This window comes from Cupriavidus sp. PB-02 (genome assembly GCF_058252315.1).
The window spans coordinates 804,126-1,030,226 of record NZ_JBXPSX010000003.1 but is presented as its reverse complement, the minus strand read 5'-3'; the positions used below and the strand labels follow the sequence as shown (position 1 = coordinate 1,030,226).

The 226,101-nt window shown below is 61.4% G+C and carries 190 protein-coding genes, 1 tRNA gene and 43 pseudogenes; 112 read left to right on the top strand and 122 right to left on the bottom strand.

Annotation, left to right across the window (positions count from 1 at the left end; translation table 11 throughout):
* Position 1: 1 nt before the first annotated feature.
* The 3 genes from AC10V3_RS39345 to AC10V3_RS39335 form a co-directional block, all read right to left on the bottom strand.
* Positions 2-976: a C-terminal binding protein gene (locus AC10V3_RS39345; RefSeq protein ID WP_349605306.1), complete on the bottom strand. Its 975-nt coding sequence runs from the start codon at positions 974-976 to the stop codon at positions 2-4.
* A gap of 38 nt (positions 977-1,014) precedes the next feature.
* Positions 1,015-2,037: a fumarylacetoacetate hydrolase family protein gene (locus AC10V3_RS39340; RefSeq protein ID WP_349605304.1), complete on the bottom strand. Its 1,023-nt coding sequence runs from the start codon at positions 2,035-2,037 to the stop codon at positions 1,015-1,017.
* Positions 2,038-2,116: 79 nt separating this feature from the next.
* Positions 2,117-3,406: an MFS transporter gene (locus AC10V3_RS39335; protein ID WP_349605303.1), complete on the bottom strand. Its 1,290-nt coding sequence runs from the start codon at positions 3,404-3,406 to the stop codon at positions 2,117-2,119.
* 202 nt (positions 3,407-3,608) lie between these two features.
* On the opposite strand from AC10V3_RS39335, the pseudogene AC10V3_RS39330 reads away from it, so the two are divergent.
* Positions 3,609-3,875: pseudogene (locus AC10V3_RS39330) on the top strand (adenine nucleotide alpha hydrolase family protein); the annotation flags it as partial.
* 5 nt (positions 3,876-3,880) lie between these two features.
* Positions 3,881-4,030, top strand: a pseudogene (locus AC10V3_RS39325) (electron transfer flavoprotein subunit alpha/FixB family protein); the annotation flags it as partial.
* A gap of 307 nt (positions 4,031-4,337) precedes the next feature.
* On the opposite strand, the gene AC10V3_RS39320 reads toward AC10V3_RS39325, so the two are convergent.
* Positions 4,338-5,396 (bottom strand): LacI family DNA-binding transcriptional regulator, encoded by a 1,059-nt coding sequence (locus AC10V3_RS39320; RefSeq protein ID WP_349605301.1) that lies wholly within the window; start codon positions 5,394-5,396, stop codon positions 4,338-4,340.
* Between the two features lie 504 nt (positions 5,397-5,900).
* Here AC10V3_RS39320 and AC10V3_RS39315 point away from each other — a divergent pair.
* Positions 5,901-6,989: a porin gene (locus AC10V3_RS39315; protein WP_349605300.1), complete on the top strand. Its 1,089-nt coding sequence runs from the start codon at positions 5,901-5,903 to the stop codon at positions 6,987-6,989.
* A 257-nt stretch (positions 6,990-7,246) separates the two neighbouring features.
* Positions 7,247-8,089: a transporter substrate-binding domain-containing protein gene (locus AC10V3_RS39310; protein ID WP_349605299.1), complete on the top strand. Its 843-nt coding sequence runs from the start codon at positions 7,247-7,249 to the stop codon at positions 8,087-8,089.
* A gap of 86 nt (positions 8,090-8,175) precedes the next feature.
* Here the strand turns inward: AC10V3_RS39310 and ppc are convergent, their stop codons facing one another.
* The 5 genes and pseudogenes from ppc to AC10V3_RS39285 all read right to left on the bottom strand — a co-directional run bounded on the left by ppc (position 8,176) and on the right by AC10V3_RS39285 (position 16,233).
* Positions 8,176-11,037, bottom strand: coding sequence for a phosphoenolpyruvate carboxylase (gene ppc, locus AC10V3_RS39305; protein WP_454753698.1), 2,862 nt, complete (start codon positions 11,035-11,037; stop codon positions 8,176-8,178).
* A 1,241-nt stretch (positions 11,038-12,278) separates the two neighbouring features.
* Entirely contained in the window at positions 12,279-12,596 is a 318-nt protein-coding gene (locus AC10V3_RS39300) for an NIPSNAP family protein (RefSeq protein WP_349608082.1), read from the bottom strand.
* A 33-nt stretch (positions 12,597-12,629) separates the two neighbouring features.
* The gene (locus tag AC10V3_RS39295) at positions 12,630-13,604 is read right to left on the bottom strand and encodes a Bug family tripartite tricarboxylate transporter substrate binding protein (RefSeq protein ID WP_349608084.1); all 975 of its coding nucleotides are present in this window, start codon (positions 13,602-13,604) and stop codon (positions 12,630-12,632) included.
* Between the two features lie 240 nt (positions 13,605-13,844).
* Entirely contained in the window at positions 13,845-14,744 is a 900-nt protein-coding gene (locus AC10V3_RS39290) for a helix-turn-helix domain-containing protein (protein WP_349608086.1), read from the bottom strand.
* Positions 14,745-15,261: 517 nt separating this feature from the next.
* Positions 15,262-16,233 (bottom strand): annotated as a pseudogene (locus AC10V3_RS39285) (IS4 family transposase).
* Positions 16,234-16,865: 632 nt separating this feature from the next.
* Here AC10V3_RS39285 and AC10V3_RS39280 point away from each other — a divergent pair.
* Positions 16,866-17,001: pseudogene (locus tag AC10V3_RS39280) on the top strand (transposase); the annotation flags it as partial.
* Positions 17,002-17,032: 31 nt separating this feature from the next.
* Here the strand turns inward: AC10V3_RS39280 and AC10V3_RS39275 are convergent.
* The 3 pseudogenes from AC10V3_RS39275 to AC10V3_RS39265 all read right to left on the bottom strand — a co-directional run.
* Positions 17,033-17,434: pseudogene (locus tag AC10V3_RS39275) on the bottom strand (transposase); the annotation flags it as partial.
* A pseudogene (locus AC10V3_RS39270) lies at positions 17,434-17,849 on the bottom strand (IS256 family transposase); the annotation flags it as partial. The pseudogenes AC10V3_RS39275 and AC10V3_RS39270, both read right to left, overlap by 1 nt.
* Before the next feature lie 618 nt (positions 17,850-18,467).
* Positions 18,468-18,621: pseudogene (locus tag AC10V3_RS39265) on the bottom strand (IS256 family transposase); the annotation flags it as partial.
* 363 nt (positions 18,622-18,984) lie between these two features.
* Here AC10V3_RS39265 and AC10V3_RS39260 point away from each other — a divergent pair.
* The gene (locus tag AC10V3_RS39260) at positions 18,985-19,221 is read left to right on the top strand and encodes a hypothetical protein (RefSeq protein WP_349604911.1); all 237 of its coding nucleotides are present in this window, start codon (positions 18,985-18,987) and stop codon (positions 19,219-19,221) included.
* A gap of 73 nt (positions 19,222-19,294) precedes the next feature.
* Positions 19,295-19,609, top strand: coding sequence for a hypothetical protein (locus AC10V3_RS39255; RefSeq protein WP_349604910.1), 315 nt, complete (start codon positions 19,295-19,297; stop codon positions 19,607-19,609).
* Positions 19,610-19,613: 4 nt separating this feature from the next.
* Here the strand turns inward: AC10V3_RS39255 and AC10V3_RS39250 are convergent.
* Positions 19,614-19,936, bottom strand: a pseudogene (locus AC10V3_RS39250) (DNA cytosine methyltransferase); the annotation flags it as partial.
* 90 nt (positions 19,937-20,026) lie between these two features.
* On the opposite strand from AC10V3_RS39250, the gene AC10V3_RS39245 reads away from it, so the two are divergent.
* A complete protein-coding gene (locus tag AC10V3_RS39245; protein WP_349604915.1) occupies positions 20,027-20,887 on the top strand; it encodes a transglutaminase-like domain-containing protein in 861 nt (286 codons plus the stop codon).
* Positions 20,888-20,933: 46 nt separating this feature from the next.
* On the opposite strand, the pseudogene AC10V3_RS39240 reads toward AC10V3_RS39245, so the two are convergent.
* Both AC10V3_RS39240 and AC10V3_RS39235 read right to left on the bottom strand, forming a co-directional pair.
* Positions 20,934-21,248 (bottom strand): annotated as a pseudogene (locus AC10V3_RS39240) (hypothetical protein).
* 209 nt (positions 21,249-21,457) lie between these two features.
* Positions 21,458-21,904, bottom strand: a pseudogene (locus AC10V3_RS39235) (nitroreductase family protein); the annotation flags it as partial.
* Positions 21,905-21,950: 46 nt separating this feature from the next.
* On the opposite strand from AC10V3_RS39235, the gene AC10V3_RS39230 reads away from it, so the two are divergent.
* A complete protein-coding gene (locus AC10V3_RS39230) occupies positions 21,951-23,003 on the top strand; it encodes an IS630 family transposase (protein ID WP_349604907.1) in 1,053 nt (350 codons plus the stop codon).
* Between the two features lie 16 nt (positions 23,004-23,019).
* On the top strand, positions 23,020-23,334 hold the full coding sequence (locus tag AC10V3_RS39225) for a hypothetical protein (protein WP_490924377.1): 315 nt from the start codon (positions 23,020-23,022) through the stop codon (positions 23,332-23,334).
* Positions 23,335-23,749: 415 nt separating this feature from the next.
* On the opposite strand, the gene AC10V3_RS39220 is transcribed toward AC10V3_RS39225, so the two are convergent.
* Positions 23,750-24,460, bottom strand: coding sequence for an SDR family oxidoreductase (locus AC10V3_RS39220; protein WP_490924376.1), 711 nt, complete (start codon positions 24,458-24,460; stop codon positions 23,750-23,752).
* Between the two features lie 299 nt (positions 24,461-24,759).
* On the opposite strand from AC10V3_RS39220, the gene AC10V3_RS39215 reads away from it, so the two are divergent.
* The 15 genes and pseudogenes from AC10V3_RS39215 (at position 24,760) to AC10V3_RS39145 (ending at position 35,765) form a co-directional block, all read left to right on the top strand.
* Positions 24,760-25,230 carry an SUF system Fe-S cluster assembly regulator gene (locus tag AC10V3_RS39215; protein WP_490924687.1) on the top strand — a complete coding sequence of 157 codons (471 nt, stop codon included), beginning with the start codon at positions 24,760-24,762 and terminating at the stop codon, positions 25,228-25,230.
* 31 nt (positions 25,231-25,261) lie between these two features.
* Entirely contained in the window at positions 25,262-26,710 is a 1,449-nt protein-coding gene (gene sufB / locus AC10V3_RS39210; RefSeq protein ID WP_490924375.1) for a Fe-S cluster assembly protein SufB, read from the top strand.
* A gap of 52 nt (positions 26,711-26,762) precedes the next feature.
* Complete coding sequence (sufC, locus tag AC10V3_RS39205) at positions 26,763-27,533, top strand: Fe-S cluster assembly ATPase SufC (RefSeq protein ID WP_490924374.1); 771 nt, start codon at positions 26,763-26,765, stop codon at positions 27,531-27,533.
* Positions 27,530-28,861: a Fe-S cluster assembly protein SufD gene (gene sufD / locus AC10V3_RS39200; protein ID WP_490924373.1), complete on the top strand. Its 1,332-nt coding sequence runs from the start codon at positions 27,530-27,532 to the stop codon at positions 28,859-28,861. Before sufC ends, sufD begins: the two co-directional genes overlap by 4 nt.
* Positions 28,858-30,126, top strand: coding sequence for a SufS family cysteine desulfurase (locus AC10V3_RS39195; RefSeq protein ID WP_349604896.1), 1,269 nt, complete (start codon positions 28,858-28,860; stop codon positions 30,124-30,126). The genes sufD and AC10V3_RS39195 overlap by 4 nt, the downstream gene beginning before the upstream one ends.
* The gene (sufU, locus tag AC10V3_RS39190; protein ID WP_349604894.1) at positions 30,126-30,572 is read left to right on the top strand and encodes a Fe-S cluster assembly sulfur transfer protein SufU; all 447 of its coding nucleotides are present in this window, start codon (positions 30,126-30,128) and stop codon (positions 30,570-30,572) included. The genes AC10V3_RS39195 and sufU overlap by 1 nt, the downstream gene beginning before the upstream one ends.
* 4 nt (positions 30,573-30,576) lie before the next feature.
* On the top strand, positions 30,577-30,945 hold the full coding sequence (locus tag AC10V3_RS39185; RefSeq protein WP_349604892.1) for an SUF system Fe-S cluster assembly protein: 369 nt from the start codon (positions 30,577-30,579) through the stop codon (positions 30,943-30,945).
* A gap of 1 nt (position 30,946) precedes the next feature.
* On the top strand, positions 30,947-31,267 hold the full coding sequence (locus AC10V3_RS39180) for a Rieske (2Fe-2S) protein (protein WP_349604891.1): 321 nt from the start codon (positions 30,947-30,949) through the stop codon (positions 31,265-31,267).
* A gap of 708 nt (positions 31,268-31,975) precedes the next feature.
* Positions 31,976-32,296, top strand: a complete 321-nt coding sequence (locus tag AC10V3_RS39175) for a hypothetical protein (RefSeq protein ID WP_414223211.1) — start codon at positions 31,976-31,978, stop codon at positions 32,294-32,296.
* Positions 32,297-32,408: 112 nt separating this feature from the next.
* A pseudogene (locus tag AC10V3_RS39170) lies at positions 32,409-32,745 on the top strand (transposase); the annotation flags it as partial.
* Positions 32,746-32,946: 201 nt separating this feature from the next.
* Positions 32,947-33,183, top strand: a complete 237-nt coding sequence (locus AC10V3_RS39165; RefSeq protein WP_349604888.1) for a hypothetical protein — start codon at positions 32,947-32,949, stop codon at positions 33,181-33,183.
* A gap of 604 nt (positions 33,184-33,787) precedes the next feature.
* Positions 33,788-34,036, top strand: a complete 249-nt coding sequence (locus tag AC10V3_RS39160) for an H-NS histone family protein (protein WP_042876374.1) — start codon at positions 33,788-33,790, stop codon at positions 34,034-34,036.
* A 119-nt stretch (positions 34,037-34,155) separates the two neighbouring features.
* Positions 34,156-34,529: pseudogene (locus AC10V3_RS39155) on the top strand (DUF1016 N-terminal domain-containing protein); the annotation flags it as partial.
* Between the two features lie 25 nt (positions 34,530-34,554).
* Complete coding sequence (locus AC10V3_RS39150; protein WP_490924372.1) at positions 34,555-34,698, top strand: hypothetical protein; 144 nt, start codon at positions 34,555-34,557, stop codon at positions 34,696-34,698.
* Between the two features lie 383 nt (positions 34,699-35,081).
* On the top strand, positions 35,082-35,765 hold the full coding sequence (locus AC10V3_RS39145; RefSeq protein WP_349604884.1) for a hypothetical protein: 684 nt from the start codon (positions 35,082-35,084) through the stop codon (positions 35,763-35,765).
* A gap of 104 nt (positions 35,766-35,869) precedes the next feature.
* Here AC10V3_RS39145 and AC10V3_RS39140 read toward each other — a convergent pair whose 3' ends face one another.
* Positions 35,870-36,139, bottom strand: coding sequence for a hypothetical protein (locus AC10V3_RS39140; protein WP_490924371.1), 270 nt, complete (start codon positions 36,137-36,139; stop codon positions 35,870-35,872).
* 322 nt (positions 36,140-36,461) lie between these two features.
* Between AC10V3_RS39140 and AC10V3_RS39135 the strand changes: the two are divergent.
* Positions 36,462-36,551 (top strand): annotated as a pseudogene (locus tag AC10V3_RS39135) (transposase); the annotation flags it as partial.
* On the opposite strand, the pseudogene AC10V3_RS39130 reads toward AC10V3_RS39135, so the two are convergent.
* Positions 36,539-36,697, bottom strand: a pseudogene (locus AC10V3_RS39130) (IS256 family transposase); the annotation flags it as partial. The pseudogenes AC10V3_RS39135 and AC10V3_RS39130 overlap by 13 nt on opposite strands.
* Before the next feature lie 136 nt (positions 36,698-36,833).
* Here AC10V3_RS39130 and AC10V3_RS39125 point away from each other — a divergent pair.
* Positions 36,834-37,046, top strand: coding sequence for a GDCCVxC domain-containing (seleno)protein (locus AC10V3_RS39125; protein ID WP_349604882.1), 213 nt, complete (start codon positions 36,834-36,836; stop codon positions 37,044-37,046).
* 66 nt (positions 37,047-37,112) lie between these two features.
* Here the strand turns inward: AC10V3_RS39125 and AC10V3_RS39120 are convergent, their stop codons facing one another.
* From AC10V3_RS39120 to AC10V3_RS39085, 8 genes are all read right to left on the bottom strand, one after another.
* Positions 37,113-38,282, bottom strand: coding sequence for an MFS transporter (locus tag AC10V3_RS39120; RefSeq protein WP_349604881.1), 1,170 nt, complete (start codon positions 38,280-38,282; stop codon positions 37,113-37,115).
* A 9-nt stretch (positions 38,283-38,291) separates the two neighbouring features.
* On the bottom strand, positions 38,292-39,056 hold the full coding sequence (gene arsH, locus AC10V3_RS39115) for an arsenical resistance protein ArsH (protein ID WP_349604879.1): 765 nt from the start codon (positions 39,054-39,056) through the stop codon (positions 38,292-38,294).
* Positions 39,053-39,475, bottom strand: a complete 423-nt coding sequence (gene arsC / locus AC10V3_RS39110; protein WP_349604877.1) for an arsenate reductase (glutaredoxin) — start codon at positions 39,473-39,475, stop codon at positions 39,053-39,055. The genes arsH and arsC overlap by 4 nt, the downstream gene beginning before the upstream one ends.
* 94 nt (positions 39,476-39,569) lie before the next feature.
* A complete protein-coding gene (locus tag AC10V3_RS39105; protein WP_349604876.1) occupies positions 39,570-40,274 on the bottom strand; it encodes an aquaporin in 705 nt (234 codons plus the stop codon).
* Between the two features lie 5 nt (positions 40,275-40,279).
* Entirely contained in the window at positions 40,280-40,774 is a 495-nt protein-coding gene (locus AC10V3_RS39100) for an arsenate reductase ArsC (protein ID WP_349604875.1), read from the bottom strand.
* A gap of 41 nt (positions 40,775-40,815) precedes the next feature.
* Positions 40,816-41,310 (bottom strand): arsenate reductase ArsC, encoded by a 495-nt coding sequence (locus AC10V3_RS39095; RefSeq protein WP_349604873.1) that lies wholly within the window; start codon positions 41,308-41,310, stop codon positions 40,816-40,818.
* A 9-nt stretch (positions 41,311-41,319) separates the two neighbouring features.
* Entirely contained in the window at positions 41,320-41,802 is a 483-nt protein-coding gene (locus AC10V3_RS39090) for an ArsI/CadI family heavy metal resistance metalloenzyme (RefSeq protein WP_349604872.1), read from the bottom strand.
* A complete protein-coding gene (locus AC10V3_RS39085) occupies positions 41,799-42,134 on the bottom strand; it encodes an ArsR/SmtB family transcription factor (RefSeq protein ID WP_349604870.1) in 336 nt (111 codons plus the stop codon). The genes AC10V3_RS39090 and AC10V3_RS39085 overlap by 4 nt, the downstream gene beginning before the upstream one ends.
* Positions 42,135-42,461: 327 nt before the next feature.
* Here AC10V3_RS39085 and AC10V3_RS39080 point away from each other — a divergent pair, with 327 nt between their 5' ends.
* The 4 genes from AC10V3_RS39080 to AC10V3_RS39065 all read left to right on the top strand — a co-directional run bounded on the left by AC10V3_RS39080 (position 42,462) and on the right by AC10V3_RS39065 (position 45,970).
* The gene (locus tag AC10V3_RS39080; protein WP_349604868.1) at positions 42,462-42,716 is read left to right on the top strand and encodes a hypothetical protein; all 255 of its coding nucleotides are present in this window, start codon (positions 42,462-42,464) and stop codon (positions 42,714-42,716) included.
* Between the two features lie 484 nt (positions 42,717-43,200).
* Positions 43,201-44,637 carry a carbohydrate porin gene (locus AC10V3_RS39075; protein ID WP_349604866.1) on the top strand — a complete coding sequence of 479 codons (1,437 nt, stop codon included), beginning with the start codon at positions 43,201-43,203 and terminating at the stop codon, positions 44,635-44,637.
* 276 nt (positions 44,638-44,913) lie between these two features.
* Positions 44,914-45,630, top strand: a complete 717-nt coding sequence (locus AC10V3_RS39070) for an MgtC/SapB family protein (protein WP_490924686.1) — start codon at positions 44,914-44,916, stop codon at positions 45,628-45,630.
* Positions 45,631-45,793: 163 nt separating this feature from the next.
* Positions 45,794-45,970, top strand: coding sequence for a cold-shock protein (locus AC10V3_RS39065; protein WP_349604863.1), 177 nt, complete (start codon positions 45,794-45,796; stop codon positions 45,968-45,970).
* Between the two features lie 61 nt (positions 45,971-46,031).
* Here the strand turns inward: AC10V3_RS39065 and rpoD are convergent, their stop codons facing one another.
* Entirely contained in the window at positions 46,032-48,062 is a 2,031-nt protein-coding gene (gene rpoD / locus AC10V3_RS39060; RefSeq protein WP_349604861.1) for an RNA polymerase sigma factor RpoD, read from the bottom strand.
* 240 nt (positions 48,063-48,302) lie between these two features.
* On the opposite strand from rpoD, the gene AC10V3_RS39055 reads away from it, so the two are divergent.
* A complete protein-coding gene (locus AC10V3_RS39055) occupies positions 48,303-48,434 on the top strand; it encodes an IS1096 element passenger TnpR family protein (protein ID WP_367576155.1) in 132 nt (43 codons plus the stop codon).
* A 266-nt stretch (positions 48,435-48,700) separates the two neighbouring features.
* On the opposite strand, the gene AC10V3_RS39050 is transcribed toward AC10V3_RS39055, so the two are convergent.
* Positions 48,701-48,949: a hypothetical protein gene (locus AC10V3_RS39050; protein ID WP_349604859.1), complete on the bottom strand. Its 249-nt coding sequence runs from the start codon at positions 48,947-48,949 to the stop codon at positions 48,701-48,703.
* Between the two features lie 663 nt (positions 48,950-49,612).
* Between AC10V3_RS39050 and AC10V3_RS39045 the strand changes: the two genes are divergently transcribed.
* Both AC10V3_RS39045 and AC10V3_RS39040 read left to right on the top strand, forming a co-directional pair.
* On the top strand, positions 49,613-50,932 hold the full coding sequence (locus AC10V3_RS39045) for an IS110 family RNA-guided transposase (RefSeq protein WP_349604857.1): 1,320 nt from the start codon (positions 49,613-49,615) through the stop codon (positions 50,930-50,932).
* 699 nt (positions 50,933-51,631) lie between these two features.
* Positions 51,632-52,075: a PA2169 family four-helix-bundle protein gene (locus AC10V3_RS39040; RefSeq protein WP_349604855.1), complete on the top strand. Its 444-nt coding sequence runs from the start codon at positions 51,632-51,634 to the stop codon at positions 52,073-52,075.
* Between the two features lie 189 nt (positions 52,076-52,264).
* On the opposite strand, the gene argC is transcribed toward AC10V3_RS39040, so the two are convergent.
* Complete coding sequence (gene argC, locus AC10V3_RS39035; RefSeq protein ID WP_349604854.1) at positions 52,265-53,218, bottom strand: N-acetyl-gamma-glutamyl-phosphate reductase; 954 nt, start codon at positions 53,216-53,218, stop codon at positions 52,265-52,267.
* A 200-nt stretch (positions 53,219-53,418) separates the two neighbouring features.
* Between argC and AC10V3_RS39030 the strand changes: the two genes are divergently transcribed.
* On the top strand, positions 53,419-54,303 hold the full coding sequence (locus tag AC10V3_RS39030; protein WP_349604853.1) for a LysR family transcriptional regulator: 885 nt from the start codon (positions 53,419-53,421) through the stop codon (positions 54,301-54,303).
* A 539-nt stretch (positions 54,304-54,842) separates the two neighbouring features.
* On the opposite strand, the gene AC10V3_RS39025 is transcribed toward AC10V3_RS39030, so the two are convergent.
* Positions 54,843-55,607 (bottom strand): IclR family transcriptional regulator, encoded by a 765-nt coding sequence (locus AC10V3_RS39025; protein WP_349604852.1) that lies wholly within the window; start codon positions 55,605-55,607, stop codon positions 54,843-54,845.
* Between the two features lie 146 nt (positions 55,608-55,753).
* On the opposite strand from AC10V3_RS39025, the gene AC10V3_RS39020 reads away from it, so the two are divergent.
* The 10 genes and pseudogenes from AC10V3_RS39020 (at position 55,754) to AC10V3_RS38975 (ending at position 64,133) form a co-directional block, all read left to right on the top strand.
* Positions 55,754-56,764 (top strand): Bug family tripartite tricarboxylate transporter substrate binding protein, encoded by a 1,011-nt coding sequence (locus AC10V3_RS39020; RefSeq protein ID WP_349604851.1) that lies wholly within the window; start codon positions 55,754-55,756, stop codon positions 56,762-56,764.
* A 1-nt stretch (position 56,765) separates the two neighbouring features.
* Positions 56,766-58,334 (top strand): AMP-binding protein, encoded by a 1,569-nt coding sequence (locus AC10V3_RS39015; RefSeq protein WP_349604850.1) that lies wholly within the window; start codon positions 56,766-56,768, stop codon positions 58,332-58,334.
* 11 nt (positions 58,335-58,345) lie between these two features.
* Positions 58,346-59,512: a thiolase family protein gene (locus AC10V3_RS39010; protein WP_349604848.1), complete on the top strand. Its 1,167-nt coding sequence runs from the start codon at positions 58,346-58,348 to the stop codon at positions 59,510-59,512.
* Between the two features lie 4 nt (positions 59,513-59,516).
* The gene (locus AC10V3_RS39005; RefSeq protein WP_454753712.1) at positions 59,517-59,921 is read left to right on the top strand and encodes a Zn-ribbon domain-containing OB-fold protein; all 405 of its coding nucleotides are present in this window, start codon (positions 59,517-59,519) and stop codon (positions 59,919-59,921) included.
* Positions 59,918-60,694, top strand: coding sequence for an SDR family NAD(P)-dependent oxidoreductase (locus AC10V3_RS39000; RefSeq protein WP_349604845.1), 777 nt, complete (start codon positions 59,918-59,920; stop codon positions 60,692-60,694). The genes AC10V3_RS39005 and AC10V3_RS39000 overlap by 4 nt, the downstream gene beginning before the upstream one ends.
* Positions 60,695-60,709: 15 nt before the next feature.
* The gene (locus tag AC10V3_RS38995) at positions 60,710-61,528 is read left to right on the top strand and encodes an SDR family NAD(P)-dependent oxidoreductase (protein WP_349604844.1); all 819 of its coding nucleotides are present in this window, start codon (positions 60,710-60,712) and stop codon (positions 61,526-61,528) included.
* 3 nt (positions 61,529-61,531) lie between these two features.
* Complete coding sequence (locus AC10V3_RS38990; RefSeq protein ID WP_349604843.1) at positions 61,532-62,266, top strand: SDR family oxidoreductase; 735 nt, start codon at positions 61,532-61,534, stop codon at positions 62,264-62,266.
* A pseudogene (locus AC10V3_RS38985) lies at positions 62,263-63,094 on the top strand (SDR family NAD(P)-dependent oxidoreductase). Before AC10V3_RS38990 ends, AC10V3_RS38985 begins: the two are co-directional and overlap by 4 nt.
* Before the next feature lie 467 nt (positions 63,095-63,561).
* On the top strand, positions 63,562-63,831 hold the full coding sequence (locus tag AC10V3_RS38980) for a type II toxin-antitoxin system ParD family antitoxin (protein ID WP_349604841.1): 270 nt from the start codon (positions 63,562-63,564) through the stop codon (positions 63,829-63,831).
* Entirely contained in the window at positions 63,828-64,133 is a 306-nt protein-coding gene (locus AC10V3_RS38975; RefSeq protein WP_349604839.1) for a type II toxin-antitoxin system RelE/ParE family toxin, read from the top strand. The genes AC10V3_RS38980 and AC10V3_RS38975 overlap by 4 nt, the downstream gene beginning before the upstream one ends.
* A gap of 411 nt (positions 64,134-64,544) precedes the next feature.
* On the opposite strand, the gene AC10V3_RS38970 is transcribed toward AC10V3_RS38975, so the two are convergent.
* The 3 genes from AC10V3_RS38970 to AC10V3_RS38960 form a co-directional block, all read right to left on the bottom strand.
* A complete protein-coding gene (locus tag AC10V3_RS38970) occupies positions 64,545-65,003 on the bottom strand; it encodes a cupin domain-containing protein (protein WP_349604838.1) in 459 nt (152 codons plus the stop codon).
* 46 nt (positions 65,004-65,049) lie between these two features.
* Positions 65,050-65,400: a hypothetical protein gene (locus tag AC10V3_RS38965; protein ID WP_454753717.1), complete on the bottom strand. Its 351-nt coding sequence runs from the start codon at positions 65,398-65,400 to the stop codon at positions 65,050-65,052.
* Positions 65,401-65,490: 90 nt separating this feature from the next.
* Positions 65,491-66,243 (bottom strand): SDR family oxidoreductase, encoded by a 753-nt coding sequence (locus tag AC10V3_RS38960; protein WP_349604836.1) that lies wholly within the window; start codon positions 66,241-66,243, stop codon positions 65,491-65,493.
* Between the two features lie 188 nt (positions 66,244-66,431).
* Here AC10V3_RS38960 and pdxR point away from each other — a divergent pair, with 188 nt between their 5' ends.
* The 4 genes and pseudogenes from pdxR to AC10V3_RS38940 all read left to right on the top strand — a co-directional run bounded on the left by pdxR (position 66,432) and on the right by AC10V3_RS38940 (position 70,124).
* Positions 66,432-67,961 carry a MocR-like pyridoxine biosynthesis transcription factor PdxR gene (gene pdxR, locus AC10V3_RS38955; protein WP_490924370.1) on the top strand — a complete coding sequence of 510 codons (1,530 nt, stop codon included), beginning with the start codon at positions 66,432-66,434 and terminating at the stop codon, positions 67,959-67,961.
* Positions 67,962-68,648: 687 nt separating this feature from the next.
* A pseudogene (locus tag AC10V3_RS38950) lies at positions 68,649-68,853 on the top strand (DNA-binding protein); the annotation flags it as partial.
* A 50-nt stretch (positions 68,854-68,903) separates the two neighbouring features.
* Positions 68,904-69,173 carry a hypothetical protein gene (locus AC10V3_RS38945; RefSeq protein ID WP_349604834.1) on the top strand — a complete coding sequence of 90 codons (270 nt, stop codon included), beginning with the start codon at positions 68,904-68,906 and terminating at the stop codon, positions 69,171-69,173.
* A gap of 363 nt (positions 69,174-69,536) precedes the next feature.
* A complete protein-coding gene (locus tag AC10V3_RS38940; protein WP_349604832.1) occupies positions 69,537-70,124 on the top strand; it encodes an RES family NAD+ phosphorylase in 588 nt (195 codons plus the stop codon).
* A 730-nt stretch (positions 70,125-70,854) separates the two neighbouring features.
* Here the strand turns inward: AC10V3_RS38940 and AC10V3_RS38935 are convergent.
* The 8 genes and pseudogenes from AC10V3_RS38935 to AC10V3_RS38900 all read right to left on the bottom strand — a co-directional run bounded on the left by AC10V3_RS38935 (position 70,855) and on the right by AC10V3_RS38900 (position 76,514).
* Positions 70,855-72,120, bottom strand: coding sequence for an IS256 family transposase (locus tag AC10V3_RS38935; RefSeq protein ID WP_022540107.1), 1,266 nt, complete (start codon positions 72,118-72,120; stop codon positions 70,855-70,857).
* A gap of 408 nt (positions 72,121-72,528) precedes the next feature.
* Entirely contained in the window at positions 72,529-73,752 is a 1,224-nt protein-coding gene (locus AC10V3_RS38930) for a type II toxin-antitoxin system HipA family toxin (RefSeq protein ID WP_253932867.1), read from the bottom strand.
* Complete coding sequence (locus AC10V3_RS38925) at positions 73,749-74,189, bottom strand: helix-turn-helix transcriptional regulator (RefSeq protein ID WP_490924369.1); 441 nt, start codon at positions 74,187-74,189, stop codon at positions 73,749-73,751. The genes AC10V3_RS38930 and AC10V3_RS38925 overlap by 4 nt, the downstream gene beginning before the upstream one ends.
* 359 nt (positions 74,190-74,548) lie before the next feature.
* A pseudogene (locus AC10V3_RS38920) lies at positions 74,549-74,808 on the bottom strand (cyclic-phosphate processing receiver domain-containing protein).
* 48 nt (positions 74,809-74,856) lie between these two features.
* Positions 74,857-75,078, bottom strand: coding sequence for a DUF2798 domain-containing protein (locus AC10V3_RS38915; RefSeq protein WP_490924368.1), 222 nt, complete (start codon positions 75,076-75,078; stop codon positions 74,857-74,859).
* A gap of 134 nt (positions 75,079-75,212) precedes the next feature.
* Positions 75,213-75,344: a hypothetical protein gene (locus AC10V3_RS38910; RefSeq protein ID WP_490924367.1), complete on the bottom strand. Its 132-nt coding sequence runs from the start codon at positions 75,342-75,344 to the stop codon at positions 75,213-75,215.
* Entirely contained in the window at positions 75,319-75,828 is a 510-nt protein-coding gene (locus AC10V3_RS38905; protein WP_490924366.1) for a YkgB family protein, read from the bottom strand. The genes AC10V3_RS38910 and AC10V3_RS38905 overlap by 26 nt, the downstream gene beginning before the upstream one ends.
* A 146-nt stretch (positions 75,829-75,974) precedes the next feature.
* On the bottom strand, positions 75,975-76,514 hold the full coding sequence (locus AC10V3_RS38900) for a carboxymuconolactone decarboxylase family protein (RefSeq protein WP_455289463.1): 540 nt from the start codon (positions 76,512-76,514) through the stop codon (positions 75,975-75,977).
* 139 nt (positions 76,515-76,653) lie between these two features.
* Between AC10V3_RS38900 and AC10V3_RS38895 the strand changes: the two genes are divergently transcribed.
* Together AC10V3_RS38895 and ltrA (AC10V3_RS38890) are read left to right on the top strand one after the other, a co-directional pair.
* Positions 76,654-77,610: an AraC family transcriptional regulator gene (locus AC10V3_RS38895; RefSeq protein ID WP_490924365.1), complete on the top strand. Its 957-nt coding sequence runs from the start codon at positions 76,654-76,656 to the stop codon at positions 77,608-77,610.
* An 876-nt stretch (positions 77,611-78,486) separates the two neighbouring features.
* On the top strand, positions 78,487-79,788 hold the full coding sequence (ltrA, locus tag AC10V3_RS38890; protein WP_490924364.1) for a group II intron reverse transcriptase/maturase: 1,302 nt from the start codon (positions 78,487-78,489) through the stop codon (positions 79,786-79,788).
* A 1,977-nt stretch (positions 79,789-81,765) separates the two neighbouring features.
* Here ltrA (AC10V3_RS38890) and AC10V3_RS38885 read toward each other — a convergent pair.
* The 6 genes and pseudogenes from AC10V3_RS38885 to AC10V3_RS38860 all read right to left on the bottom strand — a co-directional run.
* Positions 81,766-82,998, bottom strand: a pseudogene (locus AC10V3_RS38885) (amidohydrolase); the annotation flags it as partial.
* Between the two features lie 229 nt (positions 82,999-83,227).
* Entirely contained in the window at positions 83,228-83,938 is a 711-nt protein-coding gene (locus AC10V3_RS38880; RefSeq protein WP_490924363.1) for an ABC transporter ATP-binding protein, read from the bottom strand.
* Positions 83,935-84,696, bottom strand: a complete 762-nt coding sequence (locus tag AC10V3_RS38875) for an ABC transporter ATP-binding protein (protein WP_490924362.1) — start codon at positions 84,694-84,696, stop codon at positions 83,935-83,937. Before AC10V3_RS38875 ends, AC10V3_RS38880 begins: the two co-directional genes overlap by 4 nt.
* The gene (locus AC10V3_RS38870; protein WP_490924361.1) at positions 84,693-85,637 is read right to left on the bottom strand and encodes a branched-chain amino acid ABC transporter permease; all 945 of its coding nucleotides are present in this window, start codon (positions 85,635-85,637) and stop codon (positions 84,693-84,695) included. The genes AC10V3_RS38875 and AC10V3_RS38870 overlap by 4 nt, the downstream gene beginning before the upstream one ends.
* A 92-nt stretch (positions 85,638-85,729) precedes the next feature.
* Positions 85,730-86,647 carry a branched-chain amino acid ABC transporter permease gene (locus AC10V3_RS38865; protein ID WP_490924360.1) on the bottom strand — a complete coding sequence of 306 codons (918 nt, stop codon included), beginning with the start codon at positions 86,645-86,647 and terminating at the stop codon, positions 85,730-85,732.
* Positions 86,644-87,840, bottom strand: coding sequence for an ABC transporter substrate-binding protein (locus tag AC10V3_RS38860; RefSeq protein WP_490924359.1), 1,197 nt, complete (start codon positions 87,838-87,840; stop codon positions 86,644-86,646). The genes AC10V3_RS38865 and AC10V3_RS38860 overlap by 4 nt, the downstream gene beginning before the upstream one ends.
* A 102-nt stretch (positions 87,841-87,942) precedes the next feature.
* Here AC10V3_RS38860 and AC10V3_RS38855 point away from each other — a divergent pair, with 102 nt between their 5' ends.
* The 6 genes and pseudogenes from AC10V3_RS38855 to AC10V3_RS38830 all read left to right on the top strand — a co-directional run bounded on the left by AC10V3_RS38855 (position 87,943) and on the right by AC10V3_RS38830 (position 92,736).
* Complete coding sequence (locus tag AC10V3_RS38855) at positions 87,943-89,067, top strand: PDR/VanB family oxidoreductase (protein ID WP_490924358.1); 1,125 nt, start codon at positions 87,943-87,945, stop codon at positions 89,065-89,067.
* Positions 89,068-89,086: 19 nt separating this feature from the next.
* Positions 89,087-90,436 (top strand): aromatic ring-hydroxylating dioxygenase subunit alpha, encoded by a 1,350-nt coding sequence (locus AC10V3_RS38850; RefSeq protein WP_490924357.1) that lies wholly within the window; start codon positions 89,087-89,089, stop codon positions 90,434-90,436.
* Positions 90,423-90,959, top strand: coding sequence for an aromatic-ring-hydroxylating dioxygenase subunit beta (locus tag AC10V3_RS38845; protein ID WP_490924356.1), 537 nt, complete (start codon positions 90,423-90,425; stop codon positions 90,957-90,959). The genes AC10V3_RS38850 and AC10V3_RS38845 overlap by 14 nt, the downstream gene beginning before the upstream one ends.
* On the top strand, positions 90,956-91,564 hold the full coding sequence (locus tag AC10V3_RS38840; protein ID WP_490924355.1) for an isochorismatase family protein: 609 nt from the start codon (positions 90,956-90,958) through the stop codon (positions 91,562-91,564). Before AC10V3_RS38845 ends, AC10V3_RS38840 begins: the two co-directional genes overlap by 4 nt.
* On the top strand, positions 91,561-92,382 hold the full coding sequence (locus AC10V3_RS38835; RefSeq protein WP_490924354.1) for an SDR family oxidoreductase: 822 nt from the start codon (positions 91,561-91,563) through the stop codon (positions 92,380-92,382). Before AC10V3_RS38840 ends, AC10V3_RS38835 begins: the two co-directional genes overlap by 4 nt.
* Positions 92,383-92,422: 40 nt before the next feature.
* Positions 92,423-92,736 (top strand): annotated as a pseudogene (locus AC10V3_RS38830) (hypothetical protein).
* Between the two features lie 254 nt (positions 92,737-92,990).
* Here the strand turns inward: AC10V3_RS38830 and AC10V3_RS38825 are convergent.
* Entirely contained in the window at positions 92,991-94,001 is a 1,011-nt protein-coding gene (locus AC10V3_RS38825) for an IS5 family transposase (protein WP_349605742.1), read from the bottom strand.
* A 377-nt stretch (positions 94,002-94,378) separates the two neighbouring features.
* On the opposite strand from AC10V3_RS38825, the gene AC10V3_RS38820 reads away from it, so the two are divergent.
* Entirely contained in the window at positions 94,379-95,449 is a 1,071-nt protein-coding gene (locus AC10V3_RS38820) for a porin (protein ID WP_490924353.1), read from the top strand.
* A gap of 226 nt (positions 95,450-95,675) precedes the next feature.
* On the opposite strand, the gene AC10V3_RS38815 is transcribed toward AC10V3_RS38820, so the two are convergent.
* The 4 genes from AC10V3_RS38815 to AC10V3_RS38800 form a co-directional block, all read right to left on the bottom strand.
* Positions 95,676-96,455: a cyclase family protein gene (locus tag AC10V3_RS38815; RefSeq protein WP_490924352.1), complete on the bottom strand. Its 780-nt coding sequence runs from the start codon at positions 96,453-96,455 to the stop codon at positions 95,676-95,678.
* A gap of 37 nt (positions 96,456-96,492) precedes the next feature.
* Positions 96,493-98,088: a phytoene desaturase family protein gene (locus tag AC10V3_RS38810; protein WP_490924351.1), complete on the bottom strand. Its 1,596-nt coding sequence runs from the start codon at positions 98,086-98,088 to the stop codon at positions 96,493-96,495.
* 74 nt (positions 98,089-98,162) lie between these two features.
* A complete protein-coding gene (locus tag AC10V3_RS38805) occupies positions 98,163-99,248 on the bottom strand; it encodes an IS630 family transposase (RefSeq protein ID WP_490922279.1) in 1,086 nt (361 codons plus the stop codon).
* Between the two features lie 80 nt (positions 99,249-99,328).
* On the bottom strand, positions 99,329-100,375 hold the full coding sequence (locus tag AC10V3_RS38800; RefSeq protein WP_490924350.1) for an AraC family transcriptional regulator: 1,047 nt from the start codon (positions 100,373-100,375) through the stop codon (positions 99,329-99,331).
* A gap of 359 nt (positions 100,376-100,734) precedes the next feature.
* Between AC10V3_RS38800 and AC10V3_RS38795 the strand changes: the two genes are divergently transcribed.
* Positions 100,735-101,622: a LysR family transcriptional regulator gene (locus AC10V3_RS38795; protein ID WP_490924349.1), complete on the top strand. Its 888-nt coding sequence runs from the start codon at positions 100,735-100,737 to the stop codon at positions 101,620-101,622.
* A 486-nt stretch (positions 101,623-102,108) separates the two neighbouring features.
* Here AC10V3_RS38795 and AC10V3_RS38790 read toward each other — a convergent pair.
* From AC10V3_RS38790 to AC10V3_RS38775, 4 genes and pseudogenes are all read right to left on the bottom strand, one after another.
* Positions 102,109-102,245, bottom strand: a pseudogene (locus tag AC10V3_RS38790) (short-chain dehydrogenase); the annotation flags it as partial.
* Between the two features lie 130 nt (positions 102,246-102,375).
* Positions 102,376-103,128, bottom strand: a complete 753-nt coding sequence (istB, locus tag AC10V3_RS38785) for an IS21-like element helper ATPase IstB (protein WP_316157628.1) — start codon at positions 103,126-103,128, stop codon at positions 102,376-102,378.
* Positions 103,129-103,149: 21 nt separating this feature from the next.
* Positions 103,150-104,685, bottom strand: coding sequence for an IS21 family transposase (gene istA, locus AC10V3_RS38780; protein WP_490924685.1), 1,536 nt, complete (start codon positions 104,683-104,685; stop codon positions 103,150-103,152).
* 160 nt (positions 104,686-104,845) lie between these two features.
* Positions 104,846-105,523, bottom strand: coding sequence for an SDR family NAD(P)-dependent oxidoreductase (locus AC10V3_RS38775; protein ID WP_490924348.1), 678 nt, complete (start codon positions 105,521-105,523; stop codon positions 104,846-104,848).
* 812 nt (positions 105,524-106,335) lie between these two features.
* On the opposite strand from AC10V3_RS38775, the gene AC10V3_RS38770 reads away from it, so the two are divergent.
* Together AC10V3_RS38770 and AC10V3_RS38765 are read left to right on the top strand one after the other, a co-directional pair.
* A complete protein-coding gene (locus tag AC10V3_RS38770; RefSeq protein ID WP_490924347.1) occupies positions 106,336-107,493 on the top strand; it encodes a porin in 1,158 nt (385 codons plus the stop codon).
* Between the two features lie 126 nt (positions 107,494-107,619).
* A pseudogene (locus AC10V3_RS38765) lies at positions 107,620-107,780 on the top strand (IS6 family transposase); the annotation flags it as partial.
* 232 nt (positions 107,781-108,012) lie between these two features.
* On the opposite strand, the gene AC10V3_RS38760 reads toward AC10V3_RS38765, so the two are convergent.
* Positions 108,013-108,759, bottom strand: coding sequence for an SDR family NAD(P)-dependent oxidoreductase (locus AC10V3_RS38760; RefSeq protein ID WP_490924346.1), 747 nt, complete (start codon positions 108,757-108,759; stop codon positions 108,013-108,015).
* Between the two features lie 235 nt (positions 108,760-108,994).
* Complete coding sequence (kce, locus tag AC10V3_RS38755; protein ID WP_490924345.1) at positions 108,995-109,864, bottom strand: 3,5-dioxohexanoate:acetyl-CoA acetone transferase; 870 nt, start codon at positions 109,862-109,864, stop codon at positions 108,995-108,997.
* 76 nt (positions 109,865-109,940) lie between these two features.
* Between kce and AC10V3_RS38750 the strand changes: the two genes are divergently transcribed.
* Entirely contained in the window at positions 109,941-110,666 is a 726-nt protein-coding gene (locus AC10V3_RS38750; RefSeq protein WP_490924344.1) for an IS6 family transposase, read from the top strand.
* Between the two features lie 1,042 nt (positions 110,667-111,708).
* Here AC10V3_RS38750 and AC10V3_RS38745 read toward each other — a convergent pair.
* The 4 genes and pseudogenes from AC10V3_RS38745 to AC10V3_RS38730 all read right to left on the bottom strand — a co-directional run bounded on the left by AC10V3_RS38745 (position 111,709) and on the right by AC10V3_RS38730 (position 114,987).
* Positions 111,709-112,890 carry an IS91 family transposase gene (locus AC10V3_RS38745; protein WP_490924684.1) on the bottom strand — a complete coding sequence of 394 codons (1,182 nt, stop codon included), beginning with the start codon at positions 112,888-112,890 and terminating at the stop codon, positions 111,709-111,711.
* Positions 112,891-112,900: 10 nt separating this feature from the next.
* Positions 112,901-113,284: pseudogene (locus tag AC10V3_RS38740) on the bottom strand (tyrosine-type recombinase/integrase); the annotation flags it as partial.
* A 103-nt stretch (positions 113,285-113,387) separates the two neighbouring features.
* Positions 113,388-114,383, bottom strand: coding sequence for a tyrosine-type recombinase/integrase (locus AC10V3_RS38735; protein WP_490924343.1), 996 nt, complete (start codon positions 114,381-114,383; stop codon positions 113,388-113,390).
* Between the two features lies 1 nt (position 114,384).
* Positions 114,385-114,987, bottom strand: coding sequence for a tyrosine-type recombinase/integrase (locus tag AC10V3_RS38730; RefSeq protein ID WP_490924342.1), 603 nt, complete (start codon positions 114,985-114,987; stop codon positions 114,385-114,387).
* A 157-nt stretch (positions 114,988-115,144) separates the two neighbouring features.
* On the opposite strand from AC10V3_RS38730, the pseudogene AC10V3_RS38725 reads away from it, so the two are divergent.
* The 3 pseudogenes from AC10V3_RS38725 to AC10V3_RS38715 form a co-directional block, all read left to right on the top strand.
* A pseudogene (locus AC10V3_RS38725) lies at positions 115,145-116,134 on the top strand (IS5 family transposase); the annotation flags it as partial.
* A 62-nt stretch (positions 116,135-116,196) separates the two neighbouring features.
* Positions 116,197-117,137, top strand: a pseudogene (locus AC10V3_RS38720) (transposase); the annotation flags it as partial.
* Positions 117,138-117,817: 680 nt separating this feature from the next.
* Positions 117,818-118,120, top strand: a pseudogene (locus AC10V3_RS38715) (group II intron reverse transcriptase/maturase); the annotation flags it as partial.
* 17 nt (positions 118,121-118,137) lie between these two features.
* Here the strand turns inward: AC10V3_RS38715 and AC10V3_RS38710 are convergent.
* The 3 genes from AC10V3_RS38710 to AC10V3_RS38700 all read right to left on the bottom strand — a co-directional run bounded on the left by AC10V3_RS38710 (position 118,138) and on the right by AC10V3_RS38700 (position 121,019).
* Positions 118,138-120,210: a recombinase family protein gene (locus AC10V3_RS38710; protein WP_490924334.1), complete on the bottom strand. Its 2,073-nt coding sequence runs from the start codon at positions 120,208-120,210 to the stop codon at positions 118,138-118,140.
* Between the two features lie 136 nt (positions 120,211-120,346).
* Positions 120,347-120,679: a DUF6788 family protein gene (locus AC10V3_RS38705; RefSeq protein WP_349609875.1), complete on the bottom strand. Its 333-nt coding sequence runs from the start codon at positions 120,677-120,679 to the stop codon at positions 120,347-120,349.
* Positions 120,680-120,731: 52 nt separating this feature from the next.
* A complete protein-coding gene (locus tag AC10V3_RS38700) occupies positions 120,732-121,019 on the bottom strand; it encodes a DUF5372 family protein (RefSeq protein WP_035828052.1) in 288 nt (95 codons plus the stop codon).
* 29 nt (positions 121,020-121,048) lie between these two features.
* Here AC10V3_RS38700 and AC10V3_RS38695 point away from each other — a divergent pair.
* The 3 genes and pseudogenes from AC10V3_RS38695 to AC10V3_RS38685 all read left to right on the top strand — a co-directional run.
* Positions 121,049-122,281, top strand: a pseudogene (locus AC10V3_RS38695) (reverse transcriptase domain-containing protein); the annotation flags it as partial.
* An 83-nt stretch (positions 122,282-122,364) separates the two neighbouring features.
* Positions 122,365-122,982 (top strand): annotated as a pseudogene (locus AC10V3_RS38690) (transposase); the annotation flags it as partial.
* Positions 122,983-123,012: 30 nt separating this feature from the next.
* Entirely contained in the window at positions 123,013-124,008 is a 996-nt protein-coding gene (locus tag AC10V3_RS38685; RefSeq protein ID WP_490924341.1) for a tyrosine-type recombinase/integrase, read from the top strand.
* Between the two features lie 124 nt (positions 124,009-124,132).
* Here the strand turns inward: AC10V3_RS38685 and AC10V3_RS38680 are convergent.
* From AC10V3_RS38680 to AC10V3_RS38670, 3 genes and pseudogenes are all read right to left on the bottom strand, one after another.
* A pseudogene (locus tag AC10V3_RS38680) lies at positions 124,133-124,468 on the bottom strand (IS66 family transposase); the annotation flags it as partial.
* 121 nt (positions 124,469-124,589) lie between these two features.
* Positions 124,590-125,606 (bottom strand): tyrosine-type recombinase/integrase, encoded by a 1,017-nt coding sequence (locus tag AC10V3_RS38675; protein ID WP_490923301.1) that lies wholly within the window; start codon positions 125,604-125,606, stop codon positions 124,590-124,592.
* A complete protein-coding gene (locus AC10V3_RS38670) occupies positions 125,603-126,163 on the bottom strand; it encodes a tyrosine-type recombinase/integrase (RefSeq protein WP_490923303.1) in 561 nt (186 codons plus the stop codon). The genes AC10V3_RS38675 and AC10V3_RS38670 overlap by 4 nt, the downstream gene beginning before the upstream one ends.
* Positions 126,164-126,287: 124 nt before the next feature.
* On the opposite strand from AC10V3_RS38670, the gene AC10V3_RS38665 reads away from it, so the two are divergent.
* Positions 126,288-127,480, top strand: a protein-coding gene (locus AC10V3_RS38665) for an IS3 family transposase (protein WP_490923304.1) whose coding sequence is annotated in 2 segments (ribosomal slippage) — positions 126,288-126,552 and positions 126,552-127,480 — 1,194 coding nt in all. Because the reading frame shifts where the segments join, the coding sequence is not laid out codon by codon here.
* Between the two features lie 927 nt (positions 127,481-128,407).
* Here AC10V3_RS38665 and tnpC read toward each other — a convergent pair.
* Both tnpC and tnpB read right to left on the bottom strand, forming a co-directional pair.
* Positions 128,408-129,427: pseudogene (gene tnpC, locus AC10V3_RS38660) on the bottom strand (IS66 family transposase); the annotation flags it as partial.
* 57 nt (positions 129,428-129,484) lie between these two features.
* Positions 129,485-129,790 (bottom strand): IS66 family insertion sequence element accessory protein TnpB, encoded by a 306-nt coding sequence (tnpB, locus tag AC10V3_RS38655; RefSeq protein ID WP_490924340.1) that lies wholly within the window; start codon positions 129,788-129,790, stop codon positions 129,485-129,487.
* Positions 129,791-130,072: 282 nt separating this feature from the next.
* Here tnpB and AC10V3_RS38650 point away from each other — a divergent pair, with 282 nt between their 5' ends.
* On the top strand, positions 130,073-131,203 hold the full coding sequence (locus AC10V3_RS38650; protein WP_454751913.1) for an IS110 family RNA-guided transposase: 1,131 nt from the start codon (positions 130,073-130,075) through the stop codon (positions 131,201-131,203).
* 760 nt (positions 131,204-131,963) lie between these two features.
* Here the strand turns inward: AC10V3_RS38650 and AC10V3_RS38645 are convergent.
* Positions 131,964-132,278, bottom strand: coding sequence for a LexA family protein (locus AC10V3_RS38645; RefSeq protein WP_022540044.1), 315 nt, complete (start codon positions 132,276-132,278; stop codon positions 131,964-131,966).
* 48 nt (positions 132,279-132,326) lie between these two features.
* Here AC10V3_RS38645 and AC10V3_RS38640 point away from each other — a divergent pair, with 48 nt between their 5' ends.
* Positions 132,327-133,454 (top strand): IS630 family transposase, encoded by a 1,128-nt coding sequence (locus tag AC10V3_RS38640; protein WP_022540133.1) that lies wholly within the window; start codon positions 132,327-132,329, stop codon positions 133,452-133,454.
* A 182-nt stretch (positions 133,455-133,636) separates the two neighbouring features.
* On the opposite strand, the gene AC10V3_RS38635 is transcribed toward AC10V3_RS38640, so the two are convergent.
* The 3 genes and pseudogenes from AC10V3_RS38635 to AC10V3_RS38625 form a co-directional block, all read right to left on the bottom strand.
* Positions 133,637-133,951 carry a GNAT family N-acetyltransferase gene (locus AC10V3_RS38635; protein ID WP_490924683.1) on the bottom strand — a complete coding sequence of 105 codons (315 nt, stop codon included), beginning with the start codon at positions 133,949-133,951 and terminating at the stop codon, positions 133,637-133,639.
* Positions 133,952-135,321: 1,370 nt separating this feature from the next.
* Positions 135,322-135,939 (bottom strand): annotated as a pseudogene (locus AC10V3_RS38630) (transposase); the annotation flags it as partial.
* A gap of 83 nt (positions 135,940-136,022) precedes the next feature.
* Positions 136,023-137,255, bottom strand: a pseudogene (locus AC10V3_RS38625) (reverse transcriptase domain-containing protein); the annotation flags it as partial.
* 29 nt (positions 137,256-137,284) lie between these two features.
* Here AC10V3_RS38625 and AC10V3_RS38620 point away from each other — a divergent pair.
* The 3 genes from AC10V3_RS38620 (at position 137,285) to AC10V3_RS38610 (ending at position 140,166) form a co-directional block, all read left to right on the top strand.
* Positions 137,285-137,572: a DUF5372 family protein gene (locus tag AC10V3_RS38620; RefSeq protein WP_035828052.1), complete on the top strand. Its 288-nt coding sequence runs from the start codon at positions 137,285-137,287 to the stop codon at positions 137,570-137,572.
* Between the two features lie 52 nt (positions 137,573-137,624).
* Positions 137,625-137,957 (top strand): DUF6788 family protein, encoded by a 333-nt coding sequence (locus AC10V3_RS38615; RefSeq protein WP_349609875.1) that lies wholly within the window; start codon positions 137,625-137,627, stop codon positions 137,955-137,957.
* A 136-nt stretch (positions 137,958-138,093) separates the two neighbouring features.
* Positions 138,094-140,166, top strand: coding sequence for a recombinase family protein (locus AC10V3_RS38610; RefSeq protein WP_490924334.1), 2,073 nt, complete (start codon positions 138,094-138,096; stop codon positions 140,164-140,166).
* Positions 140,167-140,183: 17 nt separating this feature from the next.
* Here the strand turns inward: AC10V3_RS38610 and AC10V3_RS38605 are convergent.
* From AC10V3_RS38605 to metC, 14 genes and pseudogenes are all read right to left on the bottom strand, one after another.
* Positions 140,184-140,486, bottom strand: a pseudogene (locus AC10V3_RS38605) (group II intron reverse transcriptase/maturase); the annotation flags it as partial.
* Between the two features lie 680 nt (positions 140,487-141,166).
* Positions 141,167-142,107: pseudogene (locus tag AC10V3_RS38600) on the bottom strand (transposase); the annotation flags it as partial.
* Positions 142,108-142,344: 237 nt separating this feature from the next.
* Positions 142,345-143,232: a CAP domain-containing protein gene (locus tag AC10V3_RS38595; RefSeq protein WP_490924339.1), complete on the bottom strand. Its 888-nt coding sequence runs from the start codon at positions 143,230-143,232 to the stop codon at positions 142,345-142,347.
* Between the two features lie 840 nt (positions 143,233-144,072).
* A complete protein-coding gene (locus tag AC10V3_RS38590; RefSeq protein ID WP_490924338.1) occupies positions 144,073-145,338 on the bottom strand; it encodes an IS256 family transposase in 1,266 nt (421 codons plus the stop codon).
* Positions 145,339-145,555: 217 nt separating this feature from the next.
* Positions 145,556-146,428 carry an MBL fold metallo-hydrolase gene (locus AC10V3_RS38585; protein WP_349607131.1) on the bottom strand — a complete coding sequence of 291 codons (873 nt, stop codon included), beginning with the start codon at positions 146,426-146,428 and terminating at the stop codon, positions 145,556-145,558.
* A 140-nt stretch (positions 146,429-146,568) separates the two neighbouring features.
* Positions 146,569-148,044: an NAD(P)(+) transhydrogenase (Re/Si-specific) subunit beta gene (locus AC10V3_RS38580; RefSeq protein WP_374063808.1), complete on the bottom strand. Its 1,476-nt coding sequence runs from the start codon at positions 148,042-148,044 to the stop codon at positions 146,569-146,571.
* Positions 148,041-148,391, bottom strand: a complete 351-nt coding sequence (locus tag AC10V3_RS38575; protein WP_022540283.1) for an NAD(P) transhydrogenase subunit alpha part 2 — start codon at positions 148,389-148,391, stop codon at positions 148,041-148,043. The genes AC10V3_RS38580 and AC10V3_RS38575 overlap by 4 nt, the downstream gene beginning before the upstream one ends.
* 15 nt (positions 148,392-148,406) lie before the next feature.
* Positions 148,407-149,525, bottom strand: a complete 1,119-nt coding sequence (locus AC10V3_RS38570; protein WP_022540284.1) for a Re/Si-specific NAD(P)(+) transhydrogenase subunit alpha — start codon at positions 149,523-149,525, stop codon at positions 148,407-148,409.
* A 73-nt stretch (positions 149,526-149,598) separates the two neighbouring features.
* Complete coding sequence (locus AC10V3_RS38565; RefSeq protein ID WP_022540285.1) at positions 149,599-150,666, bottom strand: porin; 1,068 nt, start codon at positions 150,664-150,666, stop codon at positions 149,599-149,601.
* A gap of 207 nt (positions 150,667-150,873) precedes the next feature.
* A complete protein-coding gene (locus tag AC10V3_RS38560) occupies positions 150,874-152,178 on the bottom strand; it encodes a D-amino acid dehydrogenase (protein ID WP_022540286.1) in 1,305 nt (434 codons plus the stop codon).
* A 23-nt stretch (positions 152,179-152,201) separates the two neighbouring features.
* Positions 152,202-153,233, bottom strand: coding sequence for a Bug family tripartite tricarboxylate transporter substrate binding protein (locus AC10V3_RS38555; RefSeq protein WP_022540287.1), 1,032 nt, complete (start codon positions 153,231-153,233; stop codon positions 152,202-152,204).
* Between the two features lie 110 nt (positions 153,234-153,343).
* Positions 153,344-154,123, bottom strand: a complete 780-nt coding sequence (locus AC10V3_RS38550; RefSeq protein ID WP_022540288.1) for an SDR family NAD(P)-dependent oxidoreductase — start codon at positions 154,121-154,123, stop codon at positions 153,344-153,346.
* Between the two features lie 19 nt (positions 154,124-154,142).
* On the bottom strand, positions 154,143-155,078 hold the full coding sequence (locus AC10V3_RS38545) for a 4-hydroxy-tetrahydrodipicolinate synthase family protein (RefSeq protein ID WP_022540289.1): 936 nt from the start codon (positions 155,076-155,078) through the stop codon (positions 154,143-154,145).
* Between the two features lie 68 nt (positions 155,079-155,146).
* Positions 155,147-156,376, bottom strand: coding sequence for a cystathionine beta-lyase (gene metC / locus AC10V3_RS38540; RefSeq protein ID WP_022540290.1), 1,230 nt, complete (start codon positions 156,374-156,376; stop codon positions 155,147-155,149).
* 207 nt (positions 156,377-156,583) lie between these two features.
* On the opposite strand from metC, the gene AC10V3_RS38535 reads away from it, so the two are divergent.
* Together AC10V3_RS38535 and ftrA are read left to right on the top strand one after the other, a co-directional pair.
* Positions 156,584-158,998 carry a molybdopterin guanine dinucleotide-containing S/N-oxide reductase gene (locus AC10V3_RS38535; protein ID WP_490924337.1) on the top strand — a complete coding sequence of 805 codons (2,415 nt, stop codon included), beginning with the start codon at positions 156,584-156,586 and terminating at the stop codon, positions 158,996-158,998.
* A gap of 185 nt (positions 158,999-159,183) precedes the next feature.
* Complete coding sequence (gene ftrA, locus AC10V3_RS38530) at positions 159,184-160,194, top strand: transcriptional regulator FtrA (RefSeq protein WP_022540292.1); 1,011 nt, start codon at positions 159,184-159,186, stop codon at positions 160,192-160,194.
* Between the two features lie 129 nt (positions 160,195-160,323).
* Here ftrA and AC10V3_RS38525 read toward each other — a convergent pair whose 3' ends face one another.
* Both AC10V3_RS38525 and AC10V3_RS38520 read right to left on the bottom strand, forming a co-directional pair.
* Complete coding sequence (locus AC10V3_RS38525; RefSeq protein ID WP_041682405.1) at positions 160,324-160,782, bottom strand: Lrp/AsnC family transcriptional regulator; 459 nt, start codon at positions 160,780-160,782, stop codon at positions 160,324-160,326.
* A 290-nt stretch (positions 160,783-161,072) separates the two neighbouring features.
* Positions 161,073-161,316 (bottom strand): annotated as a pseudogene (locus AC10V3_RS38520) (DUF1016 N-terminal domain-containing protein); the annotation flags it as partial.
* Between the two features lie 265 nt (positions 161,317-161,581).
* On the opposite strand from AC10V3_RS38520, the gene AC10V3_RS38515 reads away from it, so the two are divergent.
* Together AC10V3_RS38515 and AC10V3_RS38510 are read left to right on the top strand one after the other, a co-directional pair.
* Positions 161,582-162,610 (top strand): IS630 family transposase, encoded by a 1,029-nt coding sequence (locus AC10V3_RS38515; RefSeq protein WP_374063751.1) that lies wholly within the window; start codon positions 161,582-161,584, stop codon positions 162,608-162,610.
* 93 nt (positions 162,611-162,703) lie between these two features.
* Complete coding sequence (locus tag AC10V3_RS38510; protein ID WP_349607646.1) at positions 162,704-163,750, top strand: PDDEXK nuclease domain-containing protein; 1,047 nt, start codon at positions 162,704-162,706, stop codon at positions 163,748-163,750.
* Positions 163,751-164,279: 529 nt separating this feature from the next.
* On the opposite strand, the gene AC10V3_RS38505 is transcribed toward AC10V3_RS38510, so the two are convergent.
* Both AC10V3_RS38505 and AC10V3_RS38500 read right to left on the bottom strand, forming a co-directional pair.
* Positions 164,280-164,657 (bottom strand): RidA family protein, encoded by a 378-nt coding sequence (locus AC10V3_RS38505; protein ID WP_022540266.1) that lies wholly within the window; start codon positions 164,655-164,657, stop codon positions 164,280-164,282.
* A gap of 74 nt (positions 164,658-164,731) precedes the next feature.
* The gene (locus AC10V3_RS38500; RefSeq protein WP_490924336.1) at positions 164,732-165,907 is read right to left on the bottom strand and encodes an alpha/beta hydrolase family protein; all 1,176 of its coding nucleotides are present in this window, start codon (positions 165,905-165,907) and stop codon (positions 164,732-164,734) included.
* Between the two features lie 772 nt (positions 165,908-166,679).
* Here AC10V3_RS38500 and AC10V3_RS38495 point away from each other — a divergent pair.
* On the top strand, positions 166,680-166,955 hold the full coding sequence (locus AC10V3_RS38495; RefSeq protein ID WP_349607651.1) for a hypothetical protein: 276 nt from the start codon (positions 166,680-166,682) through the stop codon (positions 166,953-166,955).
* Between the two features lie 170 nt (positions 166,956-167,125).
* Here the strand turns inward: AC10V3_RS38495 and AC10V3_RS38490 are convergent, their stop codons facing one another.
* Positions 167,126-167,725 (bottom strand): helix-turn-helix domain-containing protein, encoded by a 600-nt coding sequence (locus AC10V3_RS38490; RefSeq protein ID WP_022540264.1) that lies wholly within the window; start codon positions 167,723-167,725, stop codon positions 167,126-167,128.
* Positions 167,726-168,138: 413 nt separating this feature from the next.
* Between AC10V3_RS38490 and AC10V3_RS38485 the strand changes: the two genes are divergently transcribed.
* The 9 genes from AC10V3_RS38485 (at position 168,139) to AC10V3_RS38445 (ending at position 177,031) form a co-directional block, all read left to right on the top strand.
* Entirely contained in the window at positions 168,139-169,311 is a 1,173-nt protein-coding gene (locus AC10V3_RS38485; RefSeq protein WP_374063821.1) for an ABC transporter substrate-binding protein, read from the top strand.
* A 48-nt stretch (positions 169,312-169,359) separates the two neighbouring features.
* Positions 169,360-170,451: an Ldh family oxidoreductase gene (locus AC10V3_RS38480; protein WP_022540262.1), complete on the top strand. Its 1,092-nt coding sequence runs from the start codon at positions 169,360-169,362 to the stop codon at positions 170,449-170,451.
* A 10-nt stretch (positions 170,452-170,461) separates the two neighbouring features.
* A complete protein-coding gene (locus AC10V3_RS38475; protein WP_022540261.1) occupies positions 170,462-171,124 on the top strand; it encodes a pyridoxamine 5'-phosphate oxidase family protein in 663 nt (220 codons plus the stop codon).
* An 81-nt stretch (positions 171,125-171,205) separates the two neighbouring features.
* On the top strand, positions 171,206-171,976 hold the full coding sequence (locus tag AC10V3_RS38470) for an ABC transporter ATP-binding protein (protein ID WP_022540260.1): 771 nt from the start codon (positions 171,206-171,208) through the stop codon (positions 171,974-171,976).
* Position 171,977: 1 nt separating this feature from the next.
* The gene (locus AC10V3_RS38465; protein ID WP_022540259.1) at positions 171,978-172,724 is read left to right on the top strand and encodes an ABC transporter ATP-binding protein; all 747 of its coding nucleotides are present in this window, start codon (positions 171,978-171,980) and stop codon (positions 172,722-172,724) included.
* Positions 172,725-172,752: 28 nt separating this feature from the next.
* Positions 172,753-173,640 carry a branched-chain amino acid ABC transporter permease gene (locus AC10V3_RS38460; RefSeq protein WP_022540258.1) on the top strand — a complete coding sequence of 296 codons (888 nt, stop codon included), beginning with the start codon at positions 172,753-172,755 and terminating at the stop codon, positions 173,638-173,640.
* Positions 173,640-174,686, top strand: a complete 1,047-nt coding sequence (locus tag AC10V3_RS38455; RefSeq protein ID WP_490924335.1) for a branched-chain amino acid ABC transporter permease — start codon at positions 173,640-173,642, stop codon at positions 174,684-174,686. The genes AC10V3_RS38460 and AC10V3_RS38455 overlap by 1 nt, the downstream gene beginning before the upstream one ends.
* Before the next feature lie 115 nt (positions 174,687-174,801).
* Complete coding sequence (gene pruA, locus AC10V3_RS38450) at positions 174,802-176,409, top strand: L-glutamate gamma-semialdehyde dehydrogenase (protein ID WP_022540256.1); 1,608 nt, start codon at positions 174,802-174,804, stop codon at positions 176,407-176,409.
* A gap of 19 nt (positions 176,410-176,428) precedes the next feature.
* Positions 176,429-177,031 (top strand): GntR family transcriptional regulator, encoded by a 603-nt coding sequence (locus tag AC10V3_RS38445; protein WP_367576173.1) that lies wholly within the window; start codon positions 176,429-176,431, stop codon positions 177,029-177,031.
* 169 nt (positions 177,032-177,200) lie between these two features.
* On the opposite strand, the gene AC10V3_RS38440 is transcribed toward AC10V3_RS38445, so the two are convergent.
* The 3 genes from AC10V3_RS38440 to AC10V3_RS38430 form a co-directional block, all read right to left on the bottom strand.
* Positions 177,201-178,292, bottom strand: coding sequence for an IS630 family transposase (locus AC10V3_RS38440; RefSeq protein WP_022540255.1), 1,092 nt, complete (start codon positions 178,290-178,292; stop codon positions 177,201-177,203).
* Between the two features lie 522 nt (positions 178,293-178,814).
* Entirely contained in the window at positions 178,815-179,987 is a 1,173-nt protein-coding gene (locus AC10V3_RS38435; protein WP_349609880.1) for an IS91 family transposase, read from the bottom strand.
* Between the two features lie 19 nt (positions 179,988-180,006).
* Positions 180,007-180,882, bottom strand: coding sequence for a tyrosine-type recombinase/integrase (locus AC10V3_RS38430; protein ID WP_022540237.1), 876 nt, complete (start codon positions 180,880-180,882; stop codon positions 180,007-180,009).
* Positions 180,883-181,444: 562 nt separating this feature from the next.
* Between AC10V3_RS38430 and ltrA (AC10V3_RS38425) the strand changes: the two genes are divergently transcribed.
* Both ltrA (AC10V3_RS38425) and AC10V3_RS38420 read left to right on the top strand, forming a co-directional pair.
* On the top strand, positions 181,445-182,782 hold the full coding sequence (gene ltrA / locus AC10V3_RS38425) for a group II intron reverse transcriptase/maturase (RefSeq protein WP_349604517.1): 1,338 nt from the start codon (positions 181,445-181,447) through the stop codon (positions 182,780-182,782).
* A 251-nt stretch (positions 182,783-183,033) separates the two neighbouring features.
* Positions 183,034-183,301 (top strand): annotated as a pseudogene (locus tag AC10V3_RS38420) (TonB-dependent receptor); the annotation flags it as partial.
* Positions 183,302-183,334: 33 nt separating this feature from the next.
* Here the strand turns inward: AC10V3_RS38420 and AC10V3_RS38415 are convergent.
* Positions 183,335-183,526, bottom strand: coding sequence for a DUF2188 domain-containing protein (locus AC10V3_RS38415; RefSeq protein WP_022540251.1), 192 nt, complete (start codon positions 183,524-183,526; stop codon positions 183,335-183,337).
* Between the two features lie 213 nt (positions 183,527-183,739).
* On the opposite strand from AC10V3_RS38415, the gene AC10V3_RS38410 reads away from it, so the two are divergent.
* A protein-coding gene (locus tag AC10V3_RS38410) for an IS3 family transposase (protein ID WP_490923304.1) occupies positions 183,740-184,932 on the top strand; the annotation gives its coding sequence in 2 pieces (ribosomal slippage) (positions 183,740-184,004 and positions 184,004-184,932; 1,194 coding nt in all).
* A gap of 1,037 nt (positions 184,933-185,969) precedes the next feature.
* On the opposite strand, the gene AC10V3_RS38405 is transcribed toward AC10V3_RS38410, so the two are convergent.
* Complete coding sequence (locus tag AC10V3_RS38405; protein ID WP_349604514.1) at positions 185,970-186,212, bottom strand: hypothetical protein; 243 nt, start codon at positions 186,210-186,212, stop codon at positions 185,970-185,972.
* A gap of 1,233 nt (positions 186,213-187,445) precedes the next feature.
* Between AC10V3_RS38405 and AC10V3_RS38400 the strand changes: the two genes are divergently transcribed.
* The 3 genes from AC10V3_RS38400 to AC10V3_RS38390 all read left to right on the top strand — a co-directional run bounded on the left by AC10V3_RS38400 (position 187,446) and on the right by AC10V3_RS38390 (position 189,430).
* Positions 187,446-187,706: an XRE family transcriptional regulator gene (locus tag AC10V3_RS38400; RefSeq protein ID WP_022540250.1), complete on the top strand. Its 261-nt coding sequence runs from the start codon at positions 187,446-187,448 to the stop codon at positions 187,704-187,706.
* Positions 187,707-187,937: 231 nt separating this feature from the next.
* The gene (gene phbB, locus AC10V3_RS38395; protein WP_022540249.1) at positions 187,938-188,681 is read left to right on the top strand and encodes an acetoacetyl-CoA reductase; all 744 of its coding nucleotides are present in this window, start codon (positions 187,938-187,940) and stop codon (positions 188,679-188,681) included.
* A 170-nt stretch (positions 188,682-188,851) separates the two neighbouring features.
* Positions 188,852-189,430 (top strand): phasin family protein, encoded by a 579-nt coding sequence (locus AC10V3_RS38390; RefSeq protein ID WP_022540248.1) that lies wholly within the window; start codon positions 188,852-188,854, stop codon positions 189,428-189,430.
* A gap of 191 nt (positions 189,431-189,621) precedes the next feature.
* Here the strand turns inward: AC10V3_RS38390 and AC10V3_RS38385 are convergent, their stop codons facing one another.
* The 7 genes from AC10V3_RS38385 to AC10V3_RS38355 all read right to left on the bottom strand — a co-directional run bounded on the left by AC10V3_RS38385 (position 189,622) and on the right by AC10V3_RS38355 (position 196,265).
* A complete protein-coding gene (locus tag AC10V3_RS38385) occupies positions 189,622-190,248 on the bottom strand; it encodes a tyrosine-type recombinase/integrase (RefSeq protein ID WP_022540247.1) in 627 nt (208 codons plus the stop codon).
* A 204-nt stretch (positions 190,249-190,452) separates the two neighbouring features.
* Entirely contained in the window at positions 190,453-191,316 is an 864-nt protein-coding gene (locus AC10V3_RS38380; protein WP_022540246.1) for an IclR family transcriptional regulator, read from the bottom strand.
* Positions 191,317-191,406: 90 nt separating this feature from the next.
* On the bottom strand, positions 191,407-191,703 hold the full coding sequence (locus AC10V3_RS38375) for a DUF1330 domain-containing protein (RefSeq protein ID WP_022540245.1): 297 nt from the start codon (positions 191,701-191,703) through the stop codon (positions 191,407-191,409).
* 11 nt (positions 191,704-191,714) lie between these two features.
* Positions 191,715-192,170 carry a cupin domain-containing protein gene (locus tag AC10V3_RS38370; RefSeq protein WP_022540244.1) on the bottom strand — a complete coding sequence of 152 codons (456 nt, stop codon included), beginning with the start codon at positions 192,168-192,170 and terminating at the stop codon, positions 191,715-191,717.
* Between the two features lie 26 nt (positions 192,171-192,196).
* Positions 192,197-193,126, bottom strand: coding sequence for an NAD(P)-dependent oxidoreductase (locus AC10V3_RS38365; protein ID WP_022540243.1), 930 nt, complete (start codon positions 193,124-193,126; stop codon positions 192,197-192,199).
* 101 nt (positions 193,127-193,227) lie between these two features.
* Positions 193,228-194,772: an acetolactate synthase large subunit gene (locus tag AC10V3_RS38360; RefSeq protein ID WP_022540242.1), complete on the bottom strand. Its 1,545-nt coding sequence runs from the start codon at positions 194,770-194,772 to the stop codon at positions 193,228-193,230.
* Positions 194,769-196,265, bottom strand: coding sequence for an aldehyde dehydrogenase family protein (locus AC10V3_RS38355; protein ID WP_022540241.1), 1,497 nt, complete (start codon positions 196,263-196,265; stop codon positions 194,769-194,771). The genes AC10V3_RS38360 and AC10V3_RS38355 overlap by 4 nt, the downstream gene beginning before the upstream one ends.
* A 268-nt stretch (positions 196,266-196,533) precedes the next feature.
* Here AC10V3_RS38355 and AC10V3_RS38350 point away from each other — a divergent pair, with 268 nt between their 5' ends.
* The 7 genes and pseudogenes from AC10V3_RS38350 (at position 196,534) to AC10V3_RS38320 (ending at position 201,606) form a co-directional block, all read left to right on the top strand.
* Positions 196,534-197,538: a Bug family tripartite tricarboxylate transporter substrate binding protein gene (locus AC10V3_RS38350; protein WP_022540240.1), complete on the top strand. Its 1,005-nt coding sequence runs from the start codon at positions 196,534-196,536 to the stop codon at positions 197,536-197,538.
* Positions 197,539-198,583: 1,045 nt separating this feature from the next.
* Positions 198,584-198,901, top strand: a pseudogene (locus tag AC10V3_RS38345) (type II toxin-antitoxin system RelE/ParE family toxin).
* A complete protein-coding gene (locus AC10V3_RS38340) occupies positions 198,901-199,212 on the top strand; it encodes a helix-turn-helix domain-containing transcriptional regulator (protein ID WP_022540235.1) in 312 nt (103 codons plus the stop codon). Before AC10V3_RS38345 ends, AC10V3_RS38340 begins: the two are co-directional and overlap by 1 nt.
* Before the next feature lie 289 nt (positions 199,213-199,501).
* Entirely contained in the window at positions 199,502-199,765 is a 264-nt protein-coding gene (locus tag AC10V3_RS38335) for a type II toxin-antitoxin system Phd/YefM family antitoxin (RefSeq protein WP_022540234.1), read from the top strand.
* Positions 199,762-200,031: a Txe/YoeB family addiction module toxin gene (locus AC10V3_RS38330; protein WP_022540233.1), complete on the top strand. Its 270-nt coding sequence runs from the start codon at positions 199,762-199,764 to the stop codon at positions 200,029-200,031. Before AC10V3_RS38335 ends, AC10V3_RS38330 begins: the two co-directional genes overlap by 4 nt.
* A gap of 726 nt (positions 200,032-200,757) precedes the next feature.
* Positions 200,758-201,461, top strand: a pseudogene (gene imuA, locus AC10V3_RS38325) (translesion DNA synthesis-associated protein ImuA).
* Positions 201,388-201,606 carry a hypothetical protein gene (locus AC10V3_RS38320; protein WP_022540232.1) on the top strand — a complete coding sequence of 73 codons (219 nt, stop codon included), beginning with the start codon at positions 201,388-201,390 and terminating at the stop codon, positions 201,604-201,606. The pseudogene imuA and the gene AC10V3_RS38320 overlap by 74 nt, the downstream one beginning before the upstream one ends.
* A gap of 298 nt (positions 201,607-201,904) precedes the next feature.
* Here AC10V3_RS38320 and AC10V3_RS38315 read toward each other — a convergent pair whose 3' ends face one another.
* On the bottom strand, positions 201,905-202,219 hold the full coding sequence (locus tag AC10V3_RS38315) for an H-NS histone family protein (protein ID WP_022540231.1): 315 nt from the start codon (positions 202,217-202,219) through the stop codon (positions 201,905-201,907).
* Between the two features lie 631 nt (positions 202,220-202,850).
* Between AC10V3_RS38315 and AC10V3_RS38310 the strand changes: the two genes are divergently transcribed.
* Positions 202,851-203,123, top strand: a complete 273-nt coding sequence (locus AC10V3_RS38310) for an XRE family transcriptional regulator (protein WP_022540230.1) — start codon at positions 202,851-202,853, stop codon at positions 203,121-203,123.
* A 381-nt stretch (positions 203,124-203,504) separates the two neighbouring features.
* Positions 203,505-203,699: a hypothetical protein gene (locus AC10V3_RS38305; protein ID WP_022540229.1), complete on the top strand. Its 195-nt coding sequence runs from the start codon at positions 203,505-203,507 to the stop codon at positions 203,697-203,699.
* Between the two features lie 601 nt (positions 203,700-204,300).
* On the opposite strand, the gene AC10V3_RS38300 is transcribed toward AC10V3_RS38305, so the two are convergent.
* Both AC10V3_RS38300 and AC10V3_RS38295 read right to left on the bottom strand, forming a co-directional pair.
* Positions 204,301-204,909, bottom strand: a complete 609-nt coding sequence (locus AC10V3_RS38300) for a 3'-5' exonuclease (RefSeq protein WP_022540227.1) — start codon at positions 204,907-204,909, stop codon at positions 204,301-204,303.
* Positions 204,910-204,926: 17 nt separating this feature from the next.
* Positions 204,927-205,011: transfer RNA gene (locus tag AC10V3_RS38295), tRNA-Leu, on the bottom strand.
* A gap of 336 nt (positions 205,012-205,347) precedes the next feature.
* Between AC10V3_RS38295 and AC10V3_RS38290 the strand changes: the two genes are divergently transcribed.
* Entirely contained in the window at positions 205,348-206,445 is a 1,098-nt protein-coding gene (locus AC10V3_RS38290) for an IS5 family transposase (protein ID WP_374063806.1), read from the top strand.
* Positions 206,446-206,595: 150 nt separating this feature from the next.
* Here AC10V3_RS38290 and AC10V3_RS38285 read toward each other — a convergent pair whose 3' ends face one another.
* The 3 genes from AC10V3_RS38285 to AC10V3_RS38275 all read right to left on the bottom strand — a co-directional run bounded on the left by AC10V3_RS38285 (position 206,596) and on the right by AC10V3_RS38275 (position 207,915).
* On the bottom strand, positions 206,596-206,889 hold the full coding sequence (locus AC10V3_RS38285; protein ID WP_022540225.1) for a hypothetical protein: 294 nt from the start codon (positions 206,887-206,889) through the stop codon (positions 206,596-206,598).
* Between the two features lie 78 nt (positions 206,890-206,967).
* The gene (locus AC10V3_RS38280) at positions 206,968-207,279 is read right to left on the bottom strand and encodes an H-NS histone family protein (RefSeq protein WP_022540224.1); all 312 of its coding nucleotides are present in this window, start codon (positions 207,277-207,279) and stop codon (positions 206,968-206,970) included.
* A gap of 213 nt (positions 207,280-207,492) precedes the next feature.
* The gene (locus AC10V3_RS38275) at positions 207,493-207,915 is read right to left on the bottom strand and encodes an NUDIX domain-containing protein (RefSeq protein ID WP_022540223.1); all 423 of its coding nucleotides are present in this window, start codon (positions 207,913-207,915) and stop codon (positions 207,493-207,495) included.
* Between the two features lie 348 nt (positions 207,916-208,263).
* Here AC10V3_RS38275 and AC10V3_RS38270 point away from each other — a divergent pair, with 348 nt between their 5' ends.
* Complete coding sequence (locus tag AC10V3_RS38270) at positions 208,264-208,980, top strand: YiiX/YebB-like N1pC/P60 family cysteine hydrolase (RefSeq protein ID WP_349605039.1); 717 nt, start codon at positions 208,264-208,266, stop codon at positions 208,978-208,980.
* Between the two features lie 736 nt (positions 208,981-209,716).
* Here AC10V3_RS38270 and AC10V3_RS38265 read toward each other — a convergent pair.
* Positions 209,717-210,073, bottom strand: coding sequence for a hypothetical protein (locus tag AC10V3_RS38265; protein ID WP_349605038.1), 357 nt, complete (start codon positions 210,071-210,073; stop codon positions 209,717-209,719).
* Between the two features lie 221 nt (positions 210,074-210,294).
* Between AC10V3_RS38265 and AC10V3_RS38260 the strand changes: the two genes are divergently transcribed.
* The 3 genes and pseudogenes from AC10V3_RS38260 to AC10V3_RS38250 all read left to right on the top strand — a co-directional run.
* Positions 210,295-210,591 carry an IS3 family transposase gene (locus AC10V3_RS38260; protein ID WP_022538307.1) on the top strand — a complete coding sequence of 99 codons (297 nt, stop codon included), beginning with the start codon at positions 210,295-210,297 and terminating at the stop codon, positions 210,589-210,591.
* 74 nt (positions 210,592-210,665) lie between these two features.
* Positions 210,666-210,989: pseudogene (locus AC10V3_RS38255) on the top strand (IS3 family transposase); the annotation flags it as partial.
* Positions 210,990-211,668: 679 nt separating this feature from the next.
* A pseudogene (locus AC10V3_RS38250) lies at positions 211,669-211,971 on the top strand (group II intron reverse transcriptase/maturase); the annotation flags it as partial.
* A gap of 17 nt (positions 211,972-211,988) precedes the next feature.
* Here the strand turns inward: AC10V3_RS38250 and AC10V3_RS38245 are convergent.
* The 3 genes from AC10V3_RS38245 to AC10V3_RS38235 all read right to left on the bottom strand — a co-directional run bounded on the left by AC10V3_RS38245 (position 211,989) and on the right by AC10V3_RS38235 (position 214,870).
* Positions 211,989-214,061: a recombinase family protein gene (locus AC10V3_RS38245; protein WP_490924334.1), complete on the bottom strand. Its 2,073-nt coding sequence runs from the start codon at positions 214,059-214,061 to the stop codon at positions 211,989-211,991.
* Positions 214,062-214,197: 136 nt separating this feature from the next.
* Positions 214,198-214,530, bottom strand: coding sequence for a DUF6788 family protein (locus tag AC10V3_RS38240; RefSeq protein ID WP_349609875.1), 333 nt, complete (start codon positions 214,528-214,530; stop codon positions 214,198-214,200).
* A gap of 52 nt (positions 214,531-214,582) precedes the next feature.
* Entirely contained in the window at positions 214,583-214,870 is a 288-nt protein-coding gene (locus AC10V3_RS38235) for a DUF5372 family protein (RefSeq protein WP_035828052.1), read from the bottom strand.
* A 29-nt stretch (positions 214,871-214,899) separates the two neighbouring features.
* Between AC10V3_RS38235 and AC10V3_RS38230 the strand changes: the two are divergent.
* Both AC10V3_RS38230 and AC10V3_RS38225 read left to right on the top strand, forming a co-directional pair.
* Positions 214,900-216,132, top strand: a pseudogene (locus tag AC10V3_RS38230) (reverse transcriptase domain-containing protein); the annotation flags it as partial.
* A 68-nt stretch (positions 216,133-216,200) separates the two neighbouring features.
* Positions 216,201-216,704 (top strand): annotated as a pseudogene (locus tag AC10V3_RS38225) (IS3 family transposase); the annotation flags it as partial.
* Between the two features lie 25 nt (positions 216,705-216,729).
* Here the strand turns inward: AC10V3_RS38225 and AC10V3_RS38220 are convergent.
* Positions 216,730-217,179: pseudogene (locus tag AC10V3_RS38220) on the bottom strand (ISKra4 family transposase); the annotation flags it as partial.
* 29 nt (positions 217,180-217,208) lie between these two features.
* Between AC10V3_RS38220 and AC10V3_RS38215 the strand changes: the two are divergent.
* On the top strand, positions 217,209-217,466 hold the full coding sequence (locus AC10V3_RS38215; protein WP_022540220.1) for a calcium:cation antiporter family protein: 258 nt from the start codon (positions 217,209-217,211) through the stop codon (positions 217,464-217,466).
* A gap of 531 nt (positions 217,467-217,997) precedes the next feature.
* Positions 217,998-218,942, top strand: coding sequence for a histone deacetylase family protein (locus AC10V3_RS38210; RefSeq protein WP_022540218.1), 945 nt, complete (start codon positions 217,998-218,000; stop codon positions 218,940-218,942).
* A gap of 164 nt (positions 218,943-219,106) precedes the next feature.
* Here AC10V3_RS38210 and AC10V3_RS38205 read toward each other — a convergent pair whose 3' ends face one another.
* The 6 genes and pseudogenes from AC10V3_RS38205 to AC10V3_RS38180 all read right to left on the bottom strand — a co-directional run bounded on the left by AC10V3_RS38205 (position 219,107) and on the right by AC10V3_RS38180 (position 225,218).
* Positions 219,107-219,925 carry a DnaJ-like cysteine-rich domain-containing protein gene (locus AC10V3_RS38205; protein ID WP_022540217.1) on the bottom strand — a complete coding sequence of 273 codons (819 nt, stop codon included), beginning with the start codon at positions 219,923-219,925 and terminating at the stop codon, positions 219,107-219,109.
* 85 nt (positions 219,926-220,010) lie between these two features.
* The gene (locus tag AC10V3_RS38200; RefSeq protein WP_349608307.1) at positions 220,011-220,802 is read right to left on the bottom strand and encodes a DUF2182 domain-containing protein; all 792 of its coding nucleotides are present in this window, start codon (positions 220,800-220,802) and stop codon (positions 220,011-220,013) included.
* A 131-nt stretch (positions 220,803-220,933) separates the two neighbouring features.
* Complete coding sequence (locus AC10V3_RS38195) at positions 220,934-221,602, bottom strand: DUF1326 domain-containing protein (protein ID WP_349608305.1); 669 nt, start codon at positions 221,600-221,602, stop codon at positions 220,934-220,936.
* Between the two features lie 37 nt (positions 221,603-221,639).
* Positions 221,640-221,777, bottom strand: a complete 138-nt coding sequence (locus tag AC10V3_RS38190) for a BBE domain-containing protein (RefSeq protein WP_490924682.1) — start codon at positions 221,775-221,777, stop codon at positions 221,640-221,642.
* A gap of 47 nt (positions 221,778-221,824) precedes the next feature.
* Positions 221,825-221,981 (bottom strand): annotated as a pseudogene (locus tag AC10V3_RS38185) (FAD-binding protein); the annotation flags it as partial.
* A 114-nt stretch (positions 221,982-222,095) separates the two neighbouring features.
* Complete coding sequence (locus tag AC10V3_RS38180) at positions 222,096-225,218, bottom strand: ATP-binding protein (protein ID WP_349608303.1); 3,123 nt, start codon at positions 225,216-225,218, stop codon at positions 222,096-222,098.
* Positions 225,219-226,101: the final 883 nt, after the last annotated feature.

Sequence of the window (226,101 nt, the reverse complement as noted above, 5' to 3'; positions counted from 1 at the left end):
ATCACCGGTGCGCGTGCTGCCGGGGATCGTTGCGTGGCTGCTCTGGCGCGGACCCTTGCAGCACGCGGACCACTTCCTCGGCTGCACGTCGCCGCAGTTCCGTCAGCGATGCGTCTGATGAGAACGCAACGTGCGGGGTCAGCATCGCGCCTGCGCAAGACAAGAGCGCCTGCGGCACCGCCGGCTCAGTCTCGAGCACATCCAGCGCGGCGCCAGAGAGCTGCCCCGTCTGGAGCGCTTCGACCACAGCGTCAGTATCTACGATAGCTCCGCGGCTGACGTTGATGAGCAGGCTATCCTGCTTCATCAGCGCAAGGCTCGACCGATTGATCAGGTGATAGGTCGACTCGGTCAACGGCACATGGACGATCACGATGTCGCTTTCCGCCATCAGATCTTCAAAGCCAACAAACTGGACGTGTCCGGCGTCGGCTGGGGGATACAGCGTATGGGCAAGGACGCGGCAGCCAAAGGCATTCAGCTTCATCGCCGTGGCGTGGCCGATGCGGCCGTAACCAATGATCCCGCATGTCATGTTCGCGAGCCGTTTGAGGTTTGCGCTCGCCGGGTTCCAGCGCCCGGATCGGACCTCGCGGTCAAAACCGATGAGCCCACGCGTCCATGCCAGCGCAAAGGCGACGGCATGGTCCGAGACTTCGGCGACGCAGTAGTCCGGTACGTTGGTGACCCAGACGCCGTGCTCTGTTGCTGCAGCAACCGCGATGTTGTCGAGTCCCACCCCGAGCCGCGCTACGACCTTGAGTCTTGAGCTTGCGTGAATCGCCGCGGCCGACACCGGCGCCCAGCAGGTCATGATCGCATCCGGTTGATGCTGCTCGACGAGTGCATCGATGGCGGCTTCCGGCGCGGGGGATGCCGGTCCGGTGACCAGCCTGAAGCCGGCAGATTCAATGACGCGACGCTCGACCGAGTCGTCCGGCCAGGCATAGTCCGTCAGCAATACGATAGCAGACATGATTTTCCCTTCGCTCCCTTGGTGGCAAACAGGTGGCCTCAATCGGGCCGTGTACACAAAACGCGTTGAGCGCCCAGACCGTCTACACCTGCCTGGACGACGTCCCCGGCGCGCAGATACCGACCGTGGTGACTGCCGATTCCCGCCGGTGTCCCGGTGCAGATGAGGTCACCTGGTTGCAGCGGAGCCTGCGTCGACAGGTAGGCGATCTGCTCGGCAATGCTGAAAACCATGTCGTTGGCCATGCCGTCCTGCATCAAGTCACCGTTGAGGCGCAGCCACGGGCGCAGTGCCGATGGATCTTCAATCTCCCACACTGGCACCAGCCACGGTCCGGTCGGCAACCAGCCCTTGCGGGACTTGGACTGCAACCAGTCAGCGCCAAGCATCGGCAGGTCCAGGCGAAAGACGCTGTCACGCAGCGTAATATCATTCACCACGCAGTAGCCTGCGACATAGTCGAACGCGCTTGCTACATCGATATGCTGCGCATGACGACCGATAACGATCCCGATCTCTACTTCCCAGTCAAGCGTGGCCATATCAGCCTTGACCGGCAGCTCATCGTACGGGCCGGATACGCAAGCCGCTCCTTTCAGGCAGATATAGGGTTTACCATCGCTGCGCCGGATTTCAATGGATTGGAGCACCGCATCGCGTCGGGCATGTGCTTGCGGCCCTTGCGGCCCATCTGCCGCATCCAGGGCAGATTCCACAAGCTGGCTGCGATAGTTCGCGATCGTGCAATAGACCTGGCGAGGGGCAACCGGCTGATTCAGTCTGAGGGTGGCGATATCCGCGCCATGTTCGATGATGGCTTCCTGTGCCGCCCGGGCGCTGGTCAGCGTTCGGAGGATCTCCGAGTTTGTGACCCAGTCGTCGAGAAAGGCCATCATTGAACCGGTTCCGCGCAGACCGGTGGACTGCCAGTAGGTCAGCGCCAGTGCCCGGTTCTCGAACAACAAGGCAGGGAACGGGGTGCAGGCAGCAGCGGAGATATTTACCAGTACAGGGTGCATGACGGTCTTGACAAAATGTGGTGGTCGACGGATCTCGCTCACTGATAGTTTGGACCACCACTGCCTTCGGGGTTGGTCCAGACAATGTGCATCGGATCCAACTCAGCTGGACAAGGAAGTTTCAGGGAAGAGAGCGTTCCTGATTGGGGGTGATGCTGACGAGGACGTCTTCGGTTGCATGGCTGGCGGCGACACCTGATGCGCGGCGGCGTGGGGCGGTCTCGACGAGAAGTACAGCGATCGCGGCGCCAGCGATGAGGCTGTAAAGGGCGAAATCGAGGGTACGGGCGAGACCGAAATGCTGCGCCACGAATCCGGCAATGACTGGCGCGACGCCGCCGCCGAAGATTTCGCCCACGCCTGAAACGAGTCCGATGGTGGAAGCGACGAGGCCGGGAGGCGCAGCTTCGGTTGCCACCGGGCCGCTGAGCAGGCTGAGCAAGCCGATCGCGAAGAAGGCCACGCCGAACAGGAGGGCAAACAGCAGTTTGGGATTGGATCCGGTGCACGAGAAGAAGTACAGCAGCACGGCAGCGGCGGCGAAGGCGATCAGGGCCGTGGGCCGGCGGCCGATGTAGTCGGAGATACCCGCCAGGCAAAACGAGCCGAAGAAGCCGCCAAAGCCGACGGCCGAGGCGACAAATCCCATGCTCTGCGTATCGAGGTGCAGTACGGTAACCAGATAGGTGGGTACCATCGCCCCGATGACGAAAATGCCGCTCATGGCGCACAGGATAGCGGCGGTTGCGACAATGACATTGCGGCGGACCAGTAGTTCGGTCCAGCGCGGCTTGCCTGCGTGGTCTGCGGCCGCTGCGGGCGCGGCGGCGCTGCGGTCATGAATGCAGCGCCAGATGAGGGCGGCGATGATCAGGCCCGGTACCGCGGAGATGGTGAATACCCAGTGCCAGGAGGGCACGACCTGCAACAGCTGCGTGGCCACGATGGGGGCGAGGCCGAGGCCCATCAGCGGCATCATGCTCAGTTGGAGTCCCAGGTTCAGTCCGCGCCGGGCTGGCAGCGAAGCTTCGCTGTTGGCGGCGAGGCTCGCGGGGGTAAAGGTACCCTCGGCCACCCCCATCGCGGCGCGCAGCAGTATCAGGCTCATGAAGCCGGAGGCAAAGCCGGACAGGCAAGAAAGCAATGAGAAGGCAACCATCGTGACCACGAGGATCTTCCGTCTGCCGATCCGGTCCGAGAGCGGGCCCATGGCAATAGACCACAGTCCCCAAGCGACGCCGAGTACTCCGATCATGCTGCCCAGCTGCGAAAAATTCAGGCCCAGTTCGCGCATCATGTGCGGAAAAAGCGGTGCCATCAGCCAACGGTCAAACCCTACCAGCCCGAAGCTGAGGCCCAGCAGTACGAGCGTCCTGCGCTCATAGCCGGCATCGTGGTGGAAAGCAGTCATGAGTGTCTCCTCTCATTGCGGTTATGTAGTCTTAAATGCAGCCGTGCCCCGCCGCGCATGGGTGTGGTACTTTCTACTCATGTGCGAACGTTAGCATTCGCGATAGTGTAGGTGCTGTGTCCCGCGGCAGTCAACCTCCAATGGTGGTTCCGGAAGGTGCTGTACTGCAATATTTTGATGCTATCGTTAGCGCAATGGAGGGGCGGCCACGCTTAATGCGGTGGCTGCGGCGCAGAAGCTTGGTGGCGACGTTCCGGTATTGATCGCTGGTCACGACGTGAAGGGTGCGGTCGAAGTGGCTGCGAAAGTTGGCGGCGTGGCAAAGGTGCTGGCGGAGAACGTCGAAGCAATGGTGCTGCGTATCGCGAAGGACTATTCGCACATCCTCGCTGCGGCAACTGCCCGCGGCAGGAACATGGCGCCGCGCATCGCGGCGAAGCTGGACGTTGCCCAGAGCAGCGACATTACCCGCGGGCCATACAGCATCTGGCCGGCATGAAAGACTCGAAGGTCATCGTCGCGATCAACAAGGACACGGATGCGTTGATTTTCAGCGGCGCGGTTTACGGGCTGGTGGCTGACCGGTTCAGTGCGGTGCCCGAGCTGCTAGATCAGTTGCCCTAAAGTGGCATGAAAGCCTCGGGCGCACTTGGTAATGCAGTTCAGTTAACCATCGTCGTTCCCGCGAAGGCGGGAAGCCAGTGACTTTATCCCCCTACGGGGACGTGAAAGACGCTGGATTGCACGCTACGCTCGCCCTACGGGCCGTCCTGCGGACGTCCAATGCAAACGTGCTTTGTCCCCGCCTGCGCGGGAATGCCGGTGGGGCTTGATACCTTGACTGAACGGCATTTGGGCGCGTGGGCCTTTCAGGGGTGGCGCGCCATCGTGTTCGATGCTTGCGCTGAGACCGACGCTCCCCTCGGCTGTTTCAACCAGCATCAACCGTGCGGCGGCGCGGCGACGCGACCCGCCGGCCTGACGCGGGGGCGAGTTGCCTCGTGCTGCCACGAACGATGAGTGTTGCGGGAGAAATGGAAGTGTAGGGCGCGGACGTGATTGCGTTGTCCTTGATTTGATGCACGAACCAGAGACCACACGCCGTTGCCAGGTCATAGACGGGAAGCCCGACCGTAGTCAATCCTGGGCCCCACCAGCGGAAGCCGATCTCGTCGCCGAATCCGACGACGGAAAGGTCGTCGGGCACCCGGATCCCTTGCGTCATCAGCTCCTCGAGTACGCCTTGCGTGGTTTGCACCGAGCCAGCAACAATGGCTGTTGGCGGGGTCGGCAGCGACAGCAGACGACGCGTGGCCTCCCGGCCAATGTCGATCGAACCGGGCGCAACGAGTTGCACCAAGGCAGGATTGACATTCTCACGGCGTGGCAGCGCCTGATGGAACCCCTTCAGGCGCGCTGAGCCTGTCGGCAGTTCATCCGTGGCACCGATGTATCCGATGCGATGGTGACCGAGCTGGACGAGATGGCTGGTTGCTTCAAATATTGCCTGTGTGTCGTCAATCCCGAACCACTGTTCGCCGAGCGACGCATGCCGGCGCAGCAACTGGATGTGCGGCAACATTTTCAGCAGCTTGACGGAATCGGGATGGGGTCTCGCTGTCGGCACAATAATGATGCCTGCAACGTTTGCACTCGTGAGTTCACGGATGTGATGCAACTCGACCAGGCGGTCGTCATCGGTTTCGGAGAGCGTAAGCTGAAAGCCACCGCGTTGCAGGCACTTTGACAGTGCGTGGGCAACCGTCGAATAGAAACCATTGCGAATGTCCGGCAGGACAAAGCCGACAAGGTTGCTGGACACCCCTCGCATCATCCGCGCGGCAAGGTTTGCCACGTAGCCCATCTCATTGGCGACCTCAGTCACCTTCTGCTTGGTAGCTTCACTGATTCGCGAATCATCAGCGAGTGCGCGACCTACCGTCGAGGGAGATACCTTGAGGCGAGCGGCGATGTCTTTGATTGTGACCATGAAAGTTGTGGCGCGGCAGTTTTGTATAACGATAGCACGCTCGTGGCACTGCGCAAAGCGCATGGCGCGCACAACAGGCCTGGAGAAGAGATGTCCTCGGCCAGTGTCAAGGCATCCTCAATTGCGCGTCGAGCGGCGGAAAAGGTAGACATGTAGCCCGCCACGATACCGTCAGAGGTGCCATTTCAAGGGCCTATGTGCTAACGCTAGCACAATCAATGCCGCATAGAGTGCCTGATTCCACGGGGTCATTGCGACTCAGTCTTTGACTTTCCCATTTCGTTGGGCTAACGTTAGCACAAATCTGACGCGAACTCGGCCATCTGGATGCGCAGCGCTGCATGCACCCGGAGGCCGTCCCGTGGCGATGGGACTTGCGGGGCCAGGGTAGGGATGAGGCGTGGATCTTTATTGCCTCTGAAGGGGCAAGGAGGCCGGATAAATACGAGACGTGGATTGCATGAAATTGCAAGGCAAAAAATAAACTCGAAGGAGTGAGACAAATTGAAAAATTGGAAATCTGTATTCCTGGCAGGAGCGATCTTCCCGGCGTCTGCCTTCGCCCAATCTGTCACCTTGTATGGCGTGATTGACAGCGGCATCGAATATGTGAGCAATGTGGGTACCAGCAAGGACAATCTGTTCCGCGTTCCGTCAAATACCGGCACAACCCCGTCGCGATGGGGGATGCGAGGAACCGAAGATCTTGGGGGCGGTCTCAAGAGCGTTTTTGTCCTCGAATCCGGCTTTGCGCCAGATGCCGGAAGTTCCGGCCAGGGTGGACGCCTGTTTGGCCGACAAGCGCTGGTTGGTCTATCCGGGCCTTGGGGGCAAGTCGCGTTCGGACGGCAGTACTCCATGATCTTTTGGGGCACTCTGGATACGGATACCCTGGGTGCAAACATTTACGGATCAGGCGCTCTCGACCCATACCTTTCGAATCCCAGGGTTGACAACGCCATTTCCTACAAAGGGAAATTCGGCGGATTGACAGTCGGCGGGACTTACAGCTTCGGACGTGATAGCGCGGTGGTTCCCGGTGCAACCAGCGCCAACTGCGCTGGAGAGAACCCTTCCGACACGAGGGCATGCCAGCAATGGTCCGCTCTACTTCTCTACGAACAAACATCCTGGGGAATTTCGGCGGCGTACGATGTCATGCGGGGCGGCACCGGTGCACCAAATGGACTGACCCGCAGCAGTATTGCGGATAAGCGACTGGCATTGGGTGCCTACGCTTTGTTGGGTAATGCCAAGCTCGGCACCGGGGTTATACTCCGGAATAATGGTGGCAGTTCAACGCCGAGAAGCAATCTCTGGTATACGGGGGCCGCTTACGATATTACCCCAGCCATCACGCTGTCAGGGGAAGTGTATTATCTCGACTATCGCAACAGCGATAATCACGCCTTCCTCTATACGGTGCGAGGGGCGTACAATTTTTCCAAAAGAACGTCCGTCTATGCCACTATCGGGCATATCAATAACAGTGGCCAGCTTGCCCAATCGGTAAGTGTGGGAGCCCCCGGCTCAAATCCGGCGCCTGGTGGTTCGCAGTTTGGCACGATGATTGGAATCCGGCATACCTTTTGATCACAAGCAAAGGCTCCGGCTTCTGGGGCCACCGGCCATCCGATTGAGCGAAGAGGGATGAACTCTTGTCGAAACACAGAGTGCATCCCGGAGGCTCGGGGCTCAGGCTTTGGCCGACAAGCGTGGATAGCGACTGCCCGGTATCAAGTCGCTCCCATTCCTTTGCCGCGCTTGCGGAATGCCGTGGCGCGGAAGGATTGCCCCTGGTAGAAAAGAATGGCTGCCAGATCGTTGCATTTCCCTTGGACAACACGTCAATGACGCAACATTCCGACTCGACCGACAAGTTTTCACTTTGGAGCTCGAAGGCGCTCCGGCGCTTGCGTGCGCTGCTGGTTTTGGTAGCAATACCAACCGGCGACGCCACCGCAGCCGAGGCCGCGCTCGCGCCAACAGGGACCCTGAGAGCCGCCTACATAGTCGCGAACGTAGCCCAGGCGCGACACGATCCTGTCACTGGTACCTTCACCGGTGTGGTCGCGGACATAACCCGCGAATTGGGACGCAAGACTAACGTAGCCGTGACGATCATGCCGCTTCCTACTGCTGCATCAGTGTTGGAGGCAGTTAAAAATGGCAGCGCCGATATCGGATTTGTGGCGCCGAATCCTGATCGTTCCGGTGTTCTCTTTTCGCAAACGTATGTGCTGGTACAGCAGAGCGCATTGGTCCGGGCAGATTCGCCGCTTGTCTCAGTCAAAGACCTCGACCGGCCCGGCCGGACGATTGGGGTGAACACCGATGATACGGTAGGCGTCTGGTTGCAGCAGCATTTGAACTTTGCCAAGGTGCGCGCCACATCGGACTATACAATGCAGGAGCCTTTCCACTGGCTCCGTGAGGGAATCGTTGACGCTTTCGCCGGCGGTCGCCAACGTCTCGCATCCCGTGCAGGCAATGAGCCGCAACTGCGCATGTTGCCCGACAACTTGTACGGTGTAGCGCAGAGTATTGCGGTCCCCTCGAATCGGCCGGAGCGGTTGGCGTTGATCAACACGGCCCTTGATGCAATGCGTGAGGACGGATTCCTTGCCGATTCAGTGAGGCGAAGTGGCATCGATGGCCTTGCGGTTGCACCCGCGGAGATGTCGAGGCCTTGAAAGTTGGCTCCAGCGCGGCCGGAGGACCACCCTGCGACTGTCCTCCGAGCCATGCCCCGCACTGACTGAGCTAACCGTGCGTTGCCTCAGCCACTGTTACGCAACCCCGCCGCCACCCCGTTGATGGTCAGGTGGATGCCGCGCCGTACGCGGATGTCATCGCCATCCTTGCCCGAGCGGTAGCGCTTGAGCAACTCGACCTGCAAGTGGTTCAGCGGATCGAGGTAGGCAAAGCGGTTCTTGATCGAGCGCGCCAGCAGCGGGTTGTCCGCCAGCCGTTCCTGGTGGCCGGTGATCAGCGCCAGCATCTCGCAGGTCAGGTGCCATTCCTTGCTGATGCGGTTGAACACGTTGCGGCGCAGCGCAGCGTCGTCGCACAGCTGCGCGTAGCGCGAGGCCACCGCCAGGTCGGTCTTGGCCAGCACCATGTCCATATTGGACAGCAGCGTCGAGAAGAAGGGCCAGGTCTTGACCATGCGGCGCAGCGTGGTGACGGCCGACTTGCGCGCCTTGTCATCGGGCGCGCTGTCCAGCAGCTCCCTGACCGCGCTGCCGAAGCCGTACCAGCCCGGCAGCAGCAGCCGGCACTGGCCCCACGAGAAGCCCCACGGGATCGCGCGCAGGTCTTCGATGCGGCGGTTCTTCTTGTCCATCAGCTTGCGCGAGGCCGGACGCGAACCCAGGTTCAGGTCGGCGATCTCGGTGATCGGCGTGGTGGCGAAGAAGTAGTCCTTGAAGCCGGGGGTCTCGTACACCAGGTCACGGTAGGCCGTGAAGGCGCGGTCCGACAGCTGCTGCATCACCGCCTCGAACATGTCGAGGTCCTTGGGCGCGTTCTGCTGCGGCAGCAGCGACGCTTCCAGCGTGGCGGCGACCACCGTCTCCAGGTTGCGCCGGCCGATCTCGGCGTTGGCGAACTTGCTGTTGATGATCTCGCCCTGTTCGGTCAGGCGGATCTGGCCGTTCACCGTGCCCGGCGGCTGCGACAGGATGGCGTCGTAGGTCGGGCCACCGCCGCGGCCGACGGTGCCGCCGCGGCCATGGAACAGGCGCAGCTTGACCTTGCGCTGCTCAAACAGCTGCACCAGTGCCAGTTCGGCCTTGTACAGCTCCCAGGTCGAGGTCAGGAAGCCGCCGTCCTTGTTCGAGTCCGAGTAGCCGAGCATCACTTCCTGCTCGACGCCATGGTGCGCGATCACCGAATCGAAGCCCGGCAGGTCCAGCAGCGACTGCATGATGCCGGCGGCATTGCGCAAGTCTTCGATGGTCTCGAACAGCGGGATCACCATCAGCTCCATGCGCGCCGGGTCGGTCTTGCTGCCCAGCGTGCCCTGCAGCATGCCGGACTCCTTCTGCAGCAGCATCACTTCGACCAGGTCCGACAGCGTCTCGGTGTGCGAGATGATGTAGTTGCGCGCGATGCGCTTGCCGTAGCGGCCACGCAGCTCGCGCGCGGCGGCGAAGATCGCCAGTTCCTTGCGGGTCTGCTCCGAGTACTCGTGCCAGGGCAGCGTCAGCAGGCGCGGCTGGCGCAGCTCCGCCAGCAGCAGTTCCAGCTTGCGCTGCTCGGGCAGCTTGGCGTAGTCGGCGGCGATGCCGGCGGCGGCGAACAGTTCGGCGATGACCGCCTCGTGCACGTCCGACACCTGGCGCATGTCGACCGAAGCCAGGTGGAAGCCGAACACGGCGATCGCGCGCGCCAGTGCGTCGATGCGGTTGCTGGCCAGCGCCTGGCCGTGGTGGGCGCGCAACGAATCGATCACCACCTGCACGTCCGCGGCAAAGGACTCGGCGCTGTCATACGGCTCGGCCGGCGCCACCGGGCGGCGCGTTGCGGCGTGGCCGGTGAGCGTCTTGCAGGTCGCGGCCAGGCGCGCGTAGATGCCGATCAGCGCGCGGCGATAGGGTTCGTCGGCGCGGTGCTCGGAGTGGTCGGGCGAGCGTTCGGCCAGCGCCAGCAGCTCGGGGTTGGCGTCGACCATCAGCGTGGACATCGACAGCTCGGCGCCCAGTGCATGCACTTCGTCCAGGTACCAGTCCAGGATCAGCTGGGCCTGCTGGCTGGCGGCATGCTCGAGCGTCTCGGCGGTGACGTTGGGATTGCCGTCGCGATCGCCGCCGATCCACGAGCCCATCTGCATGAAAGGCGCGAGCGGGGTCGGCTGGGCGCCGGGCGTGCCCTTGCGCTTGCGCATGGCCGGGAACACCGCGGCGATGTCTTCTTCCAGTTCGCTCATCAGCTGCGGGATGCCGCGCAGGAAGGTAGTGCGGTAGTACGACAGCGCGTTCTCGATCTCGTCGGCCACCGTCAGGCGCGCGTCGCGCAGCATGCGGGTCTGCCACAGCGTGGTGACCTTGGCGCGCAGCTGCGCGGTGTTGTGCTCGCGCTCGCGTGCCGTCATCGGCAGGTCGCGCTCGGCCAGCAGGCGGGCGATCTCGCGCTCGGCGTCGAGAATACTCTTGCGCTGGACTTCGGTCGGGTGCGCGGTCAACACCGGCACGATCAGCGCCTCGTCCAGGAACTTGCGCAGCTGCTTGCCGGTCACGCCGGCGGCGTCGATCGCCTCCAGCGCGTGCGGCAGGCTGCCCGCCTGCGGCGGCGAGCCGGCCAGCGCATGCACGCGGCGGCGGCGGTTGTGGTGCTGGTCCTCGGCGATATTGGCCAGGTGCGAGAAATAGCTGAACGCGCGCACTACCTGGTTGGTCTGGTCGCGCGACAGGCGCTTGAGCAGGCGGTCCAGCTCGGCGCCGGCGGCGCGGTCGTTCTCGCGGCGGAAGCGCACCGCGGTCTGGCGGATGGTCTCGACTACCTCGAAGGCGGCGTCGCCTTCCTGTTCGCGCAGGCAGTCGCCCAGCAGGCGGCCCAGGAAGCGGATGTCCTCGCGCAGCGGCAGGTCCTTGTCGGCGGTGCCAGGGGGCGGCACGGCAGTTGCTGATTTGACATTCATCTCTGGCACAGCATGGCGTGTGTCACCTGCGACGCCTGTCGGTGCGCCCTTGCCAGGGACGGCTTCGCTAGCAGGTGAGTTGACGACAGGAATCGCAACGGAGATTGCGGTCAGGGCGTCAGTTGCTCGGTTGGCGGAGGATTTTCGCTGGCTTGCGGGGCGTGCTGCTTGCTGCGTCATGGAATTCTATTTTTTTCAATCAAATTGATGTGACATTGCCGGGTGCGAGTCGCAGACCCGATTACCTCTTCAGACGCTCCACCAGCCCGATGGTGGTGCTATCAGCTGCGCGATCGCCTTCGTCTTTCAGCAGGCAGACGTCATCGACCTGCGTTTGGTCTCCGGCGGAAAGACGCTCCAGCTGCCGTCGTCATGTCGAAAGAAAAAGACAGCCACCGGGTTGTTGGTTCGAGGCAGTTCCACATGCACACAATGATTTCTGCCCAGTGTGGAATGCAACACACGGGTTATCCGTAGCGATGAAAACGAGGAGTTGCCGAACCACTTCTCAACCAGAAGCCTTAACGATCCTTGATTAATTTGCACTTTCGTCTCGTTGGAATAGGCGCGATCAAATGTCACAGATAAAGCGATGAACGCGTCAGTACCTTCACCAAAGAGATACAGGTGACAAGGGCTCACTGCTCTTCGGGATGTCAACTTGCAGCTTTCCGGCTCGCTGGAGGTACTTACTGAAGTGAACAACAGCCTGCCTTCGAGGCTCGGCCCGGCTGCTTTGCAGTGTTAAGCGTCTAACGCCTCCATGCTTTTGCTAACGTTAGCACTATAGTCGCGATTGGCGACCACTGTCAAAGGAATGCTCTCACAATCGCGGGCCCCGACGCTGACGCCCCTTGGGGGGCTAGCGTAACGCGAGGGCTCGCCGAAGCAGGGGAACCATTCACGGCGAGAGGATTATGAGCCACCCAATGCGCTAACCAGGACTTTGAAGTAGATTTAGCCGACCTATTAAACTAGGGATGCTCTGCACAAAGCCTGCTCAAATGTGCTTGGGGGTGAATGAGAAGCTGGTGAGGCCGGGCGCAGGCGCTCGCGGCACGCGCTGGACAGCATTTGAGGCTTGGCGCAAGACACGCGTCCAAGCCTCTGACGCACTCATGCCCCGGCGGTGGCGCGGATGCACGCGAGCATCGGATCGCGCTTGCCGCCCGGACCGGGATCTCTCCAACGGGGCGTGAATGGCCCGGCGCTGAACGCCCGGGCCGCGACGACAGGTCCGCCTATGGCTTGAAGAACGATACCGGCGTCATCAGCCGGTTCTCCTGGCTGATGAGGTAGCCGGCCTCGCCGCTCATTTTTAGGTAGTCGCTCCAGGCCGGGTCCTTCTGCAGCGCCTGGCGCTTGCCCTCGCGATCGGCCGCGCTGTCATAGACCCAAATGTGCATGTAGCTGTTGACATCGCCGGTCTCGGTTTGCATGTAGGCCAACGGTTTGCCAAGGTGGCGACTCTGGATCGCGTAGCCGTGCTCGGCATACAGCGCCAGGTGTTTTTTGATCGTGCCGGGGCGGCAGGTGTAGGTCCGAACATCGAACAGCATGGGGCTTCCTCGAGCGGTGGCGGGGGAGTGGAGTCAATCGACGGTGGCGCCAGACTGTTTGACAAGCACGGCCCAGCGCGCCACCTCCTGGCTCACGTACTTCTGAAATGCGGCCTGATCGTCGCCGACCGGGTCGGCGCCGAGCCCTTTCAGCCGTTCCTTCACGGTGGGGTCGGCTACGCTCTGGACGATGGCCTGCGAGAGCTTCTCGACGGCGGCCGCTGGCGTGCCGGCCGGCGCAAACAGGCCGAACCAAGAGCGCGCGGTCATGCCCGGGAACGGCGTTTCCGCGAATGCGGGCACATCGGGCAGGGCGACGTGGCGCTTGGTACCGGTGACTGCCAGCGCCTTGAGCTTGCCGCTCTGCACCTGGGCGAGGACTTCGGGCAGGTTGGCGAACATGATCTGCACTTGGCCGCCCATCACGTCATTGAGCGCCTGCGCCCCGCCCTTGTAGGCGACGTGCGTCATCTTCGTGCCGGCTAGCGTGCTGAACTGCTCGCCGGCCAAGTGGGACGCGGTGCCGGTGCCGCCCGACGCGTAGTTGACGCGGCCGGCATTGGCCTTGGCGTATGCGGCGAGCTCGCTAGCCGAATTGGCCGGCACCGAGGGATTCACCACCAGCAGCAGCGGCACCGACGCCAGGTTCGACAGGCCCACGAAATCGCGCGTGAGGCTGTAGTTGAGCTTCTGGTAAAGCGACGCGTTGATTGCGTGGCTCGACGTGGCCATCAGCAGCGTGTAGCCGTCGGGGTCTGAGCGCGCGGCCGAGACGGCGCCAATATTGCCGTTTGCGCCGGCCTTGTTTTCCACCAATATCGACTGGCCGAGCCGGGCCGACATGGCTTGCGCCGCGGTGCGCGCGATCACGTCGGTGGCGCCGCCGGCGGCGAACGGCACGATGATGCGCAAGGGATGATCCGGGTAGTCCGCCATCGCGTTGAGGGTAGTGACGGCCAATGCGGTGGCCACGGCAAGGCCCCGCAACCGGATGATTGCTTTGTACATGTCTGTCTCCTGTGCCCCTGGCTTCTTATGGGCCCGCTGACGGCGGCCTGCGCGTCTGCCGGGTTGTCGGCCCAATGGCGTCATGCCGTGCCCGCACGCGCCGCTCGTGCCCGCATACACATAAGAACGTGCGCGGGTGACGGCGACGCCGGGTTCGGCTGCACCGTGAGGAACACTTTACCCAGCCACGTGGCAGCTGCGTTAGGACGGATCAGACGATGTGTTGGACTTTTTCGCGCGTCATTCCAGCGGACGACAATGCTTCCTGCGGAAGTCGCCCGGCGTGAGGCCGGTCTGCTTCTTGAAGAAGCGTGCGAAGTAGGCCGGGTCCTCGATATTGAGACGGAACGCGATCTCGGCGATGCCTGTTTCAGTGTTGCTCAGCCAACGCTTGGCTTCGAGCACCACGCGTTCCTGTACCACCTGGCTGGCCGTGCGCGCCACGGTTCGCTTGACAGCGTCGTTGAGCTGACGCTCGCTCACGCAGAGCGCCTCGGCGTATTGGCCGATCGTGCCGAAGCGCAAGTAGTGCTTTTCCACCAGCATCGTGAAACGGCGCGTGAGTGCCTGCTGCGGTCCAACGCCGCTGTTGTGCTCGTTGTCCGGGCACAGGCGGCACAGGCGCGTGAGCAGGATCAGCAGGCAAGCCCGGAGCACGTCGGTAAAGCCAGGCTGGCGGTCGCGCGCCTCGCGCTCCATCTCGCCAAGCAGCGGCAGCATGTCGTCATGCTGGGCCTGCGTAAGATAGAGCGCATTGTTGCCGCGCGTGGGGTCGTAGAACGGGAATTTTGCGACATCTTCGGCCCGCGGAAACATCCGCGCGAAGAAGTCGGTGCTGAAATTCAGTACATAGCCGTGCGGCTTGACCGATGAGGTCCAGCCATGGACCTGCCCTGGTGAGAGGAAAAACACCGAGTGGTCGCGCACATCGAAATGCGCGAAGTCGAGCATGTGCGTGCCGCTCGCCCGGGTCATCCAGAGCAGGTGGTAGTAGCTGTGCCGGTGCAGGAAGCCGCGCGGGATGTCGTCGCGGTCCTGCAGCCGCACGAGGTCGAAATAGAATGACCCCTCGCCCGCGAAATCCGACGTCTCGAAGGTGGGAAACTCGCCAGACGGGCTGGAAGGGAGGGCTTTGGGCAAGCGCGGGTTCCTTGCGGTGTCGGGGCCTAGTTACCAGCGCCATCCTATCCAAAAATGCGCCGGCGGCCGCTGAGTCATGCCCGATCCACCGGGATGTCAACCCTGCGGCTGGTCAAGAATCTGGGCGCAGATCGAATGCCAAATGACGGCGTCCATTTGCATTACACGATCGTAGCGGAAAATAAATTTGTCACCGGGGTATCCGGCTGGAACCCTTGTCGCGCAAAGGTGGCGGAAAATGAATTAACATCTTTATCGACACTCTCGTGTACGCCACCGCTCCGGCAGAATCAGTGATGCATCATCTGATCAACCGTCGCTTGTTCAAACGACAGCAGATGCCGGTGGTACTACCTTCTCCAAGCGCGAGTCGAGCTATTAGATGGCAAGCTGGAGGAGCGATTTATCGACAAGTAGCCGCGCTTTCGATCGCCAGAGCTACAACTGATCACGTAGAGGGGCGTATCCCCTAGCTTGATTCCACGCCCAGCATTCAGGGCATTTCCTTATACAGAAGTCATGACTCTTCCCGCAGCGCTTGAATGGTGAGCGCGGCGTCCATGGTTCGCTGCATGCCGATCCAGATCGTCTTAGCGCCGGGCTCGCCATCGCCAAGGCCCGCTCCACACGATCTATGTGTGAGAGCTGTAGCGCTTCGACCTTGCAGCCGGTCTTCAGGACATGGAAAAACATCTCCACTTCCCATCGGGCTCGGTACCAGTCGACGAGTTCGATGACAGCATCGGCGTCCTGCGCTTCTCGGTTCGTCAACAGCCGCCAAACCACTGGCTTGACGCCTGCGGGCGCTCCGATCTCCCTGGCCTCTACACAGGTGAGCGCAGGGCCATCCAGACCGGGCAGCCTCATACGTTTTGCGCGTAGCTCCTGTTTGACCTCGCGCGCCTTCTGGCCTGCACGCCCTGGCAAGATAAAGGCGATTTCCCCGAGTGCCGGGCTGGCGTCGGCGCTATCCCACAACTTGCCGCCTTCGGCAAGGTTGCGGTTGTGTTGGCTGCGGATCAGCCAGTCGGCCGGTTGGCCAAGTTCCTGGGCGCGCGCCATCAACTCGGCAATATCACCCTCGCGGTCCGTCACATACACCAGCCGTGTCTGGGGCAATAGCGCGGCTTGCTCCGCAACGCGTTCATACCCTTCAATCCAGCGGACGCTTTCCTTGATCCCGCCGCGGTGGCCATTGGCGTCCTTTGGTTCCCGAGCCCACATCCAGGCATCGATCACCCCCAGCGGTTCACGGTCAGGCGTCACCGCGTAGGTCGGATGCAAAAACATGCCCCGCTGGGCTTCGTAGCTCAGCGGCCCCAGCCCCTCCATTGCCGAGAAACCGATACGCCCCAATGGTTTGCGACCAGTCATCGCACGCACCGGGAATGCTCGCAGTAGGCAGGGCCGCAAACCGCTTGAGCAATTCCTTGGCGCGCCGATCCCGCCGCGGATCACCAAGATCCAGACTCTCGAATTCCTCGTCCACTCATGCCCCCGACTCGTCGTTGCCCATTGCTGTTCAAAATCCGAGAGTAAACGCGAGTCTGGCGAAGTTAACAACCCCTTACCTCGAAATTTCCGCGGCCGTATGCTCCATGCCCCGCTGCGGAGACGGTACTACTTCTGTATAAGGAGATGGGCTATGAGACGCCGTCATCTTCTCGTTCGCCCCAAGGATCGTCGCTATAAAGCAGGTCATAGTCGTGGGGGAAAAGGGTTAGACGCGGAGGAGGATACTGAAACACCAACTCCGGTTCAACCTGGCATCCCGAAGTTTGCGAAATACTTATCGAACGGCGGATTCACGTCCGGCCCGCGTGAATAGCGAGCGCAGATTGAGAGCGCGAACAGCTTCGTGGAAATCTAAGCAGATCACTCAGGCCATGGCGCCGAGACCACGGGCAACGGCCTGTGCGCAGACTCCAGGCTATCGAATGTGCTCTGTATGCCGGGGGAGAGCCATCGCACAACATCACAGCCGCGGTACGACCCGAGCTGCGGCTCTAAGCCAGATTTTTACTATAGAGCAGGTACGAAGCGCGGCATGATCGGCACGATATTTCCTTCATTGCTTGCAAGGTTGGCAGAGTGGCGGCAGTTGGGTACCGCTGTGGGCTCCCCAACCACCCGGTGGTGTTCTTCGACGAGCTGCGGGTCCAAGATGCGCGAGGATGGCGTCGTGCGCAGCAAGGCGGTCGATCTGGTGCTGGGCGTGCTGCCCGATGGCACGCGTGACATCCTGGGCCTCTGGGTCCGATGACTGCTGAGGCGGTGCAGGACACGACCTCTAACGGGCGGGCCTGCCAGGCGGTGACTTCCTCCATGACCGCATCCGTTACCGAGCTGATGAACGCATGCGACACCTCGGTGCCGTACTGCTCGGCCAGAAACGCCTGGATCTCGCGCACCGTCATGCCGCGGGCATACATGGCGATGATCTTGTCGTCAAAGCCAGTGAAACGCCGGTCGTGCTTGGGAATCAGGATGGGCGCGAAGCTGCCGTCGCGGTCCCGCGGGATCGCCAGGCGCAGCGGTCCCGTGTCGGTAAGCACCGTCTTGGCGCTGGAGCCGTTGCGCTGGTTGCTGGCATTTTCGGGGCGCTCAGCACCCTCCGGGTAGCCCAGGTGATGGCCCAGCTCCGCGCCCATCGCCCGCTCGATCAGGGCCTTCTTGAACGCCATGGCGGCATGCTCTCGATGGCATTCGTGGTGTAGATGATCTTGCGGATGGCTGGCGGGAACGCAAAGATCACGCGGCCCAGACGCGGTGCCAGGAGGCTGCAATCGGCGGGTAGCGCTTGCCCCAGTCGCTTTGCTCGAAGGCCAATAGCGCCGCCTGTGCGGCCTCTACCGTGGCTGCTGTGTAGACAGGCTTGAGCGCGGCCGCCACCGCACGGCGGTCCTTCCAGCTCGCGTAGTCCAAGCTGCCGCGGATCAGATGCACGCTGCATGTCTGCAGTATCGTGCTCGGGAACACCGCGTTCAGGGCCTGCTCCATGCCCTTCAAGCCGTCGGTCACCGCGATCAGGATGTCTTGGGTGCCTCGCGTTTTCAGTTCGTTGAACACCTTCATCCAGAACTTTGCCCCTTCGGTGGTCTCGATCCGCATCCACGACGCCCCACGGCGCCACTATTCGCTCTGACCACACGTCAGCGGCCGCGTTAAGAAATGCGCCGATCAGGGCCTTAAGGCCAAGGCCTCGGGCAAGTGAGGAAGCGGAGCTTTCATCGCGTGGGTGCGCCTGAAAGGGTGGGAGCTCGTTTTCCTTAGCGAGCAACCCTAGTAAACGCCTCGTACCCCGCCGGCTTGCGCCGCGCGGGGCTTTCGGCATTGCATGCTTCGGCTTAATCGCTACGCGTAATCGCCTTTCGGGTCGTCCGGTATCGTCCACTTGAAGCTCTCGTCCTTGACGAGAGCCGGTGGTCCCGGTGCCGGCGAAGTTAGTTGTGGTGCGGTCTTGGACAGCTTGTGAGAAGACTGGAACGAGTGCTTCCTCGTTGTGCCTGTCGACTCATACCTAAGCGGGATTGACATGGTGTTCCCCGGTGAGTGCGCCAAAATTCCCGGGTGCGAACCACTGCAGAGGGGGTGAAATTTGAGCATACACCTATATTGGATAGTTCGTATTCGTCAATGACGGGGGTGTCAGGATTTTTGTGTGCAAGGCTAAAGGCCTGCCTGCCGGGCAGGCTGCCCGGCAGGCAGGCCTTTGATCCTATCTCAGTGATGGGGTTGTGTGAAGCGATCCTCGTAGAGGATCGCGAACTGGTTCATGGCCGCTTTCCAGTCGTGCGTGGCGCTGCCCCACTTGCAGGTGATGTTGCGCAAGGCTAGCCACAGCAGCTTTGGTGGCCGCTTCATCGCTCGGGAAGTGTATTGCGCAGTTGCGCGTTGATGCTTTTCGGTCGTGGTAGCGTAGGGACGGCCCCATCATCGGGTAAGCTTCAAACGGCGGGTTGCTTATCCGGGCAGCTTTGCGACGGCCACCAGTGATGCGCGTACGAGCGAAATGGCATTGCCCATCCTGATCGCAGACGATCGTCTCGGTGTGTCCTGGGTGGGGTGCGTTTCGCCGCAACCAACTGGGCCAGATGTGAGCGCCGCTCGGCATCTCGCTCGGCATCTGGAAGACTCCCAGCGTCACTCAAGCGGGTCCAGTTCTTCGAGCTGTTGCCGGTACTGAGGATGGGGCGTTATTTGGTCATGCTAGGATCCTTGGCAGCGTTGGGAGATAGCCATGGACCGCGTTACCGAATATCGAGGATTCGAGATCCATATTGACCTTGTGAGCACATCCGAGGACATGTTCGATGTCTGGTTCCAGATCGAGGGCCCGATGAGGCCTCCGGGAGTTGCTGCAATCGGCAAGCGAATCAAAGTCCATGGCGGCCCGTTCTCTCGTCGCTGGGCATATCTCGTCGCCGAGGTAGCAGGCAGAGCCGCGGTGGATGTAATTCTTGGCGTGGAGGAATAGGCTCACCCCGCCATCCCCATCCGCCTCGCTTCCTTCGCGTGCTACGATCCTCTGGCACGATAGAGGGCAAGCCATGGCGAACTTCGAAACCGATGCCGAAATACTCGAGTGGATTGCTAAACACAGCGAGGACGAATTCCGGCAGCACGTAGAGCGCCACACGTTCGGCGACAGGCGTTTAGAGAACGCTCGTGCATATCTCGATAGGATCGACAGCCAGCGAGCGGAGATACGCGAGGAACGAGCGCTTCTGGCGACGGAGCAGGCAGCGGGCGCGGCGCAGGACCAAGTCGAGACTGCGCGACAAGCGCTCCGCATTTCGAAATGGGCTCTCGGTATAGCTATCGTTTCCGCATTTGTGGCCGTTGCCGGTTTGGTCGGAAAATAGGCCATTACATAACCTCCGCAGGCTGTGCCACTGACAGCGCCACCGCCACTAGGCCGTACCCACACCGGCGTGGCTGACAGCATGAACGTCTCGCCTGGCTCGGCCAGCAGCAGAGTAGTGCCCATCACCTTCGCGATCGCGCGCGCCGCGCCTGGCCGGCACAGCGTTGCCGATGCGCTCGCGCCAGGCCTGATCGCTCAGGCCGTCCAGCTCGAGATATTCCTCGGGCTCAACGAGGGACTGCAGGCAGGCCAGTTCCAGCGCTGTGAAAGGGCGGTGCCAGGTGCCGTCCAGCGCGCGGACGATGGCGATCAGCTTGTCGTTCGCAGGCACTACACTGAAATGGCAATCCACAGCAGTCTTCGCTGTCCGGATCTCTTTGCTTTTCTTCAGATCGTCGTCAACGCAAGGCTTGAGATGAACCGTCTCCGATACTCGGTGAGCCTGTCCTACGAGGTCATGGATCCCATGGCGGACTTCCTTCTGAACATTGAAGCCGCCAGGACTTCCCGGCAGGTCGTCGTTGCCGAGCGATTGACGTTCCCCCCGTCAATTCAGACCAGCCACTACACGGATCCGGTGCTGTGCAACCGCCTGCTTAGAATGCGCGCACCCAAGGGTCGCCTTGCCATTCGCTATGAGGCAGTCGTCGATATCGATCATCGCCTGGACGACAGCGCTCAGTTGTCAGAAGTGCCTGTCGCCGAACTACCGTTCGATGTCTGGCACTACCTCGCGCCTAGCCGATATTGTGAATCTGACCGCCTAATGGAATTTGCGATGCGTGAGTTCGGGGGCATGCAGCGCGGCTATGCCCGCGTCTACGCAATTCGGGAGTGGGTGCGCAATCACGTGCGTTTTCTCTCGCGCTCCACCAACGAGCGCACGTCGGCGGTCGATACCATCGTTGAACGCACCGGTGTCTGCCGCGACTTTGCTCACCTGATGATTGGGATCTGCCGCGCCCTGAGCATTCCGGCGCGCATGTCCAGCAGCCTGGACTATGGGGCAGATCCAACAATGGGAGCGCCGGATTTTCATGCGGTGGTAGAAGTGTATTTGTCCCACCGGTGGTACCTGCTCGATCCCTCTGGCGTATCGATCCCGACGGGGCTGCTTCGTATCGGCACCGGCCGGGATGCCGCGGACATACCGTTCGCGGCGATATTTGGCGCGGTGGAATCGAAGCGGCCCTTTGTCGAAATCCAGGCTGTGACTGACACAGCGGCCGGGATCGAAATGCCGGTGTTCACTGCAAAGGCTATCTCCACCTGGTAGCCGGCGCTAGTTGGCCGCTGCTACCGGCCCCGTGGTCGCTTGCGCATCAACGCTTGTTTCCCTTCTCGCTCTGCCTTTCCATGGCGGCCTTCCATTCCTCATAGGCCTCGATCGGCTCCATGGACTGATCGACGAACGCGGCGGCGCGCTCTGCGGCGGCTAGCATGTCCATGGCGGAGTCGCCTTGGTTGTCGTCCTCCGTTCCGGGTGGCAGTAGCATGTCGTCGAGCATCGCCGCCAGTTCCGATGTATCCTATGGCTCACCCAACTGAGTCTTCTTTACGTAGTGCTGGACTTCCGAGTTTTGGCCGGCGGTCAATGGCAGTCCACGGAAGGTAGGCTCTTCGTTGTGATGGATCATGATGTACCTCCGATGATGGTCTGCACTTTGAGTGCAAGCGCAAAACCGCACCACCATCGGAAGCCGGCAAGGGGCCGGGCATGCGCCGTCATGGAGCGTTGGCATGCCGCAACTGCGTCTAGCCCGTCGTTCCCGCAGGCGGCGTACATGGCCACTGAGTCAACGACTGCTTTCGGCGAGATTGACTGACCTGCTTCGTGTCGGGTGCATTACTCCTGATGCGGTGCAGATACCGACAGGCGCTGATCGACCAGGGCGCCGCCGACGGTAAAGTGATACAGGCTTTGCCAAGCGTGGTCCTTGATTCCGAGCATGGCGTGCATTTCATCATCAAAAAAGCAGCCAATCCCCGTGGCGCGCTCTCCGGTAGCTTCGGCTTCAAGATAGAGCGCTTGGCCGAGCATGCCGCATTCCCAGAAAAGATGGCGATAACGCCATGGTTGCTTTAGGGCGATCTCGAAGTTCGCGAGCATCCCCAGCGCAAAGCAGGAATCGGCGGCAATATCTTGGTGACAGCAGATCAGCTTTGCCACCGCGCGCAGATCGTAAGGCAGCAGAAAATAGAGTGGCAGATGGTCCGGTCCCGTCCTTTGCCAGAGCCATTCCGGGCGCATAGCCTGCTTGAGGCTTGTCAGCGCCCCAGGGTTCCTCACTAGTCCTTCGCGTCTTTGAAATAGCACCCCATTCATCTATGATGGATGCATGGGAAAAATGAGCTTGGACGAGCTCGAACGAGAGCAATTGTTGGCAGCCACGCGCAGCCAAACGGTGCGTGTGGCGGATGTGCGTCGGGCCAGGTTGATCCTGATGCTCGAAGACGGGGAATCGCGCGACGCGATCATGCAGCGGCTCGGTTGCGATTCGCGCTTTATCGCGCGTTGGTCGCGCCGGTTTCTGGCCGAGCGGCTCGCGGGCCTGTACGCACGCCATCCCGGCAGAGCCCCCGCGCGCGCGCCGGAGAAGCTTGAGGCGCGTGTGTTGAACACCACGCTCAAGCGCAAGCCAGCCGACGGCTCCACGCATTGGAGTAGTTACAAGCTGGCCGCAGAGTTGGGCAACGTGTCGGTCTCGACCGTGCAACGTATCTGGCGCAAACATGGTCTGCGTCCCCATCGACTGGCACAGCACATGATCTCCAACGATCCGGACTTCGAGACCAAGGCTGCCGACGTCATTGGCTTGTACCTGAACCCGCCGGCGCATGCGGTGGTGTTCTGCGTGGATGAGAAGACCGCGATCCAGGCATTGGACCGCAAAGACCGCATGTTGCCGCTGTCGCCCGGGCGTGCCGAAAGCCATGGATTCGAGTACAAGCGCAACGGCACCTTGAGCCTGTTTGCCGCGTTGAACACGGCCACCGGAGAAGTGCTAGGCAAGACTGCGGCGCGTCACACCAGCGAGCAGTTCGTGGCGTTTCTGACCGATATCGTGGCCCATCAGCCCGATGGTCAGGAAATCCACGTGATCTGTGACAACGTGAGCAGCCACAAGACGTCGCGCGTCCAGGAATTCCTGCGGGCCCATCGGCACGTGCACATGCACTTCACGCCCACATATTCGTCGTGGCTGAACCAGGTGGAGAATTGGTTCTCCCGTATCCAGCGTGACGTCATTAGTCGCGGTACCTTTACTTCCGTGAAGGACCTGGACCGGAAGCTGATGCGCTATATCCGTCAGCACAACGAGAATCCGGCACCCATCAAGTGGAAGTACAACGACCCAACTCGGCGAATTCGCCCGGTGCCATTTAATTGACGCAGTGTACTAGCGCATGCAGAGAACCACGCGCGGGAGCGTTGCGGCCGAAGAAAAGTTTCTTCCGGGCCGCATGACGCTTGATCTATCGCTGACTTTCCAACCCGGAGAAGCGCCTGACTTCGATCTGCTGATCGACAGGGCAAAGTCCCGCGGCTACCGCGTGCTGCACGACAGCCTGACCATCACGTTTGCCGACAACCAGGCCGTGTGGCGAGTCAGCCTGGTCGCGCCGGAAAAGTCGCGCGCGCTATCGCCGGCAGCACTGGCGGCCGAAATCGCTGCAACCCAGGGTGTCTCCCGGTTCAGCATCGTACCGGTGCGCAGTTGAGCCGGGTAAGCGAATACACCGAAATTTTGCAGAGATAAGACGTGCCCTCGCCGGAGTTGTCAAGGGCTTGAATACGCGATCAAGGGCGTGGGCCGTGGCCCCGGGACCCGCGCTGCGCGAGCGGCTTCTGTAGGGTAGCCAGCACTTCATCGAACCAGGGTCCGGTTTTGAACTGTTACGCCCGCTATCCAACACGTGGTGATCGTGCTTTCGCTGCAAAATGATACGCCGGCGCCCGAAATCCTCTTTGAAATTAACAATTTGCACACAACGACTTTTGCACGAAAAGCTCTTTGCACAACTCGTTGATACAGAACGGCTTACTTGCTGAAACCGTGTCAATCAGCACCGAAAGCACGATCACCCCTGAGCGGGCATGCACGCCCGTGCGAACCCCTCTCTTGAGCGCGCCTGGCTACCATGGAATCGGCTGGCGATCGCGGAAAAAGCCACCGGTGGGGCCATCGTCGGGCAGCGTTGCCAGCCAGATCACGGTGTCGATGCCCTGTTCGGGCGAGCGCGGCGCATCGGGGCCGCCCAAGTCGGTGCGACACCAGCCGGGACACACCGAGTTGACCTTGACGCCGCTATCGGCCATCTCGGCGGCCAGGATGCGCGTGACGGCGTTTAGCGCCGTTTTCGAGATTCGGTAGGCCGGCACACCGCTGCCCATCTCCGCCAGCTGTCCCATGCCCGAAGCCAGGTTGACCACCCGGCCGGCGCGGTTGGCGCGCAGCAGCGGCGCCAACGCCTGGGTGGTCCGCAGCACGCCGAAAAGATTGGTTTCCAAGGTGCGGCGCAGGGCGTCGAGCGGCAGTTCGAGCAGGCTGGTGTCGTAGTGGTCGAGCGAAACACCAGCGTTGTTGATCAGCACGTCCACGCGACCAAAGCGTTCAGTCAGCCAGTTGGCCAGCGCAGCCGCCGAGCTGTCCTCCGTAACGTCAAGGGGGTGGCAAGCGATCGGATGACCCGCAAGCCGGAGCTCTGTCTCGAGCACCTCGAGGTCCGTCGGCTTGCGCGCCGTGGCGACGACCAGATGGCCTTCCACGGTGGCCAGCCGGCGCGCGGCCGCGCGGCCCAAGCCGCGGCTCGCACCAGTGATGACGGTAATGGGTTGGTTGACCATGCCTGAGTCTCCTCGGCGCTGGCGTGAGGCAGGCCAGCTCTCGCAGCGTTAAAGACTTGCCCACGTCGCACGCCCACGCATCGATAGTTCGCCGTTGCTACAGGGATGCAAAGGACTCTTTCCAGAGTCCCCTGAAAGGTCTCGGTGTTCGCTTGCCCCGTAGGCGCAGCTAATCATCTATACACGTCGACGGCGGCCTGGTGATAGCGGATTCTCCGCATCCCGGCCTGACGCGAAACAGGGATGCTGGAACAAATGAGGACCAAATTGGTTCTAATTGGCAAATACTGGTGGCGATGATGCTCAGACTAAGCAAGCTGACCGACTACGGGACGGTGATCATGACGCACTTGGCGCGAAACCCGGGCCGAATTTGCAGTGCCGCCGAGGTCGCCGCCGCGATCGGCGTGGCGGTACCGACGGCAAGCAAGATTCTGAAGAGGCTGGCAAGGCACCACTTGCTGCAGTCATTGCGCGGCGCCAATGGCGGCTATCTGCTGGCACGACCGCCGGAACATATCTCGATCGCACAGGTGATTGACGCCATGGAAGGCCCGGCCGGCATGACCGAGTGCAGTGTCGCTACCGGTCTGTGTGCACAGGAAGGTCTGTGCGCCATCCGCGCCAACTGGCAATCGATCAATAGAGTGATCTTTGGGGCGCTTAACGGTGTGACACTGGCAGATATGGCACAACCGGTGTTGCACCCGGTGGATATTGGCGCCTTGCACGCCCGACGCGCACACGGGCCGCAAGCTGACATTTCGTGATTTAGATGACAGTGGCAAGCGAAGGCTGAACATGGCAACCCCGGCACGCAAGCTCGATGAACTGATCAGCCAAGGCTATAAGCATGGCTTCTACACGCCCGTGGAGACGGACACGGTGCCGTGCGGGCTGAATGAGGACGTGATCCGCATGATCTCGGCCATCAAGGGCGAGCCGGAATTCATGCGGGAGTGGCGTCTCAAGGCCTTCCGCCACTGGCTGACGATGTCCGAGCCGCACTGGGCGACGGTCAAGCACCCGCCCATCGACTACCAGGCGATCGCCTACTATTCAGCGCCGCGCTCCCAGAAGGCGGGACCGAAGACGCTGGACGAGGTCGATCCGGAGTTGTTGCGCACCTACGAAAAGCTGGGCGTGCCACTGCACGAGCGTGAACTGCTGGCAGGCGTGGCGGTGGACGCGGTATTCGACAGCGTCTCGGTGGCCACCACCTTCAAGCAGAAACTGGGCGAACTCGGCATCATCTTCTGCTCGTTTTCCGAGGCGGTGCGGGAGCATCCGGCGCTGGTGCAGCAGTATCTCGGCTCGGTCGTGCCCTATACCGACAACTTTTTCGCCACGCTCAACTCCGCCGTGTTCAGCGACGGCTCGTTCTGCTATATCCCGCCTGGGGTACGCTGCCCGATGGAGCTGTCGACCTACTTCCGCATCAATGCCCGCAACACCGGCCAGTTCGAGCGCACCCTGATCATCGCCGACCAGGGCGCTTACGTCAGCTATCTGGAAGGTTGCACCGCGCCGATGCGCGACGAGAACCAACTGCATGCCGCGGTGGTGGAGCTGATCGCGCTGGAAGACGCACAGATCAAATACTCGACCGTGCAGAACTGGTATCCGGGCGATAAGGAAGGCAAGGGCGGCATCTACAACTTCGTCACCAAGCGCGGCGACTGCCGCGGCGCGCGCTCGAAGATTTCGTGGACTCAGGTGGAGACCGGCTCCGCCATCACCTGGAAGTATCCAAGCGTGATCCTGCAGGGCGACGACTCGGTCGGCGAGTTCTATTCGGTCGCGCTGACCAACCACTATCAGCAGGCCGACACCGGTACCAAGATGACCCACCTCGGCAGGAATACCAGGAGCACCATCCTTTCCAAGGGCATTTCGGCCGGCCACGGCCAGAACGCCTACCGCGGGCTGGTGAAGATGGCCAGGAGCGCAATCGGCGCGCGCAACTACTCGCAGTGTGATTCGCTGCTGCTGGGCGACAAATGCGCCGCGCACACCTTCCCTTATATCGAGGTGAAGAACGCTACCGGCCAGGTCGAGCACGAGGCCTCCACCTCGCGCATCGGCGAGGACCAGTTGTTCTATTGCCAGAGCCGCGGTGTCAGCGCAGAGGATGCGGTGTCGATGATCGTGAACGGTTTCTGCAAGGAAGTATTCAAGGAGTTGCCGATGGAATTCGCGGTGGAAGCCCAGAAGCTGCTGGGCGTGAGCCTGGAAGGCAGTATCGGGTAAGGGGGGGCGCCCGGGGCGCGCCGCAGGCCACATTGGATGAAAGAAACCAGCCATGCTTGAGATTCGCAAGCTGCACGTCAGCGTAGACGAGAAGCCCATCCTTCACGGCATCGATCTCAGCGTGAAGGCCGGCGAGGTGCATGCCATCATGGGCCCCAATGGTTCGGGCAAGAGCACCCTGGCCCACGTACTGGCCGGCCGCGACCGCTTCACCGTCACTGCGGGTGAAGTCCTCTACGATGGCACGAACCTGCTTGCCATGCCGCCGGAAGAGCGCGCCCGCGCGGGCATCTTCCTCGCCTTCCAGTATCCGGTGGAAATCCCCGGCGTCTCGAATATCTACCTGCTCAAGGCGGGGCTCAACGCGATCCGCAAGCACCGCGGTGAGCCAGAGCTGGACGCCATGGATTTTCTCGCCCTGGTCAAGGACAAGCTCCAGCTCATGGAGATGGACCAGGACCTGCTTTACCGCTCGGTGAACGAGGGCTTCTCCGGCGGCGAGAAGAAGCGCAACGAGATCCTGCAGATGGCGGTGCTGGAGCCCCGGCTCGCCATTCTCGACGAAACCGACTCCGGTCTCGACATCGATGCGCTCAAGATCGTCGCCAGGGGCATCGAGGCCATGCGCAGCCCGCAACGCGCCATTGTGCTGGTCACGCACTACCAGCGCCTGCTCGATTACATCGTGCCGGATCAGGTTCACGTGCTTGCGCACGGCCGCATCGCCAGGTCCGGCGGGCCCGAGCTGGCGCGCGAACTGGAACGGCGCGGCTATGCCGGGGTGGAGGCGCAGGCCGTCACGGGGATGGAGTCTTCAGCATGAGCGCAAGCGGACTGGAGCACTATCTCGCCGAGTTCGACCGCGTCGAGGCCGCGCTGCCCGGCCGCCGCCTGGGCTGGCTCGCGCACGCGCGCCGGCAGGCGCTGGATCATTTCGCCCAGGCCGGGTTCCCTACACTGCGCCAGGAGGACTGGAAATACACCAGCGTGGCCGCACTCGAGAGAAGCCGCTTTGCCGTGACACTGCCGCAGGCCGGCGACGGCCTGGACGCTGCGGTGGCAGCGCGGATCGAGGCGCTCGCCCTGGCCGGCGCGCACCTGCTGGTATTCGTCAACGGCGCGCACCAGCCGCGATGGTCGCGCATCGGTGCGCTGCCTGCGGGGATGGAGCTCGCCAGCCTCGCCGCCACGCTGGAGCGCGCACCGGACTGCCTGGAAGCGCTGCTCCTGCGTCGCGCTAGCGACTATCCGTCCGGTTTCGCCGCCTTGAACATGGCGTTCATGACCGACGGTGCCTATATCCGCGTGGCGCCCGGAACCGTCCCCGAACAGCCGATCCACTTGCTGTTCCTCGCCACGGCTGGCGAGCTGGCTACCCATGCGCGCAACCTCGTGGTGGCGCAAGCCGGCAGCCAGGTCTGCATCGTGGAGCACCACGCGGGCCTGGATGGCCTGGGCTATTGCACCAATACCATCACTGACATCGTTGCCGAGCGTGATGCCCAGGTCGAACATCACAAGCTGCAGCAGGAGAGCCTCAAGGCCTTCCATATCGCCGGCGTGAACCTGGACCAGCGGCAGGGTAGCCGCTTCACCTCCAGTTCCTTTGCCCTGGGCAGCGCCCTGGCGCGGGTCGACATCGAAGTCGGGCTGAATGCCGAGCATACCGAGTGTTCGCTGGACGGGCTGTATATGACTGCCGGGCGGCAGCATATCGACCACCACACCCGCATCGACCACGCCAGCCCGCACAGCAAGAGTCGCGAGTTGTATAAAGGCGTGCTGGCGGGCGCCTCGCGCGCCGTCTTCAACGGCAAGGTGGTGGTGCATGCCGATGCCCAGCACAGCGATGCCCACCAGTCCAACCGCAACCTGCTGCTGTCCGACCAAGCCGAGGTCGACACCAAGCCGCAGCTGGAGATCTATGCCGACGACGTCAAATGCGGCCACGGCGCCACCGTAGGCCAGCTCGATGCCGAGCAGATTTACTACCTGCGCTCGCGTGGGATGGACGCTGCCGCGGCGCGTGCCCTGCTGACCTTTGCCTTCGCCGAGGAGGTCGTCAGGCGGCTCGGCTCTGCCCCATTGCGCACGCGGCTGGAAACGCTCTTGCGCGGCAAGCTGCCGGAACCTGTGAAGGAGCTGCCATGAACACGGCAGCGCATGAACTGATGGCCGTGGAGCGCGCGGTGCCGGACGCCGGCCTGGAGGTGGAGCGGCTGCGGCAGGATTTCCCCATCCTGCGCCAGACCGTCAACGGTAAGCCGCTGGTCTACCTGGACAACGCCGCCACCACCCAGAAGCCGCAAAGTGTGATCGCTAGCGAAGCACGTTACTACAGCGCGCTCAATGCCAATGTCCACCGCGCCGTGCACACCCTGAGCCAGCGCGCCACCGAGGCCTACGAGGCTGCGCGCGACGCCGTGCGAGACTTGATCAACGCGGCCGGGCGCGAGGAAATCGTGTTTGTGCGCGGCACCACCGAGGCGATCAACCTGGTGGCGGCAAGCTTCGGCCAGCGCCTGCGCCCGGGCGACGAGATCCTGATCAGCGCGATGGAGCACCACTCCAACATCGTGCCGTGGCAGCTGGCGTGCCAGCGCTCCGGCGCCTTGCTGCAGGTGGCGCCGATCAACGACGCGGGCGAGTTGATGCTGGAACAGTTCGCGCGATTGCTCGGCCCACGCACCAGGCTGGTTGCATTGGCGCACCTCTCCAACGCGCTCGGCACGGTCAACCCGGTGCGACACATCATCGAGCTGGCGCATGCCCGGGGCATCCCGGTGCTGGTCGATGGCGCGCAGGCGGTGCCCCACCTCAAGGTCGACGTACAGGCCCTCGATTGCGATTTCTACGCCTTCTCGGGGCACAAGCTCTACGGCCCCACCGGCATCGGCGTGCTCTATGGCAAGGCTGCGCTGCTCGATGCCATGCCGCCTTACCAGGGCGGCGGGGACATGATTCGCGAGGTCACGTTCCGCAAGACCACATACAACGAGCTTCCCTACAAGTTCGAGGCCGGCACGCCCAATATCGCCGGCGTCATCGCCCTTGGCGCCGCCATCGAGTATGTGCGCGCGGTCGGCCTGGAGGCCATCGCCGCCCACGAGCACGCGCTGCTCGCCTACGCCAGCGCGCAGGCAGCGCGGATCGCCGGCCTGCGCATGATCGGCACGGCTGCCGACAAGGCGAGCATCCTTTCGTTCACCCTGGCCGGCATCCATCCGCACGATGTCGGCACCATCCTCGATCAGCACGGCGTGGCGGTCCGTGCCGGCCACCATTGCGCCATGCCCGTGATGGAGCGCTTCGGCGTGCCTGCCACGGTGCGCGCTTCCTTCGCGCTGTACAACACGCGTGAAGAAGTGGATGCACTGTTTGCTGCCGTGCGCGCGGCACAGGAGATATTCGCCTGATGTCCGACCTGCGCAACCTCTACCAGGAAGTGGTCGTCGACCACAGTCGCTCGCCACGCAATTTCGGGCGGCTGGCGGCAGCGAACCGCAGCGCCGAGGGGTTCAACCCGCTGTGCGGCGATCGGCTGACGCTGTACCTGAGAATCAGCGATGGGGTGATCGAGGACGCCAGCTTCGATGGCTCGGGCTGCGCCATCTCCACCGCCTCCGCCTCGCTGATGACAGAGGCGCTCAAGGGCAAGACCGAGGCACAAGCGCGGGCCTTGTTCTCTGCCTTCCACGCGCTGGTGACCGCAGAGTCGGCGCGGGCCGGCGTGCCGTTGGGCAAGCTGGAGGTCCTGGCCGGGGTGCGCGAGTTTCCGGCGCGCGTGAAGTGCGCAACCCTGGCCTGGCATACCATGCAAGCCGCTTTGGAGAACCGCGCCAAGCCGGCCTCAACGGAGTGAAGCGATGAGCATGATCGATTGGCTGCGCAAGGCCGAGGAACACGAAGACAGGTTCGAGCCTGAGCCGGACAGCCTCGAGGGGCGGGTGATAGCGGCCTTGCGCACCGTGTACGACCCCGAGATCCCGGTCAATATCTATGAACTTGGCCTGATCTACCAGTTATCGGTGGACGAAGCCAGCGGCAAGGTGGGCATCCGCATGACGCTGACCGCGCCAGGCTGCCCGGTGGCGCAGACCTTCCCCGGTGTGGTGGAGGACGCCGTGATGGAAGCCAGCGGCGTGAACGACGTCGAGGTTGAACTGGTATGGGACCCGCCCTGGTCGAGAGAACGAATGAGCGAGGCGGCGCGCCTGGAACTGGGGCTGCTCTGAGATGAGCGAGTGGATCGATGTCGCCCGCGCCGAGGAGTTCGCGCCGGGCACTTGCCGTAGCGTCGATGTCGATGGCGTACAGGTCGCGGTATTCAATGTGGGTGGCAATTACTACGCCATCGAGGACCTCTGCTCGCACGAGGCCGAGCCGCTTTGCGGCGGCGACGTGGAAGGCCAGGAAGTCGTCTGCCCGCGCCACGGCTCGCACTTTTCCCTGCTGACGGGCGAGGCGCTGTCCCCGCCCGCCTACGAGCCGGTGGCGACCTTTCCGGTTCGGGTGGAGGGCGGCAAGGTGCAGGTCAGGGACGAGCGCTGGGAATAAGTGGCCGCGCCCTTCCTGGGGTGATCGTACATTACGTGCAAAAAGTGGCGGTAGGAGGGCGCAGAGCCGTCTGTAGCAAAGGATTTCGGCGCTATGAGTCTCGCGCGAGCGGGGTATCTCCAAGTCCTGGATAAATCAACACTCTCCGGCGCAAACCGCAAGAAAACACGGAAAATACGAATGAAACGAACGCGTCCCACCGGTGAGCGGTGGGATCGAATGGACCCTCACGGCCCAACGGTATTGAAGTGCCAAGAGGAAAGATTTACACATTTCCCCGGATCGGCGAGCGAGGTGTAATCGCCGAAGAAGCGCAATTGGCCACGGCGATGCGCTTCGTCCAGATGGGTTACCGCAAAAATAAGTTGGAAAAAAGCTCGAGCCAGGTTGCGCGACGATACGGATCAAAATATTTAATTTTTTTGTCCTATTTCCGCATAGCGCTGTCGGCCGAGAATTTAATGCGCTCGTAAAATAGCGGACGTTGCTACCAGCAATAGGTGATTTTTGAAGGTCTGACCCAAGTTACCGGCATACCGATTCGGACGGAGCTTGACATTGAAGCCGCGTGGCCTATACCGCTAGCTGACAGCCACCCGTGGCGGACGAGAAAATGCCAATCGGGATTTGCCGTCCGCTTGCCCGACCTCCGGGGGCAAACGTGCACACACGTGCAAAATCGTCACTTCTGGCTGAGGAGCCCTGAGAATGATGATAGTCACAGTCTTATTCAGCCTGCCTGACGGTATGACCCGGGAGGCGTTCGTTGCGCACTGCCGCAAGACTGCCGAACACTGGAAGGAGAATCCGGCGCTGTTGCACAAGACGTACCTGTATGACCCGAAAGCGCGACAGGGCGGCGCGGTGTTTCTGTGGCAGGACACCGCGGCTGCGGAGCAGGCACTCGGCGATGCATGGCGTCTGCAGATGGCAGGGTTCTACGGTGCGGACCCGGTCGTCCGGTACTTCGAAGCGCCGCTGGTGATTGCCGGCGGCGAATTGCGCGGCAACCACGAAGCATCCGCATAGTCAATTCCGTGTTGCACCGCCAATCCCGGGAGCCGGCGCTACCGCGCAAATAGTGGACGGATCAGTCGGCGCCAGTTCCGGATACCCTGCGGATCACATCACGAAGGCCGACACCGTCATCTATCGAGCCAGCCAGCACGACTGTGGTGGATGCGCGCTGAAGAATCAATGCTGCCCGAACATGCCATTCCGCAAGATCGCTCGCAGCATCCATGAGAGCGCGTGAAGTAGCACGGAAACTCGCGGTGACACCCGAGTTCAAGCAGTCGCGCCGGGAGCGAAAGAAGGTGGAGATGCTATTTGCTCATCTGAAACAAATCTTGAAGCTGGATCGCTTGCGGCTACGAGGGCTAACCGGAGCGCAGGACGAGTTCTTACTGGCAGCAACAGCGCAAAACTGCGACGAATGGCAAACAGGTAAAGCACGAGCGCAAAGAGCGGCCCCATAGCCACAGTCTTGCCCATCGCCGTCCTATATATTGGCGACCTCGGGGAGGTCTTCGACAAGCATCGAGATCGGATCAAGGAAGCGGCCCACATTAAGTGGTTGGTGATCCGGCCGTCCAGAATGGCGCGCACCATGGCGCCGCTGAAGAGGATGGGGCATTCTTTCGTCATGCTAGGATTCTCCAGGACAGTTGGAGAAAGAAATGGATCTCCAAGGCTTCACCTACTACCGCGACCACTGGTATGAAGCATCCGCAACGTCTCTTGGCGTTGGAGGGCCTTGGCAAGGTGAGGTGACGATCTGCACGAAGGCGGCAGACGGAGCTCCACTCAAAGTCTTCGATCACCGTCTTGTTCCTGGCCAGTTCTTCAGCGAAGCCGAGGCATGGCAGCACGCTTCGGAGTGGGCCCGAAAGCAGATTGATGCGCGCTCTAGTTAGCACGCGCACCATGGCGCCGCTGAAGATAATGGGATGCTCTTTGGTCATGCTAGGATTCCTTCCAACGCATTTGGAGGCTTCCCGATGCATCAGCGTCAAGATAAGACTTTCGCTCTGCAGGCCCCTGGCGATTTGCCGGGAGATCGCTGACGCTCACAAGCATTCGCGAGTTGACCGGGAACCAGACCCCAAAGTCTCGACTGCCTTCATTCTCGGGCCAGGCGAGGTTCGTGCCGCAGAGACATCGTGGTTCATCGTCGATGGCGACGACTGGCTTGATCCACGTGCTGTCATTGAGGGGGCGATAATGTACTGGATCCGATTCCTTGGTGATCGCGATATGTTGCGCGAAACGCCGATTGAAGAGATTTATCGCAAGGAACGATCGCTCCGGGGCCAGCCTGAGGGGGGCGTCTGAGGGCGAGGATTTGTCCAGTGCGCGATCTGTGGATTTGATTAAAATTTAAGCAGATAGGCCACCTTGTCCTCCCGCCGGCGCGGATCTTCGTAGCAGCAATCCCCGGAACAAGCTTGACGTCTAATGTTTCCGAACGACAGCGCGACGCTGGATCCTGCGCCTCCTCAAAATCTATTCACCTGCATCATGTCGATCGAAATCGAGCGCGCGGAAGCGATCACCTGGATCCGCATCCAGATGGCCCAGCATGGGCTGAGCCTGTCCGACCTGCAGGCCGCCGGCTGCTTTGCCGAGCCGCCGCCGGCGCCATCGCTAGGGGCGGTGCGCTACCGCAACGCGCAGGGGCAGGGCTGGGACGGTCGGGGCGCCATGCCGGACTGGCTGCAGCGGGCGATCAACGCCGGGCAGAACGTGGAACATTTCCAGGTTGGGTAGTATTCTCGCGGCGGTCCCATCCTATGGGACGGCCTGGACCTTGCATTGCTCGCCAGCTGACCGACCCGGATAATGAGGGGGAGACCGGCGCCGCCGGCCCGCAATCCGAAACCAACCGAATGCCGGACGCAACGCTCCCTTCCCCCGATTACACCGCTTGGCTCGCTGGGTTGAAAACTCGGGTCGAGCAGGCACGCCAGTGTGCGGTCCTCTCGGTCACCGGGAACTCGTGACGCTTTATTGGCAGATCGGACGTGACATCCTCGAGCGGCAGCACAGAAGGGATGGGCAGCCCAGGTGATAGACCGGCTCGCACGCGATCTGCGGGCGACGTTTCCGGACATGAGGGTTTTCGCCGCGCAACCTCAAGTACATGCGCGCGCTTGCCGAGGCTTGGCCGAGCGGGTAATTTGTGCAGCAGGCTGCTGCACAATTGCCCTGGTTCCACCTTTGCACGCTGCTGGACAAACTGTAGTCCAACGAACTGCGCGAATGATATGCCAAGGAGGCCGCCGAGCATGGCTGGTCGCGCAGCCACCGGGAAAATGCTGCACGTGCACGAAGTCGATGGTCGGCAGTTTGCTGTATCCGACGATTCGCAGTCTGCTCTGGACGCGGCGAACCGGGTGGCCATCGACAACGCCAAAGGTCGCGGCCGTTGACGCGGCACTGGGCCCCAGGGCGCCGGTAACGTGCTTCCGGTGCGTGGTCTGCGGGCACGTATCTGCCGGCCAGATTCCTGGGCGAGGCAAAGGGGACGGCAGCTTTCGTCCCCCCGCCGCCACGAGCAGGACGGGCAGATTTGTCCTGGTTGCTTCGATTCGAGGAAGCGCGGAATGGATTTAGGGTCGGGCAGCACACAAAAGGTTCGGGCCCGGCCAAAGCAACATAGACCTTCTCCCGGGCATAAACTGGAAGGACGCGGCGGCCGCAGTGTGTCCTGGCGCCCAGAGTTTCTGTTAGCCTCCGGGCAAACTCCCGAGCGTGGCGGGTGCCGGCTGCGCGGCGATAGCGACGCCACGCCCAAGCTGCCTTCTCAAATGCCATGAGTTACATTCGCGCACCGTTCACCGACGATCAGGTCCAGAAGCTCAACGAGAACCAGGTCTGCCTCGGCGGCCCGGTTCTGCGCGCCTTCACCTGCAGGAACAGCGCCGATCATCGCCACGGAGTCGAAGGTGGCGCTCCTGGCATCCTGATTGCCACCAAGTACGGCTGGGTTTGCCCACACTGCAACTACAAGAGAGACTGGGCATTCGCAATCATGGCGACCCGGTTGACTCGCCCGCCGACCGCCATCCAATCCTTTGTCTATACGACGCCCTCAATCGAGAAGGCCAACATCCTCCTCGGTCAATATGAACGGCTTGCGGCAACCGAGCGCCCCGGCGCGGCCGTGATGGTCGCCTGCATCAAGAATCGCATCGAGGAAATGTCGCTCCCCGGATTCGGCGCTATCGAGCTCAGCGAGATCCCCACTGACGCGGTGGTGAGACGATCAGAAGGACGTAATTACCGGATCGTCTCGGGACAGTCACATCTCCAAGCCGCCTTGCGCCTGACCGGCCGCGCGCTGGTGACGGATGCTGTCACCCATGAGCAGTTACATGTCCATGACATCGACGGCAAACTGTTTGCCATTCCGTCAGACGCCCAAGCAGTGCTCGACTCAGAAACACTTAAGGCGATCGAACACGCCAAGGCCGACCCGCGCGCGAGACGCGCGTGAACTCGTTTCGCTGCACGCCACACTGCTCTCACATGGCACGGATCTCAATGCGAAGAGCGTTGCTGCGATGATTCGGGAATTGGATCCGGCGCATATCTAGAGGATCAAGCTCTTGCGCGACCTGGCTCGCCCATGCGACCCAAGGCCTCCCGAATTTGGACAGCGAGTTCCGCCATCGACCTGGTTTCAGGATAGAAGAGACAACTGCCGTCGGCATTGCGCTGAACCAGATGCATCCCGGCTTCCAAATGGGAGACGCTGACATGCAATCTGTCGTTGATGACCGGGATGCCATCGCGCGCCTCATCTTCGATGCGATCGCGGCAATGAATTCCAAGGGCTTCGAGCTGGCGCCGAACGGTGGTGATGCGCACGGGGCAGTCCTCCTGCGTACAAGCGTCTGCCTGATTGTGCTCGCCGTCCACGATGGACGGAAGAGAGGACTCCGCACCTCGGGCTCGGGGCAGCGCGCCGCCCGAGGGCGGCGTTTGCCATAGTTGCCTTTGCCGATAACTGGCGTTTATCGGCATGACGTGTCGTCGTAAGGTTCCTTGGATAAGGCGAGGACTGGCTCAGCTCGGCCGAGCGCGTACAACGTCAAAATATGACGCAAATTTAACATGAGGCCCGATCGCAGAAAAAGCTACTGGGACTTCGTTATGGCAGGGGCAGGTGAGGGCTGTTGCCACCGTCCAGCGCACCGGCTCCAGCGCCAAGACGGTGCTTACCGACACGGGACCGCTGCGCCTGGCGATCCCGCGGGACCGCGACGGCAGCTTCGCGCCCATCGCCCGCTCGATCAGGGCCTTCTTGAACGCCATGGCGGCATCCTGCACCGCCTCAGCAGTCATCGGACCTTTGACGAGCTGATCAATTAGCTCCTTGGGGATGCTCGGAAGGTCCCGGGGTGTGGCTTTTGGTTTGCGTGGCATACATGCTCCTTCTCGACATGTTATGCCCTACACACAAAATCCCGTACAGGCCCCACCGCTTCGTTCGGATGCGGCGGCAATATGCCAACCGAACAGGCATAAACTGTTGACGTGTGACCGATTGGCCCAAACCACTATGAACGAGATTCAGCTTGAATCAATCCTTACTTGCCCACACTGCGGCTTCGCAAAGAAGGAACTCATGCCCACGAATGCTTGCCAGTTCTATTACGAGTGTGGCAACTGCGGGGCAGTATTGCGGCCGACGCCCGGTGACTGCTGTGTGTTCTGCTCGTACGGTACAGTCAAGTGCCCACCGATCCAACAGAAAAATGGGCGCTGCCACTGAAACGTAGAAGAGCGAGCAATGGGGCTTCAGGAGTAGTGGCAGTAACCGATCCCATGGTCCATTGGACTACTGCAGTCCATGCACTTGCTTGATGACCAAAAGCATCATGATTGCGGCGACGCCAAGGCTTGACGAAAGCCAAAGAGCTTGGGCGCCGAAAGCATCCAGGCAGACTCCGAAGAGCCATGGCGCAAGGGCTTGGGCCACGCGAGCGGGAACCATCAAAATGCCTTGTCGATGACCATAGCCGTTGGGGCCAAAGATGACGAGCGGCAGAGTTCCCTTAGCGATAGTGAGGATGCCATTACCCGCGCCATGCAGCACCCCAAACAAGGCTGCAGCAGGCGCGCCAGCAACGCCGAACGCAATAGCACCCACGGGGTGAAGGGCAGCAGCGATGCGGGCGGAAAGCAGTGGATGAATCTTGCGCAGCAGACCGAACTCGAGTATCCGGGCACCCACTTGAGCGGGGCCGATCAGCGCACCGACCATCACAGCAGTTGCCAATGTCACACCGCCTGCCTGTAGCAATCGCGGCAGGTGTGCAGCCATGGCGGTGCTAATGAACCAGGTCGCAGCGAAGACAAAGGCGAGCGCGAACGATGCAAGACGCTGAGAAGGCGCGCCGTCATTAGAAGCCAGCGAGGACGCAGTTTTGGCGGGTGGTGGGTCAACTGCCGTACTGCGGGGCATGCTGAGATTGAGCGTCAGCCCCAAGGTCAAATGTAGCGCGGCCCAGGCAAGACAGGCGCCGCGCCATCCGATGTGCGATTCCATGAAGGTCGACAAGGGCCATCCGACCGTACTGGCAAAGCCCGCGATCAGGGTGATGCCGGTGATGGCGCCCCGAGAGCGGTTGCCGTAGAGCGCGACGAGCGTAGCAAAGGCAGCTTCGTAAAGGCCCGCGCCCATTCCGATACCGAGAACGAGCCAGGCGGCGAAGAGTCCAATCACACCTTGGGCGACGCCAAGGCCCGCCAGCCCGGCAGCAAAAACAAGGCTGGTAGCGACCAACACCCAGCGCCCGCCGGTGCGATCGATCATCCTGCCCGCGGCGGGGCCGACCAGCGCCGATACGATCAGCGCCGCGCTGAACGCCGCGAAGATCATGGACGGTGCGACGCCGAGATCCCGGGCCATGCGCGTGGCCAGCATGGCCGGCAGATAGTAAGTGGAGCCCCATGCCAGCGTCTGGGCCACACCCAGCCTGGCGATCACACTATTCGTTGGCTCCATGGCTGCTTATTATTCGACTTCGCCGCTATCCGTGTCGCTGACCTGCGCGTCCGGCTCATGGCTCATGGCTGCCGCAGCGAGCGCGGTAACGTTCGCCGGCGCCGCGTCCTTGCGCTCGCTATATCGGTCCGTAAGATAGTCGCTGCGATCGCGCACGAGCAGCGTGAACTTGTACAGCTCCTCCATGACGTCGACTACCCGGTCATAGTAGGAAGACGGCTTCATGCGGCCGTTCGTGTCGAACTTTTGGTATGCCTTGGCTACCGAGGACTGGTTCGGGATTGTCACCATGCGCATCCAGCGCCCCAGCACGCGTAGCGCATTGACTGCGTTGAACGACTGCGAGCCGCCGCAGACCTGCATGACGGCGAGCGTGCGACCCTGAGTCGGTCGAATGGCTCCGATCTCCAGAGGGAGCCAGTCGATCTGGTTCTTGAAAACCGCGGTCAGCGTGCCGTGCCGCTCGGGACTGCACCACACCTGGCCTTCCGACCACTCCGAGAGCTTGCGCAGCTCGACCACTTTGGGGTGATCCGCGGGGACACTGTCGCACACCGGCAGGTCACGCGGATCGAAGACGCGAGTCTCGGCACCGAAATGTTGCAGGATCCGCTCGGCTTCGTGCACGAGCAGGCGGCTATAAGACGTCTCGCGCAACGAGCCATAGAGCAGCAGGATGCGCGGCGGATGCGTGCTGACGCGTGACGGTTCCAGCTTGTACAGGTCCGGGGTATCGAGCACGGCCGGGACAACATTGGGCAGATCCATGGTCATTTGACCCTCCGTCCTTGCGCGTCGATGACAACTTCGCCATCCTCCTTGGTGAAGGCGCCTTGCTGTGGTGAAGCCAGAATGTCGAGTACAACCTCCGAAGGCCGGCACAGTCGCACGCCACGCTCCGTGATGACGAACGGCCGGTTGATCAGAATCGGATGGGCCAGCATCGCATCCAGTAACTGCTCATCGATCAGGGACGGATCGGACAAGCCTAGTTCGGCGTAGGGCGTACCCATTTCGCGGATGGCTTCACGAACCGTGCGGCCCGCATCGCGGATCATCTGCTGCAACGTCTGCCGGTCAGGCGGGGTGTTCAGATACTCGATGACGTTCGGTTCGATGCCCGCATTGCGGATCATGGCCAGTGTGTTGCGCGATGTGCCGCACGCGGGATTGTGATAGATGGTGACGGACATGGCGATTCCCGGATTCGGTTCGTATCTGGTTGCGAGCAGTTGAATAAGGATTCCAACCAAGGCGGCAAGAGCGGCGCCCAGGTTCCAGTCGGCGTCAGTCCACCTGGTGTTCGCCGGATGCTTCGATGACGTTGGGATGGCCGTGTGGTAACGCACGCGGCTCCAGCAGCCGGTGCAGCCCCAGTCCGATGGCCGCGCCGAGACACTGCGCCAGCATGAAGCCCGGCACGCTCGCCGGTGCGATGCCGGCAAAGCTGTCGCTGAACATGCGCCCGAACGCGGCTGCGGGATTGGCAAACGATGTGGATGCGGTGAACCAGTATGCCGAGCCGATATAGGCCGCCACCATGGCGGAGGCGCGTCCGTTCGGCGCGCGCAGAATCACCAAAAGCAGGCCGGCGGTCGCAACGGTTTCAGCAATCCATTGCCCAGGACCGCTGCGGACCTTGGTAGAAAGCTGCAGGATCGTCATGTCGAACATAGCATGGGCAAGCCACGCTCCGAGTACCGCACCCGCGAGCTGGGCGCCGATGTACGGCAGCAGCGCCGCGCCGGGCAGTTCACCTCGCGCCACCATGACCGCGCTGACGGCTGGATTGAAGTGCGCGCCGCTGATCGGGCCAAAGACTTCGATCAAGATGTACAAGCCACCGACCGTGGCGGCCGTGTTGGCCAGCAGGGCGACGGCGACATTGCCGCCGGCAAGCCGCTCGGCCATGATGCCGGAGCCGATGACGATGGCCAGCAGCAGCGCCGTTCCCAAGGCTTCGGCGCCAAGTCTGTTACGCAGATCGACCATGACGCTCAGCTTTGCGAGATACGGTTGAGATGGTCCTGCAGTTCCGCATTGCTCAGCGTGTCGAGCGGCAGCGTCAGCAGTTGCAGCATGCGGTAGCCGATGGCCTGCCGGGTCAGCTCGAATGCCTGTCGCTTCTTTTCGTCGCCGCCTTCCGTGTTCGACGGGTCAGGGTAGCCCCAATGCACCTTCACCGGGCTGCCCGGCCAATACGGGCACTCCTCTTCGGCCGCACTATCGCACACCGTGATGACCACCCGCATCTCAGGGGCGCTCGCGCCGACAAATTCATCCCAGCTCTTGCTGTAGAAGTCGCTGACGTCGACGCCAGCATTGCCAAGCACCTCGATGGCGAATGGATTGATGCGCCCGCTGGGCGAGCTTCCGGCGCTAAAGGCGCGCACATCGCGGCCAAACTGCTTGGCCAGATGGTTCAACATCCCCTCGCTCAGCACACTGCGGGCCGAGTTGTGGGTACACAAAATCAATACGTTGGTGGTCATGGGGCGCTACGAAATAGTTGGGGTGCGGCTCGGAATGCGTGTCACTGCTTCCCGATGTCCTGAACAGCCTTGTGAAGCGCGACGGCGTCCAGCTTCGGAAGCGGCAATGACAGGAACAATTCGATACGGCGCTTGAGCGTAATGGTTGCGTCGTTGATGGCTTGCTGCTTCTGGGCCTCGGTACCCTCACAGGCAGCCGGGTCAGGGACGCCCCAGTGAGCTGTCATCGGCTGGCCTGGCCATACCGGACAAACTTCGCCCGCTGCCTTGTCACACACCGTGAAGACGAAATCGAGTTTCGGCGCCCCGTCTTGTGAGAACTCATCCCAGCTCTTGCTGCGAAAGCTGTTGGTGTCCAGGCCGTGGCGTGCCAGCGCCGCCAGTGCAAGGGGATTTACCACCCCAGTCGGATGACTGCCGGCCGAATATGCGCGGAAGCGCCCATTGCCCAGATGGTTCATCAGGCCTTCCGACAAAATCGAGCGTGCCGAATTGCCGGTGCAGATGAACAGCACGTTGTAGGTCTTTTCGCTCATGGCGCACCCTTAGCAGCAGGAGGGCGTGGAGTTGACCGCGATGCCGATCGGCTTGCCCTTCGGAGCGCGGGGGGCGCAACAGGCCGATTCCTGGCCAGCAGCATCGATTTTTCGGGATTCGCCGTACACCGGCACATTGCCCAAGGTATGGAAGTGCTCCCAGGCGATGCCTTGTGGGTCCGTGACCCAGTACTTCTCGCTTTTCGCATAGCAGCAAGTGGTCTCGCCTTCGTCGAGCAGCGCCATGTCGGCCGCTTCGGCTCGCTGCTTCAGTTCGGCCAACTCGGCCGCATCGTCTGTCTGAAACCCGAGGTGGTCGACTCCAGTCTCCGCGCCGCGCGCCGAGATGGCGAAGTTCACGCGCGGATCCTCCAGCATCCACTTCGCATAGTCTTCTTTCACCACCGTTGGCTCGGCTGCGAAGAGGGCAGAGTAGTAACGAATGCTCGCAGACAGGTCGGCGACGCTGACGTGCACGTGGAAGCGCTTCATGATTTGGGCTCCGAGGCAACGGAACAGTTGGACACAGGGGAGCACGGATTGCCGCTGCAGCAGTTTTCCGTGAGATAACCCAGCAATGCGTTCATGGTCTCGAAATGGGCCATGTAGATGATCGAGCGACCGTCCTGCCTGCTGGATAGCAACCTGGCGCGGTGCAACTCCTTCAGGTGGAAGGAGAGAGATGACGCCGGCATTTCCATCAACTCGGCTATTCGGCCGGCGGGAAGCCCCGCGGGGCCGGCCTGCACCAGCAGCCGGAACACGGACAGGCGTATCGAATGGGCGAGCGCGGCAAGCGCTTCCAGGGCGTGATCGGTTTCCATGTTTCGACGATATTCGAATCATGGAATTCTGTAAAGTGAAATTTCTGTGACCAATAGGGGGGAAAGTGCGGGCGGTCTGAACTTTGGTGTCCGCTTACAGGCGTTTTCCCCGCATCAGGACGCCCGCCTCTGCGATAGAGCTGGTTTCCACTGAAGTTCGTCGGCTCTCGGCAGGGAACTGGGGGGAATACTGCCGGCGCGTGAACTACCCTCTCAACGCGCCGCACAAGGGGACTGTGTTGGGACCGTGCCACGCCATCAACCTGCACCCTTGCTTGACGCTTGCTTCGTACCGGAGTTGTGCGGTGACTGGAAACAGGAATCGCCATGCGCAGCTTATTGTTAAGCATCCTGATCGCGGGGCAGGCCGCGTTCCCGTGCGCTGTCATTGCGACCCCGACAACGCCCACAAGCCGGGGCCCTGAGGCTTCCGCAGCACAAGGCGCCAAGTCCATCTCTCAATACGAGGGCCGCAAGCGCGAACGGAGAAAGGGGCGGGAAGAAACAAGGCAGCAAACGCAGCCGGATATGGCTGGCAAGCAGGAACAGAAGGCGGTGCGGAACGACGCGGCCCCCAACTGACCGGGATAAGGCCAGCCATGGAGGTGGCGCATAGTAACTTTTTGGAGCGGCTTGCGGTCTGGATAGCGTGCAATTCCGCCCTCTACGTCGCGCCTTCCTCTACTTTCGCTTGCCCGCCGGAGAAGCGTTGTAGCAGAAATGCCGCGAGCGGCCGAGAGGCTGGAAAAACAATTTGTGGGCCGATGAAACCATCTGGTATCCTCCGCTCCGTCATCACTAAGGGTTCTCCCTATGGACTGTTGTTCTAGTCGGCGGTGCGCCGATCTCTGAACGGCTAGTCAGTCAAGGCGACATCTCGCCACTGCCTAGCCGTTACCGGCGGGTAGTGGCAACCATGCAGGTTCTCTGCGTGACCACCTCCCGATTTTTGTTTGCGACCTGTACTGAGAAGGCAGCCGCGGGCGACGTTCGCTCTCGTCCTTTGGCCTTCACGAGCAGCCGCCCCGAGCCTACACGCGCCATAGAAGCGCGTGAGGGAGGTCTCATGTCGTTCATTACCTGTTTTCAGTTTGCCTTCTCCGCCCTCACCTTTTTGAAGGGCACCCGTTGGTCGCACCGCACGCTCTCGGCGCTGGCCTTGGCGCTGCTCGGCATTGGCCTGGCACCGGCGCATGCCCAGGACGCCAGTGAAAGTCAGCCGACTCCCGGCGTTGCCCCCCGCAATACGGCATCGGATCCGATGGAGGACCGCTTTGCCTTCCATGGGCAGGCCACTTATATCTGGCAGCGCAAGCCATCGGTTGGCGCGGCATATTCGGGCGAGCACAGCCTCGGCACGGAACGGGCCAAGAGTTATTCGTTCACCAGCACGCTCGATCTGGGCCTGGGCCTGTGGCAAGGGGCAGAGTTCCACTTGAACCCCGAGGTCTCGCAGGGCGTGCCATTCTCCGGCCTGCACGGTCTGGGAGGCCTGACCAACGGAGAACTGGCCAAGTCGTCGGGCACCAATCCCACGTTCTACCGGGCCCGCGCCTTCGTCCGCCAGACGTGGGGCCTGGGTGGCGGCGAGGAGAAGCTCGATGCCGACTTCAACCAGTTCGCGCGAACCGTCGACAAGCAGCGCGTCGTGCTGACCGCCGGCAACTTCGGCGTACTCGACGTCTTCGACCTGAACCCCTACGGCTCCGACCCGCGCACGCAGTTCCTGAACTGGTCATCGCTGACGCATGGCTCGTTCGACTATCCCGCCGACGCGCGCGGCTACAACTGGGGCGTGTCCTTGGAGTACGTTGGCGATGGCTGGTCGGCGCGCTTTGGCCATTTCCTGCAACCGCTGGAATCCAACGGGCTGAAGCTCGACACACGGATGTTTGAGCACTATGGCGACATCCTTGAGCTGGAAAAGCGCTATAACCTGGCTGGCCGTCCTGGGGCCGCGCGCCTGCTGCTCTGGCGCAATAAGGCGAAGATGGGCAAGTTCAGCGATGCCATCGCATTCGGGCAGGCCAACAACGTGACGCCCGACGTTACCGACGTGCGCGCGGAACATGCCAAGGTGGGCGTGGGCATTACGTTGCTGCAGGAGGTCAATGATTCGCTGGGCGTGTTCTTCCGCGCCAATATGTCGGACGACAAGACGGAAACCTACGCCTTTACCGAGATCGGCAAGCAGATCGCCGGCGGCGGCACGCTAAATGGCACGTCCTGGGGGAGGCCCAATGACGAACTCGGGGTGGCGATGGCCGTCAACATGCTGCGATCACCGCACCGGGACTACCTGGCCGCCGGCGGTCTGGGAGCGTTCCTCGGCGATGGCGCGCTGCGCTACGGGCCGGAACAAGTGCTCGAGGTCTATTACAGCCTGGCGTTGCTGAAGTACTTCAGCGTCAGCCCGAATGCCCAGTACATCCGCAACCCCGGCTACAACCGGGATCGGGGGCCGGCCAAGTTCTATGGCGTTCGGTTCCACGCCGAGTTCTGAGTCGCAGAGCGATAACTTCCCTGTGAACAGGAGGGACGATCATGGACGACGACCCTAGTCGCTGCGCTGCGCCTGCCAACTGCCCGTAGCAGCCGGCTTCCCGGCTGGCAGGGTGGTGAATCCAATGGCTCGCGAGACTGTTCTGACCTAGCTGCTAGCACAGGCTCCGTGGGCTCCCGTTTAACCAGCAGTCGGCAAAGGAAGCCCCATGGCAAATGAATTCATGCCGCAACTCACCTTGAGCCCGACTCTGACCAGTTCGAGTGAAACATGAACATTGAAGCCATCCAAAACATCAATCTGGATTCGCTGCTCGATACCAGCATCAGCGTGGCCGCGGCATTCGTGCTGGGTGCGGTAATCGGTTACGAACGACAGTACCGCCAACGTACCGCCGGCCTGCGCACCAATGTGCTGGTGGCGGTCGGCGCGGCCATTTTCGTGGATATGGCCAACCGGCTGGGAGGGCACGATGGTGCCGTGCGCGTCGTCGCCTACGTGGTCTCGGGAATCGGCTTCCTTGGCGCCGGCGTGATCATGCGGGAAGAAGGAAACGTGCGCGGCCTCAATACCGCTGCCACCCTGTGGGGCTCGGCAGCCATAGGTGCGTGTGCCGGCGCGGACCTGCTTCTGGAGGCTACGGTTGGATGTCTATTCGTGCTGGCTGCCAATACGCTGCTGCGTCCCGTGGTCGACCGCATCAACCGTCAGCCCATCGATACCCCCGCCGTGGAGGTCACCAATACCGTCTATGTCATCGCACCGCGGGAGCGCCAGAAGGAGGCAATGCGATTGTTGGATGAGGTCCTGGAGGACAGCAATCATCCCACCCGCGACCTAGTGGTTCACGCCTTTGGTACCGACGACGTGGAGATCGAGGCCGTGCTGATGGCGACCTCGGTAGACGGGGAAAAGCTCGATCACGTTGTCGCGCGGCTAGCAGAATCCAGTGCTGTCAGTCAGGCCTTCTGGAGCCCCAGCACCACTGAGTGAATTGCTGCGGCACGACCTATGTTGGCGAAAGGCCATCACAGAGTCTTTCTGAAGTTGGAGCGGCAATTGCTAACCAGTCATGTCCGCAATGGCCGCGGATTGGCGGGCATCCGGCTTCAGGTCGCCGGGCGTCCGGTGAGGGGGCTGCGGATTCAACCGGTCGATGTATGTGAAGGGTTTTGAGTTCATCACGCCGGACGCCGGCAGCGATGACCTGTTCGCGCACTTCTCCGAGGTTCAGGGAAACGGCTTCAAATCACTTCAGGAGGGCCAGAAGGTCAGTTTTGAAGTCAAGCAGGGCCCCAAGGGGAAGCAAGCAGCGAGCATCAAACCGCTGTAAGTTTCCTGCGCTGCGGGTCTGGAGCAGGGCGTCGAAAGGGGGCGCGCGCCTCCGCCTTTGATCAACGCTCGAGAAAGGGCCTCAACTTGTCAGCGCGACTGGGATGCATCAGTTTGCGCATCGCCTTGCTCTCAATCTGACGGATCCGCTCGCGGGTCACGTCGAACTGCTTGCCGACCTCTTCAAGCGTCCGATCAGAGGTCGTATCGAGCCCGAATCGCATCCGCAGGACCTTGGCCTCGCGAGGAGATAACCCGTCGAGTGCCTCATCGATCGCGGCGCGCATGTTCGCGTGAATCGCGGCCTCAGCCGGTGAACTCGCAGAGACATCCTCAATCATGTCACCGAGCGTCGCGTCGGCGTCGTCGCCCACAGGGGTCTCGAGCGAGACAGGTTGCCTCGCGCTCCGGAGAATACTGCGCACTTTTTCCTCGGACATCTCCATGCGCTCGGCGAGGACGGAGGGATGTGCTTCCTGTCCCGTCTGTTGCAGGAATTCGCGCGAAATCCGATTCAGCTTGTTGATCATCTCGATCATGTGGACCGGTACACGAATGGTCCGCGCCTGATCGGCAAGCGCACGCGTGACAGCCTGCCGGACCCACCAAGTGGCGTACGTCGAAAACTTCCAGCCGCGCCGGTATTCGAACTTGTCCACCGCCTTCATCAGGCCGATATTGCCTTCCTGGATTAGATCCAGGAACTGCATGCCGCGGTTCACGTATTTCTTGGCGATTGAAATGACAAGACGAAGGTTCGCTTCGATCAGCTCTCGCTTGGCCTGCCGCATTTTCAACTCCGCGGCACTCATCTGGCGGTTGATCCGCTTGAGCTGCTGGAGCGGCAGCGAGACCCTGGCCTCGATGTCGATGAGTTTCTGCTGGCCGGCCTGAATGGCCGGCAGATGTCGCTCGAGCGCCGCGCCAAACTGCCGCGAAGTCGCCGCCATGTGGCTGGCCCATTCAAGGTCGGTCTCGTGGCCCGGGAACGACTCGACAAACGCCTCGCGCGGCATGCAGCAACGGTCGACGGCGATCTCCAGGATGCTGCGCTCGATCGCACGAACCTCGGTAACCTGTTCGTGCACAATTGCACACAGGCGGTCGATAGTCTTGGCCGTAAAGCGGATCGGTCCTAGTTCGCGCTGGATCTCCGAGCGCAGTTGCGCAACGGCTGCGGAACGGGCTTTCCCAGTAACGGGTGCATCCGGCAACTGCTCGAACAGTACACGCACGCGCGCGAAAATCGCAAGACTGTCGATCGTCAGTTGTTCGAGGCGGGCTGCGTTCGCTTTCTCCGGATCCACGGCGACCGTTTCAGCGTCATCACCTTCCGGGTCATCGTCGGAGGCGTCTGCTTCCACTTGAACTTCATCGGACTCTAGCGCCATTTCGCTTTCGTTCACGTCGTCGCTGATGCCATCGACCAGTTCGTCGATACGCAGTTCGCCGGCAACGATGCGGTCCGCATCGGCAAGAATCGTGGACACGACTGACGGACACGGGGTGATCGCCTGAATCATGTCCTGCAGGCCGCCTTCGATGCGTTTTGCGATCTCGATTTCGCCGGCGCGAGTCAGCAGTTCACTGGCGCCCATTTCGCGCATGTACATCCGGACTGGATCAGTAGTGCGGCCGAATTCGGAATCGACGGTCGACAGTGCAGCTTCCGCTTCCTCGTCCGCCTGATCGTCGGATGCCGCGGCAGGCGCGGCGTCGCTTAACAGGAGCGTCTCCGCGTCCGGCGTCTGCTCGTACACGGCCACCCCCATGTCGCTGAACGTGCTGACGATCGTCTCCATCGCAGCAGTTTGCGTAAAGTTGTCGGGCAGGTGATCGTTGATGTCCGAGTGGGTGAGATAGCCGCGCTCACGGCCAAGCGCGATCAGCGCGCGCATCTGGCGTTGACGCTCCTCGTCCTGGCGCGCCATGGACGCGATGTCCAGCGGTGTTGCGACCACCTGGATCTTTCTTTTTGGAGAGCGGCGGCCGGTCTTTGACGTGACCGCGATCGTGCGGGATGCTGAATCGTCGCGAACTGGATTTGCCAATACACTCTCCTCGACAGGTTGGCCGACGATCGTCGCGAACATGACGGCTGGTCAAGCCTGTCGGGGAACGAACGAAATCGTGGAATGACGCACGGACAGTCGAGGCCTGAATGCCTCTCGCGGAATCCGATGTGCGCAGAATGGGGGGATTGTGAATAATACCAGCCGACGTTGTGCGGCGCAATATGCGGTGGCTACGGCTTCGTTGAGGAGACCGCGCCAAAGCGGGGGTGGACGACCGGACCTCTGCTGAGAGGCCAATGAGGCACCTACAATGCGCGCATGGCTTCCGATCCTGGGCCGGCGACCTCCGTCCTGCAACTTCGAATTGCTCTGAGCGGCTTGAGCCCGCCGGTCTGGCGGCGTTTGCTCATTCCTGAGCACGTCACGCTGGCTCGGCTCGGCCAACCATGAGCGGGCGGAGGCGATCCGCTGGATCAGGACCAGATGGCGGACTATGGGCTGACCATGGAGGAACTGGCAGCGGCGGGATGCTTGTCGCAGGCATGAAGCTGGCCCAAACTGAAGGACGCCCTCCTTCATATCTACAATCCGAAGTGTCAGCTTTGCATTCGGCTGAGCGAAACCGATGAGGGCCGCCGTCGGGTGGCGCCGAGACAGGTTTCTGTGAGGATATGTTGAAGGGGTGACGGTGGACGTCTAACGACGCGGCGACCCTCTCAGTCGGCCGTCGATGCGCTGGCGCTCGAAACGGCAGCAAAGTCGAAATGCGCTGCGGCATAGCTGGCATTGCACGCCCAGACTTCTTCGCCGTCTTTGTAAAAAGTGACCCATTTGCCATCGCTGACGCAGTGGGCGCCAGGGAAGACTTCGTCATGGCCGTTCGGACCTTCCAGCGGAAAGGGGGCGTGGGGTGTGGCCCAGTATTGGCCGCGCGGTAAGGGCGTGATCGTCTTTGGCATGCTCATCCGGCCCAGTGCGGTGTTACTGAAGGGCCCCGGCCTCGCTACGGCGAAACGGAGGCGGTGTCAATCGTGCAATGGCGTAGCACAGACTCGTGGCAGCTTCGTGTAGTCTCGCTACCATTCCCCTGCTATCCGGTAGGATTTCCATGGCACGATACCTTCCGACTTTGGCCCGGGCCTTCGGCGTCGGCGTCGGCGTCGGCGCCTTCATCGTGATCGTCGCCATCGTCTCCCGGCAAGTATATCTGCGCAGCGCCGCGGAGGCTGCCGACGCCGGCGCAGACGAGGAGCCTGCGACAATGATGTTGATACGCTGCGAGACGATGCACGAACGTCTGCAGAATAGGGACAGGTCGACTGCGGAGGCTGACGAGCGGCCACGCGCTCGTTGTAGGGAGTCCTGATTTCGGAGAACTTCTGAGCCTCCCAAGCCCATGCATGCGCCCGGCGTTCGTGAAGAAACGGTTCTGCCCTATAACGGGAACGGCAGCGCTGCGATGACCGACACACCAATGGTGGGAGCTATAGCGAGCCCGCTTGAGAGCATGGTCCGGGAATCGTCGCCGACAGTGGTGAGCGCAGCGATGCGCATCCCGTTCAGGAGATCGAGTCGATTCTCGACGCTTCCCATGGCGCTGCCGTTCACTGACGATCTTGGAGCAAGCCATGGCCATGCGCAAGCGAGACGACGACGTGGTGTTTCCCAATGCGGCGGGGATCGACGTGGGCGCGTCGAGCCACTGGGTCGCCGTGCCCCGCCATGCGACGGACGACCCGGTGCGCGAGTTCGGCGCGATGACCGACGACCTCAACGCGGTGGCCGACTGGCTGCTGGCGTGCGGCGTGGACACGGTCGCGCTGGAGTCGACCGGGGTCTACTGGATCCCCGTGTATGAAGTGCTGGAGCAGCACGGCTTGACGGTATGGCTGGTCGATGCGCGGCAGATGAAGTACGTGCCCGGACGCAAGAGCGATGTGCTCGACTGTCAGTGGCTGCAGAAGCTGATGAGCCTGGGGCTGCTGCGCGGCGCCTTCCGCCCCGACCACGAGGTCTGCGTGGTGCGCGCCGTCGTGCGTCAGCGCGAAGTGCTGCTCGGGGAGCAAGCTTGCTGGGTGCAGCGCATGCAAAAGGCGCTGGTGCAGATGAACCTTCAACTCACGGAGGTGCTCACCGACGTGATGGGTATGACCGGCCAGGCCATCATCCGCGACATCGTGGCCGGCCAGCGCGACCCGAAAGTGCTGGCCCGGCACCGCCACAGCCGCATCAAGGCCAGCGCCGAGGACATCATCAAGGCGCTGACGGGCAACTGGCGTGAGGAGCACCTGTTCGTACTGGCGCAGGCCCTGGCGATGTTTGACAGTCTGGCCCAGCGCATCATCGAGTGCGACGCGAAGATCGAGGCGCCACTGGGCTGTCACGAGGTCGAACTCCGGGGACCGGGCAAGCGGCGCGGCAAGAACACGCCCAGCTTCGACCTACGCACGGCGCTCGCACGCTGGGCGGGCGTGGATCTCACCCGCATCAACGGCGTGGCGGTCACCTCGGTGCTGACGGTGCTGTCGGAGATCGGGCCGGACCTGAGCCGCTTCGCCAACGTCAAGCACTTCTGCTCGTGGCTCGGGCTGTGCCCCGGCACCAAGATCAGCGGTGGCAAGGTCCTGTCGGCGCGCACGCGACGCTCGACCAACCGCGTTCGTCAGGCGCTCAAGCTCGCGGCCATGAGTCTGTCGCGCAACCGTTCGGCGCTGGGCGCCTTCTACCGGCGCCTGTGCGCGCGCATGGACAAGCCCCGCGCCAATACGGCCGTCGCGCACAAGCTCGCTCGCATGATCTACTTCATGCTCACGCGCGGTGAGGCCTTCGTCGACCAGGGTCAGCAGAAGTACGAGGAGCAGCAGCGCCAGCGCTCCAATGCCGCTTTGCGCCGCCGCGCCGCCGACCTCGGCTTCGCCATCACGCCTGCGACAGTGGCACCTGCATAGCGCCGGCCCTCATCTGTTTCTCAGGAGCCGGATTTCGATTGGGGGCACCATGCTTGCTCTCATGTGGCAGAAGGATGCCTGTCTATGGCCACCGATGAATGCCGACATCCGAATGACCGCTCATGACTGCTCACTGGACCTCACATAGGCGGGACCCGGATGCCCGCCTATTGGCCCACTCGGTCATTGAAGACTGGCGGCCGACTGCTCAAACTGGCCGGACTCGGACGGATGCCTGCCGCGAAACTGCGGCGGTCCCAGATCGACCCGTTGCAGCCATACAACTTGTCATGACCTCGGAGGCCAGTTTCTGGTTGGGCGGCCGTTCGCTGAGCGATCGCGCTTGGCACAAGCGATTCCGTTGCGGCCACGCTGGTGGTGTTCGGGGCAAGTTGCCAATGCGCAATCCCGCGCGTGCGCCCGGACTGGGGCAAAAGAAGGGATTCCATTGCCTGGGGCATGGTTTGTTCGGCAATAGCTGAAGTGCTTCTCCACTGGCACCCCCCTGGCCGACCCTGCTTCGCTTCTATACTGAGATTGCGACAGTGCGAGACTCGCGCTCGACGGTGGTGCACGCCAATAGCGGGAATCGAGACCTTGATCGTGGCCAATCCCACGTGAGCCAGCCCGGCACTACCCGCCCGGCGTGGATGTCCTCTTAGGTTCACATTTGCCTCGATTCGGGCAAGGAGATTTTCAATGGCCAACGCACAAGGACAACTCGTCTTCACCCTGAACCACCTGATCGAAGTCGGCAAGGACGGCGAACTCACTTGCATGACCGGCGCCCGTGAAGTGTACGACGCCGAGATGCGCAGCATCCTGACCGGCACCGCCGAAACCTGCCGCAATTCGGTGACCGAATTGCAGGCCCTGGTCAGCTCCCTGGGCGCGGTGCCGCGTGACCGTGGCTCCATGGCCGGCACGATGCATCGCGGCTGGATGGAGGTGATGCACATCATCGCGCCGCACAACGACGACGCGGTGCTGCAGTTGTGCGAGCGCGAGGAAGAGGCCGCCAGGCGCGAGTACCGCTCGGCGCTGACGAAAGACATGCCAGAGCAAATCCGCTCGGTGCTCCTGCGTCAGTACGAGGGCATGCAGAAGTATCACGAACGCATCCACGCCATGCGTGGCATGTAGATTCACTGACGCGCTGAATCACGCCTGATTGACCCGATCGCACCAGGCGGGCCGGAAGCCGACAAGCTGCCGGCCCGCTTCTTTTTTCGACGCCGAAGCTTGCGCCGCCTTAAGTAACGCGCCTGGAAGGCGACACGGTTGAACTCGGGCCTGTCCGGCTGCGACGACCGCCATTACCCTGGGTAGACGTCAGGCGGCCCGGCGAACCTCCGCCGCCACCCCCGCCAGCATGAGGTCGAGGTTCTGCACTGCCGCCCCCGAAGCACCCTTGCCGAGGTTGTCGAACACCGCTGCCAACAGCACCTGCCCGTGCTCGCGGTTGGCGAACACGCCCAGGCGCAGGTCGTTGGTGCCGTTCAGTGCCTGCGGGTCGAGGTGAGTGGCGGCGGCCGATTCGGCCAGCGGCATCACCTCGACATGGCGGGCGTCGGCGTAGTGGTCGAGCAGGCAGGCGTGCAGCCTGCCGACGTCCGTGCCGGATGCCAGCAGGTCCAACTCCAGCGCCACCGTCAGTACGATACCTTGCCGGAAGGCGCCGTAGGCCGGCACGAAGGCGGGGCGCCGTGCCAGGCCCGCGTGCTGCTGGATTTCAGGCGTGTGCTTGTGCGCCAGGTCCAGGCCATAGACCTGGAAGGGCAGGGCCCGGGTGGCCTCCGGTCCCTCGTAGGTATCGACGGCGGTGCGGCCGCCACCCGAATAGCCCGACACCGCGTGGATGGCGATGGGGTAGTCGTGCGGCAGCAGGCCGGCCTCCACCAAGGGGCGCAGCAGGCCGATCGCCCCGGTGGGATAGCAGCCCGGATTGCTGACGCGCAGCGCGCCCGTGATGCGCTGCGCCTGGCCGGCGGCCATCTCCGGAAAGCCATAGGTCCAGCCGGGCTGCGTGCGGTGTGCCGAACTGGCGTCGATCACACGCACCGCAGGGTTGACGATGGACGTCACCGCCTCGCGTGCGGCGGAGTCCGGCAGGCACAGGATGGCGATGTCGCAGCCGTTGATGGCGTCGGCGCGGGCGCGCGCATCTTTGCGCTGGCCGGCGGGCAGTGTCAGCAGGCGCAGATCGTCGCGTCCGCGGAGGCGTTCGTGGATCTGCAGGCCGGTGGTGCCCTGGTCGCCGTCGATGAAAACAAGAGGGTAGCGCATGGGATGGATCCTCGGAGGTGGCGTGAAAGTGGCGGCCCCGGCCCGTGCAGGATCAGCTCTGCGTTGGTGCGGCCGGTACAGGAAGCGCCATCTTGCGCTACCGGATAGAATCGAAAAAGTTGAATTTCATGACGATCAAATTCACGTTTCCTGAACGATATCCTCGTCAGCAGATACGCCCTTAACCGGAGTGCCGCCCCATGCGCGAGATCAGCCTGGACCGCCTGCGTACCCTCGTCGCCATCGCCGATCTGGGTTCCTTCGCCGAAGCTGCGCGCGCGTTGCACTTGGCTCCGCCCACCGTCAGCCTGCACATTGCCGAGCTGGAAGCCCGCGTCGGTGCGCAACTGCTGACGCGTAGGCGCGGCGAGGTGCGTCCGTCGTCCATTGGCGAGACACTGGTCGATCGCGCCCGCCGCCTGTTGGCCGATGCCGACCTTGCGCTGGACGACGTGCAGCGTCAGGTGCAGGGGTTGACCGGCCGCGTGCGCCTCGGCGCCTCGACCGGGGCCATCGCCCACCTGCTGCCGCAGGCGCTGGCCATGCTGGCGGAGCGGCATCCCGACATCGACGTGCAGGTGGCCGTGCTCACCTCGGAGGAGACGCTGGCGCGGCTGGCCGCCGGCACGCTGGAGGTCGGTCTGGTGGCACTGCCACAGGCGCGCGTGGCGGGGCTGACCATCCGCCCTTGGCGGCGCGATCCGGTACGGGCTTTCCTGCCAGCGAGTTGGCCCTGCCCGGCGCGCATCACGCCGGCCTGGCTGGCAACGCGCCCGCTGATCCTGAATGACGACACCACGCGCCTGTCGCGCCTGACCGCCGAGTGGTTCGCCAGCGGTGGCCACAGGCCAGCGCCGCGTATTCAGCTCAACTACAACGACGCCATCAAGAGCCTGGTGGCGGCCGGCTATGGCGCGGCCCTGCTGCCACACGAGGTCACCACGCCGGCGCCGGATGCGCGCGTAGTGATGCGGCCGCTGCGGCCGGCGTTGTGGCGGCGACTGGGGTTGGCGCACAGTGGGGAACGGGTAGAACGTGCCACGGAATACGTACTGGAGGCCCTGTGGGCGCTGCGGGCGGGGTAGCGCCGTTGGCCACACGTCGACCGGCGGCTGTGCGAGGCGCCCAGACCGGACCTTCCAGGGCGTTGCCCGGGGGCATCGTCCGCGCGGCCTGCGTTGCCAGCCATTGGCCTGCGCTATCGGTGCTGCGGCGCCGAGGGTAGGCGTGCAGCCAGCCTGACAAACTGCGCCGCTCCAGAACGTTGCGCCCGGGCGAAAGTAAGCCGCGGTCGCTGGTGGGTGGGCGCGCGGGCGTGCTACGTCGGTCCGAGCTCGCGAGAACGACAGCGTCCGTTCGGCGTCGTTGTTCCTAGCCAATCGGAATGTCGGATACCGCCCGATGAAAGAGGTGTGGCTCTTTCCGAGACTGCTAGCGTAAGGCGGTACCCGACCCGAATGGGTCATCGGTTGGGTCGGACCTGAATGACTGCTTTGGCATGAGATCATGCCATTCGGCGGAGAAGCAGCGCGAAAGTTCCGGCCCTTCTCAGCCGCCCTGCGTGGCGAGGGTGAACGGCTACATCGCGGAGTTACACGTGTCCAAGCGAACTTTGCGGATGCTCCTATAGCCCTGTCGGCAAAAACTTTGCGAGGGCGTCCTGAATAGTCTTGACGATGTAGCCTTGCCGCTTGCGCTGCATGCGCGCAAGCGGTGCGGCTACGCTGACGGCTGCCAGAGGCACCCCGCCGGCGGCCGGAATGGCAAAGCCTACGCCGAGGGTGTCAGTCGCTACATGGTTGCCAATAACGGACCATCCTCGCTCGCGCGTGGCTTTCAACAAGAGCTGCATGCGGTCAGGCGTCATCCCGCCATAACTGCCCAGTGTAGGGGCGTTGGCGGCAATGATTGCTGCGGCCTCGTGTTTGGGCAGAGAAGCCAGCAGCGCTAGTCCGGCAGCGCCAACCCCCAAAGGCTGGCGGCGGCCAACCTGCACGATCAACACCTGGACGGGAAACGTGCCGATCTGGCGGGCAATGCAGTGCGATTGCGCGCCATCGCGCACCACCGCAAATGCTGAGTCCTCGGTAATTTCGCTGATGTGCCGCAGCACCGGTTGCAGCCGCGTCGCGAGGTCGTTCACAGGCGCGCCGCCGGACACGTCCTGAATGCGCGGCCCAGGCACGTACCAGTACCTGTCCCGCTTCGCCACGTAGCCGGCGGTGATCAGCGTGCTCAACAACCGATAGACCGTAGCGCGTTCGAGCGTGCAAAGCCGCATGATTTCCATGACCCGGACGCCTTCTTGTGCGTGTTGCCGGACGCAGTTGAGCACTTCCAGGCCACGTTGTAGCGAACGATTGCCATCGTCGTTGTGCGTTGTCGTCACATTTCTCTATCTATCCGTTTGTCCGGCTAGCGGACATTGTAGCCTTCCCAGCGATCGAGATAAGCGGAAAACTTCATCCCAGCCGAGCCCGCACTGGTCACCTGGCCAGTGGAGCTCGACGGCACATCACTAGACTGGAGACAAGCATGACCATGGCAATGTTGCGCCTGCGGCGCACGCAGACCTCATGTGCCCTGATGCTGGCGTTAACGTTGGCGCTGGGCCCGACCTTGGCCAGCGCGCAGGGCACTGCGGCAGGCACCTATCCAAACCGGCCGGTCACCGTCATCGTGCCGTTTGCTGCCGGCGGCGGCACAGACATCGTGGCCCGCATGCTTGGCAATGAACTGGGCAAGCGCTGGAAGACCGGCGTCGTGGTGGAAAACAAGCCAGGCGCCAGCGGCCAGATCGGCAATGCGCTGGCGGCCCGTGCCAAGCCTGATGGCTACACGCTCCTGCTCTCCACCACTGCGCTGATCCAGGAGCCCGGTCTCTATAAGAAGCTGCCGTACACGGCGGTAAAGGACTTCACGCCGGTGGCCCAGGTGGCCACCTCTACCAACTTCCTCGTAGTGCCCGCATCGTCGCCGGCCAACACGCTCAAGGAATTCATCACCTATGCCAGGGGCCACCAAGGGCGCCTCAGCTATGGGTCGAACGGCAACGGCGGCTCCTCGCACCTGCACGGCTCACTGTTCAATTCGGTCAACAAGCTCGAGATGGTCCATGTACCGTTCGCGGGCTCCGCACCGTTGCTGACGGCGTTGCTGGGCCAACAGGTCGACGCTGCGTTCGTCGACATTTCGCCACTGCGCGCGCAGCTCAACAGCGGCAAGCTGAAGGTACTTGCCGGCACCGGGCCGAAGCGCTCGGCGCTGCTGCCGAATGTGCCGACTATGAGCGAGGAAGGCATCGCGGGCTTCGAGCCCGTGGGCTGGTTCGGCATGTTTGTGCCATCCGGTGTGCCCGCGCCCATCCGCAAGACGATTTCCGATGCGGTGGTGGATGCGCTGAAGACCCCTGAGATCGTCAAGCGATTCGAGGAACTGGGGCTGTCGCCCGCACAGGTGGCCCCCGATGCCTTTGCCGAACGCATGCGCGAAGACACCCCTAAATGGGAACAGATGATCAAGGCTGGAAACGTAACGGTGGAATGACATGCAACTCTCTCCTGAACTCACACACGGCGGCACGATTGCAGACCTCGTGATCTCCGCAATCGAGCGGTTTCCCGAGCGCACGGCGTTTGCCAACGACGATGCCACGGTCAGCTACGCGGCACTGGGCCAGCGCATCAGCCAAATCGCGCAGCACTTTGACAGCCTGGGCCTGAAGCCCGGCGACACAGTGGCCCAACTGGCGGTCAACCGGTTCGAGGTGTTTGCGATCGTCGCCGCGGTCTACATGCGCGGCTTGCGCTCAGTCATGCTGCACGCCATGGGCAGCGAGGCTGACCACGAATTTGTTCTCGATGATTGCGATGCCAGCGTGGTGATCGTTGATTCCTATCACCAGGCGCGCGGCCAGGCGCTGCGCAAACGCTGCGGCAAGGTGCGGGCCTGGATGTCGCTGGGTGGGATTTCAGGCTTCGATGCGCTGGAAGACGCGATGAAGGCCTACCGCCCGGCGCCACTCGTGGCCTATGGCGACTCGGAGCTCGTGGTTCGCGTGGCCTATACCGGGGGAACGACCGGCCGTCCCAAGGGCGTGATGCTGTCCAACCGCGCACTGGCGACCAACGTGGTGCTAGACCTGTCTGCCAAGGAATGGCCGGCCGACGTCAAGTACCTCTGCGTGGCGCCAATCTCGCATGGCGCCGGATCGCTGGTGGTGCCCACGCTGATGCGGGGTGGCTGCGTCACGCTCATGCAGGGCTTCTCCGCCGACGGCCTGATCGACACGATCAACAAATACGGCTGCAACGTGACCTGGCTGGTGCCTACCATGCTGTACGCGCTGCTGGATAGCGCGCGCGTGAAAGAGGTCGATTGGTCGAAGTTCCATTCGCTGATCTACAGCGCAGCGCCCACTTCGCCCTCGCGCATCCGGCAGGCGCTGGATCTTCTGGGCCCCATCCTGATCCAGAGCTACGGGCAGACAGAGTCGCCGAACTCGATTCTGATTTTGGGCAAGCACGATCATCCAGGCCTGAGCGACGCGCAACTGGCCTCGGCCGGGCGCCCATATCCGTTGATGCGCGTCTGCCTGCTCGATGCAGACGGTGCAGAGGTGCCGGCCGGCGAGCGCGGCGAGGTCTGCGTGCGCGGGCCGTTGCTGATGTCGGGCTACCTCAACAATCCGACGGAAACGGCATTGACGCTCAAGGACGGCTGGCTCCACACCGGCGATATTGCCTACAAGGACGCTGACGGCCTGTACTACATCGTCGACCGCAAGAAGGACATGATCATCTCGGGCGGGTTCAACGTGTATCCCAAGGAGATCGAGGACGCCATCTGCGCGCATCCGTCGGTGGCCTCGGCAGCCGTGATCGGCATTCCCGACGAAAAATGGGGTGAGTTGGTTATGGCCTATGTGCAACTGAAGGACGGCTGCCAGGTGTCGGAAGACGAGATTGCCGCAACGGTGCGCCAGGCCAAGGGCGCCGTGGCCACGCCCAAGCGGGTGGAAATTATCGACGCGTTGCCGCTCACACCGCTCGGCAAGATCGACAAGAAGGCGCTGCGGTCCCGCCACTGGAACGCCGACCAGCGATCTGTCCATTGAAGAGTCCTGCCATGAACGAAACCCAAGCCTATATCTGCGGCGCCTACGAGCACCCGACGCGGCACGCGCCGGACAAGTCCGTCGCCCAACTCCACGCCGAATGCGCCAAGGGGGCGCTGGCCGATGCGGGGCTCACCCTTGCCGATGTCGACGGCTATTTTTGCGCGGGCGATGTGCCGGGCGGCACGCCGCTGCTGATGGCCGACTACCTGAACCTGCGGTTGCGCTGGCTCGACAGCACCGAGCTTGGCGGATGCTCCTACATCTCTCTGGTGTCGCACGCCACCGCCGCCATCGCGGCGGGTAAGTGTTCGGTGGCACTGATCACCATGGCAGGGCGCCCGCGCAGCACCGGCCAGTCGGTAGGCATCAAACCACGCGCATTGAGCCCGGACCGGCCTGAAGCAGTCTGGGACAGCCCGAGCCAATGGACCATCGCCACGATTTACGGTATGGCAGCGCAGCGCCATATGCACGAGTTCGGCACTACGGCGGAGCAGATGGCGTGGGTCAAGGTGGCCGCATCGACCCATGCGCAGCACAACCCGCAGGCCTTCCTGCCGAAGCTTGTCACGGTAGAAGACGTATTGGGGTCGGGCGTCATTGCCGATCCGCTGCACAAGATGGACTGCTGCGTGGTCACCGACGGCGGCGGGGCGCTCGTAGTAACCAGCGCGGCCGTGGCGCGTTCGCTCAAGCGGCCCCTGGTCAAGGTGCTGGGCACCGGCGAAACCGTGCACACCAATCAGGGGGGCATGGTGGACTTGACCGTCACGGGCGCCACGAAGGCGGGCACGGAAGCCTTCGCACAGGCAGGGCTCGGGCCGAAGGACATCCAGTACGCGTCCATTTACGACAATTTCACCATCATGGTGATCCTGCAACTGGAAGACCTCGGCTTTTGCAAGAAGGGGCAGGGTGGCGCGTTCGTGGCCGACGGCAACCTGATCTCCGGCAAGGGCCAGTTGCCGTGGAACACCGACGGCGGCGGCCTGTGCAACAACCATCCGCAGAATCGCGGCGGCGTCACCAAAGTCATCGAGGCCGTCAGGCAATTGCGAGGCGAAGCCCACCCGAAGGTGCAGGTTCCGGACTGTTCCATCGCGATGGCAAGCGGGCCCGGCCTCGTGCTCGGCGGCGGCCATGCGTACTCCGCGCTGATTCTGGAAAGGGAGTGACAACATGACACAGAAATCGTTTCTGGAAGATCCGTACGTGGCCGCCAACCCCGAGAGCCTGCCATTCTGGCGCGCGGCCGAGGAAGGCGTGCTGCTTGGCAAGTCTTGCAGCGACTGCGGCAAGGTGCACTGGTACCCGCGCGAGATCTGCCCGTTCTGCGGCAGCGACCAGACGGAATGGAAGCCGCTCAGCGGGCGCGGCACAGTCTACGCGTTCTCCACGTTGCGGCGCGCCGCGCAGCCCTATACGGTGGCGTACGTGCAATTGGCGGAAGGCCCCACCATGCTGACCAACCTAGTCGAGATCGACGATGACGACATGCAGGTCGGCATGCCGGTCCGGGTGGTTTTCCGGCGCACCGACGAAGGCCGTAACGCCCCCAGCTTTACGGCGGAGGTGGCACGATGAATCAACCGTTCTCGAATACGTCAGCGCTCGTCACGGGCGGCGCCTCGGGCCTCGGCCTGGCCACGGCCACCGCATTGGTCAAGCGCGGCGCGCATGTCGTCATCCTGGACCTGCCGTCATCGCGCGGGGCCGAGGTGTGCTACCAACTCGGGGCGACCGCCTGCTTCGTCCCCGGCAATGTGCTGGACGAAGACGACGTGCACCGCGCCCTAACGCGAGCGGGCGACGCCGCGCCGTTTCGCTGGCTGGTGCATTGCGCCGGACGTGGCGCACCGGTCCGCGTGGTGGAGAAGGATGGCGCGCCCGGTTCCCTGTCCAGCTTTGCCGAAGTGATACAACTGAACGTCATTGGTACCTTCAATGTATTGCGCCTGGCGGCGGCGCAGATGGCACAGACCCCGCCTCACAACGAGAGCGGCGAACGCGGCGCGTGCGTGCTGACTGCGTCTGTCGCGGCTTTCGAGGGCCAGATCGGGCAGATACCCTATAGCGCCGGCAAGGCCGCCATCGTGGGCATGACGCTCGTGGCGGCGCGCGATCTTGCGCAACGCGGCATTCGCGTCAATACGATTGCGCCAGGGCTCTTCGATACGCCGCTGCTCGCTCGGGTGCCGGAGAAGGTGAAAGCGGGGCTGGCCGCATCCGTGCCGTTTCCCGCGAGGCTGGGGCAGCCCGGTGAGTTTGCGAAGCTGGCGATACAGTTGCTGGAGAACGAGATGCTGAACGGCGAGACTATCCGGCTGGATGGGGCCATCCGCATGCAGCCCCGCTAAGTGAGGGAGAGAGATATGGAAACAGGTTTCCCGATGCCGCTGCGCCTCGACGGTCGGCATGTGTTCGTTGCGGGTGGCGGTTCGGTCGGACCCGGTTGGAGCATCGGACGCGCTGCGTCGGTACTATACGCGCGGCTTGGCGCCAGCGTATCGGTCGCTGACCGCGACGAAGCCTCCGCCCGCGAGACATTGCGGCTGATCGAGGAGGAGGGCGGTCGCGCGGTTGCCCTTTTTGGTGACGTGACGCTCGAGCAGGATGTCGGGCGGCTCTTTGACGAGGCGCGCGATGCATTCGGGCCGGTGGACGTGCTGCACTACAACGTCGGCATCGGCAAGGTAGGTGGCGCCATGGAAACGAGCGCGGCCGACATGGCGCGCATAAACGGTACCAATGTCGGCGGCCTGCTGCTGTGCGTACAAGCGGTGCTTCCAGGCATGAAGGAGCGGCATCGCGGCGCAATCGTCGCCATCTCGTCCATCGCGGGTCATCGCTATCTCGGCTATTCCCACCTTGCGTATGGCGTGACGAAGGCCGCCACGGAGCAGTACATCCGCCTGGTAGCCCACGAATACGCGGCCGACGGCATCCGCGCCAACACAGTGGTGCCCGGATTGATCGACACCCCGCGGATTGCCAGCACAGTGGCAAAGATGTACGACGCGGAGGATTTCGATCGAGCCAGGCAGGAGCGTGCGCGTCAGGTGCCAGTGGGCCGCATGGGCACCCCATGGGACGTGTCTCACGCATGCGCTTTCCTCGTATCGGACGCCGCCGCCTACATCACCGGCACCGAGTTGATGGTCGACGGTGGTATCACCGGAAAATTCATCTGAGATATGGCAACACGGCACCAAGAGGGCACTGTGCTGGTGACTGGCGGCTCGAACGGCATCGGGCGGGCCACCGTCGAGCGGCTCCTTGTCGATGGCTATGATGTCATCAACATGGACATAGCGCGTCCCACCCAAGCGCTGCCACGCGAGACCTATGTGGAGGCGGATCTCGCAAATGAGGCTGCACTCCACGAGGCGCTGGTCAAGGCTACGTCTGGCCGGAGCATCACGCGCCTGGTGAACAACGCGGGTATTGTTCGGCCTGCCGCCATCGATCTGGTCACGACGTCGGATCTTCAGGCGGCGGTCGCGGTGAATCTAGCCGCCGTGATCGCCTGCGTGCAAGCGGTGCTGCCGGCCATGCGCGAGGCGAAGTTCGGCCGAATCGTCAATATCTCGAGCCGCGCCGCGCTGGGAAAGAGCGAACGCATTGCCTATTCGGCCACCAAGGCCGGCTTGCACGGACTGACGCGGACGCTGGCGCTGGAACTGGCCGCCGAAGGCATCACGGCAAACGCGATTGGACCGGGACCGATCGCCACCGAGTTGTTCCAGTGTGTCAATCCACCGGGTGCGCCCGCGACGACGCGCATCATCGACGCGATTCCCGTGCGCCGCATGGGTGACCCGGCAGAGGTGGCGCATATGGTGAGCGGACTGCTCGACGCGCGCGCCGGCTTCACGACCGGGCAGGTGATTTATGTATGCGGTGGAATGACAGTAGGACTGACAACATGACGACAACGGGAAAACTCGACAGCAAGGTGGCATTGATCACAGGTTCCGGTCGCGGCGTGTGGCAAGCGCTGGCGCTCAAGCTGGCCGGCAAAGGGGCGAGGCTGGTTATCAACGACCTGGACGCCGAACCTGCCCACGAGACCGTGGCGATGATAGAAGCGCGTGGCAGTCAGGCCGTCGCCTGCGTGGGTAGTGTCACGGCGCCTGACTTTGCTGAGCGGTTCATCGAGACGGCGATGGCCCGGTATGGTGGTATCGACATCATCGTCAACAATGCCGGCTATACGTGGGACAGCGTGATCCAGAAAATGACGGACGAGCAGTGGCAGGCCATGATCGATTGCCATCTGACCGCGCCGTTCCGCATTTTGCGCGCCGCCTACCCGGTGTTCAGCGCGCAAGCCAAGGCAGATCTGGCAGCCGGCCGGGAAAGTGTTGCGCAAGGTGGTAAACATCTCCTCCAATTCGGGGCTCAACGGTAACGTTGGCCAGGTCAACTACAGCGCGGCCAAAGCAGGGATGGTCGGTCTGACGAAAACCTTGGCCAAGGAATGGGGACGCCTGAAGGTCAACGTCAATTGCGTGGCCTTCGGGCTGGTTACTACGCGGCTGACCGAAGCGAACGCCAAGGCTGGCGCGACCGTGGATATCGAAGGGCGGAAGGTCCGGGTCGGCGTCAATCCCGAGTTGCTGAAGACGTTTACACAGCGCTGTCCGCTGGGTCGCCCTGGCACGGTCGAGGAAGCTGCCGGCGCCATGTATCTGTACTGTGCACCGGAGTCGGACTACATCACAGGGCAGGTGATTTCCGTGTCGGGCGGGGCATGACAACGCGAATTGAGGGCAGTGATTGACCAATTCAGTCGGCAGGTATGAGAATCGCCTCGTGGTCGGCTCGGCTGTCCGCAGCGCCTGACGCGCGAGCGGGGAGTTGTCACTTCTCGGCAAAATCGACTCCAAGCTCCCCCTATGCGGGAATGACCGAAACCAATCGGCTTCGGTCATCTGCCGCTTGCCCGTTGACTGATCCAAACTGGCTGCCGGATACTGCCGCTGCGCTCCCTCCAGACTCCCAAGCAGAGGTGAGCGCTGCGCGCGTGGCCAGGATTCACGTGACGCCGGCCTTGCCAGGGCGCGCAATAAGGTTCGATAACGTTCTGCTTATCGGCAACCCTGGGGGTGATTTTTATTCCACTTTTCGCGTTGCCATTTGATAACTATTATCAAGGACGGTACACTTCATTTCGTGACCGCCCGGACGCCATTGGGCCGGCCCCGTCTGAAGAGGAGCAAATATGATCAGTGCCGACCTTGGACAACAACTCGAGCGCTACGTGACCGAACTTGTCGCCTCGGGCCGCTATGGCTCTAAGAGCGAAGTACTGCGCGAAGGCGTGCGTCTGATTCAGGACCGCGAAGCGCAACTGATGGCGCTGGACGCGGCGCTCGCGCAAAGCCTGGCCGAGGCAGACGCGGGCCGCGGCACCGAAGCAGCCACCGTGTTCGACCGCCTTGAGGCCAAATATCGCGCCGCGGCAGGCAGAACGCCCGGGCACGGTGCATGATCGTCGTTCGCCTGACGCCGCTGGCCGAGGCCGAACTCGAAGCCATCGCCGACTACATTGCCCGCGACAACCCGCGCCGCGCGCTCTCCTTCGTGCAGGAGTTGCGCGACCGGTGCCTGTCGCTCGCAGACATGCCGTTTGCCTTCCCGCTGGTACCCCGCTATGAGGACCGAGGCATCCGGCACCGCGTACACGGCAACTACCAGATCTTCTACCGCGTGTTGGGCGATCCGCCTGCGCGAATCGACGTGCTGCACGTGCTGCACAGCGCCCGCAACTATGCCGCGCTGCTGTTCAACTGAGGCCGCCCGGCCTGAGTACGGCGAACATTTCCCTGTCGCCGGTAACTCGAAGAGGAGCATAGTCATGACTTCAGCAAAATGAATATGCCTCACATGTTGTGCTTCGCGGAGGCTTAGCCGAGAGAGGAATTGTCTACGCACTGCGTAGACATTTGAGGTCGCGTCAGCTTCGCTGACCGACGATTTAGGCAATAAGGTGGAGGGCGGTGCGCCATGATTGACTCTGCCTGGATCGCCCGAAGCGCATGCATGGAACGCAGCGAGAATTGACATAACGCCCGATCTAACCCGTTCGTTCGCCGCGGTCGTCCGGTGCCGCTTCTTCGGGCCGCAATGACGTACCAAAGCGTATCTTGGAGGCTCAGATCATCAAAGCCAAGTCAGATAGCTGGCTTGGCTACGCAGGCTGCCTTAACGCTTCAATGGTGTGGTTAGCACGGTCTCATTCGTGTCCACGACGAACACCGCAAGCAGCTTGGCGGGCTCGGTCTTGCTCGCGTTGGCGCTGACGTCGTGCCGGTCGCCAGGCATTTCGGTGAAGTTCTGCCCCTTCGTGAACGTGCGAAGTGGTCCGCCGTTGAGCTGGTTCAGCACGGCGCCTTCCAGCACTGTTGCGTAAATCATTGCCGACTTGGCGTGGGTATGCGCGGCGTTGACGCCGCCCGGCTCATACTCCACCAGTACGCCCTTGACACTCTTGCCCGGCAAGTTAGGGATTTCCTGCTGGTACACGAGCGTGACTTTCACGCCCGTGGAGGTGGTTGCCAATCCTTGCACTGGCACAGTTGCCTGATGGCCGGAATGGTCTTGGGCGAGGGCTGCCTGCAAGGGCAGGGCGGCCAAGATCATCGACGCGATAAGGAGCTTCATGTTGTGTCTCCGGTGGATGTAGGTATATCGCTCACAGTCGATATCATCAGACGGGTTGTTGGCATTGATACCAAGTGGCGTGTGTAGTCGTGCCAAGTCGAGCGTCGCCGAGGGGCACGAGGGACATCTCGCCGACGGTCCCCCCAAAGTACTTCGCTTCGGGGTCGCGAGCTACCCGGCGTGTGTCACCGCTCATAGCCATGTGGCAGCTGACAATGTCGTCGAACGGTTGACGCTCCGGACCGGCGATTTCGACGATGCCATTGACTGGAGCAGCCACGGCGAGCTCCGCGTGGAAAGTGGCAACATCGTCCGCGGCCGCGCGCTGCCGCCCGGTGGTCTTACTGCTGATCAACCCGGTTCCGCCGATGATCACAATCTTCTGGTTTGCTTGCATGACGTGCTCCACTCTTTGGGGGCTGCGATTGTGCAGGGCCGAGTGAATAGTAGATGAGGAAAAACCGTCATACCTTCCCGAATTTATGGCTTACTCCACATGAGCGCGCGCCAGCCACTGATCGAGACTGGTGCGGCCTATCCGCGCGTCGCCCAGCGGCACGAGCGACAGTTCCTCGACATGGCCGCCGTAATATCGCGCGTCGCGATCTGTCACGACGGTGCGCGCGTCGCCCACCGACTTCAGATAGCGCGAAACGATCTCCGCGAAGGACGCGCGGTCCGGTCCGGCGATGTCGATGGTGCCGTTTAGCGGCGCAGCGAGCGCGACCTGCGCAAGCGCCGCCGCGACGTCATCCGCAGCGATCGGCTGGAACATCCCGTCACCAATGCGCACAGTGCCGCCATCCGTGCCGTAATCCGCGATGCCGCCGATGAATTCCATGAACTGCGTGGCGCGCACGATCGTGTATGGCACACCGGCCGCGTCGATCACCGCTTCCTGTGCAACCTTGGCCGTGAAATACACGTTGTCCGGCATGCGGTCGGTACCGACGATCGACAGCGCGACGTGATGGCGCACGCCCGCGGCCACCTCGGCCTTGCCGAGATTGCGTGCCGAGGTGCGGAAGAAGTCGAGCACCGCCTGTGGCTCCCAAGACGGCGCATTCGTCACATCCACGACGACATCTGCATTCACCAGTGCATGGCTTAGGCCTTCGCCCGTTACCGTGTTGACACCGGTACGCGGCGATGCGGCTACTGCCGTATGGCCCGCCTCATTGAGCAGCGTGACAAGACGTGAGCCGATCAGGCCAGAACCACCGATTACAACGATCTGCATGGCAGATTCTCCATATGAGGGTAGAGGAACGCGCTGCGCACCTGGTGTGGCGGCATCACTTAAAGTGCCTGTCACCGTCGCATCGCATGAGGCCATTGTGGAACAATCATGCCCTATGGATAAGGGCCAAGAATTAACCATTTGACTAGTCCAAGTTCTTTCTGCACCCTTTTGCCCGCGAGACTGTCATGACGGTACGAAACCCCACGTTGGCCATTGAGATCGACCGCCAGAAGCCGTTGCCGATCTATCTGCAGATTTGCGAGCGTTTCAGAACGGCGATCGCGGCGGGACATCTTCGCCCGGGTGATCGGGTGCCGGCGTTGCGCGGCCTCGCCACGCAGTTGAATACGGCGCGAGGCACCGTCGAACTGGCCTATACGATCCTTGTCGACGAGGGCTACCTGCAGATGCGTGGCGCTGCCGGCACGTTTGTATCGCCTTCGCTATCGGAATCCCTGATGCAAGCGGCACCTGCAGGCGGCCGCCAGGATGCCCCTGACGCGCCGACCACTCAGGGTGCGGGCGCAGCGAAGACGCCAGACGCATCACCCAGCGACCAGCCGATGGCACGCCAGTCGGCGATCGCCGTCGCCCTGAGCGGCGAGCCGCGACCCTTGCAGCCAGGGCTGCCGGCGCTTGACGCATTTCCGCGCAAGATATGGAGTCGGCTCGTTTCGCGGCGTGCGCGCAGCGGCGAACGCACTTTGCTTGCCTACCCGGATCCGGTGGGTTATCTGCCGCTGCGCGAACATATCGCCACCTATCTTGGCCTGTCGCGTGGTGTCACATGTCTGCCCGATCAGGTGTTCATTACCAGTGGCTACCGCGCGACGCTCGAACTGGTATTGCGCAGTCTTGCGAGCCCCGGCGACCGCATGTGGTTCGAGGACCCCGGTTATCTGCTTGCGCGCAGCTTCCTGGCCGAGACCGGCGTGCAGCTCGTCCCGGTGCCCATCGATGAAGAAGGCATCGATGTCGAGCGCGGCATCGAACGGGACCCGGAGGCGCGCTTCGCGCTCGTCACGCCATCGCATCAGAGCCCCCTGGGGAACACGCTGTCGCTCGCAAGGCGCATGGCGTTGCTGAGTTGGGCAGAGACAGCGTCTCGCTGGATTATCGAAGACGACTATGACAGCGAGTTCCGCTACCTGGGCCGGCCCTTGCCGGCCTTGAAGAGCCTCGACCGGCATGACCGCGTGCTCTATTGCGGCACGTTCAGCAAGGTGATGTTCCCCGGTCTGCGGCTCGCGTACATGGTGGTGCCGGAGCGCGCGGTCGAGCGTGTTGGACGGGTGGCGTGCAGCATGAATGCCGGCGCGCCAACGCTGTTTCAGGCGGCGTTGGCAGATTTCATTGAACAGGGCCATTTTGCGCGGCATGTGAAGCGGATGCGCACGTTGTATGGACAGCGGCGCCTGTTGATTGCGCAAGCCTTGAAGCAGACGTTTGGCGAACGGCTGACCGTTGAATTGCCGCCCGGCGGAATCCAGTTCTCAGTGCAATTCGCCAAGGCTGCCCATGGTCCGGTCGATGATGTCGCCGTCGCCTCACGTGCCCGCCAGGCGGGACTTGCAGTGCTGCCGCTTTCGATCTGGTATGCGCACGGCCGTATGCGGGACACGCCGCGAGGCCTGGTGATGGGTTTCGCAAACATCACCGATGCGAACGAAGCGGGCCGTCTCGCGCGTACGTTACGGGCATGCCTTGATGGCTGACTTGCGCGCCATGTAGAGGGGTGGCCGGGATTCGCAAATATGTGAGGCTTCGCATATTTGCGAATCCCGGCCGGCCTTCTTTAACATCGGAAACGTAGAGGGCCACACAGAAGCATGGTGGCATGAAAATATACGTCGTGGCGTCATTACTGCAGGCTTTCATGACGAACCGGGTGACAAGGGAGGGAAAATCCTCAAGCGTCGCCCGTTATTTTTTTCGTCGGCTGACCTAGGGTGCGCAAGACCTCTACGGAAGATGTGCTCCCAACCCTAAGGTTGGGCATATTTTCTGGGGTAACGCGAGTGCCAGTGGTAAAACGTTGTGCATCCAACCATTGTCACGGCACAGAGCAGTCCAGACCACAGCCTCACCACGCGTTTGATTGTCTATTTATGCGACCTACTTGCTAGGGCCCGAGAAGGCTAGCAAGAATTCTAGAGGCAGCAAGCGCCCGAAGGTAGTGGCAGCATCGGACCCCGACCCGGGCGATTGCGGTCTACTGTGCGAACGACCGATGCTCGGCCCAAACTGCCCGGCTACGGCGGTTGCGCTGCCCCCATCTCTGGCGAGTCACGGTTTGCCGCAGCGCGCCGGGCCGGAATGGACGTGAGGCGCTGGCATTGCTGGGAGGGCATCGATAGCTTTGATAACGTTGTGCTTGTCGCGCGTCGTCAGTACGTGGAGGCGCGGTGCATGCAGACTTGGACGCCGAACGCCAGGCGCACGGCGCGACCTCAGCTGAGACTAGACGCCGCTGGCCGGCAGCTGGCGGAACTGGGTACCCAATTCTCGGCGGAACTCGAGCGCGCGAGAGAACAGGTGGCCATCGTGCAGGAACGCGCCGAGGCCAGTGAACATTACGCGCTGCGCGAACTGGACCAGGAAAGCACCTTGCTTCGTCCCTGCTTGGATTCGTCAACGACGCGTCCCGTGAGGTCGCGTTGTCCGTCGAGGTCCAGCACGAACTGGACGCTGCACTTGGCAGGATCGTTCGCATCTTTGCGAAGCCGAATCGTCGGTTCAGCGAGCGTCGTTCTGTGGCTGCCGGGGAGCCCATGGCACATGCCGGCGGGGCTGCACATTCCGATCCGCTGCAGGAGGCGCGCGAACGTGGTCACCTGGCAGCCGCACGGGAGTGGGAACAGCCGGAGAACCTGTCTCTTAAGGACGCCGCGCTTTATGCGGGACGTTCGGACCGCGCCATCAACTAGGACCGCCAGGCGGGGCGCCTCTATGCCCTCGTGCTGCCGGGGCGCGAGCGAGGGTTTCACTATCCGTCGTGGCAGTTCCACGTCGATTCCGAGCGGCTGGTCGCTGTGCTTGCACCATTCGTGGCCGCGGGAGCGAGCTGTTGGGTTATCCATAATTTTCTGCATCGCCCGCAAGAAGGCCTGGAGGGACGCACACCGGCGGATTGCATCGCCGACGCAGCGGCCCCGATAGACGCCGTTGTGCGGCTCGTCGACGCACGGTACCGCGACGAGCAGGGCGCCGCATGACCTTTAGCGCAGAAGAATTGGGTTGTCCGCTGCCGCCCGCCGGCCGACCTGGCCGACCGTCGGCTTGCCACAAAGATGCTCGATCTCGAGAGGGTAGCGCTCTGGCGGATCCATCGCGCGCACCTGGATCCTATTTACTACAACCGCCGCGCGCCGGGCGTGACCCATTACCGGTTCGATGCGGCAGGTGGCGAGTTCGGCGTCCTCTATGCAGCCCCCAGCTTTGCCGCGTGCATGGCCGAAGCGGTCATTCGGGAGCGCTTCCAGGGACAACGTCTGCCGCTAATGCTCGATGAGCATGAACTGAGCAGCCGATGCGTTTGCAGGCTCGCCTTGGCCGATCGCCGGCCTCTCGTGCTCGCTGATCTTACCGGTGCGCTGACTGCCCTTGGCATGGACGCTCGAGTGTTTTCGGTCACCGACTACCTTGGCCCGAACCTGTGGAGTTCGGCATTGCATGCGGCATTTCCTCGGATCGACGGCTTGTATTTTCAGTCGCGCCTGGCGGGTGAGCCCAGCGTCGCGATCTTCGATGACCGTGCCCAACTGGTGCCAGCAGGTATGCCAACTCCGCTGTTCGACTTTCCCGAATTGGGCCCCTATCTGACAGCCAATCAAATTGGCCTAGCGCCAACCGACGACGATTGGACGTCGAACGCCTAGCGCGGTCAGGCGACGTACAGCGCGACACTGGAGCCGGGCGGCGGTCTGACTGGGTCCTCGCGGTTTTCGTCATGCAACACCGGAGTTTAGACATAATTGCCGGGTATGTCTCATGAACGGTCGGCGGCATCGCCGACCTTGGGCCCCGGCGAGAGGTCTTCATCACCGGAGGGGCAGCGCGGCGCGGCACGCCCAAGGGATCTCCGCCTCTATCCGGTCGTCTCTTCCCGACCCGAAGCGGTCAGTTGCAACTCTCAAAAGCGGACGTTCGCAAGCCGGTGCTACCAGACTCTTGATTCGTAGCTGGTAGGAGGCCGGCCGTGAATCCTTTCGAAGGCAAGCAAGATGTCAGCTTTTGAAAACGGGATGCCATGGGCCAATAATTCTATGTAAGGAATAAGCCAATCCGCCCCGGTAATCTCGAAGTGCTCCTTCCATTTTTCCTCTAGCGCTTCGGCGGCAGACACCACACATCCGGCGGCGCCATGACCAACGCCCTCGCTGAATGCTATTGGATGCGGGACACTAACTCAAAGCACACAGCGATGTCGTAAGGCCAAGGGAAATTACCTGCGTTAGCTAGCGGCTTGGTTCCGTGCGCGAGATCAAAATAAAGCGCCATAGTCCTCCTTATCTCAGCCTTCGACGAATCTACCGCGCCTCTCCAGCGCAAATCCAACGACCGAGATAAAGTCAAATCTGGTGTATGAAGGTTGATCGTGGCCGGTCGTCAGGCGGCGAGTTTCTGCTGAACCGGCGGATTGTCTTGCGCCGGGGCACCGTCCTTGAAGGGGACGCCCTTCAAGAGCAGTTCGATGTGTTCGGCACCTTTGATGCGGCGCCATGTTTTCTCGGCTTCCTCGATCAGCTTGAAGGCCAGGCCAAGGAAAGTCGCTCGTGACACGCAATTGCGCGTGCGCGTCGTGCGGTGACGCACGGTCGCGAAGGTCGACTCAATCGCGTTGGTCGTGCGGATGTGCTGCCAGTGCTCGGCCGGGAAGTCGTAGAAGGTCAGCAGGCTGTCTCGGTCCTTGGTGAGCACGCCGGTGGCCTTGGGGTACTTGGCGCCGTAGATCGTCGCAAAGCGATCGAAGGCAGCATAGGCATCTGCCCTGGTGGCCGCCATCCAAATCGCCTGCAGATCTGCCTTGGCGCGGCCGTGCTGGGACTTGGGCAAGGCGTTCAGGACATTGCCCATCTTGTGGAACCAGCAACGCTGGGCGCGCGTGGCCGGGAACACCTCCTCCAGGGCAGCCCAGAATCCCATGGCGCCATCGCCGACCGCCGCCAGCGGGCCAGCCTGCAGGCCGCGGGATTTCAGGTCCAACAGTACTTCCACCCACGATGCCTTCGATTCCCGATAGCCGTCACCGATCGCCACGCGCTCCTTCCTGCCGTCTGGCGTAACGCCGATGATGACCAGCAGGCATTGCCCGTCCGATCCCTCGCTACGCAGACCCGTGTGGATGCCGTCCACCCACCAATACACATGGCGCGCCGCCGACAGATCACGCTGATTCCAGCTCGCATGCTCGTCTGCCCACTGCGCCTTCAATCGGCTCACCACGTTGGCCGATAGCCCTTTGGCATCCTCACCAAGCAGCACCGACAACGCCTCGCTCATGTCGCCTGTCGATACTCCCTTCAGATACAGCCAGGGCAGCGCTGCACTCACCCGCGGCGACTTCCTCACATACGGCGGCACGATCGCCGAGTTGAACTTCACGCCAGACCCGGACCGATCGCGCACCTTGGGCACCTTCACGGCAATCGGGCCGGCCCCCGTCAGCACCTCGCGCTCCGGGAGGTAGCCATTGCGAACCACGGCGCGCTGCCCGCTCAACGTCTTGACATTACTGAACTGCTCAAGCAGCTCTGCCAGCTCCACTTCAATCGCCTCCTGGATGACCCGCCGAGCCCCGCGCCTGATCAGCTCCTCGAGCCCAAGCCCGATTTCCGATAGACCGACTGCTTCTTTCCCTTTATCCTTGCTCATGGTGGACCTTTCTTGTGCTGGTTTCCGATCTCGACAATCAGATTCTCAGCGGAAAGCTCCACCGCCCTCTACTCCGCGCCTCAAATTCCCCGCCCGTACACCAGTTTCGACTTTAGCTCCAACGACCCTTCCTGGCCGGCTAGTGCCTGACGTATCGCCCGAGAGCGGCCACTGATAGCGGCATGCATGCGACGATCTTGCCGAAAAGGCGCGGCCCTGTCGCTAACGGGTATCAGCGATGTAGCCGCGTTTTTCGACGAAACTGCACTCTTGCTGATCAAGCGGCTGAAATTCCGGCAAGGCCTGCGTTGACGCAAAGTGTCAGATTTAATACGGACTGAGCCGAAGTGACGCTTTTATTGAGCTAGGAGTGGAAGCAACACTGTCACTTAAACCATTATAATTCAACTATGTTTTAGCAGATGATGATGGCACAGGCAGTGCCCCCTCGATAATCTTCAAGGCGTGCTCAAGCGCTTTGCGCGGCGGGCATTTTGGGCACTCATCCAAGGTCGTCGCCATGCTCTGCAATGCGATCTCGCGACACTGTGCTTGCATTTGAACGACGTCAACATTGTGGCAATGACTGAGAGAGGCGAGGCGCTCTAGCTCAAGCTGATCCAGCCATTTTTCCGTACCCCTCGGGTCGGTCTTTTGCATCGCCAGCGCGGGCACCTCTTGCGGAAACCATACCTGGGTGGTGAGTACGTCGTACACGGGGGAGAGCCGCGGGCGCATGACATCGTCATAGACCAAACCAAAGTTTTTTAGATGTGCATCGCCGTTGCGTAGTGCGTCGTTCATCATGACCAGTTTCAGCATGGCCACGAGATCTGTCGCCTGGTCGTCTGGATGTACGAAGAAGCGGATCATCTCAAACAGGTGTTCAATCGATCCGTTATATTTCCCACTACGAAACAAGCCCGACAGCGCACATGCATCTTCGAATCCGCGACGTGATCCGTCAGGGGCGATATCAAATCGGCTCATCGTCAGTGACGTGCGATCCGGGCTTAATTCAATCGCAGGAACGTCTAGTCCCGCTGCCGAGCATGCTTTCAAGCATGCATACTCAACCAAACTCGCGCCAACATAATGGGGCGAGTCGAATTTAACGATGGAGCCGTGCGCGGCGACAGTCCCGGGGCGAGTCTTTTCCGTCTGGAATGTCGACATCTTGGGCATGACGCCGGACACGCCAAACATCTCCGGAGATGTCTTCAGAATTTCGATCAGCCGCTGTGCCGCACCCTCAGTTCTGGCGGCATCCAGAATGTTTTGTTGAAGTGTGGCGTCTGGGTCCAGCGGGCCGCCGAAGGTAGTGCGGCCGATAGTGTGACGACCGACAAGACGGAGCAGCGACATATCGTTATCAACGTCGATATGCTTGGCGAAGCGGGTTCTAATGGCTTCCAGCACGATGCCTTCGGGCAGGGATATCTGAAAGGGTGGGGGCACCCCGTTGAAACCAAGATACTCTTCCGCTGGCGCGCTCGGCGGCATCAGTAACGAGACTGTCATTTGATCCGGGACATCCGGAAGGTAACGGAAATCAATCAGGCCTGTCTCGATGTCTTCACTGAGCAAGCCGACAGGATAGTCCGAAACGAAAACCTCGAGTTCGCTACTCATTGAGATACTTTGTGCAAGAGATTCGTCTGGAGCATTGCCTGGCGCTCCCGCTCCGCTCGCATCATTTCCCTGAGCGTTGGGCGACGCCTTACGTTGCTTTCCGGGTAGGAAACTGGGGCGGTAAAGGACGCCGATCCCACGCGCTGCCGGCTGGGTAATTTCGCCTGGAGCATTGCCTGGCGCTCCCGCTCCGCTCGCATCATTTCCCTGAGCATGGGGCGACGTGGTGGCGTGACGATCGCCGGGTCTGGTTGAGGGTTAAGGTTCACGCCGACCGCAGCCGCCATCAGGAGCAGATTCAATGTCGAGACGCTTTGGCCGCTCTCGATTGCAATGACGGTTGCCCGAGACACGCCCACTTTCTGGGCGATGTCGGATTGCTTGCTACCTTGTCGCTCGCGCGCGGAGCGCAAGGCTTCCCCGATTCTGCGGCGCATTGCGTCCGCTTTATCATGTAGCTCTCGTCGATGGTCCATTTGACCCCCTTAACCGGGTTGGATTCAGCAAATCTGATGTCAACAATAATTGACATTATAGTCCATGTCAATTTTTTTTGACTTCCGAAACTGAGTTCGCAATTCGAGGCAGGGGCGGCCTAGTGTTGACACCGCTTGGGGCAGCGCAGCCGGCAATTCGCTCGCCGGAAACCGGTCGTTGAGCCGGGGCGAACGACACCTCGGCTATTCGAATTGGATGGCGAGGTCGACCGACCGCTTCTGGCCGGCAAGCGACCTCCGCCAGCGGCGGGCTGGTCGGCTTTTCCCGACCCTTTGCTGCCACTCGACCGAGTCTCCATTCAATGGCCGTTTCCGGGACGGGTCGTCAGTTTCGTAGACGGCTTTGTTCGCGCCTCCACAAGCGCCTCGATAGCACGGATTCCAGCATCCATTTTCGCTGCCGCTGAAGTGTTGGCAGAATGAACGACGATGCGCGGAGGCACGAATCCACGAAGCGCGACAGCCTCTTCGACCAGATAATGACGTCATAGCCCGTCCCACGCCGGTCGTCGCCTAGATCGAGTTCGAAAAGACGCAACGAGCTTAGGACGGTGTCCACAGGATTAGCAGCAGCCCAATGTCAGTAGTCCTCGATATGCCTGACAGCTCAGTGAACCAGACGGTCAACCTGCGCTTGCACGCGCGGGCCGATCAGGAGGATGGCGGGAATGACGGTGACGTATCCGATGCCCCAGGAGCGCAGCCACGTCAGGGCGAATTCTTTCGAGAACCCAAGATTGAGAGCGAGAAGGACGAAAGAAGTGATCCCTGTCGTCACGATGCCCATCGAGAGCGCGAAGGCGACTTTCCGTTTCAGTTGCGTGTGCATAACACTTTGCTGGGATTCGGTGAATGGCCGACCAGGGCAGGCATCGAAGAATTAACAGGAGCGGCCGCCTGGCGCCGCGTCGGCCACAGTTCCTTTCCCCCGACGGACGCCTCGCACACGATTCCCCATGGCAGTCAGCCTTGCCTGCCTCGCAGTCGCTTGGCAAACGGGCCTCGGTGCTGCACGGCGGCGCCACCGAGGATCGTGCCATTGCGCGCGATCTCCGTCAGGCGCTCGCCGTCAGACAGCGGTCTGAGATTGGTCACGCACGGCTTTCCAGTGCGCCAGAGACGCTCCCAGTAGCACGATGGAGGCGGCCAGCAGCACCAGGTCCTTCAGCAGAAACTGACCGATCGGTGCGGAGATCGCGGGAAATCCACCGGCCGTCGGCTCCGCCACCCCAGGGGTGGTGAGAAAGAACGTCAGCGTAATCGCGTAGGTCGCGCACGACATTGCCGCACCGAGCACGGATACCCCGCGGTGGAAGGCACCGGCGGCCAGTGTGGCGGCAGTGGCAAGCTCCAGCGCGCCAATGACGCCGCTGGCGCCACGCACGCCGAACGCGCTGTGAAGCCAACTCATGATGGGGCTATGTTCGATAAACGGCGCAATACCCTGCGCTTCGTAGAGGGTGAACTTCATCCCCCCAAACCAAAGGAAGACGACGACCAAAGACCAGCGCAACAAGGCCGTATGGTCATGGATAGCCGCATTGGGCTGCGCCGTGGCGAGGGAAACGATTGGTTTCATGTTTAGCTCCTGAACAGATAGGTGGTGTGCGTCATAGCGGCGCGTGTACGTCACCGCGGCGCCGATGGCGGGTTCGATGAGCCGCGCCTCGGTGGACCCCCGTGGGGGGAACGCGAAGGGGGCGCCCCGCCCCCCGGTGCCACGCCTTACGCGACGGCTGGGAAATCCAGTGTCGTGTCGTTGACGCGATTCACCATGTTCGTGAAGAGGATCGCGCTTACCGCCTGGATCGCCTCGACGATCTGCACGTCGCTGTAGCCGGCCACGCGCACCGCCTCCAGGCTGGCCGCCGGCAACGTGCCGCGGGTGCTGACCACTTCCACCACAAAGCGCGTCAGCGCGTCGATCTTCGCATCGTCCGGATAGCTGCCCCGGCGCAGTTGGCGCGTCTGCGCTTCCGTATAGCCAGCCATCTTGCCCGTCAACGAGTGCGCGGCCACACAGTAGTCACAGCCGCTGTGCTCGCTCACCGAGAGGTTGATCGCTTCCAGTTCGAGGGCGGACAGCGCACCGCCCTTCAGCACCTGGTCGGCTTGCAGGGCTAACGCCAGCGCGGCGGGGGCATTGCTGCCGATGGTGGCATAGGTATTGGGCACCTTGCCGACGGCCTTGCGGATGACGCCGAACAGTTCGGCGGCCTGGCCGGTGGCTTGCGCGACGGGGGTGGTATGCAGGCGGGTGGTCATGATCGATCTCCAGTTCATTCAAGGGTTTAGGGGAATCACCTAGGTTGATGTACGGCGCTTCCTTGGACTTCATGGTAGGTGTGACGACGATCCAGAAGGATTACAATTAGCGCATCTTTTTGCTCGATCGTCTCAGACCATGGACAGCCTTAGTGAACTGGTCCGCCTGCTGGCGCCCTCCGGCACGGTCGACGTGCATTGCCGCGTGGCCGGCGCCTGGTCCGAGCACAATGCGCAGGCCGCGCCCGGCCACGTGCCATACCACGTGATCCTCGACGGCCGTGCGGAGATCCTGGTGGGCAAGGAGGTCTTGCGGGTCTCAGCGGGCGATGTCCTGCTGTTCCCGCATGGGGCCGCGCACACCATCGTCGGCCTCAAGGGCAGCGCCCGGCGCGCAGCGGAGTCGCGCCATTTCAACGGCATGATCACGGAGATCACGGTAGCCGGCGCGGCCACGCCGCTGGATATCCTGTGCGGGACATTTGTGCTCGGCAATTCGGCAAACATCCTGCTGCGCACCCTGCCCGAGGTGCTGTGCGTCACGACAGCCGCGCACGCCGCGGACACCGTCAGCCACGATACCGACTGGCTGCGCGGACTCATCGGCATGATGCATGTGGAGACAGACCGGCCCCAGCCGGGCGGCGCCGCCATCATTGCGGACCTGTCCACCGCGCTCTTCACCATCCTGCTGCGCACGCTGATCGCGCGCGGATCGGTGGCACAGGGACTGCTCGCCCTGATGGCGGATGCCCGTATGGTGAAAGCCGTGGATGCCGTGGTGCGCGCCCCGGAGAAGCCATGGAGCTTGGATCGCCTGGCCGCCATTTGCAACGTCTCGCGCGCGACGCTGGCGCGGCGCTTCGCACAGCTGGGAGGCATCACGCCACTGGAACTGGTCACTACGCTGCGCATGGAGCGCGCCGCGCGGCTGTTGCGGCAGGACGAACTGTCAGCCGCCATGGTGGGCGAGCGATGCGGCTACGCCTCGCAGGCTGCGTTTGGCCGCGTGTTCACGCAGCATTTCGGCGTGGGGCCGGGCGCATACCGGCGCCAGCATCGCGAACAGCGCAGCGAGGCCCCTGATACCCCATAGGCCGGCGGCATGTCCAGGGCTTCCCCAGGCACTCGATCGTCAACGCCGTTCGGCGCAGATGCGTGCCTGCACGCCCCGGTTGTTGCTGCGGAAGCCGTGCGCGCCAGGCGATCGAGTCGGGCCGCTTCGCGTGGATGAATCGGCGAACCCTTGAACGAAAAGCGTAACGGGAGCGGAGATCGCGGAGTGATGACGCTCGCCCTGTTGTTGACGATCCGGACATCGAGGTCGAATGCCTCCAACTGGCCGGCTACTGCCGTTGCGTTCGCGCCAGACTCGCCAGCGAAGGTGAGCCGCTGCGCGCGTGGCCAGGATGCCCGTGACGCCGCGTTGTCAGGGCGCGGCGATAAGACAGAGGATTTTTGTGCGTCCAGCGAAGGCTGGCGTATTCAGCGGGAAAGAAAGCCCGCCGGGGTAAGAGTCAGAGCCCCGTAGCTTGGATGGCAGCGTGCTCGGGAAACCGGGACGCTGAAGCCCATCGACAAAGTCGCCCTTGGGGCGATCGCGAGTCAGTAGGCTGTAACGCAAGTAAACGGAGATGTGGCCTCGATAGCTGCTACCCCGGAGGTCGAGCCTTCAAAAATCGGGCGAAGACAACAGCATACGACGCAACCTGACTGATGCGTCGTATGCCTCCGGCGGGGTGAAACCGACGGCATGCTGACAAGGATACGCTGAGCAACTGAGAAGCCCTCCTCGCCCCGGTGCGAAATCGCCGGAGCAAGGTAGGCCCTATAACCGGCGAACCCGGGAAGTGGGTCGAAGGCGAGAGGGTGGCGGATGGGTCCGTAGTAGCTGTGAAGCCGGGTAACGCCGGTGGAGCGAAGGGGCCCTGCTGTTTGTAATGTCCTCGACAACATGGGAGGCAAGGACGAGATGACAAAAGCGTCCAGCAGTTTGCAGGACCTGAGGCGGGGAATATACGTCAAGGCGAAGGCTGAACCGTCTTGGCGTTTCTGGGGGCTGTACGTCCATGTCTGCAAGATGGAAACGCTGCGCGAAGCGTACGCGCTGGCCAGAAAGAACAACGGGGCTCCGGGTATAGATGGAGTAACGTTTGAGGTCATCGAGACGCAAGGCGTGGAGTCATTCCTTGAGCAGATACAGGGCGAACTGATCGAGCGCACCTACGTACCGCTACGGGCGCGGCGGCAGGAGATACCGAAGGACGGGGGCAAGGTCCGTGTCCTTTCGATTCCTGCTATCCGCGACCGCGTGGTGCAAGGCGCGCTGAAGCTCATCCTGGAACCGATCTTCGAAGCAGACTTCCAACCGGGGTCGTACGGTTATCGTCCGAAGCGCACTGCACAGGAAGCGGTGCATCGGGTGGCGACGGCGATCGTTCAGAAAGACCCGCATATAGATTTGGATCTGCGCGCCTACTTTGACACCGTGCGGCATCATTTGCTGCTGGACAAGGTGGCTCGCCGAGTCAACGACGATGCGGTCATGCGTTTGCTGAAGTTGATGCTGACGTCATCGGGAAAGCAAGGCGTACCACAAGGCGGTGTCATCTCACCCCTGCTCAGCAATATCTACCTCACCGAGGTGGATCGTATGCTAGAGAGGGCGAAGGGAGTAACTCGCAGTGGGAAGTACACGTACGTCGAGTATGCCCGTTTTGCTGACGATCTTGTTGTGCTCATCGATGCCCATCCGCGCCATGCGTGGCTGCTGGGGGCGGTAAGCCGACGGCTTCGGGAAGAGTTTGCCAAGTTACAGGTCGAGGTGAATGACGAGAAGAGTCGCACGGTGGATCTGGACTGCGGTGAAAGCTTTGGCTTTCTTGGCTTCGACTTCCGTCGACGTCGCAATGCGAAGAGAAAAGTGTGGCGAGCGCACTATACGCCAAAGTTGAAGAAGAGGACGGCGTTGCTGCGCAAACTCAAGGAAGTGTTCAGGCGATACCGGTCGCAGCCAGTAGGTCGGGTGGTACAACTGATCAATCCGGTGCTGCGCGGCTGGGTAAATTACTTCGCCATTGGGCACTCCACGGAGTGCTTCAGCTTCATCAAGGACTGGGTGGAAAAGAAGGTCAGGCGCCATCTGATGCGCTCCCGGAAGCGTCGGGGTTTCGGCTGGAAGCGGTGGAGTAAGCGCTGGTTGTATGACGAACTGAAGCTGTTCAACAGCTATCGGATACGTCGTGGCCCGGCGACGAAAGCGGCACCAGCATGATAGGTCCCATAAATCCTGACATGAAGCAAACAGGAGAGCGTAGTGCGGGAAAACCGAAAGCGATGGGGAGACCACCGGAGCCTACCGTGCGCGCGCCAGTTCTCGACCCTACAGTTGCAGTGCTTTGTAATTCTCTTGCATTCTGTACTCTCCCAGGCGCGACCGCAGCGGCTTTGACCCCCGCAGTTACAACCAGTCGCCCCGAGCGCGCGCAGGCCCTGCAGAACGTGAGACCGACGTTGGCTGGGGACGCGATAGGGCACGATAATGTTGTGCTTATTAACCTGAGTCGAAGCCACAAGCTGGGGGCCACGCCCGAAAAAAGGGCGCGTTACTTGGTGCAAGCACCTAGAAACGGGTGAGGCGTCTATTTCGGCACGGCCCGCACAAGGCCGTGGCCGTCGCCAGTAGCCTCTGGCGGCATGATAAAAAAAAGATAGGCGCGAGGATTGAGGGCTACGATCGCACATTCGAGCCGCGCGGCCAGTTCAGCATCAGGCGACTGGGCGGGGGGGCCAGGCAGCAAGAAATCCCGATTAGGGCACGGCGCTCCCACACGAGCCGACCGTCGTCGCCCCCCATGTCACCCCGGTATTCCGGTGAATCCGCCGAGCCAAAGGAGGCCGTTAGCCCGCCGGCGCGGACAGCCCCCGTACCTGAGAAGCCGGAAATCAATAGCTGGACTCTGGATGCCCTCAAGCTAAAAGAGTGGAAGCGATTTGAGCTGCTTTGTGTTGGGTACTACGAGGCGATGGGGTTCGTGGTCAAGACCGTCCCCCATGGGCCTTATTGGTCGCAGGCCGACCGGTTCAAAGCCCAAGTCACGGCGCTCGGCTCGCTACCGCCGAGCAGGCGCATCGGAAATCCGTCAACGACCTGGACACCGTCCAGGCGGAGCTGACCGCGGCGCAGCGCCCGGCCGAGCGCGCCGAGGCCGAAGCGGCGCTGGTGCGCCAGCTGCTGGCAGAATTGCGAGTGGGGCCACCTGAGCGAAATGGTGGTGGCGGGCGACGGCGCAAGGCCGACGGCCCGGGGCCGACCGAGAAGGAGACTGCGCCAAAGCGGGGGCTGACGGCCGGACCACTGCCGAGAGGCCAATGAGGCACCTACAATGCCTGCATGGCTTCCGATCCTGGGACGAGCAGCCACGTGCTCGTTGTAGGGAGTCTTGAGTTCGGACAATGCCTGATCAGTCCGGCAGTTCACGCGGCTTGCGTGACGCTGGCGGGCCGTCCAATTTTGGAAGCATGCGTTGATGATTTTTGGCTTGCTTCGTCGCGCTGCGTTGGTAAGAAGCCTCCCTGCAGGAATGCGAGGGCGATGCACCCTGCGCGGCCCGGCCAGGCAACGCCAGGCGCTCGAGCAGGACGCGCGACTTGGACCGCAGGCAAAAGAAAGCCCGCTTCAAGGGCGGGCAGGAATCCCTTCGGAGCAAGGGAGGAGACGGACGCAGTATAAACCCTTATGAAAACTCTTGCAGATTGCCACGCAGATGGCCGGGGTCCTGGCACGCGGCAACTCGGCAGATGAGTCGGTAATTTCACGATCGCGAAATTATGCACTGGCGGCGACTACGGAAGGTGCTATGAATTGGGCCGCAAAGTAAGCGAGTTGCAAGCCGTTGGGTCTCGTTCGATGCCAAGAACTTCGCTGCGTCGCTGAAGTGGCGAGTTCCGTGATGGCAGCAAGCCGGAGCCGCCTCCTACGGCATGCCCCCGATGACCCGCGTCACGCATCGGATGTGGGTTAGGGGCGACCCCGCAGACGGAAAGGGCTCTCGGCCGCCGTCCGATCGGCTTTTCCCTTCGCTGACGCTCTGCCTCTCGAGCGGGAACGACAGCCGATCCCTTCCCAAAATCAAAGAGGCGCTCCCAGCCATTCTTCATGAGCCCAAGAAGGGGTTACGCCAACATTTGCATAACCCCAATTCTTGTCCAATATTCCTTCCGACGACTAAATGCCGCCATTAGCAGATGTTCAATTTGTCGCCGAGCGCGACATTACACTCAGCACGGCCAGGCTCATGGCGCCTGCCCCGGTCTTGATTGACGGCTCCGGCACCGGTGCAAAGAACGGGGAATGGTTGGCGGGCAAGGTCTTTGCGCCGGGCTTGCGCGAGTCCAGGTAGCGCTGCTTGTCGTAGACCCCGACCGTGAAGTACAGGGACGGCACGCCGACGTTGACGAACTCCGAATAGTCCTCGCTGGCGGTGACAGGCGGCACGCGCGTAACGCCCTCACCGTAGGCGCTGCGCAGCACTGACTCCGTGCTTGCCAGCAGCTTGGCGTCATTCATGACGGCAGCGCCGCCCGCATCGATGCGGACATCAGGTTCGGGCGCGCCAGACATCGTCGCAGCCGCGAGGGCGGTGCGCTTGACGCCGGTCAGCATCTTCTCGCGGACATCCGGCATATAGGACCGGATGGTGCCACGCAGGACCACGTCGTCCGGAATGATGTTCCCGGCGGTGCCACCCTGGATCGCCCCAATCGAGACCACGCCGAATTCCTGCGGATTCTTCTCGCGGCTGACAACGCTCTGCACGTCGACCACGAAGCGCGAGGCCATCATGATCGGGTCAATCGTCTTGTCCGGTCCCGAACCATGTCCCCCGCGGCCCTTGAAGCGGATCTCCAGCGCGTCGGAGTTGGACGTGGCGGCGCCGGGGCTGAGGCCGATGAAGCCCACCGGCTCGGGCACGGCATGCAGCGCGAAGGCATAGTCCGGCTTGCCGAAGCGTTCGAAGATCTTGTCCTTGATCATCGCCACCGCGCCGCCGCCATGTTCCTCGGCCGGCTGTGCCACGAACATCAGCGTACCGTGCCAGCGGTCCTTCAACGACACCAGCGTGCGTGCGGCGCCTACCCAGGTGGTCATATGCAGGTCGTGGCCGCAACTGTGTGCCACTGGCGTGGGCTTGCCTCGCCAGTCGACCGTGACCTTGCTGGCATAGGGAAGGCCGGTTTTTTCCTCCATTGGCAGCGCGTCGAGTTCGGTGCGCACCATGACCGCCGGACCCTTGCCGTTTCGGTAGATCGCGACCACGCCAGTCTTGCCGACGCCCTCAGTCACCTCGAAGCCGAGCTTGCGCATCTCGCGCGCGAGCGTGGCGGCGGTGCGGGTTTCCTGGAAGCTCAGTTCAGGATGGGCGTGGATATCCTTGTAGAGGGCGTCCAGGGACGGGTAGGACGCATCTAGTTGCTGCTCGACGTGACGGCATTGGCGTCAGGCTGGGGCTGGGCTTGCGCGCCGGTGGCGCAAGCGGCCACGAGCGCAAGACAGGCCAGTTGTGTGGCGCGGGGGCGGGGGTTCATGCGGGGTATCTCCTCGTTTATGAATATGCAGCGAAGGTTCAGGCTATTTGACTGCGGGAGCGGAGATCGTGGCACCCGTGCGAATTTCGCTAGTCAGATTGCGCATGGCTTGCCGGATCGCCCGTTCAGACACCGATGTAGCGTTCCGATAGCGAACGATCGGCCGCCAGCAAGGCGGATGGTCCGGTCCAGACCACTTTGCCGCGCTCGATGATGGTGTGGCGGTCCGCCAGTTTCACAAGGCGATCGACATACTTGTCGATGACCAGGATGGCCTGCCCCTGGTCCCGCAATGCGGCCAGGCTGCGCCAGATTTCCTCGCGGACCAGGGGTGCCAGGCCTTCGGTGGCCTCATCAAGGATCAGCAGATGAGGGTTGGTCATCAGGGCGCGGCCTATGGCAAGCATCTGCTGCTCACCACCGGAGAGCTGATTGCCCATGTTGCGGCCCCGCTCCCTGAGGCGCGGGAACATGGCGTACACCCGATCGAGCGTCCATGGCTCCCGGCTGCCGCTCCGGTTGGTGCCGAATGCCAGCAAGTTTTCCTGCACCGACAGGTTCGGGAAGATTCTCCTGCCCTCCGGCACCACCGCCAGGCCCATGCGTGCAACCTTGTCCGGTGCGAGCTGATCGATGCGATGGCCAAGAAAGTGGACCCTTCCGGCGCGGGCCGGAGTCAGCCCGAGCACGCTGCGAACCGTCGTCGTCTTGCCCATGCCGTTGCGGCCAAGCAAGGTTGCCACTTCGCGTGGGCGAATGGACAAATCGATGCCAAAGAGTACCTGGCTGCTCCCGTAAGCTGTCTCCAGCTGTTCGACCTCAAGCAACATGCTCATGCTGCGCGCTCCTCCCATTCGTCACCGAGGTAAGCCTTGCGGACTTCAGGATGTGTCTTGATCTCGTCTGGTGTTCCGCTGGCGATCACCTTGCCGAAGACAAGGGTCGAGATCCGATCCGCAATCCGGAAGACCGCATCCATGTCGTGTTCGACAAGCAACAGCGTGGTCATGCCCCGTAGCCCGAGCAGCAGGTCCACCATGCGCTCGGATTCGTCCGGGCCCATGCCCGCCATCGGCTCGTCGAGCAACAGCAGCTTTGGCCGCAGCGCCAGCGCAAGCCCGACTTCGAGCTGGCGCTGTTCGCCGTGCGAGAGCTCGCCGGCGGCACACCGCAATTTTTTCCCCAGGCCAACGCGCTCGGCGACCGCTGCGGCATCTTCCATGCGCGCGCGGTCCTGCGTGGCCGGTTTCCACATGCCAAGCGATCGTCCTTCGCGGCCTTGCACGGCAATGGCGAGGTTCTCGTGCACGGACAGGCGTTTGAAGATGCTGGTGATCTGGTACGAGCGGACCAGCCCACGTCTTGCGCGCCGGTGCATGGGCAGGCCTGTCACGTTCTCGCCGTTGAACAGGATCCGCCCCTCGGTTGGCGCCAGTGCGCCGGAGAGCTGGTGGATCAGCGTCGTCTTGCCCGCGCCATTCGGGCCGATCAGGGCATGAAGTTCGCCCTCGCGGACGTCCAGGCAGGCGCTGTCGGTCGCCACCAGCCCACCGAACCGCTTGACCAGGCGGTCGATCTGGAGCAGCACGTTCATGGACGCTCCTTGTTGCCGAACAGGCTCAGGATTCCGTTGGGTGCCGACAGCACGACGGCCAGCAGCAGCGCGCCCAGGGCAAGCTGCCAATGCTCGGTGTAGCCGGATAGCAGCTCTTCCAGCACCAGGTAGACGGCCGCGCCGACGACGCCACCGTAGACGCGCCCCACGCCGCCGAGAATGACCATCACCATCAGGATGCCCGACTGGGTCCAATGCATCAGCGAGGGGCTGACGAAGCCACTCTGGTTGGCCAGCAGCGCACCCGCGAGCCCCGCAATGGCGCCGGCCAGGGTGAAGGCCATTAGCTTGTGGCGGAAGACGTTGATCCCCAGCGCGTCGCAGCGTGTCTCGTTCTCCCGGATGGCCTGCAGGATGTGTCCAAACTCGGCGTTGGCCAGCCGCTGGATCAGCAGCACCACGGCAAGAAAAAGCGCCAGTACCACGTAGAAGAAGCTCTGGTCGTCCTGGAGGTTGAGCAGGGCGCCGAAGTCCGATCGCCCATCCAGGGGCAGGCCGTCTTCGCCGCCCCATGCCTTCAGCGAAATCACGAGGTAGTACAGCATCTGGGCGAAGGCCAGCGTGATCATGATGAAGTAGACCCCCTGGGTTCTGAGGCTGATCGCCCCGATCAACAGCGCCACCAGGGCGCTCAAGACCATAGCCGCGGGCCAGGCCAGCCACGCCGAGGTGATGCCATTGGCCATCAGCGAAGCGACCAGGTAAGCGCCGATACCGACGAACGCGGCATGGCCAAAACTCACCATGCCACCGAAGCCGAGGATCAGGTTCAAGCTCGTGGCAACCATTGCATAGATGAGAATCCTCGACAGCACGCTAACGTAATACTCGGCGCCGAAATGGCCGGAAATGAGCGGAAAGCACAAGAGCAGCAAGAGCAGCGGCATGCTCCAGCCCGGCTGGAGCGAATGGCTGAGCATGTGCTGCGGCGCGGCCAGTCTCCTGGCGCCTGCGCGAGGGGGTGAAGGGGGATTGGAGATCATTTGAAGCGTCCTGTGTATGAGCCGGGCCATTAGCCGACGGCCGGGAATAGGCCCCTCGGCTTCCAGAACAGGACAGCCGCCATCAACACGTAGATGAGAATGGAAGCGGCTGCGGGTCCCGCGCTGGCGGCCAGGGAGGGGCCGAGCAGGCCACTGAACAGTGATGGGATCAGGGCACGCCCGAGCGTGTCGATCATGCCTACCAGCAATGCGCCGACCAGCGCGCCGCGGATCGAGCCGATGCCGCCGATGACGATGACCACGAATGCCAGGATCAGGATGCTTTCACCCATCCCCACCTGCACGGCTAGCAGCGGCCCCAGCAGTCCCCCGGCCAGCGCGCACAGCGCGGCGCCGCACGCAAACAGCCCTGTGAACAGCCACGACACGCGGGTCCCCATCGCCGTCGCCATTTCCCGGTCCGAGGCGCCGGCCCTGACCTTCATGCCGATGCGGGTCCTGGCAACGAGCAGGTAAAGCGCCAGCGCCACCGCGCATCCGACCGCCACGATCAGCAAGCGGTATGCGGGATAGTAGAAGCCGGGAACGATCTCGATCGGGCCGGCGAGGGCAGCGGGCGGGCTGAAGCTGACGGGTTGCGGACCCCAGATCATCCGGACCGCCTCGTTCGCCATCAGGATGATGGCGAACGTTCCCAGCACCTGGGACAAGTGGTCTCGCTTGTAGAGGCGTCGCAGCACGGTGAACTCCAGTGCGACGCCGACACAGGCCGTAACCAGGATGCCTGACGCAAGCCCTAGCCAGAATGACCCGAGATACTCGGTCAGGGTGGCCACGCAATAGGCGCCGATCATGTAGAGCGAGCCATGCGAGAGGTTGATCATGTCCATGATGCCGAACACCAGCGTCAGCCCGGCGGCCAACAGGAACAGCATCAGGCCAAACTGCAGGCCATTCAGGGCCTGCTCGAACAGGAGCGCGCTCATTGCATCTTGCATTCGGAAACGAAGGCATCGGCATGGGCGGCCAGCGTCTTGCCCACCAGGCGGTTCGCGAGCTTGCCGTCCGGACCGCGCTGCACCTGCCGCATGTAGATATCCTGCACGGGGTACTGGTTGGTGTTGAACCTGAAGTTCCCCCGCACCGAAGCAAACTCCGCGCTCTTCAGGGCTTTGCGGAAGGCGGCTTCGTCCTCCAGCTTGCCTCCGACCTTGCGTACCGCGCTGTCGATCAGCATCGCCGCGTCATAGGCCTGGGCGGCGTACATCGTCGGCATCCGACCGTAGGCCTTCTCGAATCCCGCCACGAAACGCTTGTTGGCAGCATTGTCGAGGTCCGCTGCCCACTGCGAGGCGTTGTACAGGCCAGCCATCGGATCCCCGACGGCGCGGATGGTGTCCTCGTCGCCCGAGAAGCCGGGCGCCAGCACGGCCATCTGCTTGTCCAGGCCCGCCGCGCTGAGCTGCTTGATGAAGTTCACGCCCATGCCGCCCGGGAGAAAGAAGAAGACGGCATCCGGCTTGACCGCGCGGAGCTGGGCCAGCTCCGGGGCGAAATCGATCTGGCCCAGCTTGCTGTACGTCTCGTCTGCGATGGTGCCCTTGTATAGCCGCTTGAAGCCATCCAGCGATTCGCGTCCGCCCGGATAGTTCGGCGCGATCAGCGCAACACGCTTATAGCCCTTCTCGGTGGCAAATTTCCCCATGGCAGCAGGAATGTCTTCGTTCTGCCAGGCGACGGCGAAGAAGCGGGGATCGCACTTCGCCCCGGCATATTCCCGCGGGCCGGTGTTGATGGAAAGGTAGACCGTATCGCTGCGCAGAATCTCGGGTAGCACCGGCAACAGGACGTTGGAGAACACGACGCCGGTAATGAGATTCACCTTGTCGCGCTTGATGAAGCGGTCGATGGCTTTTCGGGCAGCCTGGGGATCCTGCTGGTCGTCGACCACTTCCATGCTCACCGGCAGACCGCCGAGCTTGCCGCCGGCGTGTTGCACGGCCAGCTTGAAACCGTCTCGCACTTCATTTCCGAGGGCGCTGCCTTGGCCGGAAAGGGTGGTCAACAGTCCGATCTTTACGGATTCGGTGGCACTTGCGTGGGGGATCGCCAGGCTGGCGATCAGCGCCGCAGCTGCGAGGGCTGCGCGCTTGCTTAGGGTGGGGGCGGCTTGTCTCATGTCTCGGTCCAGTGAGAGGGACTTCTGTCAGCCGGCCAGAGGCAGCCGGTCTCGTGCAGATTCTGCGCAAACCACTGCCGGGGGACTATCCGAATTTGGCGGATGCAGGCGGCGGCTTGTCCGGATCGTGCAGATCGGCAGCGGCCTGCCATACGCGGACACAAGACTGCGAACGGCGGCTATTTTGCGATCCCGGATGTCACTAGATTGTTGGGCAGAGCCGGAGCGCCAATGCAGTGCCCGGCAAATCGGACAGACGGAGAATTAGTGGACAACACCATCGCATTGCGTGTCGAGCGAATCGACCCCATCACGCCGCGCGTGCGTCGCCTGCTGCTGGTCAGCGACAGCGGGGCGCCGCTGCCGATGTATGAACCAGGTGCCCATATCGAGCTGCATGTGCCCGCCAGCGGCCGCGCGCCGGCAATGCGCCGCGCCTATTCGCTGGTGCGGCCCGCGGATGGGGGCAGGCACTATGAAGTCGCGGTGCAGCTGGAAGAACAAGGCAGCGGCGGCTCACGCTGGGTGCACCAGCTGACGGAAGGGCAGCGGCTGACCGCCTCAGGGCCCTGGAATGAATTTCCCTTGCGCGGCGCGGCGGAGCGGCCGCTTCTCCTCGCAGGTGGCATTGGCATCACGCCGATCCTGAACATGGCCCTGCACTTGCAGCAGCAGGGGCAGGCCTTTGACATGCACTTCGTGGCGCGCGAAGCGTCGCAGGCGGCTTACGCGGCCGAGGTCCAAGCCTTGCCCAATGCGCGTTGCTGGTTCGACGGGGGCGATCCGTCGCAAGGGATTGCGCTGGCGGATGTCATTGGCGTACCCACGCCGGGCCGTCATCTCCACGTGTGCGGGCCCAAAGGTTTCATTGCCGCGGTGCTGGAGACCGCGAATCAACTCGGCTGGGCCGCCGAGACGCTGCATTGCGAGCTGTTCACCGGAGCCCTGGCGTCCGCGGAGGACCGGCCGTTCACGATTGAGCTTTCTGCCAGCGGCGTGAAAGTTGACGTGGCGGTGGGCCAGACCGTCCTGGAGGCCATGGAAGCCGCCGGTCTGGACCCGCTCTTCGATTGTCGCCGCGGTGACTGCGGCATCTGCGTGGCCAAGGTTCTTGGCGGCCAGGCCGACCACCGAGACATCTGCCTGAGCGCCAGGGAGCGCGAGTCCGGCAGTTTCTGCATCTGCGTATCCCGCGCCAAATCCGATCAACTGGTGCTGGACCTCTAGACCCCATAGGAGAATCCGAATGACGCTTTCCAATGAAGCGCTCGCAAAGCTGGTACGGCCAGATAGCGTCCACAAGCGCGTGTACACCGATCCCGAGGTCTTCGCCCTCGAGATGAAACGCATCTATGGCAAGGCCTGGATCTACGTCGGACACGAAAGCCAGGTCCCGAAGTCCGGTGATTACCACACCACCCAGATCGGCGAGCAGGATGTGATCATGGTCCGGGGTGCCGACGGCGCCGTGCACGTGGTGTACAACCGGTGCCCGCACAAGGGCGCGAAGGTGGTCGCCGAAGGCGATGGCAACACCGGCAAGTTCTTCCGTTGCCCGTACCATGCCTGGACCTTCAAGCTGGATGGCAGCCATCTGTCCCTGCCCCTGAAGAATGGCCTGGAAGGGACTTGCTACGATCCTGCCCATCCCGACTTCTCCATGAAGAAGGTGGCACGCGTCGACAGCTACCGCGGCTTTGTGTTCGCCAGCCAGGCGCCGCACGGTCCGAGCCTGCGCACCTTCCTCGGCGGCGTTGCCTCGTCGATCGACAACCTGTGCGACCGCTCGCCCGTCGGTGAAGTGGAGGTCGCGGGGGGCGTGTTCCGCGTCATGCAGCCCTCGAACTGGAAGGTGTTCTACGAGAACCTACATGACACCATGCATGCGCGTGTCACGCACGAATCGTCCTTCCAGGCAGCCCGGGAAGAGGCCGCGGTGCTGGGCGAGATGCCTTTCGAGCTGCTGATCATGGACGGCAACGGCGAGCCGTACGAGTTCTGGGAGAAGCTCGAGCTGCGTGCCTATCACAACGGGCACGGCTACATGGAAGGCATTTTCGACCCTGCCGCCGCGACCCGTGACGCGGTGTCGCGCGCTCACTTCGAGTCGCTGGCCGCCGTGCACGGCGAAGAGCGCGCTCGGGCCATCCTGGGCATGAACCGACACAACACGGTGATCTACGGCAGCGGCTCGCCGCATACCGTCTTCCAGCAGTTCCGCGTGATTCGCCCGATGGCAGTGGATCGCACCCTGGTCGAGATCCAGACCTTCCGCCTCAAGGGCGCGCCGCAGAAGGTGTTCGATCGTGCGCTCACCTACGCGAACCTGATCAACTCACCATCCTCCAACGTCATGCCCGACGATGTGGAGGTGTACAAGCGCTGCCAGGAGGGGAACCAGACCGACGGTGGCGAGTGGGTCAGCCTGCATCGCTATCTCGGTACCGACCAGGTATTGCCCGACGGCATGGTATCGACGAACGGCACCAGCGAACTGCCGATGCGCAACCAGTTCATGGCCTGGCGCCAGTACATGATTGAAGACGAGGCCGTTGTCGCCGAAAACCACGAGGGAGCGAATCGTGCTATTGCTTGATCGCAGTTTTGATGTGTCAGTGGAACCTGTCTCGCGCGCCGCCATGACGCCGGAGGCGAGCAGGGGTGTGGAGCAGTTTCTCTTCCGGGAGGCGCAGTGCCTCGACGATCGCCAGTTCGAGGACTGGCTGGCCTTGTGGGACGAAGATGGCCGCTACTGGGTGCCACGCTTCCATCGGCAATCCAATCCGTTTGAGCAGGTCTCCCTGTTCTGGGAAGACAAGATGCTGCGCGAGGTGCGGGTCCGGCGTGTCTCCAACCCGCGCAACTGGTCGCAGCAGCCGCCTACCCATTGCTCGCATCTTGTCGGCAACGTCACCATCCAGGGGCTGGATGAGGCAGGCCGCCTCATCGTTCGTTCGAGCGTTCACTACACGGAGTGGCGCGGCGACCAGCGCCAGCTTGCGGGCACGGTCCACCACAAGCTCATGGCCACGGATGACGGGGGCTGGCGCATTTACCTCAAGCGCGTCGATCTGGTGAACTGCGACAGCGTCTTCTCGAACCTCGAGGTGTTCATTTGAGCGAGACCGCGACCGCCTTGCTGGCGCTGCACTATCAGAATGACGTGCTGGATGCCGATGGCCGGATCCGCGTCGGGATTGACGACGACGCGAGCCGCGCGGCGCTGGTTGACAGCGCCGCGCGGCTGCTGGCCGCGGCTCGCCGTAGCCAGTGGCCGATCATGCACGTGCGCATTGCGTTCCGGCCTGACTATGGCGATCTGCTGCGCAATATCCCGATCTTCCGCCGCACGGAGGCGATCGGTGCGGTGAAGGACGGGGAGTGGGGCGCAGAGTTCTACGCGCCGTTGTCGCCGCTGGATAGTCCGCGTGAGTTTGTGCTCAAGCACACCAGCATCAGCGCATTCCGCGGCACGCAGCTCGACCAACTGCTCCGGCAGCACGGTGTGGGGCGCGTGGTGGTCGCGGGGGTTGCCACGCACTCGGTGGTTGAAGGCACGGTGCGGGAGGCGGCGGAGCTCGGCTATGAGGTGGTCGTTGTCGCCGACGCCTGCGCGGCGGCCCAACGCGCCACCCATGAAGCTTCGCTGGCCTCCATGGCACTGATGGCTGAGGTGACCACCCTCGGCGATCTGGCCGCAGCAAATGAAAAGGAATCCTCATGAACCAGACCATGAACCGCGAGCGTCGCCGACTGACCGGCAAGGTTGTCCTGGTAACCGGGGGCACGCAGGGCCTGGGGGCCGACATCGCGCGCGAGCTCGCCGCAGCGGGCGCCGCGAAGATCTTCCTGGTGGGCCGCGACAAGGCAGCAGGTGACCAAGTCGCCGCGGCGATCGGAGCCGCGGCATCGGTGATCGAAGCCGATATCACCGAGGACGCGGCGATCGACCTCTGCGTCGAGCAGGCCGCGGCACACGCGGGCCGCATCGATGTGCTGGTGAACTGCGCCGCGGTCTATGACGATGCGGGCCTGGATTCAACCAGGGAGCAATGGCTTGCCACGTTGAACGTGAACCTGGTTTCGGCCGCGATATTCACCCAGAAGGTCGCTCCGCGAATGCCGAGGGGAGGCGTCGTGATCAATATGGCCAGTATCGGAGGGAAGTTCGGCGTGGCCGGGCGTGCGATCTATCCCGCTTCGAAGGCTGCGCTCATCCAGATCACAAAGAACTTCGCCGTGTCACTGGCGCCGTCGGGAATCCGCGTGCTGTCGGTTTCCCCCTCCTGGACGTGGTCACCCATGCTTGGCCGGATGAGTCATGGCTCACAGGAGGTTGCCGACAAAGTCGGGGCATTCGTCCATCCGCTCGGCCGCGTGGGGCGGGGCGAGGAAGTCGGCAGGGCCGTGGCATTCGCTGTCAGCGAGGAAGCATCCTGGATAACCGGCACCGATCTTGCCGTGGATGGCGGCTTTTCCTGTCTCGGTCCCGATCAGGGCATGACCGCGGGGCGCTGGTTCGAGCGGGCTTCGGGGCAATAAGACTGGATGCCACTTCTACGAGCCCACGCGCGGCCACGGCCTGCGGCACGATCCGCTGGCCGCCAGCGTCGGGCCGCGCCGCCATCGTGGACAAGGCGGGCGTGCCGAACCTGGCGCCTTACGTCTTCTTCAACGTCTTCAACTACACACCGCCCCGTGGTGGCCTTCTCCAGCGTCGGCGGCGATACGTGGCTGGTGCTGGGCGAGGAGGTCGGCATGCATATCGACCGTGTCTTCCTGCCCGACGGCGTCTTCGACACCGCGGCGGCACGGCCGATCCTGCGCGGCGGCGGACCGGCCGACTACTACGAGGTCAGCAGGTCGGCACTGTTCCAGATGCGGCGGCGCGCCTGAACGGCACGAAAAATACAAGCGTTGAAACTGCTCACAGCATCAAGAAATGCACCTTGATGTGGGAAAGGAATGCAACGTGAATTCCGGAACAGGCGCGCCAACCCGCTAGGGAATTGCTGATCAATAGCAGCGGCGCTGGAGGTCGACGGATGTTTGGTGCCTGATTTTCACCATGCGGAAGAAGAGAGAGATCTGAGCCTCATTTCGCGCCGCATGCCCCTCATCTCGTGCCCTTTCGGGCTCGATTTGCTTGTTCAAGACGGATTGCTCCCCTGAAACGCCAGCAACGGCTTTTTGGCGATCACCAGATTTGCGAGACCGAACAGGCTGAACATCTGTGCGGTGTTCTTGGCCAAGCCCTTGTAGCGGGTCTTCTTGTGACCAAACAAGTTCTTCACCACGTGAAAGGGATGTTCCACCCGCGCCCGAATCTGGGCCTTCTTGCGCTCCACTGCCTTCGTCAGGTCCTTCCACCGACCTGCCGGCATCTTTTCAACCTTGCTGCGCTTTGCCGCTACGTGCCAGCTTATGTCAGCGCGGATCGTCCCTTGCCCTTGGGCTTGTTTGATCTCATCCCTGCGCTCCACACCTGTGTAACCCGCATCAAGATGCACTTGGCTTTCCTCGCCATGCAGCAGGTGATGGGTGTGAGCGATATCGCTTTCGTTAGCCGCCGTCGTGTGTAAGCTGTGCACCAGTCCCGAGTCGGCGTCGGCGCCGACGTGCGCCTTCATCCCAAAATGCCACTCGTTTCCCTTCTTCGTCTGGTGCATTTCCGGATCGCGCGACTTGTCCTTATTCTTGGTCGAACTCGGTGCCGCGATCAGCGTGGCATCGACCATCGTGCCCTCTCGCATCAGCAGCCCCCGCTCACTGAGCACGGCCTTGACCTCATCGAACATCGCGGCAGTCAACTCGTGCTTCTCGAGCAACCGGCGAAACTTGAGCAGCGTAGTCGCATCCGGCGCCGACTCTTGCGACAGATCCACACCCACGAATTGACGCAACGCCTGGCTGTCGTAGAGGGCGTCTTCCACGGCTTCGTCACTGAGACTGAACCACTGTTGCAGACAGTACATCCGCAACATCCTCTCCACGCCAATCGGCTGCCGCCCAACACGGCCGCTCGTCGGATACAGCGGCTCAATCAACGCGGTCCACCGTGCCCACGGCACGATCCGATCCATCTCACCGAGAAACTTCTCGCGCCGTGTCACGCGCTTCTTCTTCGCGAACTCAACATCGGCAAAGCTCGTTTGTTTCATCCTTGTCTTTGTTTTCAACGCCTTCACCTTCAACGCGCCATGCTTTCCGTCAGATGACCTGTGGGTGAATTGATCAGCATTTCCCTAGCGGAAAGGCCATTGTACGAAGCATGGCACCCATGCATATGTCCAGGGCTCAAACGAATCTGCACGATACGGACAAGCGGTCCGGCTCTGCCGCGAGATTCGGATAGTTCCCCGGCAACAACTTGCAGAGAATGCGTGAGGCCGAATGGATCGTGCCGTCACAGGAAAGCCGTCTCCTGCCGAATCAACGCCGTGGGCAGACCCCGCATCGCCAAGCACAGTTTCGCCCATGGTTGTCCGCTGCTGGCAGCGCAGACGGGATTAGACAAAAGCAATGGAGGAGAAGCCTAATGAAGAAGAGTCTTGTCGCCCTGGCATGCAGCGCCGCGAGCGCCGCCGCGGTGGCGCAGTCGTCGGTTACGCTTTACGGCGTGGTCGATGCCAATATCGAATACAGCAACAACAATCTCGCTGGCGGCCCTGACGGAAAGTCAAAGGTTGCCCTGAGCTCCGGCGGCCTGTCTCCAAGCCGCTGGGGCCTGCGGGGCAGTGAAGATCTCGGTGGCGGAAAGCAGGCGATCTTTGCCCTGGAAAGCGGCTTCAGCGTGGACACTGGCATCTCAACGCAGGGCGGCCGGCTCTTCGGGCGCCAGGCATGGGTCGGCCTTGCCGGAGGCGGCCATCGGGTCACCTTTGGCCGGCAATATTCGACGCTGTTCAGCATCTTCGGGAACTACTCTCCCACGGCATTTGCCACCCTGTACGAGCCCGTGGTCGTCATCGCCGGCCCGCTTCTGCGCGAAGACAATGTGGTCAAGTACCAGGCCGATCTTGGACCCCTGACGGCGGCCGCGCATTGGAGCTTTGGCGAACAACCCGGCACCCTTCAGGGTTCCGCCGCATACGGCGCCGGCTTCGACTATCGCATCGGCAGCTTCGGCGTTGCCGCGGCCTACGACAATGTGAATACCGCCAAGGTCGCGGGCGACTACAACCGCGTCCAGAAAGCCGCGCTTGGCTTGCGCTACCAGATCACGCCAGGCTTGCTGGTGCAGGCCGCCTACCGGTACAACAACAACGGTGTCCGCGCGACCAATACGGCGGCACGCGACGACTTGTGGTGGCTCGGCCTAAACTACCAGGCAACCAGGGCCCTGGCGCTTACCGGGGCGTTCTACTATGACAACCTCAAGGCGCTGTACACCGCTACCGGCCGGACCAATCCGGCCAATCCCTGGCAGGTGACCCTGATCGCAAACTACGCGCTGTCCAAGCGCACCGAAGTCTATGTCAGCTCCGCCTACACCAAGAACGCGTCGCTGAATTTTGAAAGCCTTGGCGGCCCGCTGGGCGCCTATCAGATCGCCCCGAATGAGAGCAGCCAGTTCGGCATGGCTGTCGGCATGCGGCACAGGTTCTGAGGACCGGACTGACGACACCACCGCCCATGAAAGACAGATGGCTTGTCTTTCATGGGCGGTGGTGTCGTTTTTTGAGGGGGTAACATCCAGGCACTGGCGCTGCCGGACACGTATGGAAAATCCGGGCACGCTGGCATCGCTGGCCATACTACGGTGGCTTCAGGCTGGCGCAGGGCCGCGCCAGTCTGATTGCTTCAGCTTTCTGTGGGCCGGAGCTGCCAGTCCTTCAGGAAACCAGGGCAAGTACCCTCAGCGGAGAGCCGGAACCGCCCTGGATCTTCAACGGCGCCGCAATGATCAGCGCCCCCTGGGGAGGCAGTTGGTCGAGATTGGTGAGGCACTGCAGACCCAGTTTATTGGCGCCGTGCATCAGGTTATGGCAAGGGTAGGGCAGCGACCAGGAATACGACTGTCCGGCGTCAGTGTTGATGGTCTCGACGCCAAAGCCGCGAACATTGCGCTCCCGGATCAGCCACTCCACGGCTTCCTGCGACGGGCCGGGCGTATGTGCGCCGTCTTCTCGGATATTCAGGAATACATCGGCGTCCGGCATGCGCTTGTTCCAGTCCGTGCGCAGCAATACCCAGGCGTCCTCGCCGATCCTGCCGTGCCTGGATTCCCATGCCTGGAGAAAGTCGACGGTGAGCAGCCAGTCCGGATCGGCGGAAACCTCCGCGCTGGCGTCGATCACGCAAGCCACGCCGACGAACCGGCGCGGGTCGATCGTATCGACGGCGTTGTGCGGATGGTCCTTGCCCGTAATCCAGTGCACCGGTGCGTCGAGGTGCGTGCCGGTATGCTCGCCGCACGTGAAGTTGTTCCAGTACCAGCCAGGGCCTGCGTCATCATAGCGTGAGATGCGTTCAAGCTTGAAGCCGCTTACCTGCCCGAATTGCGGCGGGAGTTGCAGGGCTGGAAACTCGGGAGAAAGCGTGTGTGTCAGGTCGACGACCCGCAGGGCGCCGTTGCCGACTTCCTGCGCAAACTGGGTCAGTGATACGTTCATGGAGTTGGCTCCTGTCTTGGATAGCAACGGGTTGTGATCAGGCAGCGCCCAGGGCACGGGCAACGTGGAAGCCCGAGGCGCCGCCCAGGCCTGGCCCGGGGTGCGTGGAGGCACCGATATGCCACAGCCGTCCTACGGGCGTGGCGTGGTTGCGCGTGGCACGGGACGGACGCCAGAGGAACGACTGATCCAGGCTGCAATCGCCGCCGTAGGGGTCACCGCCCACCAGATTGACGTTGAGCGCCGCCAGGTCTGCCGGCGACAGTACCGCGCGCCCCAGGATGCTGCGGCCCAAGTTGGGGATGTGGCGGGCCAGCGTGTCGATGATGCGGTCCGCAAAGGCCTCGCGCAGATCCGTCGTCCAGCCGCTGTCGGGTGTGACAGCCAGCTTGCCGGCGGCATCGCCAACCGGATGGCGGGGGCATTCGGGGAGTTGGATCCAGAGGATGTGCTTGCCGGGCGGCGCGCGCGTGGGGTCGAATGCGGTGGGCTGGGCCACGCATATGGTCGGGTCAGCCGGCAGCAAGCCTCGCTCTGCCTCGTTGACCGCACGCGAAATCGCGTCGACGCCTCCTGACAAATGGACATAGCCGACTTGGCCAAGGGCAGCGGCATTCCACTGTGGTGCCTCGTCGAGCGCCAGGTGGATCTGCATGTTGCCCTTGCCGTAGCGCCACGTTGCGGCCTGGTTCCTGACCTCGGCCGGCACATGAGAGGCGTCGAGCAGGCGGCCATAGAGCTGTGTGGGCGTCACGCTGCAGACGACATCCTTGGCGCGATAGATACGGCCGTCGGCAAGTTCGACGCCACTGGCCCGTCCACGCTCGACAAGTATTCTGGCCACATCCGCGTGGGTTTCGAGGGCACCCCCCGCATCGCGTATCAGACGCTCAAAGGCACGCACGGTGTTTGCATTGCCGCCCTTTACGATCGGCATGCCGACGCCTTCCAGTGTCAGGGCTACCACCTGCGCCATCAGCGACGACAGGGGTGCGTCCGGACCTAGCCCGCAGTGCAATACCCATGGCGCCAGCAACGCCGCCGACAGGTCCGAGCGAAAGGCCTGGCGCAGCCACGCGCTCGCTGGGGCAAGCGAGGTGCCGAAGAAGCTGGCGAGCGCGTGCGGACCCTGCTTCCATGCTTCACAGGCGACAGTCCGCAGCGTACCAAGGCGCCACAGTTCATTGCCGAGGAGGCTGAAGACCAGTGGCGCATGCGCACCCATTTTGTCCAAGGCCGCGGCGTAGGCCATCCCATCGCTGCCATGCGCGCCCTCGAACGCAGCGATATTGCGCTCGCGCGAGGTGGACAGCGCGAGATGCCTGCCATCGGGAAGCAACACCGCGGTTGGCAGTGTCGTGTTGCAATACTCAAGCCCCGCTGCATGCAGGGCTTTCCCGAGCGCGGCGTAGGCTGGTCCGACGAGGAAAAGCGGGTGCGCTGTGGAGAGCGTATCGTGATGGAATCCCGGCAATGTCAACTCGTCGGTCCGGATGCAGCCGCCGAATTGCGCCTCGCGCTCCAGTACCTTGACACTGCGGCCGCTGCGCGCAAGCAGGGCTGCGCACACCAAGGAATTGATGCCGCTTCCAACGACGATTACGTCGAATTTCTGATCGCATGATTGAGTCATGGCTCAATCATTGCGCCTGCCCCCTTGTCCAGGCTATCCGCAAAGCGCAGTTTGCTATCCGCTTTTGACCGAGGCTAGTGCAGTGTTCCATTCTGTTTGGAACTTAAGCGGCGGTTGGCGCGAATGACTTTCTGCAAGATGTCGCGAGCGCTCTTGGTCCAGATGAACGGCTTGGGGTTGGTGTTGTGGTGAGCGATGTATTCGTTGATGGCGTCGACCAGTTCCGGCACGCTGGTGAATACGCCGCGGCGAAGTCGCTCGGTCGTGATGTCGCGAAAGAACCGCTCGACCATGTTCAGCCATGACGCCGAGGTGGGCGTGAAGTGCATGTTGAATCGCGGATGCTTGGCCAGCCAGTCTTGCACCGCAGGATGCTTGTGCGTGGCGTAGTTGTCGGCGATCAGATGCAGCGTTTTGTCCTTGGGCGTCTCGCGGTCAATCTTGCGCAGGAACTTCAACCACTCGGTATGGCGGTGGCGCTGCTGGCACTGGGCAATGACCTGGCCATCGAGCACGTTGAGCGCGGCAAACAGCGTGGTCGTGCCATTGCGCTTGTAATCGTGGGTCATGGTGGCCGCGCGCCCCTTCTTCAGCGGCAGCCCGGGCTGTGTGCGATCCAACGCCTGCACCTGGCTCTTCTCGTCGCAGCACAGCACCAGCGCGTGCTCGGGTGGCGACATGTACAGGCCCACGATGTCCTCAAGCTTGTCGACGAACTTCGGATCGCGCGAGACCTTGAAGCCGCGCACGAGGTGCGGCTTCAACCCATGGGCGTGCCAATGGCGCATGACCGTGCTGGCGCTCACGCCCAACTCGGCGGCCATCTTGCGCGTGCTCCAGTGTGTGGCCGCCACGGGCTTGGCTTGAGTGGTCAGCTCCACCAACCGCGCCGTGTCCACCTTCACCGGCGGCGCACCGCGCGGCAAGTCGCGTTCGATACCGGCCAGCCCCGATTGCGCATATCGCTCACGCCAACGCGAGACCTGCACGCGTCCGACTCCCAACTGCTCGGCGATGTCCTTGTTCTGCATTCCGTTGGCGGCCAGCAGCACGATACGCGCGCGCTGCGCCAGCCTCACGCTCGTGAGTTTCGACCGAACCAGCCTCGTCAACTTGGTTCGCTCCTCGTCGGTCAACATGATCTCGGGGGCAACTCGCACTCGCTCTCTCCACGCTGTGTCGCAGTAGCGCATTGGAGACGCCGAATTCATATAAGTTCCATCAAGAACAGAACGCTACACTAGCGGCAGTACTGGGCTTCCTTGAGCGTGCGCCCGGTCTGTTTCGGCAACTCACCGAAACGTTCGCGGTAGTACGATGAGAAGCGGCCCAGATGTCCGAATCCATACTCCAGGGCGACCTCCGTCACGCTTGTAGGCGCTCCCGAAAGGAGCCTCTGCCGGGCAGCGTCCAGCCGCAAATTGCGCACCAGCGTCATGGGCGCGACCCCCCGGTGGCGGTGGCAAATCGCGTTGAGGGTCCGTGTAGTAACACCTGCGGCACGCGCCAGGTCGACCAGGGACAGTGGCGCAAACAGCCGGCTACGTATGTAGCTCTCGAGGCGATCCAGCTGCGGGCATTGCCCGGGGCGATATCCCAATGCGGACGCCTCTGCTTCACGCGCGTGTTGTGCCGACTCCAGCATGGAAGGTTGATGCGCGTAGACAAAACTCGCCAAGGTCTGCTCGAAATGATTGAGCCAGCCTGGATGGAGCGGGTTTGCAGCGCCGGCAGGCAGCATGGCCACGGCTTGCTGAAGCATGCCAACCCATAGCTCAAGCAACTCCGGGCGCATCTTATACGCGGGATCTTCCCATTTGCAGATATTTGCGGGGGAGTCGGCATTCTCCAAAAGCCTGTGGTGGTCCCAGTCGTCAGCCTTCAGGAGGCTGTTGGGAATTCTGAGTATGAGCTGCTCACACCTTGGTTCCCATAGGAGTCGCACGGTGCAACTCGGCGGCACCACCGCCACTTCGCCCGGCGCAACGCGGATGTTCGTTCCCTCGCACTCGATTTGAACGGATCCTCTCAGTGGCATCTGAACGAGGGCGAAATCGTCAAACGCCAGGGGCGACACTTCAACCTCAGTGCCGTACTGAAGAATCATCAGGCTGATCCGGTCGAGTTCCCGGCGATGCAGCGATGCCGTGACGTCGCCTGGATGCCAGCGTAGACCGTGGTCGATCAAGTGGCGGCTAAGCTCATACTGGGCGTCTCTGGCAGAGCGAGTTTGGAATACAGGGGCGCGATAGATTTTTGAAAGGTCCAGGTTCGGTCTGACTGCCATGCTTGGCGTACCTCCAAAAAAATACCGCCGCCGGTCGCTGCGTAAGAGCAGCCCTGCTTAAACGATACACGTTAGTTTAGATCTAAACTATTCGTAATGATCCCAATTGGAGCGAGGTTTTTCAGTCAGTCTGGGCAACGTGGATGATGGGCTGACCGTAGGAAACTGGCTCGACCAAGGCCTGGGTGGCGGAAGCAACGATCGCGATGCATGTGATGGGGCGCATACATCCGGGTCGTTGCGAGGCTGCCCGACCACCTTCGCAGGACTGTCGCACTGTAGGTTGTTCCTTCTATGACGTCCAATGCATTGTTATACAATCATTGATAATAATTACTCATGAAAGACCGGTTGCGAGTATGGTCACGCTGGTACAACTCAGACACTTCCTCTCGCTGGCCGAGACGGGTTCGTTCACCAGATCGGCCAAGGCGCTCTTCCTGACTCAGCCGGCGCTGAGCCGCAGCATCCGCGCCTTGGAAGTGGAACTCGGACAGCGGCTGTTCGATCGCGTGGGCCGGCGCAGCGAGCTTACACATTTCGGCCGCGATGTACTCGGGCGTGTACGTCAACTGATGGCCGACGCAGATGAACTTGTCGCCGTTGGCCGGAGCAAGCTTAGCCGACGCAATGCGTTGTTGCGCGTGGGCATGGGTGCAGGCCCGGCGGCGCTGCTCGCGGTACCGTTGCTCCAGCGCATGGCGCATCCTGATGCTTCGGTGCGCATTGACATTCTGCAAGGCGATACCGATCGCCTCGTGGAAGCATTGCGAAATCGCATGCTTGACGCGGTAGTGGTGGAGTCCCGCTACGTCGCGCCGGCGGTTGACCTGAGTATTGAGCCCCTGGCCGAAATGCGGGGCGGCTTCATGTGCCGCCGTGGCCATCCGTTGACGCGCAAACGAGGGGAACTGTCTTTGGAGGCCGTGCGTGCCTACCCGATCGCGTCGACGCTCCTGGGCAACGATGTCGTGCGCGCGATGATCGAGGCCTATGGGCCTGGCGGGCATCCCGATGAATGTGTCAATTTGCGATGCTCGTCACTGGCGAGCCTGATCGAGCTGACGCAGACGAGCAATGTGGTCATGCTCGCCATTCGTGCAGCCGCGCCAGACCTGGTGGAGTTGCCAGTGCGTCCCGCGATAGCGGTCCAGGCGCATTATGGTCTGATCACGTTGGCTGGCCGTAGCGAGGCGCCAGCGTTGCCACTGTTGCGTGAGTTGATCGCCGAGCGGTTGCGCGATTGAGCGGTGGCCTTCGCGGAGCATACGCTCAATAGAACTTGACTCTGCTTCTCTGCATACCATTGAAGCTGCAACAGATCCCCCCGATCGAATTACCTGGGCTCGGATGCTGAACTGGGCCTGTGCTCGGTTGCTAGTCGCTATCCGGCCGTTTCGATCCCAGGCGGACATTGGCGCTTGCCTCAGTTCATGACCGAAGTTGGCCGGCTACCGCCGTTGCGCTTCCGCCATCTCTGGCGAGTCACGAGTAGCCGCGGCGCGCCGGGCCGGGGTGCACGTGAGGCGCTGGCATTGCCGGGATGCGGCCATAAGGCGCGATAACGTTGCGCTTATGGACGCTGGTCTGGTACCGATGGTTTTCTGGGGCTTGATACAAGCCACGGACGACAGCTAACGGCTTACGCCTGGATCCCGATTCGCAACTATGGGAGCTTCCTTCAGCGTGTCGGCGGTGCGACAGGAGAGCGCAAGGGTAGCAGTCAGCTTCGCTCAATAGTGAATGTCGCCCGGCAGCTCGCCGCCTACCGGAATGGCAGCGCCGTTGATGGCAACACTCAGCGGCGAGGCGAGGAATGCACGACGTTTGCCACCTCACCAGCATCGACGATGCGGCCAAGTGTGTTCCGCTGCGTATTCCGCCGAACCTGGACACCCGCTCCGCCGCAAACTGGGCACCTGTTCCAACGCAAACTGGACACGCGTTCCAGGCCAAACTGGACACTACGGGCGCAGCGACGCGGGGTCGAAGTTCGGGTTTTACTCCTGGTCAGTCTGCGCTGTCAAACGGGCGCGCATTTTTCGCATGGAATCACCTTTCAACGTGAGCTGATGCGCGTTATGGACGAGCCGGTCGAGGATCGCGTCGGCCAATGTGGCATCGCCGATGGCGGCGTGCCAGTGATCGATCGGCAATTGGCTGGTGACGATGGTCGAACGGGCGCCGTGGCGGTCGTCGAGCACCTCCAGTAGATCGCGGCGGTGCACATCATCGAGGACAGCCAGACCCCAGTCGTCGATCACCAAGGCGTCAATTCTGGCCAACTGCTTGAGCAATTTGGTGTAACGGCCGTCGGCTCGGCCGATGCTCAGTTCGTCGAGCAGGCGCGGCAAGCGCACGTAGTAGGCGCTGTAGCCCTGACGGCACGCTTGGTGGGCCAGCGCGCAAGCGAGCCAAGTCTTGCCCACGCCCGTCGGGCCGGTCAGCAGCACGTTCTGCTTCTCAGACAGCCACTGCCCGGCCAGCAGGCGCTGGAACAATGGCTTGTCCAGTCCTCGTGCGTGGCGGTAGTCGGTGTCTTCGGCAACCGTATTCGGCTTGAGCTTGGCGCGCAGTAGGCGCAAAGCCAACTGCCGCCCATCACGCTCGGTCGCCTCGCGGTCAACCAGCAGGCCGAGGCGCTCTTCGAAGCCGAGGTGATCAAGGTCCAGGCTGCCCTGATCGTGCAAGGCGCGCGCCATGCCGAACAGGCGCAGCTTGTTCAGCTTGTCGTAGGTGGGATGGTGCAGCATCATTTTCCTTTCGTTGGCGCTTCAGTGCAGGATGGAGTTCGATTGGTAGTAGTGGGCGCCACGCAGGTTCTCGTGCTCCGGCAGGTCGAGCGTGCGCTGCGCGCCCGGCGGAGTCTGCAAGTCCAGGCCATTCTTGAGGATCGATTGCAGGCTCTTCCAACTCACGGCGTTGAGTTTGAGCGCAAGCGCGCAGGCCGCTTCGAGGCGCGCGTTGCCGAACTCCTGTCCCAGCCGAAGCACACCCAGGCAACTGCGGAACGCCTGCTGCGGATGGCGCCGCTGGTGCAACAAGCGTTCGACCAGCGTGGTGCAGCGGGGGCCGATGGCAGTAGCCCGGCTGGTCAGTTTCTCCGCGCTCCAGCCTGCGACCTCGCGGTGGGTCCGCGGCATATGCATGTCAACCGTCGTGTGCCGGCCCTTGAAGGCGCAGTGGGCATGACTGGCCAGCCGCTGGCCGTGTCGGAAGATCTCGACCGTCGCTCCGGTGACGCGCACATCGACCTGCTCGCGTGCGTGTTGGTAAGGAACCGAGTAGTAGTGACCGTCGACCTCGACGTGGTAGTCAACGCCGACTCGGGCAAGCTTCCACTCGGCGTACTCATAGGGCTGTGCTGGCAAGGGGCGCAAGGCTGGTTGATCCATTTCGGCGAAGGCGCTGGCGCGGCTGCCGGGCAGCTTCTTGAACGGGCGTTGGTTCAGGGCGGTCAGCAGGGCACGCATCTCGCGGTTCAGTTCGCCAAGGCCGAAGAAGCGCTGATGGCGCGGGCGCGCCAGCACCCAGCGCGACATCACCAACACCGCATTCTCCACTTTCGATTTGTCCTTGGGGCGGCGTACGCGGGCCGGCAGCACAGCCACGCCGTAGTGGTTGGCAAGGTCCTGATAGGTCGGGTTAAGGTCCGGCTCGTAGCGCGACGCCTTGGTCACGCCGCTGCGCAGATTGTCCGGCACCCACAACTCGGTGCAACCGCCGAAGAAGTTCAGGGCACGCACATGGCTGGCGATCCAGTCGGGCAGTTGTTGGGACCAGGTCGCCTCGATGTAGGTGTAGTTCGACGCGCCCAGAACGGCAACGAAGATCTGGGCCTGCTTGATCTCGCCAGTAGCACCGTCCGTCACGGCCACCGTCTGGCCGGCGTAGTCGATGAACAGCTTCTCTCCCGGCGTGTAGGTCTGGCGCATCGACAGCGACAGCCGCTGGCGCCAGCGCCGGTAGTGGTCGCAGAAGGCGCTGTACTGGAAGCCGTCCTCCTGCCCGGCCTTGTACTCCTGCCACAGCAATTCCAGTGTCACGCCCTTGCCGCGCAGTTCGTTGTGGACGCGCAGCCAGTCCGGCGCTGGTCGCTGCACCGAAGACGGCTCGCTGGGCGGGAACAGCAGCCGTTCCAGGGACGGTTCGTCCAACTCCGACGGCAGCGGATAACTCAGGCCCGCCAACTTGGCACGTGCCAAGTAATCGGACACGGTGGTCGGCGATACGCCAATGATGCGAGCGATTTCTCGCTTCGATCGGCTGTGGCCGAAATACAGCCGCAATACTTCTTGGATTTTACGCATGGATAACCTCTTGTTGGCCAACTGACACCCCGGAAAAATCTGCCAGAGTGCCACGGTTATCCCGCGTTGCTACGCCCTTCTTGGCCGCCTCAAACTGTCCAGTTTGAGGCGGAATCAGTGTCCAGTTTGCGCTGGAATCGCCGTCCAGATTGCCGTGGAATCAGTGTCCAGTTTGCCGTGGAATGGGTGTCCAGTTTGGCGCGGAAAACGCATTCCGCGTTGCGATGAGCGCCTCGCTGGCCGCGTCCGTCTGCTCCGTGCGGGTGGCGCCCGGATGGACGGCGGTGACGTTGATGCCCTTCGGGCCCAGTTCGTCGGCCATGCTCTTGGTGATAGCCGCGACGCCCACGTTGCGCAGGGTCGCCACGGGCCGGCCGGTGCGATAGATGGCCAGGCCACCGATGTTGATGATCCGGCCCCAGCCATTGGCGATCAGGTGCGGCGCAAGCGCGCGTGCCGTGCGCAGGTAGCCAATGACCTTGATGTTGATGTCTTCCAGCGCCTCCGCATCGACGATCTGTTCCAGCGCCGTCGCTGGTGAAATGCCGCCAGGCAGTGCCGCCGCGTTGATCAGGATATCGATGCCCCCCAAGGCTCCGATGGCCTGTTCTACCATGGCATCGACGGACGCCTGGCTGGCGGTGTCGACTGTCAGTGCCACGACGCGGCGTCCCGTCTGGGCCGAGAGTTCGACCGCTGCCGCCTCCAGTGCTGCCTGCCCGCGTGCGGCGAGAATGAGATCTACCCCCTCCTGGGCGAGGAGCCGCGCGATTGCCTTGCCAATGCCGCGGCTGCCACCGGTGACGATGGCGCGCTTGCCGGTCAATTTGAGATCCACGCTTCCTCCTCGAGTCGATACATAGCGGGACTCATTGTGAGCGGCTTTTTCATTTTGCGCTTGATCCCGGATGCCACCAGCTTGACTGATCGCGACAATGCTGGCCGGCGGAGTTGCCAGGTCAGTAGCCGAGGCCGGCAGCACCGGGGATGCGGCGATAAGCCACGATAACGTTGTGCTTCTCGCGTCGTCACCACGCGAAGCTGATGCCAGCGGAGTTGGTAGTTCACGGGCCAGATCCACCAAGGTGCGTGCCCGCCAAAGGCGTCCTGACGCAAGAGGCCGGCTTTCCTGCGCGTCGCTCGAACCCCGACTACGCATGGTACAGATTGGGCAAAGCTGCTCCGATACTCAGGATAGCCGGCTCCAATCCCTAAAAAATTCTTGGAGGCTAAAGAACTGCCCAGCATGGACGGGCCGAAGTCCCACAACGCCAACACCTTGAACCCTCAAGCATATTTCCTAGAAGCAGCCGCGCCGATAGTCCAGCCGCTCTGAGAATCCTGTGGACTCGTGCCCGAGTGATTCTGTCAGGTCGATATAGCCGTTCACGCTGACGCTGCGCACAAGGCGCCCAGCGATTTGCATAGCGATGAGTCCAGAAGCTCAGAAAGTGGCATGCGCGGCGTGCCGCTCGCATGCTGGGTAGGGTATGCCCCAACGTGTCGCGGATCAGCAATTCGAAGTCGCGGCAAAACAAGCAGGACAAGCCGGAGGCATCAGACACTCCCCCAGCACGCTGACGCTGCATGTCATGGTGGCCGAGCATCACAAGAGTGAAACCAGAATATAGATCAAGGAGGAACGAGTAGATGAAAAGAACGATTTTTACCCTCGCCGCTATCTGTGCGTGTGGCGCAGCCGAAGCACAATCCAACGTAACGCTTTATGGTGTGGTGGACGTAAACGTCGAGTACGTTAACCACGTTGGTGCGGTGCCGTCGGCGAGTAACGGATTCAACCCGGGCCAGGGCGGCAGAGTATTTCGCCAGGACGCCGGTGGATACTCCGGCTCGCGTTGGGGTCTTCGCGGCACGGAAGACCTCGGCAACGGACTGAAATCGGTTTTCGTTCTGGAGAGCGGCTTTAACAGCGATACCGGCACCATGCAACAGGGTGGCCGTTTGTTTGGTCGCCAGGCCTTTGTTGGCCTTAGCTCGCAATACGGTCAGATCACTTTCGGTCGGCAATACCATTCGTTGTTCTCCACGCTAGCCAACTTTATCCCGGCTCGATATGCCAGCCAGTATGAGCCTACCGGCGTGATGGCAGGTGGCAACTTCCGTCAAGACAACGCAGTGAAGTACACCGGCGTTTTCGGCGGGCTCACGGCAATGGCCAACTGGTCGTTTGGCGTGGGCACGACACTTCCGCAGGTCGCTGCCACCCTCCCGACTGCTGGTGGCAGCGGTGAAGTGCCTGGGCAGTTCCGCCGCGACACGAGCTATGGTGCAGGGCTAAACTATATTGCCGGGCCTTTTGGGGTAGGCATCGGCTATGACCAGTGGAATCCGACGATCGGCACTGGCAACGGCACCTTCAAGAAGGCTGCTGTCATGGCCAGCTACGCCCTCAACAGCACGGCGAAAGTAATGGGCGGTTACCGCTGGGGTCAGAACAAGAATCAAACCGGCACATTGATTCAACGTGACGATTTTTACTGGGTTGGCGGTCAATACCGATTCTCGCCGGCTCTCGATTTCACGCTCGAGTACGACTACCAGAACGTAAAGAACCTGGGAGGGAACACCCACGTTGCCAATCCCTGGCAGATCGCCCTGATTGCAGACTACGCGTTCTCGAAGCGTACCGACATCTACCTGACCACGGCCTATTCAAAGAACGCTGGCTTGGCCATGGAATCGGCGGCAAGCAATTTCGCCACCAGTCTTACATTGAACAGTTACGCGCTCCCCAATGGCCAGAACTCGATGTTTGGCGTTGCTGTGGGTATCCGTCACGTGTTCTAAGAGTCTGCAGTCCAGAGACTGCAAAGTGACGACGTGTCACGCTTCTCCCAAAGTGGGTGGCACGTCGAGTGCGGCGTTCGGATCTCGGACTACGAATCCGATGTTCAGGCGTTGGCCGCCGCACGCCGGGCATTTCGCGAACCGAAATGCACCCCGGCCTTTCGCTCGCGATTTGGGCCAATCCGTCAGCACTTCGCCCTGAAGCGACACCTGCTGCGCACTTCGCGTACCGCAAACAACTCGCCGCTCGCTTCCTGGCCCGGCGTGAATTCACCGAATTCACCTAAGATCCGACTGGCGCTTTCCGGGCAATGGGCACGGTAGCCACCAGGTTAGGTCGACCGCGGCAAGGTTGACAGTTAGCCCCGCCGCCCGTCGAGGCGGCGGGGCGTAGCTCGCCAGATGAATTTGACAGCCCCTCAGGCGTTGCGGGCCCTGCTACGTCACCGCTATGGTCCCCAACCGGCTTCCAGTCCAGTCCGAGGCCGCGCTTGGGAGAGCGTAAGAACGCCACGAATACTACGCGGCAGTCTTCCCACCATTCACGTGAAGGATCTGGCCCGTGATGTACGTGGACTGGTCGGATGCCAGGAAGATAATCGCATCGGCGACTTCTTCCGGCGTGCCGACGCGTCCTGCGGGGATCGTTGCGGCGACCGCCGCGATCCGATCCTCGCCGCCGGCAATGCGGCCGAGCATGCCCGTTTCAATCGGCCCTGGCGCCACGGCGTTGACGCGGACATTCGAATTTATGGCGTCGAGCGCCGCGGACTTGGTGAGGCCCTCGATCGCATGCTTGCTTGCCACATACATCGGATTTCGCGGGTTACCGCGGCTGCCCATTGTGGATGAGAGATTGACAACCGCCCCACGCTTCTGCGAGATCATCGCGCGCAACTGGTGCTTCATGCAGAGGAACGTTCCAAGGACATTCGCGTCGAAGGTCGTCGTGTATGACTCGACGGTCTGTTCGACGATCGATCCCGGTGTTCCTTCCGTTCCGGCACTGTTCACTGCGATATCGAGGCATCCAAAGCGCTCGATGGCATGCCCGACAAGACGGATGACATCGTCTTCACGACTGATATCGGCCGCGAGGAAGTCCGCTTCCGCGCCGAGCTGCCGCAGTTCCGAGATAAGGGCTTCTCCGGCGGCAGCGTTCCGCCCCGAACAGACCAGTCGCGCGCCTTTGGCCGCAAAGGCAAGCGCCGTCGCGCGGCCGATGCCAGCCGTCGCACCGGTAATCAAGACAACAGGATGAGACATGAGAATTTCCTTGGACAATTTAAGAGAAGCCATTCGTAAGCCTGGGGAAGATGCTGAAAAAAGCGCACATGCCAGAATGCTCAGCCGAAGTCTTGCCAGGCAAAACGAGTGCGTGAAGCAAGCTCACATAGACCTGGATTTGAGCAGGAGGTGCTGCTCAAGGAAGGCACCGTGACAGATGCCGCGACTGGCCCCCGCGGCCAGGACCACTGGCCGCCAGAGGACCTTCGCCTCGTCAAAACGCGACAGCGTTCTTGCCCTTCAGTTGAAGCATGTTACGCGCCTCGTCCGGCGTGGCAACTTCAAGGTTCAGGGATTTCAAGACACCAACGACGCGCTTGACCTGCTCGGCATTGCTGGTGGACAGCCGGCCCGGACCCTCCCACAGCGAATCCTCCAGTCCCACGCGGACGTTTCCGCCCATGGCAGCCGCCATCGACGCAATCGGCATCTGGCTGCGACCGGCGCCGAGCACGGACCAGTAGTAGTCCTTGCCGAACAGGCGCTCGGCGGTGCGGCGCATATGCATGACGTCCTCGGGATGCGTGCCGATGCCACCGAGCAGTCCGAACACAGACTGGATGAAGAACGGCGCCTTGAGGATGCCGCGGTCAGCAAAGTGCGCAGCGGTATAGAGATGGCTGGTGTCGTAGCATTCGACCTCGAACCGGGTACCGTTGTCGGCGCACGACTCCAGGATGTAGCGGATCTCCTTGAACGAGTTGCGGAAGACGCGGTCCTCCGAACCCTCCAGATAGGGACGCTCCCAGTCGTACTTGAACTCCTTGTGCCGGGCGAGCATCGGATACAGCCCGAAATTCATTGACCCCATGTTCAACGAGGCAACCTCGGGCTTGAGTTGCAGCGCCGGCTGCAGGCGCTCTTCGACGAGCATGTTGGGGGCGCCGCCCGTCGTGAGGTTGATCACCACGTCGGAGCGAGCCGCAATGCGCGGAAGGAATTCACGAAAGAGCGCGGGGTCCTGGGACGGCTGGCCATTCTCCGGCTTGCGGGCATGGAGATGGACGATCGAGGCGCCGGCCTCGGCCGCGGCAACAGCCTCTTCTTCAATTTCCTGCGCGCTAATGGGGAGATAAGGCGACATCGTGGGAGTGTGGATGGTTCCGTCGCAGTAAGGGTGTCGACGTAGAATGTGGGGTCTCGAACCGCGAAGCCAGAAGATGAGCCATCAGACCAAGCGCCCACGGAAGAGCCTGCCGGCAGGGATTGCCAAGGTGCTCAAGCGCCTGCACTACCCGCTGGACGTGATCCTGCTATGCGTGCGGTGGTACGTAGCGTACTCACTGAGTCTGCGCGATCTGGAGGAAATGATGGCCGAACGCGGCATCCCGGTGGACCATTCCACCGTGCATCGCTGGGTGATCAAGCTGCTGCCGGTATTCGAGAAGGCATTTCGCAGGCATCATCGTTCGGTGGGCGCCAGCTGGCGCATGGACGAAACCTACATCTTGGTCAAGGGGCAATGGAAGTATCTCTACCGGGCCGTGGACAAGGCCGGCAAGACCATTGATTTCCTGTTGTGTGCACGCCGTGACACGGCCGCTGCCCGGCGCTTCTTCGAGAAGGCCATCGCCGGCAACGGAGTTCCACAGACGGTCACGGTGGACAAGAGTGGCGCTAATCTGGCTGCCCTGCAGGCCATCAATGCCAAAAGGGAAACTCCCATCAAGATCCGGCAAAACAAGTACCTGAACAACCTCGTCGAGCAGGACCACCGGTCCATCAAACGCCGGGTCAGGCCGATGCTGGGATTCCAGAATTTTCGTTGCGCCCGCATTATCCTGGGTGGCATCGAGACCATGCACATGATCCGCAAAGGGCAGGTGGTCACCCCAAAGGGGAGCAGTCCGTCCGCTGCCGAGCAATTTTACTCGCTGGTCGCATAAGCGCAGCACCTCGGCGATCCCCGGCTGGTACTACTCCTTATCGCGACAAAACCAGGAACTCAGCCATCCGCATCAGGATCGCCCGAGCTTGCGCCTGAGATGCGGTCTCCTGCACGGCAGCGGTTTGCCCCGGCTTTGGCGTCGGAGGCTGTTGGGAATATGCCGGTTGGCCGATTGTCAAAAAGAGCGCTGAGACGAGGACGGCACGCTTGAAGCGCCGTAGCGTGTGATCGTTTATTCTCACGATTATTTCTCCTGCGCGTATGCTTTACCGCGACCGCACGCCCATGGGACTGTGCGCCTTGAGAATCGAATGAAGTATAGGTCTGCATCAGCGCACCTTGCTTGAGCTTTATGCTTAACCCAGCCGCGCAGGCAAGCGTGCTGATCCGACACATGGCGCAACATGGCGCAAGCTCGGTAGCGCGAATCCTACTTGTGCTGGTCAAGGCAGGTTCATGTGCTTGTGCCTCCATCCGGGCTTCGATTTTGGTGACGCGCTCGGAAATCATAATCTCCCGCTGGTATGCGCGTTAGCGGGCGCCGGTACGGTCCTCCCCGGGGGCTCGTGGGCAATTTTCGGAGGGCGGCGATCGTTCGTTTGCGCCACGTCATCCGTCCGACATGTCTCGCCGGCCACACAGCCGCTCGGCACATCTCGGTCGTTGAGTGCAACAAGAATGACTGGCGCAAATTGTTAAGGATTGTTTGATGTCTGCCCTGTTCTGCCGGACTGTGAGGGGCGGTGGCGCCTGTGGGCAGGCGTCGAACAATCCTCGGGGGAGGAAACCGCGGAGTGCTGCGATGCGGCGTGTGCAGGGCTATGGCGATTCAAGCGTTTGCTTGATCAACAGAGCGAGGGGATGGCGAGGAAGCGAGGCGTGAAGCGGGTGTAGGCATGGCGGGAGGTCACGCAGTTCAGGACCGTTAGGACGCTGCGAGTGTCCAATGAGGCAGCCCGGGACAGCGAGCACGACTGTCCGCTTGCGGCTCCGCTCTCCGAAGAGCCGACGATCGGGTTGGATGCGTAGGACGTTTGGCTTCATGCAAGGACTCGCTGTGGTGGCGGTCCGCGGATGCCGGCACCGCGCGGGATGATCTCGATGATGAGCATTGGTGCACCACAGTGCCGGCAGAGGAAGGGCGTCGGCGCAGCGAGATCGGTGTCATCAGGTGGAGTGGCCACCGTAGGTACGACCTTCAACAGTTCACGCGCTCGGGCCAGGTTTGCGCGGCGCACCGGGTTGGCAAGCAGGCCGTAGTGCCGGATGCGGTGGAAGCCGCCCGGCAGCACGTGCAACAGGAAGCGCCGCATGAACTCCCCGGCGTCCAGCGTCATGGTCTTGTAGCGGGTGCGACCCTTGGCCCGGTAGTCCTTCCAGCGGAAGGTCACGCCACGCTCGTCCATGGCGAGCAGGCGCTGGTTGGAGATCGCCACGCGGTGGGTGTAGCGCGACAGGTAGACCAGCACCGCCTCTGGCCCGGCGAACGGTCGCTTGGCATACACGACCCATTCGGAGGTGCGAAGCGGCGCAAGCCACAACGCGAAGGCAGCCGGATCGGCGAGCGCGGCGTAGTCGCCGAAGAACTGCAACTGACCCTGATCATGCGCAGCCTGGAGGGCCTCGAGGAAGCGGCGTCGGAACAAGCGCGAGAGCACGCGCACCGGCAGGAAGAAGCCGCGGCGGCACGCTACCCACCGCTCGCCATCCAGTGACAGGCCTCCGCCGGGCACGATGCCATGCACGTGCGGATGATGCGTGAGTGCCGATCCCCAGGTGTGCAGCACCAGGGTGGCGCCAATCTGCGCGCCGAGGTGCTTCGGGTCGGCGGCGATGGTGCGCAGGGTGTCGGCGGCGACATCGAACAGGAGGCCATAGATCACCGCCTTGTTGTACCAGGCGATGGCACTGATGGGCGCAGGCAGCGTGAACACGATGTGGTAGTAGTCCACGGGGAGCAGATCCTCGCTGCGCGCTTCGAGCCAGCGATGCGCAGCGCTGGCTTGACACTTGGGGCAATGCCGGTTGCGGCAGGAGTTATAGGACACCTCAAGCCTGGCACAGCCGGAACAGCGCAGTACATGCCCTCCCAGTGCCCCGGTTCGGCACTGTTCGATGGCCGACATGACTTGCAATTGCGCCAGGCTCAGGTGTGCAGTCTGTCGCCAGGCCGGCCCATGGAGGCGGAAGATATCCGCGACCTCGAGCACGACAGGCTCGATGGCGCAACGCCTAGGTGGAGCGGATGTTCTCCAGCGGGCTGACGACCTCGCGCAGCAGATCAGTAGCGACCTGGGCGTAAAGCGCGGTGGTCTCCAGCTTCTTATGCCCGAGCAGTACCTGAATCACGCGGATGTCGACCTTCTGTTCGAGCAGGTGGGTGGCGAAGCTGTGTCGCAGCGTATGCATGGATACGCGTTTATCAATCTGTGCATCCTGGGCGGCGGCATGGATGGCGCGATTGAGTTGACGGACACTGAGCGGCTCGATCGGATTGAGGCCCGGGAACAGCCAGCCACCGTCGAGCATCTTGCCCTGGGCATGCGCGACACGCCACCAGACGCGCAGTCGTTCGAGCAGCACGGGCGAGAGCATGGCGTAGCGGTCCTTGCGGCCAAATGTGTTGTCAAAAGTTATGTTGCCGCGACGACCGGAATACTATTCGGGCGGCATTCCGTTCCAAAACGCGGCAACATTACCTTTGTCCGCTAATCAAGCGTCATAGCGCCTTCAGGAAACTCATGAGGCCAGCATCAGTATGCCAGGGCCTGCTCCTTGTTTCTTTCGGCAGATCGCAGTGAGCAAGCGCTTTAGCTTTCATTTCCAGGTCGACCTCCGCGTAGATATGGGTGGTATCCAGGGAGACATGCCCCAACCAGGCCCGAATCGTGTTGATGTCCACGCCGGAACGAAGCATATGAACCGCACAGGTATGCCTCAGGCAATGGGGGCTGATGGACTTTGCCAGGAGCGACGGCAAAGCCCGACTCGCTTGTGCAACCGTTCGACGGACGACAGCATAGATACCGAACCGAGTCAGCGGTTCATTGAGCCGGTTACGAAACACGAATTCTTCGCACGCACGTCCGGCAACAAGCGGCTTTAAGACGGCTGCGGTACGCGGCCAGATGGGGCACCAGCGCAGCTTGTTACCCTTGCCAACCAGGCGTACTGCAGGAGAGTTGCCCCAGCTGATATCGCCCACGGACAGGTGCGCAGCCTCGTCGGCTCGCGCACCGGTGTTATAGATAAACAGCAACAAGGCGTGGTCCCGCATTCCCAGAGTCGTGTGCGGGTCGGGCGTGTGCAGTAACGCCTCCATTTCCGGCTTGTCCAGATACGTCAGAGTCGATGATGCCGTCTTTTTGAAAGGAACGCCCCGTATTGCTGCACACCATGCCACATGCTCCGGACTATGCATGCCGATGAACTTCGCAAGCGAATGGATCGTCGCCAGACGCAGATTGCGCGTAGTTCCGCTGCAGCCACGTTCCTTCTCCAGATACCGCAAAAACGATCGTACACTGGCTGGCGAGAGATCATCGACCGAAAGGCGATCGACAGGCTTGTCTAGTGCCTTGCTCAGAAACGGAAGTAGGAGGGCCAGCGTGTCGCGGTAACTGAGTTGGGTATTGCGAGCGAGATTGCGGTCTGTGGCAACATGTTCCAGCAGGAACCTGCGTATCCATGGCCCGATCGAGTTATTGTCACGCATCTCACACCTCCGATTGCGCGTAGCGGTCAAAGCGCATACTGGCTTCCCGCAGCAGCTCTGGGGTCATGCTGAGGTACTGCTGGGTGGATCTCAAGTCAACGTGCCCCAGGTAAGTCGCCAGTTGCGGCAACAGGCGTTGCACATCGGCGCCGGCGCGATACCACGCGATGACCCGATGAACGGCGCTGGCGTGTCGAATGTCGTGAATACGAGGCTGGTAACGCGCCGTGGACTCGCGCTGAATCTGTGCAGCCCGGCGAAGCCGGCAAAACAGCTTATTTACACGCTTGTAGTCCAGGTGAAGGCCGGTACGCGTAGCAAGAAACGCTGACTTATCACCATCTGGCATCGGGAGCTGACGACGACATGACAGATAGTCGTTCAAAACGATTGCCAGCCGTGGGCCAATGGGAACCACACGGTCCTTGAAGAACTTGCCATCGCGGACCGTCAGCACACTGTTCCTCAGGTCGACATCCCGTAGTGTGAGCGATAGTGCCTCGCCAATGCGCATCCCTGTTCCATAAAGAAGCAGAAGCAGGCTACGCATGGTTTGAGCCAACATTGGAGACAACGGTGTTTGAAGTATGTCAGTTGCCGCCACTAAACGCTTTAGCTCATCAACTGTATATACGTAGTCAGCCCTGCAGAATGCTGAAGAGTAAGGCGCAGCAAGGCTTCGGAAGAATTGCGCTGCGTGCCGAACTCCCAGATCGATTATGAATCTGATTCAGATCCTGGGAGATTTGAGGGCCTTGCCGATGAGCACACCGGACTTCTTTCGCAGCCGCTTGGACGGGATGATTGATCTTCGCCATCCGCTGGCAGTACTGGCGAGCCGGATGCCATGGAATGACATTGAGGCGGCCCTAGCACCAGTGTTTGCACGCAAGGCGCAGGATGGCCGCAACGTGGTCGGCGAGGACTTGTTCGGGCCGACGTGCGCAGTGGCCGGTGCAAGTGTCAGCGCCGCTGGCCGGCCTCGCCTGCCGATCCGACTGATGGTCGGGCTGCTCTACCTCAAGCACGCCTACAACGAAAGCGATGAGTCGGTGTGTGAGCGCTGGGCGGAGAACGTGTACTGGCAGTACTTCTGCGGCGAGGAGTACTTCCAAATGCGGCTGCCGTGTGACCCGACGAACCTCGTGCGTTTCCGACAGGCCCTGGGCGAGGCTGGCGTCGAGGAACTGCTGGGCAGCACGATCGCTGCCGCCGTGCAAATGAAGGTGATCAAACCGGCTGAGTTCGAACGGGTCATCGTCGACACCACGGTGCAAGAGAAGGCCATTGCCTATCCGACCGACAGCCGGCTGCTGGAGGTTGCGCGGGCCAAGGTGGTGCAACTGGCCAAACGCGCCGGCATTCAGCTTAAGCAGAGCTTTGCCAGGGAAGGCAAGTCGTTGCGATTTCGTGCGGGTGGTTATGCGCATGCCAAGCAGTTCAAACGGCTGAGAACCGTGCTCAAGCGCCAGCGCACCGTGCTCGGCCGCGTACTACGTGATATCGAACGCAAGATGACGGCGCTCGCTGAGGATCAGCGACAGCGTCTGCGTCCCTGGCTCGAACGCGCCCGACGCATTGCGCAGCAACGTGCCAAGGACAAGAACAAGCTCTACGCTCTGCACGCTCCCGAGGTGGAGTGTGTCGCCAAGGGCAAGGCCCGTCAGCCCTACGAGTTCGGCGTGAAGGTGAGCCTGGCGATTACCGCTAATCAGGGACTCATCGTCGGTGCACGTAGCCCCCCGGCGTCAGAATAGTTGTCGTGTTACCTGATTTCGATTGACCCAGTCTGGGGGCGGTAGAGTCAGAGTGAATGAGAGCCTATTCAGCAGAGAGAAAGGAAGCGCTGTTGCGCCGCATGATGCCGCCCGAGAATGCGTTGGTGTCGGCGCTGGCAAAGCAGACGGGGATCACTGAGCAAACGCTGTATGCTTGGCGTCGACAGATGAAAGCGCAAGGAGTCCCGGTGCCGGGAGATGGAAAGAACCCCGAGGCCTGGTCCTCGGCAGACAAGTTTGCGGTGGTGCTGGAAACCGCGCCGCTCAATGAAGCGGAATTGGCGGAGTATTGCCGCCGCAAGGGTCTTTACGCGGAGCAGATCGCTGCCTGGCGAGAGGCCTGTCGATCGGCCAATGCCAACGCCGGTGAACAGGCGCGAGAACAACGGCTTCAGTCCAAGGGTGACAAGAAGCGCATCCAGCAGCTTGAGAAGGAATTACAGCGAAAGGAGAAGGCGCTGGCGGAAGCGGCCGCGTTGCTGATTCTGAGAAAAAAAGCCCGGGCGATTTGGGGAGAAAAAGAGGACGACTGATCAGCGTCCCAGATCGCCGGTTGTGTATATCGTTGATTCGAGAGGCAGAACGCTCAGGCTGCCGACTGGCCCAGGCTTGCGACGAGTTGGGTCTGAGCTTGCGCACCTTCCAGCGCTGGGTTCAGGAGGGCGATGAGGTGGTCGCAGATGCTCGCACCACCACTGAGCGGCCAGCGCCAGCCAACAAGCTCAGCGAGCCGGAACGCCAGCTAATTCTTGAGGTAGCCAACAGCGTGGAGTTTGCCAGTTTGCCGCCCAGCCAGATCGTCCCGACGCTGGCGGACTGCGGCCAGTACGTGGCCTCGGAGTCGAGCTTCTATCGTGTCTTGCGTAGCGCGTCGCAGCAGCATCACCGCGGTCGTGCGCGCAAGCCCTCGGCCCGGGTGGTGACCAGCCATTGCGCCACCGGGCCCAATCAGGTGTGGAGCTGGGACATCACCTGGAGTACGCCCAGCCAGCGTAGCCCGCCCGTTTGGGGGTGAAGCTGCTTGAGCATGTTTGGAATGCAGGACCCGGTGGAAGTGACATTGCAGTACCGGGGTATGCCCTTCCTCTGCTGCGAGGGGAAGTGAGCCGAAGCGGCGGTGACCTGCTGACACTGGCAGGGTGACGTAGTCCGTGGGAAACGGGGCTTGCGGCGAAGCGGTTACGCCAAGATGAGTCTCTAGGCTGAGCATGGGACGGTTGAGGAACACGAACCTGTTGAAACGCATCTGAGGGTTGAAATGTCACCCCTGCCCACACCGCTTTATGGGCAGGACGCGGGCTGTTTCCGGGCACATCCATGGTCCGGGGGCACGAGTACTGACTGGACAAGTATGCTGGTCAGCATGGAACCACGGGGAGCGCGCAGCTAGATCGTGGTGCCCGCGACGACTTGCGGCAAGCAAGGATAAAGACTGCGACAGGCAACCTCGCTCATGCGGTGAGTCCAGCATGTGAACTGGGGAAGGTTTGCACAGATGCCAAGGGAGTGTGCCCCCGATGATGTGCAAACTGGCGGAGCCTCCGTAGTAGTCCGAGGTCGGGAAAGCCGGCCACATGGCGAAGGGAGGCAGTTGAAGTGGTTTGTTTGGTTGACTAGCTGACCCTAGTGAGGTGAAGACCTTTGATAATCAGTGAAATGCAAAGCAAACTGGCGACATGGTCGACGGAGAACAAAGAACGCAAGTTCGATCGACTCCTGAGGCTGATTGCCAATCGGGATTGGCTGAGCGAAGCGGCTCGCATTACACTGGCCTCCAGTGGAGCCGGCACGCCGGGCGTGGACGGGGTCAACAAGTGCATGATGGAAGCGAATCTCCAGCATGAACTGGCGACGATACGCGACGAGTTGCTGACGGGTTCATATAGTCCGTTGCCTGCGCGACGCGTGTACATACCGAAAGCGAACGGCAAGCTCAGGCCGCTCGGCATACCGACGGTGATCTCATAATGCACCTCTCACAGTTGAGTGTGGGAATGTTGCCCCCGAAGATGCCCTGAAGTGCGCACCCAGTCCCGCAGTTGCTGTTCCTTGACGGGATCCAGCGTGATCCACCATGGGCCCCGCCCGTCGAGCTTACGAGCGTGGACCACCTGGCGCTCAATCCAGTAATACACGACGTGTGGACTGATGCCTAGTCGGTGAGCGAGTTGCTGGACCGTGAGTTCGTCGGGCCGCATGAAGTTGGTCGCCGCAATCCCGTACCGGTAGCGGATCCATTTGACCATGGAGAGCGTGAACGATTTGCCAGTTGGGCTGCGCAGGCCTTCCTGATTAAGGTGCGCAACGATTTGTGGCTCGGACAAATGTTGCGACAGTTTGCGCACGTGCTCGACGGTTGCAGTGGGATAGCGCACCGCGTCGGCGACCGGCTTGGGCAAAGTCACGGTGGTGTCGGTACATTTGCCTCCCTGCCAACGCACGTGTAGGACCACCTGTCTGGTTGCGGGCAGTTTCTCGACCGTAATGTCCCGGATGAGCAGTCGCAGCATGCGCTTGCGATCCTTCGCCGGGGTCGCCGGAGCACGCCAGAGGCGCGGCAGATTGTGCGCCAGTGCGAGGATCTGGGCCTTCTGTTCGGGTGTGGCAACGCGCGCCTTCTGGCTCTGGAACTGGGCGGCTTCCGTCTTGATCGCTTCGAGGCGAAGCATCGCGTCATTCCAGCGCCGCTCGAGGGTGCCCGTGACCAGACGGTTGGCGGGATCGCATTCCTGATAGCGACGCTCGGCAAGAGCGACTTCATACTCGGCGCGTTCGATGCGCATATGCCACTGACGCATGATGGCGTGATCCCGCTGCTCGAGTTCGTTCAGGGCGGTCACGGCGAGTTCGAATTCGGCTGGCCGCAGGGCCGCGAGCATTGCTTCGCCGATCGCGTTGTCGAGCAGGTCGCTGCGCACGCTCATGCAATCTCTGGTCGCTAAACCCTGGCGGCGCTGCGCATTGCACAAGTACATTGGGTAGATGCCACCGTTACCCTGGTAGCGCACGGTCAGCGCCCGACCGCAGCAGCCACATAGCAGCAGCCCCTGAAGCAGCGCCAATCCTTCACGCGCCGCACCGCTGAGCACGGTACCTTCGCCGTTGGTTCGGTTGCGCGCCAGGCGTGCCTGGTTGCGCTCGAATTGCTCCGGGGTGATATACCCTTCGTGATGGTCGGGCAGATGGACACGCCAGTCCGCCTTGGGTACCGGCTGCACGCGCTTTTGGACCTCTCCCTGTGGCGTGATGCGTTGCCGGTACTGGTACCGTCCAAAGACATAAATGCCCGCATACGAAGGATTCTTGATCAGGCCGATCACGCGCTCATGGCTCAGGCGCCCCCAGATGAGCCGGCCCGCCCAAGCGCCGCCATAGGCGCGCTTGGGAAAGCGCAAGCCACCTTCGGCAAAGCGCTTGACGACCGCGTATGCGCTGCCGGTCTCTCGAAAGAGATGAAACACCAACTGCACGGCGCCGCGTACCTCGTCATCGGGGTCCAGGACGATGCGGCCGTCGTCGTCATAGCACAAGCCGACTGGCAGTGGAAAGCGCAACTCACCCTTCTGCGCCTTGTTGAGCTTGCCGCCTTGGAGGCGCCCGCGCAAAAAGTGCAATTCGGCCTGTGCCATCGTGCCTTTGAGGCCCAGCAGCAGGCCGTCGTTGAAGTCGCCCGGGTCGTAGCACCCATCGGCGTCGACGACCAAGGTACCGGTGAGCGCGCACAACTCGAGCAGGCGATGCCAGTCCAGATTCGAGCGCGCCAGGCGCGAGACCTCCAGCGCAAACACGGCGCCCACGTGCCCCATCGAGACATCCGCCACCAGCGTCTTGAAATCCTCGCGGCCCGTCATCTGCGCGCCTGACTGACCGAGGTCCCGATCCAGGATCCGGATCGACGTTTGTGGCCAGCCCAATGCCAGCGCCTTGTCGCGCAACGCATACTGGCGCTCCGTGCTCTCCTGATGGTGTCGCACTTGGGCCAGCGTCGATTGGCGGATATAGATGTACGCCGGCTTGCTCTGATGTTGGGGGGTGATCTTGGTGTTCATCGACGGCCTCCTCGGTCAACTCCAGCGCGGGCTCTGCGGTGAGCCAGGCTTCGAGCATGTTGGCGATGAGTACGCCGGCCGATTGCAGGTCGATGGAGTCGGTGAGCGACAGCGGCGACTGGCTCACCGACGCCCCTTATAGCGCCTCGCGGCGGCGTAATAGTTCGCGATTGATCTCGCAGATCTCCTCGATGATCTCGCGGACACGGTGATAGCTCGCCAGGCGTTCGGTGACGTCGGCGAAATCGGCTTGTGGCACGTAGTCCATTTGTGGTCGGCGCCCGGGAAAACTCACCGACAAGTAGTACTTGGGGCCATGACCTGGGCCATCGGCGCACTTGCAGCCAGGCTTGCCACAGCGCTTGTAGCGTTCGATGAGCGAGCCCCGCAAGAGCGTGTCCAACGCCGGCATTTGCTTGAGCAATTGCGCGCGACGCCTGCGTAATGTTGACGACGGAATATCTTCCATTGGCGGACCACGTTAAAAACTGGTCTGATAGTAGGGCAATGAAATGCATTGATCAAGCTCCTTTGGTTGATGACTTCTTGGAGGACGAAGCGGCAAGCTGATCGATCAACGCGATCAGCTCCAGCAGCATGCCCAGATCGAAGCGAGACACAGGGATCTCGCAATCGTCTTCGACAGCAGGCGCGCCCCAGTCGGTCCATTCGCGGGCAATGCTGAAGCTGCCGCGCTCGACATGACCCAGCAGCAATGTGTCGACGCCCGCCACCCGGCGCGTCTTCAGGACCGGATAACGCTGGCCCCGGAGCGGATGAAACGGATGGCGGATCTCAGCCCATCCCAAATGCTCGTTGAGCGCTTGTGCAGTTCGCGCTGACCGTCCCGAGCCTGCGGGATCGGATCGTGCAACGGGCAATGTTGATGGCGATGGAGCCGATATGGGAGAGCGATTTCCACCCGGCTTCATATGGCTTTAGGCCTGCCCGTAGCGTACATCACGCGATTCGCGCGGTGAAGCTCCAACTACAAGACGGCGGTGAACAAAGTACTGCGGGACGTTGGGTTATCGAGGGCGACCTCGCCAGCTACTTTGATACGGTTCATCATCGCCTACTCATGAAGGGGATTCGCAAGCGAATCGCCGATCAGCGCTTTCTTGACCTGCTCTGGAAGTTCATCAAAGCGGGCTGTGTTGATCGCGAACTGTTTCGTGCAGCAAGCGAAGGCGTTCCTCAGGGCGGTGTCATCTCGCCCCTCTTATCCAACATCATGTTGCACGAATTCGATGCGTGGATGGAGCGGAACTACCTGAGCAAGAAAGTGCGGAAGGATCGGTGGGCGTGGAACTTCGCAATTCTTAAACAGCGGCCTATTGCTGTTCGAGAAGATCGGCAGTGGAAACCAGCGGTATCCTATTGTCGGTACGCGGATGACTTTGTGATCGTGGTCAAGGGGACGCGTGAACATGCTGAGACAGTACGTGAAGCATGCCGTGGGTTCCTCGAAGGCGAGCTGAAGCTAACGCTGAATATGGAGAAGACCCATATCACGCATGTGAACGACGGCTTTGTCTTCCTCGGTCACCGGATCATTCGCAAGCGTGGGCCACGCGGCCGCATGCGGCCTGTGACGACCATACCGTGGGAGAAGTATCGAGGCTTTGCCGGGAGGCTCGTCAAGCAACTTTCGGGCAACTACGGCATGAACCGGATGGACCTGATGGAAAGCCTGAATCGGCAGATCGCTGGCTGGGCTGCCTTCTATCAATACACCGACTACACGGCTACCATGTTCACTAAGCTAGACCGAACAGTCTTCTGGAAACTCGGACACTGGCTCGCGCGCAAGTATCGGCGTGGGTTCAGGTCGCTGATGCGCGACTATATCCGAGCGCCGGAGCCGGGACAGGCTACAACATGGGTGTTACAAGGCCAGAACAGTCGAGGGTGGTATGGGGTGGTGGCGCTTCGGCGCCTGGTTACCAGCCGCAAAGGTCGTTTTACCTGGCGTACCCCGACGGAAAATCCGTACATCCTGCGCGATGAGACACGCCGTACCATCGAGTCGCGCTACCCCGTTGTCGCCTTTGCTATGAGCAACACTTGAACGGAGAGCCGGATGCGCTGAGAGGTGCAAGTCCGGTTCGGGGAGGAGAGACAGGGAAATAGTCCGACTACGCCCTGTCTCTTACTCCACTGCCAGCGGAAATCAAGGGCCAGTATTACTACTGGTACATGATGCTGGACGTGTTCAGCCGCAAGATCGTCGGTCACGAAGTGCATCGGGCGGAATCGGCGGAGTTGGCGGCGTTGCTCATGCGGCGAGCCAGTTTGGCCGAAGGTCTGGCTGGACGTCCTCTGGTTCTGCACTCGGATAACGGCAGTCCAATGAAGGGTGCGACGATGCTGGCCACCCTGGAAAACCTGGGGGTGGTCGCTTCGTTCAGCCGGCCGCGCGTGAGCAATGACAACCCCTACGCGGAGTCGCTGTTCCGGACCTGCAAATACCGGCCGGACTACCCGCGCCAGGCATTCGGCAGCGTGGACGAGGCACGCGCATGGACGCAGCGATTCGTGCGTTGGTACAACCACGAGCACAAGCATAGTGGACTGAAATTCGTGACACCGGCGCAGCGCCATAGCGGTATATCCGCAGCGGTGCTGGCTCAACGAGAAGCGATCTATGCAGAGGCGAAGGCCAGAACGCCAGAGCGTTGGTCCGGGCCGACGCGGAACTGGAGTTTGGCGGACGAAGTCTGGCTCAATCCGGAGCGGATTGCGCCGGCAGAACTAAAGCAGGTTGCGTGAGGTGACGTGACAACTACGTTGACAACCGCCGTGAGCGCCGCCCGCCTTCCATCCCTCGTCCAGCGCTTCTTTACCCAGCGCCTGCTCGAGCAGCAAGGTTTGAGTTCGCATACGGTCGCGAGTTACCGCGACACGTTCCGGTTGCTACTGGCGTTCGCCACGAAGCATGTCGGGCGCGCGCCGTCAAAACTGCAGATCGAAGACTTCGACGTGTCGTTGATCGAGAAATTCCTTCAGCACCTTGAACAAGACAGGGGCAATTCAGTGCGGACACGTAACACGCGCCTCGCTGCTGTGCATGCCTTCTTCCGGTTCGTTGCGATCAGCGAGCCCGCGCTGTTCCTGCAGTGTCAGCGCATCCTTGCAATTCCATCCAAACGCTGTGAACACGGACCCGTTGAGTTTCTCACCGAGGGCGAGGCCGCAGCTCTGGTAGCGGCACCCGATGTACGAACATGGATCGGCAACCGCGATCGAACGCTGCTTCTGGTAGCGGTTCAAACGGGTCTGCGCAACAGCGAATTGACCTCTCTCAGGCGTCAGGATGTCGTGCTCGGCACAGGCGCCCACGTCCGTTGCCTCGGCAAAGGCAGAAAGATGCGATGCACTCCGCTGCGACCGGACGTCATCGCGGTGCTGAAAGAATGGCTACGGTATCAACCTGGCGAACCCGATGATCCGGTCTTCCCGAGTTCGCGCGGTGGCCGTCTTAGCGCCGATGCCCTTCAGCGGCTTGTGTCGCGCAACGTCGCAATCGCGTGCCGCTCGTGCCCCTCGCTGAAGAAAAAATCAGTAACACCCCACACGCTTCGGCACGCGGCCGCGATGAGCCTGTTGCATCACGGCGTAGACCTGACCGTGATCGCGCTCTGGCTCGGGCACGAATCATCGGAGACGACCCAGATCTACTTGCACGCCGACATGCGGCTCAAGGAACGCGCACTGGCGCACGCCAATGCGAGCGGCGTCGCGCCGACGCGTTACAAACCTCCCGATGCCTTGCTCGCCTTCCTGGAGGGTCTCTAATAATGCCGACAATTCAAGCCATTCGAAACAAGGATCCGCCCAACTGTTGTGCCGTCCTCTTCATGACGCGGCATAATCCGGGAGTCGGCATAACGTCATTCATGCCGCTAGCGGCATGACACCAGTTGTTGTCCACGGGCGCACGCCCATCGACAACATAGCGGCTCAAGTATTCCCACTGATTCCGCGTGTAGACGATCGCCTTGCCCAGCAGGCTCTCTGGCAACACCCGCGGGGCCTGCTCGTCCAGCCACGCCTTGAACGCCGTCAGGAGCGGTACGCTATGCTGCTGGCGCAGCCGATACGTGTAGTCAGCGCGCGATTGTCCTTCGGGCAACTCAGCCTTGGCGAGCGCCTCGACCTGGTAGAGGGCCTTGAAGTATTCGAGCGCCTGCGCGGCGTGCCCGCCAAGCTTCTTCTGCCCCTTGAGCGCATCGACAAACGCGCGTCTCGCATGCGCAGTATCTGGAGCTCCAGATACTGCGCAGTATCCCGAGTACGGTTTTATGCTGAGCATCGATCGGTCGACGCTTTGTACGTGGACTTCGGATGCTCCCGCGTCACCACATAAATCTTATCGCTCACAGCGAACTCAGAAACGCGAGAAGGTCGGGTTTCGGTTTCCATGATCTCGCACGAGCAGGCTCGATCCCAGCATGCCGCCAGAACGTTTCCAGGGCATCGCGCTTCATCTGAAGGTTTGTCTCGATGTAGCGTCCGGTTGTCGCAATGCTTGCATGACCAAGATAGTCGCGAATCACCGGCAAGGCGTTACCCGATTGCAGCAATCCGACAGCACAACTGTGCCTCAGTACATGTGGCGTGACCCGCTTATGAGCGAGCGCCGGCAGTTGCTGAGCCGCGGCTTGCACGTGCCGGCGCAGAATGTAGGCAATCCCGTCACGACTTAGCGCCTCTCCATGGCGATTGAGAAAAACATGAGGCTGTGTGTCCGGATGGTTGATCGTTCCTAGCCGGCGAAGCGCATCGGCAGTCTCACGCCACAACGGCAGGAGTCGATCCTTTCGACCTTTACCGTGGAGCCGGACCTGCCGTGGAGAGGCTAGTTGCAGGTCGTTCCAACAAAGACCAGCCGCTTCACTGACACGCGCGCCGGTATTGTAGAGAAACAGAAGTAATGCGTAGTCGCGATGCCCACGAATCGTCTTTGTGTTGGGCGTTGCGAGAATCGCACGGACCTCGTCAGCTTCCAGATAGGTCGCCGGCTGATGTCGTGCCTTCTTTGCCGGAATTGCGAGCGCTCCGGCATACTGTTGCGAGTGGACGATGTCTGTGCGCAGCAGGTGCTTGAAGAAGCTTCGAATAGCGGTACGTCGACAGTTGCGCGTTGCCACCGAGTTTGAACGGTCCGTCTCGAGATGAAGTAGGAAACGGGAAACCGTTGCAGCATTCATGTCACCAAGATCAATAGCCGAAACGCTGCACCCCTTGTTCGTCGCGACGAACTCAAAGAAAAGCTTCAAGGCGTCGCGATAGGCGCGCACCGTATGGATGCTAGCACCGCGCGCGCGTTGCAGGTAATCGGCAAAGAACGACTCAACCCGAATGAACAAGGCTGCGGACGGTGCATTCTTCATTCTGGAGTATGCGCATGGCGCAGATGATTCTCGAGCTGTCTGCTGGCGAGATCCAGCAGTTGTGGGGTCGCCTTCAGGTAGACCTCTGTACCGAGCACGTCCTGGTGACCCAGATAGGCCGATAGCCAGGGTAGCTTTGCGTGGACATCCATTCCGGCAGATGCCCATGCCGTGAGCCGATGCACCGCGAAGGCATGGCGGAATTCGTACGGTCTCGGTCCGATCCTGCCGGCAGGTGGTTTGATCGCCAATTGCCGAAGCAACCGCCGAATTGCCTCGGATGCGGACTTCACCGTAAGTGGTGTGCCATCCAGACGAATGAACAACGCTTGCGGATCCTGGGCGCGACAATTCCGAAGGAGTTGTCGACGTGCCTCCAGGTATTGATGCAGTTCCTTGGCCAGATCCGGTCGAAATGCCACGATGCGGGATCGCCCTTTACTGTGCGACACCAGGAACGTGTTGCGGCGGAGATCTACGTCCTCCATTTGCAGGTGGACCGCTTCTCCCAGTCGCAGGCCAGTGCAGTAAAGCACCAGCATCAATGCGCGAAACATTGGCCCCCAGATCCAGCGACCGCGATGGCTGCTCGCTGCATGCAGGAGCCGAAGCACTTCTGATCTTGCCCCCGAAGAGTGGAGTTCTTAGCCCTATGTTCAAATACGAGCAAGGAGCTAAGAGATGTCAGGCAAGCAAACGCGAGCGAAATACACGCAGGAATACAAGTTGGAGGCGGTTCGCCAAGTGAGGGCTGGCCAATCGATTGCGGTCACGGCCAAGGTTCTCGGCATTCCCAAGGGTAGCCTTGGGGCTTGGATGCGTCAGAGTGAAAAGGGAGAACTGGCGGCAGGGACGACTGGCAAGCCGGTGACCGTCACGCCTGAGCAGATGGAGCTGGCTCGGCTGCGGGCGGAGAATGCGCGCCTGAGAATGGAGCGCGATATCGCAAAAAAAGCCGCGGCATACTTTGCGCAGGACGTGTTGCAAGGTATGCCTGGATTTACCAAGTGAGAAAGCACTGGCCAGTGAGTATCTCGTGCGAGGTGCTAGGCGTGAGCGCCAGCGGGTATTTCGCTTGGCGCCAACGGCAATCAACCAACCCCGGCTCCGGTGAACGCCAGAGTGACGAGGCCGTGCTGGCCCACCTGCGCGCCATCCATGCCGAGGTCAAGCAGGAATACGGTTGGCCGCGCATGCATAAGGAGCTGCTCGCGCGCGGTGTCAGGGTGGGCAAGGAGCGGGTGCGTCGCCTGATGCAGCGGCATGGCCTACGCGCGCGCACCAAGCGTAAGTTTGTTGTCACCACTGACAGCAAACACAACTTGCCGGTGGCCGCCGACCTGGTGCAGCGCAGGTTCACCCCTGAGGCCCCGAATCAGCTCTGGAGTGGAGACATCACCTATATCGCCACCGATGAGGGGTGGTTGTACCTGGCCGCCGTCATTGACTTGTTCAGCCGCCAGGTGGTGGGCTGGAGCATGGCGCCACACATGCAGACCAGCCTGGTCCAGGACGCCTTGCGGATGGCCTGGTTCCGGCGCCGCCCGGGTCAGGGGATGATCTTCCACAGTGACCGTGGCAGCCAGTATTGCAGCCACGAGTTCCAGCGCACCATGCGCGACTGGGGCATGCGCTCGTCCATGAGCCGAAAGGGGAATTGCTGGGATAACGCGCCGACCGAGAGCTTCTGGGGACGGCTCAAGACTGCAAGTTTGCACGGAAGAAAGTTCGCCACCCGGCGGGAGGCCATGGACGCGGTGCTCGACTGGATAGCCTTCTATAATCACCGGCGGCTGCATTCTACGCTGGGTTACCTCAGCCCCATGCAGTACGAGCAACGCTGGCACGCGGCACAGCGTAAAAAGGCCGCATAACTCGGGAGCTAAGAGCTACACCAAACAGGGGCAACATCACGTAGGCACTGCCGTCCTTTACGGAGCGGTCGTCACGCCACACATGGATGATCTCGCTCGTCGTCGGGGACGGTCTGGATCGGCGTGTATCGCTCGGATCGAGCTGCATAATGTTTGCTCACAGTTGACCGCTGCAGCGTAAATCGTCTCGTGCTTGCCGTCAGGCCCCGTGTCTTGTTGGTCAAGCGCACGACGGATCCATGCGCTTCGCTGCAATCTCAGAAAACCCAGCGGGGCCGGTAGTTCGCTGAGCATCTGTGCTGGGAGAGCATGCCTCAATTCCAGTAGCGTCCAGTACGGGCTGGCTTCGCCGGGCATGCAGCCCCTTTGCGGTACACCCGGCGTTGGCAGTCGCAGGGAAGCTACCGCATGCAGTGCCGCGTCAACCGCGCGTACCCTGCGGCGCAACCAACGTACAGCGGCAGGCAAACTCACGTCGTCCCGTCGTAGAGCATCGGCAGCCGCCTCCATGCTGTGCATACGCGGCAAGCTTGCGACTGCAGCGTCGATCGAGGCAAGCAGCCCAGGCAGCCTTGCGGCGAGAAAGTCAGGCAGGAGACTGAAAGTTCGGTGTCCCTGAGGACAGTACCACCTAGCAATGCGCATCCCTGATGGTGCCGCGCGCCGATAGGTGCCATGGCGAGCAAACGAGCAACCGCCAGAGGGATGCAACGGACAACGGTCCAGACGTGCGATCAGCCATTCGCGATTCGCGACGTAGCTCTCGGCACTTGATTCCGTTCGCAGTGGGATCTGCATGTTCACCGCCCAGACGCCGTACACGCATAGCGTCCAGACAGATAATATGCCGAGTCGCTTGGCCCTTCAAACTCGTCCGTTGGCGCCCGAACGGCGCTCACCCCACATAAAACCGTACTCGGGATACTGCGCCAGGCAGCCGAAGTGGGTCACGCCCTCAAGCGTGCGCCACGCGCTGTAGCCGTCGGTCATCAGCATGCCCTCGTAGCCGGCGAGAAACGCCTGCGGGTACTCCTGTCCGCGCCCTGGCTGGTAATCGAACAGCACCACGGGTTCCCCGCAGTCCTCCGCGCTGCGGTAGACCCACATATATGATTTGCTCTGCGCGGCCTTGCCCTGCTCCTTGAGCACCTGCACCGTTGTCTCGTCCGCATGGATCAGTGGCTGCGATAGCAGCGTGCGGCGCAGCGCCTCATACAGCCGGCTGTAATGCAACTCGGCAGGCCGGATGATCCAGTTGGCCAGCGTGCCACGGCCAACTTCAATGCCAGCGCGCCCGAGCGCATCTTCCATGCGATACAGCGGCGTGCCGTCAACGTACTTGCCGATGGTCACCGTCGCCAGCATTGCCGGGCTTGCGTTGCTGCCCGGCAGTGGTTGCGCTGGCATCGGCGCGGTCACCACCGGCGTGCGTTCGGCATTGCGCTCGCAGTGCCGACACGCGTATTTGAAGCGGACGTGCTGCAGTACGGAGACCTTTGCTTCGATGTGCAACTGCTCGCTGACTTCCTCGCCCAAGCGGTGCATCGAGCCCTGGCAGCACGGGCAGATCTTCTGGTCTTCGGTCAGGTCATACTCGATGCGCTGGCGCGGCAACTCCGCCGGCAGCGGCTTGCGGCCACGTTTGCGGCCTGCGGGCTTATCGGGCTCTGGCAGCCCCGTGTCCGGCGGCGCGAGCGCTTCATCCTCATCGTCGTTGGCCGGCTCCGGAGCGGCCATTTGTTCGGCTTCGTCGAACACGCGGTCCTTGATCTTCTCGCTGCTTGGCGCGAAGCGTTTGGATTGCGCAAGCCGGAACTGTTCCTCAAGGAGCTTGATGCGATCGTTCAACTCGGCAATGTGCTGAGCGTTGGCAGCTGCCTGCGCTTCGAGTTCGCGGATATAGGCCTGGGCGACCGGCGGCAATTGCGAGAGGTCGTGTTCGTTCATGCTGAACACGATAGTGCAGCCACCGCTCAATCGGGTATACGTCACACCGAACGACCATCAAGCCGTGTGCTGATATTTGCGCGACGGGTGCCGCTTCACGGCGTCTACGTCGATACCGTCCAGTAGCCAGTGCAACTGCTCGGTCGTGAGCTCGATCACCGCGTGCTCACGCCGCGGCCACACAAAACGGTCTTCCTCCAATCGCTTCAAAAGCATCCAGAACCCGTTTCGGTCCCACAGTAACAGTTTGATGCGGTTGCGCCGACGGTTATGAAAGGCGTAGACGGCGCTGGCAAACGGATCAAGCTGCATCGACTGCTCGACCAGGGCAACCAACCCATTGATCCCGAGGCGGAAATCCACCGCGTTGCGGTTGCAGGTAGACCCGCAGGTCAGCGTCGAGCCGGAACATCAACGCGCTCCCAACGCGCGGAACTTCACATTCGGCTTCGATCATGCTTGCGTCCGCAAATAGTGGTTGCGGACGCAAGCCTGCCCACTCTCAGCCGCAAAAGTCAGTATGACTCCCCCTGGTGAAGCAAGAGGCTGGCCCGCCGCGAGGAATCAAACGCGGGTTAGCATGACTGCCAGAGCCGCATGGTGTGGACAGTGCCACACCCGGCGATTTCCAGCGCGGAGGCCAGCATGGAACACGATAGCACTTTGTATGTCGGGTTGGATGTCCATAAGGACTCGATCACGGTCGCCTATGCAATCGGCATGGGTGAGGTCGAGCTGCTTGGCAAGATCGGTACCTCGAAGACCGATATTGATCGCCTGTGCAAGCGCTTGCAGTCCAAAGCGCGCCGCATCCGCATCGTCTACGAGGCAGGCCCTTGTGGCTATGGCCTTTACCGGCAGCTTGCAGGGAAGGGATTCGACTGCATGGTGTGCGCGCCCTCGCTGATCCCGAAGAAGCCTGGTGAGCGCGTCAAGACCGATCGGCGCGATGCGGTCAAGCTCGTGCGATCGCTACGCGCTGGCGACCTCTCGCCGGTGTATGTGCCCAGCGTGGAGGACGAAGCATTCCGGGATCTGTCACGCGCGTGGGTCAGCGCCAAAGACGATCTGAAGCGCGCCCGGCAACGCCTGAAGGCCTTTCTGCTCTCGCACGGTGTCCGCTACAGCGGCAGAGCTGACTGGGGACCAGCGCACCGGCGCTGGATCAGTTCCTTTGCGTTCGACGCCGTTTGGCAACAACTTGCCTTTGATGAATATCGACGTGCCATCGAGGATCGGCTCGTGCAATGCAGCCGTCTCGAAGCGGCCTTGCGCGAAGCCGTGGTCAACTGGCGCTTCTATCCGGCTGTACTCGGCTTGCAGGCCATGCGCGGCGTGCAGTTCACCACGGCGATAGGCATGCTCGCCGAGTTGGGCGATCTCTCGCGCTTTGTCCATCCGCGCCAACTGATGGCTTGGCTCGGCGTGACGCCTGCCGAACACTCGTCCGGTGAGAAGCGGCGACAGGGCAGCATCACCAAGAACGGCAATAGCTATGCAAGAAAACTGCTAATCGAAGCCGCCTGGAGTTACCGGCACCCGCCACGTGTGAGCCCCGAGATTCAGCGCCGGCACGAAGGCATCCCGAAGGCCATCGTTGACCGCTCCTGGGACGCCCAGCTTCGACTGTGCCGGCGCTATCGGAGACTTGCCGCGCGCGGCAAGAACCCGAACATTGCGGTGGTTGCAGTGGCTCGCGAACTGAGCGGGTTCATCTGGGACATCAGCCAGCTCGCGATGTCGCTTGCCGTACCGAACGCGGCCCAGGCAGCGTAACCCACCCCCCCCCCGGAATCAGTCTATCTGTCACTACTATGAGACCAGTTTCCTGAAGGCGGCGTAGCCCGGCACACGAGCAACCCGCGACCTAGCTAGGCAACGGATTTCATCCGACTTGCGGCAAAAGATAGCGGCAGGCTCATTGGGCGGACCTCTGTAATGCGGTAACCAACCCGCGGATATCAGCATGATCCACCGTCGAGACTTACTGCTACGTCGCCCTCAGGAAATTGGGGGGGGAACAACATGCAACTGTGAAACTAAATCAAACCAAATCTCGATTGACATGGGGGAGTCATATCAGCTAGGTGCGCTTAATTTCGCGCTTACGAATGAACCCTTGGCTCATTCGGCTTTCGCAGCAGCCCGCTACACGCAGCGGGCGCTTTTTTTTGGTGGGAGATAAATGCGTACACGAATCGTTCGCGTTGTCCCGGCCGGAAATGGCTGGGCACTCGAAATAGAAGGCCTTGCGGAACGGCCCCAGCGGTTTTCATCCCTTGAAGGCCTGCGACCAAGATAAAGGTTTATGCTCTGCAGCGCACAAGCCTTTATCTTGGTCAGGGGCCTATTTCCTAGGCAAGCCAGTGCAAACAGCCCTGGTAGCGGCTAAGCCGACCGCGAGCGTGAGCTTATCCACAGATTCTGTGAATAAGTCATGCGCTGCTCATGGAGTCTTTTCCACTGACCCTCGTGCCGCTTCGGGCTGCAGTCACACTGGTTTATGCTCGGGTCGGCTGAAAACTGTGGACACGAACTAGTACCGCTGCACAGAGGTTATGACAGTTTGGCTGGGTTGTAAGACAGGCAAGCAGTTGTGGTCAACGAGCAGTTCGATGGTGCGAGCGATGCCTGCTTGGCGGCGGATCAATCCATTGCGTTCGAGGTTGAGCACCATTTGATGGACGGAAGGAGCCGTGACGGCGAAAAAGCGCTGCATGTCGCGCTCGGCCGGAGAGCGGCCGTTTATCAAGCTGTAGGCCCATATGAAGGCGAGATACTGACCTTGCTTGTCGGTGAAGCTCGGACAGGCTGAGCGCTCGCCAGACAATGGAAGCGATTTCTGATTCATTCGGAACCCCCGCAGTCGAAGGAGGCCCCCCAGAAGGAGGCCATCCGAATGAATTTACGCTATCGAGTCGAGCTCGACCAATCCGAGCGTGAGGCGCTTGCTGCCATGCTAAGCGGCGGCAAGCATGCGGCACGCAAGCTCAAGCGAGCGCAAATCCTCCTTGCAGCGCATGCAGGCCAGGATGACGCGAGCATTGCAGCCACCGTGGCGGTTGGCGAATCCACGGTGTACCGCACCAAGCGCCGCTTCGTGGAGATGGGTCTGGAAGCGGCGCTGAACGAACAGCCTCGACCCGGGGCGCAGCGCAAGCTCAGCGGCAAGGAGGAGGCCCTGCTGATTGCCACCGCCTGCACCAACCCGCCACCGGGACGTGCGCGCTGGACGCTGGAATTGCTCGCCGACACGCTCGTCAAACTGACCGAGCACGAAGAGCTATCGCGCGAGACGGTACGCCGGCGCCTGGCCGAGAACGATCTGAAGCCCTGGCGCAAGGACATGTGGTGCATTCCCAAGATCGACGCGGAGTACGTTGCACGCATGGAAGACGTGCTCGACCTGTATGCCGAAACCCCGGACCCGCAACACCCGGTGGTGTGCTTCGATGAAAGCCCGACCCAGCTCATCGGCGAGGTACGCCAACCGATTCCGGCCGAGCCGGGTAAACCTTTGCGCTACGACTGCGAATACAAGCGCAACGGCACCGCTAATCTGTTCGTCTTCCTCGATGCGCACCGTAGCTGGCGCAAGGTCAAAGTCACTGAACGGAGAACGGCAGATGACTTCGCCCAGTGCATGCGCGACCTGGTCGATATCCACTACCCCCAGGCACCGCGCATCCGGGTCGTGCTGGACAATCTGTCGACCCACACGCCGGCTGCGCTCTACCAAGCCCTGCCACCAGCAGAGGCACGCCGCATCCTGCAGCGGATCGAATTCCACTACACCCCCAAGCACGCCAGTTGGCTCAACATGGTCGAGATCGAAATCGGCGTGCTGCGAAGCCAGTGCCTGGATCGCCGCATCGACTGCCGCGATCGGCTGATCACCGAGGTCGCGGCTTGGGAGCAACTGCGAAACGTCAGCGGCGCTCGCATCAACTGGATGTTCTCTACCGAAACGGCACGGGAGAAATTGGCCAAAGCCTACCCAGTACCGACCTCTGACAAACCGTCATAACCTCTGTGCAGTGGTACTAGCGTATGCGCGCTCCATCTTGGCCAAAGAATCAACACCAGCAATGTCGACGGACAATTCCGGAAGGCCGGCATCGACTACGGCCGTGTTGCCGAATGCCACGGTCCATATATCACCTCCAGTGCTCGAAGCCTTGTTCTGAAGAGGTATGGTTCGCCGAGGGCCTAATCGAGGTGACGGCACATATAGTGAGTCCTTATGCCGAAGCGTCGGAGCGTCTCTCTGGATAAGTGCAGCTCATGCGTCACGCTGTCTGCAGGAGTTAAGGTGAAGCCGCATCGGGCAAAAAAGCCAGGTTGCTCGGGGTTGAGGACTGTTGCCTTTATGCAGCCATGGGCCCGTGCGCGCATCAGGAGTGTGCTGACCAGATAGGTTGCAACACGGTGCCCGCGGCACTCCGGAAGGACAGCCACCGCGTGAATGGCGAAGGTGCGACCATGCTGTTCTCCGTAGGCACAGCCGACCACCTTTCCGCCCATGGTGGCGATATGAAATAGGCTGGACGGGTGTTCTATTTCGTCATAAGGCAAGCCGCAAGTCTGCAGGACTCGCGAGATGGCCTCTGACTCCGCTGACCCAGCAGCCCGTAGTCGGATATCTCTTATCATTGTTGACCCTTTTTTGCTGCGCTGCACGGGTGTTAGCGACCACCTCTGAAAGCAGCTTCCTCCAAAGCCCGACAATATGCATCGAAGTTGTTTTGAATGTCATCACCCGTCCGTGGGGTGTTGACTCACAGTGTGATGGATTTTTAGTTGCAGTGCTTTGTCATTCTCTTGCATTCTGTACTCACCCAGGTGCGACCGCAGCGACTTTGACTCCCGCAGTTACAACCAGTCGCCCCGAGCGCGCGGGGCCTTGCAGAACGTGAGACCGACGTTACCTGGACGCGATAGGGGACGATAACGTTGTGCTTACCGCACTCGTCCGAAAGCAGTGGCCGCGCGATCCAACACGTTTAGCTGCCCTTCTGGATTTGAGGCGTAGTTTGTCACGACGATGGCTGGGCACCATCACCACCGGCGCTGGTCCCGCCCATCGGAAGCCACAAACAGCGTCTTACCGAATGACGGTTTCAAGCATCCTTGGCTCGCCAGGCGTCGCCGTGGGGAATCGGCCGGCATGGCATCCTTACCTTCGATGACTAAGGCAGGGATCACGATGACATGACAATGCTAGGGTGAAAGAAACAGCCCGCCGCCATCCGATCGGAAGTGAGAAAGAGCGTCCAGCAGCCAAGAGGAGGCAATTTTTGGCGCCCTGATTTTTGAACCAAATTCACTTCCTTCCCCCGCTGTCCCCACCGGCGGGCTGTACTGACAAGGTTACGTGGTTGAAACAAGTTACGGTATGAGCCCTATGGCGTATTCGGAAAGGATGGCCTCGACGATGTGGCGGACGCAAAGTAACGACTGGGTCATATTTGCTCCGGAAAAATGAGGGTGATCTTTGCCATCTTGCCGTTTTCGTCATCCAAAACGGATTACCCCCAAAGCGGGGAAGGGCCGCGCTGGTAGCTAGGAAACGGTGCCGAGGGTGAAATTCTCGCATGTCGGTGCTCATCGCAGCGTTCAACCTGTTTTAGTACAGCTCCCAGCGAGACGTTGCACGACGCTCGACTGCGCCAGCAGCGACCCTGGTTCAGCGGCCCGCCGGCCTTTCCTCTTGTTACGTCGTGATGACAGCGCGTTCAGTCCCTGGGGCACCTGTGGCCACTGCCGCCTTAGTGTTTCCCCGATTGTCTTATCAATTGGATGCACTGATAATCGCGCCCTTCCCAGCGATATTCGCGTCGAGTCCATTGTTGACGGGCATTTCCGGCGGTTGTCAACGTAGTTGTCACGTCACCTCACGCAACCTGCTTTAGTTCTGCCGGCGCAATCCGCTCCGGATTGAGCCAGACTTCGTCCGCCAAACTCCAGTTCCGCGTCGGCCCGGACCAACGCTCTGGCGTTCTGGCCTTCGCCTCTGCATAGATCGCTTCTCGTTGAGCCAGCACCGCTGCGGATATACCGCTATGGCGCTGCGCCGGTGTCACGAATTTCAGTCCACTATGCTTGTGCTCGTGGTTGTACCAACGCACGAATCGCTGCGTCCATGCGCGTGCCTCGTCCACGCTGCCGAATGCCTGGCGCGGGTAGTCCGGCCGGTATTTGCAGGTCCGGAACAGCGACTCCGCGTAGGGGTTGTCATTGCTCACGCGCGGCCGGCTGAACGAAGCGACCACCCCCAGGTTTTCCAGGGTGGCCAGCATCGTCGCACCCTTCATTGGACTGCCGTTATCCGAGTGCAGAACCAGAGGACGTCCAGCCAGACCTTCGGCCAAACTGGCTCGCCGCATGAGCAACGCCGCCAACTCCGCCGATTCCGCCCGATGCACTTCGTGACCGACGATCTTGCGGCTGAACACGTCCAGCATCATGTACCAGTAGTAATACTGGCCCTTGATTTCCGCTGGCAGTGGAGTAAGAGACAGGGCGTAGTCGGACTATTTCCCTGTCTCTCCTCCCCGAACCGGACTTGCACCTCTCAGCGCATCCGGCTCTCCGTTCAAGTGTTGCTCATAGCAAAGGCGACAACGGGGTAGCGCGACTCGATGGTACGGCGTGTCTCATCGCGCAGGATGTACGGATTTTCCGTCGGGGTACGCCAGGTAAAACGACCTTTGCGGCTGGTAACCAGGCGCCGAAGCGCCACCACCCCATACCACCCTCGACTGTTCTGGCCTTGTAACACCCATGTTGTAGCCTGTCCCGGCTCCGGCGCTCGGATATAGTCGCGCATCAGCGACCTGAACCCACGCCGATACTTGCGCGCGAGCCAGTGTCCGAGTTTCCAGAAGACTGTTCGGTCTAGCTTAGTGAACATGGTAGCCGTGTAGTCGGTGTATTGATAGAAGGCAGCCCAGCCAGCGATCTGCCGATTCAGGCTTTCCATCAGGTCCATCCGGTTCATGCCGTAGTTGCCCGAAAGTTGCTTGACGAGCCTCCCGGCAAAGCCTCGATACTTCTCCCACGGTATGGTCGTCACAGGCCGCATGCGGCCGCGTGGCCCACGCTTGCGAATGATCCGGTGACCGAGGAAGACAAAGCCGTCGTTCACATGCGTGATATGGGTCTTCTCCATATTCAGCGTTAGCTTCAGCTCGCCTTCGAGGAACCCACGGCATGCTTCACGTACTGTCTCAGCATGTTCACGCGTCCCCTTGACCACGATCACAAAGTCATCCGCGTACCGACAATAGGATACCGCTGGTTTCCACTGCCGATCTTCTCGAACAGCAATAGGCCGCTGTTTAAGAATTGCGAAGTTCCACGCCCACCGATCCTTCCGCACTTTCTTGCTCAGGTAGTTCCGCTCCATCCACGCATCGAATTCGTGCAACATGATGTTGGATAAGAGGGGCGAGATGACACCGCCCTGAGGAACGCCTTCGCTTGCTGCACGAAACAGTTCGCGATCAACACAGCCCGCTTTGATGAACTTCCAGAGCAGGTCAAGAAAGCGCTGATCGGCGATTCGCTTGCGAATCCCCTTCATGAGTAGGCGATGATGAACCGTATCAAAGTAGCTGGCGAGGTCGCCCTCGATAACCCAACGTCCCGCAGTACTTTGTTCACCGCCGTCTTGTAGTTGGAGCTTCACCGCGCGAATCGCGTGATGTACGCTACGGGCAGGCCTAAAGCCATATGAAGCCGGGTGGAAATCGCTCTCCCATATCGGCTCCATCGCCATCAACATTGCCCGTTGCACGATCCGATCCCGCAGGCTCGGGACGGTCAGCGCGAACTGCACAAGCGCTCAACGAGCATTTGGGATGGGCTGAGATCCGCCATCCGTTTCATCCGCTCCGGGGCCAGCGTTATCCGGTCCTGAAGACGCGCCGGGTGGCGGGCGTCGACACATTGCTGCTGGGTCATGTCGAGCGCGGCAGCTTCAGCATTGCCCGCGAATGGACCGACTGGGGCGCGCCTGCTGTCGAAGACGATTGCGAGATCCCTGTGTCTCGCTTCGATCTGGGCATGCTGCTGGAGCTGATCGCGTTGATCGATCAGCTTGCCGCTTCGTCCTCCAAGAAGTCATCAACCAAAGGAGCTTGATCAATGCATTTCATTGCCCTACTATCAGACCAGTTTTTAACGTGGTCCGCCAATGGAAGATATTCCGTCGTCAACATTACGCAGGCGTCGCGCGCAATTGCTCAAGCAAATGCCGGCGTTGGACACGCTCTTGCGGGGCTCGCTCATCGAACGCTACAAGCGCTGTGGCAAGCCTGGCTGCAAGTGCGCCGATGGCCCAGGTCATGGCCCCAAGTACTACTTGTCGGTGAGTTTTCCCGGGCGCCGACCACAAATGGACTACGTGCCACAAGCCGATTTCGCCGACGTCACCGAACGCCTGGCGAGCTATCACCGTGTCCGCGAGATCATCGAGGAGATCTGCGAGATCAATCGCGAACTATTACGCCGCCGCGAGGCGCTATAAGGGGCGTCGGTGAGCCAGTCGCCGCTGTCGCTCACCGACTCCATCGACCTGCAATCGGCCGGCGTACTCATCGCCAACATGCTCGAAGCCTGGCTCACCGCAGAGCCCGCGCTGGAGTTGACCGAGGAGGCCGTCGATGAACACCAAGATCACCCCCCAACATCAGAGCAAGCCGGCGTACATCTATATCCGCCAATCGACGCTGGCCCAAGTGCGACACCATCAGGAGAGCACGGAGCGCCAGTATGCGTTGCGCGACAAGGCGCTGGCATTGGGCTGGCCACAAACGTCGATCCGGATCCTGGATCGGGACCTCGGTCAGTCAGGCGCGCAGATGACGGGCCGCGAGGATTTCAAGACGCTGGTGGCGGATGTCTCGATGGGGCACGTGGGCGCCGTGTTTGCGCTGGAGGTCTCGCGCCTGGCGCGCTCGAATCTGGACTGGCATCGCCTGCTCGAGTTGTGCGCGCTCACCGGTACCTTGGTCGTCGACGCCGATGGGTGCTACGACCCGGGCGACTTCAACGACGGCCTGCTGCTGGGCCTCAAAGGCACGATGGCACAGGCCGAATTGCACTTTTTGCGCGGGCGCCTCCAAGGCGGCAAGCTCAACAAGGCGCAGAAGGGTGAGTTGCGCTTTCCACTGCCAGTCGGCTTGTGCTATGACGACGACGGCCGCATCGTCCTGGACCCCGATGACGAGGTACGCGGCGCCGTGCAGTTGGTGTTTCATCTCTTTCGAGAGACCGGCAGCGCATACGCGGTCGTCAAGCGCTTTGCCGAAGGTGGCTTGCGCTTTCCCAAGCGCGCCTATGGCGGCGCTTGGGCGGGCCGGCTCATCTGGGGGCGCCTGAGCCATGAGCGCGTGATCGGCCTGATCAAGAATCCTTCGTATGCGGGCATTTATGTCTTTGGACGGTACCAGTACCGGCAACGCATCACGCCACAGGGAGAGGTCCAAAAGCGCGTGCAGCCGGTACCCAAGGCGGACTGGCGTGTCCATCTGCCCGACCATCACGAAGGGTATATCACCCCGGAGCAATTCGAGCGCAACCAGGCACGCCTGGCGCGCAACCGAACCAACGGCGAAGGTACCGTGCTCAGCGGTGCGGCGCGTGAAGGATTGGCGCTGCTTCAGGGGCTGCTGCTATGTGGCTGCTGCGGTCGGGCGCTGACCGTGCGCTACCAGGGTAACGGTGGCATCTACCCAATGTACTTGTGCAATGCGCAGCGCCGCCAGGGTTTAGCGACCAGAGATTGCATGAGCGTGCGCAGCGACCTGCTCGACAACGCGATCGGCGAAGCAATGCTCGCGGCCCTGCGGCCAGCCGAATTCGAACTCGCCGTGACCGCCCTGAACGAACTCGAGCAGCGGGATCACGCCATCATGCGTCAGTGGCATATGCGCATCGAACGCGCCGAGTATGAAGTCGCTCTTGCCGAGCGTCGCTATCAGGAATGCGATCCCGCCAACCGTCTGGTCACGGGCACCCTCGAGCGGCGCTGGAATGACGCGATGCTTCGCCTCGAAGCGATCAAGACGGAAGCCGCCCAGTTCCAGAGCCAGAAGGCGCGCGTTGCCACACCCGAACAGAAGGCCCAGATCCTCGCACTGGCGCACAATCTGCCGCGCCTCTGGCGTGCTCCGGCGACCCCGGCGAAGGATCGCAAGCGCATGCTGCGACTGCTCATCCGGGACATTACGGTCGAGAAACTGCCCGCAACCAGACAGGTGGTCCTACACGTGCGTTGGCAGGGAGGCAAATGTACCGACACCACCGTGACTTTGCCCAAGCCGGTCGCCGACGCGGTGCGCTATCCCACTGCAACCGTCGAGCACGTGCGCAAACTGTCGCAACATTTGTCCGAGCCACAAATCGTTGCGCACCTTAATCAGGAAGGCCTGCGCAGCCCAACTGGCAAATCGTTCACGCTCTCCATGGTCAAATGGATCCGCTACCGGTACGGGATTGCGGCGACCAACTTCATGCGGCCCGACGAACTCACGGTCCAGCAACTCGCTCACCGACTAGGCATCAGTCCACACGTCGTGTATTACTGGATTGAGCGCCAGGTGGTCCACGCTCGTAAGCTCGACGGGCGGGGCCCATGGTGGATCACGCTGGATCCCGTCAAGGAACAGCAACTGCGGGACTGGGTGCGCACTTCAGGGCATCTTCGGGGGCAACATTCCCACACTCAACTGTGAGAGGTGCATTATGAGATCACCGTCGGTATGCCGAGCGGCCTGAGCTTGCCGTTCGCTTTCGGTATGTACACGCGTCGCGCAGGCAACGGACTATATGAACCCGTCAGCAACTCGTCGCGTATCGTCGCCAGTTCATGCTGGAGATTCGCTTCCATCATGCACTTGTTGACCCCGTCCACGCCCGGCGTGCCGGCTCCACTGGAGGCCAGTGTAATGCGAGCCGCTTCGCTCAGCCAATCCCGATTGGCAATCAGCCTCAGGAGTCGATCGAACTTGCGTTCTTTGTTCTCCGTCGACCATGTCGCCAGTTTGCTTTGCATTTCACTGATTATCAAAGGTCTTCACCTCACTAGGGTCAGCTAGTCAACCAAACAAACCACTTCAACTGCCTCCCTTCGCCATGTGGCCGGCTTTCCCGACCTCGGACTACTACGGAGGCTCCGCCAGTTTGCACATCATCGGGGGCACACTCCCTTGGCATCTGTGCAAACCTTCCCCAGTTCACATGCTGGACTCACCGCATGAGCGAGGTTGCCTGTCGCAGTCTTTATCCTTGCTTGCCGCAAGTCGTCGCGGGCACCACGATCTAGCTGCGCGCTCCCCGTGGTTCCATGCTGACCAGCATACTTGTCCAGTCAGTACTCGTGCCCCCGGACCATGGATGTGCCCGGAAACAGCCCGCGTCCTGCCCATAAAGCGGTGTGGGCAGGGGTGACATTTCAACCCTCAGATGCGTTTCAACAGGTTCGTGTTCCTCAACCGTCCCATGCTCAGCCTAGAGACTCATCTTGGCGTAACCGCTTCGCCGCAAGCCCCGTTTCCCACGGACTACGTCACCCTGCCAGTGTCAGCAGGTCACCGCCGCTTCGGCTCACTTCCCCTCGCAGCAGAGGAAGGGCATACCCCGGTACTGCAATGTCACTTCCACCGGGTCCTGCATTCCAAACATGCTCAAGCAGCTTCACCCCCAAACGGGCGGGCTACGCTGGCTGGGCGTACTCCAGGTGATGTCCCAGCTCCACACCTGATTGGGCCCGGTGGCGCAATGGCTGGTCACCACCCGGGCCGAGGGCTTGCGCGCACGACCGCGGTGATGCTGCTGCGACGCGCTACGCAAGACACGATAGAAGCTCGACTCCGAGGCCACGTACTGGCCGCAGTCCGCCAGCGTCGGGACGATCTGGCTGGGCGGCAAACTGGCAAACTCCACGCTGTTGGCTACCTCAAGAATTAGCTGGCGTTCCGGCTCGCTGAGCTTGTTGGCTGGCGCTGGCCGCTCAGTGGTGGTGCGAGCATCTGCGACCACCTCATCGCCCTCCTGAACCCAGCGCTGGAAGGTGCGCAAGCTCAGACCCAACTCGTCGCAAGCCTGGGCCAGTCGGCAGCCTGAGCGTTCTGCCTCTCGAATCAACGATATACACAACCGGCGATCTGGGACGCTGATCAGTCGTCCTCTTTTTCTCCCCAAATCGCCCGGGCTTTTTTTCTCAGAATCAGCAACGCGGCCGCTTCCGCCAGCGCCTTCTCCTTTCGCTGTAATTCCTTCTCAAGCTGCTGGATGCGCTTCTTGTCACCCTTGGACTGAAGCCGTTGTTCTCGCGCCTGTTCACCGGCGTTGGCATTGGCCGATCGACAGGCCTCTCGCCAGGCAGCGATCTGCTCCGCGTAAAGACCCTTGCGGCGGCAATACTCCGCCAATTCCGCTTCATTGAGCGGCGCGGTTTCCAGCACCACCGCAAACTTGTCTGCCGAGGACCAGGCCTCGGGGTTCTTTCCATCTCCCGGCACCGGGACTCCTTGCGCTTTCATCTGTCGACGCCAAGCATACAGCGTTTGCTCAGTGATCCCCGTCTGCTTTGCCAGCGCCGACACCAACGCGTTCTCGGGCGGCATCATGCGGCGCAACAGCGCTTCCTTTCGCTCTGCTGAATAGGCTCTCATTCACTCTGACTCTACCGCCCCCAGACTGGGTCAATCGAAATCAGGTAACACGACAACTATTCTGACGCCGGGGGGAGCCATCGACGATCATGATGAACAGCGTCCCAGCGATCGCACCGTCTTCGCCGCCAGAGATCTCAAAGCGGACCCTCCTGAAGGGCCCTGATTTTGCGCCAGGCCTGCGATGCTCCGGTGACGCCCTCGCGATCCCGGCGGTCGCCCGTCTGGCTTGATGGCTTAGCGGGTTGTGAAGGACCAGCTCAGGTTGACCGGCTGGGTTCCCAGCTTGCCGGCTACGGTCACAGAGTAGCGCTGCTTGCTGGCCAGCGGCGTCTGCGGCGTACAGATGGCCAGCCCGCGTGCGTAGCTAGACATTCCGGTGGAACGGCTATCGACCTTGAGGCAGGAGACGTTGCGGCCCTGGGCGTCGGCAAGTGTGAAGGTGTCGGTGGCGAACTGCAGGCTGGTATTGATGGCTTGCAGCAAGACTGGATAGCCTACCGTCTTGCCCTCGTAACCGGGAGCCGGGTTGGGGCTTTCATTGTTGACCCAGCTCGGCGGCACGTCGGTCTGGCCATCGAAGGGATAGGCCACCATCTGGTTGTCGGTACCAGGCTTGCTCGCGTCGGCCAGGTCGATAGTCTGGAAGTACCTCGCGGCGGTGCCGCTGCCGTTGGGGCCGACGCTCTCGGCATAGCCGCTGCCAGCTGACTGGTAGCTGCCCAGCAGCGCAGCGCGGTGGAAGGGAGCATTGAGCAGATCCACCACCAGGGCATCCTTGGGCGAAAGCGACAGTTGCGCATTGGCGACTGAGGTCCACCTATTGGCGCCGGCCACCACTTCAGCGGTGGCCTTGGTCGGGTAGAGCGCCTGGATACGCGCGTCTGGCGTGGCACCGGTATAGCCAGGCTTGCCCGACTGTTCGGAGTGGGTCAGCATGTTGTTGGCCAGCATATAACTGGTGTGGTTCTGCGCCGCCGTGCCGAGCGCATCGCGTGCCACCAACGGCGGCAGTCCGATCTGTTCGCGCCGGAAATTGACATAGCAAAGGCCTGCACTGCGCGGCTCGCCGAGCACGGTGTAGTTGCTAACGCCGGCGCCGCGGGCGGGCAGCAGGCTGACCACCGTGGTGTTGGCCGGTGCCGGTACGCTGCCGCTGACGGTGTAGCACGCCCCCCAGTGGCGGGCGTTGTCGGCGTCGTCGGGCTCCCGGAGCCGCCTCGTCTGCTGGTGTATGGCTGAGTCGCGGAGTTGCTACCTGAGGCGACTGCCTTGGTGGCACTATCACCTCCGTCGCCGTCGCCACCGCAGCCGGACAGCACTACAGCGGCGCAGGCGGCGATCAGGTGGAGCGCCGGATAGATGTAAGCAGGGCGCGCCGCGCGCGGTTGAATGGAGGAATTCGCAAGCAAGGATTTCCCAGGCATCGGTCTGCAGGTAAGTTGACGAAGATGAAGGGGAACTGCCCAGGCATCCGCCCGCACAGGCAGACGCCGGACGGCGGTGCGGGCGCGACGGTTTGCTATGGCAGAAAAGGCGTCCGGGCTGAACCGGCCGGGCACGATCTTATGAGCAAGTGCCGTGCAGCGCCCAGCTTGCTAACAATGGCTTAGATGTGACCCGCCAGCGCAGCACTTGCCCCTGCCGGGGATCCAGGCGGCACTTGATTGCCGCTCGCAGATCTTTTGCAGTAAGCATTGAGAGCGCGCAAGAGCGGGAGCTAAGATCAGAGCTAAGATCAGGTCTTCCCGCGCTATATCAAACTGGCCGGCTATCGCCGTTGCGCTTCCGCCATCTTTGGCAAGCACTGCTCAGCAGCAGCAGCGCGCGAGGCCGGGATGAACGTGAAGCGTTAGCTCTGCCATGACACGTCGATAAGGCACGATAACGTTGCCTTATCAAAGCCCGGATGTCCCTTCGAGATAAAGTCAAATCTGGTGTATGAAGGTTGATCGTGGCCGGTCGTCAGGCGGCGAGTTTCTGCTGAACCGGCGGATTGTCTTGCGCCGGGGCACCGTCCTTGAAGGGGACGCCCTTCAAGAGCAGTTCGATGTGTTCGGCACCTTTGATGCGGCGCCATGTTTTCTCGGCTTCCTCGATCAGCTTGAAGGCCAGGCCAAGGAAAGTCGCTCGTGACACGCAATTGCGCGTGCGCGTCGTGCGGTGACGCACGGTCGCGAAGGTCGACTCAATCGCGTTGGTCGTGCGGATGTGCTGCCAGTGCTCGGCCGGGAAGTCGTAGAAGGTCAGCAGGCTGTCTCGGTCCTTGGTGAGCACGCCGGTGGCCTTGGGGTACTTGGCGCCGTAGATCGTCGCAAAGCGATCGAAGGCAGCATAGGCATCTGCCCTGGTGGCCGCCATCCAAATCGCCTGCAGATCTGCCTTGGCGCGGCCGTGCTGGGACTTGGGCAAGGCGTTCAGGACATTGCCCATCTTGTGGAACCAGCAACGCTGGGCGCGCGTGGCCGGGAACACCTCCTCCAGGGCAGCCCAGAATCCCATGGCGCCATCGCCGACCGCCGCCAGCGGGCCAGCCTGCAGGCCGCGGGATTTCAGGTCCAACAGTACTTCCACCCACGATGCCTTCGATTCCCGATAGCCGTCACCGATCGCCACGCGCTCCTTCTTGCCGTCTGGCGTAACGCCGATGATGACCAGCAGGCATTGCCCGTCCGATCCCTCGCTACGCAGACCCGTGTGGATGCCGTCCACCCACCAATACACATGGCGCGCCGCCGACAGATCACGCTGATTCCAGCTCGCATGCTCGTCTGCCCACTGCGCCTTCAATCGGCTCACCACGTTGGCCGATAGCCCTTTGGCATCCTCACCAAGCAGCACCGACAACGCCTCGCTCATGTCGCCTGTCGATACTCCCTTCAGATACAGCCAGGGCAGCGCTGCACTCACCCGCGGCGACTTCCTCACATACGGCGGCACGATCGCCGAGTTGAACTTCACGCCAGACCCGGACCGATCGCGCACCTTGGGCACCTTCACGGCAATCGGGCCGGCCCCCGTCAGCACCTCGCGCTCCGGGAGGTAGCCATTGCGAACCACGGCGCGCTGCCCGCTCAACGTCTTGACATTACTGAACTGCTCAAGCAGCTCTGCCAGCTCCACTTCAATCGCCTCCTGGATGACCCGCCGAGCCCCGCGCCTGATCAGCTCCTCGAGCCCAAGCCCGATTTCCGATAGACCGACTGCTTCTTTCCCTTTATCCTTGCTCATGGTGGACCTTTCTTGTGCTGGTTTCCGATCTCGACAATCAGATTCTCAGCGGAAAGCTCCACCGCCCTCTACTCCGCGCCTCAAATTCCCCGCCCGTACACCAGTTTCGACTTTAGCTCTGTCCCTTCCTCGGTTGGCCCAAAGGTCAGCGGTGAGGGCGAAGTTAGTCCGTATCTTTTTTCCAGTTTCTACGGCGCTAGCGAAGGCATTCCTACCATCAAGGCGCGTCGAGCGGAATTTTTAAGTAGCGCACGCCGTTGGATTCTGGCGTTGGCAATTCGCCGGCGCGCATGTTGACCTGCACTGAGGGGAGGATCAGCGCGGGCATCGGTAACGTGGCATCCCGCGCCTCGCGCATCGCGACAAATTCCTCCTCCGGGATGCCATCGCGCACATGGATGTTGTTCGCGCGCTCGTCCGCTACCGTGGTCACGTAGCGTAGTTCCCGGCCGCCAGGCTTGTAGTCGTGGCACATGTAAAGGCAAGTCTCCGGCGGGAGGCTCAGCAACTTGCCGATGGAACGGTAAAGAGTGCCTGCATCGCCGCCTGGAAAGTCGCAGCGGGCGGTACCATAGTCGGGCATGAATAGCGTGTCGCCGACGAAGGCTGCCATCTCGTGGCCGTCGCTGTCGCTGATCACATAGGTCATGCAGGCCGGTGTGTGGCCGGGCGTGTGCATCGCCCGCGCCTGCAGGCTACCGATGGCAAAGGTATCGCCATCGGTCAGCAGCCGATCGAACTGGCGCCCCTCGCGCGAGAATTCCGGCCCGGCATTGAACAGCTTGCCGAAGACCTTCTGTACTGTGGTGATTTGGTTCCCGATGGCGGTCTGTCCGCCGAGTCGCCGCTTAAGATATGGCGCGGCCGAGAGATGGTCGGCATGGACGTGCGTTTCCAGAATCCATTGCACGGTGGCGTCCAGTTCCTGCACGCGCGCTACCAGCCGGTCAGCGCTGGTGGTGCGCGTGCGGCCGGACTTCGGGTCGTAGTCGAGCACGCTGTCGATAAGGGCGCATTGCCGGGTCGAGCTATCGAGCAAAATGTAGCTCAGGGTCCCGGTATCGGGGTCGAAGAAGGCGTCGACTTCCATGGACGTTGAAGAATTTTTGGCTGGCGTCATCGTGGGCTAGTGATTGGGGCGCCGTGAAAGGGCGTCTCGGTGTGCCGGCGCAAGGCCGGCGTCCGGTTTTCTGCAGTGTGCATACGTCGAGCGCAAGAGCGGTCAGGGTACTACGCAAGCGCCTTGAACATATCCTCGACCACCTTCTTGGCGTCGCCGAACACCATCATGGTCTTGTCTATGTAGAACAGCTCGTTGTCGAGCCCCGCATAGCCGGCGGCCATCGAGCGCTTGTTGACGATGATGGTTTTGGCCTTGTACGCCTCCAGGATCGGCATGCCCGCGATCGGCGACTTGGGATCGGTCTTGGCCGCCGGGTTGACCACGTCGTTGGCGCCCAGCACCAGCACGACGTCGGCCTGGCCGAACTCGCTGTTGATGTCTTCCATCTCGAAGACCTGGTCGTACGGCACCTCGGCCTCGGCCAGCAGCACGTTCATGTGGCCCGGCATGCGGCCCGCCACCGGATGGATCGCGTATTTCACGGTCACGCCCTTCTCGGCCAGCTTCTCGGTCAGTTCCTTCAGCGCGTGTTGGGCGCGCGCCACGGCCAGGCCGTAGCCGGGCACGATGATGACCGTCTCGGCATTGCCCATCAGGAACGCGGCGTCGTCGGCCGAGCCGGACTTCACGTTGCGCTGGCCCTGGTCCACCGCCGCCGTCGCGCCAGTGGCGCCGCCGAAGCCGCCCAGCAGCACGTTGAAGAACGAGCGGTTCATCGCCTTGCACATGATGTACGAGAGGATGGCACCGGACGATCCCACCAGCGAGCCGGCGATGATCAGCATCGGGTTGTTCAGCGAGAAGCCGATGCCCGCCGCCGCCCAGCCCGAGTACGAGTTCAGCATCGACACCACCACCGGCATGTCGGCGCCGCCGATCGGGATGATGATGGTCACGCCCAGCACGAAGGCGATCGCCAGCATGATCAGGAACGGCAGCCACGCCTGCGACATGAAGAAGATGATGCCGAAGCCGACCATCGCCACCGCCAGCAGCAGGTTCAGCCAGTGCTGGCCGGCAAACACCACCGGCGCGCCCTGGAACAGGCGGAACTTGTAGCGTCCGGCCAGCTTGCCGAAGGCGATCACCGAGCCCGAGAAGGTGATGGCGCCGACAAAGCAGCCGATGAAGAGCTCGATGCGGTTGCCCAGCGGGATCAGGTGCGAGCCCGCCGGCGCGATGCCGAACGCGGCCGGCTCGGCCACCGCGGCCACGGCGATGAACACCGCCGCAAGACCGATCAGCGAGTGCATCGCCGCGACCAGCTCGGGCATCCTGGTCATCTGCACCTTCCTGGCCACATAGGCGCCGATGCCGCCGCCGACCACCAGCGCCGCCAGGATCAATGCCAGGCCGCTGCCGTTATTGCTGGCCTCGCCCGCACCCGCGCCAGACAGCAACTCGTTCTTCAGCTTCAGGATCAGCGCCACCGTGGTCAGCGCGGCCACCAGCATGCCGGCCATGCCGAAGGCATTGCCGCGCCGTGCCGTGGTCGGGTGCGACAGCCCCTTCAACGCCTGGATAAAGCACACCGACGCGCCCAGGTAGGACAGGGTCACCAGATTCATCAACAGGCCGTTCATCGCGCCACCTCCGCCAGCTCTCCGCCCACCTGCGCGCTGCCCCGCGGCTGTGCCTTGGGTGCCTTCTTGCGGAACATCTCCAGCATGCGCTGCGTGACCAGGAAGCCGCCGAACACATTGACCGCCGCCAGCGCCACCGCCAGCGTGCCCATGGCCCGGCCGACATTGCCTTCGGTCAGGCCGGCGGCCAGCATCGCGCCGACGATGATGATGGCCGAGATCGCATTGGTCACCGCCATCAGCGGCGTATGCAGCGCGGGCGTGACAGTCCAGACCACGTGGTAGCCCACGTAGATCGCCAGGACAAAGATGATCAGGTTGATCACCGTGTTGCTAACCATTTCCATTGATTTCTCCTTGAATCAGCCGGCCAGCGCCGCTTCCTTGCGTCCCGCCACCAGGCAGGCGGCGACAATGTCGTCTTCGAGGTTGAGCGTGAACCGACCTTCCTTGTCGATGACCAGCTTGAGGAAATCCAGCACGTTGCGGGCATAGAGCGCCGAGGCGTCGGCCGCCACCATGCTGGCCAGGTTGGTATGGCCGATGAGGATGACGCCGTGGCGCTCGACCACTTCGTCGGCCACCGTCAGCGGGCAGTTGCCGCCCTGCGCGGCGGCCAGGTCGACCACCACCGAGCCCGGCTTCATCTGCTGCACGGTCGCTTTCTGCAGCAGCACCGGCGCCTTGCGGCCCGGGATCAGCGCGGTGGTGATGACGATGTCGGCCTGGATCGCACGCTGGTGCACCAGCTCGGCCTGGCGCTTCATCCAGTCCGGCGGCATCGGGCGCGCATAGCCGCCCACGCCTTGCGCGATCTCGCGCTCTTCGTCGGTCAGGAACGGCACGTCGAGGAATTTGGCGCCGAGCGATTCGATCTGTTCCTTCACCGCGGGGCGCACGTCGGACGCTTCAATCACCGCGCCCAGGCGCTTGGCGGTGGCGATCGCCTGCAGGCCGGCGACGCCGGCGCCAAGGATCAGCACGCGCGCGGCCTTGACGGTGCCGGCGGCGGTCATCAGCATCGGCATGAAGCGCTGGTAGTGGTGCGCGGCCACCAGCACGGCCTTGTAGCCGGCGATATTGGCCTGCGACGAGAGCACGTCCATGCTCTGCGCGCGCGTGGTGCGCGGTGCGGCCTCGAGCGCGAAGGCGGTCAGGTTGGCCGCCGCCATGCGCGCGTTGTTCTCGGCATCGAAGGGATTGAGCATGCCCACTAGTACGGCCCCCGGCTTCATCTGTGCCAGTTCCGCGTCGTCCGGCGCGCGCACCTTGAGCACCAGTTGTGCTCCCAGCGCTTCGGCGGCAGTGCCGATGGTGGCGCCGACCGCTTCATACGCGCCGTCGGGCTGGATTGCGCTCAAGCCGGCGCCGGCCTGGACGACCACCTTGTGGCCCTGGGCGACGTACTTCCTGACCGTCTCGGGGGTGGCGGCGACGCGAGTTTCGCCGGCCCGCGTCTCGCGCGGGATACCTATGTACATCTCTGTCTCCTTGGATGATGATCGATGTTGGGTCGCGGCGGCCGGGGATATCTATCGCGCCCCGCGTGTGGGACTAGAAAATATGCTTCATGCCCACTGCCAAGCCGGTCTGTCCGACGCCTGGCGCGACCTTGGTCGCACTCGCCACGCCCAGCGTCGAGCGGCCCGCGTTGTCCATGTAGGACGCGTTGACATAAAGCTCCGTGCGCTTCGACAGGTTGTACGCCGCCTGCAGCACGTAGCTGATGGCGTCGTCAGCCGAGGCGCGGTTATCCGTCCGGTAGATACCGGCGCGCAGCGTCAGTGCCGGTCTTGCCGCATAGGCACCGCCCAGCCAGTAGAGATGGGAGCGGCTGGCGGGCGCGCCCAGTCCGTTCTGCAGGAACCGGTATCCGGCCTCGGCCGTGAAGGGGCCGCTGGTGTAGAGAAGTCCCGCCGCGTAGCGGCGTTCAATGTTGCCTGCCGTGGCCGTGGATGTGCCGCGGCGCTGGTCATAGGCAATGGCCAGTCCGAACTTGCCGATGGTGTACGAGGCGCCGGCGCCGATCTCCTGGCCGACGCGGGGCGCGCCGGGGACTTCGCCGCCGTTGGCAATGGTCGAGTCGTAGCCGGCGCTGTACAGCCCGCTGATGGTCAGTTCGCCGAAGTTGCCCGTGTACTTGATGGCATTGTCTGCCCGACCCGCGAACTGCGCATCGTGGGCAAGCACGGAGTACGGCGCATAGCGGTTTGTGTCAAAGGGGATGAAGAAATCGAACAGGATATTGTTCTGGCGCCCGAGCGTGACCTGGCCCCAAGGCCCCGCGATGCCGACGAATGCCTGCCGGCCGAACAGGCGGCCGCCAAATCCGGCCATACCGGTGTCCGTCAGGAAGCCGCTCTCCAGCACAAAGATCGCGCTCATGTCCGCGCCCAGTGCCTCCTTGCCCCGCATGCCCCACCGCGATGCCGCGGTGTTTCCGGAGGTGACGCGGTATGCGGACCCCGAGCCATTCGTGCCGGCATGGCTGACATATTCCACGCCGGCATCCATGACGCCGTATAGCGTGACGCTCGACTGCGCCTGTGCCTGCGCCTGTGTCGTCGCGGCAAGCAGGCACCCCACTGATGCCGCGATGGCGCACTTTCCTGATGTTTTCATCGTTCTCCTCCGTATGTATGTTTGAGTTGATGCCCGCGCAGGGCAGCGCTCGCCACAGCCCGAGAACGGGCGATGCGGCGATAGCTGGTGATGCGGCGATGGCTATTCAGCGGGCGGCCGTGCGTGTCACGCAGGCGCTGCCATCCACGCCGATGGCACTCGGCGCGAACGGGGCCGCCGGCAGCGGCGCCCGTGCAAGTGAATGGATCAGGCCACGCGAGCCGGCGCGCGTCCGGCGCGGTGCATGCCGAAGCGCTCGACGGTAAGTCCGTCCATGTCGATCTCTGGCGGCCTGCCGGTGACCGCGTCGGCAACAAGCCGGCCGGTGCCGCATGCCTGTGTCCAGCCATTGGAGCCGTGGCCAGCATTCAGGTAGAGGCCCTGCAGCGGTGTCGCGCCGAGGATGGGCGGCCCGTCCGGCGTCATCGGACGAAGCCCGGCCCACGACGTGGCCGCGGCATAGTCGAACCCGCGTGGAAAGAGCCGTCGCGTCAGTGCCGACAGCAGTTCCGTGCGGACCCGGCGCACTGACAGGTCGTATCCGACGAACTCGGCCATTCCCGCGACGCGCAACTTGTCGCCCAAGCGGGTCAGCATGATCTTGTTGTGCTCGTCCATGATCGCCATGCGCGGTGCAGCCCCGGTGTCGGCAATGGGGATCGTGATCGAATAGCCCTTGAGCGGATAGATCGGGATCCGCAGGCCTGCAGCAGCGAGTAGCGCGGGCGCCTGGCAGCCGAGCGCCACCACGCAGGCATCGGCCTGGCGCTGATCCGTCTGCCCGCCATGCGTGATCTCGACGCTGCGAAGGCGGCCGTGCGCATGGACGAGGCGGGTTGCCGAAACGCCGTAGTGAAAAGACACGCCGCGACGGGCAAGATAGCTGGCGAGGCCTGCACAGAACCTTGCGCTGTCGCCTGATGCATCGTCCGGCAGATGCAATGCGCCTTGCCATGCTGCGGCAGACGCCCGCAGCGAGGGTTCAAGCGCCATGGCTTCGTCGCGCCCAATCATTCGCCATGGCACCTGGAACTGACTGAGTGTGCGCGTGGCCAGCTGTGCCAGTTCAACTTCCTGGTCAGTCTGGAGCAATTGCAGCGTGCCGTCGCGGTGAAAGCCGAAGTTGAGCTCCGGCACTTCGTCACGCAAGGCCTGCATGCAGCGCATGCTGTAGTGCGCCAAGCGCTGCATGCGCGCCTTGTTGATGCCAAAGCGCTCCGCATTGCATTCCTTGAGCCATTTGGCGAGCCAGCGCAGGCGTTCGGCATCCGGCATCATCGAAAAGCGCACCGGCGCATGCTTTTGCATGGCCATGCGCAGCACCTTGTACGGCATGCCCGGCGACGCCCACGGTCCGGCAAAGCCGGGGCAAAGGCCGCCTGCGTTGCCGAAGCTCGATCCCATCCCCGGGCTCGCTTGCCGCTCCAGCACGGTCACCTCATGGCCGTCGCGCCACAGGTGGTAGGCGGCGGATACGCCGGCGACGCCGGCGCCAAGCACTAGTACGCGCATGTCTGCTGCCCCGTTCCAAAGATTCAGTCGGCCGTGATGTGTGCACGATCGATGATCGCGCGATAGCGCCTGGTTTCGCTGTCGATGTATTGCTCGAATTCGCCGCCATCCTTGTAGGCGCTCTCGAATCCCAGTCCGTACAGGCGATCCTTGATGTCTGGCGACGACATGATCTTCGCCGAGGCGCTGTCGAGCTTCTTCCTGATCCCATCGGGTAGCTTGGCCGGCGCCCACAGGCCGTACCAGGAGTAGAACTCGAAGTTCTTGAATCCCGCTTCCTGCATGGTCGGGACATCCGGCAACAACGGGCTGCGCGTGCGCCCGGTCACCGCGATCGCGCGCAGCTTGCCGGCCTTGACCCCGGGCAGCGACGAGAGCATGGGATCCATCATCCCCTGGGCCTGGCCGCTCATGAGGTCGGTCAGCGCAGGACCGCCGCCCTTGTACAGGGCAATGGGCACCTGCAGGTCCGCGATGCCGCTGTCATACATGAACTGGGACAGGGCCAGGTGGCCGGCGGAGCCGTTGCCGCTGGTCGCGAAGTTGTACAGCTTGGGGTTGGCTTTCACGGCGCGCGCCAGTGCCTGCGGCGAGTTCGCCGGCACCTGCGGATTCACGCTAAAGATCAGCGCGCCTTGCGCGAGCATGCTGACCGCCGTGAAATCCTTGACCGCATCGAACTTGATGGTCTTCCGATAGAGCATCGGATTGATGTTGTGGATCGATGCATTGATGTAGAGGGTGTAGCCGTCAGCTGCCGCGCGGGCGACGATGCCGGCCCCGACAAGGCCCGATGCACCCGGCCGGTTGTCGACAATGACGGTCTGCTTCAGCTCCTGGCCGAGCTTCATCGCGAACACGCGCGCAAGGCCGTCCACCGAGCCGCCAGGCGCATGCGGCACGACGATGGTGATCGTACGATCGGGGTAGGGGCTGTCAGACCTGGAGTCCGCTTTTGCGACGCCCGCGGACGTCAGAACGGACAGGAGGAAGATGCCCAAGCGTACGACGGGCATGTGGCGGGAACGGATCTTGGTAAGTGGGCGTAGTTGCATGGCCGGATCAACGTAACTTGCTGGACAAGGGAAGGCAGCGCCATCGCGCGCGATGACGTCGGGCGCGGCGGGCGGCGCTGCCTTGAAATGGCTTCGGTGAAGCTGGTGGCTCAGAAGGTGCCGGGGTAAGCTGCGCCGTCGATCAGGATGTTCTGACCGCAGATATAGCTCGCCTGCCCAGAGCAGATGAAGGCGCAGAGTGCCCCGAGCTCTTCCGGCCGGCCATAGCGGCCAGCCGGGTTGTTGGCGCCGCGTTCGTTCCAGAGTTGCTCGAAGCTCTTGCCAGTCGATTCCAGCATGCCTTCGATGTGGTGGCGCTGGGCATCGGTCGCGAACACGCCCGGGAGCAGGTTGTTGATCGTGACGTTGTGGCGAACCGTCTGGCGCGCAAGCCCTGCGACGAAGCCGACGAGGCCAGAGCGCGCGCCATTGGACAGGCCCAGTTCCAGCTGCGGCGTCTTCACGCTGCGCGAGACGATATTCACGATGCGGCCAAAGCGGCGTTCGATCATGCCGTCCACGGTGCGCCGGATCATGTCGATCGGCCCGATCATCATGGCATCGATCGCGGCGTGCCAGTCTGCCGGTGTCCACTGGCGAAAATCACCGGGCGGGGCACCATCCGCGTTGTTGACCAGGATGTCGGGGGCAGGGCATGCCGCCAGCGCGGCGACGCGCCCCTCGTCCGTGGTGATGTCCGCTACCACGTAGCTGACATCACCACCCGTCGCGGCGCCGATTTCCGCTGCCGCCGCGGCCAGCGTGCTCTCCGTGCGGGCGGCGATGAATACCTTCACGCCTTCCGCCGCCAGTTGGTGCGCGCAAGCGCGCCCCATGCCCTTGCTCCCGCCGAAGACGAGTGCATGGCGCCCTGCAATGCCGAGGTCCATTGATTGCTCCCGGTTCGGTTCAAACGGCCTTGAGCATCGGCGACGACCAGCCGTACTTCCGGTCGAGTTCGAGCTCCTTGATGACGCGCAGGCCGCGCAGCAGGGGCTCGCCTTCCAGGCCGGTGAGCGGCTTGCGCAGTTCGCCCGAAGGCAGGCCCACTGCCTTCATCAGCGACTTGATCGCCACCGGGTTGATGGCCGAGTAGGCATAGTGCAGCAACTGCAGGTTCTGCAGGTAGGCCTTGTGAAAGCTGGCCGCGGTGTCGGGGGATGTCCACGGACGGGAGATCTGCGTCAGCTCCGCCGGGGCGATATTGCCGGTCATGTTTGCGGTGCCATGGCCGCCCAGGCTCATGGTTGGAACGACTAGGCCAAGGTTGGGCGAGTCGCAGCACATCACGGAGACATCCGGCGCGCCGCGCAGCACTTGCGCTACCTGTCCGACGCGCGTCGTCGACTCCTTGTGGACGACATAGTTGGGGTGCTTGAAGATGCGCAGCAGGCTGTCCCAATTCAGGTCGGTCTTCACGCGCGGCGGGTTGTTGTAGATGCCGAGGGGCAGGTCGGTCTCGTCGGCCACTTCCAGGAAGTAGCTTTCGATGTCGGCCTCCGGCGCGCAGATGTAGGCGGGCGCGGCGATGATGGCGCCATCCGCGCCGTTGGCCCTGGCAAAGCGCAGATAGTCCTTGGTAGTCTGGGTGTTGTTGCCGGTGCAGCCATAGAACAGCTTCATCTTGCCGGTCTTCATCTTCGCGGTTTCCACGATGATGGCCTCGCGCTCTTTTTGCGAGAGCATCGATACCTCGCCTGTGGATCCCATGATCAGCACCGCCGAGGTGCCGTGGCGATCCTGGAAATCCAGCAGTTCGCGAAAGGCGCCGAAGTCCGGGCTGCCGTCCTTGGCAAAGGGGGTGATCAGGGCAACAAAGGACCCTTCAATCTTCATCTTGCTCATGTCTGTCTCCGTCGTGGATTCGTGTAGGGGTAAGTGCCGGGAAAACCCGGCTTAGGCTGCGTTGTCGTTCAGGTCGGGCAAGCCTGGTCGGCCTGGGCGTCTTGCAATGCCTCCAGGGTGGAACCATGCGCGGAAAGCGCCATCAGGCCGCGCTGCAGATCGTCGATGAGGTCTTGCGGGTCTTCGAGACCCACATGCAGGCGCACGGCCTGCCCTTGATACGGCCAGCGCGCGCCGGTGCAGTTCTTTCCCGGCGTGAACGGGATGGCGAGGCTTTCATAGCCGCCCCACGAAACCCCCAGGCCAAAGTGCTCCAGTGCATCGATGAAGGCAGCGAGCGAGGCTTTCGAGTTCGTGCGCAGCACTACGGAAAAAAGGCCGCAGGCACCGGTGAAGTCGCGCTTCCACAGCACGTGGCCGGGATGGGACGGCAGTGCGGGATGCAGCACTGCCTCGACCTGCGGCTGGCGCTCTAGCCATTGGGCGACGCGCAGCCCGGATTCCCAGTGGCGCTGGAGCCGAACCGCCATCGTGCGCAGGCCGCGCAGTGCGAGGTAGACATCGTCCGGCCCCGCGGTCTGTCCCATGTCCTGCGTGGTCTGCTTGATTAGCGGCCAGGTATCCCGATTGCACGTGACCACGCCAAGCATGGCATCGGAATGGCCGACGATGTACTTGGTGGCGGCCTGGATCGAAACGTCGACACCGTGGGAGAACGGTTTGAAGTAGAGCGGCGTTCCCCACGTGTTGTCCATGACTACGACGGCGCCATGTCGATGTGCGGCGGCGGAAATGGCCGGGATGTCCTGGATGTCAAACGTCTCCGAACCTGGCGATTCGACGTACACGACACGCGTGTTGAGCCGCAACAATGCTTCGATCGGCGTGCCGCCGGCAGGATCGTAGGTCTCGACTTCGACGCCGAAGCGCGTCAGGACTCGCTCCAGGAACGAACGTGTGGGCGAATAGGCGCTGTCGGTGACCAGCACGTGGTCACCGGCCGAAAGCAGCGCCGTCAGCGCGGTGCTGATCCCCGCGAGGCCGGATGGAAACACGAGCGACCGGTATCCACCTTCCAGCGCGGCAACGGCTTCTTCTAGCGCATGGGTCGTGGGCGTGCCATAGCGTCCGTAGGTCGTCGCGCCAGACTCTTCCGCAGCGCGGGCGCGCTTCATTTCCTCCCATTCGGCCATCGACCCGGCGAGAATGGTCGATGCCCTAAAGATCGGCGTGTTGACGACCCCGCCGAACCGCTCCGGGTGGCGGCCAGCGCAAACTAACTGAGTGCTTTCTTTCATCGGATCTCCGTGGCTGAGCGGTGCGGCTTTCATGTTCGTGATTGCCGCTGGAATGTCGACCAGCTTAGGGATGCGTCCTGAGCAAATTCATCTCATTTAATCGGCGTATCCCCTCCAAAAGAGAAAAAAATGCTCGCGCGGCCCGCCCAACATTGGGTGCTTGTGCCGCCCGTAGCGGGCGCCTGTATTCCGGTGGAGGAGACCAACATGACAACGAAGCTTGCTGCAGCCAATACTCGCAGCCGCTTTCCCACACTTTCGCACTGGGGCGCATATACGGCGGTCGTAGAAGGCGGAAAACTCGTCGCGTGCGAGCCGTTTCCCTGCGACAGCGCACCTTCACCAATCCTGCAATCCATGCCGGGCATGGTGCATTCGCCCCTGCGCATCCGCAGGCCTTCGGTGCGGCGCGGCTGGCTGCGCAAGCGCGAGAACGCGGAGCGCAGCGAGAGGGGCAACGATGAGTTCGTCGAGGTGGATTGGGACACCGCGCTGGATCTGGTGGCCGGCGAGCTGGCACGGGTGCGCGCCGACCATGGCGATGCATCCGTCTTTGGCGGTTCCTACGGATGGTCCTCCGCCGGGCGCCTGCATCATGCCCGCACGCTGACGCACCGCTTCTTGTTCGCAGGCGGGGGTTGCACCACGCAGGCGGGCAACTACAGTTGGGGCGCTGCGCAGTTCCTGCTGCCTCATGTGATCGGCACCTACAAGCCAGTCACGGGAAGAGTAACCGACTGGCGCAGCGTTCTTGAACACACGGAGCTGTTCATCGCCTTTGGCGGCCTGCCCTTGCGCAACACCCAGATCACTTCCGGCGGCGCGGGTGCGCACAGCTCGCACGAGTGGATCGGACGGGCAAAGCGCTCAGGAGTGAAATTCGTTGTAGTCAGCCCGACGCGCGCTGACATACCCGACGGCCTGCAGGCCCGATGGGTGCCGATCCGGCCCAACACCGACACCGCGCTGATGCTGGGCATCGCGCACACCCTGCTGACGCGCGGCCTGCACGCCGCGGAGTTTCTGTCGAGCCATTGCGAGGGCTTTGACGCGTTCGCGGCCTATCTGCTGGGCCGGGACGATGGCCAGGCCAAGGACGCCCGCTGGGCGGAATCGATCTGCGCGGTGCCGGCCGGGACCATCATCGAACTGGCCACGGAAGCCGCCCGGCAGCGCACGATGCTGAATTGCACGTGGTCGTTGCAGCGCGCGCATCATGGCGAACAGCCCTACTGGGCCAGCATCGCGCTGGCGTCGATGTTGGGGCAGATCGGGCTGCCGGGCGGTGGCTTTGCGTTCGGGCATGGCTCCATCAACGGCGCCGGAACGCCCAGGCCCGACGTTGCGGCGCCGGAGATGGGCGCGGGTGCCAATCCCGCGCGCAGCAGCATCCCCGTCGCGCGTATTTCGGACATGCTCCTCCATCCAGGGCAGCGCTACGACTTCAACGGCCGCGAAGGCATCTATCCGGATATCCGCATGGTGTACTGGGCCGGCGGCAACCCGTTCCACCACCATCAGGACCTGAACAGGTTCGTGCGCGCCTGGCAAGCGCCGGAGACGATCGTGGTGCATGACAGCTGGTGGACGCCGACCGCGCGGCGCGCGGACATCGTTCTGCCGGCCACGACAACGCTGGAGCGCAACGACATCGGGGGCTCCTCAAGAGACCGGTACGTGCTGGCGATGCATCAGGCGCTACCGCCCCAGTACAGCAGCCGCAACGACTTCGACATCTATCGAGACCTGGCATTGCGCGCCGGCTGCGAATTCGCGTTTACGGAAGGCCGCGACGAATTCGCGTGGATTCGCCATATCTACGACAGTATGGTGGAACGCTGGGCCGAGGCAGGCTTCGAAGCGCCGCCGTTTGAACAGTTCTGGGAGGAGGGGTACACCGGCTTGCCGGAGCCGGGCACGCCGTTCGTGCTGTTCTCGGACTTCCGTGCCGATCCACAGGGCAGTCCCCTGAGCACACCCAGCGGCAAGATCGAGCTCTACTCCCGGCGCATTGGAGAATTCGGCTATCAGGATTGCCCTCCTCATCCGTCCTGGCTGCCACCTGCCGAATGGCTTGGAGATGCCGCAGCCCAGCGCTGGCCTTTGCACCTCATCACGTCCCAGCCGGCGGACAAGCTGCACTCCCAGCTGGACGCGGGTAGCCACTCCGTGTCACTGAAGGTCAGAGGCCGGCAGGCAGTCCATATACACCCGCTGGACGCGGCAGAGCGCGGCATTGTGCAGAACGAGATCGTACGCGTGTTCAACGAGCGCGGGGCATGCCTGGCCGGCGCCCGTCTGGACGATACGCTGATACGAGGAGTCGTAGTGATGTCGACCGGTGCCTGGTTCGATGCGAGCAACAGTTCGCTTGAGCGCCACGGCAATCCCAACGTCCTGACAATGGACCGCGGCACGTCCCGCCTGGCCCAAGGGTGCAGCGCGCATTCCGCACTGGTCGAGATCGCGCCGTGGTCCAACGGAGAACCGCCGGAGGTTCGTGCCTTCGACGCGCCGCCGGTGTCGCCGTTGACCGGCACAAGCCGGGGTGAAGACCATTTTTCGAAGCACATGGAGTCTCGCGAAAAAAGTCGGACCGCCGATCCACCAAGCAATGGATAGGGAGCGAGCGTTTAACGCACTAGAGGCACGAACGACACTTTTCGTCTCGATCATGCCGAAGTGCGCCGCATGATGCCCACAGCGCCTGCGAGCAGGCTGGCATGCTCCCGGCGCTGTCAAACTGACCCGTTTCGACGCTTGCGAGACGCGAGGCAGAGGGCGCAAAATCTGGCGAGATGGCATCAATGCCTATTTCTATCTGCATCGTGCCAAGAAACGAATCGAAATCGGGCGCCAATGGGGGACTTGTCGCAGTCGTCGTCTACGACGGCCTGAGCCTCTTTGAATACGGCTGCGCCGTTGAAGTGTTCGGTTTGCCCAGACCGGAAATGGGAAGCACGTGGTATCGCTTTGCGACGTGTTCGGCCGAGTTCGGGACGTTGCGCGGGCCGGGTGGCATCCAAGTACAGGCTGACGGTGGCCTTGAACTTCTGTCGAAGGCGAAGACGATCATCATCCCGGGCTGGCGGGATATTGAAGCGGTTGTGCCACCGGAGCTCTGCCGCGCTTTGCGAAAGGCGAACAAGCGAGGGGCGAGAATCATGTCGATCTGCACGGGTGCCTTTGTATTGGCCGCCGCAGGATTGCTCGACGGTAAGCGCGCGACGACGCACTGGCGTCACGCGGCAACACTAGCGGAGCGATATCCGGAAATTCGGGTGGAGGCAGATGTCCTCTACGTCGATGCCGGCGATGTCCTGACGTCGGCCGGAAGTGCAGCAGGAATCGATCTGTGCCTGCATCTGATCCGCCGGGACTTTGGCCCTCGCGCGGCCAATCAGGTCGCACGCCGACTTGTCATGCCGCCACACCGTGAAGGCGGCCAAGCCCAGTACATTGCCGAGCCGGTCTCGAAGCGCAGCAGTGCTTCGTTGGCCCCCTTGGTGGACGCGGTGCGCGCAACATTGGACGAAGACTGGCCGATTGCCAGGATGGCAAGGCAAGCCGCAATGAGTGCCCGCACGTTCCAGCGGCACTTTGTCAGTATGATGGGTATGCCGCCTGGCGAGTGGTTGCTGATAGAGCGTTTAAGCCGAGCGAGGGTCTTGCTCGAAGAGACCGATGCATCCGTGGATGACATCGCGGTGCAAGTGGGGTTCGGCGCCGCAGCCACGTTGCGCAATCACTTCCGGATCCGGCTCGGAACAAGTCCCGGACACTACAGACGACATTTCAGTACATCTGCGCTGCATTGATTCCGGCCAATGGCGGAGCCCAGTTGCCATTGCGCTCTTTTATGGTGGCACGGGGTGTCCATCCAACCGAGCCACCTATACGCGTGAGATAGTAGGTTTCTTCGCCAGTCCAGGATGACCGGTGCCCGCTTACGCGTAATCCAATGGTAGCGCAGTGGTGTACTTGATCTGTTCCATCGCAAAGCTGGAGCTAACATCGGCAAGCTCCGCCCCTTGGATCAGCTTCTTATAAACGCGATCATAGGCCGCGATATCCGGTACTACCACGCGCAGCAGGTAATCGGTGTCGCCGGCCATCCGGTAAAACTCGGTCACCTCCGGGATCGATGTCACCAATCCATGGAACAGCTTGATCCATTTCAGGTTGTGCTGGCTGGTACGCACTGAGACAAAGACTGTGACACCGGCGTTCAACGCGTCTGCGTCCAGCAATGCAACCCGTTTGCGAATGATGCCGGCCTCTTCCAGCTTTTGGATGCGGCGCCAGCACGGCGTCGAGGTCAGGCCGACGCGGTCCCCAATTTCCGTTACGGAGACAGTGGCGTCTTCCTGCAGGATGTCAAGGATTTGTTTGTCGTAGCGGTCCATGTCCATTAGCTGGCTGTGTCCGAGGCTTGAGTAAAATCGGGGCGGAGCATCAGTAGCTTGTCTTTCAATTTCTATCTCACAGTAAGTTGAAGTTTCTGGCGGACTCTGCCCCTGTCGGGCCACGATCCACCGAGCACAGGATAGGGAGCGCGGCTTGAACGAACTAGTGGCACGAATGACAATTTACGTTCATATCTCGCCAAAGTTAGCCACATGGACTGCGGCAGCCCGGTTCGTCTCTTGGTCTCGGGTAGGGTCTAGTTCAATCCTGTGCGCGATCAGCATCCAAGGACGGCCTGACCTTGGCGGTCATGCAATCGGGTCTCTATCTGCATCACCAACAGGTTGCGGGACCAACCATGGGCGAGCGCTTGAGCGGCATACCATTCGCGAAGCGGCGTATTCTTCACCTTGTCTAGCAAGGTGCAGAGGTGAAACGGTAATTGTGCAGCAGGCTGCTGCACAAATTCGACGTCCAGCCAGTCTCAGCTAGGGCGCGCTGTATTTGAGGTTGCGCGGTGAGAATACCTTCATATCGGGAAAGCTGGCTCGGAGCGGCGGGAACTGGCAGCCGGCTACTGCCGTTGCGTTTCGCCGGACTCGCAAACAAGGGGAGCTGCTGCGCGCGCGGTCAGGATGCTCGTGACGCCGGCGTTGCCAGGGTGCGGCGATAAGGTTCGATAACGTTCTGCTTGTCGTGGGTCGCTGGCTGGGCGGGCAGGCAACGCTTTACTCATAAGTCAGGAATTTAGCGGACAAATGATCTATGCTTGAGCAATAGACATTGAGGGGAGCGTTCATGAAACGGGACGGTCGTAGTCTGGCTCACAATACGCTTGAAGAAATGCGCATCCTAGCGGTGCAACGCATGGCAGAGGGAGAGCATCCGGATGATGTCGCTGCATCGTTCGGGATGAATCGGTCGTGGGCATACAAGGTTCGCGCCCAGGCGCACGGCCGAGGTGTACGGGCGCTGCGCTCGACCAAAGGCACGGGTCGCCCCCGTGCGCTCACGTCTGCGCAGGAGCAGCGGGTGCTGCGATGGATCAACGGCAAGAATCCGATGCAGTATGGGTTCGATTTCGGCCTCTGGACACGCAACCTGGTTCGCGAACTGGTACAGCAAAAATTCGACGTGAAGCTGAGCCTGGCATCGATCGGTGCGATGCTGGCACGCCTAAACCTAACGCCGCAAAAGCCACTGCAGCGCGCCTACCAGCGCGATCCGGAAGCAATTGATCGCTGGCAGCACGACACGTATCCGGCTATTGCCAGGCAGGCTCGTGAGCAGAAGGCGGATATCTTCTTTTGGGATGAATCGGGCTTTCGAGCTGACTCGGTGCATGGCAAGACCTGGGCGCCGCGCGGCGAAACGCCGATTGTCGAGCGACCGGGCCAGCGGCAAAGCATGAGCGCGGCGTCCGCCGTCAATTCAAAGGGGGCCTTCTGGTTTGCTACGTACGAAGGCGGGCTCAGCGGCGAGTTGTTTGTCACGCTGCTCAAGAAGCTGATGCTCAATCGAAAGAAGGCAGTACATCTGATCGTAGACGGATTGCCAGCGCACAAGAAAGCCATCGTCAAAGCCTACGTCGCCAGTACGCAGGGCAAACTGACCTTGCATTTCCTGCCCGGTTACGCACCTGACCTAAATCCAGATGAATTGGTGTGGAGTCACGTGAAGCGCAACGGCGTCGCGCGACGTCCTTTGCAAAAAGGCGAAGAGCTGGGCCCGCGAGTTCACGAGCAGCTTGCAAAAATTCGACGCAACCCGAAGCTCGTGCGCTCGTTTTTCAGGCACCCATCTGTCCGCTATATTTCTGACCTATGAGTAAGTGCACAATAAAGCGCATTACATTGGATCTTGGCCACCTGGTAAGCACGTGCTCTATACTGCTCGATTAGGCCTCCTTGCAGCTCTGCCATGGCTTCGTTACTTCTGCCTCCCGACTACATCGATTGGCTCGCTTCGCTCAAATCTCGAATTGGACGCGCCCAGCAACGCGCGGCTCTTGCCGTCAACCAAGCCTTGGTTGCCCTGTACTGGGATATCGGCAATGAAATCCTTGAGCGGCAGGCGAGACAGGGGTGGGGCGCTAAAGTAATCGAGCGTCTGGCGCAAGATTTACGGCAAGCATTCCCCGATATGAGCGGGCTGTCGCGCTCCAATCTGATGGCAATGCGCGCCTTTGCGGAGGCGTGGCCGGATGCGGCAATTGTCCAACAGCTTGTTGGACAATTGCCTTGGGGGCACAACCAGGTGCTGTTACAGAAGCTCAAGTCGGTCGAGCAGCGCGAGTGGTATGCACAGCAGGCGCTAACGTATGGCTGGTCCCGAGCAGTACTGCTGGCGCAGATCGAGACGCGGCTGATCGACCGCGCAGCGCAGGCGCCGAATAACTTCGCTGCTCAGTTGCCATCGCCACAGTCTGATTTGGCGCGGGCCACGCTCAAGGATCCCTACGTCTTCGATTTTTTGAGTCTGCGTGCCGAAGCGACCGAACGAGACTTGGAGGCAGCACTGGTCGATCATATAACTCGTTTCCTTCTCGAACTTGGAGCCGGCTTCGCCTATGTCGGCCGGCAGGTTCACCTCGAAGTTGGAGGCGATGACTTCTATCTTGATCTACTGTTCTATCACCTCAAGCTGCGCTGCTATATCGTCATTGAGCTGAAGACTGGCGCCTTTAAGCCTGAGTATGCTGGTCAAATCAGTTTCTATCTATCCGCGGTCGATGCGCAGATGAAAACCGAGGGCGACCATCCGACCATTGGGCTGCTACTATGCCAGGAGCACAATCGGCTGGTGGTGGAATACGCACTACGCGGTATGGGCAATCCGATCGGCGTGGCCCAGTACCAATTCGTTGCGGAACTCCCCGCTGAGTTGCAGGAAAGCCTGCCGAGCGTCGAAACATTGACACAAGAACTGGAGTTGGATGTCCGGCCGGAGGAGGGCGATCCAGAGTGAGATTGGTCGCCTTGCTTGAGATAGGTGGAAAATCGTTGCCCAACTCAAGGCGTGGCTCCGATCCCGCAGGGCTTCGGCTTTCGCCGAAGCTTGGACTGCCCCGTCATGAGTAAGCTGGATTGCTCGTTCAACATAACGACCGTACTCAGAAATTTTTCTGGTTGCCAGGAGGTTATGTTGAACGGGGCAGGGCGGACGTTTGTCGGCACCGCCGTGTTCAGCCCCGGATCCCAATGAATAGTTTCACGATCACGAAATTATTGGGTTGTGACGATGGACCCCGCGGGCAGTCGACGGTCGTCTCTAGTCGACCGTCTGAGACATCCGACCTTCAGAACACCAGCGGCTGCTTGTGCCTTTCGAAGCCGTCGTTCGAACGGTTACTCCAACCCTCAACCAAGGGCGGTTCGTGGCCGGTCTTGGGCGGATGCGCGCCGCGAAACTGCGGCCGTCTCCGACCGACCCGCTGCAGGCGGTCGATTGGAGTGAGAGCGAATCCCAGGGAGCACCTAAGCCGCTGCGCGGAGGGTCAAGGCTTATAAGCAATCGCCTCGATTTCCACCCTGGTGCCGACCATGTTCTTCCCTTGTAATGTCGACCGTGACGGCTTGCTTTCGCGGAAGAATTCTCCGTAAACGCGATTGAATTCATCAAAGTCGCGAGCGTCTTCAAGCCAGACTGTTATCTTCACTACGTCCTCGAGCGTGCAACCTGCGAGGGCGAGTACGTGAGCGACGTTCTTCAGCGTCTGGCGGGTGTGAGCTTCTATCCCGCCGACAACGATGCTGCCGTCTTCGTCTCTGGCTACCTGACCGGACACAAATACAAAGTCGCCGGCCTTCGTCGCTAGCGAGCGTGGCAAGGTTCGTGTGACGGGATTGCTCTCTGCAAAATACTCAATTGTCATTTGAGTCAGCTCCTAAAATTCCGCTCTCCACACCAAGTCAGAGCGGCGATTGGAAGGAGGGCCATCGGTCGGCGCTAACGTGTGACTTCGTCAATGATGCTTTCAATCACCCGGATTTGCGGCGCTTTCTTGGTCAGGTAACGTTTAGCCTGGGGTCGCTCGTTGTCCAGATAGCCCCACCAATCCCAACACCCGTTGAGGTTCGGCTTCACCCAACTTGAGTCGGCAATGGAAAAGGCCGGAGGCATTGCGCACACCTCTTCACTAGGGAGCGCTACCGGTTCGAGCGCAGGATAGATGACGATGACATGGTAATAGTCCGCCCAGTTGTTGTAGCCGGCAGTATTGGAAAACTCCTTTGCGTTCTGTTTGCAGCCATGAAGAGCAATGTGTATGCGACAACGACTCCCACTACTTCGACAGGATGACGGAACGTAAAGATATCCGGTATCCGCCATATCGAAGTTCTTGCGCCGCTCAGTGCTGTAGGGTAGACCCCAGATAGCGTCTCCGGCGACCTTGGCGTCGCTCTTTCCAATCTTGTCGATGATCGGCTGTTGTCCGAACTTCCACACCTCGGTTTCGGGAATGTATTTGACGCGCTTGTTCGCATCGTAGGCTGAGTCCGGAGCGTAGAGCGCCAGGAAGAGCTTGCCGGCATTGTCCTCGGCGCGGCAGCGGCGAACGTAGGACTTTTCGCTTCCGTCGAACTGGCATGAATCGATCCCATCGGGAGACACGATGCCATGACCGGCCCGGTCACTGCCGTCGACGGCGTTCCCTCGGTCTACTGCGGGTGTCTGGCCGATGAACGCAGTCAGGAAGTCGATGCTTGCCTGCCCGGATTGCTTCACCACTGTATGGTCTGCTCCGCTCTGGAAGACATAGGAACGTTTGAGTGCCTGCGGTCTCCCTGAAGCCAATCTGTCGATCGCCCCTCTACCTGCCAGCGTGCGGGCCGCGGCAACGTTAGGGACTGGGGACTGTCGGCCGCACATACAGTTATTGATCGCCACCGATATACGACCATCGGCACAACCCCAACCGGGGCCTGCAATGGAGCCCACTCCCTGGACGGAACTGGAATGCGCTACGGCGTACTGAATGGCCATGGCAGCACCAGATGAAACTCCCGAAATGGTGACATCGTTGGGATTACCGCCGCGGGCCAACCCGAGCCCGTCGTCGGCGTGAGCGGAACTCCAAGCTGTAAGGAGCGCAAAGGCAAGAATTTCGAGTCGGCGTTCCAAATTAGATCTCCCCATCGTTCGCCGAATTGGCCGAGATCTATTCGGGCCAAGGACCAGCCGCGATTGCCGCATGTCCGCGCCGGCAGGATCAGCAGCCGACAAGTAAGGCACTGATCAAACGGCCGGCCAGCGGCGATTGTGGTCGCGTGATCCGTATTGAGTTCGGCTTCGCCCGCGCGCCTGGGGCCCGACGGCCAAAGGCATCAGCCTACCGCAAGGCCCATGCCAAGTGAAAAAAGTGCCGACAAATCAAGACATAGCACCGTTTTGAATGGAAGAAGTCCAAGATAGACAAGCTTGAATGATTCAAGGCTGGAGCGACGCCCGCACCACCTTGCCCCGTTCGCGCCCCAACGCGGCTAGCGACGCCAGCGCCGGCGAGTGACCGAAACTTACCGATTCTGTTTGCAAGGACTTGCTAACACGCCTACGACGACGGCCGCTCCCGACCCATCGCAGCCGTCCAACTGCGTGGGGCCGAGCGGCCGGTGCTGAACGACAATCAGCCATCCAGTTGTAATGCGATCCTTTGTTTTTCGATCGCCGATAGTCCGTGAGTAGCCGCCTCATCGGAGACACAGCAATAGCCTTAACGACGCGCCCAGAACGATGAGTCGAGCGTAGACCGTCGAAAACGGGTCCTGCAGTACAGGGGAGGCAAGCGATGCCAGTGCCGCGGTGTTTCGGGCAAAGGTGACGCGCGCCACTGTAGACCAACCGGGCTCTCTATGAGCCAGTTCACGGCTGCGCACTTGACATTGCGGGGAAAGGTGTGGCCAATCACCTCGCATCAATATTGAGCGTTGCGATGATGTTGCGGTTTTCGTTCCTTCGCGAAACGGAAGCCAGGGTGCTTGTGGGTGCCGTGGCCGCTGCGCTGCGTCGCGGGCGAGGACGGCCGTTATTGGGTCGGGGGGACGCTGTCTTTCGACGTCAGAAATGGGAGACGCCGTCATCGCGGAAATCGAACGCGTGCAAGCGGTCGCTTAACCCGGCAGGTTCCGAGCCCTATGCCTCGCCAACCATCTCGACTAGACATAGATCATGATGCCTTGATCCTTGTACTCGTGTACGCCCTATCGTTCCGGACGACGATGCTCCGTTCCTTTAGGCAAGCCAGAGCACACACCCGCAGTTGAACATCTGCATTCCTGCCGACGGAGGGCTAACAGCCGATGCGGCGGGGGAGGAATTCCGACATGTTTGGCGGTCGGGATTCTAGCTAGCTAAGGAATCGACGGGTGTTACAACCATCAGTAGTTTTGCTACTGACTCGCCCACGTTTTTTCCCCGGTGGGGTTTTTCGCAGTTGAAGTGCACGCAATCACCTGGCTCCAGGACGGCGACGTGACCATCAATTTCAAATTCGAGTCGTCCCTCCAACAGATACAAAACCTCCTCCCCCTTGTGAACGAGCGATTCGTTGGGTAGCGACTCGCCGGGCATATAGCTCAACTCAAAGGCGCTCATCTGTTGGTCGGGCAGGGTACCGCTTGTCAGTCGATATGTGTACCCCTTGCCTTCCAGGGGGGCGCCACGACTCCTTTCGCTTGCTCGACTGACAACAAAGTCGGGCTGCGCCTCCTCGCCGGACCCTTCGAAAAAGTCGCGAAGCGGAATTCCCAGTCTGTCCGCAATCACAATCAAATTGGAGATTGACGCGTTGGTCTCGCCGCGTTCCAAGCGCGACAGAAACCCCGCGGACAGAGCCGTCTGTTCGCTCAGGGCGTCCAGTGTGAACTCCTTAGCCTTCCTGGCGGCACGAATGCGCCTTCCAAGCTGCCGCGAGACCGCTTCCACGCGTTGCTCAACGTTCATAGGGAAGTATCAAAAAAGTGCATGTCATGCACAAAATTGTACATGTAATGCACAACAAAGGCGTACGCGCGCCGGCCGTGTATGCCGACTTGCCTCGGAAGGAATGCTAGGGAAAACCATGAGGCCCGCTCACTTCTGCCGAAAATTCGAAGAATGAAGGCGAGTCCGCCTCAGAATTGTAGCCAATGTGGCCAGAAATTTCGTCATACAGCTTTTCTTTGATCGTCCACTTTGACAACACATCCCCGCGCAATGTTGTCTCATGCGAAAAAACATTTCGTAGCAGGCAATAGTGTGTACGATGCAATAAGATTTGCACCACACGCAATTTGCACTTGCCCACGTTCAAGGAACCCATCATGTCGAGAATCCAGCAGGCCGTAAAGCTCTTAGCACGCAATCTCCTGGCAACTATGCCCGTAGCGTTGGTTTCGTTCAGTGCACATGCACAGATTTCCGATGGCGTGGTCAAGATCGGCATTCTCAATGACCAATCCGGCCCGTATTCCGACTTGGCTGGTAAGGGCTCCGTTGAAGCGGCACGGCTTGCAATCGAGGAGTTTGGGGGGAAGGTTGCTGGAAGTAAGGTTGAACTCGTCGTTGGGGACCATCAGAACAAAGCTGACGTTGGTGCGACGAAAGCACGCCAGTGGTTTGACCGCGACGGCGTAGACGCGATTGCCGACTTCTCCAACTCCAGTGTCGGCCTGGCCGTGCAGGGACTTGCCGCCGAGCGTAAGAAGATCACGCTCGTTGCTGCGGCTTCCAGCGAATTCACCGGCAAGGCATGTTCCCCATACTCGACTCAGTGGGTCTACAACTCGTACAGCAATGGACACGGCCTCGCGAAGCTGCTCACCAAGCGAGGATATGACAGTTGGTACCTGATGACCGTCGACTACGCTTTCGGCCATGCGTTTGCGGCAGACATCCGCAAAACAGTTACGGACGCTGGAGGCAAGGTTCTGGGGGAGGTGAAATTCCCTCTCAATTCGCCCGACCTGAGTTCCTACCTTATTCAAGCGCAGAACTCGGGGGCCAAGGTGGTGGTCTCTGCGAGCGCAGGCAGCGACATGGCCTCCACTGTGAAGCAAGCCGCTGAATTCGGCATCACGCGCAAACAGTCCTTGGCTGCGCCCGCCGTCTTCATCACTGATGTGAACAGTATGGGGCTGAAGAGTGCACAGGGTCTTCAGTTTCTGACGGCCTTTTACTGGGATCGCAATGACGCGACCCGTGCGTGGTCGCGCAAATTCTTCGAGCGCCGCAAGTCGATGCCGACCATGACGCAGGCAGGCGTCTACTCCGCAGTGCGTCATTACCTCAAGGCTATCGAAGCAGCGAAATCGGACGACGCAGCAGCGGTCGCCGCGAAGATGCGCGAAATTCCCATTAAGGACATGTACACCGACAACGGCTGGATCCGTCAAGACGGCCAGGTGATGCACGACATGTACCTCGTTGAAGTCAAGAAGCCCACCGAATCTAACGCCCCGTGGGATTACTACAAGGTCATCGAAACGGTGCCCGCCAAGGAGGCATTCCAGCCTCTCTCGGATAGCGCATGTCCTCTCGTGCGCAAGTAATCGAGACACCAGAACTTCTTTCCACCTATCCGATCCAGGAGAACAGTTGTGCACTACGATATCCAGTTGAAGCTTGAAGAAGTCCACGCGCTTGCAAAACGTCTGCTTCTGGCGCAAGGCTTCAATGAACGCCATGCGACGGCTATCGCCAATACCGTGACCGCGGCGGAACGCGATGAATGCCGTCATCATGGACTGTTCCGCATCCCGTTCTACGTTAATGCATTTCGCGCAGGCCAAGCGTCGGGCGATGCCGAACCGACGGTATCCCGGCTGGCGCCGGCGGTGATCAAAGTCGACGCGCACTATGGCTTCTCCCCGCTTGCACTGGAAGTTGCCGACGCGCCCCTCGCAGAGCTGGCCAAAGAGACCGGCATTGCTGCCGTGGCAATCAACAACGCGTTGAGTGTGTCCGCACTCTGGCCGGAGGTAGAGCGACTCGCAGACAAGGGACTCGTGGGGTTCGCCTTTGTTGCCGCCAGTCCGTACGTCGCGCCTGCAGGCGGCACCAAGCCGCTCTATGGCACAAATCCAATGGCCTTCTCTTGGCCGCGCGCAAATCACCCGCCGGTGGTTTTCGACCAGGCTTCGAGCGCGAGCGCTCGCGGCGAGATTCAGGTGCGGCTGCGTGACGGTCGGCAGTTGGAGGAAGGCTGGGCGGTTGGTCCGGACGGACAACCGACGACCGATCCCGCAACTGCGCTCGCCGGCGCCCAGTTGCCATTCGGGGGCGTCAAGGGTGCAGCGATCGCCATGATGGTCGAGCTGCTAGCAGGTCCGCTTGTTGGTGACCTGCTCAGCTTTGAAGCCGGGGAGAAGGACGTGGCAAACACCGGCGCGCCTTGTGGCGGCGAACTTATCATTGCCATCGACCCGGTTCGCTGCCTTCAAAACGGCGACCGTGCCGCTCAGCTCGCGCATAGTGAACGCCTGTTTACCAAGATCCTTGAGCAAAAGGGTACACGCTTGCCTTCCGACCGCCGATATGAGGCGCGCAAGCGCACCGCCGTTGAGGGTGTGACTGTGCCGACCGCGCTGTATGAGCAACTCCTGGAGTACAGCACAGGCCAATACTCGGGCAAGCGGAATGCCTATGAAGGTGATGACCTGATCAAAGGCCCGCACAAGGCCGAAGCCTGAGGTAATCGCCGTGTCAGATTATCAGGTAACCGAAAATACCCGCATCCACCGGCGTCCGGAGCGCGGGCAATATGATCGAGAACTCGTGCACGCGATCATTGATGAAGCGTTGGTGTGCCACGTCGCCTTCGTAGCGGACGGTGCACCACGAATCATTCCAACCACGATTCTTCGTGTGGATGAGAACGTCTACCTGCACGGTAGTCCTCAGAATCGCATGTTGACAACGCTCGCCCAAGGTGTGCCCGCATGCATCTCCATTACCCATGTCGACGGCATCGTCGCTGGACGGTCCGGTTTCGGATGCAGCGTCGATTACAGATCGGTGGTGATCTTCGGCAAGGGAGTCGTCGTTGACGATCCGGCGGAGAAGGCCAAGTTGCTCTACGCCGTCATCGACGATGTTCTGCCTGGGCACCGCGTGCGTCAGCACAAGGATAGCGAGATAGGCGCAACCTTGGTCCTGAAGTTTCCTCTCGAGGAGGTTTCCGCCAAAGTCCGCGATATCGGGGTGAAGGATGTCGAGTCCGACTACGAACTTGACGCTTGGGCAGGCGTGATTCCCCTAAGTATCGTGCCAGGGGATGTTCAAGACGATGCGCGGTTAAAGCCCGGCATCACAACCCCCGACTACGCCCGAAACTATCTCGGCCCGTCCCGTAAGCAGCGATAAGCAGGTAGCAGGGTCGCGAACGCGGCTCTGCCGTCATGGCCGCCAGAAGCTGGAGGGCCAGAAAACATATCAGGTACGTCAATGTCGTCGAATGTTTTGGAGGTTGAGGGGCTGACAAAGCGCTTCAATGGCTTTTGCGCGGTTGATGGCGTGAATCTATGCGTCCGGAAGGGAAGCATTCATGCCTTGATCGGGCCGAACGGCGCAGGCAAGTCGACTTGTTTCAACTTGCTCACGAAGTTCCTCGAGCCATCGGCAGGCACCATTCTCTTTGATGGTGTGGATATTACAAGGGACAAGCCGGCTCAGATTGCCCGACGAGGAATCATCCGATCGTTTCAGATCTCTGCGGTTTTTCCGCACATGAGCGTGCTCGAGAACGTGCGCATTGCACTACAGCGAAAGCTTGGCACGTCCTATCACTTTTGGCGAAGCGAGAAGACGCTGAAGGTACTAGATCGTCGAGCGATTGAACTACTCGAAGAAGTGGGGCTCGCGGAGTTCGCTGAAACCGCGACAGTAAATCTATCTTATGGTCGAAAGCGAGCTCTAGAAATTGCCACGACATTGGCGATGAAGCCCGAGCTGATGCTGCTGGACGAACCCACGCAGGGCATGGGCCACGAGGATGTGGACCGCGTGACGCAATTGATCAAGAAGGTGGCTGCCGGCCGCACGATCCTCATGGTCGAGCACAACATGAACGTGGTGTCGTCGATCGCCGACAAAATCACGGTGCTGCAGCGCGGCGCCATCCTGGCCGAAGGCCCGTACTCCGAAGTGTCGAAGGACCCGCGCGTGATGGAAGCCTACATGGGCACCGCCGACGCCGAGCTGCAGGGAGCGCACTGAGATGAGCGCAAACGCATCCACCGCATCCAACGTCCCTGCACTCGAAATCAAGGACCTGCACGCCTGGTACGGGGAATCGCACATCCTCCATGGCGTGGACCTGACCGTGAACCGTGGTGAAGTGGTCACGCTGCTGGGCCGCAATGGCGCCGGGCGCACTACCACCATGCGCGCGATCATGGGCCTGACCGGCACGCGGAAGGGATCGATCAGGATCAACGGCAACGAGACCATCGGCCTGCCGACGCACAAGATCGCGCACTACGGCATCGGCTACTGCCCCGAAGAGCGGGCGATCTTCTCCAGCCTGTCGTGCGAGGAAAACTTGCTGCTCCCGCCGGTGCTGAAGGGCGCCAAGGGTGGCGACACGCCGGGCATGAGCGAGGCCGAGATCTACGACATGTTCCCGAACCTGCGGGAACGCAAGCAAAGCCAGGGTACGCGGCTGTCGGGCGGCGAACAGCAGATGCTGGCCGTTGGCCGAATCCTGCGCACCGGCGCGAACCTGCTGCTACTCGATGAGATATCCGAGGGCCTGGCACCGGTGATCGTACAGGCGCTGGCGCGCATGATCCTGATGCTGAAGAAGAAGGGCTACACCGTGGTGATGGTGGAGCAGAACTTCCGCTTTGCCGCGCCGCTGGCCGACCGCTTCTACGTGATGGAGCACGGCGCCATCGTCGAGCGCTTTGCCGCCGCCGAGCTGCAGGCCAAGATGCCGGTGCTGAACGAACTGCTTGGCGTATGAGCCGGCACAACGAGGGAACCCGCTTCACATGAACTTCGATATTGGAATCCCCCTGCCCGCGCTGCTGTCCCAGTTGCTGCTGGGGCTCGTCAACGGTGCGTTCTACGCGATGCTAAGCCTGGGCTTGGCCGTGATCTTCGGCCTGCTCAACGTGATCAACTTCGCGCACGGCGCGCTGTTTATGCTCGGTGCCGTGCTGGCGTGGGCCGGCATGGAATACGCTGGCCTAAGCTACTGGGTCATGCTGGTGCTGTCGCCGCTCGTGGTGGCAGTGATCGGCGTGGCCATCGAAAAGTCGATGCTGCGCTTCATCTACAAGCTCGACCACATCTACGGCCTGCTGCTGACGTTGGGCATCACGCTGGTGTTCGAAGGCGTGATGCGCTCCACCTACGGCGTCTCCGGCCTGCCCTACTCGCCGCCCGACGCGCTGCAAGGCGCCACGGACCTCGGCTTCATGGTGTTGCCGAATTACCGTGCCTGGGTGGTCGGGGCTTCGGTCGTGGTCTGCGTTGCCACGTGGTTCACGATCGAGAAGACCAAGCTCGGCGCCTACCTGCGCGCGGGCACCGAGAACCCCAAGATCGTGGAAGCCTTTGGCGTCAATGTGCCGCTGATGGTCACGCTGACCTATGGCTTCGGCGTGGCGCTGGCCGCATTTGCAGGCGTGCTAGCCGCCCCGGTGATCCAGGTGTCGCCGCTGATGGGGCAGAACCTGATCATCGTCGTGTTCGCAGTGGTTGTGATTGGCGGCATGGGGTCGATTATGGGGTCGATCGTCACTGGTCTGGCGCTCGGTGTCATCGAAGGTCTAACAAAGGTGTTTTACCCCCAAGCGTCTTCCACCGTCGTCTTTTTCATCATGGTAATCGTATTGCTACTTCGTCCTGCCGGACTGTTTGGGAGAGACAAATAATGAATGAACCTACAGGACAAGTGATCGAGGTAAGGCATTCTTCGGCGGGATCAGCGGAGCCTGAGCAATCTCAGTGGAAGGGACGGGCCATCGCATGTGTCGTTGTGCTTGCGGCGTTGACCTTGGCACCTTTTTACGGCGCATATCCAGTACTGGTGCTGAAGGTTCTTTGCTTCGCATTGTTCGCCTGTGCGTTTAACTTGCTGATCGGGTTCACGGGGCTGCTGTCATTCGGACATGCAGCATTCTTTGGTGGAGCCGGATACGTGGCCGGTTATGCAATGAAGGCGTGGGGCCTACCGCCGGAGCTCGGCCTTTTACTGGGGGCGGCAGCAGGGGCGACACTAGGCTATGTGGTGGGATCGCTGGCGATTCGTAGACAAGGCATCTACTTTGCGATGATCACGCTCGCTCTGGCTCAAATGCTGTACTTCATCTTTCTCCAGGCGCCGTTTACCGGAGGAGAGGACGGCTTGCAAGGTATCCCGCGAGGAAAACTATTTGGCACATTCTCCCTCGACAGCGATTTGGCGCTCTACTACTTTGCTATCGCGATACTTGTGGCGGCATTCGCTTTAGTCGTTCGAACCGTGCATTCGCCTTTCGGTCAAGTTCTGCGAGCGATCAAGGAGAACGAGCCGCGGGCAATTTCCCTTGGCTATGACACCGACAGATTCAAGCTCATTGCATTTGTGATCTCAGCGGGTCTATCTGCACTTGCGGGAACACTTAAGGCCCTGGTACTGGGTTTCGCAACCCTTACGGACGTGCATTGGACTATGTCGGGGGCGGTCATTCTGATGACGCTCGTGGGGGGACTCGGGACCCTAACCGGTCCAATTGTCGGTGCTGTCGTGATCGTTGCGATCGAAAACAAGTTGGGGGATGTCGGCGCGTTCCTGGCCAGTTCGACGGGTTTTACGTGGTTTGAGACGCTGGGTGAATCTGTGCCCATGGTTACTGGCCTGATCTTCATCGTATGTGTTCTGACTTTTCGGCAAGGACTGGTCGGAATGGCGGCGCGACTGTTCAAATCAGCCAAGTGATCACGTTCGCCTGCCACTTACATCCGTTGAACTAGATCGATACTGAGTCGATTAAGTCGAGACTAGAAACCCAAGTAGCCGCATCACAATTCTGTCCATCCAAACAGGAATCTTTATGACGTACGACCTTCCACAGAACGAACCCGTTCTCAGTTATAGCCCTTCCTCCCGCGAGCGTGCAGCTATTATCGCTGCCCTCCAGGAGCGCAGCGGTGTGGTTGAAGACATCCCGCTTGTCATCAGCGGGAAGCGGTATAACGGTCGCCGCAAGCAGTCACTGCATGCACCCCATGATCACCGGCGCCAGATCGCTTCGGTCAGTCAAGCCGGTGCCGAGGAAGTAAGCCAGGCGATCTCCGCCGCTGTTTGTGCGCAGCGTGACTGGGCCGCGATGCCTTTTCAGGCGCGTGCTGCGGTTTTCTTGCGTGCGGCAGACATGCTCGCTGGACCTTGGCGACAAAGGCTCAATGCCGCAACGATGCTGGGCCAGAGCAAGACGGTATTTCAAGCCGAAATTGATTCGGCATGTGAACTGATCGACTTCCTGCGGTTCAACGTTTCGTTCGCGCGTGACATGCTGCAGCAGCAACCGATTTCCGGCCCGGGCATGCGCAATGCCATGGACTATCGGCCGCTAGAGGGCTTTGTTTACGCAGTGACGCCTTTTAACTTCACTGCGATCGCGGGAAATTTGCCCACGGCGCCAGCACTGCTCGGCAACACCGTCGTATGGAAGCCGGCGTTCACGGCTTCACTGAGCAACTACTTGTTTCTGGAACTGCTTGAGGCTGCAGGTCTGCCTCCTGGGGTCATCAATTTCGTACCCGGATCAGCAGCGACTGTATCGGAGGCGGTTTTGGCCTCGCCGGACTTTGCGGGGTTGCACTTCACTGGCTCTACGGAGGTGTTTGATTCCCTGTGGCAACAAGTCGCCCGACGACTGCCGGACTACCGTGGCTATCCTCGACTCGTGGGGGAAACCGGTGGGAAAGACTTTGTGCTTGCGCATGCGTCTGCCGATCCGGAGACGGTAGCCGTCGCACTCCTTCGGGGCGCCTTTGAATATCAAGGCCAGAAGTGCAGTGCCGCGTCGCGCGCATATATTCCCGCCTCCCTTTGGCCGCGGGTTAGAGCTCGACTGCTCGACGACTTGGCGACCGTGCGTATGGGTGATGTTGAAGATCTGGAGAACTTCATCGGTGCTGTCATCGACAAGAAAGCTTTCGAACGAATTTCAGGCTATATCAAAAATGCTCGCTCGGCGGGCGAGAACATCCTGGCCGGGGGTACGTGCGACGATAGTTACGGCTATTTCGTCACGCCAACTGTTATCGAAGTCAAGGATCCGCAGGCGGTCACAATGCGTGAAGAAATCTTCGGTCCAGTGCTTTCGGTGATGGTCTACCCGGACAACGCGTGGAAGGAGATTCTGGCGACTGTGGATAGTACGAGTCCTTATGCTCTTACCGGTGCGGTCCTTGCTAATGACCGGCAGGCAATGGAGGAGGCTAGCCAGCACCTTCGGTTCAGCGCAGGAAATTTCTACTTCAATGACAAGCCGACGGGCGCAGTTGTGGGGCAGCAGCCGTTCGGGGGAGGGCGCCGCAGTGGAACCAATGATAAGGCAGGCTCGGTATTGAACCTGCAGCGTTGGACGTCGCCGAGGACGATCAAGGAAACCTGGGTACCTGCAGCGGGCTATCGCTACCCGCACATGGACTGATCTTCCAATCGCCCGCAGTATGCAGCGCTGTTCAGAAATCGTAGCTCGGTTGAGAGAAGACATACGGACCGGGCAGTTGCCGATCGGAACAGTGCTGCGACAGGATGCGCTTTCGAAGCGGTTTCAGTCGAGCCGGATGCCAGTCCGCGAGGCGTTACTGCTGCTAGCGGCGGAAGGACTGGTTCGCCAAGAGCGCTACCGTGGTGCGACCGTTGTGGGACCCGACGAGACGTTGCGCCGCGATTGGATTGAGTTGCGTAGGGTGCTTCAGTGCCGTGCGCTAGGGTCGGCGGTGCCTTTGATGTCACCGGCCGATCTGGATGGAATCGAGGCGCTGTTCGAACTGCTGTGCAGCTTGGCAAATTCGACGATGGAACCGGCCCGATGCACTGAGTTGGAGGTGGCCTTGCAACTAGCCTTCATTTCAACGCATCCCAATCGAGCCATGGTGATGGTTCTGAATGACGCGATAAGAGGTTCGACGCCACCCTCCCATCGTCTGCACGGTATTCCGCTTCTTATGTTGGGAGCGATTGTGGCGCATTGTCGTTCGCGTCGACCCGCAGATGCTGTGTCGGCCTTGCGAAAATACTTGGAACAACTTGATGGGCTATCGCCCTAGTATGTAGCGTTGCGTAGCACTGCGGTAGCCACAGGTCGCGACTTCCAACATCCGCTCTTATTGCAGATGGCGGACAGCAATGCCGCATATTCCGTCGCGCGGTATGCAGCCACGAGCGACTAAAACGCAAAATGCAGATTCGCACATTTGCGCGCTAGTATCGTCGCAGCTAGTGTCCTGTTCCGCTGATTCGTTCACAAAGTCTATTTAGCTTGGCGAGAATCGAATCCGCGGTGGCCGTCCAGTTGAATGGCTTGCAATTCTGGTTGTAGTGAGCGACGAAGCGATCGATTTTTTGCACGAGCTCCTTGACCGAGGTGAACGAGCCACGACGGATGGCCTTGCCGGTGATGATCGAGAAAAAGCGCTCGACCTGATTCAACCAGGAACTGTAGGTGGGGATGAAATGCATGTGCCAGCGCGGACGGGCTGCCAGCCACGCCTTGACCTTGGGGTGCTTATGGCTGCTGTAGTTATCCACGATGCAATGCACATCGAGTTCGGCTGGAACGGCCTTGTCGATCGAACGCAAGAAGGCGAGGAACTCTTGGTGCCGATGACGCGGCTTGCACTCGGCCAGCACCGCACCGTTGAGTACGTTCAGCGCGGCAAACAGAGTCGTTGTGCCGTGACGGACGTAGTCGTGGGTGACACCCTCGACATAGCCCAGGCCCATGGGCAGCATCGGCTGAGTGCGCTCCAGTGCCTGGCACTGGCTCTTCTCATCCACGCACAGCACCAACGCGTTCTCGGGCGGGTTCAGGTACAGACCCACCACGTCGCGCAGCTTCTCGATGAAGAACGCGTCGGTGGACAGCTTGAAGGTCTCGCTACGATGCGGCTGCAGCCCCAACAGCTTGAAATAGCGGTGCACGCTGGTAGGCGAAATAGATGTCTCGGCCGCCACCGCCCGCACACTCCAGTGTGTCGACCCGTCAGCAGGCTTCGTATGCAGCGTCGTCTTGATGAGTTCCGCCACGCGCTCGTCGTCGATTGTGCGCGGCTTGCCCGGGCGCAATTCGTCGTACAGGCCATTGATGCGCCGTTCAAGGAACCGAGCGCGCCATTTGCCCACAGTGGCACGCGTGAGCTGCAGCCGTTTGGCGATCTCGCTGTTGGGCTCGCCTGTAGCCGCCGCCAAGACGATGCGCGCGCGCGTCACCAGCGCAGCCGGGATAGCGCGCGAACGCGCCATCGAAGCAAGTTGCGACTGTTCGTCTTGGCTCAACACCAGTTCTACCTTCGGTCGGCCCATTGGCATGCTGGTATCTCCCGTTCCGTTGATACCAACATCCTACGCAAACATAGATCGGTTAACAACGGAACAGGACACTAGCCTGGTAGGCTCGTATACCCTCTGGCCGCGAACGTAGGCAAAGATGTCCGCGTCGCTTCTAACCCCAAGTCCTGCCGTTCAATAGGATCGTCTCGAGCGTCCGCTCCTGTTTAGGTTTGTTTGATGCCTGCCCTTGGCTGCAGAACTCCAGGCGCATGAGGGCAGGCGTTGAACAAACCTCAAGGGAGGAAACCGCGGAGTCCGGCGATGCCGGTGATGCGGGCTATGGCGATTGATGGGTTCGGCCGATCCGTAGCGCTGTGGCTGGAAGGGCGAGGCAGGGCATCAGTCGGCTCCTGTCATGGCGCGACGGTCGGGGTAGGTCAGGATTGTGTGGATAGGCTGAGCATGCAACATGGTCGAGCAAGTCGGCGAGCGCAACTGTCCGCTTGCGGCGCCGGATTCCGGAGCGCCGTCGGTTGAGTGGGAGATGTGGGACGTGCGGGCTCATGCGAGGGCTCGCTGCGGTGGCGGTCCGCGGATACAGGGACTGCGCGGGATGACCTCGATGATGAGCATCGGTGCGCCACAGTGCCGGCAAAGGAAGGACGGACGTGTAGCGACATCGGTGTCGTCAGGCGGAGCGGTCACCGTCGGCACGGCGTTCAATAGCTCGCGTGCCTTGATCAGATTCGCGCGGCGCACGGGGTTGGCAAGCAGACCGTAGTGGCGGATGCGATGGAAGCCGCCCGGTAGCACGTGCAGCAGGAAGCGCCGCATGAACTCTCCGACATCCAGCGTCATGGTCTTATAGCGCGTGCGTCCCTTGGCGCGGTAGTCCTTCCAGCGGAAGGTCACGCCACGTTCATCGAGCGAGACCAGGCGTGTGTTGGAGATCGCCACACGGTGGGTGTAGCGTGACAGGTAGGCCAGTACCGCTTCCGGTCCAGCGAATGGTCGCTTGGCGTAGACGACCCATTCGGTGACGCGTAGTGGCGCCAACCACTGCGCGAACGCGTCCGGGTCGGTGAGCGAACTGAACTCGCCAAAGAACTGCAGTTGCCCCATCGCGTGTGCTGTCTGGAGTGCCTCAAGGAAGCGCCGCCGGAACAGGCGGGAGAGCACGCGGACTGGCAGGAAGAAGCCCGGGCGGCAGGCCACCCAGCGTTCGCCATCCGGTGAGAGGCCGCCGCCGGGGACGATGCCGTGTACATGTGGATGATGCGTGAGTGCCGATCCCCAGGTGTGCAGCACCAGGGTGGCGCCGATCTGCGCTCCGAGGTGCTTCGGGTCGGCGGCGATGGTCCGGAGGGTGTCGGCGGCGACATCGAACAACAGTCCGTAGATCACCGCCTTGTTGTACCAGGCGATGGCGCCGATGTTTGCGGGAAGCGTGAATACGACGTGGTAGTACTCAATGGGGAGGAGGTCGTCGCTGCGTGCGTCGAGCCAGCGCCGGGCAGCATTGGCCTGACACTTGGGGCAATGGCGGTTGCGGCAGGAATTGTAGGCAACCTCAAGCTTGGCGCAGCCGGAGCAGCGCAGCACATGCCCACCCAGTGCCGCGGTGCGACACCGTTCAATGGCCGACATGACTTGCAACTGACTCAGGCTCAGGTGTGCAGTCTGTCGCCAGGCCGGCCCGTGGAGGCGGAAGATATCCGCGACCTCGAGCACAATGAGCTCGGTGGCAGGATCCCTAGTCGGAACGCAGGTGTTCGAGCGGGCTGATCACCTCGCGCAGCAGATCGGTGGCGACCTGGGTGTAGAGCGCTGTCGTCTCGAGCTTCTTATGTCCAAGCAGCACCTGAATCACGCGGATATCGACCTTCTGCTCCAGCAGGTGCGTCGCAAAGCTATGGCGTAGCGTATGCATGGATACGCGCTTGTCGATCTCTGCGGCCTGCGCGGCTGCGTGGCAGGCACGGTTGAGTTGCCGGGTGCTGAGTGACTCGATGGGATTGAGGCCCGGAAACAGCCAGCCACCATCGAGCATCTTGCCCTGAGCATGAGCCACGCGCCACCAGACGCGCAGGCGTTCGAGCAGGACTGGCGAGAGCATGGCGTAACGGTCCCTGCGACCCTTGCCTTGTTCGATCCGCAGGGTCATGCGCTCGCTGTCGATGTCACTGACCCTCAGCGCTACCACTTCGCTGGCGCGCAGGCCTGCGCCATAGGCGACCGCGAGCGCGGTCTGGTGCTTCAGGTTGCTGGCGGCAGCCAGTAACCTGCCGACTTCGTCGGGGCTGAGCACGACAGGCAGGACGCGCGGCACGCTCACCGGGCGCATCCTGGCCATCCGGTCGACGTCGCAGAGAGTCACCTCGAAGAAGAACTTCAGTCCGCTGATCGCGGCGTTGAGCGAGGTCGGTGAGATGCCGTGATCGACCAGATGGAGTTGATAGCGTCGCAGATCCTCGGTGCTGGCCGTGTCCGGCGAGCGGCCGAGAAAGGCTGCGAACTGGCACACGGCGCGGATGTAGTGGGTCTGAGTCTTGTCCGCGAGCTTGCGCATCCGCATGTCCTCAATCATGCGCTGGCGCAGCGGGCTGATGGTAGGCGTCGCGACTGACATGGCTGTGCTCCTGTCGAGAATCGAGGCCAATTGCCTCGGTCCTCAACATAGGGAACAGCACAGGCGGTTCAGTCACTTTGCGCGATGGCCGGAGGGTTACCGCGCGAGCGGTTTAGTGTACGCCCGTGAGAGCGTGCGATCTGCGGGGTGAAAGTCCCCGCCGGAGTTGGCCACAGCTCCGTAGCTGAAGGTAACTGCGTCGTCGCGAGGCGGGGTGGGGAGTAACCGGAAGCGAACTGTCGGTCCGTAGGCTAACGAACCTGTTTCGGCGGGGTATGGCGGCGAGCCTGCACTAAAGTGGCGAAGCCTGGAAGCAACACAGCACGCTGTCGTGGCGGATAAAGCGGTGCGGTGGCGTACCACGTGGTTGAGGACGGAACGATAGGACGGTAGCACGAAGCAAGCGGGGAGACCTGCCGGCGAGGTGAACGCTGGCAGGAGTCAGAGTCCCGATAGTACTGCACACGGAAGGGTAAAGCCGTGGAGACCTGCGTCAGAGCAAAAGGCGCACTAGGGAAGCGGGGCAGGAAAGTTGATAGCAAAAGACCGGAAGGAAGCAGAGATGAAGATCGAAGCATCGCCAGTGTCGGAAACGACTAGACGAGATGCAAACGCGCTGGGAAGCTGCGTGCAGCGGAAATTCGCGTCAGCTTCAATCTGGACGGACGCTATGTTGGCTGCTCTACAAAACGGAGTTAAGGGAGGTAAATGGCACAGTCTGATTGACAAGGTGTTTCGCCTGGACACGCTCGCGCTGGGATGGGCTCAGGTCGAGAAGAACGCCGGGGCGGCGGGAGTGGACCGCATGAGCGTGAAGCGATTCGCGCAAGCGCGGGACCGCTATCTTGCTGAACTGGCGCATGCATTGCAGGACGGTAGCTATCGCCCGCAGCCGGTGCGGCGCGTCTACATACCGAAAGGTAAAGGACGTCGCCCGCTCGGTATACCCGCTGTGAAGGACCGCGTAGTTCAAGCGGCCCTGAAGCTGGTCATCGAGCCGATCTTCGAGCACGAGTTCGAGCCAAGAAGCTACGGCTTCCGCCCGGGCTTGGGATGCAAGGAGGCGCTCCGAGAAGTTGACCAGCATGTGAAAGCGGGTTACTGCTGGGTGGTCGATGCTGACCTGCAAAGCTATTTTGACTCGATCCCACACCTGCCCCTTCTCGCGAGAGTGGCCGGGCGAATCGCGGACGGCCGAGTTCTGGAGCTCGTCCAGTCCTTTCTCAAGCAAGACATCATGGAAGACATGACGCGTTGGACGCCGACTTCTGGCAGTCCGCAAGGGGCGGTTGTCAGCCCCCTGTTGGCAAATCTGTACCTGCACGAACTTGACGTAGAAATGCGCCAGGCAGGGCTGGTCATGGTGCGCTACGCGGATGACGCCGTGGTGTTATGCCGTACGCGTGAGGAAGCAGAAGCTGCTTTCACTCGCCTGCGGGCTTGGGTGGACGCTAACGGCTTGAAACTGCATCCCGATAAGACCCACATTGGGGACTGCCGGTTGCAGGGTCATGGCTTCGAGTTTCTGGGTTACCGGTTCGAGGCGGGCCAACGCTGGGTGCGCAAGAAGAGTCTGATGGGGCTGCGGGATCGAATCCGTGCCCTGACCAAGCGCCACCGGGGCGATTCGATCGAGAGCATCATCGCGTCGATCAATCCGATCCTGCGGGGCTGGTTCGGATACTTCCGGCATGCCCACCGATACACCTTCTCGTCCGTCGACGGCTTTGTTCGTCGTCGACTGCGAGCGGTCCTGCGCCGACAGCTACATCGTCCAGGTCAGGGCCGATGCTTTCGCGATCACAGTCAATGGCCAAATGCCTTCTTCGCCAATCTTGGGCTGTTCACGATGTACGAGGCTCATCAATTGGCGCGCCAATCCCGATGTGGAAACAACTGACTGGAGAGCCCGTCGCGGGAAAACCGCACACCGGGTTCGGAGGGAGGGGACGGCGAAAGCCGTTTCCTACCCCTATCCACTGGCCGCCAAGCGACCTCCGCCGGTCGCGAGCCTGTTGGCTATCGGCCGTTAGCGCTCCGTGCCCCCAAACGACCGAAGTTTGTTGCCAAACTCGATCATTCGCCAATTCGTCGCCACGCCGGCAGCGTTTAGCCGAGTGTGTCATGCTCCCCGGCATCGCGGCTGCGTGTGTGGCCGGCCCAATCGACTGGGTGCCGACCGGCGCCTACATGGGCTACGCCAACACGCTGAAGGTGCCGTCCTATGTGCTGTTCGGGATCGAAGCCAGGTACGAATTTCGAGTGTGGCGTGACGGTGTTCCTTGACGCACGCAACCTGGCCAACAAGCGCTATGTCAGCGACTTCAGCACGGTCGCTGACGCGCGAACGGCCAATACCTCGGTGTTCTATCCCGGTGTGGGCCGAGCGTTTTACGCCGGGGTCAAGTACAAGTTCTGATTATTACCGCTGTGGCTCTTGGTGGTCGTCGCTTCAAGCACTGCGCAGACGCACATGGCCGTCAAGTGTATGTATCAGCAGCTCAGCCCTCTCTCGCTGTGCGTAGTCCCATCCCGCAGCGATCGCTGCTTCCAACGTGGCAAAGCGTAGGGGCTCTCGCAGGTGGTCTACCTGGAGGGCCCAGCCACATTCGGCAGGTACGACGCGGATGCTTCGCGCGAGCATTGATCTCTCCTGGAGCTCGTGGGCCGCCGCGGCGTCGCAGGTCGCCCCCATAAAAGGAGTCCGCTACAAAGAGCGGGCGTCGTGAAAGCCGAATGGGGGAGCGCATTCGACAGGGTCGATATTGCCCATCTATGTTCTCGGTAGCATATTGATCTTGCCCCCGAAGAGTGGAGTTCTTAGCCCTATGTTCAAATACGAGCAAGGAGCTAAGAGATGTCAGGCAAGCAAACGCGAGCGAAATACACGCAGGAATACAAGTTGGAGGCGGTTCGCCAAGTGAGGGCTGGCCAATCGATTGCGGTCACGGCCAAGGTTCTCGGCATTCCCAAGGGTAGCCTTGGGGCTTGGATGCGTCAGAGTGAAAAGGGAGAACTGGCGGCAGGGACGACTGGCAAGCCGGTGACCGTCACGCCTGAGCAGATGGAGCTGGCTCGGCTGCGGGCGGAGAATGCGCGCCTGAGAATGGAGCGCGATATCGCAAAAAAAGCCGCGGCATACTTTGCGCAGGACGTGTTGCAAGGTATGCCTGGATTTACCAAGTGAGAAAGCACTGGCCAGTGAGTATCTCGTGCGAGGTGCTAGGCGTGAGCGCCAGCGGGTATTTCGCTTGGCGCCAACGGCAATCAACCAACCCCGGCTCCGGTGAACGCCAGAGTGACGAGGCCGTGCTGGCCCACCTGCGCGCCATCCATGCCGAGGTCAAGCAGGAATACGGTTGGCCGCGCATGCATAAGGAGCTGCTCGCGCGCGGTGTCAGGGTGGGCAAGGAGCGGGTGCGTCGCCTGATGCAGCGGCATGGCCTACGCGCGCGCACCAAGCGTAAGTTTGTTGTCACCACTGACAGCAAACACAACTTGCCGGTGGCCGCCGACCTGGTGCAGCGCAGGTTCACCCCTGAGGCCCCGAATCAGCTCTGGAGTGGAGACATCACCTATATCGCCACCGATGAGGGGTGGTTGTACCTGGCCGCCGTCATTGACTTGTTCAGCCGCCAGGTGGTGGGCTGGAGCATGGCGCCACACATGCAGACCAGCCTGGTCCAGGACGCCTTGCGGATGGCCTGGTTCCGGCGCCGCCCGGGTCAGGGGATGATCTTCCACAGTGACCGTGGCAGCCAGTATTGCAGCCACGAGTTCCAGCGCACCATGCGCGACTGGGGCATGCGCTCGTCCATGAGCCGAAAGGGGAATTGCTGGGATAACGCGCCGACCGAGAGCTTCTGGGGACGGCTCAAGACTGCAAGTTTGCACGGAAGAAAGTTCGCCACCCGGCGGGAGGCCATGGACGCGGTGCTCGACTGGATAGCCTTCTATAATCACCGGCGGCTGCATTCTACGCTGGGTTACCTCAGCCCCATGCAGTACGAGCAACGCTGGCACGCGGCACAGCGTAAAAAGGCCGCATAACTCGGGAGCTAAGAGCTACACCAAACAGGGGCAACATCATATCCCTACTTAAGAGGGGCGGGCGTCGCGCCATTGCATCACTTCTGTAGGTTCGCACGTCTTTGCAGAAGGAATTTCGCATGCTGATATGGACATCGCGGCTATGAGCGAGCAAATGCGGCGTCTTGGCTTCGAAGGGCAGATTTACATTATGGATGAAGCAGTAGCTGGCACAGAGGGCCAACGCAAACACCCCAGATCCTTCGGAGTCGTGCCGCTCGGCGTGTGCAGTGGCGTCAGAAAGCGGTCGGTGCGAGGCGTTCAGATCTTAGGAGGATCGCATGGTGCCATCCCGTCGCGGCCATCGACCAGCAACTCCACTGCGAAATCCCCATAGTAAAGGTACAGCCCGCCGCCATTGCTTGGAAGTGAATATGTGAAACGAGCGACCAAGAGGAGGCAATTTCTGGAAACCCTGTGCTCCGACCTCGCTATTCACTTCCAGCCCCGGTCCCCCATCGGCGGGCTGTATCGCGAAGGTTACGAAATTGCAACAGTGCACGGTATGAGCCATATGGCGTATTTGGAAAGGAAGCAAAACAGATTACCCCCAAAGCAGGGATCGGCGGGCCGAGATCAATCAATCTGGCTGGTTGGGAATCAAGGCACTAGCCTGGGTAGAACTTGCGAGGGCAGACGTGGTAGCGTGAGCCTTCAGCCCGCCTACAATCTTACGCGACACCACTGTTACGACGCGAGGCTACGAAATCCCGATATCCAAGGTAAAGCAGGCTCGATCTCGCCTCCTCGGGTTCGCCGAATTGGAGCAGGAGGTGGGCATTGAATCATAGGTTGTCCGCGAGCGCTTCGCATTGAAGGAATTTCGTAACGAAGTGGAATGGTATTGCCGCTGCGGCTCTTGTCGCCGCCGCAAGCTCTGCTCAGACGCACTTGTCCGTCAAGTGCGCTGCCTCTTCGACTATTTGGTTGCACCAACAACCACGCCTTCCCGTCGACTATTGCCCGTTGAGGCTATGCTACGCGTACGGCTGGGAAACTCACCGTTTGCTGAACATCGCGTCCTGCATCAACGAGGAAGAGGGCAAAGTTTCAATGAGTTTGCGAGCCCAAAGGAGCCCTCGATATTGGGCGGTTTCGCTATTTTCGTAATGACCCAATGATTCCGACTCTTGGACTATTCGCTCCCGCAAACGTACGCGCCCTTGTGCCTCAAAGCCACCGTCGCCATTGGGGCTTGCGAAGCCTTCTGCGATGTATCCACGATAAGCTTCGATAGACATAGGGCTTTCCTTCCTTAGGGCAACAATCTGCGCCTAGCACAAGTAAGTGAAATCTTAAGAGATGTTGATTGGGAATGCCAGTCGTCGGAAAGTCAGTCGAAATCTGTCGGGAGAGGGCGGGACGGTAGCAAGCCAGTTACCCGCTATCGGACCCTACTCGATCGTTCGGCGTTTCTCGGGGGAACGTCAGCTTTTGCCGCCGCTTCGGCGCCCTGGCGCAGACGTAAGCCACGCCCAGGGAGGCGTAGCGAAGCCGCACTATCTCTCGATAGCGCACGACCAAACCTGCAAGGCGATGGTGCGGACGGAAGATCGGTGAGTGATCTTCAATGTCAGCGCAGAGATGCGCCCAGATCATCTCGGCCTCCGGGGTCTGGTCGGCTTCGCCACGACCGATTGCCTGAGACATCTGGTCGAGTGTGGAGTATCAACGCCGCGCATATGAGACCGAAGCCTAGGCGCGGCGCGACGAGCGCAACCAGCGTTGCGGTCGTGAAGCCCGCAAGGACAGCAAGTGATCGGCGCCTCGCGACACGCCGCATCCGTCGTGCGGACATCTGCGTAGCGTCCGCACGAGTACAGGACCATTATGGTCACGATCACCGCGAAGACCGCGTCTGAAAATGCAGTCAGCCGATCCGCGGTTATCGTTCCTTCACGCATAGCGCGCTCCTTGGAGCGAGCAAGAACTTGGTCACGTGATGATGACGGTGAATCCTGTGTCCGGAATCCACTCTCAATCGATCCGGTTTCAGCAAGATCCAACTGCACAGACAGTCGTTGCCGCATTACGGGAGGTGACATTCATGACGCTAATATCAGATTTCGACGCGGTTTAATACAGATCCGCAGCGGATCGTGCTGCACCACTTGTACGCCGCTGCCTAGGACCGGACCGACGCCTCCGTCACCCTCCGGTTTTTTGTCCGCGCCCTTTGAGCTCAGTCCTCGCTGGTTGGCCAGCGCAGGTCGCGACCACATCAAACAGCGTCCTCCACGCAACTTCTGGATGGTTGGCCCGGCCAGATTGGCTGCCTCCACCCCCTTGTCCTTGTTACGAGGTGATGAAATCGCGTAGGGTCCGTGGTCTACCTGTGGCCATAAGCGTCTTAGTGTTTCCCCGATTGTCTTATCGAATGTATGCACCAATAATCCTGCCCTCTGCCGGCACCATATTGGCGCATCGACGCTCGAGGGCCATGTTCAAGAACAACAAGATAGGAGGAGGCCCGCGTGTTTCGATTTGAGTATGGGGCGACCAATGTCTACGCACTGCTTGGCTTCGCGGACGCCGAGGAAATTCCGCTCAAGGCGGAAATCGTGAAGGACATGACGGCATGTATAAGAGCCGCGGGCCTTACCGTGTCCGACGCTGCAGCCATGCTCGGGACACTTCCGTCGGATCTCGCCCTGGTTCTCTGCGGCAAGTTTCAAGACATCGGCGCAGAGGAGTTGCGCGGTTGGCTCGCGCGCCTTAGCTCGCGGTTGTGGTGATTGCAGCGCCATCACCCCGAAGAGGGTTGTCCGGCCAAGCCGGTATCCAGCACCATTCGGTGCCCCAGACAGGCGAATGACACAAAACTGAAAAATCACCGCGCTAATCTGGCGCGGCAGCGCTATTTGTTGGCGCCACGTGCATACGTGGTGGTAGTGGTCGAAAGCCGAACACAGAATCGGGACGACCGGAAGACAGGGGTCAAACAAACTTTGTGAGAGACAAGCAGGATGACGAAACGCATTGCATTGGTGACTGGCGGTATGGGCGGTTTGGGGGAGGCCATCAGCCTCAGGCTGCACGACGCCGGCTACGACGTGGTCGTGACGCATACGCCAGGCAACCCGAATGTGGACAACTGGCTCGCCACCATGGAGGCTGCCGGCCGCAATCTCCGTGCGTACGCGATGGACGTTGCGGACTACGATGCCTGCCAGGCAACGGTGGCAAAGATTCTTGCCGAGGTCGGCCAGGTCGACATTCTGGTGAATAACGCCGGCATTACCCGCGACATGGCCTTCAAGAAGATGGACAAGGTGAACTGGGACGCCGTGATTCGCACCAACCTGGATTCCGTGTTCAACGTGACCAAGCCTCTGTGTGACGGCATGGTGGAGCGGGGCTGGGGACGCATCATCAATATATCGTCCATCAATGGCTCCAAGGGTGCGTTCGGCCAAACCAACTATGCAGCCGCGAAGGCGGGTATGCATGGCTTCACCAAGTCGCTGGCGCTGGAGGTCGCTCGCAAGGGGGTGACGGTCAACACCATTTCTCCCGGCTACCTGGCGACCAAGATGGTCACCGCCGTGCCGCAGGAGATCATGGATACGAAGATCCTGCCTCAGATTCCGGTGGGGCGGCTCGGCAAGCCGGAGGAAGTGGCTGCCCTGGTTGCTTATCTGTGCTCCGAGGATGCAGGCTACGTGACCGGATCCAATATTGCGATCAACGGCGGGCAGCACATGCAATGAACTGACGGGGCGGAACATGGTTCTGCCCCCTCTGCGACTCCGGATCGTGGGAGCACGTAGAGATCTACTTCGCACGCGATCCATCATCAGTCCCCCGCCTTTTAGGAAGACGACTGAGCGTACAGACGCGTGTCGGTAGAGCGATAAATCATTCACCATCGGAGAGCAGCGTGATCTTTACTCAGGAACAAATCTTGTCGGTACAGCAATGCAGCCTCGAATCCCTGTACAGCCTGACATCCAAGGCCATCGAAGGCTTCGAGAAGCTCGTTGAGCTGAATATGCAGGTCGCGAGAAAGGCGCTGACGGAAAATCTGGACGGCGCCAGGCGCGCGCTCTCCGCCAAAGATCCGCGGGAATTTCTCGAGGTCCACGCGTCGCTGGTGCAGCCGGCTGGCGAGAAGGCTATGGCATACGCCCGCCATTTCTATGAGATCACATCGGAAACCCAGAAAGAACTCGCCAAAGTGGCAAAGGCCATGCTGACGGAGGGCTCGCAGAACCTGCGGGAGGCTGTCGACAACCTCGCCAGGAATGCCCCGGCCGGCACGGAATCGGCCGTAGCGATCGTGAAGTCGGCTATTACCGCCGCCGACAACGCCTACGAGTCGGTGGAGAAGGCCGCGGCGCAGGCCGTGGAAATTGCTGAATCCAACATCCAGGCCGCTGCCACGGTGGCAACCAATGCCGCACAGCAAGTCGGCGTGACGGCTCGTGCCACCTCGAAGAAGACTTCAGCTTCCGCCTGATCCTGCTGCAGCGATCCCCTGAAGCCCGGCCTGCCTCGGTCGGGCTGGTTCTTCTTGCCGGGCGCGTGAAGCCGGCGAAGCAGCGGGTGGGGCTATGCGCGTTGACGGTCGGGATGGTGAAGCTGATCACGCAGTCTGGCCAGTCGCGCCTTGTGGCCGGCAAGCGACCGCGAGCCGGCCACGCTCCCTAACTACACTTCGGTCTGCTCTGCCATTTCGAGCGCGTCGTCCACTTCAATGCCAAGGTAGCGCACCGTGCTCTCAAGTTTGGTATGCCCAAGAAGCAGTTGAACGGCTCGCAGATTCTTCGTGCGCCGGTAGATCAGCGATGGTTTGGTGCGCCGGATGGAATGCGTTCCGTAAGCTGAATCGTCAAGGCCAATGGAGGCGACCCAGCGATGAACGATCCTCGCGTACTGTCGCGTTGACAGGTGCGGCGATGCGTGCAAGCGACTCGGAAAGAGATAGTCGCCCAGCTTAAGTCCGCGAGCATGAATCCAACACTGAACGCTTTGGCGAGTTTGTTCGGTGATTTCGAACTGCACTGGCCGCTGAGTTTTCTGCTGCATGACCGTTGCGCGAGTGCCAACCTGGTTGCCCACGCAGATGTCTTGCACGCGCAGGCGGGTCAGATCGCACGCTCGGAGCTTGCTGTCAATGGCAAGGTTGAACATCGCCAGTTCGCGAACATTCGTCGTAAGCTGAAGCCGAGTTCGTATCGCCCATATCTCGTTCAACTTCAGTGGAGGCTTTTGGCCCGTCAGCCTCCCTTTGTTCCATGGAACGTGACGCGTTTGGTCGAGAGCGGTTGTTTCCATGATGGTCTCCTTTCGGGTGAAGGGAAACCAGTCTGCGCCTCTGCCAGTGGTCGCTGATCGACCCTTCTCCGCCGGTCGGCCGGTCCAATTGTTCTGACTGAAGTCGCGACAAGAGCGGTCGCCCGGGTCGGTGTTGCGACCGTCGCCCGCAAGTTGGATGCCAGGTTTTGGCAGACGATCAGGCGGCAATGCAGGAGATCAGGCTTATGTTGTCGGATCGGCCAATGACGGGGCGAACGACAGGTTGCTCCCGCAAGATCGCGAGATGCTCACGCTTGCCTCGACCAGCGCTTTGATTGCCTTTGTCTTGATGCGCCGGACATCAGGGCTTGCGCCGATTAGCGTCAGACACGCGACTGCCTCGTTCTGAACATCGAGAATCGGCGCGCTCATGGCTGACAGTCCTGGGATGAGAACCGATTCTGCTTCGTCGTATCCGGCTCGCCGGATCGTCGAAAGACGCTCAAGCAACTTCACTGGCGGCTGTTCATGGTTCTTCGAAACGGCCAACTCGATCAGGTCATCTCTGACCTGATCGGGGGTGAAGGCGAGCAGCACGCGACCCGTGGCCGAATTTGTCAATTGGAATGTCGAGCCCACCGACAACGTAGTAATGAACGGCACATAGCTGCGTTCCCATCGCACGATAGTGGGGCCGCGATCGCCGAGCACACACAGGAGGGCGGGCAATCCCGTGCTAGAAACTAGCTGTGGCATCGCTTCACTGGCGAGGCGCAGATGATCAACACGCGCGAGGGCGGAGGCGCCGATGCGTACCGCCGTCGGCCCAAGGTCGTAGAGACCGGTGACTTCATCCTGTACCGCGAGACCGCTTGCCATTAGGCTCGCGAGGTAGCGATGCGCGAGGCTGTTTGGCATGCCGATGGCGCGCGCCAGATCGCGGAGGGGTGTCGCCTTACCCGCCTCGACAAGCGCAAGAAGAACCTCCGTTGCCTTGTCGGCCGACTGAATCCGGCGTCGTCCTCCGCCATTGCCGGTAGCAGTCGGCGGCGGGTCGTCCGTCGACACCGCCGATGGTTTTGCGATGGTTTTTTTTGCTTCTGTCAAAGCCGTCGATACTCCTCTCGGAAGGGGCGAACCTCGGATTCAGGGTGCGCGAACGGCCTTTAAGTTTATCACGGGCGATGACACGGGAATTCAGCCAGCTCCAGGCAAGCAGATGACGCGCGCATCGGCATTGCGCAGGCGGAGCGGCAAAATGCGCTGATAGTCTGTGGAGGTGTACCAGGCCGTGGCGTCCTCGGGGCTCTCGAACTCCAGAACCACGAACGTCCCGGTTTTGGCGTTGCCCTCGAGCACGTGGGGCGTGCCTCCCCGAATCAGGAACACGCCGCCATAGGAATCCAGCGTGGGCTGGACCTTGCTGGCGTACTCATCCCACTCCGCGCCGGGGGAATGGATGTCTACCTCGGCAAAAATGTAACCTTTCGTCATTTCGTCTCCCGTCAGAAGGATGAGGTGAAGTTCCCTGGAGGGTCGCAGGCCACCGTTCCCATCTTTGCCGGAATCGAGACTTCGAGAAGCTCGAGGTCTGGTGAGATCGCCAGCTCGTTGTGCTTGAGTCCGCCAGGGATCAGGAGCGATTCTCCCGCGCTGACGCGAATATGGCGGCCGTCCTCGAAGACCAGGTCGACCCAGCCGCGCAGCGTATAAATGAACTGCGAATCGCAGAGGTGATAGTGCCAGCCGGTTTGCTGCATTTCGCCCGTTGCAAGAGTTATCTGCGCGCGCATGCGGCCATCCGTGGCAGTCGTCACGCCCAGGTCCCGATACTTGAAGAATGAGCGGCGTCCCGGCACCAGTGGCGCCGTTTCGGGCGTGGCATAGGAAAGCCTTTGCGCAAGCGCTTCGGCGTCGGCAATCGACGTGGCGGAATGAACGTGTTCGGTGGATGAGTCCATGGTCTGCTCCGTGGGTGTTGTCGTTGTTAAATTTGCTGATTGGCGGGTTGCCGCCGTGGTGCCCCGCGTACCAGCACGTTGGCGCGTTCTTCCACACTCTTGATGATCGAAGTGAAATCGTCCTGGCTGCGTCCTTCTTCCATTGCCGTTTGCCAGACGCCCCGGGCCTGCTCTAGAACGCGCGCCGGGACGCCCAGATTGCGGGCCTCTGTGATGGCGAGCTCCACATCCTTAGCGAGGATTGACATGTGTGCCCCGAAGTCGAACGATCCAGGGAGGGCGAAGCGAGCAAGGATGTCTGCTGCTGCGCTCTGGCCGGTGCTGGATCGGATGACGTCGGCCATGGCGTCGGCGTTCAGGCCTGCTTTGGCGCCCATCGCCAACGCCTCCGATGCAACGGCCATGTTGGCGGCCAGCATGATGTTGTTCACCAGCTTCATCGCCTGTGCCTGGCCGGGCTGATCGCCCAGGTTGTGAATCGTCTTCGCGATGCGAGCCAGCGAGGGCATGGCGCGCGCAATGTCATGGCTCGCGCCGGCCAGCATGATGGACAGCGTGCCCGCACGCGCGGCGGACGGCCCACCACTGACTGGCGCGTCCACCGTGGCGATATGCTGACGATGAAGTCTCTGTGCGATGGAGGACACCGCAGTCGGACCGATCGTCGACATCTCGACGTACGTATGCAGCGCGTTGCCGGCCGCCACGCCGTCCTGGCCGAAAATCGCCGCTTCGCATACCGCCTGGCTTGGCAGGCAGGCCATGACGATGGCGGCGGCATCCGCCACCGAACGCGGACTGGCATGCGCCACCGCGCCAGCGTCCACAAGTCGCGACACGGCTTCCGCGTTAGGGTCGTAGACGTGCAGTCGGCACCCGGGATGAATAAGCCGCATTGCCATCGCGGCACCCATGTTGCCAAGGCCTAAAAAGCCGACGTGGGTAATCTCGCTCACGTTCGTATGTCTCCGTATCTGGGTAGATTTCCGCGCACCGCGTCTACCAGTTGGTGCCGCGTGCGGTGTGCTTCGGGTAGCGTTGCAGTGCCGGCCTTCACTCAGATCAACAGTTCGATCAGGAAGGGGCCGTCCTGGCGGAAGCTCTGCTTCATGAGGTCGGCGCACTGCTCGAGCGTCGTTGCGTGTGCGGCCTCCACCCCCATGCCGTTGGCGAGCCTGACCCAGTCGAGATCGGGATTCGACAGATCGAGCATGCTCATGGCCGTGGGTCCCGGTGATGCTCCGACGTTCTTGTACTCGCCGATCAGGATGTTGTACTTGCGGTTGGCCAACAGAATCGTCGTACAGGGGAGTCGTTCACGTGCCTGCGTCCAAAGCGACTGAAGCGAATACATCGCCGAGCCGTCAGCCTGCAGGCTGATAACCCGTCTCGAGCCCCCACAGGCCACCGCCGCGCCGGTTGCGACCGGGAGTCCGTCGCCAATGGCACCGCCGGTCAGTGAGAGCCAGTCATGTGGTGCTGCAGCGTGGGTGAATCGGTAGAAGCTGCGGCCATACGAAATGCTTTCGTCCGATACGATCGCGTTCTCCGGCATCAAGGCGGCGATCGTCTGGGCCAGCCCTTCCGGCGTGGGTGCACCGGTAACGATCTCCGGGCAGGGCTGCGCGGGCGGCATATCGACCACTGGCGCGTTCAGCGCCTCCGCCAGCGCGAGCAGGGCCGCTTCGGGATGCTGGTCGACGCGCGACAAATGATGGATCTGGGCTTCGCGCGGATACTGGAGGGACGGCTTGCCGGGGTAGGCGAAAAATCCGACTGGTGGCCTGGCGTTGACCAGGATGATGTGCCGAAACGATGCCATCATCGTGATGGCTTGATCGGTGTTGTAGGGCACCCGCTCGATCGGCAGACGGCCTCGTCCACGCGAGACCCGCCCCATCACGTACTCGTACTTCAGGGTCGCGCCCGTCGCGCTGGCAATGCGCCAGGCGAGCGCCTGCGCTTCGGGCAGCGCGCATTCGCCGCCAAGCAGGATCAGCACGTCATTGCTGTTCTGGCGCAGAATGCGCGCCGCATTATCGACGGCAAATGTATCGATCGATGGCGCTGACGGTACGGGCAATGCGCGCGCGGCAACGCCGCCCGCATCCCAGGACGTATCGGAAGGCAGGATCAGTGTGGCGATCTGTCCGGGCGCGGTGCGCGCAGCGGCTGCCGCGGCGGCCGCATCACGACCGACGTCGGCTGCGGACTGGCTCGTGCGGACCCATGCCGATACTGCGCCCGCAAGCGCGGCCGTATCGGCAGTGAGGGGCGCATCATACGGGCGGTGATAGGTCGCCTGATCTCCCACGATGTTGACGACCGCGCTATTAGCGCGGCGAGCGTTGTGAAGGTTCGCCCAGCCGTTGGCAAGTCCCGGGCCGCAATGCAATAGCGTGCTCGCGGGCTTCCGAGCCATGCGGAAATAGCCGTCGGCCATGCCGGTAACGACGTTCTCCTGCAGCCCCAGCACACACCGCATACCTGGAATCTGATCCAGGGCCGCGACGAAATGCATTTCGCTGGTGCCGGGATTGGCGAAGCAGGTATCGATGCCCGACTCGAGCAGTGTGGTGACCAGACTTTCGGCGCCATTCATGTTGTGTGTTCTCCGGTTCGATGAAGGTGGTTCGCGTGGGGGCAGCGCGAACGGGCAGGATCCGTCCAGCCGGAAACCGCCTTGGCTTCAAGAAACTCCTCAATGCCCCAGATCCCGCCTTCGCGGGCACGTCCGGACGCCTTGATGCCACCGAAAGGAGATCCCGGTGCGCGCGGCCTGCCATTCATCTCCACCATGCCCGAACGCAGCCGGCCCGCGACGCGGCGGCATCGTTCGTCATCAGTCGATTGCACGTAATTGGCCAGCCCATACGGCGTATCGTTCGCGATGGCGATCGCCTCTTCCTCGGTGTCGAAGGGAATGATCGAGAGCACAGGGCCGAAGATCTCCTCGCGGGCGATGGTCATCTGGTTGGTTACGTCGGCGAAAACGGTTGGCCGCACGAAGTAGCCACATTCGTGCGCTTCGGGACGCCCGGGGCCGCCTGCAACAAGTCGCGCGCCCTCCGCCATGCCTGTCTCGATCATCTCCTGGACTTTCCTGAATTGCGCCGCCGAGGTCAGCGGGCCGAAGAACTTCCCCGGCGCGCGCGCCGCCTCGGCCGCGAAGTTCTCGGTGATTTCCCGGGCCTCGTCGACTACGCGCGCATAGACCGAGCGCTCGACCAGCATGCGGGTAGGGGCGTTGCAGCTTTGGCCGGTGTTCTTGAAGCAATGGAGCACTCCGCGCCTGACCGCATCCGCATCCGCGTCGGCAAAGACGAGGTTGGCCCCTTTTCCGCCGAGCTCGAGCACCACTCGCTTGAGCGTTTCGGCTGCGGCCTTTGATATGGCGATGCCGGCACGGGTCGAGCCCGTGAAGCTGATCATGTCGATATCGGGATGGGACGACAGGCGCGCGCCGACTCCCGTGCCGTCCCCGTTCACGAGATTGAACACACCGTTCGGAAAGCCGGCGTCCTCGATGAATTCGGCAAAGAGCATCGAGGAGAGCGGCGCGATCTCGGATGGCTTCAGCACGACGGTGCATCCGGCCAGCAAAGCGGGCACGACTTTCAGCGTGACCTGATTCATGGGCCAGTTCCACGGGGTGATGAGGCCGGCGACGCCGATCGGCTCCATCAGGATCCGATCGTTGGGTGCACCTGTGCCGAGGGAACGTTCGAACGAGAACGTGCGAAACGCGGCAATGAAGTTCCTCATGTGATACGCGCCGGCACCGACATGTTCGGCCCGCGCCATGTCGACGGGCGCCCCCATCTCAAGGCTGATCATCCGCGCCATTTCCGCGGCGCGTCGTTCATAGATCTCCAGCAAGCGCTCTACCAGCCGAAGGCGCTCGCCCGGGCTGGTACGAGACCAGCCTGAGAAGGCTTGCCTTGCCGCCTGCACCGCGCGGTCGGCATCGAGCGCATCGCCGACAGATATCACCGCGCAGGGTTGCTCGGTGGATGGGTCGATCACCGCCAGGTCTTGGCGACGTGCGGGCGTGACCCACTCCCCATCGATATGGAATTGTCTCTTTTCAAGCACGTTGTCTCTCGTTGATTTGCGTTGCGGCAGGCCGACCGGCGCAGGGCCGCTGCCAATGAACCGAACGGTAGAACATCGAAGTGAGATTGTAAATAGGGTGTAAGCGTTATCCATAGGATAATTATTGTAGAGGTGACGCAAGGGGCGCTCCCCGAAAAAATTATCCTATGGATAACCATGAAACCCTATTTACAACATCGAGCGCTCCGTCTATGGTTCGATCCGACGGTCGCTTCCGACCGCAAAGACAACCCAGGAGACAACCACCATGACCCACCGCTTCAGCCCCATTTCTCATTTCCGTTCACGCCGCGCGGTACTGGCGCTGGCTGCCGTCATGCTGGCTGGTGCAGCGTTTCCGGCCGCGAGCCAGAGTCCCGCGTGGCCGGCACGGCCCATCCGCCTAGTGGTGGGTTTCGCTCCCGGCGGCGGAACGGACGTGATGGCGCGTGCGATTGCACAGTTGCTGAATGAAGCACTGGGGCAGACAGTGATCGTCGACAACAAGCCGGGGGCGAGCGGCAATCTGGCGGTCGGCGAAGTCGTGAGGGCGGCGCCGGACGGGTACACGTTTCTGATTGCGCCCACCTCGGTTGAGACGGCCAACCCATATCTGTTCAAGTCGAATCTCGTCCCGTCCCGGGATCTAACGCCCGTCATGGCGATCGGACGCGCCCAGATGTATCTGGTCGCCCGTCCAACGCTTGAGGCCAGGGACGCCAAGCAGTTCATCGCTTTGGCGAAGTCGCAACCGAGCAAGATCACCATCGCGTCGGCCGGAACCGGGACGGCACCGCATCTCGCCGCCGAGCTATTCAACCAGAGCATCGGCACGTCGATCACGCAGGTGCCATACAAAGGCTCCGCCCCTGCGCTGCAGGATGTGATGGCCGGTCAGACGGACGTCGTATTCGACCCGGGGATTGGCTTCCCCCACATCCGAAGTGGCAAGGTCAAGCTGCTGGCAGTGGCGAGCGAGAGCAGGTCGCCGTTCTTTCCGGACGCACCGTCATACGCGGACCTGGGCATCCGCAATGCGAGTCTTGATGTCTGGTTCGGTGTCTGGTCACCGAATAAGGTCCCGGCCGACATCAGCGAGCGCTTTTCTGCGGCGTTAAAGAAGGTATTGGCCTCGCCAGTGCTCAAGCAACGGTTCGCGCAACTCGGCGCCGAACCGGTGGCACTGGACAAGTCAGCTTTCCGAAACCTGCTGACTGACGAGAGCAGGCGGCTGTCAACGCTGATCAAGGAGCGCGGGATCGTCGTCGAGTAAGCACCTCAGCGGCCACCCACCTCGGATTGTCCCGGACCCCTGCGGTCCGATTCCATATCAGCTTCCAGCAACCGGTCATCCGTGGCCGGATGTTCATCGCGGACTACAGCTTCTCTAGGCGGACCGATGTGTATCGGCGTACACGCGCAATGCGGCATTGAACATTTATTCCGCCGCGATCGGCTACACAAGCGGCTATTACCTCGGTACAGACAAGGATCACATTTTTGGGGTGGCGGTCGGCGTCAGGCACAAGTTCTGAACGCGCCGGGAGACCGAAGGAATAGGGGTGCACGCCCACTACGATGAAGGAATGGAGCCATAACTCGGACATCGACCTGGTTCCTGAACACCCGGAGCTTGCAAGGACGTCTGCGAAGGCTCAGGCGTTCTTTGACGTACGTATCAGTCGGATGTCCGCTCCGGGGAACGAACGTCGCGCAGAAGTAGGTCGGGAACTGGACATGAGGAAGGATCTTTTGGATGGCCGCAGCTAAGCGTAGAGCCGCCGTTCGGGGCGTGCTGTCGACCGTCGCTTCCTGGCCGGCTGCTGCCGCTGCGCTCCCTCCAAACTCGCATGCGCGTAGACAGGATCCACGTGACGCCGGCGTTGCCAGGGCGCGGCAATAAGGTTCGATAACGTTGTGCTTATCAAGCGGCGACGCGCCGCCCCCGGGGAGGGGGAGTTTGGTGAGGCCGGCTGGCAGTTCGTGGCACGGAGTACCCAATTCTCGACGGAACGGGGCCGCCTTCAGGGTGCGCCGAGCCAGCCTGCGGCGGGCGTTGCCGAAACTGGGCAAGGTCGGCGGCACAGCCGCACCAACTGCCGGAGTTGCTGTAAGCCCTCGGCCGCTGTGGAGAGGGATGGGTATCCCGGTTCGAGGCCTGTTACAGCAAAAGAGGCAGTCAGTGGCCGCACATTGTGAAGTAAAAGCACCTTGCCACGGGCGTATCCTTCTTGGAGCGGTACCGGCTGCTTGGCGCCGATAGTGGGGCAGGCAACGAGCGGCCTTGACCTTTTTTCGTTTATAGACGAAAATAGATTATGTATGAGATTCGACACTACCTGACTCCGGATCAGCGTGACATCTTCTACGAATGGTTAGTGGCTTGAAAGACAGCACCGCCAAGGTCTCCGTCGTTCGCCGCTTGAGCCGAGCAGGGCAACTTTGGCGATCACAAGTTTTGCAGAGATGGAGTTTGGGAGTTGCGTGTCGACGTGGGTGCCGGCTATCGCGTGTACTACGGCATCGCAAAGGGGCAGATCGTTCTGCTGTTGTGCGGTGGTGATAAGCGCACGCAGAGCGCTGACATTGACCGTGCTTGCGCGTATTGGCAAGACTGGCAACGGAGGGCCAACTAATGAAAGACCGACACCACGATGACGCGATGGCCGAAATGTTCCGCGAGGATCCGGCCTTCGCCTTAGAGACACTCAACGCCATTCTCGAGGATGGTGATCAAGCCGAACTGATGATTACGCTTCGTCAGCTGACCAAGGCGTTCGGCGGTGTCCAGGCCGTAGCTCAGCAAGCTCACTTGAATCCGACCCAACTCTATCGCACGCTGTCTCCGACCGGGAATCCCGTACTGAGCAATCTCTCGGCGATCCTCAAAGCGATGGGAATGCGCTTGGCGGTCCGTCCTGCGCATGGCGAGCCGGCTCATTCATAAAGTTCAGTTGCGCTTTGGCAGATGGGCCCAACTGAGGGCGGGCCAAGAGGCGGTTGAACATAACGCCCGTAGAGCGAATTTTTGCGTGTGTTCATTCATTCATAACAAACAAAAGACGCATAATAATCGTTATGTTAAATATTTTGCGCCTTCGGGCCGTTAAGCAGCTCTGGGCCGTCTGACCACCTCCCGGCGCGCTCCCAGGCTGCGCGCAGATCCACCCGTCCTTCTGCGCGCAGGTTTGCTATACTTGTCTCAGTAGTTGAACAAGTTCTTTTGGGAGAGGCGCATGCGCACCGTTCATTTCTCCGATGCCCGCAACAACCTGAAGGCGGTCATCGACCAAGCCATCGACGACCACGATGCCGTGCTGATCACGCGCCGCGACGCGCCCAACGCCGTCATCATGTCGCAAGAGCAGTACGACAGCTGGATGGAAACAATGTACCTGATGTCGAATCCGGCCAACGCCCAGCGCCTGATGGAATCGCTCGCGCAGCTGCGCCAGGGTAAGGGCGTGGAGCGCCAATTGATCGACCCGGACGCTGAATGACGCGCAAAGTCATCTTTGCCCCGCACGCCTGGGAGGAATATGTCTGGTGGCAGACCCAGGACAAGAAGATCCTCAAGCGCATCAACCAACTCATCGTCGAGTGCCAGCGCGACCCCTTTGAGGGCATCGGAAAGCCGGAGCCCTTGAAGGGCAACCTGTCTGGTGTCTGGTCACGCCGCATCGATGACGCCAACCGCTTCGTGTACACGGCTGACGACGACGCGGTTTACATCGCCGCCTGCCGCTACCACTACGGCGACAAGTAGCTCACTGCACAGACGGAGGACCGTTACCTGCGCATGCTCGCGCGCAATCTGTGCCGGCGCAACGGGCAGGTGGACGGGTATGGTTTGAAGTTCTGGTGCGGCGACACAGAAGATGCTGAGCGCCAACGTGTGATTGCCGCGGTTCGCGACAATTAAGAATAAGACGGTTGCAGGCCCCGGATTCGAGGATCCCACCCAAGACGGGCTGCCGTCTTTCGACGACCTCTACAAGCTCTGCGCTTGCCTGCAACACCCCAATTATAAGAGGCCTGATGCGCTTCCCGCAGCAGGGCTGGCCGTGCCAATAAATTGGCATCGCTCTAGAGCGATGCGATGGCCTAGGTGCGGTGGACAGAGTCACGCCCTACAAACCGCCCATTCATATCATACCATCCGCATCCTAGATATTAACTATTCGCCTCATTTTACAGCGGCGACTGGAGTTAGCCATGCTAACCGTCGCCCAAGAAACCTGCTGCAGCGCCAGCCGGGTATGGGCGAGTCGCCTCTGCTCTCGTTGACGCTCAAACCGCCCTGTCGCGCTTTTGGCCACGCCTTCACAGTTTTCGATTGTTACGTGACAACTGACGACGGCTAAGTGCGACTCTTGTCCGTAACCATTTTGAGCTTCTTGTGAAGCGGCGACGAGGGAGGCGGTTGCTGCCTGGCGTTCCGTACAGGTGAATACTGTATGGATATACAGTGCACTGGTGGAAGGAGCTCACCATGCTAACCGTCACCGCTGAATCCATTCATCCATCGCTATGGCTTGCCTCACAGCTTGCCCGAGGTAGCGCACGCACCGTTCCGACCGGGTATCCGTCGCTCGACAAGGAGCTGCCGGGCGGCGGCTGGCCGCTCAGTTGCCTGACGGAGTTGCTGCAGCGTCAACCGGATCGGCGAATTGCCCTTGTTACGCCCTGCTCTCGTTGCGCGCGCGAACCGCCCTGTCGCGTTTCTGGCGCCGCCGCACGCGCCTCAAGCGTTGGCACTCGCCAACTGGAGTGTCGCGCCCGCCCAGATTCTCTGGGTCGAAACCCGGAACACCGCTGATGCTTTGTGGGCCGCGGAGCAGATCTTGCGCACCGGGGACCTGCGGAGCGCTCGTCTTTTGGCAGTCGCACCTGCGTAACGATGCGCTTCGGCGTCTGCATCTTGCTGCCCAAGCCTCGGATGTCCTTTTCTTCGTTGTTCGTCCGACGGCCTGTGCACGCGATGCCTCGCCGGCGCCGCTGCGCCTCACGCTGGAGCCCGCATCGGACGGAATTCGTGTGCAGTTCGTTAAGCGTCGAGGCCCGCAGCAGGAATCGCCGCTTGACGTGGCGCTGCAGCCCTCCCCCGTTCAGTTGTATCGCCATGCTGCGCCTGTGGATCTGCCTACGCCTGTCGTCCCTGCCACTCGAAGTCTTTCGGCCGAACTGGTCCACTGAGCTGGCGGTTGCTGTCCTGGACAAGGAGCGCGTGCACTTGGCGTCGCCGCTGGCCATGGCGGCCGGCGTGAAACCGGCAATGCGCCGTGGCAGCGTGCAGATGATCGCACCGCAGACCATTCTCTTTGACCGCGACACTCTATGATTGCTGGGCAGTCCTACTACCGCCCGCATTCACCGTCCCTCGGCATGCGGGCTCATTTTTTTGGTAAGGCAGAACGTAGGCGAGCCGTTGGGCAGGTCGATTGCCTAGCAAGGTGCGACGGAGTCATACTGAGGGCGGGTAATGCAACCATTGCCCGATTTCTTCATGGACGTTCCGCGGCTCTCTGCTACTGGCTCGAGAGCCGCCTTTTTTCCGCGCCGATCGCCGGAGACGAGACATGGGCAGACCCCATGACGGACCCGCCGTAGTCGTCAACGGCTCGGGCGCGTGTCCTCGCTCAAGCCTGCTCGATAAGAAAGCGCTCGGGCCGCTTGCCCAGCCACGCCGGCGTCCGGCCGCGACCCGACCAGGTTTTCCCGGTCTTAGGATCCATGTACTTCGGCGGGAGCGGGGTTTTCTCCGTGCCAGCGGATGCTGCACCGGCAGGCCGGCCACGACGACGCCGAGGCGCCACATCTTCGGGCGAGAGGTTATACCGAATCATCAATTCGCGAATCTGTTCGATAACGCCCGCGACCTCAGTCGAACGCGCCTCTGCGATCTGCGCTTCCAAAGCTTCCTTTTGCTCCAGCAGTTGCTGATACGTTGCCATTTTTGCCTCCAATTTTTCGATCACCATTAACTTATACGCATTTCAAAGAAGACCTGCAAGGTATTCACTGTCTAAAGTCGGCCCCGAATGCAATTTGGCACGCTGTATTCGAACGTGGTTTCTTTGCGCGCGTCAAGGCGAAGAACATAGTGAAGGGGATGGCGTTCTGAAGTAAAGTCGGTCGCTTCTTGTACCGATTTGCTTTGTTCTCAGACTCGCAGAAACGGGGATGCCGGGTACCAGAGATTGCAGCAATGCAGCATCGCGCTAAGCCGATGGGCATCGGGTGCAGAGCCATGAATAGCTAAAGGCTTTTTTGTCTCAGGCCACACCTCCCCCTGTTTAACACATGGCGATTTGGACGGCTGGAGAGCCAATGGTCTTGTCGTGGGCCCGATTTTCTGCGTGCCTTGCTTTTGCGGCTGGACCGACTGTTTGATCTTGCGGTGGATCAAGTCACGGACGCGCGTTCTGTGTCAAATTCATGGCACAACAGTCGCTAGGGCGCCTGGGGATCCTCGGTATTTCCCCGAAGTTGCCTTCACATTGCCTTCCCTGAATAATCGCGCCCTCAGCCGCCATCACGCCGGTGCAGGGAGACGTTGTCGTCCACGAACAGAGGAGTGTCCACATGTTTTGCTTCGAGTATGGAACGAGCAATGTTTATGCGCAGCTTGGCTTTGCGGACGCCGATGAAATCCCGCTTAAGGCGGGCATTGTGAAAGACATCACCGACCGGATTCGAGGTGCCGGGCTGACGGTCTCGCAGGCTGCTACCCTTCTTGGTACATCCCAGACGGACCTTCTGTTGGCGGTCTCGGGGAAATTCCAATCCTTTCATGCAGCCGAGCTGCGAGGCTGGGTCAAGCGGTTAAGCTTGCCGTTGCAGTGTTCTTCGCAGTAAGCCGAGGACCCGCGACTAAGCCGTTGTAGCACTGGCAAAGAACGCTACTCGGTTTTTCCCTCTGAGAATGCGGTCGCACACGGGTATTGCCTCCGATCGCATCAGCCAGTTGGCAGATACGAGTTGGACGACTTTGACGGCCTTGTTTCCATTGCATTCGCAGCGCCCGGCCCTTGCCTGATACCGCTGCTGCTGCGACGCAGCATAGACCTAGCGCGCCCTCGGTGGCAAAGAAGTTTACGGTAACGGATCGGTGTGCGCATCCCCCGCGCGTCCCTCGCACCGCGGCGCTGATTGCCGTTCTCATCACTCTTCGTGGAATTCGATCCACGGACCAGCTGTCGTAGGTTCCATTTTCCGACCCCGGCAAAGGAGGCCACCATGCTAAGTCCGCACGAAATCGCTGCATTACTACTGCTCGGCGATGCACCGGATATCGATGATCTGGAACAACTGGACGGCTTGCTGGCTCACAAACTGGTCACGATGGAACACGGGCATGATAGCGACAATGCTTATCCCCGCCTGACAAGCCAAGGACATTCGATGCTCGAGGCCGTCCGAAGCATTCGGTAAGTCTTTCCGAGCTTGGTCTATCGCCGCGTTCCGGCAACGCCGTCCCTACGTACGCCCTCGCTTGTATAGGGTCGAAGGATGGCGAAAGCACAACGGCAGTGACCGTCCGGCAGTCGTCGTTGGACAGCAGCACCGTGATGGTAGACATTGTGCAGTCGGCACCAGCCGAGCTGGCCGGGCCGGGGCGAAAGGATGCTGCCGTGTCGTTATGCGCAGGTTTCGGTCTCCCACCAATAGGGGGAGCCCAGGATGGAGCGTAAATGTGATGATGTCGGTGACAGGTCTGCGAACAACCCGTCAATACTCATAGCCCTCGACCAATTGGCCGAGGGCTTTCCTCTTGTCGGCGATCGAACGCATATCGGCGAAAAGCAGGGCTTGTCTGTAGGCGGACCGGCGCGTGCGATGGCCGGGCCCATCGCGCCGACTAATGGGCCGAGATCGCCTCAAGCGACTTGCCGCGAGTCTCGATGCCGAGGCGATAGACGATAAACGATGCGGATAGGAAGCGGGCGGCGCTCAGCGGGAAAACGCCAGGCTGTCTGTCTAGCGGCAGCACCATGCCGATCAGTGTCGGGCCGACCAGCGAACAATTTCCGCCTTATTCGCCCAGCGAACGAAGGAACGTCGGTACCTTCGCGCGGCTGGTTGCCTGAACATGGGCGATGAGCGCGTAATCGACCTGCCTCACTCCGTACGTCTGAGCGATATCGTGTCGCAGTCGATGCCACAAATGACCGGTCATTTCAGCGTCGGCCATCGCTCTGTGCGCGCGCCCGGTCTTGGGCAATTGCAGCAAATCGACGAGTGTTGATAGCCTGTGATTTTGAGCGTGTGGGTAGATACGCCTGGAGGTGAGCATCGTACACGCGAAGTGCTGATTGGCTGCGATGTCCAGAAGCCCAAGCTCGGCTTGCCAAAACCTTCGGTCAAATCCGGCATTGTGGGCTACCACCGGATGTCTGCCGACAAACCGGGCCGCTTCACTCATGACCTTCGATGCGGCAGGCGCATCTGCGATCATGTCATTGGTGATTCCGGTCAGGCTTACAACCTGCGGGGGGATACGCCTTCCAGCGTTCATCAAGCTTTGATAACTGTCGACAATCTCGCCGTCGCGCAGCAAGATGACAGCAATTTCCGTGGCTCGGTCACCGAGACTTGGCGACAATCCCGTCGTTTCAAAATCCAGAACCGCGACCGTCTGCATCCTGCTTCTAAGTTGTTTGGTGCCGACGGCGAGACTCGAACTCGCACAGCTTTCGCCACTACCCCCTCAAGATAGCGTGTCTACCAATTTCACCACGTCGGCTGGGGAGAAACAATATTGCCTGGCGTCCGGGATTTCAGGGCTTCCAACTCTCGCAGAGACATTTGCCTTCGCTTAAGCCCCATACGCTCGGAAATCGTTTCAAGCTTCGCATTCTAACCTAAAATCCGCGCTCTGGTCCCGCCGCGGACGGGACCGACGGTGCTGTGCAAGAGGAAATGACTTGCGAGCGTGACGCCAATCCCAAGCACCAAATGGATTCGCCTAATCTAACAGGCTGCTGAAGTACCTCGACCCCGAGTCAGCGCATCGACAGGTCGAAACGTTGATCTGAGAACTCAACACGATTCACTCTCCGACTTCACTCTCCGACATCGCATGCGCGGCGCAGACACCTTCACCGAAAGCTTGTTCACCATGCGGCGGCTGGACGATTTCGTGCCCAAGTCCCATCCACTGCGCCCGATCCGCACCATGGTCAATCAGGCCTTGGCGAAGATGGATCGGCTGTTCGCGGGGATGTATGAGGCCGACATCAAGGGCGGTCGCCCGAGCATCGCGCCGGAGAAGCTGCTGCGAGCGATGTTGCTGCAGGTGCTCTACAGCATTCGGTCCGAGCGCCAACTTATGGAGCAGACGCAGTACAACCTGCTGTTTCGCTGGTTCATCGGGTTGTCGATGGACGACGCAGTCTGGGTGCCCACGGTATTCACCAAGAACCGCGCGCGTCTGATCCAACACGACGCGGTAATCGAATTCTTCAACGAGGTGCTGGCCCTTGCGCAGAAGAAGAACTGGCTGTCGGGCGAGCACTTCAGCGTGGACGGCACGCTGATTCAGGCGTGGGCAGGCCACAAGAGCTTTGTCCGCAAGGATGGAAGCGACGGCGACGACGATAGCGGCAACTTCAGGGGGCACCAGCGCAGCAACGAGACGCATCAATCCAGTACCGATCCAGATGCGAAGCTTTATCGCAAAGGCAAGACTGGCAGTGAACTGCGCTACATGGGGCATACGTTGAGTGACAACCGCCACGGCCTGGTGGTCAGCGCCCTGGTGAGCACCGCTGATGGACACGCCGAGCGCGAGGCTGCCAAAATCATGCTCAACGATGCCCGGCAGGTGACGGACAATCCGGACACCGAAATCACAGTGGGCGCAGACAAGGGCTACGACGCGCAGGAGTTTATTGAGGCCTGCCTGGAGATGAAGGTGACGCCGCATGTGGCGCAAAACACCTCGGGTCGGCGCTCGGCGGTTCCTGATGCCATTGCCCGCAGCGAGGGATATGCCATCTCGCAGCAAAAGCGCAAGCTGATCGAGCAAGGCTTCGGCTGGGTCAAGACGGTTGGGCGCATGCGCCAGGTGATGGTGCGCGGACTGAAGCGAGTCGACCAGATGTTCGTGCTGAGCATGGCCGCCTACAACCTCGTGCGCATGCGTTCGCTGGGACAAATCCGTCCGCAGTTGCAGTAAGCGGGCAAAGAAGGCCGGAAATGGGCGCCCAACAGCCGAAAAACTCGATTCAGGGGCGCGTAGCTTTCGGATTGTGAAATCAAGCAGTGCTTACCTGCACAGGCGGAAAGCATACCGTTTGTGCGGGGAGTACTTCAGCAGCCTGCTAAACTAAGGCCCATGCTCACGGATGATCTCTACTTGTTCATCGATGATGGCCAGGAGCTCAGCCATTGAGCCGAAGAAGCGCTGTCGTACCCGTTGAAGCGATTTTCGCTCGCTGGCCGAACGCACGAGTTCATAGCTGTCGCCCTCTTGCGAAAGTCGGATAACCCGCAACTCCTTGCTGGGCGGAACTTTCAGCCAGTACGAATACCCGTTCCTTATCCCTTTGTCCGTGCGCTCGCGGGGAATCAAATATGGCCGGGCAAGCATTATTTCGGCGTGAATCGCTTCAAAGGACATGACGCTATTCTCAAAAAGCGATATCCCTGCAGCTGTCCAGGGGCGAATGCATTCTACCGAGTCGTGCGTCGAGCGCAGTTAAGCTTCTTCTGCAATCAGAAACCGGTTCGGGTTCTTACCCAGCCAGGCGGGCGCACGGCCCCGACCCGACCAGGTTTTTCCGGTCTTGGGGTCACGATACTTCGGAGGCAGCTCGGACTTCGACTTGCTTGCACCGCTCCCCGCCGGGCGTCCGCGCCGGCGCTTGGTAATGTCCTCGACTGTCAGGTCATACTCCGCCATCAGAGTCTGGATCTGCTCGACGGCACCTGCTACTTCCTTGGCACGCACTTCTTCCAGGTGGCCTTCGAGCGCCCGCTTCTGGGCCATCAACTCCTTATATGTAGCCATACGATTCTTCCTTTCTTAGGTCTGAGAGAAGACAGTGTGAATTAAAACTGGAATGCACAACTGCCCTCACCTTATCACAGGAGTGCGTAGTCCGATCCCAAAGATCTCGAGTAGAAATATTTTTTTCTCCTGCATGCTTGCAGCAGCAATATGGGTCAACGCAGGACAAGGACTAGCGATTGGGCAGCGAGGGACGAAGGGCATCCGCTGACCTTAACTCGGCGCTCCGGCCATGCTCTGAGCCCATTCCAGTATCGGCTCGAACCGAGATGGCAGCAGTTGCTGGGCCTCCGCAAATGTCACCCAGCGAAACTCGTGGTGCTCTGGGCGCCCTAGTTCAGAGCTAATTGGTAAGCTCACCTCCCCGTTGGGGGACACCGCAAGATAGAAGCGCGCAATCTTGCCGTTCGCATAAGGTTCCGTTTCGCGATAGTCCTCCCCCCAACGAAGCTCAAGCATTGACAAGCCGGTTTCCTCCCTGGATTCCCGCATCGCGGCCGATAACGGCTGTTCGTTAGACTCTGGCATGCCTTTGGGCATGTCCCAATTTCGATATGCACGTAGGATCAGGCAGAGCCACTGACCAGCAGTAGGTCGGAGCACAACCAACCCAGCAGAATGCTTAATGAGCCTCATTGTCTGTTTCTCTCACACCCAAGCATAAATAGCGTACTCGACAACCTCGGCGACGTCATTCGAGCGACTCCAGATCAGGGACCGACAACCCTACTTCAAACCTGCCTTTTGACTGGCTACAAACGACAAATATCTGTCGGAATCGAGAACGACTACTTACGCTCGGGGCTTCGCGGCGTACCGCCAGCTCCACGCGTCGGCGCTCGCGCTGGCTAGTTTGGTCGGGGCCGACGTCGCGGCGCATCTGATGGCCGGCACGCCACTTCCAGCGCTGGTGTGCGTGCATCCTGACACGCACTGCTGGCGTTGACGTAGCTGCGCTATGTCTTCCACACGCTGCAGGCGCTTATGCAGAGAGCCGCGATTCGCATGGGTTGTGGCGGTTCTGCCATAATTCACCGCCGCGACGCGTTTTTTCAGGCGAAAAGCTACCGTGTGGCCATAGAAAAAAATTTTTGGGAGGAGAATTTCGTGATCAAGCATGGCGATATCATATTCACGCAAATAGGTTCAAGTCAAAATGCAATTTCCGCAGTAACCGAAGGCTATCGGGGTGCTCACGTCAACCACGTTGGGGTCGCATTAAAGAACAACAAAGGAACCTTTGTTCTCGAGGCGTTCCCGCCGGAAGTGAGAGTGACCAATATTGATGTTTTTCTACGGCGGTCAAATGATGCGGAAAAGAAGCCGCGCTATTTGGTTGGCCGACTGAACTCTAGTTTTTCATCACTTGTGCCCTTGGCCATTGACTACGGGCTTCAGCTACGCGACCTTCCGTACGATCAGTTCTACCTGACAGACGAAAAAGCCTTGTACTGCAGCGAACTCGTTGTCGACATGTTCAAAGCAGCAAACGGGGGAGAACCGTTCTTTGTTGAGCGACCGATGAGTTTTAGGGACAAGGTCACCGGTGAGATTTTGGAAGCGTGGACCCATTACTATCAGCAGTTTGGGATGGAAGTGCCGGATGGCGAACCGGGTTCCAATCCCGGCGACATCAGTAAAGATCCCCGCCTGGAGGTCGTTCACATAGAGGGGAAACTTACTGGCTATCATGCCTCATAGTTTTTGCTGCACCGAGACAAGCCGGGCCAAACCGGTTTCGCCGTGTCGTTTGGGCCCCGACGATATTGGGCATTCGGCGCAAAAGGGGCGCAGCAGCTTGTACGCTGGGCCGATGCCGAATTGCGGATAACGCACGTGATCAAGCCAGCGAGAGGGACGCGATAAGGCACCGTTCTCGTGCCTTATCGCGTCCAGGCAACATCGGTCTCACGTCCTTCCAGGCCCAGCGCGTTTGGGGCGACTGGTTGTAACTGCTGACAGGGGCAGCTCTCACTTACGGACGCAGAAGCCGCCAGCATCGAATGGCGGAAACCCACAACATGAGCAGTCATCCATCGCGTGATGATTGTTGCTCCGTCCTTTCCGCTCCCAGGCGCCCACTGTGTCAGCGGCGACAAATGGACTCGCGGAATACTCACCCGTCTATTCTTCAACCTCGCCCTGATGCAGCCACAAGAGCCTCGATATTTTGAAGAACTTGGTTAGGAAATCCCTCAACAGGGTTGAGAAGTCAACGGTATCTGTTTCCTCAGTGACATGGAGGAATGATCCCCTTGATAGAAGAAAGTTGCAAGCGGTGCCGACACCAGAAAGAAGCCCTCACTAGTGCCACTACCTAAATTTCTTTCCAAGGGTCGTCCACCAACTGGCTTTCACGAATCGCTACTCTCGATACCTGGACAATCGCTTGCCCAATGCCCGTTCCAATAGGTCTGGGAGCCAGCAAACGTCGGAATTAAATCAGATAGATCTCCGAAGCCAGCGCATCCGGGATGAGATCATTTGGATCGGGACGCGTCGACCGATAAGGGAAAAATTTAAGGAAATATGTTCCTGGCCTTGATAGTTCGTCCACGGTTTGCAGGTCGACATTTGTCCACATACCAACCATATCGGCAAATCGAGAAGCCTTGAACTCTCTATATCGAATTCCGGACACTGCGCGTCCGCTGGAATCAAATACGCAAACAACGACGTTGATAACACAAAATAGTTTCTGATTTTGCCTTGGTTCGAATTCAGTGACATATTTCGCAGCAGCGTCCAGTCTGAACAATTCTAAAGACTGAACCGGAATGCCAATTTTCGCCATGACGCCTCCGCACATTGTTTTTCTAACAAAGTAGTTCATTGGGAGTGCACTGACGAGATCCAGTTTTTGCTATGTCCAGAGGCTCTCCTTATGGGAAGACCCGGGTGCTCTTCGCCCGCGAGGGGCAGACCATCCATCTCCGGAGGAGAACCCTGTAGTGGTCTAATTTCCTCGGACAGGTCGATAGGAGGACAATCCGGAATCGACGAGGAAAGAGCTAGATGACAAGAAGGCGCCGACAATTTGACGCCAGCTTCAAGCTGGAAGTGGTACGGATGGTACGAGACCAGGGATTATCGGTCAGCGAAGTCTGCCGGTCGATGGAACTTGGTGAGACGGCCGTTCGCCGCTGGGTGGCGCAATACGACGCCGAGCGCGCCGGCGGCCCGGGCGAGGGCAAACCGCTGACGGCCGAACAGCAGCGCATTCGGCAGCTCGAAGCGGAGAACCGACAACTGCGCGAGGACAATGCGCTGTTAAAAAAAGCGTCGGCCTTCTTTGCACGAGAACTGAAGTGAGTTATCGCGTGGTAACTCACTTGCAACAGGAGGCCGTATCGGTCAGTAATGCCTGCCGGGTTTTGCAGGTGAGCCGCTCTGGCTACTATGCGCACCGGCGTGCCAAGCCGAGCGCAAAGAGCCTGCAGGAACAGACCCACGTCAAGGCAGCGTTTGCTGCCAGTGGTGCGAACTACGGCAGCCGGCGCGTGATGCATGCGCTGAGGGCACAAGGACTACGTATTGGCCGCTATCGGGTCCGCACGCTGATGCGCGAAACGGGATTGCGCGCGAGATGGAAGCGCAAGTTCGTCTCGACGACCGACAGCAGGCATACGCTACCTGTGGCAGAGAACGTGCTCGACCGGCAGTTTGACGTGGCCGAGCCCAATCGCGCGTGGGTTTCGGACATCACGTATAGTACGCCCAGCCAGCGTAGCCCGCCCGTTTGGGGGTGAAGCTGCTTGAGCATGTTTGGAATGCAGACCCGGTGGAGTTGACATTGCAGTACCGGGGCATGCCCTTCCTCTGCTGCGAGGGGAAGTGAGCCGAAGCGGCGGTGACCTGCTGACACTGGCAGGGTGACGTAGTCCGTGGGAAACGGGGCTTGCGGCGAAGCGGTTACGCCAAGATGAGTCTCTAGGCTGAGCATGGGACGGTTGAGGAACACGAACCTGTTGAAACGCATCTGAGGGTTGAAATGTCACCCCTGCCCACACCGCTTTATGGGCAGGACGCGGGCTGCTGCCGGGCATACATATGGCCCGGGGGCACGAGTACTGACTGGACATGTATGCCGGACAGATGGAACCACGGGGAGCGCGCAGCTAGATCGTGGTGTCCGCGACGACTTGCGGCAAGCAAGGATAAAAGACTGCGACAGGCAACCTCGCCCATGCGTTGAGTCCAGCATGTGAACTGGGGAAGGTTTGCACAGATGCCAAGGGAGTGTGCCCCCGATGATGTGCAAACTGGCGGAGCCTCCGTAGTAGTCCGAGGTCGGGAAAGCCGGCCGCATGGCGAAGGGAGGCAGTTGAAGTGGTTTGTTGAGTTGATTAACTGACCGTAGTGAGGTGAAGACCTTTGATAATCAGTGAAATGCAAAGCAAACTGGCGACATGGTCGACGGAGAACAAAGAGCGCAAGTTCGATCGACTCCTGAGGCTGATTGCCAATAGGGATTGGCTGAGTGAAGCGGCTCGTATTACGCTGGCATCCAGCGGAGCGCGCACGCCGGGTGTAGACGGGGTCGACAAGGACATGATGGAAGCGAATCTCCAGCATGAACTGGCGACAATACGCGACGAACTGTTGGAGGGCTCATATTGTCCGCTGCCTGCAAGACGCGTGTACATACCGAAAGCAAACGGAAAACTCAGACCTCTCGGCATACCGACGGTGATCTCATAATGCACCTCTCACAGTTGAGTGTGGGAATGTTGCCCCCGAAGATGCCCTGAAGTGCGCACCCAGTCCCGCAGTTGCTGTTCCTTGACGGGATCCAGCGTGATCCACCATGGGCCCCGCCCGTCGAGCTTACGAGCGTGGACCACCTGGCGCTCAATCCAGTAATACACGACGTGTGGACTGATGCCTAGTCGGTGAGCGAGTTGCTGGACCGTGAGTTCGTCGGGCCGCATGAAGTTGGTCGCCGCAATCCCGTACCGGTAGCGGATCCATTTGACCATGGAGAGCGTGAACGATTTGCCAGTTGGGCTGCGCAGGCCTTCCTGATTAAGGTGCGCAACGATTTGTGGCTCGGACAAATGTTGCGACAGTTTGCGCACGTGCTCGACGGTTGCAGTGGGATAGCGCACCGCGTCGGCGACCGGCTTGGGCAAAGTCACGGTGGTGTCGGTACATTTGCCTCCCTGCCAACGCACGTGTAGGACCACCTGTCTGGTTGCGGGCAGTTTCTCGACCGTAATGTCCCGGATGAGCAGTCGCAGCATGCGCTTGCGATCCTTCGCCGGGGTCGCCGGAGCACGCCAGAGGCGCGGCAGATTGTGCGCCAGTGCGAGGATCTGGGCCTTCTGTTCGGGTGTGGCAACGCGCGCCTTCTGGCTCTGGAACTGGGCGGCTTCCGTCTTGATCGCTTCGAGGCGAAGCATCGCGTCATTCCAGCGCCGCTCGAGGGTGCCCGTGACCAGACGGTTGGCGGGATCGCATTCCTGATAGCGACGCTCGGCAAGAGCGACTTCATACTCGGCGCGTTCGATGCGCATATGCCACTGACGCATGATGGCGTGATCCCGCTGCTCGAGTTCGTTCAGGGCGGTCACGGCGAGTTCGAATTCGGCTGGCCGCAGGGCCGCGAGCATTGCTTCGCCGATCGCGTTGTCGAGCAGGTCGCTGCGCACGCTCATGCAATCTCTGGTCGCTAAACCCTGGCGGCGCTGCGCATTGCACAAGTACATTGGGTAGATGCCACCGTTACCCTGGTAGCGCACGGTCAGCGCCCGACCGCAGCAGCCACATAGCAGCAGCCCCTGAAGCAGCGCCAATCCTTCACGCGCCGCACCGCTGAGCACGGTACCTTCGCCGTTGGTTCGGTTGCGCGCCAGGCGTGCCTGGTTGCGCTCGAATTGCTCCGGGGTGATATACCCTTCGTGATGGTCGGGCAGATGGACACGCCAGTCCGCCTTGGGTACCGGCTGCACGCGCTTTTGGACCTCTCCCTGTGGCGTGATGCGTTGCCGGTACTGGTACCGTCCAAAGACATAAATGCCCGCATACGAAGGATTCTTGATCAGGCCGATCACGCGCTCATGGCTCAGGCGCCCCCAGATGAGCCGGCCCGCCCAAGCGCCGCCATAGGCGCGCTTGGGAAAGCGCAAGCCACCTTCGGCAAAGCGCTTGACGACCGCGTATGCGCTGCCGGTCTCTCGAAAGAGATGAAACACCAACTGCACGGCGCCGCGTACCTCGTCATCGGGGTCCAGGACGATGCGGCCGTCGTCGTCATAGCACAAGCCGACTGGCAGTGGAAAGCGCAACTCACCCTTCTGCGCCTTGTTGAGCTTGCCGCCTTGGAGGCGCCCGCGCAAAAAGTGCAATTCGGCCTGTGCCATCGTGCCTTTGAGGCCCAGCAGCAGGCCGTCGTTGAAGTCGCCCGGGTCGTAGCACCCATCGGCGTCGACGACCAAGGTACCGGTGAGCGCGCACAACTCGAGCAGGCGATGCCAGTCCAGATTCGAGCGCGCCAGGCGCGAGACCTCCAGCGCAAACACGGCGCCCACGTGCCCCATCGAGACATCCGCCACCAGCGTCTTGAAATCCTCGCGGCCCGTCATCTGCGCGCCTGACTGACCGAGGTCCCGATCCAGGATCCGGATCGACGTTTGTGGCCAGCCCAATGCCAGCGCCTTGTCGCGCAACGCATACTGGCGCTCCGTGCTCTCCTGATGGTGTCGCACTTGGGCCAGCGTCGATTGGCGGATATAGATGTACGCCGGCTTGCTCTGATGTTGGGGGGTGATCTTGGTGTTCATCGACGGCCTCCTCGGTCAACTCCAGCGCGGGCTCTGCGGTGAGCCAGGCTTCGAGCATGTTGGCGATGAGTACGCCGGCCGATTGCAGGTCGATGGAGTCGGTGAGCGACAGCGGCCACTGGCTCACCGACGCCCCTTATAGCGCCTCGCGGCGGCGTAATAGTTCGCGATTGATCTCGCAGATCTCCTCGATGATCTCGCGGACACGGTGATAGCTCGCCAGGCGTTCGGTGACGTCGGCGAAATCGGCTTGTGGCACGTAGTCCATTTGTGGTCGGCGCCCGGGAAAACTCACCGACAAGTAGTACTTGGGGCCATGACCTGGGCCATCGGCGCACTTGCAGCCAGGCTTGCCACAGCGCTTGTAGCGTTCGATGAGCGAGCCCCGCAAGAGCGTGTCCAACGCCGGCATTTGCTTGAGCAATTGCGCGCGACGCCTGCGTAATGTTGACGACGGAATATCTTCCATTGGCGGACCACGTTAAAAACTGGTCTGATAGTAGGGCAATGAAATGCATTGATCAAGCTCCTTTGGTTGATGACTTCTTGGAGGACGAAGCGGCAAGCTGATCGATCAACGCGATCAGCTCCAGCAGCATGCCCAGATCGAAGCGAGACACAGGGATCTCGCAATCGTCTTCGACAGCAGGCGCGCCCCAGTCGGTCCATTCGCGGGCAATGCTGAAGCTGCCGCGCTCGACATGACCCAGCAGCAATGTGTCGACGCCCGCCACCCGGCGCGTCTTCAGGACCGGATAACGCTGGCCCCGGAGCGGATGAAACGGATGGCGGATCTCAGCCCATCCCAAATGCTCGTTGAGCGCTTGTGCAGTTCGCGCTGACCGTCCCGAGCCTGCGGGATCGGATCGTGCAACGGGCAATGTTGATGGCGATGGAGCCGATATGGGAGAGCGATTTCCACCCGGCTTCATATGGCTTTAGGCCTGCCCGTAGCGTACATCACGCGATTCGCGCGGTGAAGCTCCAGCTACAAGACAGCGGTGAACAAAGTACTGCGGGACGTTGGGTTATCGAGGGCGACCTCGCCAGCTACTTTGATACGGTTCATCATCGGCTGCTCATGAAGGGGATTCGCAAGCGGATTGCCGATCAGCGCTTTCTTGCCCTGCTCTGGAAGTTCATCAAGGCGGGTTGTGTTGATCGCGAGCTGTTTCGTGCTGCAAGCGAAGGCGTTCCTCAGGGCGGTGTCATCTCGCCTCTCTTATCCAACATCATGTTGCATGAGTTCGATGCGTGGATGGAACGGAACTACCTGAACAAGAAAGTGCGGAAGGATCGGTGGGCGTGGAACTTCGCAATTCTCAAACAGCGACCCATTGCTGTTCGAGAAAGCCGGCAGTGGAAGCCAGCAGTGTCCTACTGTCGATACGCGGACGACTTTGTGATCGTGGTCAAGGGAACCCGTGAACATGCTGAGGCAGTACGCGAAGCGTGCCGTGGGTTCCTTGAAGGCGACCTGAAGCTCACGCTAAATATGGAGAAAACCCATATCACGCATGTGAACGACGGCTTTGTCTTCCTCGGTCACCGGATTATTCGCAAGCGTGGGCCACGCGGCCGCATGCGGCCTGTGACGACCATACCGTGGGAGAAGTATCGAGGCTTTGCCGGGAGGCTCGTAAAGCAATTGTCGGGCAACTACGGCATGAACAGGATGGACCTGATGGAAAGCCTGAATCGGCAGATCGCTGGCTGGGCTGCCTTCTATCAATACACCGACTATACGGCCACCATGTTCAAGAAAATAGACCGAACGGTCTTCTGGAAACTCGGATACTGGCTCGCGCGCAAGTACCGGCGCGGGTTCAGGTCGCTGATGCGCGACTGCATCCGGGCGCCGGAACCGGGACAGGCTACAACATGGGTGTTACAAGGCCAGAACAGTCGGGGGTGGTATGGGGTGGTGGCGCTTCGACGTCTCGTTACCAGTCGCAAAGGTCGTTTTACTTGGCGGACCCTGACAGAAAATCCGTTTATCCTGCGCGATGAGACACGCCGTACCATCGAGTCGCGCTACCCCGATGTCGCCTTTGCTATGAGCAACACTTGAACGGAGAGCCGGATGCGCTGAGAGGCGCAAGTCCGGTTCGGAGAGGAGAGACAGGGAAATAGTCCGACTACGCCCTGTCTCTTACTCTACTCCGCACGGCGCAGGGCTGGTTGTATCTGGCGGTCGTGCTGGACCTGTACTCGCGTCGTGTGGTTGGCTGGTCGATGGCTCCCACCATGCCGGCCGGACTGGTCATGTCGGCACTGACCATGGCGTTGCAGCAGCGCCGGCCAGAGCCGGGACTGGTCCTGCATTCCGACCGGGGCAGCCAGTACGCGAGCGATGAATACCAGGCGTTGCTCAAGCAGCATCACGTGGTTTGCAGCATGAGCCGCAAGGGAAATTGCTGGGACAATTCGGTGATGGAACGGTTCTTCCTGAACCTCAAGATGGAACGCGTGTGGCAGCGGCAGTACGCCAACCACGATGAGGCACGGCGCGACATCAACCAGTACATCATCGCTTTCTACAATCCGGTGCGCTTGCACTCCACTTTGGGCTATCTGTCGCCCGCCGCCTACGAGACGGAAACGACAGTGAAAGAACCTATCTGCCTGTCCGAAATAACTTGACCACTACACCCCAACGCTTTGCTGCTTAGTCAGCCCCCGATTTGGCGCGGTCTCGCTGCCCAACAGTTGGCGAACGGGCCCGAGGCAGAGCGCGAAGCCATCGCTCAACGTGCGATCGCAACTGGTCATTGAGCACGACCGTCCGGATTTGTAGCAAGTTCTGCGCGTGCCGAGGCCGCCAGGCCATCTGCTGCCGTTTGACGAACCTCTTGCTCACCACCTGGTTGATGGCCAACTCAACGAACCCCGATGCAATGGGCTCCCCGTGCCGATATCGGTCACCGTAGTTCACGATGCAGTGCCGGTTGTTGTCCAGGTAGACGATGAACTCCTCGAGCTTGCCGATGAGCTTGGCCTCTTCGGGGCTGGCCTCAGCGTCCAGATCCCAGCCCAGGCTTTCCAATCGGCGCAACGCCGGATAGGGGCAGCCGTGCCACAGGTGCCACTTTGCGCTATGCAGTGCCTTGATCAATACCGCGTTGCTGGGGCCGTGCCGGCCCTTGCATGGACCTGTCGCTTTCCATTGCGGTCGGCTCGAGCGTCCAGGGGGCGCTGTTCGTCTCGCCGGTGCTGGCATGCCATTTCCTCGGTCCGGCGCCGATGGACCTCGCGTTCCGTCCGGCCCTTGTGCTGATTGTCATCTTGTCAGTGCCAGTCACGGCGCAAATGGCGAGCGATGGGCACGCCGACTGGTTCAAGGGCGCGCAGTTGCTGGTCGTCTATCTTGCCCTTGCCCTCACCTTTTTCTTCCTCCCGAGCTAGGAACAAATGACCGCATCGCTGCATGTTGCCCCCTTCGTCCAACGTTCTCCAGGTGTCCGACAAGGGTCGGCTAGAGACCTTCTTCGCGGATGATCGGCGGTTCATGATTGACCCGGGCGTTCGGCGGAAAGAGTCCGCCGAAGACCGAATGCGACAAGATCAAGGCAACCCTGGCCAAGGCGCCGGGCACAAAGCGGCAGCGGCTCTCAACCGGCTGGACCTGGAGCGGGCCATCGCGGCTTCAACCGCCCCCCTGAGCGGGACTCTGCCCCTTCCTGCCAGCGCCACCGCCCGACGGGACCACCCATCAAAAAGATCAATACCCAGCACAAAACGCACGGCCGTACCGACATTTATTTGGCTGGCGCTGCGACTCTTCAAAACCGGCTGGACAGTTGGTATTCGTGCGCCCCGGCGACACCGGGCCCTCCTGATATATTACATATCTGATAGGATTGGCGTGACGATCGACGTAGGCCACCGGTGAGCGATTCAGGGAACGTCGCCGGTTGAAACCGAGTACAGCCGAACATGACAACTACGATTATTTATACCCACACCGCGTGTCTCGAGCACCGCCCCGGGCCGCACCATCCGGAGTCGCCCGAACGCCTGAGAGCCGTCGTGCGGGCGTTGCGAACGCCGGAGTTCGCTTCGCTGGAATGGCGCAATGCGCCAATGGGCACCGTCGAGCAGTTGCAATTGATCCACGATTCGTACTACATCGACGAGATCGCGCAAAGCGCCCCCACCCAGGGATACGTGCCGCTGGACGCGGGCGATACGGTCATGTCGCCGGGCTCGTGGGAAGCCGTCATGCGCTGCGTCGGCGCTGCTTGCGCGGGTGTCGATGCGGTGATGGACGGCCAGGCGCGTAACGTGTTCTGCGCGACGCGGCCGTGCGGCCATCACGCTGAACCGGCGAAGGCGATGGGCTTTTGCATTTTCAACCAGGCGGCGATCGCGGCAGCCTACGCCTATGAGGTCCACAAACTCGAGCGCGTCGCTGTGGTGGATTTCGATGTGCATCACGGCAATGGAACCCAGGCAGCATTCTTCGACCGCCCGGAGCTGTTCTATGCATCCAGCCACCAGTCGCCTTTCTATCCCGGTACCGGAGCCCGGTCCGAGACAGGGGTGAACCACAATATCGTCAACGTTCCGTTGCCTCGCGGCTGTGAGCCGGCGCAGTTTCGTGCCGCGATTTCCGCCCTCGTGCTTCCCTCGCTAAGGGCGTTCGCCCCCGAAATCCTCATTGTCTCCGCGGGATTCGACGCGCACCGCCTGGATCCCCTCGCTGGCATGAACCTGGAGGACAGCGACTTCCATTGGATCACCAAGGAACTGATGCAGATTGCCGACGAGACGTGCGACGGCCGCATCGTATCAATCCTGGAAGGGGGCTATAGCCTTGACGCATTGGCCACGAGTGCGATGGCTCATGTCAGCGCTCTGATGCAGCTCGATGCCGAGTGAACAGACAGCGGCGCGACCGCGTTCAGCGCCGATAGTACGTCGTCGCGCATGACGGTTGCCCCGGAACTCTTCATGACACTGTCCAGCGTTGCACGCACGCTCGCAGGCGCGCTCTCCAGGCGGCTCTCGACCGGTCCTCACCCAGGCGCTGGGGGAACATGCCATCAGTAAGAACTGCGCCCACATTCACAGCTCAGCCGACCAGCCCCGACGCACCGTGGGCAAGTGCCGGGATTCCCCTGGAAGTCGCGGACGAAGCCGGCACCATCGCAACGGTCGCAGACGCGTCTACCGCTGTTATGGCAGCGCGTGCAATACATGCGCGTGTCGCCGCCTCCGCGGCCGGTACTACGTCTTCCGAGGCGTCGGGTGACCCATCGACCAACAATAACAATAATGATCCCAACCGTGAAGGCCGCCCTCAAACTGCTGTTGGTCACCACGCTGCCGGAGTGGTGGTGCACATCGGTCTTGACCCAGTTGTCGATCTGCGGCTTGGTGATCTTGTGCGTGTGATCGGCCACGGTGCTGATCTGGTCCGGCGGCCAGCCGCAGTCGCTGACGTCCTGCATGTCCACGCCGCGCGGATCGCCTTCGGATACCTTCACGTCGATCAGCAGGTTGTGGCCGTGGCCGCCGGCCGGGTCGGTCTCGGTGGCGGAAGCGGTGTGGTTGTGGGTGAGCACGATCGAGGTGTCGTTGATCGTCACGCTGGCGGTGTGGCTGTGCTTGCCCAGTTCCGTGTAGTAGAGCGAGCTGAACCTGCGCGCGCGCAGATACAGCGTGACTTCGCTCGGATAGCCGCCATCGACGTGGAAGTACAGGACCTTCGGGTTGACCGAGTCGATGTCCTTCTCGCCTTCGAGACTCAGGGAGCGCACCTGCTGCGGTTTGACCTCAAGCCGCGCAGAGCAATTCGAAGTTGCAGGACGGCGATAGCCGGCCGAGGATCGGATGCCATTGGCCCATTCTAGGTGGCTCATTGTCCTCTCAGAAACCTCAAGGTCGTTTGCCCCCGTTTTGGCGCGGTCTCCTCTTAGACAGGCGGCGTGATGCCTGCATGCCGCCTCAGAACGCGAGCGCCAGCATCCCGGCACCCCAGACGAGCAAAGCGACGCCCGTTGCGTAGCCGAGCCAGTGCCCCGCAGGGACAGTCTTTTCGCACAGTACGAACAGCGCGAGTCCCGCAATCCAATAGAGGTTCATCACGCCGCCGAAGAACATTAGCCCCATCAGGAACCAGCAGCAGCCGACGCAGAAAGCGCCGTGCAAAAGACCCATGCGGAGCGCCCCGCGGGCGCCGCACCGCCAACGGGTACTAAGGAATGCAAGCGGCGATCGGCAGTGGCGAAGACAGGCATGCTTGATCGGGGTGAGCTGGTAAACGCCGGCGGCGAGCAGCAGGAAACCGCTGAAGATCGTGTTGGTGGCGACGAGCGTCGGTGAAAGGATACCGGTCCGCTGGAACCCCCACTGCAGGATCACCGCGATCAAGCTGAAGCCAGCCCAGGCGGCAAGATAGCCCATTGCGAATATGCTTGTCGGGACATAGGGACGCCTGGTGTCGCGCTGCTTGCGATTGACCGTAGCAAACAAAAGGATCATCGGCGCCGCGCTGGGCAGCATCATCGCCACCATCATAACGCACCACATGAAGAACATCAGGACTGCATAGCCGGGCGTCCACACTGCAGGCGCCACCATCGCCATGCCGGACATGCCCCCGTCGCACATGCCCGTTGCTATCCCGCGCTGCGACATGCGGGTCACCTCGAACGGCGACATGCCCATGCCGGCGCCGGCCAGCAGATACGCCCACGACAGAGCGATAACCGCAGTAAGCGCGGTAACGACGACCAAGCGATCGCGCCTGACCGCTGCCTCAAGTGTGGCGTCGATGGGTACCGTTCTCACTTTGCCCCCCGATCATGTTCGCCGAATTCCGAATATGGCTTGTCTGCGCCACCTCGACAACGGTCCCTTCCGGAACGTCAGGTATCAAGCCATGCCGTGAGCCTTGATCTTTCGCGGACCAGCCCATCCTGATTGAAGTGGTGAACGCAAAAATGCGCCCATGAATCCTCGAACGCCATCTCCATGTCACCTGTCACCGAGGTCGTCCCTTGCCCGATCTCCGCGTAGGTAAACTCGAAACTGCCGCTAGGCCGTGCCAACGCAATGTGGAACGGTTGACCAGTAAACTCGTTGATTATTGGTCTGCCGCTGCTCCTCATGATGCCTGGTATATCAACTTTTGCGGTTCTGAGTTCCAAGTTTGCCTCGAGATCTATCGGTAGGAACAATGTCTCGCAAAATTCTGAGCATGTGGTTGCGAATACGGAGAAATGATTGCTCAATGGTTCGCATGCGCCGCCCGAGATAATTGCTTCCAGTGCTACCCGTTGAGCTTTATCTGCACGTTCGTCGATAACGATCTGGCGTTTCCCGTTTCCGTCCTTGATCTCGCCAGGCCACTTGTACAGCGCCGCCCAATTCAGCCCCGCCAGCGGCGTGTCGTTGAAATGGCCTTCAATGATTTTACCGACGAAGGCAGACTGACAATAGCCGTGGGTGCTCGGCAAGTTGAACTGGCAACCGCAATTCACAGCGCAATTGCAGTTGTCATAAGTTTCACTCTTGAAAAGCCATCGATTACTCATTTCGTCTGCCCCCCTGACTGGATGAAAGGCATGATTCTCAGTGCCCATTTGCTGGAGCGATGTTCTGATTCAGGTGGAAGAGGTTGTCCGGATCATACGTCGCCTTCACTGCCGCAAGCCACTGGTAGTTGGCGCCATAGTTTGCGGGCGCACGGTGATCGTCGTCGCTGGACATGAAGTTGACGTAGCCCCCATCGCCGCCCGAGTGGGGATGAATAGCGGCGGCGTTCTGGTAATCGCTCGCGGTGACCTGCCGGCCATCGGCGAGAACGACATCGACCGCCAGCAGGTTGTCGATGGAGAGACTGACGCCGCGGGTCAGGTAGCCGATGCCGCCGCCCAGCGTCAGGCCACCAACCCCGGTCGTCGAGATGCGGCCCCGTACCGCTTCGGTCAATGCCTTGATCGTGTCGCTCATGGGGCGCTCCTCTGCATCCGCGTCACCAAGGATGCGCGAAGGATAGGCCCTGGGGCGTTCCAAAAGCGTTCCCTCTCAACCGGGCTCGCGCAGAAGGCTGGAGGCTGCCCGGAACGCCGGGAGATCATGACCCGACGGGATATTCTTGATGAGGTCCCCAAGTCGCTCACGCAGTGTCTGATCGGGAAATCGCCTGGCGAAGGCGTGGAGCGCCCTAAGCTCTAGCCAGCCCGCCTCTTGCGCGCTGGCAGTCTCAATGGCGCTGCGCAGAGAAGCGGCAGCGGCTTCGGTTTCCCCGCTGCGATAAGCCAGCTCACCGTCGACTCGCCACAGCTCGGCCTCGAGATAGCGCTGGTTCCACCTGTGTGACAACGAGAGCCCCTCGCGTGTGGCGGCTCGTCCCTGACGGAACTCGCCGACCATGCCGCGAGCCCGGGCGAGAAGAAGGAGTGTGTAGGTCAGGTGCAAGGTCTCCCCTTCGGTACGCGAGCGCCCCACCGACCGCACGATTTTCTCAATGCCGCCAGCCGATCCCGCGCAGACCTCCTGCCAGCCCCGAAGGGCTTCCACGACGACCATGAGGTAGCGCTCCGAAAGACGCTTCCATAAAAGGTCGGCGGCCGCGAGGAGCTCGGCGAGGCGCGCGAGATCTTCGGATTCGCCCGCTAGAATTGCCGCGTAAGTGATGACGTACGCCAACGTCATCAGATGATCGAGAGCCACGGCGATCTCAAGTGCAGATCGAGCTGTGTCGCCGGCTCTGCCGGCATCTCCGGCCCACAGCTCGACGAGGGCCAGCCGTACGAGGCAAACCGCCTTCGGGTCCTGGGCGTACAACGCTAGATGCTCGTCGCGATGGGATACGTCGTAGGCTTCGATAGCGCCATCGAGATAGTGACGTGCTCTGGCCAGATCGCCCCGCCAGAACGCGCTCACGCCGAGAAGATACCGGCCCTCTGTCCTGGCGACCGGATCATGACTCTCATGCTCGAGAAGGGCACGAGCGAGTTCATCGCAATCGTCGAAGCGGCAGCCCTGCAGCCGGGCGAGGCCGAGACCACGGAGGATCGGCGGCACCACCGGTCTGTGAAGTTTGCGGCAAAGCGAAAGGGCTCGCTCGTAGAGTTGGTGCGCCCCCTTGGAGCCGTAACCGTCGAGGGCAACAAGCGGGGGTCCGAGGGCGATCCGGATTTCGAGTTCGAGTGCATCGCGGTCGCGTGACGGTGGCAGGTCGGCGAGCAGTGCGAGTGCTCGCTGAAACATGGTGACCGCTTCTTCGAGGGCCGACACGGCCACCGCTCGGCCCCCCGCCACGCGGTAGGCGTCGATGGCCAGTTCGACCATGCCGGCCTGGTCGTAGTGTGCGGCCAGTTGCGGGCTGGCCGCGTCGATATCGCCGTGAAGCTCGACCGCAATCGCCTCGGCGACAGCCCGGTGGAGTTGGCGTCGACGCGCTGGGCCGACCATCTCCAGCGCGACCGCCCGAAGCTTGTCGTGACTGAAATCGTATGTGAACCCCTGATCGCGGATGATCCGTCGACGCCAGAGTTCATCGACGTGATCAATGAGCTCGTGCTCGTCGATCCCAGTGGCCGAGACCATCAGACCGACTGAGAAAGGCCGACCGATAACGGCCGCCACTTCGGCTAGTTGTCGAGCGCCGTCAGTTAGTTGGCCCAGTCGGGCGCGCAGCACCGCCCGCATCGTCTGCGTGAGCACTGCTTGACTTCCATCAGAGGAGATCCCTGCTCGAAGAGCCTCAATGACAAAGAGTGGATTGCCTTCGGTCTCGCTCCAGAGACGTGCCGCCAGTTTCGCATCAATCGTATCCTCAGCGCGTAGCCGAGCAGCGAGCGTCGCAGTGGTGGCTTCGGCGAGTCGGTCGAGTGGCACGGTGGTCACTGCCTGGTCGTGGCCCAAGGCGTCGACGAGTCCAACGAGGGGATGATGCTGTGGGATCTCCTCCCAGCGGACAGTACCGACGATGAGGACCGGTGCCGTCTGTCCGGAACGGACAACGAAACCGATCAACTCGATGGTCTCGGCGTCACACCACTGGAGATCGTCGATGATCAGCAAGCGCGGGCGATTGTCCGCGACAATGGCTCGGCTCACAGCATCGAACAGCCGATGCCGCTGGGCCAGGTCGCCCGACTGGCTCCGTTCAGATGGCTGGGAAACGTGGCGGAGTTCGGGCAGCAGACGAGCAAGCTCAGCCCTCCAGACCATGCCCAGCGTGTCGATGTGGCTTCTAATAGCATCAGATCGGAGTAGGTCGACGACGGGACCCCATGGCAATCTGCCCGCTGCCTCATATGCACGAGCCGATGCCACCACGTGTCCCTCTGCTCGGACACGGTGGCCGAGTTCCAGTGCGAGACGGGATTTTCCGATCCCCGGTTCCCCGGTCACCAACACGAGATGTGCCCCCCTCTCCCGTACTGTGTTCCAAGCCTCGATGAGCTGGTTCCATTCAAGTTCGCGGCCGACGAAAGACGATTCGGCGACAGGTAGGTCCTTGCCCTGCACTTCGTTGCGGTTGAGTGTGCCAGCCCGGAGCTGTTGGTACATGGTTCGGAGCGCCTCGCCTGGTGCCACCGCGAGGTCGCGCTCGAGCACCTCCGCGTACCGGTGGTAGGAGCGCAGCGCCGCGGCTCTATCGCCAAGCGCGAGATGTGCTTCTATCTGAATTCGAGCGGCCGCTTCGTCGGTCGGCTCCAGTTCGATAATGCGTTGGGTATGCTTGATCGCGGCTTTGTGGTCGTCGCGCCTCGCAGCCTCTTCAGTCAGCCGCATCAGGGCCCCATACGCCTCAGCTCGAAGTTTCGCTCGCTCATCCAGGACCCATTCGTCATAACAAGCCGGGAGGAGATCGCCCGAATAGAGGCGTGCGGCGAGCTCGAAATCACCGGTCGCGATGGCCTCCTGGAACCTGAGCACGTCGACCTCGCTCGGCCCACTCGGAATCCACCGGACAGTCTCGTTGTCGATCTCGACGAACTCACTGATGTCGGGAAGGGAATGACGAAAATCGTGGAGCAGCTTTCTGAGGTTCGTGCGCGCCTGACATTCGTCGGAGTCGGGCCAGAGCTCGAACGCGAGTCGTGAGCGGTGCTGCGGGTTTCTCTGTAACGCGATCAACCCCAGAAACCGTTGCAAGCGAAGAGAGTTGAAGGCGCGAAGAGGCCGGCCGTCCAAGATTATCTCGACTGCACCAAGAAGGCGGACCTGTAACCGCGTCGACCGTTCGCCACCGGCCCCGCTCGTGTCACTCGGCATTTGGCTCCTCTGGCTGCGGTCCAACTGTCGATAACAAGCCGATCAGCAGCTTGATAAGTGTCGACTCCGATTTCCGGGCCGGATCCGCGGGATTGTGCTGTGCTGTTCACATCCCGCCTGCCTAAGTATTCATTGTAGGTCCATTCCCGCGACCGTTGCCGGGTCGGGCCAAGGATCCAGCCCATTGCGTCGGCGGTGGCCACCGCGGCTTCCGCTACTGCGATGTGGCAGCTGCTGCTTCAGCTACGCAATCAGCCCCACGACTGCCCGCTCATAAGACTCGGTGGAAGCGGCTGCGCGGGGCAGAACGTAGTCGCCCTGGCGCACAGCCAGGATTGTCGTGGCGACTAGATAGCGATAGCGGCAAGGCTTACCCCCGCTTGACGAGCCAAGGACATTCCATGTTCGAAGCCCTGCGAAGCATTTGATAGGGCTCTGCCCGCCAGGGCTGCGCGACATCGTCACGTCGAGCCCCCCTGCAGAAAAACGGAAGTTTGGATTCACATGGACTACCCCGCCCCGAAGTGCAAGTCGGGTAGATCAGAAGCTTCTCGTAGATTAGCAGGGCCAGCGGCTCATTGAGCTGCCGCACCGCCCCACTCCAGTAGGCGATGAGCGTCGCCGGCCGCTGAGATAAAAAGGTGGCGTCGGTCAGGGCGTGCGTGCGTTAATGCGGGCCACGAGCTGATATAGCGGAGTTCGGGCTCCGGGAGCAGATGGCGTTTACGGCTTGACAATGGCCAGGGTGCTGGCGGCAGGGTATTTTTGCGCAGGGCTGGCAGTCGAGCGACAGGCCACTGCA

What these genes read in the sequence shown, in the direction of transcription:
- AC10V3_RS39345 (WP_349605306.1), bottom strand. Translation starts at nt 976, where the DNA reads ATGTCTGCTATCGTATTGCTGACGGACTATGCCTGGCCGGACGACTCG.
- AC10V3_RS39335 (WP_349605303.1), bottom strand. Translation starts at nt 3,406, where the DNA reads ATGACTGCTTTCCACCACGATGCCGGCTATGAGCGCAGGACGCTCGTA.
- AC10V3_RS39320 (WP_349605301.1), bottom strand. Translation starts at nt 5,396, where the DNA reads ATGGTCACAATCAAAGACATCGCCGCTCGCCTCAAGGTATCTCCCTCG.
- AC10V3_RS39310 (WP_349605299.1), top strand. Translation starts at nt 7,247, where the DNA reads ATGACGCAACATTCCGACTCGACCGACAAGTTTTCACTTTGGAGCTCG.
- ppc (WP_454753698.1), bottom strand. Translation starts at nt 11,037, where the DNA reads ATGAATGTCAAATCAGCAACTGCCGTGCCGCCCCCTGGCACCGCCGAC.
- AC10V3_RS39300 (WP_349608082.1), bottom strand. Translation starts at nt 12,596, where the DNA reads ATGCTGTTCGATGTTCGGACCTACACCTGCCGCCCCGGCACGATCAAA.
- AC10V3_RS39295 (WP_349608084.1), bottom strand. Translation starts at nt 13,604, where the DNA reads ATGTACAAAGCAATCATCCGGTTGCGGGGCCTTGCCGTGGCCACCGCA.
- AC10V3_RS39260 (WP_349604911.1), top strand. Translation starts at nt 18,985, where the DNA reads ATGGACCGCGTTACCGAATATCGAGGATTCGAGATCCATATTGACCTT.
- AC10V3_RS39255 (WP_349604910.1), top strand. Translation starts at nt 19,295, where the DNA reads ATGGCGAACTTCGAAACCGATGCCGAAATACTCGAGTGGATTGCTAAA.
- AC10V3_RS39245 (WP_349604915.1), top strand. Translation starts at nt 20,027, where the DNA reads ATGAACCGTCTCCGATACTCGGTGAGCCTGTCCTACGAGGTCATGGAT.
- AC10V3_RS39230 (WP_349604907.1), top strand. Translation starts at nt 21,951, where the DNA reads ATGGGAAAAATGAGCTTGGACGAGCTCGAACGAGAGCAATTGTTGGCA.
- AC10V3_RS39225 (WP_490924377.1), top strand. Translation starts at nt 23,020, where the DNA reads ATGCAGAGAACCACGCGCGGGAGCGTTGCGGCCGAAGAAAAGTTTCTT.
- AC10V3_RS39220 (WP_490924376.1), bottom strand. Translation starts at nt 24,460, where the DNA reads ATGGTCAACCAACCCATTACCGTCATCACTGGTGCGAGCCGCGGCTTG.
- AC10V3_RS39215 (WP_490924687.1), top strand. Translation starts at nt 24,760, where the DNA reads ATGCTCAGACTAAGCAAGCTGACCGACTACGGGACGGTGATCATGACG.
- sufB (WP_490924375.1), top strand. Translation starts at nt 25,262, where the DNA reads ATGGCAACCCCGGCACGCAAGCTCGATGAACTGATCAGCCAAGGCTAT.
- sufC (WP_490924374.1), top strand. Translation starts at nt 26,763, where the DNA reads ATGCTTGAGATTCGCAAGCTGCACGTCAGCGTAGACGAGAAGCCCATC.
- sufD (WP_490924373.1), top strand. Translation starts at nt 27,530, where the DNA reads ATGAGCGCAAGCGGACTGGAGCACTATCTCGCCGAGTTCGACCGCGTC.
- AC10V3_RS39195 (WP_349604896.1), top strand. Translation starts at nt 28,858, where the DNA reads ATGAACACGGCAGCGCATGAACTGATGGCCGTGGAGCGCGCGGTGCCG.
- sufU (WP_349604894.1), top strand. Translation starts at nt 30,126, where the DNA reads ATGTCCGACCTGCGCAACCTCTACCAGGAAGTGGTCGTCGACCACAGT.
- AC10V3_RS39185 (WP_349604892.1), top strand. Translation starts at nt 30,577, where the DNA reads ATGAGCATGATCGATTGGCTGCGCAAGGCCGAGGAACACGAAGACAGG.
- AC10V3_RS39180 (WP_349604891.1), top strand. Translation starts at nt 30,947, where the DNA reads ATGAGCGAGTGGATCGATGTCGCCCGCGCCGAGGAGTTCGCGCCGGGC.
- AC10V3_RS39175 (WP_414223211.1), top strand. Translation starts at nt 31,976, where the DNA reads ATGATGATAGTCACAGTCTTATTCAGCCTGCCTGACGGTATGACCCGG.
- AC10V3_RS39165 (WP_349604888.1), top strand. Translation starts at nt 32,947, where the DNA reads ATGGATCTCCAAGGCTTCACCTACTACCGCGACCACTGGTATGAAGCA.
- AC10V3_RS39160 (WP_042876374.1), top strand. Translation starts at nt 33,788, where the DNA reads ATGTCGATCGAAATCGAGCGCGCGGAAGCGATCACCTGGATCCGCATC.
- AC10V3_RS39150 (WP_490924372.1), top strand. Translation starts at nt 34,555, where the DNA reads ATGGCTGGTCGCGCAGCCACCGGGAAAATGCTGCACGTGCACGAAGTC.
- AC10V3_RS39145 (WP_349604884.1), top strand. Translation starts at nt 35,082, where the DNA reads ATGAGTTACATTCGCGCACCGTTCACCGACGATCAGGTCCAGAAGCTC.
- AC10V3_RS39125 (WP_349604882.1), top strand. Translation starts at nt 36,834, where the DNA reads ATGAACGAGATTCAGCTTGAATCAATCCTTACTTGCCCACACTGCGGC.
- AC10V3_RS39120 (WP_349604881.1), bottom strand. Translation starts at nt 38,282, where the DNA reads ATGGAGCCAACGAATAGTGTGATCGCCAGGCTGGGTGTGGCCCAGACG.
- arsH (WP_349604879.1), bottom strand. Translation starts at nt 39,056, where the DNA reads ATGACCATGGATCTGCCCAATGTTGTCCCGGCCGTGCTCGATACCCCG.
- arsC (WP_349604877.1), bottom strand. Translation starts at nt 39,475, where the DNA reads ATGTCCGTCACCATCTATCACAATCCCGCGTGCGGCACATCGCGCAAC.
- AC10V3_RS39105 (WP_349604876.1), bottom strand. Translation starts at nt 40,274, where the DNA reads ATGGTCGATCTGCGTAACAGACTTGGCGCCGAAGCCTTGGGAACGGCG.
- AC10V3_RS39100 (WP_349604875.1), bottom strand. Translation starts at nt 40,774, where the DNA reads ATGACCACCAACGTATTGATTTTGTGTACCCACAACTCGGCCCGCAGT.
- AC10V3_RS39095 (WP_349604873.1), bottom strand. Translation starts at nt 41,310, where the DNA reads ATGAGCGAAAAGACCTACAACGTGCTGTTCATCTGCACCGGCAATTCG.
- AC10V3_RS39090 (WP_349604872.1), bottom strand. Translation starts at nt 41,802, where the DNA reads ATGAAGCGCTTCCACGTGCACGTCAGCGTCGCCGACCTGTCTGCGAGC.
- AC10V3_RS39085 (WP_349604870.1), bottom strand. Translation starts at nt 42,134, where the DNA reads ATGGAAACCGATCACGCCCTGGAAGCGCTTGCCGCGCTCGCCCATTCG.
- AC10V3_RS39080 (WP_349604868.1), top strand. Translation starts at nt 42,462, where the DNA reads ATGCGCAGCTTATTGTTAAGCATCCTGATCGCGGGGCAGGCCGCGTTC.
- AC10V3_RS39075 (WP_349604866.1), top strand. Translation starts at nt 43,201, where the DNA reads ATGTCGTTCATTACCTGTTTTCAGTTTGCCTTCTCCGCCCTCACCTTT.
- AC10V3_RS39065 (WP_349604863.1), top strand. Translation starts at nt 45,794, where the DNA reads ATGTATGTGAAGGGTTTTGAGTTCATCACGCCGGACGCCGGCAGCGAT.
- rpoD (WP_349604861.1), bottom strand. Translation starts at nt 48,062, where the DNA reads ATGTTCGCGACGATCGTCGGCCAACCTGTCGAGGAGAGTGTATTGGCA.
- AC10V3_RS39055 (WP_367576155.1), top strand. Translation starts at nt 48,303, where the DNA reads ATGGCTTCCGATCCTGGGCCGGCGACCTCCGTCCTGCAACTTCGAATT.
- AC10V3_RS39050 (WP_349604859.1), bottom strand. Translation starts at nt 48,949, where the DNA reads ATGAGCATGCCAAAGACGATCACGCCCTTACCGCGCGGCCAATACTGG.
- AC10V3_RS39045 (WP_349604857.1), top strand. Translation starts at nt 49,613, where the DNA reads ATGGCCATGCGCAAGCGAGACGACGACGTGGTGTTTCCCAATGCGGCG.
- AC10V3_RS39040 (WP_349604855.1), top strand. Translation starts at nt 51,632, where the DNA reads ATGGCCAACGCACAAGGACAACTCGTCTTCACCCTGAACCACCTGATC.
- argC (WP_349604854.1), bottom strand. Translation starts at nt 53,218, where the DNA reads ATGCGCTACCCTCTTGTTTTCATCGACGGCGACCAGGGCACCACCGGC.
- AC10V3_RS39030 (WP_349604853.1), top strand. Translation starts at nt 53,419, where the DNA reads ATGCGCGAGATCAGCCTGGACCGCCTGCGTACCCTCGTCGCCATCGCC.
- AC10V3_RS39020 (WP_349604851.1), top strand. Translation starts at nt 55,754, where the DNA reads ATGACCATGGCAATGTTGCGCCTGCGGCGCACGCAGACCTCATGTGCC.
- AC10V3_RS39015 (WP_349604850.1), top strand. Translation starts at nt 56,766, where the DNA reads ATGCAACTCTCTCCTGAACTCACACACGGCGGCACGATTGCAGACCTC.
- AC10V3_RS39010 (WP_349604848.1), top strand. Translation starts at nt 58,346, where the DNA reads ATGAACGAAACCCAAGCCTATATCTGCGGCGCCTACGAGCACCCGACG.
- AC10V3_RS39005 (WP_454753712.1), top strand. Translation starts at nt 59,517, where the DNA reads ATGACACAGAAATCGTTTCTGGAAGATCCGTACGTGGCCGCCAACCCC.
- AC10V3_RS39000 (WP_349604845.1), top strand. Translation starts at nt 59,918, where the DNA reads ATGAATCAACCGTTCTCGAATACGTCAGCGCTCGTCACGGGCGGCGCC.
- AC10V3_RS38995 (WP_349604844.1), top strand. Translation starts at nt 60,710, where the DNA reads ATGGAAACAGGTTTCCCGATGCCGCTGCGCCTCGACGGTCGGCATGTG.
- AC10V3_RS38990 (WP_349604843.1), top strand. Translation starts at nt 61,532, where the DNA reads ATGGCAACACGGCACCAAGAGGGCACTGTGCTGGTGACTGGCGGCTCG.
- AC10V3_RS38980 (WP_349604841.1), top strand. Translation starts at nt 63,562, where the DNA reads ATGATCAGTGCCGACCTTGGACAACAACTCGAGCGCTACGTGACCGAA.
- AC10V3_RS38975 (WP_349604839.1), top strand. Translation starts at nt 63,828, where the DNA reads ATGATCGTCGTTCGCCTGACGCCGCTGGCCGAGGCCGAACTCGAAGCC.
- AC10V3_RS38970 (WP_349604838.1), bottom strand. Translation starts at nt 65,003, where the DNA reads ATGAAGCTCCTTATCGCGTCGATGATCTTGGCCGCCCTGCCCTTGCAG.
- AC10V3_RS38965 (WP_454753717.1), bottom strand. Translation starts at nt 65,400, where the DNA reads ATGCAAGCAAACCAGAAGATTGTGATCATCGGCGGAACCGGGTTGATC.
- AC10V3_RS38960 (WP_349604836.1), bottom strand. Translation starts at nt 66,243, where the DNA reads ATGCAGATCGTTGTAATCGGTGGTTCTGGCCTGATCGGCTCACGTCTT.
- pdxR (WP_490924370.1), top strand. Translation starts at nt 66,432, where the DNA reads ATGACGGTACGAAACCCCACGTTGGCCATTGAGATCGACCGCCAGAAG.
- AC10V3_RS38940 (WP_349604832.1), top strand. Translation starts at nt 69,537, where the DNA reads ATGCTCGATCTCGAGAGGGTAGCGCTCTGGCGGATCCATCGCGCGCAC.
- AC10V3_RS38935 (WP_022540107.1), bottom strand. Translation starts at nt 72,120, where the DNA reads ATGAGCAAGGATAAAGGGAAAGAAGCAGTCGGTCTATCGGAAATCGGG.
- AC10V3_RS38930 (WP_253932867.1), bottom strand. Translation starts at nt 73,752, where the DNA reads ATGAGTAGCGAACTCGAGGTTTTCGTTTCGGACTATCCTGTCGGCTTG.
- AC10V3_RS38925 (WP_490924369.1), bottom strand. Translation starts at nt 74,189, where the DNA reads ATGCGCCGCAGAATCGGGGAAGCCTTGCGCTCCGCGCGCGAGCGACAA.
- AC10V3_RS38915 (WP_490924368.1), bottom strand. Translation starts at nt 75,078, where the DNA reads ATGCACACGCAACTGAAACGGAAAGTCGCCTTCGCGCTCTCGATGGGC.
- AC10V3_RS38905 (WP_490924366.1), bottom strand. Translation starts at nt 75,828, where the DNA reads ATGAAACCAATCGTTTCCCTCGCCACGGCGCAGCCCAATGCGGCTATC.
- AC10V3_RS38900 (WP_455289463.1), bottom strand. Translation starts at nt 76,514, where the DNA reads ATGACCACCCGCCTGCATACCACCCCCGTCGCGCAAGCCACCGGCCAG.
- AC10V3_RS38895 (WP_490924365.1), top strand. Translation starts at nt 76,654, where the DNA reads ATGGACAGCCTTAGTGAACTGGTCCGCCTGCTGGCGCCCTCCGGCACG.
- ltrA (WP_490924364.1), top strand. Translation starts at nt 78,487, where the DNA reads ATGACAAAAGCGTCCAGCAGTTTGCAGGACCTGAGGCGGGGAATATAC.
- AC10V3_RS38880 (WP_490924363.1), bottom strand. Translation starts at nt 83,938, where the DNA reads ATGAGCATGTTGCTTGAGGTCGAACAGCTGGAGACAGCTTACGGGAGC.
- AC10V3_RS38875 (WP_490924362.1), bottom strand. Translation starts at nt 84,696, where the DNA reads ATGAACGTGCTGCTCCAGATCGACCGCCTGGTCAAGCGGTTCGGTGGG.
- AC10V3_RS38870 (WP_490924361.1), bottom strand. Translation starts at nt 85,637, where the DNA reads ATGCTCAGCCATTCGCTCCAGCCGGGCTGGAGCATGCCGCTGCTCTTG.
- AC10V3_RS38865 (WP_490924360.1), bottom strand. Translation starts at nt 86,647, where the DNA reads ATGAGCGCGCTCCTGTTCGAGCAGGCCCTGAATGGCCTGCAGTTTGGC.
- AC10V3_RS38860 (WP_490924359.1), bottom strand. Translation starts at nt 87,840, where the DNA reads ATGAGACAAGCCGCCCCCACCCTAAGCAAGCGCGCAGCCCTCGCAGCT.
- AC10V3_RS38855 (WP_490924358.1), top strand. Translation starts at nt 87,943, where the DNA reads ATGCAGGCGGCGGCTTGTCCGGATCGTGCAGATCGGCAGCGGCCTGCC.
- AC10V3_RS38850 (WP_490924357.1), top strand. Translation starts at nt 89,087, where the DNA reads ATGACGCTTTCCAATGAAGCGCTCGCAAAGCTGGTACGGCCAGATAGC.
- AC10V3_RS38835 (WP_490924354.1), top strand. Translation starts at nt 91,561, where the DNA reads ATGAACCAGACCATGAACCGCGAGCGTCGCCGACTGACCGGCAAGGTT.
- AC10V3_RS38825 (WP_349605742.1), bottom strand. Translation starts at nt 94,001, where the DNA reads ATGAAACAAACGAGCTTTGCCGATGTTGAGTTCGCGAAGAAGAAGCGC.
- AC10V3_RS38820 (WP_490924353.1), top strand. Translation starts at nt 94,379, where the DNA reads ATGAAGAAGAGTCTTGTCGCCCTGGCATGCAGCGCCGCGAGCGCCGCC.
- AC10V3_RS38815 (WP_490924352.1), bottom strand. Translation starts at nt 96,455, where the DNA reads ATGAACGTATCACTGACCCAGTTTGCGCAGGAAGTCGGCAACGGCGCC.
- AC10V3_RS38810 (WP_490924351.1), bottom strand. Translation starts at nt 98,088, where the DNA reads ATGACTCAATCATGCGATCAGAAATTCGACGTAATCGTCGTTGGAAGC.
- AC10V3_RS38800 (WP_490924350.1), bottom strand. Translation starts at nt 100,375, where the DNA reads ATGGCAGTCAGACCGAACCTGGACCTTTCAAAAATCTATCGCGCCCCT.
- AC10V3_RS38795 (WP_490924349.1), top strand. Translation starts at nt 100,735, where the DNA reads ATGGTCACGCTGGTACAACTCAGACACTTCCTCTCGCTGGCCGAGACG.
- istB (WP_316157628.1), bottom strand. Translation starts at nt 103,128, where the DNA reads ATGCTGCACCATCCCACCTACGACAAGCTGAACAAGCTGCGCCTGTTC.
- istA (WP_490924685.1), bottom strand. Translation starts at nt 104,685, where the DNA reads ATGCGTAAAATCCAAGAAGTATTGCGGCTGTATTTCGGCCACAGCCGA.
- AC10V3_RS38770 (WP_490924347.1), top strand. Translation starts at nt 106,336, where the DNA reads ATGAAAAGAACGATTTTTACCCTCGCCGCTATCTGTGCGTGTGGCGCA.
- AC10V3_RS38760 (WP_490924346.1), bottom strand. Translation starts at nt 108,759, where the DNA reads ATGTCTCATCCTGTTGTCTTGATTACCGGTGCGACGGCTGGCATCGGC.
- kce (WP_490924345.1), bottom strand. Translation starts at nt 109,864, where the DNA reads ATGTCGCCTTATCTCCCCATTAGCGCGCAGGAAATTGAAGAAGAGGCT.
- AC10V3_RS38750 (WP_490924344.1), top strand. Translation starts at nt 109,941, where the DNA reads ATGAGCCATCAGACCAAGCGCCCACGGAAGAGCCTGCCGGCAGGGATT.
- AC10V3_RS38735 (WP_490924343.1), bottom strand. Translation starts at nt 114,383, where the DNA reads ATGCGTGACAATAACTCGATCGGGCCATGGATACGCAGGTTCCTGCTG.
- AC10V3_RS38710 (WP_490924334.1), bottom strand. Translation starts at nt 120,210, where the DNA reads ATGAACACCAAGATCACCCCCCAACATCAGAGCAAGCCGGCGTACATC.
- AC10V3_RS38705 (WP_349609875.1), bottom strand. Translation starts at nt 120,679, where the DNA reads ATGGAAGATATTCCGTCGTCAACATTACGCAGGCGTCGCGCGCAATTG.
- AC10V3_RS38675 (WP_490923301.1), bottom strand. Translation starts at nt 125,606, where the DNA reads ATGAAGAATGCACCGTCCGCAGCCTTGTTCATTCGGGTTGAGTCGTTC.
- AC10V3_RS38670 (WP_490923303.1), bottom strand. Translation starts at nt 126,163, where the DNA reads ATGTTTCGCGCATTGATGCTGGTGCTTTACTGCACTGGCCTGCGACTG.
- AC10V3_RS38650 (WP_454751913.1), top strand. Translation starts at nt 130,073, where the DNA reads ATGGAACACGATAGCACTTTGTATGTCGGGTTGGATGTCCATAAGGAC.
- AC10V3_RS38645 (WP_022540044.1), bottom strand. Translation starts at nt 132,278, where the DNA reads ATGAATCAGAAATCGCTTCCATTGTCTGGCGAGCGCTCAGCCTGTCCG.
- AC10V3_RS38640 (WP_022540133.1), top strand. Translation starts at nt 132,327, where the DNA reads ATGAATTTACGCTATCGAGTCGAGCTCGACCAATCCGAGCGTGAGGCG.
- AC10V3_RS38635 (WP_490924683.1), bottom strand. Translation starts at nt 133,951, where the DNA reads ATGGGCGGAAAGGTGGTCGGCTGTGCCTACGGAGAACAGCATGGTCGC.
- AC10V3_RS38615 (WP_349609875.1), top strand. Translation starts at nt 137,625, where the DNA reads ATGGAAGATATTCCGTCGTCAACATTACGCAGGCGTCGCGCGCAATTG.
- AC10V3_RS38610 (WP_490924334.1), top strand. Translation starts at nt 138,094, where the DNA reads ATGAACACCAAGATCACCCCCCAACATCAGAGCAAGCCGGCGTACATC.
- AC10V3_RS38590 (WP_490924338.1), bottom strand. Translation starts at nt 145,338, where the DNA reads ATGAGCAAGGATAAAGGGAAAGAAGCAGTCGGTCTATCGGAAATCGGG.
- AC10V3_RS38585 (WP_349607131.1), bottom strand. Translation starts at nt 146,428, where the DNA reads ATGGAAGTCGACGCCTTCTTCGACCCCGATACCGGGACCCTGAGCTAC.
- AC10V3_RS38580 (WP_374063808.1), bottom strand. Translation starts at nt 148,044, where the DNA reads ATGAACGGCCTGTTGATGAATCTGGTGACCCTGTCCTACCTGGGCGCG.
- AC10V3_RS38575 (WP_022540283.1), bottom strand. Translation starts at nt 148,391, where the DNA reads ATGGAAATGGTTAGCAACACGGTGATCAACCTGATCATCTTTGTCCTG.
- AC10V3_RS38570 (WP_022540284.1), bottom strand. Translation starts at nt 149,525, where the DNA reads ATGTACATAGGTATCCCGCGCGAGACGCGGGCCGGCGAAACTCGCGTC.
- AC10V3_RS38565 (WP_022540285.1), bottom strand. Translation starts at nt 150,666, where the DNA reads ATGAAAACATCAGGAAAGTGCGCCATCGCGGCATCAGTGGGGTGCCTG.
- AC10V3_RS38560 (WP_022540286.1), bottom strand. Translation starts at nt 152,178, where the DNA reads ATGCGCGTACTAGTGCTTGGCGCCGGCGTCGCCGGCGTATCCGCCGCC.
- AC10V3_RS38555 (WP_022540287.1), bottom strand. Translation starts at nt 153,233, where the DNA reads ATGCAACTACGCCCACTTACCAAGATCCGTTCCCGCCACATGCCCGTC.
- AC10V3_RS38550 (WP_022540288.1), bottom strand. Translation starts at nt 154,123, where the DNA reads ATGGACCTCGGCATTGCAGGGCGCCATGCACTCGTCTTCGGCGGGAGC.
- AC10V3_RS38545 (WP_022540289.1), bottom strand. Translation starts at nt 155,078, where the DNA reads ATGAGCAAGATGAAGATTGAAGGGTCCTTTGTTGCCCTGATCACCCCC.
- metC (WP_022540290.1), bottom strand. Translation starts at nt 156,376, where the DNA reads ATGAAAGAAAGCACTCAGTTAGTTTGCGCTGGCCGCCACCCGGAGCGG.
- AC10V3_RS38535 (WP_490924337.1), top strand. Translation starts at nt 156,584, where the DNA reads ATGACAACGAAGCTTGCTGCAGCCAATACTCGCAGCCGCTTTCCCACA.
- ftrA (WP_022540292.1), top strand. Translation starts at nt 159,184, where the DNA reads ATGCCTATTTCTATCTGCATCGTGCCAAGAAACGAATCGAAATCGGGC.
- AC10V3_RS38525 (WP_041682405.1), bottom strand. Translation starts at nt 160,782, where the DNA reads ATGGACCGCTACGACAAACAAATCCTTGACATCCTGCAGGAAGACGCC.
- AC10V3_RS38515 (WP_374063751.1), top strand. Translation starts at nt 161,582, where the DNA reads ATGAAACGGGACGGTCGTAGTCTGGCTCACAATACGCTTGAAGAAATG.
- AC10V3_RS38510 (WP_349607646.1), top strand. Translation starts at nt 162,704, where the DNA reads ATGGCTTCGTTACTTCTGCCTCCCGACTACATCGATTGGCTCGCTTCG.
- AC10V3_RS38505 (WP_022540266.1), bottom strand. Translation starts at nt 164,657, where the DNA reads ATGACAATTGAGTATTTTGCAGAGAGCAATCCCGTCACACGAACCTTG.
- AC10V3_RS38490 (WP_022540264.1), bottom strand. Translation starts at nt 167,725, where the DNA reads ATGAACGTTGAGCAACGCGTGGAAGCGGTCTCGCGGCAGCTTGGAAGG.
- AC10V3_RS38485 (WP_374063821.1), top strand. Translation starts at nt 168,139, where the DNA reads ATGCCCGTAGCGTTGGTTTCGTTCAGTGCACATGCACAGATTTCCGAT.
- AC10V3_RS38470 (WP_022540260.1), top strand. Translation starts at nt 171,206, where the DNA reads ATGTCGTCGAATGTTTTGGAGGTTGAGGGGCTGACAAAGCGCTTCAAT.
- AC10V3_RS38465 (WP_022540259.1), top strand. Translation starts at nt 171,978, where the DNA reads ATGAGCGCAAACGCATCCACCGCATCCAACGTCCCTGCACTCGAAATC.
- AC10V3_RS38460 (WP_022540258.1), top strand. Translation starts at nt 172,753, where the DNA reads ATGAACTTCGATATTGGAATCCCCCTGCCCGCGCTGCTGTCCCAGTTG.
- AC10V3_RS38455 (WP_490924335.1), top strand. Translation starts at nt 173,640, where the DNA reads ATGAATGAACCTACAGGACAAGTGATCGAGGTAAGGCATTCTTCGGCG.
- pruA (WP_022540256.1), top strand. Translation starts at nt 174,802, where the DNA reads ATGACGTACGACCTTCCACAGAACGAACCCGTTCTCAGTTATAGCCCT.
- AC10V3_RS38445 (WP_367576173.1), top strand. Translation starts at nt 176,429, where the DNA reads ATGCAGCGCTGTTCAGAAATCGTAGCTCGGTTGAGAGAAGACATACGG.
- AC10V3_RS38440 (WP_022540255.1), bottom strand. Translation starts at nt 178,292, where the DNA reads ATGCCAATGGGCCGACCGAAGGTAGAACTGGTGTTGAGCCAAGACGAA.
- AC10V3_RS38430 (WP_022540237.1), bottom strand. Translation starts at nt 180,882, where the DNA reads ATGTCAGTCGCGACGCCTACCATCAGCCCGCTGCGCCAGCGCATGATT.
- ltrA (WP_349604517.1), top strand. Translation starts at nt 181,445, where the DNA reads ATGAAGATCGAAGCATCGCCAGTGTCGGAAACGACTAGACGAGATGCA.
- AC10V3_RS38415 (WP_022540251.1), bottom strand. Translation starts at nt 183,526, where the DNA reads ATGCTCGCGCGAAGCATCCGCGTCGTACCTGCCGAATGTGGCTGGGCC.
- AC10V3_RS38405 (WP_349604514.1), bottom strand. Translation starts at nt 186,212, where the DNA reads ATGTCTATCGAAGCTTATCGTGGATACATCGCAGAAGGCTTCGCAAGC.
- phbB (WP_022540249.1), top strand. Translation starts at nt 187,938, where the DNA reads ATGACGAAACGCATTGCATTGGTGACTGGCGGTATGGGCGGTTTGGGG.
- AC10V3_RS38385 (WP_022540247.1), bottom strand. Translation starts at nt 190,248, where the DNA reads ATGGAAACAACCGCTCTCGACCAAACGCGTCACGTTCCATGGAACAAA.
- AC10V3_RS38375 (WP_022540245.1), bottom strand. Translation starts at nt 191,703, where the DNA reads ATGACGAAAGGTTACATTTTTGCCGAGGTAGACATCCATTCCCCCGGC.
- AC10V3_RS38370 (WP_022540244.1), bottom strand. Translation starts at nt 192,170, where the DNA reads ATGGACTCATCCACCGAACACGTTCATTCCGCCACGTCGATTGCCGAC.
- AC10V3_RS38360 (WP_022540242.1), bottom strand. Translation starts at nt 194,772, where the DNA reads ATGAATGGCGCCGAAAGTCTGGTCACCACACTGCTCGAGTCGGGCATC.
- AC10V3_RS38350 (WP_022540240.1), top strand. Translation starts at nt 196,534, where the DNA reads ATGACCCACCGCTTCAGCCCCATTTCTCATTTCCGTTCACGCCGCGCG.
- AC10V3_RS38340 (WP_022540235.1), top strand. Translation starts at nt 198,901, where the DNA reads ATGAAAGACCGACACCACGATGACGCGATGGCCGAAATGTTCCGCGAG.
- AC10V3_RS38335 (WP_022540234.1), top strand. Translation starts at nt 199,502, where the DNA reads ATGCGCACCGTTCATTTCTCCGATGCCCGCAACAACCTGAAGGCGGTC.
- AC10V3_RS38330 (WP_022540233.1), top strand. Translation starts at nt 199,762, where the DNA reads ATGACGCGCAAAGTCATCTTTGCCCCGCACGCCTGGGAGGAATATGTC.
- AC10V3_RS38320 (WP_022540232.1), top strand. Translation starts at nt 201,388, where the DNA reads ATGCTGCGCCTGTGGATCTGCCTACGCCTGTCGTCCCTGCCACTCGAA.
- AC10V3_RS38315 (WP_022540231.1), bottom strand. Translation starts at nt 202,219, where the DNA reads ATGGCAACGTATCAGCAACTGCTGGAGCAAAAGGAAGCTTTGGAAGCG.
- AC10V3_RS38310 (WP_022540230.1), top strand. Translation starts at nt 202,851, where the DNA reads ATGTTTTGCTTCGAGTATGGAACGAGCAATGTTTATGCGCAGCTTGGC.
- AC10V3_RS38305 (WP_022540229.1), top strand. Translation starts at nt 203,505, where the DNA reads ATGCTAAGTCCGCACGAAATCGCTGCATTACTACTGCTCGGCGATGCA.
- AC10V3_RS38300 (WP_022540227.1), bottom strand. Translation starts at nt 204,909, where the DNA reads ATGCAGACGGTCGCGGTTCTGGATTTTGAAACGACGGGATTGTCGCCA.
- AC10V3_RS38290 (WP_374063806.1), top strand. Translation starts at nt 205,348, where the DNA reads ATGCGCGGCGCAGACACCTTCACCGAAAGCTTGTTCACCATGCGGCGG.
- AC10V3_RS38285 (WP_022540225.1), bottom strand. Translation starts at nt 206,889, where the DNA reads ATGTCCTTTGAAGCGATTCACGCCGAAATAATGCTTGCCCGGCCATAT.
- AC10V3_RS38280 (WP_022540224.1), bottom strand. Translation starts at nt 207,279, where the DNA reads ATGGCTACATATAAGGAGTTGATGGCCCAGAAGCGGGCGCTCGAAGGC.
- AC10V3_RS38275 (WP_022540223.1), bottom strand. Translation starts at nt 207,915, where the DNA reads ATGAGGCTCATTAAGCATTCTGCTGGGTTGGTTGTGCTCCGACCTACT.
- AC10V3_RS38270 (WP_349605039.1), top strand. Translation starts at nt 208,264, where the DNA reads ATGCAGAGAGCCGCGATTCGCATGGGTTGTGGCGGTTCTGCCATAATT.
- AC10V3_RS38265 (WP_349605038.1), bottom strand. Translation starts at nt 210,073, where the DNA reads ATGGCGAAAATTGGCATTCCGGTTCAGTCTTTAGAATTGTTCAGACTG.
- AC10V3_RS38260 (WP_022538307.1), top strand. Translation starts at nt 210,295, where the DNA reads ATGACAAGAAGGCGCCGACAATTTGACGCCAGCTTCAAGCTGGAAGTG.
- AC10V3_RS38245 (WP_490924334.1), bottom strand. Translation starts at nt 214,061, where the DNA reads ATGAACACCAAGATCACCCCCCAACATCAGAGCAAGCCGGCGTACATC.
- AC10V3_RS38240 (WP_349609875.1), bottom strand. Translation starts at nt 214,530, where the DNA reads ATGGAAGATATTCCGTCGTCAACATTACGCAGGCGTCGCGCGCAATTG.
- AC10V3_RS38215 (WP_022540220.1), top strand. Translation starts at nt 217,209, where the DNA reads ATGGACCTGTCGCTTTCCATTGCGGTCGGCTCGAGCGTCCAGGGGGCG.
- AC10V3_RS38210 (WP_022540218.1), top strand. Translation starts at nt 217,998, where the DNA reads ATGACAACTACGATTATTTATACCCACACCGCGTGTCTCGAGCACCGC.
- AC10V3_RS38205 (WP_022540217.1), bottom strand. Translation starts at nt 219,925, where the DNA reads ATGAGCCACCTAGAATGGGCCAATGGCATCCGATCCTCGGCCGGCTAT.
- AC10V3_RS38195 (WP_349608305.1), bottom strand. Translation starts at nt 221,602, where the DNA reads ATGAGTAATCGATGGCTTTTCAAGAGTGAAACTTATGACAACTGCAAT.
- AC10V3_RS38190 (WP_490924682.1), bottom strand. Translation starts at nt 221,777, where the DNA reads ATGTCCAGCGACGACGATCACCGTGCGCCCGCAAACTATGGCGCCAAC.